206 protein-coding genes, 2 tRNA genes and 2 pseudogenes (2 of these 210 running past the window's edge) are annotated in these 226,165 nt (G+C 70.8%); 107 read left to right on the top strand and 103 right to left on the bottom strand.

Annotated elements, in window-relative coordinates; translation table 11 throughout:
* From ACIQ7Q_RS15505 to ACIQ7Q_RS15550, 10 genes are all read right to left on the bottom strand, one after another.
* Positions 1-603, bottom strand: partial view of an EamA family transporter gene (locus tag ACIQ7Q_RS15505; protein WP_403860985.1) — the 5' portion only. The gene continues 273 nt to the left of window position 1, outside the view; the window shows 603 of its 876 coding nt (coding positions 1-603); it begins with the start codon at positions 601-603; its stop codon lies off the left edge, out of view.
* Complete coding sequence (locus ACIQ7Q_RS15510) at positions 600-1,124, bottom strand: YbaK/EbsC family protein (protein ID WP_403860988.1); 525 nt, start codon at positions 1,122-1,124, stop codon at positions 600-602. Before ACIQ7Q_RS15510 ends, ACIQ7Q_RS15505 begins: the two co-directional genes overlap by 4 nt.
* A gap of 57 nt (positions 1,125-1,181) precedes the next feature.
* Entirely contained in the window at positions 1,182-2,825 is a 1,644-nt protein-coding gene (locus ACIQ7Q_RS15515; RefSeq protein ID WP_403860991.1) for a penicillin-binding transpeptidase domain-containing protein, read from the bottom strand.
* A gap of 167 nt (positions 2,826-2,992) precedes the next feature.
* On the bottom strand, positions 2,993-3,784 hold the full coding sequence (locus ACIQ7Q_RS15520; protein WP_403860994.1) for an SDR family NAD(P)-dependent oxidoreductase: 792 nt from the start codon (positions 3,782-3,784) through the stop codon (positions 2,993-2,995).
* A complete protein-coding gene (locus tag ACIQ7Q_RS15525; protein WP_403862130.1) occupies positions 3,781-4,944 on the bottom strand; it encodes a serine hydrolase domain-containing protein in 1,164 nt (387 codons plus the stop codon). The genes ACIQ7Q_RS15520 and ACIQ7Q_RS15525 overlap by 4 nt, the downstream gene beginning before the upstream one ends.
* Before the next feature lie 93 nt (positions 4,945-5,037).
* Positions 5,038-5,487, bottom strand: a complete 450-nt coding sequence (locus tag ACIQ7Q_RS15530) for an organic hydroperoxide resistance protein (RefSeq protein WP_403860997.1) — start codon at positions 5,485-5,487, stop codon at positions 5,038-5,040.
* Between the two features lie 71 nt (positions 5,488-5,558).
* Positions 5,559-6,035 (bottom strand): MarR family winged helix-turn-helix transcriptional regulator, encoded by a 477-nt coding sequence (locus tag ACIQ7Q_RS15535; protein WP_403861000.1) that lies wholly within the window; start codon positions 6,033-6,035, stop codon positions 5,559-5,561.
* Positions 6,032-6,808 carry an energy-coupling factor ABC transporter ATP-binding protein gene (locus tag ACIQ7Q_RS15540; protein ID WP_403861003.1) on the bottom strand — a complete coding sequence of 259 codons (777 nt, stop codon included), beginning with the start codon at positions 6,806-6,808 and terminating at the stop codon, positions 6,032-6,034. Before ACIQ7Q_RS15540 ends, ACIQ7Q_RS15535 begins: the two co-directional genes overlap by 4 nt.
* The gene (cbiQ, locus tag ACIQ7Q_RS15545; protein WP_403861006.1) at positions 6,796-7,557 is read right to left on the bottom strand and encodes a cobalt ECF transporter T component CbiQ; all 762 of its coding nucleotides are present in this window, start codon (positions 7,555-7,557) and stop codon (positions 6,796-6,798) included. The genes ACIQ7Q_RS15540 and cbiQ overlap by 13 nt, the downstream gene beginning before the upstream one ends.
* Position 7,558: 1 nt before the next feature.
* Complete coding sequence (locus tag ACIQ7Q_RS15550; protein WP_403861009.1) at positions 7,559-8,635, bottom strand: energy-coupling factor ABC transporter permease; 1,077 nt, start codon at positions 8,633-8,635, stop codon at positions 7,559-7,561.
* Between the two features lie 162 nt (positions 8,636-8,797).
* Between ACIQ7Q_RS15550 and ACIQ7Q_RS15555 the strand changes: the two genes are divergently transcribed.
* Positions 8,798-9,142 carry an SsgA family sporulation/cell division regulator gene (locus ACIQ7Q_RS15555; protein ID WP_403861012.1) on the top strand — a complete coding sequence of 115 codons (345 nt, stop codon included), beginning with the start codon at positions 8,798-8,800 and terminating at the stop codon, positions 9,140-9,142.
* A gap of 147 nt (positions 9,143-9,289) precedes the next feature.
* Here ACIQ7Q_RS15555 and ACIQ7Q_RS15560 read toward each other — a convergent pair whose 3' ends face one another.
* Positions 9,290-11,452 (bottom strand): MMPL family transporter, encoded by a 2,163-nt coding sequence (locus tag ACIQ7Q_RS15560; protein ID WP_403861015.1) that lies wholly within the window; start codon positions 11,450-11,452, stop codon positions 9,290-9,292.
* 122 nt (positions 11,453-11,574) lie between these two features.
* Positions 11,575-12,147: a TetR/AcrR family transcriptional regulator gene (locus ACIQ7Q_RS15565; protein WP_403861018.1), complete on the bottom strand. Its 573-nt coding sequence runs from the start codon at positions 12,145-12,147 to the stop codon at positions 11,575-11,577.
* A gap of 247 nt (positions 12,148-12,394) precedes the next feature.
* Between ACIQ7Q_RS15565 and ACIQ7Q_RS15570 the strand changes: the two genes are divergently transcribed.
* Positions 12,395-15,703, top strand: coding sequence for a S41 family peptidase (locus tag ACIQ7Q_RS15570; protein ID WP_403861020.1), 3,309 nt, complete (start codon positions 12,395-12,397; stop codon positions 15,701-15,703).
* Positions 15,704-15,746: 43 nt separating this feature from the next.
* Here the strand turns inward: ACIQ7Q_RS15570 and ACIQ7Q_RS15575 are convergent, their stop codons facing one another.
* The gene (locus ACIQ7Q_RS15575; RefSeq protein ID WP_403862133.1) at positions 15,747-16,394 is read right to left on the bottom strand and encodes a MerR family transcriptional regulator; all 648 of its coding nucleotides are present in this window, start codon (positions 16,392-16,394) and stop codon (positions 15,747-15,749) included.
* Between the two features lie 156 nt (positions 16,395-16,550).
* Between ACIQ7Q_RS15575 and ACIQ7Q_RS15580 the strand changes: the two genes are divergently transcribed.
* The 4 genes from ACIQ7Q_RS15580 (at position 16,551) to ACIQ7Q_RS15595 (ending at position 20,309) form a co-directional block, all read left to right on the top strand.
* Positions 16,551-18,161: a flavin-containing monooxygenase gene (locus ACIQ7Q_RS15580; protein ID WP_403861023.1), complete on the top strand. Its 1,611-nt coding sequence runs from the start codon at positions 16,551-16,553 to the stop codon at positions 18,159-18,161.
* Complete coding sequence (locus ACIQ7Q_RS15585; protein ID WP_403861026.1) at positions 18,158-19,096, top strand: alpha/beta fold hydrolase; 939 nt, start codon at positions 18,158-18,160, stop codon at positions 19,094-19,096. Before ACIQ7Q_RS15580 ends, ACIQ7Q_RS15585 begins: the two co-directional genes overlap by 4 nt.
* The gene (locus ACIQ7Q_RS15590) at positions 19,093-19,974 is read left to right on the top strand and encodes an SDR family oxidoreductase (RefSeq protein ID WP_403861029.1); all 882 of its coding nucleotides are present in this window, start codon (positions 19,093-19,095) and stop codon (positions 19,972-19,974) included. Before ACIQ7Q_RS15585 ends, ACIQ7Q_RS15590 begins: the two co-directional genes overlap by 4 nt.
* Positions 19,975-20,078: 104 nt before the next feature.
* Positions 20,079-20,309, top strand: coding sequence for a hypothetical protein (locus tag ACIQ7Q_RS15595; RefSeq protein WP_403861032.1), 231 nt, complete (start codon positions 20,079-20,081; stop codon positions 20,307-20,309).
* Between the two features lie 83 nt (positions 20,310-20,392).
* Here the strand turns inward: ACIQ7Q_RS15595 and ACIQ7Q_RS15600 are convergent, their stop codons facing one another.
* A complete protein-coding gene (locus ACIQ7Q_RS15600) occupies positions 20,393-21,190 on the bottom strand; it encodes an exodeoxyribonuclease III (protein ID WP_403861035.1) in 798 nt (265 codons plus the stop codon).
* Between the two features lie 117 nt (positions 21,191-21,307).
* On the opposite strand from ACIQ7Q_RS15600, the gene ACIQ7Q_RS15605 reads away from it, so the two are divergent.
* Positions 21,308-21,796 carry a GNAT family N-acetyltransferase gene (locus tag ACIQ7Q_RS15605; RefSeq protein ID WP_403861038.1) on the top strand — a complete coding sequence of 163 codons (489 nt, stop codon included), beginning with the start codon at positions 21,308-21,310 and terminating at the stop codon, positions 21,794-21,796.
* Between the two features lie 112 nt (positions 21,797-21,908).
* Complete coding sequence (locus ACIQ7Q_RS15610) at positions 21,909-22,850, top strand: trypsin-like serine peptidase (RefSeq protein ID WP_403861041.1); 942 nt, start codon at positions 21,909-21,911, stop codon at positions 22,848-22,850.
* A gap of 162 nt (positions 22,851-23,012) precedes the next feature.
* Here ACIQ7Q_RS15610 and ACIQ7Q_RS15615 read toward each other — a convergent pair.
* The 7 genes from ACIQ7Q_RS15615 to galU all read right to left on the bottom strand — a co-directional run bounded on the left by ACIQ7Q_RS15615 (position 23,013) and on the right by galU (position 28,340).
* Positions 23,013-23,086 (bottom strand) — tRNA-Ala (locus ACIQ7Q_RS15615).
* A gap of 100 nt (positions 23,087-23,186) precedes the next feature.
* On the bottom strand, positions 23,187-24,284 hold the full coding sequence (gene glpR, locus ACIQ7Q_RS15620; RefSeq protein WP_403861044.1) for a gephyrin-like molybdotransferase receptor GlpR: 1,098 nt from the start codon (positions 24,282-24,284) through the stop codon (positions 23,187-23,189).
* A 135-nt stretch (positions 24,285-24,419) separates the two neighbouring features.
* A complete protein-coding gene (locus tag ACIQ7Q_RS15625; RefSeq protein WP_403861047.1) occupies positions 24,420-25,049 on the bottom strand; it encodes a GNAT family N-acetyltransferase in 630 nt (209 codons plus the stop codon).
* On the bottom strand, positions 25,046-25,552 hold the full coding sequence (locus ACIQ7Q_RS15630) for a molybdenum cofactor biosynthesis protein B (protein WP_403861049.1): 507 nt from the start codon (positions 25,550-25,552) through the stop codon (positions 25,046-25,048). The genes ACIQ7Q_RS15625 and ACIQ7Q_RS15630 overlap by 4 nt, the downstream gene beginning before the upstream one ends.
* Positions 25,549-26,058, bottom strand: a complete 510-nt coding sequence (gene moaC / locus ACIQ7Q_RS15635) for a cyclic pyranopterin monophosphate synthase MoaC (protein WP_403861052.1) — start codon at positions 26,056-26,058, stop codon at positions 25,549-25,551. Before moaC ends, ACIQ7Q_RS15630 begins: the two co-directional genes overlap by 4 nt.
* Positions 26,059-26,130: 72 nt before the next feature.
* Positions 26,131-27,432, bottom strand: a complete 1,302-nt coding sequence (gene glp / locus ACIQ7Q_RS15640) for a gephyrin-like molybdotransferase Glp (RefSeq protein ID WP_403861055.1) — start codon at positions 27,430-27,432, stop codon at positions 26,131-26,133.
* Positions 27,429-28,340, bottom strand: a complete 912-nt coding sequence (galU, locus tag ACIQ7Q_RS15645) for a UTP--glucose-1-phosphate uridylyltransferase GalU (RefSeq protein ID WP_403861058.1) — start codon at positions 28,338-28,340, stop codon at positions 27,429-27,431. Before galU ends, glp begins: the two co-directional genes overlap by 4 nt.
* A 94-nt stretch (positions 28,341-28,434) precedes the next feature.
* On the opposite strand from galU, the gene ACIQ7Q_RS15650 reads away from it, so the two are divergent.
* The gene (locus ACIQ7Q_RS15650) at positions 28,435-29,046 is read left to right on the top strand and encodes a 5-formyltetrahydrofolate cyclo-ligase (RefSeq protein WP_403861061.1); all 612 of its coding nucleotides are present in this window, start codon (positions 28,435-28,437) and stop codon (positions 29,044-29,046) included.
* On the opposite strand, the gene ACIQ7Q_RS15655 is transcribed toward ACIQ7Q_RS15650, so the two are convergent.
* Positions 29,018-31,861 carry a penicillin acylase family protein gene (locus tag ACIQ7Q_RS15655; RefSeq protein WP_403861064.1) on the bottom strand — a complete coding sequence of 948 codons (2,844 nt, stop codon included), beginning with the start codon at positions 31,859-31,861 and terminating at the stop codon, positions 29,018-29,020. The two genes, ACIQ7Q_RS15650 and ACIQ7Q_RS15655, sit on opposite strands and share 29 nt — an antisense overlap.
* 216 nt (positions 31,862-32,077) lie before the next feature.
* On the opposite strand from ACIQ7Q_RS15655, the gene ACIQ7Q_RS15660 reads away from it, so the two are divergent.
* The 6 genes from ACIQ7Q_RS15660 to mscL all read left to right on the top strand — a co-directional run bounded on the left by ACIQ7Q_RS15660 (position 32,078) and on the right by mscL (position 37,865).
* Positions 32,078-33,589, top strand: a complete 1,512-nt coding sequence (locus ACIQ7Q_RS15660; RefSeq protein ID WP_403862136.1) for a potassium/proton antiporter — start codon at positions 32,078-32,080, stop codon at positions 33,587-33,589.
* A 241-nt stretch (positions 33,590-33,830) separates the two neighbouring features.
* On the top strand, positions 33,831-35,102 hold the full coding sequence (locus ACIQ7Q_RS15665) for an MFS transporter (protein WP_403861067.1): 1,272 nt from the start codon (positions 33,831-33,833) through the stop codon (positions 35,100-35,102).
* Positions 35,103-35,169: 67 nt separating this feature from the next.
* On the top strand, positions 35,170-35,499 hold the full coding sequence (locus ACIQ7Q_RS15670) for an FmdB family zinc ribbon protein (protein ID WP_403861070.1): 330 nt from the start codon (positions 35,170-35,172) through the stop codon (positions 35,497-35,499).
* Between the two features lie 81 nt (positions 35,500-35,580).
* Positions 35,581-36,444: an S-methyl-5'-thioadenosine phosphorylase gene (locus ACIQ7Q_RS15675; protein ID WP_403861073.1), complete on the top strand. Its 864-nt coding sequence runs from the start codon at positions 35,581-35,583 to the stop codon at positions 36,442-36,444.
* A 437-nt stretch (positions 36,445-36,881) separates the two neighbouring features.
* On the top strand, positions 36,882-37,202 hold the full coding sequence (locus ACIQ7Q_RS15680) for an RcpC/CpaB family pilus assembly protein (protein WP_403861076.1): 321 nt from the start codon (positions 36,882-36,884) through the stop codon (positions 37,200-37,202).
* Positions 37,203-37,349: 147 nt separating this feature from the next.
* Positions 37,350-37,865, top strand: a complete 516-nt coding sequence (gene mscL, locus ACIQ7Q_RS15685; protein WP_403861079.1) for a large conductance mechanosensitive channel protein MscL — start codon at positions 37,350-37,352, stop codon at positions 37,863-37,865.
* A gap of 61 nt (positions 37,866-37,926) precedes the next feature.
* On the opposite strand, the gene ACIQ7Q_RS15690 is transcribed toward mscL, so the two are convergent.
* Positions 37,927-38,130 carry a hypothetical protein gene (locus ACIQ7Q_RS15690; RefSeq protein ID WP_403861082.1) on the bottom strand — a complete coding sequence of 68 codons (204 nt, stop codon included), beginning with the start codon at positions 38,128-38,130 and terminating at the stop codon, positions 37,927-37,929.
* 191 nt (positions 38,131-38,321) lie between these two features.
* On the opposite strand from ACIQ7Q_RS15690, the gene ACIQ7Q_RS15695 reads away from it, so the two are divergent.
* Both ACIQ7Q_RS15695 and ACIQ7Q_RS15700 read left to right on the top strand, forming a co-directional pair.
* A complete protein-coding gene (locus tag ACIQ7Q_RS15695; protein WP_403862138.1) occupies positions 38,322-39,374 on the top strand; it encodes a P1 family peptidase in 1,053 nt (350 codons plus the stop codon).
* 141 nt (positions 39,375-39,515) lie between these two features.
* A complete protein-coding gene (locus tag ACIQ7Q_RS15700; RefSeq protein WP_403861085.1) occupies positions 39,516-40,295 on the top strand; it encodes a DUF6227 family protein in 780 nt (259 codons plus the stop codon).
* 176 nt (positions 40,296-40,471) lie between these two features.
* Here the strand turns inward: ACIQ7Q_RS15700 and ACIQ7Q_RS15705 are convergent, their stop codons facing one another.
* Positions 40,472-42,025, bottom strand: coding sequence for an MFS transporter (locus ACIQ7Q_RS15705; RefSeq protein ID WP_403861088.1), 1,554 nt, complete (start codon positions 42,023-42,025; stop codon positions 40,472-40,474).
* 62 nt (positions 42,026-42,087) lie between these two features.
* Here ACIQ7Q_RS15705 and ACIQ7Q_RS15710 point away from each other — a divergent pair, with 62 nt between their 5' ends.
* Positions 42,088-43,047: a helix-turn-helix transcriptional regulator gene (locus ACIQ7Q_RS15710; RefSeq protein WP_403861091.1), complete on the top strand. Its 960-nt coding sequence runs from the start codon at positions 42,088-42,090 to the stop codon at positions 43,045-43,047.
* A 170-nt stretch (positions 43,048-43,217) separates the two neighbouring features.
* Here ACIQ7Q_RS15710 and ACIQ7Q_RS15715 read toward each other — a convergent pair whose 3' ends face one another.
* Positions 43,218-44,216 (bottom strand): RNA polymerase sigma factor RpoD/SigA, encoded by a 999-nt coding sequence (locus ACIQ7Q_RS15715; protein WP_403861094.1) that lies wholly within the window; start codon positions 44,214-44,216, stop codon positions 43,218-43,220.
* A 148-nt stretch (positions 44,217-44,364) separates the two neighbouring features.
* On the opposite strand from ACIQ7Q_RS15715, the gene ACIQ7Q_RS15720 reads away from it, so the two are divergent.
* Positions 44,365-44,907, top strand: coding sequence for a GNAT family N-acetyltransferase (locus tag ACIQ7Q_RS15720; RefSeq protein WP_403861097.1), 543 nt, complete (start codon positions 44,365-44,367; stop codon positions 44,905-44,907).
* Positions 44,908-44,978: 71 nt separating this feature from the next.
* Here the strand turns inward: ACIQ7Q_RS15720 and ACIQ7Q_RS15725 are convergent, their stop codons facing one another.
* Positions 44,979-45,767 (bottom strand): dioxygenase, encoded by a 789-nt coding sequence (locus ACIQ7Q_RS15725; RefSeq protein ID WP_403861100.1) that lies wholly within the window; start codon positions 45,765-45,767, stop codon positions 44,979-44,981.
* Positions 45,768-45,881: 114 nt separating this feature from the next.
* On the opposite strand from ACIQ7Q_RS15725, the gene ACIQ7Q_RS15730 reads away from it, so the two are divergent.
* The gene (locus tag ACIQ7Q_RS15730) at positions 45,882-46,403 is read left to right on the top strand and encodes a MarR family winged helix-turn-helix transcriptional regulator (RefSeq protein ID WP_403861103.1); all 522 of its coding nucleotides are present in this window, start codon (positions 45,882-45,884) and stop codon (positions 46,401-46,403) included.
* Between the two features lie 117 nt (positions 46,404-46,520).
* On the opposite strand, the gene ACIQ7Q_RS15735 is transcribed toward ACIQ7Q_RS15730, so the two are convergent.
* The gene (locus ACIQ7Q_RS15735) at positions 46,521-48,044 is read right to left on the bottom strand and encodes an MFS transporter (protein WP_403861106.1); all 1,524 of its coding nucleotides are present in this window, start codon (positions 48,042-48,044) and stop codon (positions 46,521-46,523) included.
* A 110-nt stretch (positions 48,045-48,154) separates the two neighbouring features.
* Positions 48,155-48,802, bottom strand: coding sequence for a TetR/AcrR family transcriptional regulator (locus ACIQ7Q_RS15740; RefSeq protein ID WP_403861109.1), 648 nt, complete (start codon positions 48,800-48,802; stop codon positions 48,155-48,157).
* 317 nt (positions 48,803-49,119) lie between these two features.
* On the opposite strand from ACIQ7Q_RS15740, the gene ACIQ7Q_RS15745 reads away from it, so the two are divergent.
* The gene (locus tag ACIQ7Q_RS15745; protein ID WP_403861112.1) at positions 49,120-50,394 is read left to right on the top strand and encodes a M6 family metalloprotease domain-containing protein; all 1,275 of its coding nucleotides are present in this window, start codon (positions 49,120-49,122) and stop codon (positions 50,392-50,394) included.
* Here ACIQ7Q_RS15745 and ACIQ7Q_RS15750 read toward each other — a convergent pair.
* The gene (locus ACIQ7Q_RS15750; protein WP_403861116.1) at positions 50,388-52,088 is read right to left on the bottom strand and encodes a class I adenylate-forming enzyme family protein; all 1,701 of its coding nucleotides are present in this window, start codon (positions 52,086-52,088) and stop codon (positions 50,388-50,390) included. The genes ACIQ7Q_RS15745 and ACIQ7Q_RS15750 overlap by 7 nt on opposite strands.
* Positions 52,089-52,322: 234 nt before the next feature.
* On the opposite strand from ACIQ7Q_RS15750, the gene ACIQ7Q_RS15755 reads away from it, so the two are divergent.
* Positions 52,323-52,398: transfer RNA gene (locus ACIQ7Q_RS15755), tRNA-Arg, on the top strand.
* A 363-nt stretch (positions 52,399-52,761) separates the two neighbouring features.
* Here the strand turns inward: ACIQ7Q_RS15755 and ACIQ7Q_RS15760 are convergent.
* A complete protein-coding gene (locus tag ACIQ7Q_RS15760) occupies positions 52,762-53,088 on the bottom strand; it encodes a WD40/YVTN/BNR-like repeat-containing protein (protein ID WP_403861119.1) in 327 nt (108 codons plus the stop codon).
* Positions 53,082-53,633, bottom strand: a complete 552-nt coding sequence (locus ACIQ7Q_RS15765) for a F510_1955 family glycosylhydrolase (protein ID WP_403861122.1) — start codon at positions 53,631-53,633, stop codon at positions 53,082-53,084. Before ACIQ7Q_RS15765 ends, ACIQ7Q_RS15760 begins: the two co-directional genes overlap by 7 nt.
* Positions 53,634-53,942: 309 nt before the next feature.
* Here ACIQ7Q_RS15765 and ACIQ7Q_RS15770 point away from each other — a divergent pair, with 309 nt between their 5' ends.
* The 4 genes from ACIQ7Q_RS15770 to ACIQ7Q_RS15785 all read left to right on the top strand — a co-directional run bounded on the left by ACIQ7Q_RS15770 (position 53,943) and on the right by ACIQ7Q_RS15785 (position 56,812).
* On the top strand, positions 53,943-54,254 hold the full coding sequence (locus ACIQ7Q_RS15770; RefSeq protein WP_403861125.1) for a hypothetical protein: 312 nt from the start codon (positions 53,943-53,945) through the stop codon (positions 54,252-54,254).
* 52 nt (positions 54,255-54,306) lie between these two features.
* Positions 54,307-55,512, top strand: coding sequence for a hypothetical protein (locus ACIQ7Q_RS15775; protein WP_403861128.1), 1,206 nt, complete (start codon positions 54,307-54,309; stop codon positions 55,510-55,512).
* A 513-nt stretch (positions 55,513-56,025) separates the two neighbouring features.
* Complete coding sequence (locus tag ACIQ7Q_RS15780; protein ID WP_403861131.1) at positions 56,026-56,277, top strand: hypothetical protein; 252 nt, start codon at positions 56,026-56,028, stop codon at positions 56,275-56,277.
* Positions 56,278-56,530: 253 nt separating this feature from the next.
* On the top strand, positions 56,531-56,812 hold the full coding sequence (locus ACIQ7Q_RS15785) for a hypothetical protein (RefSeq protein ID WP_403861134.1): 282 nt from the start codon (positions 56,531-56,533) through the stop codon (positions 56,810-56,812).
* Between the two features lie 209 nt (positions 56,813-57,021).
* On the opposite strand, the gene ACIQ7Q_RS15790 is transcribed toward ACIQ7Q_RS15785, so the two are convergent.
* The 4 genes and pseudogenes from ACIQ7Q_RS15790 to ACIQ7Q_RS15805 form a co-directional block, all read right to left on the bottom strand.
* A complete protein-coding gene (locus tag ACIQ7Q_RS15790) occupies positions 57,022-58,479 on the bottom strand; it encodes a SulP family inorganic anion transporter (protein ID WP_403861137.1) in 1,458 nt (485 codons plus the stop codon).
* A 17-nt stretch (positions 58,480-58,496) separates the two neighbouring features.
* Positions 58,497-59,078 carry a carbonic anhydrase gene (locus ACIQ7Q_RS15795; RefSeq protein ID WP_403861140.1) on the bottom strand — a complete coding sequence of 194 codons (582 nt, stop codon included), beginning with the start codon at positions 59,076-59,078 and terminating at the stop codon, positions 58,497-58,499.
* 74 nt (positions 59,079-59,152) lie between these two features.
* Entirely contained in the window at positions 59,153-59,554 is a 402-nt protein-coding gene (locus tag ACIQ7Q_RS15800; RefSeq protein ID WP_403861143.1) for a hypothetical protein, read from the bottom strand.
* Between the two features lie 199 nt (positions 59,555-59,753).
* A pseudogene (locus tag ACIQ7Q_RS15805) lies at positions 59,754-59,950 on the bottom strand (cell division protein ZapE); the annotation flags it as partial.
* A gap of 798 nt (positions 59,951-60,748) precedes the next feature.
* On the opposite strand from ACIQ7Q_RS15805, the gene ACIQ7Q_RS15810 reads away from it, so the two are divergent.
* Positions 60,749-60,967, top strand: a complete 219-nt coding sequence (locus tag ACIQ7Q_RS15810) for a hypothetical protein (RefSeq protein WP_403861146.1) — start codon at positions 60,749-60,751, stop codon at positions 60,965-60,967.
* 22 nt (positions 60,968-60,989) lie between these two features.
* Here ACIQ7Q_RS15810 and ACIQ7Q_RS15815 read toward each other — a convergent pair whose 3' ends face one another.
* Both ACIQ7Q_RS15815 and ACIQ7Q_RS15820 read right to left on the bottom strand, forming a co-directional pair.
* Entirely contained in the window at positions 60,990-61,145 is a 156-nt protein-coding gene (locus tag ACIQ7Q_RS15815) for a hypothetical protein (RefSeq protein WP_403861149.1), read from the bottom strand.
* A gap of 344 nt (positions 61,146-61,489) precedes the next feature.
* A pseudogene (locus ACIQ7Q_RS15820) lies at positions 61,490-61,792 on the bottom strand (TetR/AcrR family transcriptional regulator); the annotation flags it as partial.
* Here ACIQ7Q_RS15820 and ACIQ7Q_RS15825 point away from each other — a divergent pair.
* Together ACIQ7Q_RS15825 and ACIQ7Q_RS15830 are read left to right on the top strand one after the other, a co-directional pair.
* Positions 61,766-62,338 carry a DUF3237 family protein gene (locus ACIQ7Q_RS15825; RefSeq protein ID WP_403862140.1) on the top strand — a complete coding sequence of 191 codons (573 nt, stop codon included), beginning with the start codon at positions 61,766-61,768 and terminating at the stop codon, positions 62,336-62,338. The pseudogene ACIQ7Q_RS15820 and the gene ACIQ7Q_RS15825 sit on opposite strands and share 27 nt — an antisense overlap.
* A gap of 4 nt (positions 62,339-62,342) precedes the next feature.
* Positions 62,343-62,852, top strand: a complete 510-nt coding sequence (locus ACIQ7Q_RS15830; protein ID WP_403861152.1) for a tetratricopeptide repeat protein — start codon at positions 62,343-62,345, stop codon at positions 62,850-62,852.
* Positions 62,853-63,272: 420 nt separating this feature from the next.
* On the opposite strand, the gene nhaA is transcribed toward ACIQ7Q_RS15830, so the two are convergent.
* From nhaA to ACIQ7Q_RS15845, 3 genes are all read right to left on the bottom strand, one after another.
* Positions 63,273-64,571: a Na+/H+ antiporter NhaA gene (gene nhaA, locus ACIQ7Q_RS15835; protein WP_403861155.1), complete on the bottom strand. Its 1,299-nt coding sequence runs from the start codon at positions 64,569-64,571 to the stop codon at positions 63,273-63,275.
* Positions 64,572-64,814: 243 nt separating this feature from the next.
* Positions 64,815-66,353: an alanine/glycine:cation symporter family protein gene (locus tag ACIQ7Q_RS15840; protein WP_403861158.1), complete on the bottom strand. Its 1,539-nt coding sequence runs from the start codon at positions 66,351-66,353 to the stop codon at positions 64,815-64,817.
* Between the two features lie 783 nt (positions 66,354-67,136).
* Entirely contained in the window at positions 67,137-68,120 is a 984-nt protein-coding gene (locus ACIQ7Q_RS15845) for a BtrH N-terminal domain-containing protein (RefSeq protein ID WP_403861161.1), read from the bottom strand.
* A gap of 391 nt (positions 68,121-68,511) precedes the next feature.
* On the opposite strand from ACIQ7Q_RS15845, the gene ACIQ7Q_RS15850 reads away from it, so the two are divergent.
* From ACIQ7Q_RS15850 to ACIQ7Q_RS15865, 4 genes are all read left to right on the top strand, one after another.
* Positions 68,512-71,163 (top strand): LuxR C-terminal-related transcriptional regulator, encoded by a 2,652-nt coding sequence (locus tag ACIQ7Q_RS15850; protein WP_403862143.1) that lies wholly within the window; start codon positions 68,512-68,514, stop codon positions 71,161-71,163.
* A 217-nt stretch (positions 71,164-71,380) separates the two neighbouring features.
* Positions 71,381-73,009, top strand: a complete 1,629-nt coding sequence (locus tag ACIQ7Q_RS15855) for an MFS transporter (protein ID WP_403861163.1) — start codon at positions 71,381-71,383, stop codon at positions 73,007-73,009.
* A gap of 18 nt (positions 73,010-73,027) precedes the next feature.
* Entirely contained in the window at positions 73,028-73,555 is a 528-nt protein-coding gene (locus tag ACIQ7Q_RS15860; RefSeq protein ID WP_403861165.1) for a hypothetical protein, read from the top strand.
* Between the two features lie 28 nt (positions 73,556-73,583).
* Entirely contained in the window at positions 73,584-73,781 is a 198-nt protein-coding gene (locus ACIQ7Q_RS15865) for a hypothetical protein (RefSeq protein WP_403861168.1), read from the top strand.
* Positions 73,782-73,887: 106 nt separating this feature from the next.
* Here the strand turns inward: ACIQ7Q_RS15865 and ACIQ7Q_RS15870 are convergent, their stop codons facing one another.
* Both ACIQ7Q_RS15870 and ACIQ7Q_RS15875 read right to left on the bottom strand, forming a co-directional pair.
* Positions 73,888-75,297 carry a DUF2252 domain-containing protein gene (locus ACIQ7Q_RS15870; RefSeq protein WP_403861171.1) on the bottom strand — a complete coding sequence of 470 codons (1,410 nt, stop codon included), beginning with the start codon at positions 75,295-75,297 and terminating at the stop codon, positions 73,888-73,890.
* Positions 75,294-75,935 carry a potassium channel family protein gene (locus tag ACIQ7Q_RS15875; protein ID WP_403861174.1) on the bottom strand — a complete coding sequence of 214 codons (642 nt, stop codon included), beginning with the start codon at positions 75,933-75,935 and terminating at the stop codon, positions 75,294-75,296. The genes ACIQ7Q_RS15870 and ACIQ7Q_RS15875 overlap by 4 nt, the downstream gene beginning before the upstream one ends.
* Positions 75,936-76,170: 235 nt before the next feature.
* On the opposite strand from ACIQ7Q_RS15875, the gene ACIQ7Q_RS15880 reads away from it, so the two are divergent.
* The 5 genes from ACIQ7Q_RS15880 to ACIQ7Q_RS15900 all read left to right on the top strand — a co-directional run bounded on the left by ACIQ7Q_RS15880 (position 76,171) and on the right by ACIQ7Q_RS15900 (position 80,922).
* Positions 76,171-76,833, top strand: a complete 663-nt coding sequence (locus tag ACIQ7Q_RS15880) for an HdeD family acid-resistance protein (protein WP_403861177.1) — start codon at positions 76,171-76,173, stop codon at positions 76,831-76,833.
* Between the two features lie 129 nt (positions 76,834-76,962).
* Entirely contained in the window at positions 76,963-78,309 is a 1,347-nt protein-coding gene (locus tag ACIQ7Q_RS15885; RefSeq protein WP_403861180.1) for a hypothetical protein, read from the top strand.
* 242 nt (positions 78,310-78,551) lie between these two features.
* Positions 78,552-79,013 carry an SHOCT domain-containing protein gene (locus ACIQ7Q_RS15890; RefSeq protein WP_403861183.1) on the top strand — a complete coding sequence of 154 codons (462 nt, stop codon included), beginning with the start codon at positions 78,552-78,554 and terminating at the stop codon, positions 79,011-79,013.
* A 30-nt stretch (positions 79,014-79,043) separates the two neighbouring features.
* On the top strand, positions 79,044-79,496 hold the full coding sequence (locus ACIQ7Q_RS15895) for a hypothetical protein (protein ID WP_403861186.1): 453 nt from the start codon (positions 79,044-79,046) through the stop codon (positions 79,494-79,496).
* 163 nt (positions 79,497-79,659) lie between these two features.
* Entirely contained in the window at positions 79,660-80,922 is a 1,263-nt protein-coding gene (locus ACIQ7Q_RS15900; RefSeq protein WP_403861189.1) for a diacylglycerol/lipid kinase family protein, read from the top strand.
* A gap of 89 nt (positions 80,923-81,011) precedes the next feature.
* Here ACIQ7Q_RS15900 and ACIQ7Q_RS15905 read toward each other — a convergent pair whose 3' ends face one another.
* From ACIQ7Q_RS15905 to ACIQ7Q_RS15920, 4 genes are all read right to left on the bottom strand, one after another.
* Positions 81,012-81,503: a hypothetical protein gene (locus ACIQ7Q_RS15905; protein WP_403861192.1), complete on the bottom strand. Its 492-nt coding sequence runs from the start codon at positions 81,501-81,503 to the stop codon at positions 81,012-81,014.
* 118 nt (positions 81,504-81,621) lie between these two features.
* Positions 81,622-82,380 carry an adhesin gene (locus tag ACIQ7Q_RS15910; RefSeq protein ID WP_403861195.1) on the bottom strand — a complete coding sequence of 253 codons (759 nt, stop codon included), beginning with the start codon at positions 82,378-82,380 and terminating at the stop codon, positions 81,622-81,624.
* Between the two features lie 301 nt (positions 82,381-82,681).
* Positions 82,682-84,121 carry a glycosyltransferase family 39 protein gene (locus ACIQ7Q_RS15915; protein ID WP_403861198.1) on the bottom strand — a complete coding sequence of 480 codons (1,440 nt, stop codon included), beginning with the start codon at positions 84,119-84,121 and terminating at the stop codon, positions 82,682-82,684.
* Positions 84,122-84,403: 282 nt separating this feature from the next.
* Complete coding sequence (locus ACIQ7Q_RS15920) at positions 84,404-86,980, bottom strand: serine hydrolase (protein ID WP_403861201.1); 2,577 nt, start codon at positions 86,978-86,980, stop codon at positions 84,404-84,406.
* A 214-nt stretch (positions 86,981-87,194) separates the two neighbouring features.
* Between ACIQ7Q_RS15920 and ACIQ7Q_RS15925 the strand changes: the two genes are divergently transcribed.
* The 3 genes from ACIQ7Q_RS15925 (at position 87,195) to ACIQ7Q_RS15935 (ending at position 89,474) form a co-directional block, all read left to right on the top strand.
* The gene (locus ACIQ7Q_RS15925; RefSeq protein WP_403861204.1) at positions 87,195-87,926 is read left to right on the top strand and encodes a GPP34 family phosphoprotein; all 732 of its coding nucleotides are present in this window, start codon (positions 87,195-87,197) and stop codon (positions 87,924-87,926) included.
* Positions 87,927-88,226: 300 nt separating this feature from the next.
* Positions 88,227-89,096, top strand: coding sequence for a helix-turn-helix domain-containing protein (locus ACIQ7Q_RS15930; protein WP_403861207.1), 870 nt, complete (start codon positions 88,227-88,229; stop codon positions 89,094-89,096).
* A 168-nt stretch (positions 89,097-89,264) separates the two neighbouring features.
* Positions 89,265-89,474: a DUF397 domain-containing protein gene (locus ACIQ7Q_RS15935; RefSeq protein ID WP_403861210.1), complete on the top strand. Its 210-nt coding sequence runs from the start codon at positions 89,265-89,267 to the stop codon at positions 89,472-89,474.
* Between the two features lie 180 nt (positions 89,475-89,654).
* Here the strand turns inward: ACIQ7Q_RS15935 and ACIQ7Q_RS15940 are convergent, their stop codons facing one another.
* Complete coding sequence (locus ACIQ7Q_RS15940; protein WP_403861213.1) at positions 89,655-90,599, bottom strand: hypothetical protein; 945 nt, start codon at positions 90,597-90,599, stop codon at positions 89,655-89,657.
* Between the two features lie 81 nt (positions 90,600-90,680).
* On the opposite strand from ACIQ7Q_RS15940, the gene ACIQ7Q_RS15945 reads away from it, so the two are divergent.
* Together ACIQ7Q_RS15945 and ACIQ7Q_RS15950 are read left to right on the top strand one after the other, a co-directional pair.
* Complete coding sequence (locus ACIQ7Q_RS15945) at positions 90,681-91,463, top strand: SDR family oxidoreductase (protein ID WP_403861216.1); 783 nt, start codon at positions 90,681-90,683, stop codon at positions 91,461-91,463.
* A gap of 240 nt (positions 91,464-91,703) precedes the next feature.
* Complete coding sequence (locus tag ACIQ7Q_RS15950; protein ID WP_403861219.1) at positions 91,704-93,263, top strand: sodium:solute symporter family protein; 1,560 nt, start codon at positions 91,704-91,706, stop codon at positions 93,261-93,263.
* Positions 93,264-93,446: 183 nt separating this feature from the next.
* Here the strand turns inward: ACIQ7Q_RS15950 and ACIQ7Q_RS15955 are convergent, their stop codons facing one another.
* Together ACIQ7Q_RS15955 and ACIQ7Q_RS15960 are read right to left on the bottom strand one after the other, a co-directional pair.
* Positions 93,447-94,577, bottom strand: coding sequence for an ADP-ribosylglycohydrolase family protein (locus tag ACIQ7Q_RS15955; protein WP_403861222.1), 1,131 nt, complete (start codon positions 94,575-94,577; stop codon positions 93,447-93,449).
* A 214-nt stretch (positions 94,578-94,791) separates the two neighbouring features.
* The gene (locus ACIQ7Q_RS15960; protein WP_403861225.1) at positions 94,792-97,386 is read right to left on the bottom strand and encodes a bifunctional FO biosynthesis protein CofGH; all 2,595 of its coding nucleotides are present in this window, start codon (positions 97,384-97,386) and stop codon (positions 94,792-94,794) included.
* Positions 97,387-97,711: 325 nt separating this feature from the next.
* On the opposite strand from ACIQ7Q_RS15960, the gene ACIQ7Q_RS15965 reads away from it, so the two are divergent.
* The 4 genes from ACIQ7Q_RS15965 to ACIQ7Q_RS15980 all read left to right on the top strand — a co-directional run bounded on the left by ACIQ7Q_RS15965 (position 97,712) and on the right by ACIQ7Q_RS15980 (position 104,423).
* Complete coding sequence (locus ACIQ7Q_RS15965) at positions 97,712-98,284, top strand: Uma2 family endonuclease (RefSeq protein WP_403862146.1); 573 nt, start codon at positions 97,712-97,714, stop codon at positions 98,282-98,284.
* A 255-nt stretch (positions 98,285-98,539) separates the two neighbouring features.
* Positions 98,540-99,043 carry an SseB family protein gene (locus ACIQ7Q_RS15970; protein WP_403861229.1) on the top strand — a complete coding sequence of 168 codons (504 nt, stop codon included), beginning with the start codon at positions 98,540-98,542 and terminating at the stop codon, positions 99,041-99,043.
* A complete protein-coding gene (locus ACIQ7Q_RS15975) occupies positions 99,040-99,687 on the top strand; it encodes a hypothetical protein (protein WP_403861232.1) in 648 nt (215 codons plus the stop codon). The genes ACIQ7Q_RS15970 and ACIQ7Q_RS15975 overlap by 4 nt, the downstream gene beginning before the upstream one ends.
* Entirely contained in the window at positions 99,687-104,423 is a 4,737-nt protein-coding gene (locus ACIQ7Q_RS15980) for a putative T7SS-secreted protein (protein ID WP_403861235.1), read from the top strand. The genes ACIQ7Q_RS15975 and ACIQ7Q_RS15980 overlap by 1 nt, the downstream gene beginning before the upstream one ends.
* Here ACIQ7Q_RS15980 and ACIQ7Q_RS15985 read toward each other — a convergent pair whose 3' ends face one another.
* Together ACIQ7Q_RS15985 and ACIQ7Q_RS15990 are read right to left on the bottom strand one after the other, a co-directional pair.
* On the bottom strand, positions 104,424-105,344 hold the full coding sequence (locus ACIQ7Q_RS15985) for a DUF6000 family protein (RefSeq protein ID WP_403861238.1): 921 nt from the start codon (positions 105,342-105,344) through the stop codon (positions 104,424-104,426). It lies immediately after the preceding gene.
* A gap of 320 nt (positions 105,345-105,664) precedes the next feature.
* The gene (locus tag ACIQ7Q_RS15990) at positions 105,665-106,135 is read right to left on the bottom strand and encodes an ATP-binding protein (RefSeq protein ID WP_403861241.1); all 471 of its coding nucleotides are present in this window, start codon (positions 106,133-106,135) and stop codon (positions 105,665-105,667) included.
* Between the two features lie 140 nt (positions 106,136-106,275).
* On the opposite strand from ACIQ7Q_RS15990, the gene ACIQ7Q_RS15995 reads away from it, so the two are divergent.
* The 4 genes from ACIQ7Q_RS15995 to ACIQ7Q_RS16010 all read left to right on the top strand — a co-directional run bounded on the left by ACIQ7Q_RS15995 (position 106,276) and on the right by ACIQ7Q_RS16010 (position 108,972).
* A complete protein-coding gene (locus ACIQ7Q_RS15995) occupies positions 106,276-107,142 on the top strand; it encodes a Scr1 family TA system antitoxin-like transcriptional regulator (RefSeq protein WP_403861244.1) in 867 nt (288 codons plus the stop codon).
* On the top strand, positions 107,139-107,336 hold the full coding sequence (locus ACIQ7Q_RS16000) for a DUF397 domain-containing protein (protein WP_403861247.1): 198 nt from the start codon (positions 107,139-107,141) through the stop codon (positions 107,334-107,336). The genes ACIQ7Q_RS15995 and ACIQ7Q_RS16000 overlap by 4 nt, the downstream gene beginning before the upstream one ends.
* Positions 107,337-107,661: 325 nt before the next feature.
* Positions 107,662-108,561 carry a helix-turn-helix domain-containing protein gene (locus ACIQ7Q_RS16005; protein WP_403861250.1) on the top strand — a complete coding sequence of 300 codons (900 nt, stop codon included), beginning with the start codon at positions 107,662-107,664 and terminating at the stop codon, positions 108,559-108,561.
* Between the two features lie 21 nt (positions 108,562-108,582).
* The gene (locus ACIQ7Q_RS16010) at positions 108,583-108,972 is read left to right on the top strand and encodes a PIN domain-containing protein (RefSeq protein ID WP_403861252.1); all 390 of its coding nucleotides are present in this window, start codon (positions 108,583-108,585) and stop codon (positions 108,970-108,972) included.
* A gap of 13 nt (positions 108,973-108,985) precedes the next feature.
* On the opposite strand, the gene ACIQ7Q_RS16015 is transcribed toward ACIQ7Q_RS16010, so the two are convergent.
* Entirely contained in the window at positions 108,986-109,813 is an 828-nt protein-coding gene (locus tag ACIQ7Q_RS16015) for an LLM class F420-dependent oxidoreductase (protein ID WP_403861255.1), read from the bottom strand.
* 158 nt (positions 109,814-109,971) lie between these two features.
* On the opposite strand from ACIQ7Q_RS16015, the gene ACIQ7Q_RS16020 reads away from it, so the two are divergent.
* The gene (locus tag ACIQ7Q_RS16020) at positions 109,972-111,528 is read left to right on the top strand and encodes a CehA/McbA family metallohydrolase (RefSeq protein ID WP_403861258.1); all 1,557 of its coding nucleotides are present in this window, start codon (positions 109,972-109,974) and stop codon (positions 111,526-111,528) included.
* Positions 111,529-111,602: 74 nt separating this feature from the next.
* Positions 111,603-111,977 (top strand): VOC family protein, encoded by a 375-nt coding sequence (locus ACIQ7Q_RS16025; protein ID WP_403861261.1) that lies wholly within the window; start codon positions 111,603-111,605, stop codon positions 111,975-111,977.
* A gap of 38 nt (positions 111,978-112,015) precedes the next feature.
* Here the strand turns inward: ACIQ7Q_RS16025 and ACIQ7Q_RS16030 are convergent, their stop codons facing one another.
* The 8 genes from ACIQ7Q_RS16030 to ACIQ7Q_RS16065 all read right to left on the bottom strand — a co-directional run bounded on the left by ACIQ7Q_RS16030 (position 112,016) and on the right by ACIQ7Q_RS16065 (position 121,255).
* Entirely contained in the window at positions 112,016-112,387 is a 372-nt protein-coding gene (locus tag ACIQ7Q_RS16030; RefSeq protein ID WP_403861264.1) for a hypothetical protein, read from the bottom strand.
* A 38-nt stretch (positions 112,388-112,425) separates the two neighbouring features.
* The gene (locus tag ACIQ7Q_RS16035; RefSeq protein ID WP_403861267.1) at positions 112,426-113,979 is read right to left on the bottom strand and encodes an APC family permease; all 1,554 of its coding nucleotides are present in this window, start codon (positions 113,977-113,979) and stop codon (positions 112,426-112,428) included.
* A 262-nt stretch (positions 113,980-114,241) separates the two neighbouring features.
* Positions 114,242-115,696: an aldehyde dehydrogenase family protein gene (locus ACIQ7Q_RS16040; protein WP_403861270.1), complete on the bottom strand. Its 1,455-nt coding sequence runs from the start codon at positions 115,694-115,696 to the stop codon at positions 114,242-114,244.
* Positions 115,693-117,435 carry an amidohydrolase family protein gene (locus ACIQ7Q_RS16045; RefSeq protein WP_403861273.1) on the bottom strand — a complete coding sequence of 581 codons (1,743 nt, stop codon included), beginning with the start codon at positions 117,433-117,435 and terminating at the stop codon, positions 115,693-115,695. The genes ACIQ7Q_RS16040 and ACIQ7Q_RS16045 overlap by 4 nt, the downstream gene beginning before the upstream one ends.
* 384 nt (positions 117,436-117,819) lie before the next feature.
* Complete coding sequence (locus tag ACIQ7Q_RS16050; protein ID WP_403861276.1) at positions 117,820-118,938, bottom strand: LLM class flavin-dependent oxidoreductase; 1,119 nt, start codon at positions 118,936-118,938, stop codon at positions 117,820-117,822.
* 106 nt (positions 118,939-119,044) lie between these two features.
* Positions 119,045-119,797, bottom strand: coding sequence for an SDR family NAD(P)-dependent oxidoreductase (locus ACIQ7Q_RS16055; RefSeq protein ID WP_403861279.1), 753 nt, complete (start codon positions 119,795-119,797; stop codon positions 119,045-119,047).
* Positions 119,798-119,812: 15 nt separating this feature from the next.
* A complete protein-coding gene (locus ACIQ7Q_RS16060; RefSeq protein ID WP_403861281.1) occupies positions 119,813-120,733 on the bottom strand; it encodes an LLM class F420-dependent oxidoreductase in 921 nt (306 codons plus the stop codon).
* A 108-nt stretch (positions 120,734-120,841) separates the two neighbouring features.
* Complete coding sequence (locus ACIQ7Q_RS16065) at positions 120,842-121,255, bottom strand: PaaI family thioesterase (protein ID WP_403861283.1); 414 nt, start codon at positions 121,253-121,255, stop codon at positions 120,842-120,844.
* Between the two features lie 157 nt (positions 121,256-121,412).
* Here ACIQ7Q_RS16065 and ACIQ7Q_RS16070 point away from each other — a divergent pair, with 157 nt between their 5' ends.
* Positions 121,413-121,901: a YbaK/EbsC family protein gene (locus tag ACIQ7Q_RS16070; protein ID WP_403861286.1), complete on the top strand. Its 489-nt coding sequence runs from the start codon at positions 121,413-121,415 to the stop codon at positions 121,899-121,901.
* 195 nt (positions 121,902-122,096) lie between these two features.
* On the opposite strand, the gene ACIQ7Q_RS16075 is transcribed toward ACIQ7Q_RS16070, so the two are convergent.
* Positions 122,097-122,660: a GNAT family N-acetyltransferase gene (locus ACIQ7Q_RS16075; RefSeq protein ID WP_403861289.1), complete on the bottom strand. Its 564-nt coding sequence runs from the start codon at positions 122,658-122,660 to the stop codon at positions 122,097-122,099.
* A gap of 139 nt (positions 122,661-122,799) precedes the next feature.
* Between ACIQ7Q_RS16075 and ACIQ7Q_RS16080 the strand changes: the two genes are divergently transcribed.
* Positions 122,800-122,934, top strand: coding sequence for a hypothetical protein (locus tag ACIQ7Q_RS16080; RefSeq protein ID WP_403861292.1), 135 nt, complete (start codon positions 122,800-122,802; stop codon positions 122,932-122,934).
* A gap of 5 nt (positions 122,935-122,939) precedes the next feature.
* On the opposite strand, the gene ACIQ7Q_RS16085 is transcribed toward ACIQ7Q_RS16080, so the two are convergent.
* Positions 122,940-123,557 (bottom strand): TetR/AcrR family transcriptional regulator, encoded by a 618-nt coding sequence (locus tag ACIQ7Q_RS16085; protein WP_403861295.1) that lies wholly within the window; start codon positions 123,555-123,557, stop codon positions 122,940-122,942.
* A 68-nt stretch (positions 123,558-123,625) separates the two neighbouring features.
* Here ACIQ7Q_RS16085 and ACIQ7Q_RS16090 point away from each other — a divergent pair, with 68 nt between their 5' ends.
* A complete protein-coding gene (locus tag ACIQ7Q_RS16090) occupies positions 123,626-124,960 on the top strand; it encodes an alpha/beta fold hydrolase (protein ID WP_403861298.1) in 1,335 nt (444 codons plus the stop codon).
* Between the two features lie 113 nt (positions 124,961-125,073).
* Here ACIQ7Q_RS16090 and ACIQ7Q_RS16095 read toward each other — a convergent pair whose 3' ends face one another.
* Both ACIQ7Q_RS16095 and ACIQ7Q_RS16100 read right to left on the bottom strand, forming a co-directional pair.
* Positions 125,074-125,940, bottom strand: coding sequence for a GNAT family N-acetyltransferase (locus ACIQ7Q_RS16095; RefSeq protein ID WP_403861301.1), 867 nt, complete (start codon positions 125,938-125,940; stop codon positions 125,074-125,076).
* Between the two features lie 155 nt (positions 125,941-126,095).
* On the bottom strand, positions 126,096-127,316 hold the full coding sequence (locus ACIQ7Q_RS16100) for an amidohydrolase family protein (protein WP_403861304.1): 1,221 nt from the start codon (positions 127,314-127,316) through the stop codon (positions 126,096-126,098).
* Between the two features lie 203 nt (positions 127,317-127,519).
* Between ACIQ7Q_RS16100 and ACIQ7Q_RS16105 the strand changes: the two genes are divergently transcribed.
* The 9 genes from ACIQ7Q_RS16105 (at position 127,520) to ACIQ7Q_RS16145 (ending at position 137,639) form a co-directional block, all read left to right on the top strand.
* Positions 127,520-128,305 (top strand): polysaccharide deacetylase family protein, encoded by a 786-nt coding sequence (locus tag ACIQ7Q_RS16105; RefSeq protein ID WP_403861307.1) that lies wholly within the window; start codon positions 127,520-127,522, stop codon positions 128,303-128,305.
* A 122-nt stretch (positions 128,306-128,427) separates the two neighbouring features.
* Positions 128,428-131,373 carry an AfsR/SARP family transcriptional regulator gene (locus ACIQ7Q_RS16110; protein ID WP_403861310.1) on the top strand — a complete coding sequence of 982 codons (2,946 nt, stop codon included), beginning with the start codon at positions 128,428-128,430 and terminating at the stop codon, positions 131,371-131,373.
* Between the two features lie 306 nt (positions 131,374-131,679).
* Positions 131,680-131,880, top strand: a complete 201-nt coding sequence (locus ACIQ7Q_RS16115) for a hypothetical protein (protein ID WP_403861313.1) — start codon at positions 131,680-131,682, stop codon at positions 131,878-131,880.
* A 338-nt stretch (positions 131,881-132,218) separates the two neighbouring features.
* Entirely contained in the window at positions 132,219-133,697 is a 1,479-nt protein-coding gene (locus ACIQ7Q_RS16120; RefSeq protein WP_403861316.1) for a sensor histidine kinase, read from the top strand.
* Positions 133,694-134,116: a roadblock/LC7 domain-containing protein gene (locus ACIQ7Q_RS16125; RefSeq protein ID WP_403861319.1), complete on the top strand. Its 423-nt coding sequence runs from the start codon at positions 133,694-133,696 to the stop codon at positions 134,114-134,116. The genes ACIQ7Q_RS16120 and ACIQ7Q_RS16125 overlap by 4 nt, the downstream gene beginning before the upstream one ends.
* Positions 134,113-134,472, top strand: a complete 360-nt coding sequence (locus ACIQ7Q_RS16130) for a DUF742 domain-containing protein (protein WP_403861322.1) — start codon at positions 134,113-134,115, stop codon at positions 134,470-134,472. Before ACIQ7Q_RS16125 ends, ACIQ7Q_RS16130 begins: the two co-directional genes overlap by 4 nt.
* A complete protein-coding gene (locus ACIQ7Q_RS16135; protein WP_403861325.1) occupies positions 134,447-135,172 on the top strand; it encodes a GTP-binding protein in 726 nt (241 codons plus the stop codon). The genes ACIQ7Q_RS16130 and ACIQ7Q_RS16135 overlap by 26 nt, the downstream gene beginning before the upstream one ends.
* The gene (locus ACIQ7Q_RS16140) at positions 135,169-136,410 is read left to right on the top strand and encodes a cytochrome P450 (RefSeq protein WP_403861328.1); all 1,242 of its coding nucleotides are present in this window, start codon (positions 135,169-135,171) and stop codon (positions 136,408-136,410) included. Before ACIQ7Q_RS16135 ends, ACIQ7Q_RS16140 begins: the two co-directional genes overlap by 4 nt.
* Positions 136,407-137,639, top strand: a complete 1,233-nt coding sequence (locus ACIQ7Q_RS16145) for a cytochrome P450 (protein WP_403861331.1) — start codon at positions 136,407-136,409, stop codon at positions 137,637-137,639. Before ACIQ7Q_RS16140 ends, ACIQ7Q_RS16145 begins: the two co-directional genes overlap by 4 nt.
* A gap of 79 nt (positions 137,640-137,718) precedes the next feature.
* Here ACIQ7Q_RS16145 and ACIQ7Q_RS16150 read toward each other — a convergent pair whose 3' ends face one another.
* A complete protein-coding gene (locus ACIQ7Q_RS16150; RefSeq protein WP_403861334.1) occupies positions 137,719-139,287 on the bottom strand; it encodes a FadD3 family acyl-CoA ligase in 1,569 nt (522 codons plus the stop codon).
* A 61-nt stretch (positions 139,288-139,348) separates the two neighbouring features.
* On the opposite strand from ACIQ7Q_RS16150, the gene ACIQ7Q_RS16155 reads away from it, so the two are divergent.
* From ACIQ7Q_RS16155 to ACIQ7Q_RS16165, 3 genes are read left to right on the top strand one after another with little or no spacing between them, the layout of a single operon-like run.
* Positions 139,349-140,497, top strand: a complete 1,149-nt coding sequence (locus ACIQ7Q_RS16155) for a lipid-transfer protein (protein WP_403861337.1) — start codon at positions 139,349-139,351, stop codon at positions 140,495-140,497.
* 8 nt (positions 140,498-140,505) lie between these two features.
* Entirely contained in the window at positions 140,506-140,961 is a 456-nt protein-coding gene (locus tag ACIQ7Q_RS16160) for a Zn-ribbon domain-containing OB-fold protein (protein ID WP_403861340.1), read from the top strand.
* Positions 140,958-141,734, top strand: coding sequence for an enoyl-CoA hydratase/isomerase family protein (locus ACIQ7Q_RS16165; RefSeq protein WP_403861344.1), 777 nt, complete (start codon positions 140,958-140,960; stop codon positions 141,732-141,734). The genes ACIQ7Q_RS16160 and ACIQ7Q_RS16165 overlap by 4 nt, the downstream gene beginning before the upstream one ends.
* Positions 141,735-141,747: 13 nt before the next feature.
* Here ACIQ7Q_RS16165 and ACIQ7Q_RS16170 read toward each other — a convergent pair whose 3' ends face one another.
* Together ACIQ7Q_RS16170 and ACIQ7Q_RS16175 are read right to left on the bottom strand one after the other, a co-directional pair.
* Positions 141,748-142,242, bottom strand: a complete 495-nt coding sequence (locus tag ACIQ7Q_RS16170; protein WP_403861347.1) for a hypothetical protein — start codon at positions 142,240-142,242, stop codon at positions 141,748-141,750.
* 182 nt (positions 142,243-142,424) lie between these two features.
* Complete coding sequence (locus ACIQ7Q_RS16175; RefSeq protein WP_403861350.1) at positions 142,425-143,072, bottom strand: TetR family transcriptional regulator; 648 nt, start codon at positions 143,070-143,072, stop codon at positions 142,425-142,427.
* A gap of 285 nt (positions 143,073-143,357) precedes the next feature.
* On the opposite strand from ACIQ7Q_RS16175, the gene ACIQ7Q_RS16180 reads away from it, so the two are divergent.
* From ACIQ7Q_RS16180 to ACIQ7Q_RS16190, 3 genes are all read left to right on the top strand, one after another.
* Complete coding sequence (locus tag ACIQ7Q_RS16180) at positions 143,358-144,170, top strand: VOC family protein (protein ID WP_403861353.1); 813 nt, start codon at positions 143,358-143,360, stop codon at positions 144,168-144,170.
* A gap of 183 nt (positions 144,171-144,353) precedes the next feature.
* On the top strand, positions 144,354-146,774 hold the full coding sequence (locus ACIQ7Q_RS16185; RefSeq protein ID WP_403861356.1) for a PQQ-binding-like beta-propeller repeat protein: 2,421 nt from the start codon (positions 144,354-144,356) through the stop codon (positions 146,772-146,774).
* 147 nt (positions 146,775-146,921) lie between these two features.
* Entirely contained in the window at positions 146,922-147,584 is a 663-nt protein-coding gene (locus ACIQ7Q_RS16190; RefSeq protein ID WP_403861359.1) for a hypothetical protein, read from the top strand.
* On the opposite strand, the gene ACIQ7Q_RS16195 is transcribed toward ACIQ7Q_RS16190, so the two are convergent.
* Positions 147,556-148,053 carry a nitroreductase family deazaflavin-dependent oxidoreductase gene (locus tag ACIQ7Q_RS16195; protein ID WP_403861362.1) on the bottom strand — a complete coding sequence of 166 codons (498 nt, stop codon included), beginning with the start codon at positions 148,051-148,053 and terminating at the stop codon, positions 147,556-147,558. The genes ACIQ7Q_RS16190 and ACIQ7Q_RS16195 overlap by 29 nt on opposite strands.
* A complete protein-coding gene (locus tag ACIQ7Q_RS16200; RefSeq protein ID WP_403861365.1) occupies positions 148,053-149,228 on the bottom strand; it encodes an acyl-CoA dehydrogenase family protein in 1,176 nt (391 codons plus the stop codon). Before ACIQ7Q_RS16200 ends, ACIQ7Q_RS16195 begins: the two co-directional genes overlap by 1 nt.
* Before the next feature lie 158 nt (positions 149,229-149,386).
* Here ACIQ7Q_RS16200 and ACIQ7Q_RS16205 point away from each other — a divergent pair, with 158 nt between their 5' ends.
* The gene (locus ACIQ7Q_RS16205; RefSeq protein WP_403861368.1) at positions 149,387-150,556 is read left to right on the top strand and encodes a thiolase C-terminal domain-containing protein; all 1,170 of its coding nucleotides are present in this window, start codon (positions 149,387-149,389) and stop codon (positions 150,554-150,556) included.
* Positions 150,557-150,588: 32 nt separating this feature from the next.
* Positions 150,589-151,272, top strand: a complete 684-nt coding sequence (locus ACIQ7Q_RS16210) for a pyridoxal 5'-phosphate synthase (RefSeq protein WP_403861371.1) — start codon at positions 150,589-150,591, stop codon at positions 151,270-151,272.
* On the opposite strand, the gene ACIQ7Q_RS16215 is transcribed toward ACIQ7Q_RS16210, so the two are convergent.
* Together ACIQ7Q_RS16215 and ACIQ7Q_RS16220 are read right to left on the bottom strand one after the other, a co-directional pair.
* A complete protein-coding gene (locus tag ACIQ7Q_RS16215; RefSeq protein ID WP_403862149.1) occupies positions 151,218-151,676 on the bottom strand; it encodes a Zn-ribbon domain-containing OB-fold protein in 459 nt (152 codons plus the stop codon). The two genes, ACIQ7Q_RS16210 and ACIQ7Q_RS16215, sit on opposite strands and share 55 nt — an antisense overlap.
* A gap of 38 nt (positions 151,677-151,714) precedes the next feature.
* Positions 151,715-152,167 carry a DoxX family protein gene (locus ACIQ7Q_RS16220; RefSeq protein WP_403861374.1) on the bottom strand — a complete coding sequence of 151 codons (453 nt, stop codon included), beginning with the start codon at positions 152,165-152,167 and terminating at the stop codon, positions 151,715-151,717.
* A 173-nt stretch (positions 152,168-152,340) separates the two neighbouring features.
* Between ACIQ7Q_RS16220 and ACIQ7Q_RS16225 the strand changes: the two genes are divergently transcribed.
* Complete coding sequence (locus ACIQ7Q_RS16225) at positions 152,341-153,498, top strand: flavin-containing monooxygenase (RefSeq protein ID WP_403861377.1); 1,158 nt, start codon at positions 152,341-152,343, stop codon at positions 153,496-153,498.
* A 147-nt stretch (positions 153,499-153,645) separates the two neighbouring features.
* Here the strand turns inward: ACIQ7Q_RS16225 and ACIQ7Q_RS16230 are convergent, their stop codons facing one another.
* On the bottom strand, positions 153,646-154,641 hold the full coding sequence (locus tag ACIQ7Q_RS16230; RefSeq protein WP_403861380.1) for a LuxR C-terminal-related transcriptional regulator: 996 nt from the start codon (positions 154,639-154,641) through the stop codon (positions 153,646-153,648).
* A gap of 343 nt (positions 154,642-154,984) precedes the next feature.
* On the opposite strand from ACIQ7Q_RS16230, the gene ACIQ7Q_RS16235 reads away from it, so the two are divergent.
* From ACIQ7Q_RS16235 to ACIQ7Q_RS16310, 16 genes are all read left to right on the top strand, one after another.
* Positions 154,985-155,188, top strand: coding sequence for a hypothetical protein (locus ACIQ7Q_RS16235; RefSeq protein WP_403861383.1), 204 nt, complete (start codon positions 154,985-154,987; stop codon positions 155,186-155,188).
* 53 nt (positions 155,189-155,241) lie between these two features.
* Entirely contained in the window at positions 155,242-156,132 is an 891-nt protein-coding gene (locus ACIQ7Q_RS16240) for a LysR family transcriptional regulator (RefSeq protein WP_403861386.1), read from the top strand.
* Between the two features lie 177 nt (positions 156,133-156,309).
* Positions 156,310-156,762, top strand: coding sequence for a cobalamin B12-binding domain-containing protein (locus ACIQ7Q_RS16245; protein ID WP_403861389.1), 453 nt, complete (start codon positions 156,310-156,312; stop codon positions 156,760-156,762).
* A gap of 77 nt (positions 156,763-156,839) precedes the next feature.
* The gene (locus ACIQ7Q_RS16250; RefSeq protein ID WP_403861392.1) at positions 156,840-158,111 is read left to right on the top strand and encodes a methylaspartate mutase; all 1,272 of its coding nucleotides are present in this window, start codon (positions 156,840-156,842) and stop codon (positions 158,109-158,111) included.
* Positions 158,108-159,097 (top strand): ABC transporter substrate-binding protein, encoded by a 990-nt coding sequence (locus tag ACIQ7Q_RS16255; RefSeq protein WP_403861395.1) that lies wholly within the window; start codon positions 158,108-158,110, stop codon positions 159,095-159,097. The genes ACIQ7Q_RS16250 and ACIQ7Q_RS16255 overlap by 4 nt, the downstream gene beginning before the upstream one ends.
* A gap of 52 nt (positions 159,098-159,149) precedes the next feature.
* Positions 159,150-160,199 (top strand): DMT family transporter, encoded by a 1,050-nt coding sequence (locus tag ACIQ7Q_RS16260; protein ID WP_403861398.1) that lies wholly within the window; start codon positions 159,150-159,152, stop codon positions 160,197-160,199.
* Positions 160,196-161,239: an aspartate-semialdehyde dehydrogenase gene (locus ACIQ7Q_RS16265; RefSeq protein WP_403861401.1), complete on the top strand. Its 1,044-nt coding sequence runs from the start codon at positions 160,196-160,198 to the stop codon at positions 161,237-161,239. The genes ACIQ7Q_RS16260 and ACIQ7Q_RS16265 overlap by 4 nt, the downstream gene beginning before the upstream one ends.
* Positions 161,236-162,336 carry an aspartate kinase gene (locus ACIQ7Q_RS16270; RefSeq protein WP_403861405.1) on the top strand — a complete coding sequence of 367 codons (1,101 nt, stop codon included), beginning with the start codon at positions 161,236-161,238 and terminating at the stop codon, positions 162,334-162,336. Before ACIQ7Q_RS16265 ends, ACIQ7Q_RS16270 begins: the two co-directional genes overlap by 4 nt.
* Before the next feature lie 6 nt (positions 162,337-162,342).
* The gene (locus ACIQ7Q_RS16275) at positions 162,343-163,395 is read left to right on the top strand and encodes a TauD/TfdA family dioxygenase (protein ID WP_403861408.1); all 1,053 of its coding nucleotides are present in this window, start codon (positions 162,343-162,345) and stop codon (positions 163,393-163,395) included.
* Positions 163,396-163,729: 334 nt separating this feature from the next.
* The gene (locus tag ACIQ7Q_RS16280) at positions 163,730-165,958 is read left to right on the top strand and encodes an acetate--CoA ligase family protein (RefSeq protein ID WP_403861411.1); all 2,229 of its coding nucleotides are present in this window, start codon (positions 163,730-163,732) and stop codon (positions 165,956-165,958) included.
* 68 nt (positions 165,959-166,026) lie between these two features.
* Positions 166,027-166,743 carry an enoyl-CoA hydratase/isomerase family protein gene (locus tag ACIQ7Q_RS16285; RefSeq protein ID WP_403862152.1) on the top strand — a complete coding sequence of 239 codons (717 nt, stop codon included), beginning with the start codon at positions 166,027-166,029 and terminating at the stop codon, positions 166,741-166,743.
* 226 nt (positions 166,744-166,969) lie between these two features.
* The gene (locus ACIQ7Q_RS16290; RefSeq protein WP_403861414.1) at positions 166,970-167,500 is read left to right on the top strand and encodes a hypothetical protein; all 531 of its coding nucleotides are present in this window, start codon (positions 166,970-166,972) and stop codon (positions 167,498-167,500) included.
* Between the two features lie 152 nt (positions 167,501-167,652).
* Positions 167,653-168,498, top strand: coding sequence for a DUF4097 family beta strand repeat-containing protein (locus ACIQ7Q_RS16295; RefSeq protein ID WP_403861417.1), 846 nt, complete (start codon positions 167,653-167,655; stop codon positions 168,496-168,498).
* A gap of 80 nt (positions 168,499-168,578) precedes the next feature.
* Positions 168,579-169,574 (top strand): ATP-binding cassette domain-containing protein, encoded by a 996-nt coding sequence (locus ACIQ7Q_RS16300; protein WP_403862155.1) that lies wholly within the window; start codon positions 168,579-168,581, stop codon positions 169,572-169,574.
* The gene (locus ACIQ7Q_RS16305) at positions 169,571-170,353 is read left to right on the top strand and encodes an ABC transporter permease (RefSeq protein ID WP_403861420.1); all 783 of its coding nucleotides are present in this window, start codon (positions 169,571-169,573) and stop codon (positions 170,351-170,353) included. The genes ACIQ7Q_RS16300 and ACIQ7Q_RS16305 overlap by 4 nt, the downstream gene beginning before the upstream one ends.
* 145 nt (positions 170,354-170,498) lie before the next feature.
* A complete protein-coding gene (locus ACIQ7Q_RS16310) occupies positions 170,499-171,104 on the top strand; it encodes a flavin reductase family protein (RefSeq protein ID WP_403861422.1) in 606 nt (201 codons plus the stop codon).
* Between the two features lie 34 nt (positions 171,105-171,138).
* Here ACIQ7Q_RS16310 and ACIQ7Q_RS16315 read toward each other — a convergent pair whose 3' ends face one another.
* Complete coding sequence (locus ACIQ7Q_RS16315) at positions 171,139-172,458, bottom strand: MFS transporter (RefSeq protein ID WP_403861424.1); 1,320 nt, start codon at positions 172,456-172,458, stop codon at positions 171,139-171,141.
* 59 nt (positions 172,459-172,517) lie between these two features.
* On the opposite strand from ACIQ7Q_RS16315, the gene ACIQ7Q_RS16320 reads away from it, so the two are divergent.
* Positions 172,518-173,510, top strand: coding sequence for a GlxA family transcriptional regulator (locus ACIQ7Q_RS16320; RefSeq protein WP_403861427.1), 993 nt, complete (start codon positions 172,518-172,520; stop codon positions 173,508-173,510).
* On the opposite strand, the gene ACIQ7Q_RS16325 is transcribed toward ACIQ7Q_RS16320, so the two are convergent.
* From ACIQ7Q_RS16325 to ACIQ7Q_RS16335, 3 genes are all read right to left on the bottom strand, one after another.
* The gene (locus ACIQ7Q_RS16325) at positions 173,465-173,926 is read right to left on the bottom strand and encodes a GNAT family N-acetyltransferase (RefSeq protein WP_403861430.1); all 462 of its coding nucleotides are present in this window, start codon (positions 173,924-173,926) and stop codon (positions 173,465-173,467) included. The genes ACIQ7Q_RS16320 and ACIQ7Q_RS16325 overlap by 46 nt on opposite strands.
* Positions 173,927-173,994: 68 nt before the next feature.
* Positions 173,995-175,044 (bottom strand): Zn-dependent alcohol dehydrogenase, encoded by a 1,050-nt coding sequence (locus ACIQ7Q_RS16330; RefSeq protein WP_403861433.1) that lies wholly within the window; start codon positions 175,042-175,044, stop codon positions 173,995-173,997.
* 77 nt (positions 175,045-175,121) lie between these two features.
* Positions 175,122-176,033 carry an SDR family oxidoreductase gene (locus ACIQ7Q_RS16335; protein WP_403861436.1) on the bottom strand — a complete coding sequence of 304 codons (912 nt, stop codon included), beginning with the start codon at positions 176,031-176,033 and terminating at the stop codon, positions 175,122-175,124.
* A gap of 83 nt (positions 176,034-176,116) precedes the next feature.
* On the opposite strand from ACIQ7Q_RS16335, the gene ACIQ7Q_RS16340 reads away from it, so the two are divergent.
* Positions 176,117-177,043 carry a cyclase family protein gene (locus tag ACIQ7Q_RS16340; RefSeq protein ID WP_403861439.1) on the top strand — a complete coding sequence of 309 codons (927 nt, stop codon included), beginning with the start codon at positions 176,117-176,119 and terminating at the stop codon, positions 177,041-177,043.
* A gap of 149 nt (positions 177,044-177,192) precedes the next feature.
* On the opposite strand, the gene ACIQ7Q_RS16345 is transcribed toward ACIQ7Q_RS16340, so the two are convergent.
* The 4 genes from ACIQ7Q_RS16345 to ACIQ7Q_RS16360 all read right to left on the bottom strand — a co-directional run bounded on the left by ACIQ7Q_RS16345 (position 177,193) and on the right by ACIQ7Q_RS16360 (position 181,383).
* Positions 177,193-177,669: an ATP-binding protein gene (locus ACIQ7Q_RS16345; protein ID WP_403861442.1), complete on the bottom strand. Its 477-nt coding sequence runs from the start codon at positions 177,667-177,669 to the stop codon at positions 177,193-177,195.
* 404 nt (positions 177,670-178,073) lie between these two features.
* The gene (locus ACIQ7Q_RS16350) at positions 178,074-179,009 is read right to left on the bottom strand and encodes an acyl-CoA dehydrogenase family protein (protein WP_403861444.1); all 936 of its coding nucleotides are present in this window, start codon (positions 179,007-179,009) and stop codon (positions 178,074-178,076) included.
* The gene (locus ACIQ7Q_RS16355; protein ID WP_403861447.1) at positions 179,009-180,142 is read right to left on the bottom strand and encodes an acyl-CoA dehydrogenase family protein; all 1,134 of its coding nucleotides are present in this window, start codon (positions 180,140-180,142) and stop codon (positions 179,009-179,011) included. The genes ACIQ7Q_RS16350 and ACIQ7Q_RS16355 overlap by 1 nt, the downstream gene beginning before the upstream one ends.
* On the bottom strand, positions 180,142-181,383 hold the full coding sequence (locus tag ACIQ7Q_RS16360) for an amidohydrolase family protein (RefSeq protein WP_403861450.1): 1,242 nt from the start codon (positions 181,381-181,383) through the stop codon (positions 180,142-180,144). The genes ACIQ7Q_RS16355 and ACIQ7Q_RS16360 overlap by 1 nt, the downstream gene beginning before the upstream one ends.
* Positions 181,384-181,507: 124 nt before the next feature.
* Between ACIQ7Q_RS16360 and ACIQ7Q_RS16365 the strand changes: the two genes are divergently transcribed.
* Entirely contained in the window at positions 181,508-183,004 is a 1,497-nt protein-coding gene (locus tag ACIQ7Q_RS16365; protein ID WP_403861453.1) for a class I adenylate-forming enzyme family protein, read from the top strand.
* A 54-nt stretch (positions 183,005-183,058) separates the two neighbouring features.
* Here ACIQ7Q_RS16365 and ACIQ7Q_RS16370 read toward each other — a convergent pair whose 3' ends face one another.
* Entirely contained in the window at positions 183,059-183,577 is a 519-nt protein-coding gene (locus tag ACIQ7Q_RS16370; RefSeq protein WP_403861456.1) for an EF-hand domain-containing protein, read from the bottom strand.
* 170 nt (positions 183,578-183,747) lie between these two features.
* On the bottom strand, positions 183,748-184,122 hold the full coding sequence (locus tag ACIQ7Q_RS16375) for an STAS domain-containing protein (RefSeq protein ID WP_403862158.1): 375 nt from the start codon (positions 184,120-184,122) through the stop codon (positions 183,748-183,750).
* 286 nt (positions 184,123-184,408) lie between these two features.
* On the opposite strand from ACIQ7Q_RS16375, the gene ACIQ7Q_RS16380 reads away from it, so the two are divergent.
* Positions 184,409-184,990, top strand: coding sequence for a sigma-70 family RNA polymerase sigma factor (locus ACIQ7Q_RS16380; protein ID WP_403861459.1), 582 nt, complete (start codon positions 184,409-184,411; stop codon positions 184,988-184,990).
* Positions 184,987-186,417, top strand: coding sequence for a zf-HC2 domain-containing protein (locus ACIQ7Q_RS16385; protein ID WP_403861462.1), 1,431 nt, complete (start codon positions 184,987-184,989; stop codon positions 186,415-186,417). Before ACIQ7Q_RS16380 ends, ACIQ7Q_RS16385 begins: the two co-directional genes overlap by 4 nt.
* On the opposite strand, the gene ACIQ7Q_RS16390 is transcribed toward ACIQ7Q_RS16385, so the two are convergent.
* Together ACIQ7Q_RS16390 and ACIQ7Q_RS16395 are read right to left on the bottom strand one after the other, a co-directional pair.
* Positions 186,404-186,658 (bottom strand): hypothetical protein, encoded by a 255-nt coding sequence (locus ACIQ7Q_RS16390; protein ID WP_403861465.1) that lies wholly within the window; start codon positions 186,656-186,658, stop codon positions 186,404-186,406. The two genes, ACIQ7Q_RS16385 and ACIQ7Q_RS16390, sit on opposite strands and share 14 nt — an antisense overlap.
* Positions 186,659-186,681: 23 nt before the next feature.
* Positions 186,682-187,746 carry an MFS transporter gene (locus ACIQ7Q_RS16395; protein ID WP_403861468.1) on the bottom strand — a complete coding sequence of 355 codons (1,065 nt, stop codon included), beginning with the start codon at positions 187,744-187,746 and terminating at the stop codon, positions 186,682-186,684.
* Positions 187,747-187,801: 55 nt separating this feature from the next.
* On the opposite strand from ACIQ7Q_RS16395, the gene ACIQ7Q_RS16400 reads away from it, so the two are divergent.
* Positions 187,802-188,794 carry an ArsR/SmtB family transcription factor gene (locus ACIQ7Q_RS16400; RefSeq protein WP_403861471.1) on the top strand — a complete coding sequence of 331 codons (993 nt, stop codon included), beginning with the start codon at positions 187,802-187,804 and terminating at the stop codon, positions 188,792-188,794.
* A gap of 13 nt (positions 188,795-188,807) precedes the next feature.
* On the opposite strand, the gene ACIQ7Q_RS16405 is transcribed toward ACIQ7Q_RS16400, so the two are convergent.
* Entirely contained in the window at positions 188,808-189,113 is a 306-nt protein-coding gene (locus ACIQ7Q_RS16405) for a trypco2 family protein (protein ID WP_403861474.1), read from the bottom strand.
* 36 nt (positions 189,114-189,149) lie between these two features.
* Between ACIQ7Q_RS16405 and ACIQ7Q_RS16410 the strand changes: the two genes are divergently transcribed.
* The 3 genes from ACIQ7Q_RS16410 to ACIQ7Q_RS16420 all read left to right on the top strand — a co-directional run bounded on the left by ACIQ7Q_RS16410 (position 189,150) and on the right by ACIQ7Q_RS16420 (position 195,565).
* Entirely contained in the window at positions 189,150-192,932 is a 3,783-nt protein-coding gene (locus ACIQ7Q_RS16410) for a tetratricopeptide repeat protein (protein WP_403861477.1), read from the top strand.
* A gap of 217 nt (positions 192,933-193,149) precedes the next feature.
* On the top strand, positions 193,150-194,271 hold the full coding sequence (locus tag ACIQ7Q_RS16415) for a hypothetical protein (protein WP_403861479.1): 1,122 nt from the start codon (positions 193,150-193,152) through the stop codon (positions 194,269-194,271).
* Between the two features lie 7 nt (positions 194,272-194,278).
* On the top strand, positions 194,279-195,565 hold the full coding sequence (locus ACIQ7Q_RS16420; RefSeq protein WP_403861482.1) for an extracellular solute-binding protein: 1,287 nt from the start codon (positions 194,279-194,281) through the stop codon (positions 195,563-195,565).
* Between the two features lie 54 nt (positions 195,566-195,619).
* Here ACIQ7Q_RS16420 and purU read toward each other — a convergent pair whose 3' ends face one another.
* Positions 195,620-196,471, bottom strand: a complete 852-nt coding sequence (gene purU / locus ACIQ7Q_RS16425) for a formyltetrahydrofolate deformylase (protein ID WP_403861485.1) — start codon at positions 196,469-196,471, stop codon at positions 195,620-195,622.
* Between the two features lie 45 nt (positions 196,472-196,516).
* The gene (locus tag ACIQ7Q_RS16430) at positions 196,517-196,963 is read right to left on the bottom strand and encodes a hypothetical protein (RefSeq protein ID WP_403862161.1); all 447 of its coding nucleotides are present in this window, start codon (positions 196,961-196,963) and stop codon (positions 196,517-196,519) included.
* Between the two features lie 172 nt (positions 196,964-197,135).
* On the opposite strand from ACIQ7Q_RS16430, the gene ACIQ7Q_RS16435 reads away from it, so the two are divergent.
* Positions 197,136-198,446: an ABC transporter substrate-binding protein gene (locus ACIQ7Q_RS16435; protein ID WP_403861488.1), complete on the top strand. Its 1,311-nt coding sequence runs from the start codon at positions 197,136-197,138 to the stop codon at positions 198,444-198,446.
* Positions 198,447-198,501: 55 nt separating this feature from the next.
* On the opposite strand, the gene ACIQ7Q_RS16440 is transcribed toward ACIQ7Q_RS16435, so the two are convergent.
* Together ACIQ7Q_RS16440 and ACIQ7Q_RS16445 are read right to left on the bottom strand one after the other, a co-directional pair.
* The gene (locus tag ACIQ7Q_RS16440; RefSeq protein WP_403861491.1) at positions 198,502-200,325 is read right to left on the bottom strand and encodes a hypothetical protein; all 1,824 of its coding nucleotides are present in this window, start codon (positions 200,323-200,325) and stop codon (positions 198,502-198,504) included.
* A gap of 195 nt (positions 200,326-200,520) precedes the next feature.
* The gene (locus tag ACIQ7Q_RS16445; protein ID WP_403861493.1) at positions 200,521-201,906 is read right to left on the bottom strand and encodes a transcriptional regulator; all 1,386 of its coding nucleotides are present in this window, start codon (positions 201,904-201,906) and stop codon (positions 200,521-200,523) included.
* Between the two features lie 348 nt (positions 201,907-202,254).
* Between ACIQ7Q_RS16445 and ACIQ7Q_RS16450 the strand changes: the two genes are divergently transcribed.
* The 4 genes from ACIQ7Q_RS16450 (at position 202,255) to ACIQ7Q_RS16465 (ending at position 206,362) form a co-directional block, all read left to right on the top strand.
* A complete protein-coding gene (locus tag ACIQ7Q_RS16450) occupies positions 202,255-202,920 on the top strand; it encodes a bifunctional DNA primase/polymerase (protein WP_403861496.1) in 666 nt (221 codons plus the stop codon).
* Between the two features lie 141 nt (positions 202,921-203,061).
* Positions 203,062-203,889, top strand: coding sequence for an ABC transporter ATP-binding protein (locus ACIQ7Q_RS16455; RefSeq protein ID WP_403861499.1), 828 nt, complete (start codon positions 203,062-203,064; stop codon positions 203,887-203,889).
* Positions 203,886-205,487, top strand: a complete 1,602-nt coding sequence (locus tag ACIQ7Q_RS16460) for a transporter (protein ID WP_403861502.1) — start codon at positions 203,886-203,888, stop codon at positions 205,485-205,487. The genes ACIQ7Q_RS16455 and ACIQ7Q_RS16460 overlap by 4 nt, the downstream gene beginning before the upstream one ends.
* 47 nt (positions 205,488-205,534) lie before the next feature.
* Entirely contained in the window at positions 205,535-206,362 is an 828-nt protein-coding gene (locus ACIQ7Q_RS16465; RefSeq protein ID WP_403861505.1) for a hypothetical protein, read from the top strand.
* An 87-nt stretch (positions 206,363-206,449) separates the two neighbouring features.
* On the opposite strand, the gene ACIQ7Q_RS16470 is transcribed toward ACIQ7Q_RS16465, so the two are convergent.
* Both ACIQ7Q_RS16470 and ACIQ7Q_RS16475 read right to left on the bottom strand, forming a co-directional pair.
* Positions 206,450-207,313, bottom strand: a complete 864-nt coding sequence (locus tag ACIQ7Q_RS16470) for an alpha/beta fold hydrolase (RefSeq protein WP_403862164.1) — start codon at positions 207,311-207,313, stop codon at positions 206,450-206,452.
* A gap of 777 nt (positions 207,314-208,090) precedes the next feature.
* Positions 208,091-208,789: a metal-dependent transcriptional regulator gene (locus ACIQ7Q_RS16475; protein ID WP_403861508.1), complete on the bottom strand. Its 699-nt coding sequence runs from the start codon at positions 208,787-208,789 to the stop codon at positions 208,091-208,093.
* A gap of 186 nt (positions 208,790-208,975) precedes the next feature.
* On the opposite strand from ACIQ7Q_RS16475, the gene ACIQ7Q_RS16480 reads away from it, so the two are divergent.
* The gene (locus ACIQ7Q_RS16480) at positions 208,976-209,731 is read left to right on the top strand and encodes an SIS domain-containing protein (protein ID WP_403861509.1); all 756 of its coding nucleotides are present in this window, start codon (positions 208,976-208,978) and stop codon (positions 209,729-209,731) included.
* Positions 209,732-210,290: 559 nt separating this feature from the next.
* Here ACIQ7Q_RS16480 and ACIQ7Q_RS16485 read toward each other — a convergent pair.
* The 4 genes from ACIQ7Q_RS16485 to ACIQ7Q_RS16500 all read right to left on the bottom strand — a co-directional run bounded on the left by ACIQ7Q_RS16485 (position 210,291) and on the right by ACIQ7Q_RS16500 (position 214,804).
* On the bottom strand, positions 210,291-211,649 hold the full coding sequence (locus ACIQ7Q_RS16485; protein WP_403861512.1) for a PAS domain-containing protein: 1,359 nt from the start codon (positions 211,647-211,649) through the stop codon (positions 210,291-210,293).
* A gap of 556 nt (positions 211,650-212,205) precedes the next feature.
* Positions 212,206-213,027: an ABC transporter permease gene (locus tag ACIQ7Q_RS16490; RefSeq protein ID WP_403861515.1), complete on the bottom strand. Its 822-nt coding sequence runs from the start codon at positions 213,025-213,027 to the stop codon at positions 212,206-212,208.
* Complete coding sequence (locus ACIQ7Q_RS16495) at positions 213,024-213,998, bottom strand: ABC transporter ATP-binding protein (RefSeq protein WP_403861518.1); 975 nt, start codon at positions 213,996-213,998, stop codon at positions 213,024-213,026. The genes ACIQ7Q_RS16490 and ACIQ7Q_RS16495 overlap by 4 nt, the downstream gene beginning before the upstream one ends.
* A 2-nt stretch (positions 213,999-214,000) precedes the next feature.
* Entirely contained in the window at positions 214,001-214,804 is an 804-nt protein-coding gene (locus ACIQ7Q_RS16500; RefSeq protein ID WP_403861521.1) for an ABC transporter permease, read from the bottom strand.
* A 171-nt stretch (positions 214,805-214,975) separates the two neighbouring features.
* Here ACIQ7Q_RS16500 and ACIQ7Q_RS16505 point away from each other — a divergent pair, with 171 nt between their 5' ends.
* On the top strand, positions 214,976-215,860 hold the full coding sequence (locus ACIQ7Q_RS16505) for a winged helix-turn-helix transcriptional regulator (RefSeq protein ID WP_403861524.1): 885 nt from the start codon (positions 214,976-214,978) through the stop codon (positions 215,858-215,860).
* 51 nt (positions 215,861-215,911) lie between these two features.
* Here ACIQ7Q_RS16505 and pdxH read toward each other — a convergent pair whose 3' ends face one another.
* Complete coding sequence (gene pdxH / locus ACIQ7Q_RS16510; RefSeq protein ID WP_403862167.1) at positions 215,912-216,538, bottom strand: pyridoxamine 5'-phosphate oxidase; 627 nt, start codon at positions 216,536-216,538, stop codon at positions 215,912-215,914.
* Positions 216,539-216,934: 396 nt separating this feature from the next.
* Between pdxH and ACIQ7Q_RS16515 the strand changes: the two genes are divergently transcribed.
* Positions 216,935-218,035 (top strand): citrate synthase 2, encoded by a 1,101-nt coding sequence (locus ACIQ7Q_RS16515; protein WP_403861527.1) that lies wholly within the window; start codon positions 216,935-216,937, stop codon positions 218,033-218,035.
* Positions 218,036-218,125: 90 nt separating this feature from the next.
* Here the strand turns inward: ACIQ7Q_RS16515 and ACIQ7Q_RS16520 are convergent, their stop codons facing one another.
* The 7 genes in view from ACIQ7Q_RS16520 to ACIQ7Q_RS16550 are tightly spaced (at most 44 nt apart) and all read right to left on the bottom strand, a layout consistent with a single transcriptional unit that may run on beyond the window.
* Positions 218,126-218,719, bottom strand: a complete 594-nt coding sequence (locus tag ACIQ7Q_RS16520) for a TetR/AcrR family transcriptional regulator (protein ID WP_403861529.1) — start codon at positions 218,717-218,719, stop codon at positions 218,126-218,128.
* On the bottom strand, positions 218,707-219,438 hold the full coding sequence (locus ACIQ7Q_RS16525; RefSeq protein WP_403861531.1) for an enoyl-CoA hydratase family protein: 732 nt from the start codon (positions 219,436-219,438) through the stop codon (positions 218,707-218,709). Before ACIQ7Q_RS16525 ends, ACIQ7Q_RS16520 begins: the two co-directional genes overlap by 13 nt.
* Positions 219,435-221,027, bottom strand: a complete 1,593-nt coding sequence (locus ACIQ7Q_RS16530) for a 4-coumarate--CoA ligase family protein (RefSeq protein ID WP_403861534.1) — start codon at positions 221,025-221,027, stop codon at positions 219,435-219,437. The genes ACIQ7Q_RS16525 and ACIQ7Q_RS16530 overlap by 4 nt, the downstream gene beginning before the upstream one ends.
* Positions 221,028-221,071: 44 nt before the next feature.
* Positions 221,072-222,214 (bottom strand): acyl-CoA dehydrogenase family protein, encoded by a 1,143-nt coding sequence (locus tag ACIQ7Q_RS16535; protein WP_403861537.1) that lies wholly within the window; start codon positions 222,212-222,214, stop codon positions 221,072-221,074.
* Positions 222,211-224,145: an acetyl/propionyl/methylcrotonyl-CoA carboxylase subunit alpha gene (locus tag ACIQ7Q_RS16540; RefSeq protein WP_403861540.1), complete on the bottom strand. Its 1,935-nt coding sequence runs from the start codon at positions 224,143-224,145 to the stop codon at positions 222,211-222,213. The genes ACIQ7Q_RS16535 and ACIQ7Q_RS16540 overlap by 4 nt, the downstream gene beginning before the upstream one ends.
* 9 nt (positions 224,146-224,154) lie before the next feature.
* A complete protein-coding gene (locus tag ACIQ7Q_RS16545) occupies positions 224,155-225,753 on the bottom strand; it encodes an acyl-CoA carboxylase subunit beta (RefSeq protein WP_403861543.1) in 1,599 nt (532 codons plus the stop codon).
* Positions 225,750-226,165: the final stretch of an acyclic terpene utilization AtuA family protein gene (locus ACIQ7Q_RS16550; RefSeq protein ID WP_403862169.1), read on the bottom strand. Its footprint extends 1,255 nt past the window's final position; only the last 416 of its 1,671 coding nucleotides appear in the window; the start codon falls outside the window, past its right edge — the gene reads right to left on this strand; the stop codon is at positions 225,750-225,752. Before ACIQ7Q_RS16550 ends, ACIQ7Q_RS16545 begins: the two co-directional genes overlap by 4 nt.

Raw genomic sequence — 226,165 nt, forward strand, 5'->3', positions numbered from 1 at the left:
CGCGTACGCGGGGATCAGGATGCCTTCGAGGATCATGAGCCACGCGATGTAGCCGATCGGTGTGCCGGCGGCGCGTACACCGAGGCCGTCGACCACCGTGTAGGCGGCGATCGACAGTCCGGTCGCGAGCGCGGCGAGGATGGCCGGCCAGTGGGGCCGGCTGCCCGAGCCCGCGGACTTCCGCCGTCCGAGCGGGAGGATGCCCCACAACGCGACCCCCACCAGACCGGCGGAGGCGAACACCACGCCGCCCAACTGCCAGCCGTTCAGCCGCTCGTCGACGAGGAACACCGCGGCGACCGTCACCACGAGCGGGGCCGTGCCGCGCGCTATCGGGTACATCTGGCCGAAGTCGCCGAGGCTGAACGACCGCATCAGCAGCACCTGGTAGCCGACGTGCAGCAGCGCGGAGGCTATGAGGTACGGCCAGGCGCCCGCCGCCGGCAGCGGGACGAACGGCGCGATCAGCGCGCCGAGGACCGCGGCTCCGCCGCCGATCAGCGTGAACGCGACAAGCTGGTCCTTGACGGCGTGCGCGATGGCGTTCCAGCCGGCGTGGGTGACCGCGGCGGCGAGGACCGCCGCGGCGACCAGCGGCGTCACGCCGTGCGCTCGCGGACGTCCACCGGAGTGCCCCCCGCGTGGGCGACCAGAGTCTTGGGGTCGAGCGGGAACACCGAGTGCGGCGTACCGGCCGCGGCCCACACGATGTCGTGGTCGAGCAGCCCCCGGTCGGCGAGCACCCTCGTCCGGGTGCGGTGGCCGAACGGCGGTACGCCCCCGATCGCGTATCCGGTCGTCTCACGGACCAGGTCGGCGTCGGCGCGCCCGACCGACTCAGCGCCGAACTCCTGCCGTACCCGCTCGACGTCCACCCGCGACCCGCCGTCCATCAGGACCAGGACCGGCACGCCGTCCGCCTGGAAGATCAGCGACTTCACGATCTCGCCGACCTCGCAGCCGATCACGGCCGCCGACTGCGCGGCGATGGAGGCACCTCCCGTGCCCTTGGGGCTACGGGGGAGTGTGGCGTCCGGGAAGCGGCGTACCGGGACGTCGAGACCGAGCTCGCGCAGAGCCTCGGCGAAACGGGGGTGGGCGTCGGCGGTGGCGTGAGTGCTCATGGCCCGCACGCTAGCGGTAGCTGTACGGGCCATGCGACGTGTTTCGACGCGGGGGCGTCAGCGTGCGTTCAGCACCGATGCCACCACCGGACCGGCCGCGTCGGCACCGTGGCCGCCGGAGTCGACGACCGCCGCCGCGGCGAGGTCGTCGGCGTATCCGGTGAACCAGCTGTTGGAGTCGCCCTGCCCGTCGACCTCGGCGGATCCGGTCTTGGCGCCCTTGGCCCCGCCGACCGAGGCCATGGCGCCGGCGGCCGTGCCCTCGCCCGTCGCCGCGGCGGCCATCAACTGGCGCAGGATGCCCGCCATCGACCCGGGAAGCGGTGTGGCGCGGGCCAGTTGGCGGTCGTCCAGGGACTGCGGCACGATCACCGGCTGGCGGAAAACGCCGCCCTTCACGGTCGCGGCGATGGAGGCGACGTTGAGGGCGTTCATCTGGATCCTGCCCTGGCCGATGTAGGAGGCGGCGGTCTCGGACCCCGTCGAGGCGGGCACCGACCCGTCCCGGGTCACGACCCCGGTCTGCCACTCCTCACCGATGCCGAAGTACTTCCGCGCGGTGTCGCCCAGGGCGTTGCCCGCGTCTGCGCCGAGCGGCTTGACCGGCTTGATGAAGCTGGTGTTGCAGGAGCGTGCGAACGCCCGCTTGAGCGTCGTGTTGCCGAGCGAGAAGTCCTCGAGATTGTGGAATGTGCGCTCCCAGTCGACGGTCGCCGGGCACTCGACGGGCGAGTTCGGCCCGTTCGCCAGTCCCTTGTCGAGCATCATCGCCGCAGTCACGATCTTCATCGTGGAGCCGGGCGCCTGGGCGCCCTGGAGCGCGGTGTTGAACTCGGTCACCGGATTGTTGGCCACCGCTCTGATCCGGCCGGTACTGGGCTCGATCGCGACCACCGAGGCCTTGCTGTACTTCTTCACCGCCTTCTCCGCGGCAGCCTGGGCCCCCGCGTCCAGGTACGTCTGGAGCGTGCCCTCCTTGCCCTTGGTGAGCGTGAGCAGGGTCTGGTCCGGCACGTTCGCGTCGGTCGAGGTGATCGCCAGCTCGATGCCCGGAGTGCCGCCGGCCTTGTCGCCGTACTTCTCGCGCAGTGTGCCGAGGACCGGCCCCAGGGAGGGATACTTCTCCGCCGTCAGCTCCACGCCGTCCTTGTCGACCGCCTTGATGGGCGGGGCGGCGGCCTCGGCCGTCACCAGCGACGTGCCCTTGGTGAGCTTCGGGTGGACGACGGAAGGCTGCCAGTCGACCAGCGCCTTCCCGGTCGTCAGCCCGCGCACCACGGTCAGTTCGGAGGAGTAGGACCACGGCTTGCCGGCCCCCTCGTACGACACCGTCGCCTCGACCGTGAACGGCACCTTCGCACCCACCGCCACGCCGGGCTTGATCACGGCCTTGGTGACGTGCGCCTGCTGGCTGTATCCGCTCAACAGCGGCTCCGCCTCGGCGGCGTTGTTGGTCAGTTGGGCCGCTTCGGGGCCCTTGCCCTCGGCCCAGGCGGTGAGGAAGTCCTTGGCGGTCTCCTCGATCTCGTCCGTGCTCGGCGGGCCGGTCTCCCTGGGCCCGGAGTCGGACTTGGTGCTCGCGTTCGTGTCCCCGCCCGATCCGGTCAGCCCGTTGTACAGGTTGTAGCCCCCGTAGCCGACGCCACCGGCGACCACGGCGAACACGCCGCCGACGATGGCGACCTTCGCTCCGCTGCGCATGACTGCAGCCCCCCTCCCCAGAGTGCGCGCCTTGAACACGTTCAAGACACAGGTCGCTCGGCACTCTACGGGACATGAGTGGCCGGTGCGCCGGTTGTTATACGAACGCGACTGCGGGCACGCGTCTTGGCCGAAGGCGGCACGTCGAAGTCCGGCACGCCGACGGCTCACCCGTCCTGTGCGCCCTGGTCCGCCTCGTCCGCGAGCATCCGCTGGAAACCCGTGTTCACCGCGAGCAGCCCGCCGTCCACGCGCAGGGTCGTGCCCGTGACCCAGGAGGCGTCACGGGAGGCGAGGAACGCGACCGCCGCCGCGATGTCCTCGGGCTCGCCGACGCGGCCAAGGGGATAGACGCCGCTCAGGACCTCGAGACTGTCCTGCCTGCCGTCCCACGACGGGGTGCGGACCGTGCCCGGCGTGACCTGGTTGACGCGGACGCCCCTGGCCGCCGCGTCGCCCGCCAGGGTGCGGGTGAGGGACACCAGACCGGCTTTGGCCGCGCTGTAGGCGTGGTTGCCGAAGTCCTGTTCGCCGTTGACCGAACCGATGTTGACGATCGCGCCCCGACCGTGCGCTGCGAGATGCGGCATCGCCGCACGGGCGCAACGGAACGCGCCCGTCAGCGAGATGTCCAGGTCCCGGCTCCAGGCGTCGTCGGGCTGGTCCTCGATCAGGGGAGTGTCCGGGCTGCACGAGAACGCGTTGTTCACGAGGACGTCCAGGGTGCCGAAGCGCTCCACGGCACAGGCGACGGCGGCCTCGACCGACGCCCGGTCACCGACGTCGCAGTGACAGGAAGCGGCACCCTCGATGGTGGCCGCGGTCCGCTGGGCGGCCTCCGCGTCGATGTCGGTCACCAGGACCCGCGCGCCTTCGGACGCCAGCCTGCGTGCCGTCGCCTCGCCGATGCCGCGCGCCGCGCCCGTGATCAGTACGCCGTAGCCCTCGAATCGCCTCATAGGGCCGAACGTACCGCCCTGATCAGTGCCTGGGCGCGTGGATCGGCGGTGACGCCCCTGCGCATGCCGTTGGTCGTGTAGCCGAACGCGACGCCCGACTCGGGGTCGGCGAAGCCGAGGGAGCCGCCGCGTCCGGGGTGGCCGAACGAGCCGGGACCCAGCAGCGGCGACGAGGGGCCGTGCAGCATGAAGCCGAGACCGAAGCGGGTGGAGACGACCAGGATGCGGTCGGGCCCTGCCGACTCCTCGGTCCGGGCGAGGGTGAGGGTGGCCGGGGCGAAGAGCCGGGGGCCGCCGTCGACCTCGCCGATGGTCGCGGCATAGAAACGGGCGAGTGCGCGGGCGGTGGATATGCCGTTGGATGCAGGCAGTTCGGCAGCGCGGTAGGCGGCATCGTTCTCGTCGGGCATCGGGTCGATGGCCTCGAAGGCGCGGCGGGTGAGCGACTCGGGGTCGCGGTAAGCCTCGGCCACGGAGCGCTTGGGCCGCAGCTTGAGGCCACCGCCCTGCGCGGTCTCGGGCTCCGTCACCGGGCCGATCCGGCCGACGCGGTGGGCCTCGTCCCTGGGCAGTCCTATCCAGAGGTCGAGGCCGAGCGGGCGGGCGATCTCCTCGGCGACCCAGCGGCCCATGGTGCGCCCGGTGACCCGGTGGACCAGTGCGCCGAGGAGCCAGCTGTAGGTCTGCGCGTGGTAGCCGTGGTCGGTGCCCGGTTCCCAGGCCGGCGCCTGAGCGGCCAGCGCGGACGGTCCGCTCGCGCCGTCCTCGGCCTCGGCAGGGGTGAGCGGACGGTCGAGCACCGGCAGCCCCGCGCGGTGCGACAGCAGGTGGCGCACGAGTACGCGCTCCTTGCCCGCGGCCTTGAACTCGGGCCAGTAGGTGCCGACCGGTGCGTCCAGGTCGATCTGGCCCCGCTGGTGGAGTACGAGGACGACGGCGGCGGCGACGCCCTTGGTCGCCGAGCGCACGACCTGTGCGGTGTCGACGGCCCAGGGATCGCGCCCGTCGACGTCGCGCGTACCGGCCCACAGGTCGACGACCTTGCGCCCGTGCCGGTAGACGGCAACGGCGGCACCGCGCTCACCGCGCTGCTGGAAGTTGCGTACGAAGGCGTCCTCGACCGCTTCGAAACCGTCCGCCACCGTGCCCCGGACGTCCATCACGTCTGCTCCTTCGCTGCCGCCCATCCCCCCATGGTGCAACGTGCCGCGGACAGCCAGGACCGCGGGTCGGCCGGGGCCGGCGGCCTCAGCTCAACTCAGCACGATCGAGACGTCGATGTTGTCGCGGGTGGCGTTCGAGTACGGGCAGACCTGGTGGGCGGCGCCCACGAGCCGTGTGGCGAGGTCCTGGTCGACGAGTGGCAACGAGACGTTGAGCGCGACCGCGAGTCCGTATCCCCCGGACCCGTTGGGGCCGATGCCGACCTTGGCGGCGACCGTCGAGCCGGTGAGGTCCAGTCCGGCGCGGCGTCCGACGAGCACGAGGGCGTTGTGGAAGCAGGAGCTGTAGCCGGCCGCGAAGAGCTGCTCCGGGTTGGTGCCGCGGCCGTCGCCGCCGAGCGCGGGCGGCATGGCCAGGCGCAGCTCGATCTGGCCGTCATGACTGGTCACATAGCCGTCGCGACCGCCGTGGGCGGTGGCCTCCGCCACGTACATGATTTTTGTCGGGCGGGTGCCGACCGTGTCGACCTGTTCGCTCATGATGCGTCCCGTGGTGCGTGCGCCGGTGGCATTTACATCGCGCACAACGTATCGGAACGAGCCGGTCCTGATTACTGCGGGGTAGCACCGTTTGCGCTGTCGGCCAGCCGGTGCAGGTCATCGCGGAGCCGGGCGACCTCGGCGCCCTCCAGCCCTGTGCTCAGCAGCAGTTGGGCGGGCACCTTCTCCGCCCGCTCGCGCATCGCCTCGCCCTCGTCCGTGAGCACCAGCCGCACCGAACGCTCGTCGGCCGCCGAACGCTCCCGCCGCACCAGGCCCGCCGCCTCCAGCCGCTTGAGCAGTGGCGAGACCGTGCCGTAGTCGAGCCGCAGCGCGGAGCCGAGCTCCTTGACGGGGATCTCGCCACGCTCCCAGAGCACCAGCATCGTCAGATACTGCGGATACGTCAGGCCCAGCTCGGCGAGGAGCGGGCGGTAGGCGGCCGTGACCGCCCGCTGGGCCGCGTACAGCGCGAAGCACAGCTGGTCGTCGAGGAGCAGTGACGCCGCCGCCCCGCTCCGGTCCTCGATCACGCGCCGAATGTTCACGCGCCTATTGTCACGGACCCCGGGTCGAAGCCGAAGGGCAGCTCCAGGCGGTGCGCGCGCATCAGATCGTCGTCGCCCAGCAGCTCCTGCGTGGCGCCGTCCGCGGCGATCACGCCGTCGCTGAGGATCACCGACCGCGGGCACAGCTCCAGCGCGTACGGCAGGTCGTGCGTCACCATCAGGACGGTGACGTCCAACGAGCGCAGGATGTCGGCGAGTTCGCGGCGCGAGGCCGGGTCCAGGTTGGACGAGGGCTCGTCGAGCACCAGGATCTCCGGCTCCATCGCGAGCACGGTGGCGACCGCCACCCGGCGGCGCTGTCCGAAGGAGAGGTGGTGCGGCGGCCGGTCGGCGAAGTCCGCCATGCCGACCCGGGTCAGGGCCGCCGTGACCCGCGCCTCCAGCTCGGCGCCGCGCAGACCGGCGGACGCCGGGCCGAAGGCCACGTCCTCCCGGACCGTCGGCATGAAGAGCTGGTCGTCCGGGTCCTGGAAGACGATGCCGACGCGCCGGCGGATCTCCGTCAGGTTCTTCTTGTCGACAGGCAGTCCGGCGACGGCGACCGTGCCGACCCCGCCGGCCAGGATGCCGTTGAGATGCAGGACGAGCGTGGTCTTGCCGGCGCCGTTGGGGCCGAGCAGGGCGACCCGCTCGCCGCGCCCGACCGTCAGATCGACGCCGAACAGGGCCTGGTGGCCGTCGGGGTAGGCGTACGCGAGCCCACGCACGTCGAGGGAGGGGGGCAGGTCCGGGTTCGGGGTCATAGCGTCCATCCCAGCAGACAGACCGCGAGCGCGGTCACGGGCAGGACAGCGGCGTACGACCACTGGGCGCGCGTCGCACGCACCTCGTCGAGGACCGGCATCGTGCCGGTGTAGCCGCGGCTGACCATCGCGAGATGGACCCGCTCGCCGCGCTCGTAGGAGCGGATGAACAGGGCGCCGGCCGACTTGGCCAGGACTCCCCAGTGGCGCACGCCGCGCGCCTCGAATCCGCGGGAGCGCCGCGCGATCGACATCCGGCGCATCTCGTCGGTGATGACGTCGCCGTACCGGATCATGAAGGAGGCGATCTGGACCAGCAGCGGCGGCAGACGCAGACGCTGCAGGCCGTTCAGGACGGAGCGCAGCTCGGTCGTCGAGGCGAGGATCACGGAGGCCGCGACGCCGAGCGTCCCCTTGGCCAGGATGTTCCAGGCGCCCCACAGGCCCGGGACGCTCAGCGGGATCCCGAGGAACTCGGTCCGCTCCCCGGGCACCACGAAGGGCATCAGCAGCGCGAAGGCCACGAACGGGATCTCGATCAGCAGCCGCTTCAACAGGAAGCCCGCCGGAATGCGGGCCACCGCCGCGACCGCCCCGAGCAGCACCGCGTACAGGGCGAAGGCCCAGACGGCCTCGCGGGGCGTGGAGACCACGACCAGCACGAAGCCGAGGACGGCGAGCAGCTTGCAGTGCGCGGGCAGCTCGTGGACCGGCGAGTGCCCGTGCCGGTAGAGCTTGTGGCTGTGACCCGCCCCCATGTCAGACCGGGCTCTGCACGGATTCGGGCCTGGCGTCCTCGCTGCGGCGGCGGCGCACCACGTGGAAAACGCCGGTGCCGGCGACGACCGTCGCGCCGACGCCGATCACTCCGGCGAGACCGCCGGCCAGCCGGGCGTCGGTGATGCTCTCGACGCCGTAGTCGGCGAGCGGCGAGTCGGCCGCGGCGTGCTCCTCGACGGTCTTGTCGATGCCCTTGTCGGCGGCGACCTTCTCCAGGCCGTCGGGGTTCGCGGAGGCGTAGAAGGAGACGAAGCCGGCGAGGACGAGGCTGGTCGCGAGCCCCGCGAGCCAGAATGTGCGCGGCGAGCGCGCGGCGACCGGCGCCGGTTCGGCGGCCGGGGCGTCGACGAGCTCGCCGCCGACACGCAGCTTGAGCGGCGTGGACAGGCCTCGGGCGCCGTACACGAGGTCGGGCCGTACGGCGATGACGGCGCCGACGGTCAGCATGGTGATCACCGCCTCACCGATGCCGATCAGCGTGTGGACGCCGACCATCGCCGTCAGCACCGAGCCGATCGGGACGTCGGTGAGGCCGCCGACCGCGTAGAGAAGGGTGAAGGCGGCGGCCGCCGCGGGCACCGAGACCAGCGCGGCGACGAAGGACGCGGCGGTCACCGAGCGGCGGGTGCGCGGCAGCACCGTGACCAGCCCGCGAAAGAGCCCATAGGCGACGAGGACGCCGACGACGCCCATGACGGTGATGTTGACGCCGAGGGCGGTGAGCCCGCCGTCGGCGAAGAGGATGGCCTGCATCAGCAGGACGACCGCGATGCAGAGCACGCCGGTGAACGGCCCGACGAGGATGGCCGCCAGCGCACCGCCGAGCAGATGGCCGCTGGTGCCGGCCGCGACCGGGAAGTTGAGCATCTGCACGGCGAAGACGAACGCGGCGACCAGCCCCGCGAGCGGTGCCGTACGGTCCGCTCCTGCGAGGGCGACCGGCGATCCGCCCAGCTCACGGCGGGCACCGCGCAGGCTGACGGCGACCGCGCCGGCGGCGACGACTCCGGCGGCCACCGAGACGGGCGCGTTGATGAATCCGTCGGGGACATGCATGGAGAGCTCCGCTTCGGACAGATGAATAACTGCTCAATGATAGTGCCCTGCTGCGAACGACTTGCAAGAGCGCATGAGTCACAACTGAACATGGAACAGCCCGCACAAAATCCCAAAATATGGGACATTAGAGACAAATTGGTTGAGTGTGAGGAGCGGCTGATGATCCACGCCGTCAAAGAGCAGGCCAGTGGCAGGATCGTGACCGACGCGCCTCAGCACCGACCGGTCCGCGTATTCCTGAGCTACGACCCCGCGGAGGATCCCGGGGCCGTCCGCTTCGCGTTCCCCAGCGGCCAGGAATGGACCTTCCCCCGCGACCTCCTCGAGTCGGGGCTGCGCTCCCCGGCCCGGGCCGGGGACATCGGTATCTGGCCGTGCGGCCGGGTCCAGGCCATCCTCGAGTTCCACACCACCGACGGTGTCGCCGTGGTCCAGTTCGACTCGAACACGCTGATCCGGTTCCTGCGCCACACCTACGCCGTGGTCGCTGCCCCGACGGCCTGACTCACTCGGCACGCACAGCGGCCGTACCCGCCGGGCCCATGTCCGGCGGATACGGCCTCTGTCACGCGCCGGCCCCCGTCCCCACGGTGCCGTCGCGTCATCCGGGGGCCGCTCCTCCCGCCGGCGCCGGCGGGAACCCCCGGAGGATCAGACGCGGACCAGCTCACGCTCCTCGTCCGGGTCGGCGGAGGCGCCGAGTTCCTTGTGCAGCTCCTCGCCCTCCACGTCGACGTTGGGCAGCGCCCGGTCGAGCCAGCGCGGCAGCCACCAGGCCTTGTGGCCCAGGAGCGCCAGCACCGCGGGGACGATCGCCATACGGACCACGAAGGCGTCGAAGAAGACGGCGATCGCGAGACCGAAACCGATCATTTTGATCATCTGCTCGCTCGAGCCGATGAAGCCGGAGAACACGGCGATCATGATGACGGCGGCGGCGGTGACCACACGGGCCCCGTGGCGGAAGCCGGTGACGATCGCCTCGCCCGGCCGTTCGCCGTGGACGTACGCCTCCCGCATGCGCGTGACCAGGAAGACCTCGTAGTCCATGGCCAGACCGAAGACCACGCCGACCATGAAGATCGGCATCATCGACATGATCGGGCCAGTCTGCTCCACGCCGAACAGCGAACCGAGCCAGCCCCACTGGAAGACGGCCACGACCGCGCCGAGCGCCGCGACGACCGAGAGAAGGAAGCCGAGGGCGGCCTTGAGGGGCACGAGCACCGACCGGAAGACGATCATCAGCAGCAGGAAGGCGAGGCCGACGACAAGCGCCAGGTAGGGCAGCAGCGCGTCGTTCATCTTCTGCGAGAAGTCGATGTTCATCGCGGTCGCGCCGGTGACCAGGACCTCGTCGCCGCTCTGTTCGCGGATGTCGTGGACCAGTTCCTCGGTCGCCCCCGAGGACGGCCGGTCCTTCGGGATGACGGTGATCACCGCGGTGTCACCGGCCTTGTTGAAGGTCGGCGGGGTGACGGCGACCGCGCCGTCGAGGCCCTTGACGGTCTCGACCGTACGGTCCGCGGCAGCCTTGTCCCCGTCGACCACGACCATCAGCGGGCCGTTGAAACCGGGACCGAAGCCGTCCGAGAGCAGGTCGTACGCCTTGCGCTGCGTCGTACTGGTGGGCTGGGAGCCGTCGTCGGGAAGGCCCATCTCCAGCGAGGCGGCCGGCAGGGCGATCGCGCCGAGGCCCACGACGCCCGCGAGCAGCACCGCGACCGGCCGGCGCAGCACGAAGCGGGCCCAGCGGGTGCCCGCGTTCGGCTTGTCGGAGACCGGCTTGCCCTTGCGGGCCTTGCGGCCGAGGACACGCTTGCCGGCGAAGCCGAGGAGCGCCGGTATGAGGGTGAGGGCGATGAGGACAGCGATGACGACCGTGCCCGCCGCGGCCAAGCCCATCTTGGTGAGCATCGGGATGTTGACGACGGCGAGCCCGGCGAGGGCGATGACGACGGTCAGACCGGCGAAGACCACCGCGGAGCCGGCGGTGCCGACGGCGCGGCCGGCCGCGTCCTGGTGCTCCCGGCCCTCGGCGAGCTCCGCGCGGTAGCGCGAGACGATGAAGAGCGCGTAGTCGATACCGACCGCGAGACCGATCATCGTCGCGAGCGTCGCGGTGGTGGAGCCGAGGTCGAGGACGTTCGCCAGCGCGGTGATCGTGGAGATTCCGATGCCGACACCGATGATCGCCGTGAGCAGCGGCAGTCCGGCGGCCACCATCGAACCGAAGGTGATCACAAGGACGATGCCGGCGACGACCACTCCGATGATCTCGCCCGCACCGGTCTCCGGGGCCGCCTGCAGCGCGTCACCGCCGATCTCCACCGTGAGGCCCGCTCCGCGCGCCTCGGTGCCGGTCTCCTCGAGTGTCTCTCGGGTCGCCTCGGTCAGCTCCATCGAGTTGACCTTGTAGGTGACCGACACGTAGGCCGTGGAGCCGTCCTGGGAGATGGCCTTCGTCGTGTACGGGTCGTTGACGGTGGCGATCTGCGTGGAGCCGGCCTTCAGCTCGGAGACGGCCTTGTCCACCTCCGCCTTGGGCCCCGCGTCGGTCATCTTCTCGCCCTCGGGGGCCTTGAAGACGACCCGGGCGGTGGCGCCGTCGGCGCTGCCGCCGGGGAAGCGCTCCTCGAGCAGGTCGAAGGCCTTCTGGGCCTCCGTCCCCGGGATGGAGAAGGAAGACGACGTGGCGGTCGACGCGGTGGCCGCGCCGAACCCGGCGACGGCGAGCAGCGCCACCCACAGTAGGGCGACGAGACGGCGGCGCCGGAAGGCGGACCGTCCTAGCTTGTAGAGAAACGTGGCCACGAGGGCTACTCCCGTGAATGAGGGTGAACAGGGCAAGGGGAGCCGGCCCGACGACGAGAGCGGCGCGCGTCAGGTGCTGTGCGGTGGTGCGGCGGGGAGGGATGTGCCGTGACCCGGGGAGGTCAGACGCCCAGGGCGGGGAGGACCACGGCGTCGAGATAGTGGGTGAGGAAGGCTTGGTCGGGTGTGCGGTTCTCGATCAGCTGCCGGGCAATGAACGCGCCGACCAGCATGTGCGGCACGTACCCCAGCGCGGGGTTGTCCGCCCTGACCTCGCCCCGGTCCACGGCCCGCCGCAGCACTGCGTCGAGTCCGGTGATCTCGGGCTCGATCAGCAGCTCGCGCAGGGCCTCGTGCAGATCGGGGTGGGCGTGTACGGCCTGGGCCAGGCCCCGCATCAGCGCGGAGTCCTTCTCCATCTGACAGTTGTCCGTGCGGCCGATCATGGTGTGGAAGTCGCTGCGGAGGCTGCCGGTGTCGATGTCACCGACATGCACCGGCTTGTTGTTCCTCAGCGCCGTGGCAACCAGCTCGGGCTTGCTCCGCCACTGGCGGTAGAGCGTGGCCTTGCTGGACCGCGTGCGGTTCGCCACGGCGTCCATGGTCAGGGCGTCGTAGCCGACCTCGCGCAGCAGGTCGAGGACCGCTTCGTACAGCTCTGCCTCGCGCTCGGGGGTGAGCCGGCTGCGTGTCATGTCGGCCTCCCGGTCGCAGACGAACGAAACTGTTTCGTACACATCGACCGTACCCCGACCGCCAACGAAACGAAACCGTTTCGCTTGTGGCCTCCGTCACGAACACCAGGACACGGACGCGGGCCCACGGACACCCACCCACGGACAGCGGCCGCGGACCCGAGGCGGCGGTCCGTACACAAGATCGGCCCCGATTCACCCGGGCCCACAAGTTGCCGCGCCCCTGCCACGCGGAAAGCATTGGGGGGTGAGTGACGACGTGGCGTATCTCCGGTTCCCGCATCTGCACGACGACTTGCTGTGCTTCGCCGCCGAGGACGACCTGTGGGTCGCACCCCTGGTACCGGAAGGGCACCCGCCCGGCCGGGCCTGGCGGATCACTGTCGACCGCACCAGAGTCGGCCACCCCCGCTTCTCGCCCGACGGGCAGCACATCGCGTACACGAACTGGCGCAGTCTCGACCCCGAGATCCATCTCGCGCCCGTCGACGGCGGACCCGCGCGCAGGCTCAGCTACTGGGGCTCCACCGACACCCGGGTCTGCGGCTGGACCCCCGACGGCCAGATCCTCGCCGTCTCCTCGCACGGCCAGCCGTTCTCCTACTTCTCCTGGGCCTACAGCGTCCCGACCGACGGCTCCCCCGGCGGCAGGCTCCCCTGGGGCCCGCTCTCCGACATCGCCGTCACCGACGAGTCGGAGGGCCCCTCCCAGGCCGGCGGCACCGGGTGCGAGCGCCGGACGCTGCTGCTCACCGGCAAACCGCCCCACGAGCCGGCCGCCTGGAAGCGCTACCGCGGCGGGGCGACGGGTCGGCTGTGGCTGCACGGCGAGCGGCTGCTGCCCGACCTGGACGGACACCTGGACTGCCCGATGTTCATCCGCGGCGACGGCTCCGCGAGGTGGTCGGAGGACGACGGACGGATCGCGTTCCTCTCCGACCACGAAGGCGTCGGCAATCTCTACTCCTGCCGGCCCGACGGCACGGGCCTGCTCCGCCACACCGACCACGACGCCTTCTACGCCCGGCACGCCTCGAGCGACGGCCGCCGGGTCGTCTACCAGTGCGCGGGCGACCTGTGGATCGTCGACGACCTGTTCTCGCCGGACTCCCTGCCCCGGAAGCTGGACGTACGCCTCGGCGGGCCGCGCGCGGGACGCCGCACCTATCAGGTCCCGGCCGCCAACCACGTGGACGCGATCTCCGTCGACGAGACGGGCCGGGCCAGCGCCGTCAACGTACGCGGCAGCCTCTACTGGCTCACCCACCGCGACGGCCCCGCCCGCACGATCGCGGACACCCCCGGCGTGAGGGTCCGGTTGCCGGAGATGCTCGGCAGCGGCGGCCAGGTCGCCTACGTCACCGACGCCGAGGGCGAGGACGCCGTCGAGATCGCTTACCTGCCGCGGGCCTCCGGCGACCGCGAACCGCGCCGGCTCGCCTCGGGACAACTGGGACGCGTACTGGAGCTGATCTCCGACAGCGACGGCGAGCGGATCGCGATCGCCTCGCACAACGGCCGGCTGCTCCTCCTCGACACCACGGACGAATCCACCGGCGAGGTGACCGAGCTGGTCCGCTCCACCAACGGCCCTGTACGGGACCTGGCCTTCTCCCCCGACGGGAACTGGCTGACCTGGTCCCATCCCGGCATCGGCCGGTCGCTGCGCCAGATCAAGATGGCCCGGATCGCCGACCGCACGATCATCGATGTCACCAACGGGCGCTTCGAGGACGAGAATCCCGTCTTCACGCGAGACGGACGGTATCTCGCCTTCCTCTCGTGGCGCGGTTTCGACCCCGTCTACGACGTGCACACCGGCGACCTGTCCTTCCCGCTGGGCTGCCGCCCCTACCTGGTGCCGCTGTCGTCCGCGACGCCCTCGCCGTTCGCGCTCACGCCGGAGGGCCGTCCGGCCGCCGGCGGCCTAGACCCGCTGGAGGAGTCGCCGGACAGCATGGTCCTCGTCGAGATCGAGGGCCTGGAGAACCGGGTGACACCGTTCCCGGTCGCCGCCTCCAAGTATTCGGCGCTGCACCCGGTCGCCGGCGGCGGGCTCGTCTGGCTCCGCTGGCCCATCTCGGGCGCACTGGGCGAGACGTTCGTCAACCCGGCCGACACCTCCGGCAGGCCCACCCTGGAGCACTTCGACATCTCCAAGGCGCGCAAGACCGAACTCGTCGGCCATCTCGACAGCTTCGCGGTGAGCGGCGACGGCAGCCGCCTGGTCGTCGTCGACGAAGGCGACCTGCGCGCCGTACCGGCCACCGAGTCCGGTGACGGCGACTCGACCGTCTACCTCGACCTCCGCCGCATCCTGCACGAGGTGGACCCGGCGTCCGAATGGCGACAGGCCTACGAGGAGGCGGGCCGCATCGTCCGCGCGTACTTCTGGGAACCCGGCATGTGCGGCATCGACTGGGACGGAGTGCTGGAGCAGTACCGCCCGCTGGTCGAACGGGTGGCCTCCCCCGACGAGTTCGCCGATCTGCTGCGCGAAGTCCTCGGCGAGCTGGGCACCTCCCACGCGTACGTCACCGCGGCGCGACGCAACGAAGGACCGCCGCACTACCAGCGCGCCATGGGTCTGCTCGGTGCGAACCTGGTGTGCCGGGACGGGAAATGGATGGTCGACCGGATTCTTCCCGGTGACTCCTCCGACTCCAAGGCCCGCTCCCCGCTCGCCGGTACCGGCATCAGGGACGGTGCGATCCTCACGCACGTCGACGGACGGCCGGTGGACCCGGTGGCGGGGCCGTTCCCGATGCTCTCCGCGGCAGGCGGTACGACGGTCGAGCTGACGTTCCTCCCGGCGGAGGGCGAGGCGCGCCCCCGTCGGGTCGCGATCGTCCCCCTGATCGACGAGCGGCCGCTGCGCTACCAGGACTGGGTTGCCAAACGGCGGGCCGTCGTACGGGAGGCCAGCGACGGCAAGTGCGGCTATCTGCACATCCCCGACATGGGCGGCTCCGGGTGGGCGCAGTTCAACCGCGATCTGCGCATGGAGGTCTCGCGCCCGGCGCTCATCGTGGACGTGCGCGGCAACGCGGGCGGGCACATCAGCGAGCTCGTCATCGAGAAGCTCACCCGCAAGATCATCGGCTGGGACCTCACCCGCGACGCGGAGCCGGTCTCGTACACCTCCAACGCGCCGCGCGGGCCGGTCGTCGCGATCGCCGACGAGGCGACGTCGTCGGACGGGGACATGATCACGGCGGCGTTCAGACTGCTCGGCCTGGGTCCGGTGGTCGGCACCCGCACATGGGGCGGCGTGGTCGGCATGACCGGGCGGCACCGGCTCGGCGACGGCACGGTGATCACGGTCCCGATGAACGCGGCCTGGTTCGACGCGTACGGCTGGTCGATCGAGAACCACGGCGTGGAACCCGACCTGGACGCGCTGCGCACGCCGCTGGACTGGGCCGAGGGACGCCATGTGGGTCTCGACGACGCCATCCAACTGGCCCTTGACCTGCTGAAGTCGGCGCCGGCGGCGGTGCCCCCGGACTACTCGGAGGCTCCCGACCTGCGTCGGCCGCCGCTCCCGCCCCGCTGACGGCTCCAGGGGGTCCGAGCCCGCGGAAGTGCTCCGGGACCGCTCAGGCGGACGGTGGTGTACGCAACCGGCGGTCCATCGCCATGGAGAGCTCCGCCTCCACCACGCTCTTCGCGAGCGGGCGGAGCTCCTCCAGTCGGTCGTCGGCACTGTGCTTCGTCAGCATGTCGACGAAGAGCTCGGCCAGCGCGTCCGCGTGGGTACGGACCTGGCGGCCCGCCTCCAGGACCGCCGCCAGGGGCACCCCTTCGCGTACCAGCGCGGCCGAGACGTCCAGCAGCCGGCGGCTGATGTGGACGATCTCCTCGCCGTCAGTCGCCAGATAGCCGAGCTCGAGCGCGGTGGCGAGGTTCTCGGGTGTGACCTCGCCCTCGAAGTAGTCGGCGAGCACCTCCGGCGAGAGCCGCACCGGCGTCTCCTCCGTCGGTTCGCCGAGGCCCAGCACCTCCCCGACGTCCCGTCCGCTCTCGAAGGCGGTGGCGAGGTCGGCGATGCCGTTGAGGGTGTGGCCGCGCTCCAGCAGGGCGGCGATCGTCCGCAGCCTGGCCAGGTGGTGTTCGTTGTACCAGGCGATCCTGCCCTCCCGCCGGGGTGGCGGTATCAGCCCGCGTTCGCGGTAGAAGCGCAGGGTGCGCACCGTGATCCCGGCCTTCTCGGCCACTTCCTCCATGCGGTACTCGCGCGCTTCCATCACATCGGAAGCCTATGTTGTACCGCCGGTAACTTGTCGCGTCCTACCCCTACCGCTCGGTAGGGAGCTGCTCTACCCTCCCAACCATGCCAGTGATTGCTGGCAGCGTTTTTGCGTTCGGTTCGGGACGTTCGGATGTTCAGCGGGAGGCGCGGCATGGGCCAGCAGCACGAGCATGTACGAGTGGCGGTGATCGGATCCGGATTCGGCGGCCTCGGAGCTGCCGTCCGGCTGCGCCGCGAGGGGATCACCGACTTCGTCGTCCTGGAGCGCGCGGACTCGGTCGGCGGCACCTGGCGGGACAACAGCTACCCGGGATGCGCCTGCGACGTACCGTCGCACCTGTACTCGTTCTCCTTCGCGCCCAACCCCGACTGGCCCCGCACCTTCTCCGGCCAGGAGCACATCCGCGCCTACCTCGAGCACGTCGCCGACACGTTCCGGCTCCGCCCCCATCTGCGCTTCAACCACGAAGTGCTGATGATGCGCTGGGACAACGACAAGCTGCGCTGGGAGATCGAGACGTCGCAGGGAACGTTCACCGCCGACGTCGTCGTCTCCGCGACCGGTCCGCTGTCCGACCCGAAGATGCCCGACATCCCGGGACTCGCCGACTTCCCCGGCAAGGTCTTCCACTCCGCGCGCTGGGACCACGAGTACAACCTCCGCGGCAAGCGCGTCGCGGTGATCGGCACCGGAGCGTCCGCGATCCAGATCGTGCCCGCCATCCAGCCGGAGGTCGAAAGGCTCACCCTGTTCCAGCGCACGCCGCCGTGGGTCATGCCGCGCATGGACCGCAAGATCTCCGGCGCCGAACGCTGGGTGCACCGGCAGCTGCCGTTCACCAGCGCCGCACGGCGGGGACTGCTGTGGGGCATCCGGGAGCTGCAGGTCCAGGCGTTCACCAAGCGCCCCGACGAACTGGGCCTGATCGAGCGGATCGCCAAGGCCAACATGGCCAAGTCGATCAAGGACCCCGCACTGCGGGCCAAGCTCACGCCCTCGTACCGCATCGGCTGCAAGCGCATCCTGCTCTCCAGCACGTACTACCCGGCGCTCGCCCAGCCCAATGTGGACGTCGTCGCCTCCGGCCTGACCGAGGTGCGCGGCTCGACCGTCGTCGCCGCCGGGGGTACCTCGCAGGCCGGAGGCTCCGGGGGAGGCACGGAGACCGAGGTCGAGGCGATCATCCTCGGCACGGGATTCCATGTCACCGACATGCCGATCGCAGAGCGGGTGGTCGGAGCGGAGGGGATCACGCTGGCGGAGGCGTGGAAGGACGGCATGGAATCGCTGCGGGGCGCGACCGCGGCAGGCTTCCCCAACTGGATGACGATCATCGGACCCAACACCGGGCTCGGTAACTCCTCGATGATCCTGATGATCGAGTCCCAGCTGAACTACATGGCCGACTACATGCGGCAGTTGAACCTGCTCGGTGAAGGCTCCGCTCTCGCGGCCCGCCCCTCGTCGGTCCACGCGTGGAACCGCCGCGTGCAGCAGCGGATGAAGCGGACCGTGTGGAACACCGGCGGCTGCACCAGCTGGTATCTGGACGCAGGCGGCCGCAACACCACCATCTGGCCGGGCACGACGACCGAGTTCCGCAGCGCGACGCGGCACGTGGACCTCGCCGAGTACGAGGTCGTCCGGGCCGACCGTACGAAGCAGGAGCCCGCCGGCGCCGGCACAAAGGCAGCGAACAGCCCGAAGGCCCCGACCACCCGGACCGCCTCGACCACCAAGAACCCGGAGGCCGTCGCATGAGCCGGCTGCTGCACCGCGCCGACGCCCCGCCCGTCGCCGACCGCGAACTGACCGCCGTCTCCGCCGACGGGTCGCGCATCCATGTAGAGGTGCACGGCTCCGATGGGGGTACCTCCCAGGCCGGAGGCTCTGGGGGAGCCCCCACGGTCGTGCTCGCCCACGGCTGGACCTGCTCCACCCTCTTCTGGGCCGCACAGATACGGGCCCTCGCCGCCGACCACCGCGTCGTCGTCTACGACCAGCGCGGCCACGGCCGTACACCGGCGGGGGCGGTCGGCACCGAGCAGCTCGCCGACGACCTGGAGGCCGTGCTCGAAGCGGTACTGGCGCCGGGCGAGAAGGCCGTGCTCGCCGGGCACTCCATGGGCGGCATGACGCTGATGGCCACGTCCGGCCGGCCCGCCTTCCAAGACCACGCGGCCGCCGTCCTGCTGTGCAGCACGGGCAGCGCCCGCCTGGTCGACGAGTCGCTCGTCCTGCCGATGCGGCCGGGGCGGCTGCGCACCAGGCTCACGCATCTGGTCCTCGGCGCCCGTGCCCCGCTCGGTCCGGTGACGCCGGTGTCCCGGCGCATTCTCAAGTACGCGACCATGGGCCCCGGTTCAGCGCCGGAGCGGGTCGACGAGTGCGCCCGGATCGTCCACGCCTGCCCGCGCCCCGTGCGGGTGGCGTGGTCGCGGGTGCTCGGTGAACTCGACCTGGACAAGGGGGTGCGGGCGCTGGACGTGCCCGCCATCGTGATCGGCGGCACCGCCGACCGGCTCACGCCGATCGTGCACGCCAAGCGGCTGGCCGCCGAACTTCCCGAGTGCCTCGAGCTCGTGGAGCTCGCGGGGGTCGGACACATGAGCCCGGTGGAGGCCCCGGAGGCCGTCACCGGCAAGATCCGCGAACTGGTCGACACGTACCTGAACGCCAAGGAGGAGGCCGCATGAGCAAGGTGAGCCTGGAGGGACAGGTCGCGGTCGTCACGGGCGCGGCGCGCGGTGTCGGCGAACTGCTGGCGCGCAAACTGTCCGCGCGGGGCGCGAAGGTGGCGCTGGTCGGCCTCGAGCCCGACGAACTGAAGAAGGTCGCGGCGCGGCTCCACACCGAATGCGACCACTGGCATGCGGACGTCACCGACCACGAGGCGATGGCGCGGGTCGCGCAGGAGGTGAAGGAGCGCTTCGGCAAGGTCGACATCGTCGTCGCCAACGCGGGCGTGGCGTCCGGCGGGCCGTTCCTGCAGTCGGATCCGGTCGCCTGGCGGCGGGTGATCGAGGTCAATCTGATCGGCAGCGCGGTGACGGGGCGGGCGTTCCTGCCCGTACTGCTCGAAAGCCGTGGGTACTTCCTGCAGATCGCGTCGCTCGCCGCGATCACTCCGGCGCCGATGATGTCGGCGTACTGCGCGTCGAAGTCGGGCGTGGAGGCGTTCGCGCACAGCCTGCGCGCCGAAGTCGGCTACCGGGGCGTGCGGGTAGGTGTCGGATACCTGTCGTGGACGGACACCGACATGGTGCGCGGCGCCGACGAGGACGACGTCATGCGGGAGTTGAGGCAGCGGCTCCCGTGGCCGTCGAACCGGACGTATCCGCTCGGGCCCGCCGTGGACCGGATCGTCGCCGGAATCGAGCGCCGCTCCTCGCATGTGTACGCGCAGTGGTGGCTTCGGGGGATGCAGTCGATCCGCGGCTATCTCCCCGCTGTCATCGGGACGGTGGGACAGCGCGAGATGCGCCGCTTCGAGCCGCGCCTGGGCAAGGTTTCAACGGGCCTCGTGGGGGCCGGAGGGGCCGCTGACGAGGCAGTTCGCACGGAGAGCCACTGAGCGTAACTGATCAAAATGCGCGCTTTGTGCCTGCGTGCAACGCTGGTCGCAGCCCCGGGGGCAGTCGCCCCCGACCCCCACACCCCTCTTAGGAGTGACCTTTCATGGGCATCTCAGACCAGTTCAAGGACAAGGCGCAGGAGCTCGCGGAGCAGGCGAAGCAGAAGGCCGGCAAGGGCGACCCGTCGCAGCGCACGCAGCGCGGCCGCGAAGAGGCCCCCGAGCGCGGGCGGCCGGGCCGTGAGCAAGGCGGCCGTCCCGAGGAGGCCGTGCGCGAGCGTGGCGAGGACGCCATGCGCGACCGTCGCGACAGGCTCGAGGACTACGACGCCTGACGAGGCGCCGTAGCAGGGCTGCGGACGAGGGGCGCACTCGCAATACGGCGGGTGCGCCCTTTCCGTGGGCCGGGGGCGGCGGTTCAGCTTTCGTAGACCGCCGTCACCGGCGCATGGTCCGACCAGCGCTCGCCGTGCGTCGCCGCCCTCTCCACCCAGGCCTTCACCGCGCGCTTCGCCAGACCGGCCGTCGCCACCTGGTAGTCGATGCGCCAGCCCGTGTTGTTGTCGAAGGCGCGTCCGCGGTAGGACCACCAGGTGTACGGGCCCTCCTGATCGGGATGCAGGGCGCGGACCACGTCCACGTACTCCGCCTCGTCGAAGACGCGGCCGAGCCACTCCCGTTCCTCCGGCAGGAAGCCGGAGTTCTTCTTGTTGCCCTTCCAGTTCTTGAGGTCGGCCTCGCGGTGGGCGATGTTCCAGTCACCGCAGACGACGACCTCACGGCCGTCCGCCGCCGCGCGGTCCCGCAGCTCCTTCAGGTAGGGAAGGAACTCGCCCATGAAGCGCGTCTTCTCGTCCTGCCGCTCGGTGCCCACCTCGCCGGACGGCAGATAGAGGCTCGCGACCGTGACGCCGGGAAGGTCGGCCTCGACATACCGTCCGCTGCCGTCGAACTCGCTCGAGCCGAATCCGATCCGCACCGCGTCAGGTTCGCGCCGCGTGTAGAGGGAGACGCCGGCCCGGCCCTTCGCCTCGGCCGGCGCGTGCACCGTGAACCAGCCCTCGGGGTCGCGCACGTCGGCGGGGAGCTGATCCGCCGAGGCGCGTACTTCCTGGAGGCAGATCGCGTCGGCGCTGGTCGTGGCCAGCCACTCGACGAAGCCCTTCTTGGCGGCGGCCCGGAGACCGTTCACGTTCACGGAGGTCACGGTGAGCAAAACATGCTCCAAAGGTTCAAGAGCGGCGTGAGACTGCCGACGCGCTGTCGGAGGTCACGGTGAGCATCCCGGCACCATACCGGCCGAGAGCGTTCGCATACACGTACGCTTCTGGGCATGCATGTCAGAACTACGGGCTTCGACCACCCCGATGCTGTGAAGCTCAACGACCAGGTCCAGCTCGAATACGTGGAGCGTTACGGGGACGGAGACGGTGACGCCACACCGCTCGACGCCTCGATGTTCGTCCCGCCGAGTGGCCTGTATCTCATCGCGTACGACGTCGAGGACCGCCCCGTCGCGTCCGGCGGCTGGCGCACCCAGGACGAGAACCCGGAGGGGTACTCGGACGGGGACGCCGAGCTCAAGCGCATGTACGTGATACCCGAGGCGCGCGGCCTGGGCCTCGCCCGCCGCATCCTCGCCCTCCTCGAGGACGACGCCCGCGGCGCGGGCCGGACCCGCATGGTCCTGGAGACCGGGGACATGCAGCCGGAGGCGATCGCCCTCTACACCTCCAGCGGCTATCTGCCGTGTGCCAAATTCGGCCACTACCGCGAGTACAAGAGCAGCCTCTGCATGGCCAAGCCTTTGACGCGCCCCTGACATAGTCACGGGTTTCGTGGCACTCTGCCTCACGCACGTCGATCCGCACAGCCCTGTCCCCCCCAACCCGCCCGGGTCATCTCACGGGCGGGCACGGCAGAAGGAGACATGCGTGAGACGCCACCGCTTTGCCGCCTCGGTCCTCACCGCCGTCGGCGCCCTGCTCGCCGGGGCACTGTCCGCCACGTCCGCGGACGCCGCCCCCTCCCCCTCACCCGCACCCACGTCCTTCGCCCCGAAGGCGGCGGCCAAGGGCTTCTGGACCGCCGAGCGCATGCGCGGCGCCACGCCGCTCGACCTCGTCCGCGCCACCCCCGGCTCCTTCACGGCACCCGTCCCGGGCGGCCAGGAGGCCGTCGTGGGGCCGACCTCCTTCCCCCAGGCCGGCGGCCCGTGGACAGGCGGCGGCGCGGTGGTGAAGACGTCCGGCCGGGTCTTCTTCACCTTTGGGGGCCGTACGGCCTCCTGCTCCGGCAACTCGGTCACCAGCCGGAACGGCAGCACGGTCATCACCGCCGGCCACTGCGTGAAGTACCAGGGCTCCTGGCACACCAACTGGGTCTTCGTCCCCGGCTATGACAACGGCCAGGCTCCGTACGGTCAGTGGAGCGCGACGAAGATCCTCGCCACGGACCAGTGGGCCGCGAGCGAGGACATCAACTACGACGTCGGCGCCGCCGTCGTCGCCCCGCTGAACGGCCGGACCCTCGCCGAGACGGTCGGGGCACAGGGCCTGAAGTTCAACGGCGGCTACAACAAGCCGATGTACGCCTTCGGCTTCCCGGCGGCCGACCCGTACGACGGCAGCAAACTCATCCACTGCAGCGGCAACAGCTCGAAGGACTTCCTCTTCTCCAAGGACCACAGCCTCGGCTGCAACATGACCGGCGGCTCCAGCGGCGGCCCCTGGTTCGAGTCCTTCGACGAGGCCACCGGCACGGGCCTGCAGACGTCGGTGAACAGCTTCGGCTACACGTTCCTGCCGAACCGGATGTTCGGCCCGTACTTCGGCAACGAGGCGAAGGCGGTCTACGACAAGGCCCAGGCCTCCTGATGCGGTGAGGCGCCGCCGCCCGACCGGCGAACGAGCAGGGGCCCGGGCAACGGTCACCGGTCCGGCCCCAGTTGCGACGCTCGGCTGCTCCGCCGGCGGCGAAAGCTCCAGCAATGGCGAGAGCCCCAGTCGGACGAATCCGACTGGGGCTCTCAGCTGCGGTGGACCTGTGGGGATTTGAACCCCAGACCCCCTCGATGCGAACGAGGTGCGCTACCAGACTGCGCCACAGGCCCTTGCAACGAGTGAAACTCTAGCATCCCGATCGGGGTGCTTGGAAATCCGTTCCGGCGCTGGTCACCCGGCCGGTCACCAGCGCCGTCCCGGTGTGCGGCGTCACTCGTTGGCGGCGCGCGGCCGGTCCTCGTCCGCGTACTGGTCGAAGAGCGGCGTCCGGCCGCGGTCGCGGGTACGACGCTGCTGGGGCGTGCGGCGACCCGAAGGCGCCTCGGCAGGCGGACCGGGGGTCTCGCGCTGCGGCGGAACCGGCTCGGCCGTCGAGGAACGGGCGGCGCTCCAGGTCTCCGGGTCGCTGACGTCCACGCCGCTCGAGGCGCGCGGCGCCACCGGCGCGGTGACGTACGTAGGCAGTGGGACCGGGACCGGCTCCCAGCTGTCGCCGGTCGCCGGACCGCGCTGACGCTGCTGGTCCACCCACTCCGCGTGGTCGGTCTGCTCGACCAGCGCCCGGCGGCCCGCCTCCTGCGGGGAGAGCTTCGGCTCGAGCTCGGGCTCGGCGTGCGCCGGCGGCTCCTCGGCCGGCTCGGCCGTCGCCGCCGCCTGGTGGCGGCGAGGATGGTTCTCGCGCAGCCGCTGCGCCGCGGCTTCCGCGCGCCGCCGGTCCATCGTGAAGGCGAAGCGCCGCCGCTCCTGGGCGCGCATCTGCATGATGTAGACGCTGAGGAGCACCGCCGGGGCGGCCGGCGCCCACAGGAAACCGAGCCCGCCGACCGCCGCGGCGATCGTGCCGAGGGTGAAGGCGAGGAAGAGGACCGTGGTCGTCCGTCTGCGACGGGCGAGGACCCTGCTGCGCCGGGCGCGCTCCGCGGCGGCCCGATCGGGCCGCTGACGCGGTGCGGAGCGCCGGGCCGGGATCCGGCCGGCGGGCCGGTCCTTCACCTCGGCGCTGTCGGGCGCGTCCTGCCGGATTTCGGTGCGGGGCGCGGCGAAGGCCCGGACGTCCACGGAACTCAAACGATCCGTGTCGGCATCCGGGTCCACGTCGTGCTCGGGCTGCTCGGCGGTGCGTTCCCGCAGCTCCTTGGCGTACCGGCGCTCCATCGCCGCTCGTCCGGACAGGAGCCGGATGGCGGTGGAGAAGCGTTCCGTCGGACGGGCTTCGTTCAGCTCGTCCTGCCTGCGGAGCCACATCGGCACCAAGTAGGCGGCCCAGGCCCCGACGATGACTGCGTAGATGAGGCCGCTGCTGCTCACGCAACACACCGTAGAGGGATTTGCACAAGAGCATCCGCCAATTGGCCCGGTGTGTCGCACGATCTGGCTGATATCACGGACTTTTTTTGTGATTGTTCAGACCGCTTCCGGCCCACGGCGATCAATTTCGAACACTTATTTTATTTCTCTGGCCGTTCCGGGTCGTGCCTGGTGCCAGCGGCGGAGCAGCCCCTCCGGCACCTCCTCGGCGGTGAGCGCAAAGACGAGATGGTCGCGCCAAGCGCCGTCGATGTGGAGATAGCGGGGTCGCATCCCCTCTTCCCGGAATCCGAGTTTCTCGACGACCCGGCGGCTCGGCCCGTTCTCGGGCCGAATGCAGACCTCCATCCGGTGCAGTCCGACGGCGCGGAAGCAATGGTCCACGGCGAGGGCGACAGCCGTCGGCATGACGCCGCGGCCCGCGACACCCCGGTCGACCCAGTAGCCGACATGGCCCGAGCACATCGAGCCCCAGGTGATCCCGGCCACGGTCAGCTGGCCGACGAGCCTGCCCTGGTACTCGATCACGAACGGCAGCATCCGGCCCGCGCTCGCCTCCGCGCGCAGGTGGCGGACCATCTGCCGGTAGGTCGGGCGCTGGATGGCCGGCCCCCCGGGCGTGGGCGGCGGGATCGTCGCCTCCCAGGGGCGCAGCCAGTCGCGGTTGCGCCGGTTGACCTCGCGCCAATTCCGATGGTCGCGCAGTTTTATCGGGCGGAGGGTGACATCACCGTCCACCAGGACGACCGGCCAGGTGGCGTTCATGACGGTCTGGGATGGTCGCCGCCGCGCAGCTGGTCGACGGCGTGGCGAAGGATCTGCTCCAGCACGGCGAGCCCGTCCCGTACGCCCCCGGTGGAGCCCGGGAGGTTGACGATCAGGGTCCGGCCGGCGACTCCCGCGACGCCTCGCGACAGTACGGCGGTGGGGACCTTTTCGCGCCCGTACGCACGGATCGCCTCGGGGATGCCGGGGACCTCGTGGTCCAGCAGGGCGCGGGTGACGTCGGGGGTGCGGTCGGTCGGCGAGACACCGGTACCGCCGGTGGTGACGATCACGTCGTACCGCTCGGCGACTCCCTCGCGCAGCGCCTCACCGACCGGGTCGCCGTCGGGGACGATCCGCGGGCCGTCGACGGCGAAGCCGAGCGCGGTGAGCTTCTCGGCGATGATCGGGCCGCCCTTGTCCTCGTACACACCGGCAGAAGCGCGGTTGGAGGCGGTGACCACGAGCGCTCGGTACGGGGCCGTGGCGTGGGCGGCGGTCATGCGTGCGCTCCTTCTGCTCCCTCGCGTCCCTCGCGGGTCCAGTCGCCGGACTTGCCGCCGGTCTTCTCCTCGACGCGGATGTCCGTGATGACCGCCGCCTTGTCGACGGCCTTCACCATGTCCACGACGGTGAGAGCGGCGACAGAGACCGCCGTCAGGGCTTCCATCTCGACGCCCGTGCGGTCGGTCGTCTTCACCGTGGCGGCAATCTCGACCGCGTCGTCGGCGACGAGAAGGTCGAGCTTCACGCCGGAGACGGCGAGGGGATGACAGAGCGGGATGAGGTCCGGCGTGCGCTTCGCGCCCATGATCCCGGCGATCCGCGCCGTGGCGAGCGCGTCGCCCTTGGGGACGCCCTCGCCGCGGAGCAGCTCCACGACGTGCGGCGAGACCAGCACGCGGCCAGTGGCTCGCGCGGTGCGGGCGGTGACGTCCTTCCCGGATACGTCGACCATGCGGGCCGCCCCCGCCTCGTCGATGTGCGTCAGCCTGCCGTGCGTGCTCATGTGCGCCTGTGCTCCCGGTCCGGTCCCGTCAGGGCCTGTGTGGTCAGACACGCTACCGCCACAGGGGGCCGGTCAGCCCAGGAGGACCACTCCTACCTCCGCCCCGGGCTCCACCGACGTGTCGGCCTCCGGGACGACGATCAGGCAGTCGGCGTGCGCGAGCGCCGCGACGAGGTGGGAGCCGGAGCCGCCCACAGGGGTGACGCTGCCGGACTGCGCGTCGTACTTGCCGCGGAGGAACTGGCGCTTACCGGCCGGGGAACTCAGCGCCCCGTCGGCCTTGAGAACGGCGCGGGCCGTGGGCCGGTGCACGTCCGGCAGGCCCATCAGGGCCCGGATCGCCGGGCGGACGAAGAGCTCGAAGGAGACGTACGACGAGACCGGGTTGCCGGGCAGGGCCAGCAGCGGCGTGCGCTCCGGGCCGATGGAGCCGAAGCCCTGGGGCTTGCCCGGCTGCATGGCGAGCTTGCGGAAGTCGATCCCACTGCCCGGCTCGTCCTCATCGCCGACCGGCGAGAGCGCCTCCTTGACCACGTCGTACGCTCCGACGCTCACGCCGCCCGTGGTCACCAGCAGATCGGCGCGGATCAGCTGGTCTTCGATGGTGGCGCGCAGGGTCTGCGCGTCGTCGGTGACGGCGCCGACCCGGTAGGCGAGCGCACCGGCGTCCCGTGCGGCGGCGGCGAGCGCGAAGCTGTTGGAGTCGTAGATCCGGCCCTCGGTCAACTCCTCACCGGGCTGGACCAGTTCGCTGCCGGTGGACAGGACGACCACGCGCGGTCGGGGGCGGACACGAACCGTGCCGCGGCCGATCGCGGCGAGCAGGCCGATCTGCGGCGGCCCGAGGACGGTGCCCGCGGCCAACGCCAGGTCGCCCGACTGCACGTCGCTGCCACGGGCGCGCACATGGGCGCGCTCCGCGACCGGCCGGTGGACGCGGACCTCGCCGCTCGCGCCCTCCGGCGCCTCGCCGGCGGGGCGCATCGTCTGCGCCGCTCCCCCGCCGCTGCCGCCGTCGGTCCACTCGACGGGGACCACGGCCTCGGCGCCGGGTGGCAGAGGTGCTCCGGTCATGATGCGCGCGGCCTGGCCGGGTTCGACGGTGGGCAGCCCCTCGCTGCCGGCCGCGACGTCGCCGATGACGGTGAGGACGGCGGGGGACTTCTCCGTGGCGCCCGCGACATCGGCGACCCGGACCGCGTAACCGTCCATGGAGCTGTTGTCGAACGGCGGCAGGGCGACAGGGACGGTGACGTCCTCCATGAGGACACAGCCCTGCGCGTCGGGCAGCTGCATCTCGATGGGGTCGAGCGGCCGGATCGCGCCGAGAATGTCCTCCAGGTGGTCGTCCACCGACCAGGTCGCACTGCTCACTTGTCCTGCATCTCCTCGGTCACGAAACTGCGAAGCCAGTCCCGGAACTCCGGGCCCAGGTCTTCACGTTCGCATGCGAGTCGGACAATGGCACGCAGATAGTCGCCACGGTCGCCGGTGTCATAGCGGCGGCCCTTGAAGACCACGCCGTGGACCGGGCCGCCGGCCCGCTCGTTCTCCGCGAGCTTCTGGAGGGCGTCGGTGAGCTGGATCTCGCCGCCGCGGCCCGGCTCCGTCTCGCGCAGTATCCCGAAGACCGCCGGGTCCAGGACGTAGCGGCCGATGATCGCCAGGTTGCTCGGCGCCTCTGCCGGGTCGGGCTTCTCCACCAGGTCGGTGATCTTGACGACGTCACTCTCGCCTGTGGGCTTCACGGCGGCGCAGCCGTAGAGGTGGATCTGGGCCGGGTCGACCTCCATCAGCGCGATGACGCTGCCGCCCTCGCGTTCCTGGATCTCGACCATGCGCGCGAGCAGGGGGTCGCGGGGATCGATCAGGTCGTCGCCGAGGAGGACCGCGAACGGCTGGTCACCGACGTGCGGCGCCGCGCACAGCACGGCGTGACCGAGGCCGCGCGGGTCGCCCTGGCGCACATAGTGCATGGTGGCGAGGTCGCTGGACTCCTGGACCTTGGCGAGCCGTCCGGCGTCGCCCTTGCGGGAGAGCGCCTCCTCCAGCTCGTAGTTGCGGTCGAAGTGGTCCTCGAGCGGGCGCTTGTTACGACCCGTGATCATGAGCACGTCGGAGAGGCCGGCCGAAACCGCCTCCTCGACGACGTACTGGATCGCGGGCTTGTCGACCACAGGCAGCATCTCTTTGGGAGTGGCTTTCGTGGCAGGCAGGAACCGGGTACCGAGGCCTGCGGCAGGGATGACAGCCTTGCTGATCCTGGAGTGCGACTGAGTCATGCGCAGCAGCCTATCCGTTGAGTATGGGCGGAAGATGATGCTCCGGTTAACTTCATCCGCATAACGACGTGTACGAGAGGTTTACAGGCGGGCGATGAGCAGTGACATGTCGGAAAAAGGTGAGCTTCGCGCCGAACTCCTCGGCGCTCGGCGGCTTCTGTCCTCCCAAGACGTCCAGGACACCGCCGTGGTTCTCGCGCGCCACGCCCTGGAGCTTCCGGAGTTGGCCGACGCCGGCACCGTCGCGGCCTACGTCTCCGTCGGGAGTGAGCCCGGCACGCGCGCGCTGCTCGACGCGCTGCGCGCCAGGGGCGTGCGCGTCCTGCTCCCGGTGCTGCTGGCCGACAACGACCTGGACTGGGGCGTCTACCGGGGGCCGAACCACCTCGAGCGGGCCGGGCGCGGCCTGCTCGAGCCCGACGGTGAGCGGCTCGGCCCGGACGCCGTCGCCACGGCGGACGCCGTGCTGCTGCCGGGGCTCGCGGTGGACGCCGGCGGCATGCGGCTCGGCCGCGGCGGCGGCTCGTACGACCGCGTCCTGGCCCGTCTCGTGGCGGCCGGGGCGGACCCCGCCCTGCTGGTGCTCCTCTATGCGAACGAGGTGGTCGCGCGGGTCCCCGTGGAACCGCACGACCACCCCGTGCACGCAGTCGTGACGCCCGAGGGCGTCAGGCGCTTTACGGAGCCGACTCACCCGCGGGCATGAGCATGAGGGTGTCGACGGACTTCGCCGACACCGCGGCCGGGCTGTAGGCCCAGTCCAGCAACTCGCCGTTCGCCCACTTGTCGGTCTGGTCGGTGTAGTGCCCGTTGTAGGCATGGCCCGACGCTCCGGTGAGGTTGATCCACCGCGACTCGTCCCACTCGCCGACGTTGACGACCATCCGCATCGACGGGACCCACACGACCTCGTAGCCGCCCGCCGCGTTCCACCCGGTCGCGTTGACCGCGGCCTCGCCGCCGCCGACGTTCCACGGGCCGCGGTTGAGCATGAACTGCAGGAAGCCCGGTCCCTCGGTGCCCAGTGTCTGGTTCTTCAGCGTGAGCTGGTGCAGACGGCCCCAGCTCCAGCTGGAGACGTCCTTGCCGAGCTTTGCGGTCAGCTCCCAGCGGGCGTCGTCCATGGCGCGGCCCAGGAGCTCGTCGCGGGTGTCGGTCGCCTTCTCCGTGCGGGTCTTGGGCGCCTGCCACCAGGCGTTGTCCTCGTCCTTCAGAAGCCGGCGGACCACCTCGAACCAGCGGTCGCCGCCGTCCGGCTGCGCCGATTCGCCGTCCCGCTGGCCGCACTCGCGCACCCGCTCCTCGAGGTCGTCGTCCGGGCCCGTGCTGTCGGCCGGCCGGACGCTGAGGCACTCGCCCTCGACGCGCAGCTCCTTGGGAAGCTTGTTGCCGAACGCCAGCTTGAGGACGTTGCGCCACACGGCGTTGAAGTACGCGGCGGCGCCGGAGTCGGGCTCCTGCGTGTAGTCCCAGCCCTCGAGCAGCCTCTGCGCCTCGCGCACATACGGGTCGGAGATGTCGATCTTCAGCAGGTAGGGCGTGAGCAGCTTGGCGATCTCACTGCTGTTGTCCATCTGCATGGTCCGCATGTCTTCGGTCGAGATCTTGCCGCCGCCCTGGATCTTCGACTCGACGAGGTCGTTGATCCGCTGGCTGCGGGCGCCGTACCCGTAGTCCTTGGTGATCAGATACGGGTACTTCTCGGCGTCGACGACGGCCTGGTTGGCGGTGACGATGTAGCCGCGCTCCGGGTTGTACTCGTACGGCAGCTGGCCGAAGGGGACGTAGCCCTTCCACTTGTACTTGGGGTCCCAGCCGGGCGCGGGCGTCGAGCCGTCGCCCTCGGCGCGGACCGGGATCCTGCCGGGGGCCTGGTAGCCGATGTTGCCCTTGGTGTCGGCGTAGATGAGGTTCTGCGAGGGCACGTCGAACTTCTGCGAGGCCGTGCGGAAGCTCTGGAAGTCCTTGGCCCGGTTGAGCTCGAAAACGGCGTCCATGGTGTTGCCGGGCTGGAGGGCGGTCCACTGCAGGGCGACTCCGTAGCCGGCGCCGCGGTCGGGTGCCGCGTTGGAGACGGGGGCCTTCTCGCCGACCTGCTCCAGCTCTTCGCTGCGGTCGGAGACCAGGGGGCCGTGTTCTGTGGAGCGGACCCTGATCGTCTTGCTGGCGCCGCCCGCGACCTTGATGATCTCGTCGCGGGCGGTCAGCTTCTTCTCCTCGTCACCGACGAGGTAGCTGTCGCCGGTGAGCTTCTCGAGGTACAGGTCGGTGACGTCGGCGCCGAGGTTGGTGAAGCCCCAGGCGATGTCCTGGTTGTGGCCGATTATCACGCCCGGCATGCCGGAGAAGGTGTATCCCGCGACGTCGTACTGGCAGGCCGGGGAGGCCTTACGGCAGTGCAGGCCCATCTGGTACCAGAGCGAGGGCAGCTGGGGCGCGAGGTGCGGGTCGTTCGCCAGCAGGGGCTTGCCGGTGGTCGTGTTCTTCCCGGCGACGACCCAGGAGTTGGAGCCGATGCCGTTGCCGCTGGGGCCCAGCAGCGCCGGGATGGCGTCGACGGTGTCGGAGAGCGCCGACAACTGCGAGTTCAGCCCGGAGCCCGCGCCGGGCCCGCCGGTGCCGGTGCCGGTGCCCGAGCCGCTGCCGGTGTCAGTGCCCGAGCCCGAGTCGGTGCCGGTGCCGGTGCCTGTGCCGGTGCCGGTGCCGGTGCCGGTGCCGGTTGAGCCGTCGTCGAGGTCGGAGGGCTTGGCGGCCGGGTCGAACTTGCCGGTGACCTGGCTGATGCCGCCCTCCTGCACGATCGGCTTGTTGCGGTCGAAGGGATAGGACGGGTAGAGGTCCTTGATCTGCTTCTCGCTCAGCCTGCTCGTGAGCAGCGAGCGGTCGATCTCGTCCTCGATGTTCCCGCGCAGGTCCCAAGCCATGGCCTTGAGCCAGGCCACCGAGTCGACCGGCGTCCACGGCTCGGGCTGGTAGTCGACGGTGAAGGACAGCGCCGCGTACTCGACCGAGATCTCCTCGGCGGAGCGGCCCTTGAGGTAGGCGTTGACGCCGTCCGCGTACGCCTTCAGGAACTTCTTCGTCTCGGGCGAGAGCTTGGTGTCGTACTCCTGCTGCGCGACGCGGCGCCAGCCGAGCGTGCGGAGGAAGGCGTCCGTCTCGACCTGCCCCGAGCCGAACATCTCGGAGAGCCGGCCGGACGTCATGTGACGGCGGACGTCCATCTCCCAGAAGCGGTCCTGCGCCTGGACGAAGCCCTGGGCGCGGAACAGGTCCTCGTCGCTGTCCGCGTAGATCTGCGGGATGCCGTGGTCGTCGCGTTTGACCTCGACGCGGCCGCTCAGCCCTGCGAGTTGGATCGACCCGGTGGTCTGCGGGAAAGAGGCACGCACCGTACTGATGCTCCAGTACGCCCCGAAGCCGACGCCCGCGACGAGCGCCAGCACCAGGACGAGCACGAGCAGGCGGGCGCGTCGCCCCTTCTTCTTCTTGGGGGAAGAGGCGGTTGTGTTGGCGGGCATCGCTGTCCTTCGAGGGGCAGGGTGGTCCTGGGAATGCAGAGGCAACTCTAGGCGCAGCTCCCGACCGGCCCTGACGCGGCATCCACAAGGCACCAGCCGCCTACAGACAAACAGATCATCACACCGTCAAGGAAACGTTAAAGATTAGGTAAGGTAACGAAGTGTCGCCCCCGGTATGAGGATCCGGCTGCAGGGCGCGAGGGGAAGGATCGGCCACTGACTGTCCACCAGCTCAACGAACTCCTGCTCATCTGCTCGCTCGTTCTGCTCGTCGCCGTGGCGGCCGTGCGCGTCTCCTCGCGCAGCGGTCTGCCCAGCCTGCTGCTGTATCTCGGCATCGGCATCGCGATGGGTCAGGACGGCCTGCTCGACGTCAAGTGGGACAACGCCGAACTGACGCAGGTGATCGGCTACGCCGCGCTCGTGGTGATCCTGGCCGAAGGTGGACTGGGCACGAAGTGGAAAGAGGTCAAACCCGCGCTGCCGGCGGCAGCCGCCCTGGCAACGGTCGGTGTCGCCGTGAGCGTGGGTGTCACGGCTGCCGCCGCCCACTATCTGGTGGGGCTCGAGTGGCAGCCGGCCCTGATCGTCGGCGCGGTGGTCTCCTCGACGGACGCCGCGGCAGTCTTCTCCGTGCTGCGCAAGGTGCCGCTGCCGTCCCGGGTGACGGGAGCACTGGAGGCGGAGTCCGGTTTCAACGACGCCCCCGTGGTGATCCTGGTCGTGGCGTTCTCGTCGACCGGGCCGATGGACTCCTGGTACACGCTGGTCGGCGAGATCGTGCTGGAACTGGCGATCGGCGCGGCCGTCGGACTGGCGACCGGCTGGCTCGGCGCCTTCGGCCTGCGACGGGTCGCGCTGCCCGCCTCCGGCCTCTACCCGATCGCGGTCATGGCGATCGCGGTCGTGGCGTACGCCGCCGGCGCCATGGCGCACGGCAGCGGCTTCCTCGCCGTCTACCTCGCCTCGATGGTGCTGGGGAACTCGAAGCTGCCGCACGCACCGGCCAACCGCGGCTTCGCCGAGGGTCTCGGCTGGCTCGCCCAGATCGGTATGTTCGTCCTGCTCGGTCTGCTCGTGACGCCCCACGAACTTCTCCGCGACTTCTGGCCCGCCGTGGTGGTCGGCCTGATGCTGACTGTGGTGGCGAGGCCGGTCGGGGTGTTCATCAGCCTGCTCCCCTTCCGGATTCCGTGGCAGGAGCAGGTTCTGATGTCGTGGGCGGGCCTACGCGGCGCGGTGCCCATTATTTTCGCGACGATCCCCATGGTCTCCGGCGTCGAGGGCAACGACCGGATCTTCAACATCGTGTTCGTCCTGGTCGTCGTCTACACCCTGGTCCAGGGGCCGACGCTGCCCTGGCTGGCGAAACGGCTGCGGCTCGGTGGCCCGACGGAGGCGGCCGACCTCGGCATCGAGTCCGCGCCGCTGGAGCGGCTCCGCGGGCACCTGCTCTCGGTCGCGATCCCCCAGGGATCGCGGATGCACGGCGTGGAGGTTGCGGAGCTGCGGCTTCCGCCTGGTTCCGCGGTCACCCTCGTCGTACGGGAAGGCAAGAGTTTCGTGCCGCTGCCCTCAACGGTGCTGCGCCATGGGGACGAGCTTCTTGTGGTGGCGACCGACCCCGTACGGGACGCGGCGGAACAGCGGCTGCGGGCGGTCGCCCAAGGCGGAAAGCTCGCGGGCTGGCTGGGCACCGGAGGCACCATCCGTCGTCGGTCCATGTGATCCCAGGAACAGACGGCGCCCCTCCAGCCCTTTCCCAGGGATGGGCAGCAACATTGCCTGTACCATGAAGGCACACTGATCGACCAACTCTGCCTGACGCAGAGCTGGCGCGACCGTATGGCGGCCGCGGAGTCCCCCGCAGTGGACCCCGGTATCTACCGCAGTTCAGCGCAAGAGGACAGCTCTCGGCGGCTCCCGTACATCCAGGGGAGCGCTACCAGGCGGCAGAAAGGCAAGGACCGTGGTGTCCACGGTCACCTCTGGCAAGCGACCTGGTTACGGGCAACTGCTCCGCACCCCTGGCGCTTGGACATTCCTGCTTCCCGGGTTCGCCGCCCGGCAGCCCTTCGCGATGCTCACCATCGGCATCGTCCTGCTCATCCAGCACACCACCGGCTCGTACGGCAGCGCAGGCGCCGTCGCCGCCGTGACCGGTGTGTCGATGGCACTGTTCGCGCCGCAGAGCGGCAAGCTCGCCGACCGCTTCGGCCAGCGCGCGGTGCTGATCCCCGGCGTTCTCGTGCACACGGCCTCGGGTGCCGCGCTCACCGCTCTGGCACTCGCAGGCGCGCCCTTGTGGGCGCTGTTCGCGGCGGCCGTGCCGACGGGTGCCTCGGTGCCGCAGGTCGGCCCGATGGTGCGGGCCCGCTGGGCGGCGCGACTGCAGGGCTCGCCTCTGATGTCGACCGCCGCGGCCTTCGAGTCCGTGACGGACGAGTTCACGTTTGTCGTCGGTCCGGTCCTGGCCACCGCCCTGTGCACCGGCGTCCACCCGGCCGCCGGCCTGATCGCGGAGTCCTCACTCACCCTGGTCGGCGGACTGCTCTTCGCCGCCCAGCACCGCACTCAGCCCGCCCACGGCCGGACCCTCACCGACCCGGACTCGAAGCGCACCTCGGCGCTGCCCGTGCCGGGCGTGCGGGTCCTGGCGGTCGCCTTCCTCGGCATCGGCGCGGTCTTCGGCGGTATGCAGGTCTCACTGACAGCCTTCACCGAGGAGATCGGGCAGCCCGGCATGAACGGTCTGCTGTACGGCCTGTTCGCCGCCGGCAACATGCTCGCCGGCGTCGCGGTCGGCGCCATCGCATGGAAGAGCGGACCGCGCCGCCGGCTGCTGCTCGGCTACGCGGGCCTGACCCTCGCCGCGTCCCTGTTGTGGACCGCCCACTCCGTCGTACTGCTCGGCACGCTCGGCCTGGTCGTCGGCCTGTTCATCGCGCCCGCCCTGATCACGGGCTACACGCTCGTCGAGTCGCTGGTGCCCGCATCAGGTCGTACCGAGGCCTTCACCTGGCTGACCGGCGCGGTGGCGCTGGGCCAGGCGGCGGCTGTGACGGTGGCCGGACGGCTGGCCGACGGCTACGGCGCGAGCGCCGGATTCGCCGTGCCGCTGGTGGGCACCGCGCTCGCCCTGGCCACCCTCGTGGCTCTGCGTTCGCGGCTGTCGCCGAGCGCCCCTGGACGGGTCGCCGCGCGTGGGATCGGTCACCGAGTGCCTGTGACGGTGGACTGATCCAGCGGAATACGTCAGTATGGAACGTCGTTAGCACTCATCGAGTGAGAGTGCCAGGAGGAAGACAGTGCCGACCTACCAGTACCAGTGCACCCAATGCGGCGAGGGCCTCGAGGCGGTGCAGAAGTTCACCGACGACGCCTTGACCGTATGCCCCAGCTGCGACGGACGCCTGAAGAAGGTGTTCTCCGCGGTCGGCATCGTCTTCAAGGGCTCCGGCTTCTACCGCAACGACAGCCGCGGCTCGTCGTCGAGCAGCTCGCCCGCGTCGACGTCCTCGACGACGAACACGAAGTCGTCGTCGGACTCGAAGGCTGCGACATCGTCGGCCTCCGCTTCCACGGCGTCCTCCTCCTCGTCGTCGAGCGCATCGAGCGCATCCGGCTCCGCCGCCTGACTCTTACGTTTCAAGGACCCCGCCGCAGCAGCACCGTCGGCGGGGTCCTCGGCATGTGCGGCTGCGGCTACTGTGATCGCCATGGCGACCAATTCGAACGCAAGCGAAGCGGCCGGACCGGCGGAGATCGGCGTGATCGGCGGCTCGGGTCTCTACTCGTTCCTGGAAGACGTCACCGAGCTCCAGGTCGAGACTCCGTACGGCCCGCCCAGCGACTCGCTGTTCCTCGGGAACATCGCGGGCCGACGGGTCGCCTTCCTGCCACGACACGGGCGCGGCCACCATCTGCCGCCGCACCGCATCAACTACCGCGCCAACCTGTGGGCCCTGCGGTCCGTCGGCGCCCGTCAGGTGCTGGCGCCGTGCGCGGTCGGGGGCCTGCGGCCGGAGTACGGACCCGGCACGCTGCTCGTCCCCGACCAGTTCGTCGACCGCACCAAGGCGCGCACGCAGACGTACTTCGACGGCCTGCCGCTGCCGGACCGGACGGTGCCCAACGTGGTGCATGTGTCGCCGGCCGATCCGTACTGCCCGCGGGGGCGCAGGACCGTGCTCGCGGCGGCACGTGGGCGCGAGTGGGAGCCGGTCGACGGCGGGACGCTCGTGGTCGTCGAAGGGCCCCGGTTCTCCACACGCGCCGAATCCCGGTGGCACGCGGCGATGGGCTGGTCGGTGGTCGGCATGACCGGACATCCGGAGGCCGTCCTCGCCCGTGAACTGGAGCTCTGCTACACGTCGATCACGCTGGTCACGGACCTGGACGCGGGAGCGGAGGCCGGCGAGGGCGTCTCGCACGAAGAGGTGCTCAAGGTGTTCGCGGCCAACGTGGACCGGCTGCGGGGCGTGCTGTTCGACGCGGTGGCCGGACTGCCGGCGAACGAGGACCGCGACTGCTCGTGCGGCCGTGCGCTGGCGGGCATCGATCCGGGCATCCAGCTTCCGTAGGGCTGATGCCGCAGGGCCGGTTCCGTAGGCCCGATGCGGCAGGGCCGCGCATCGCTCGCGCGGGTGAGCGAGTTGTCCACATGTGGCGGTGTGTCCACAGGGCTCAGCGGCACGGCGACGGAACGTGGATCGTGAGGAGCGGTCGGTCGCGGGCACAGGGCCCGGGCCACTCCTCCTGACAGGCGGTGCGCGGCATGTCCCTTCTTCCTCCGACCCCTCCCCCTTCTCCCGCGCCGGAGCCTCTGGGCGTACCGCCGTTCCCCCCGTTGCGGGTCCGCGGCGGGGCGCAACGGCTGAGGCGTGCCGTGTGGCGGCAGCGACGCACGCTGGCGGCGGGGCTGGCCGTGACGGCCGCGGCGCTGGCCGCATCGACCGCCCGGGGGGCGGACGCCCCGGGCGGCCCGGCGGGTCCGGAGCCCCGGGGTGGACCGGGCACATTGGCAGCCGCGGCTCCGGGGCACGAGCGGCGGCCGGCGGCCGAGTTGGTGTCCGCTCCCGTACGGATCGCCGACGCCGCCACCGTGCGGCTGCTGCAGCCGGGAGACCGTGTTGACGTCATCGCGGCGGGCAACACGCCCGCTGGTGAGGGTTCGGAGGCGAAGGTCGTGGCATCCGGGGTCCGGGTGGCGGAAGTTCCGGATCCACGGGAGGCTTCTCCGGACGACGGCGCCCTGGTGGTTCTGTCCGTGCCGCGTGCGACGGCGGCCGAGTTGGCGGGCGCCGGCGCGACGTCCCGGCTGGCGGTGACGGTGTGCTGACTCGTACCGGTGACGGCGCGCCGACTCGTACTGACGTGTCGTCACGTCATCTCTGGGCGGGGGGCGATTGGACACGGTGGGCGGGCGCTGCCATAGGTTGCGAGGCAGTCCCCCTCCCCTACTGCATGTGCGAAAAGAGGCTCATTCGTGAGCGAGAAGAAGCCGAGCGTCCTCGAAGGATTCAAGGCGTTCCTGCTCCGCGGCAACGTGATCGACCTCGCGGTCGCGGTCGTCATCGGTGCCGCCTTCACGAACATCGTGAACGCGGTGGTGAAGGGCGTGATCAATCCCCTGGTCGGAGCGTTCGGCACGAAGGACCTGGACGCTTACAGCTCCTGCCTGAAGGACCCGTGCAGGCTCGGCCCCAACGGCGAGATGCAGGGCATCCAGATCATGTGGGGGTCCGTGCTCGGTGCGACCCTCCAGTTCCTGATCACGGCGGCCGTCGTCTACTTCCTCATGGTGCTGCCGATGTCGAAGTACCTCGCCCGTCGTGCCGCCGCGCAGAAGGCGAAGGAGGGCGTGCAGGAGACGCTCGAGGTGACCGAGCTGGAGGTACTGAAGGAGATCCGCGACGCCCTGGTGGCGCAGCGCGGCACCGGCGCGGCGAGTTCCGGGGGCGCCGGCACACCGGGCACGCCAGGACCCGACCACGATCGCTGAGGCGGCCCCCGGTTCCATGGAGTTCAGCCGTCCCATGGAGTTCAGCTCCGGCCCACGGAGCTCAGATGTGGTGGGGCGGCTTCTCGTCGAGGAAGCGCGCAAGATCGGCGGCGCTGTCGCCACTCGCCGGAGCCCGCTCACCCCACCCGCGGTCCGTATCGTCCGCGGACTGCTGGTCCAGCGGATCGTCGAAGATCAGCTTCGGCTTGGGGCTGTTTCCGGGCTGCTTCGCATCTCGCGGGCCGGGGGCGGGGGCGGTGCTCATATCTCCAGGGTACGGCGGCGGGCAGGCGGGTGTGCAGCGGCCGGTTCGGCGCGGACCTCACCGCCGCGGGTACGGCGCAGGCCCCGCCCCCGCCGCTACGGCGCAGGTGCCACCGACGCCGGGACGGCGCGGACCGCGCCGATCCGCCCTTGTGTTCGGCTCCCCCAACTACCCTGACGGACATGGTCGTTATGAAGAGGGTTGAGGGGCCTGCCGACGGGCTCACGGATGTGGCGGGCCTGCGGGTCGGCCATGCGCAGGTCGATGGCGACGGTGCGCTCAGCGGCACCACCGTCGTCCTCGCGCCCGAGGGCGGAGTGGTCGCCGCCGTCGACGTCAGAGGCGGAGGACCCGGCACCCGGGAGACCGACGCGTTGGATCCGCGCAATGTCGTCCAGCGCATCGAGGCGGTCGTGCTGACCGGGGGCAGCGCGTACGGGCTCGAGTCGGCTGCCGGGGTGATGGCGTGGCTGGAGGAGCAGGGCCGGGGCGTGCGGGTCGGCCCGGACCCGTCCCAGGTCGTGCCGGTCGTACCGGCGGCGTGCGTCTTCGACCTGGGGCGCGGCGGCGACTGGCACGCCAGGCCGAACGCCTCGACCGGTCGTGCGGCGGTGGAGGCGGCGGCCGCCACCGATGAGGGCGCACCGGTCGAGCAGGGGGCCGTGGGCGCGGGGACCGGTGCGGTGATCGGGCACTTCAAGGGCGGGATCGGCACGGCGAGCATCGTGCTCGACTCGGGTGTCACCGTCGCCGCGCTGGTCGTGGCGAACGCGGTGGGATCCGCTCTCGACCCCGAAACGGGAACGCTGTACGGCGAATTGGTCACCGAAGGGGCGGACCGCGCGACGCGCCCCTCCCCCGCGGTCCACGCCGCCGCCCAGCTGCGGCTCGCAGAGGCGCGGGAGAAGAACGGACTTCCGCCGCTGAACACCACGCTCGCCGTCGTCGCCACCGACGCCGACCTCACCCGCGCGCAGGCGCACAAGCTCGCCGGGACGGCGCACGACGGCATCGCGCGCGCCGTGCGGCCCGTGCATCTCCTCAACGACGGCGACACGGTGTTCGCCCTGGCCACGGGCGTGACCGCCCTGGACGCCGGCCAACCGCTCGCGCTCAACGATGTGCTGGCCGCGGGCGCGGACATGGTGACCCGGGCGATCGTGAAGGCGGTACGGGCGGCGGAAAGCGTCACCGGACCGGGCGGCAGCTTCCCCTCGTACGGGGAGTTGTACGGCGCAGACTGACCGGGGCGAACGAGTTGGGGCGCGCGGGGAACTTCTTCCACGCGCCCCTTCGTTTTACCCAACCCAGAAGCACATTGTCCGACCGAAGCGCTACTTTTAGCAATCACCAAGTGACTTGCCGCGACGGCCTGGAGACCCCTCTTGAACGATCCGTACGAGACAACCGAGATGCACCTCGAGCGACTCCTGGGTCGGGCGCTCAACTCCTTCGACCTGCCCGATGCGACGGTCGAGCGGCTCGGCTCCGCGCTGGCGCACGCCAGTTCGCTGCACTCCTCGCACCACAGCCCTTCGCTGCGCCGGGCCACGTACCGCCACGCCTACCTGCTCAGTGACGGCAGTTCCCTGGTGCTGTGGGAGCTGGTCCACAACACGGGGCGCGACAGCGCGGAGCAGCACGAGCTCTATGCGGAGGAGTCCGATGCCCGGCTGGCCGCGTCCCGGCTGCCCGCCGGCTTCCCGGGCTTCGCGGTCACGGAGGGCCTCACCGGCGCCGAAAGCAGCCTTGAGCAGAGCCTGGGCATCGATCTGGACGCCGATCTGGAGCTGCTGTCAGCTCTGATGGCACCGCCGCCGCCGCAGCTGCCACCGATGTACGCCCCCGACGACTCCGCCGACCACGCCCGCCGGGTACTGCGCCGTGCGGAGAACGCCGACCGACCCGGCGAGGAGACGGCCCGTCTGCTGAGGGCCGCTTTCGCACACCACATCACACAGGTCTTCGGGCGCCAGTTCCGGGTGGGCGGCAAGGACGCGGGCTTCACGCTCTACGAGCACGCGTTCCTGCTGCTCGACGGGACGGAGACCAGCCTCTGGGAGGTCGAGCACACGGCGACCCCGGACGGCCGCCACATGTGCGAGGTGTACGAGGCCGAGCGCGCCGCGCGCGAGGCGATGGAGGTCCGCGCCAGGGTGCGGTAGCCGCGCCAGGGTGCGGTAGCCGCCCCGGGTCTCCGCGCCTGGCGCACGGCCGCGCCGCCCGCACCTCCCACGCTTCATGCACCGCCGTACCCGCCGTGCCCGCATACGCCGGGGCCCGCGCCACTTCTGGTGGCGCGGGCCCCGGCGTATGCGGGAAGGGCGGACTCCGCTCGGTCTCAGTGCGAGAGCACGGGCTCCGGCTCCGGAGCCTGCTTGGCAAGCGGCTCCGCCTCGTCGTCCGTCGAAGCACCGCCCTCCACATGCTGCTTCGGTCGCGCCGGCAGAGCGAACATCACCACGAAGATCGCGCCCAGAACCGCGGCCACCCACCACAGTGAGTTCTCGAAGGCCTCCACGAAGGCGTCGCCCATGGCGCTCGGCGCGAGCCGTTCCTCGTCGATCGATCCGAAGAAGACCAGTGACACCAGTCCGAGTCCGAGCGCGGTGCCCATCTGCCCGGTCGTGTTGATCAGGCCGGACGCGGAACCGGCATGCTCGCGCGGAACTTCGGAGAGCACCGCGTCCGTCAGCGGCGCGACGATGAGCCCCATGCCCAGCCCCATGACGACCAGCGGCAGGATCATCTGCCACGAGTGGATGGCCGTGCCGTACCGGTCGGCCTCCCAGATGTAGATGAGCAGTCCTGCGGCCATGGTGGCCGCACCCGCCTGGAGGACCTTGCGGCCGAAGCGCGGCACCAGCAGTTGCACGGACATTCCGGCCGCCGCCGAGACGGCGATCGAGAACGGCACACCGGTCAGGCCGGCCTTGAGCGGGCTCCAGCCGAGCCCGATCTGCATGTAGAGGGTCCAGACCAGGAAGAAGATGCCCATCACGATGCCGAAGGTGAGCTGCACGGCGATACCGGCGGCAAAGCTCTTGACCTTGAACAGCGACAGTTCGACGAGCGGCGAGCCGTCCTTGCGCGTCTTGTGCTTCTCGTAGGCGACGAAGGCGGCGAAGACAACGAGGCTGCCGGCCATGCACAGGTGGCCCCAGAGCGGCCAGTTCAGCTCGCGGCCGCGGGTGAGCGGGTAGATCAGCATCAGCAGGGCGAGTGTGACCATCAGGACGCCGACGAGGTCGAGCCTGAGCGCCTTGGGGGCGCGGGACTCGATGATGTACTTGCGGCCCAGGAGGAGCCCCGCGATGCCGACCGGCAGGTTGATCAGGAAGATCGGCCGCCACTCGAGACCGAACAGGTTCCACTGGGTGAGCAGCGCGCCGAGCAGCGGACCGGAGACCGCGCCGAGGCCGACGACGGCCCCGAACAGGCCGAAGACCTTGCCGCGTTCGTGGGCGGGGAAGGTGACGTGGACGATGGCCAGCACCTGCGGCACCATCATGGCGGCCGTCGAGCCCTGCAGCAGCCGGGAGGCGACGAGTATCTCCTCGTTGGCGGCGAGGCCGCAGAGCGCGGAGGCGAGCGTGAAGCCGGTGATGCCTATGAGGAACAGCCTCTTGCGGCCGTAGATGTCTCCGAGCCGGCCGCCCGTGATCAGGCCCGCGGCAAAGGCGAGCGCGTATCCGGCCGTGATCCACTGGATCGCGCCGAAGGACGCGCCGAGATCCCGCTCGATGCTGGGGATCGCGATGTTGACGATGGTGACGTCGACCAGGTCCATGAAGGCGGCGGTCATGACGATCGCGAGGGCGATCCAGCGGCGGCGGTCCGCCGCTGCGTCGGGTACGGCTGCCGTCTCGGGCACGGCGGGCTGCTGTGAACTCATACGAGGAATCTAGGGCGCGTATAGGTCAGATCATGTCCTAGATAACGGGCACCCTGGGAGACATGACGGACACTCCGGCACGACTTCTGAATCTGCTGTCCCTCCTCCAGACTCCGCGGGAATGGCCCGGCAGCGAGCTCGCCGAGCGACTCGAGGTCAGTCCGCGCACGATTCGGCGGGACATCGACCGGTTGCGAGACCTCGGCTACCCGGTCGAGGCGACCAAGGGCGCGATCGGCGGGTACCGCCTGGTGGCGGGAGCGGCGATGCCGCCGTTGCTGCTGGACGACGACGAGGCCGTGGCCATCGCGGTGGGACTGCGGGCCGGGGCCGGGCACGCGATCGAGGGCATCGAGGAGGCGTCGGTGCGGGCGCTGGCAAAACTGGAGCAGGTGCTGCCGTCCCGCCTGCGGTACCGCGTCACCACTCTCCAGGCGGCCACGCTGCCACTCACCCGGGGCGACGGCGCGACGATCGCCCCCCAGACGCTGACCGTCATCGCGGGAACGGTGACCGCGCACGAGCGGCTGCGGTTCGCCTACCGGGCGGCGGACGGCACCGAGACCCGGCGGCAGGTGGAGCCGTACCGGCTGGTGTCGACCGGGCGGCGGTGGTACCTGGTCGCGTACGACATCGGGCGGGAGGACTGGCGCACGTTCCGCGTGGACCGGGTGTCGGATCCGTTCGCGACAGGTGCGCGGTTCACGCCGCGCGAGGTGCCGACCGGGGACGCGGCCGAGCTGCTGAGCCATTCCACGTCGCGGCATCAGCCGGAGCACGATGTCGACGTGAGCTTCGAGGCGCCGGCGCCCTTCGTGGGCGCACGGCTGCCGGAGCACCTGGGCGCGCCCGTACCGACGGGCGACAACAGCTGCCGGCTCCGGGCACGGTCGGTGGACTCGATCGAGTGGATGGCGGTCCGACTGGCGCTGGTGGACTGCGAGTTCACGGTCCACGGACCCCCGCCGCTGCGCGACTACGTGGCGGACCTGGCCACACGGCTCACGCGCGCCACGGCCTGACCGGGCCACGGGGCCGAGCACCACAACAAGACACCGGGAACAAGACACCGGGCCGCACAAGGCCCCGAGCCCGGTGCCGCGGGTACGGGCTCGGGGCGGCGCCCGACGTCAGGAAGGGCGCCCACGCCGGGGTCCCGACACTCGGCGGACGTCAGCCGCCCGAGGAAGGGCTACGCCGCCGGTTCGAAGCCCGTGTCGTGGGCCATCCGCTTGAGCTCGAGAAGCGCGTGCTTCTCGATCTGGCGGATCCGCTCACGCGTCAGACCGTGCTCCTTTCCGACTTCGGTCAGGGTCCGCTCCCGGCCGTCCTCGATGCCGTACCGCATGCGGATGATCGACGCGGTGCGGTTGTCGAGCTTGCCGATCAGGTCCTCCAGCTCCTCGCTGCGCAGCAGCGTCAGCACCGACTGCTCGGGAGACACCGCGGAGGTGTCCTCCAGCAGGTCGCCGAACTGGGTCTCGCCCGCGTCGTCCACCGACATGTTCAGGCTGACGGGGTCACGGGCCCAGTCCAGGACGTCCGTGATCCGCTCGGGCGTCGAGCCCAGCTCCTGCGCGATCTCCGAGGCCTCGGGCTCCCGGCCGTTCTCGCGGTTGAATTCGCGCTGGACGCGCCGGATGCGGCCGAGCTCCTCCACCAGGTGGACGGGGAGCCGGATGGTGCGGGACTGGTCGGCGATGGATCGGGTGATCGCCTGGCGGATCCACCAGGTGGCGTACGTGGAGAACTTGAATCCCTTGGCGTAGTCGAACTTCTCGACCGCGCGGACCAGGCCTGCGTTCCCCTCCTGGATCAGGTCGAGCAGCGGCAGCCCGCTGCGGGGGTAGCGCCGGGCTACGGCGACGACGAGGCGCAGATTGGAGCGGATGAAGACGTCCTTTGCGCGCTCGCTCTCGGCCGCGAGCGCTTCGAGCTCCTCGCGCGTGGCTCCGCCGGCCTTGCTGTCTACTTCCCCTTCGAGGATCTGACGGGCGTATACACCCGCCTCGATGGTCTGGGACAGCTCGACTTCCTTGGCGGCGTCGAGCAGCGGCGTACGCGCAATCTCGTCGAGGTACATGCCGACCAGGTCGCGGTCGGCGATCTCCCCGCCCACGGCGCGAACGCTGCTTGCCCTGTCGGTCCCGGAATCGGCGGACTGACGACGGGCGACGGCACGGGTTGCCATGCGAGCTCCCTTGCTGAGTAGGTCGCGACACCCTTCCGGGTGCCCTGCATCCGAAGGAAACAACGACTGGAATCCGGACAGAATTCCCAAGCGGTGCATCGATTTCCGTGATCATGCAGTACCCTGTCCCGCCAGCGCAGGAGGACGGATGCCGCCGGAACACGCAGAGGTGCAGGTCAGAGCAGGCTCGGAAGCTGACCTCGAAGCACTCACGGACATCTACAACCACTACGTCCGCGAGACCCCCATCACGTTCGACACGACGGTTTTCACCCCTGAGCAGCGCCGCTCGTGGCTGCGTTCCCACCCTGAAGACGGTCCGCACCGACTCCTGGTTGCTCAGGATGTCCGTTTTGTCGACACCAATCCGGCGGTCGGCATCCTGGGATACGTCACCAGCAGCCCCTTCCGCCCCAAAGCGGCGTACTCGACCTCCGTCGAGGCCAGCGTCTACTGCGCCCCCACGGCCGCGGGGCGCGGCATCGGCACGCTCCTCTACAAGGCGCTCTTCGAGGCGCTGGAGTCGGAGGACGTACACCGTGTGTATGCGGGGGTCGCCCTTCCCAACGAAGCGTCGGTGCGCCTGCACACCCGCTTCGGCTTCCGCCAGGTCGGCACGTACGAAGAGGTGGGCCGGAAGTTCGGCCGCTACTGGGACGTGGCCTGGTACGAGAGACCTGTGAACATCTGACCCGGCGCCGTGCACGCCCACGGCCGCCCGGACTCTCCGGCACATGCAGATGTTCCGGCACTTTCCGGCACTCAGCCGAACTGCAGCGACCGTTTCGCCAGCCCCATCCAGAAGCCGTCGATCACGCTGCGGCCGCTCCCGGCCACGGCCTCGGCCTCGCAGGCCCCGAGGGTGACGAACAGCGGCGCGAAGTGCTCGGTGCGCGGGTGGGCCAGCCGGCCGGCCGGGGCCTTGTTCTCGAAGTCGAGCAGCGCGTCCACGTCCGCGTCCGCCAGCGCACGCCGCCCCCAGTCGTCGAACTCGGCCGACCAGCCGGGCGTGCCGTCGTGCCGCAGCGCCGCGAGGTTGTGCGTGAAGAAGCCGCTGCCGACGATCAGCACCCCCTCCTCGCGGAGCGGCGCGAGCCTGCGCCCGATCCCGAGCAGTCGCTGCGGGTCGAGCGTGGGCAGGGAGATCTGCAGGACGGGTATGTCGGCGCCCGGGTACATCTCCACCAGCGGTACGTACGCGCCGTGGTCCAGGCCGCGGTCCGGGATGTCTTGCACCGGTTCGCCGGCGCGACGCAGCAACTTGCGTACGGAGTCGGCGAGTTCGGGTGCACCTGGCGCGTCGTAGCGGACGCGGTAGTAGTGCTCGGGGAAGCCCCAGAAGTCATGGACCAGCGGCACCGTCCGGGTGGCGCCGAGCGCCAGCGGCGCCTCCTCCCAGTGGGCGGAGACCATCAAGATCGCCTTGGGTCGCGGCAACGCGGCGGACCAGGCGGCGAGCTGCTCCGGCCAGACCACGTCGTCGGCGAGGGGCGGTGCACCATGGGAGAGGTAGAGCGCCGGCATGCGCTCCGCGGCGGGCGTGGCATCCATGTGACGGCTCCCGGTCTACTGAACCTGGGTCCCGCTGACCCATTACTTGAACCTTCAAGTTGAACCCTAACCCTACTTAGTTCAACTTTCAAGAACAGGGTTTAGAGTGGATACATGAACAGGGCACTCAAGGGCGAGGACGGTCAGGGGGCACAGCCGCGTTGGCTCACCGACGAGGAGCAGCGCGTCTGGCGCGCGTACCTCCATGCGACCACACTCCTCGAGGACCATCTCGACCGTCAGCTGCAGCGCGATGCGGGGATGCCGCACATCTACTACGGCCTGCTCGTCCAGCTTTCCCAGGCCCCGCGCCGCCGCAAGCGCATGACGGAACTGGCCATCGACGCCAAGATCACCCGCTCCCGCCTCTCCCATGCCATGGCCCGGCTTGAAAGGAACGGCTGGGTGCGCCGGGAGGACTGCCCCTCCGACAAACGCGGGCAGAACGCCGTACTCACGGACGACGGCTTCGCGGTCCTCGAGCGGACCGCCCCCGGTCATGTCGAGGCCGTACGCCAGGCGATGTTCGACCGGCTCACGCCCGAGCAGGTCAGGCAGCTCGGCGAGATCATGCACGTCATGGCGGAGGGGCTGCAGCCCCAGGACACCGGCGCGGACCTGCCCTGGCTCCGGTGACGCGCGGGACGGACAGCGGGACGGACACATGAGGGCCCCGCCCGGGTGCTGAACCCGGGCGAGGCCCTTCTTCACTCATGTGTGGCTCTTGCGCAGCCTGCCTGCCGCTCCCGCGACTCAGTGCGCGATGACCGGAACCTTGATCTCGGCCTCGACGCCCTCGCCCGCCCCCGAGCCCGACGCGACCGAACCGGTCTGCGGGCGTCCGGTGTTGATCAGCGTGAACGCGATCGCGGCGGAGGCCGCCAGGATGCCGACGGCCCACCAGATCGCGGACGAGAAGCCGTGCACCATGCCCTGGAGCTCGAGCAGCCTCGGGTCGGTCGCACCGGCGGCGTGCGAGGCGATGTACGAGGTCGTCGCGGAGGCCGCGATGGTGTTCAGCAGCGCCGTACCGATCGCGCCGCCCACCTGCTGCGAGGTGTTGACCATCGCGGAGGCGACACCGGCGTCGGCCGGGTCGACACCGTGCGTGGCCAGCGACATCGCCGGCATGAACGCCGTACCCATGCCCAGGCCGAGCAGCAGCTGCGCGGGCAGGATCAGGCCCGCGTACGAGCTGTCGATCTCCAGCTGCGTCAGCAGCAGCATGCCGAACGCGGCCACGACGAAGCCGGGGCCCATCAGCAGGCGCGGCGCCACCCGGGTCATCAGCCGGGCGCCGATCTGGGTGGAGCCCGCGATCATGCCCGCGATCATCGGAAGGAAGGCGAATCCCGTCCTGACCGGCGAGTACCCCTTCACGACCTGCAGGTAGAACGTCAGGAAGAGGAAGAGCCCGAACATCGCGATGATCGCGAGCCCCAGCGAGAGGTAGACACCGCCGCGGTTGCGCTCAGTCAGGACGCGCAGCGGGAGCAGCGGCGACTTCACCTTCGCCTCGGTGACGACGAACGCGGCCAGCAGCACGGCGGAGGCGAGGAACATGCCCACCGTCAGCCCGTCGGACCAACCGGCGGACTCGGCGCGGGTGAAGCCGTACACCAGGGCCACGAGACCCAGCGTCGACAGGACGACACCGGGGATGTCCAGCGAGGAGCGGTTGCGCGCGCCCTGCGGCTCACGGATCACCAGGTACGCACCGACAGCGGCGACGACGGCGAACGGGATGTTGACGTAGAAGGTCCAGCGCCAGTCCAGGTACTCGGTGAGGAAGCCGCCGAGGATCAGACCGACGGCGCCACCGCCACCGGCGATCGCACCGTAGATGCCGAACGCCTTGGCGCGCTCCTTGGCGTCGGTGAACATCACGGCGAGCAGGGAGAGTGCGGCGGGCGCGAGCAGCGCGCCGAAGGCACCCTGCAGTGCGCGGGCGCCCAGCATCATCGCCTCGCCGGTGGCCGCGCCACCGAGCGCGGAGGCAGCGGCGAAGCCGATCAGACCGACGATGAAGGTGCGCTTACGGCCCCACAGGTCGGCGATGCGTCCACCGAAGAGCAGCAGCCCGCCGAAGGCGAGGGCGTAGGCGGTGATGACCCACTGCCGGTTGGCGTCGGAGATTCCGAGGTCCTGCTGGGCGGTGGGGAGGGCGATGTTCACGATCGTCGCGTCGAGCACCACCATCAGCTGGGCAAGGGCTATGAAAACCAGAGCTTTCCAGCGACTCGGATCAGGAAGCGAAATGTCGGGTGTTTTTGGCATGCGTCTGGCCACCTCATGAGTAAGGGAAGATCACGCGGCCCGGGCGAGCGGCCCGCGAGCAAGAAGACGGGTGTGGGACGACGTACGGAGAAGGCGAGGACCTACCGGCGTCACGAAGTGGCCCGGAGGTCCTCCAGGGTCGCGGCCTCACCGGGCAGTTCGGAGCGCGCGGGCGCTTCGAGACCGTCGAGGAACAGCTGCAGATGACGGTGGACGAACCGGTCCATGTTCGGGCACGCGGTGCCCGGCAACGGCCGGGTGAGCTGGGAGAGCGCGACCAGCAGATCGCCGACGGCGACATCGGTGCGCATACGGCCCGACGACTGCGCCGCGTCGACGAGAGAGCGGACGGCCTCCTCGAGGCGTTCACGGCCGGCGTGCAGATCGGGGTGGTGGGCGTCGAAACCGCCGGAGAGCATCGGGCACAGTGCCCCGATGCGCTCGTCGGCCGCCGCGTGAACGAAGCGGCGCAGCGCGGCGAAGGCGTCGGCTTCTTCGGACGACGCCGCGTCAGCCTGCTCGGTGGTGCGGGACATGACGAAGAGGACGACCTCGCGGATGAGGACCGCGCGGTCGGGGAAGTGGCGGTAGAGCGTGGCGTTACCGATCCCGGCGCGCCGGGCGATCTCGTCGAGCGGCACGTCGGGTCCGAACTCGACGAACATCTCGCGCGCGGCCGACACGATCCGCTCGCGGTTGCGCAGGGCGTCGGCCCTGGGGCGCGGCGTGCGGCGCGTCTCGGTGGCGGCGGTGCTCACGACTCCACTTCCCTTCCATGCGGTGCGGGCGGGTACGTCCCGATCCTGTGCGGGACCCGGGACCCCTCGTGCGGGACCCGGGCCCCCCGCCCGTAAGCGGGGATCGCTTCCCCGTTTCGCGGGGACACGGGTTCAAACGGGGAAACGGTCCCCGGTTATTTCCCCTCCCTGATGTGACCTGAGCCACATATGCCTGCCGCGCCGAAAAGCCCACGATCGGACCACCCGGCGAGCGCCCCGCCTGCGCCCGACACAGGCTGTTCGGAACGGAGCGCAGCCAGGGTCCGGCCTGCTGCCGCGGACCCGAAGGCGATCGCATGGAGCAGACCCGCCGGCGGATACGCAGCCGGGGCAGGCTCGGCGGGCTCGCCGCCCTCGCCGCCCTCTCACTGGCCGCCCTGACCACGTCGAGCGCCACGATCCCCTCCCCCGGCCGGACCTCCGCGGGACCGATCGCCGCACCGGACATCGCGGGCCTCGGCCCCTGCCGTATCCCGTCGGCCGTCGGCGTCCAGATGTCCGAGGGCCTGCCCACCCCGCCCGGTTACACCCGCTCCACCGGCGTGGTCCACGCACTCAACCTGATGATCGACTTCTCGGACGCGGAGGGCAGCGGCCCCGCCCTCGACCGGCTCGCGGAATTCTTCCCGCGGACGTCGAAGTGGTTCGCCACCAGCTCGTACGGGCGGCTCAGCTACCGCCCCCACGCCCCGGTGCGCGACTGGCTGCGGATGCCCATGCCGTTCGCCGCGTACGGGATAGAGCGCGGCTCCCCGTACGAGCCGGGCTACCGGAAGCTCGTCGAGGACCTCGTCACCGTCGCCGACCCGAAGGTCGACTTCAGCGCATACGACCTGGTGAACGTCCTGGTCACGCCCAACGCCGGACCGTCCGCGCTGGACACCGTGCTGTCGGTGACGTTCTCCGGCAACGACGAGGCGCCGGTCGCCGACGGCGTACCGCTCGCCAACACGTCCTTCGTCTACAGCCGGCAGGACGACGGATCGGGCTCGTACGCCGAAACCGGGTACCGCGTCCTGCCGCACGAGAACGGCCACGTCTTCGGCCTGCCCGACCTCTACACCGCGAGCGGCGGGGGCGCCGTCGGCCACTGGGACATCATGTCCGAGGACTGGGGGGCCAACAACGACATGCTCGGCTGGCACAAATGGAAGCTCGGCTGGCTGGACAACGACCAGATCCGCTGCGCCGCCGCGCCCGGCAGCAGCGAGTACATCCTCGGCCCGCTCGCCACCCGCGGCGGTTCCAAGATGACGATCGTGCCGCTGAGCGAGAGCACCGGTTACGCGGTCGAGGTCCGCACCCAGGCAGGAAACGACGAGCACGTGTGCGAACCGGGCGTGCTCATCTACCGGGTGCAGTCCGACATCGACACGGGGCAGGGTCCGGTGACCGTCGCCGACAGCGACCACGGCAGCGGCGGTTGCACGCGACGGCCCAACGTCCACGCGGATCTGTCCGACGCCCCCTACCGTCCCGGGCAGTCCTTCGTCGACGACGAGAACGGCGTGCGCATCTCGGTGATCGACGAAGTCGACGGCGCCTACCGCATACGGGTCACCCGCTACTGATCACGCGGACCAGGGACCGCGTCCTGCTCACCGGTCACGAACGTCTCGCGCAGGACCCGCTTCAGGATCTTGCCCGTGGGGTTGCGCGGCATCGGCGCGTACCGCAGCAGGACATGCGCGGGCACCTTGAACGGCGCGAGCGTCCTGCCGACGTGCGCCCTGAGCTCCTCGGCGCCGACCGCCGAGCGGGGACGCAACTGGACGACGGCAGCGACCTCCTCGCCGAGCACCGGGTGCGGGACGCCCAGCACGGCGGCGTCGGCGACGTCGGGATGGTCGTGCAGCACCGCCTCGACCTCCACGCAGTACACATTCTCGCCGCCGCGGATCACCATGTCCTTGATCCGGTCGACGATGGCGACCCGGCCCTCGCGCACCGTCGCGAGGTCTCCCGTCCTGAACCAGCCGTCCTCGAACGCGGCGGCGGTCGCCTCATCGTTGCGCCAGTAACCGCGTACGAGGGACTGCCCGCGCAGCCGGAGCTCGCCGACCTCGCCCTCCGGCTGCGTTTCGCCGTCCGGTCCGGCGATCCGCACCTCGATCGCGGGCGCGGGACTTCCCACGCTGCCCGGGTCCTCGCGGTACCCGGCTCCGAAGTTGGCGAGCACCCCGCCGCTGGTCTCCGTCAGTCCGTAACCGCTGCGCGGTTCGATCCGGTGTCCGTAGCGGGCGGTCAGCCGCCTGACGAGGCCGGGCGGAGCGGCGGCACCGCCGGTGCTGAGGTTCGTGAGCGTCGACAGGGCCGAGGCCGCGTGTTCGGCGGCGTCGAGGAGCTGGAGCGCAGTGGTCGGAACGCCCGAGTAGTGGGTGACGCCGTGCTCCTCGATCAGCGCAAGTGCCTTCTCGGCGTCCCACTTGCGCATGAGCACGAGCGTGCCGCCGACGCCCATCATCGAGTACAGCGTGGTGAAGGCCGCCACATGGAAGAAGGGGAACGTCATGAGCACGACCGGTGCCGGCCCCTGCCCGGGCAGCACACCGCGGGCGAGTGCCGCGGCCGCCGCGTGATAGCGGGGGTGCAGCGCGGCGCCGACCTGGGCGAGGTGGGTGGCGACGGCGCCCTTGGGGCGGCCGGTGGTTCCCGAGGTGTAGATGATCGTGGCGTCGTCCTCGGCGGCGACGTCGACGGCGGGCGGGGCGGCGAGCGGGTCCGGCGCCTCGAACTCCTCGTACCGCTCGACGCCCATGCCGAGCACGCCGGCCGTGGGGTCGTGGTGGAAGACGACAGCGGTGATGCCGTTGCGCGCGCGCCACTCCTCGACGCGGGGCAACCGCTCACCGTCGACGAGCAGCACGCGAGGGGTGCAGTCGTCCAGCGCGTAGACCAGTTCCTCCTCGGTCCACCAGGCGTTGAGCGGCACGGCCACGAGCCCCGCGAGCTGGGCCGCCCAGAAGGCGATCTGCCACTCGGGATGGTTGCGCATCGCAACGGCCGCCCGGTCCCCCGGCCGCAGACCGTACGTGTCGACGAACCGCCGCGCGAGGGCCGAGGCGGCGGCGAAGAACTCGCCGTACGTGTACGTCCCGCTCTCCGCCACCAGGAACGGCCGCTCCCCGAACGCCCAGGTCGCCTCGACGAACTCCCGCAAGGTGCGCGGCCCGTTCACGTACCGCAGCCCACCGTCCTCGCCGCGCTCCACGGCGAAGGGGGCCCCGGGGGCGGTGAGGGAGGCTGCGGGGTACGCGTGCGACACGATCGACCTCTTTAAGCGCTTGCTCAGTACGAGCGCGACGCTATGCCGCCCCCCGAAAGCCGTCAAGGGCGGTGCACCGGCCCTGACCCTGGAACGGACGCCGCCGCACACGACCTGGCCTGGGCGGCATCCTTCCCCCGAACGCAAGGCTCAGCCACGCCCGGAACCCCCACCCACCGCCCCACCTGCATCCGCTACGCTGTCCGGGACCACCTAAGGTGGTCGACCGCCCATGCCTTCGTAGCTCAGGGGATAGAGCACCGCTCTCCTAAAGCGGGTGTCGCAGGTTCGAATCCTGCCGGGGGCACCACAAAACTGCAGGTCAGCACACTGAAGGCCCTCCAGGAAGCCTCTTTGGAAGGCCTTCAGGCATGCAATGGGAACGCCCTGGGAACATCGAACTGCGCATTATTCAATGTTTCGGACATTCTTAACGATCTGACGGCCTCCTCCGTCTCTGCGACCAGACGAGCCTCAGGAGACGCCGAACTCCAGGCATCGAGCCTTGAAAGATCTCGCAATGGAGGCGGGGATTCTCCCCACACTCGCCCCCGCTCTTCGGTCCGAAGCAGGGCCCGTCCATCGCCCTGCACTGATGCTGTCGGAACTGGACAGATCGTGGGGGGCCGAGAGCGCAGGCAGGCGCAGGAGCTGTTCCTCGTCGGGCCGATGGTCAGTCGGTGGTGTGGGTGACCGGCAAGCGTTGGGTGAAGGTCTTGCCGCCGTCGCGGGATTCGTAGATGCCGTCCTGGGTTGCGATGAGGACTCGGTTGGCGTCGACGGCGATCAGGGCTTGGGGCTGACCGCCGGGGACGGTGGCGGTCTTCTTCCAGGTGGCGCCGCCATCGGTGCTGCGGTGCAGTGCACCGGTGGGGTCGATGCCGTACAGCGCGTCCGGTTTCGTCCACGAGAGGCAGGCCATCACCGGCCCGGCACCGCGGCTGAAGCTCTTGCCGCCGTTTGTGCTCTTGGCGATGCCGTTTTGAGTGGTGGTCAGCACGATGTCCGGGCGTTGGGGCTGACAGCGATGTCGAGGGCGGCGAGTTCGGCGCGCTTGTCCCAGGTCTTGCCGTCCTTGCTGACGCGCAGGAGGCCGCCGGTGCTGTTGTAGCCGTAGATGGTGTTGTGGGCGTAGTCCAGGGCATGGAAGTCGACTTCGCCACCGAGGGAGAGGGTCTTCCAGGTCTCGCCTGCGTCGGTGCTCTTGATCAGGCCGCGGTTGGCGTGGTCGCCGCTGCCTTCGGCGGGGTGACCGCTGCCGAGGAACGTCTTGGGCCCGGCGATGGTGAAGCCCATGTAGTCGGCGGTGTCGCTGACCCGCTGGGAGGAGCCGTCGTCCGCCACGGCGATGACGCCCTCGTGCGTGGCGACGTACAGCCGTCCGTCCGCGGGGTCGACGCCGAGCCCATGGATATGGCTGAGGGCCGTTTCCTCGGAGGGGGACGTCTCCGAGCCGGTGGTGCCGTCACCGGAACCGCCTGTGCAGGCAGTCAGAACGGCCGCGAGTAGAGCGGCGACGGCAGGGAACGGGGACGGAGGGCGCACGACGCGAACGGCGTGATCCACATCGAGTCTCCGGTCAAGGCCACCTTCTCCCTCGGTCAGTTCATGACCGACGTGAACTTGTGCCTCCCGGCTCCCTGGTCCCGATGGTTCACTTGGCGACTCACGGTGGCGGTCACATCTCGTTCAGGTCGGTGACTGAAGCGTTACGCCCAGACCGTGGTGAGTGCCGCGACGAGGTTGGTGTCGGCCGGTGCCGCAGGCCACCATTCGCCCTCGTCGTCCCGGAGGTGGGATACCAGCACTGTCATGGCCGCCCGGTGTCACCCCGCGGGTCGCTAGTGTTGCCCCATGGGCGTGTTGGACACGGCCGAGCTTGAGGCCATGATCGAAGAGGCGACTGTCGATGCCTACAACGAAGACGAGCAGCTGACCGGTCTGTTCACCATGCTTGAGGAATACCTCTGCCTGCCCTTCACCACCGCGGTTCTCGGCGTCGAGGTAACCGTGGACGGCCTCGACCTCACGCCGGACGGAAGGATCGTCGCCCTGTGCTCTCGCGGCGGCATGCGGCAATCGATCGGAATCCTGGAGCTGCCGTTGCCCAGCCCGGCGCCCGAGGGTGCGGAGTGGATCGAGGCGTACCGTCACTGGGCCGGTTGAGGTCGGGCACCTCACACCCCACACAGAACCGGCTTGTCTGGGAGGGCTGAACATGGCTGACGCCGTACACGGCACGCAGCAGGGCGCTGGCGAACCGTCGCTGACCGACCTCATCGAGCGCAGTGCCGAGTTGAAAGGGCAGCTGGTCGCCTTCGGGCAAAGCACCCGCTTTGACCGGTGGCTGACGCCCCTCCTGCTTGAGGCCGCAGGTCCTGAGCGGCAGTTGGACGAGGGCGAGGCGACCCGGGTCATCGACCACTTCATCCTGCGGTACCGCCTGCCGGACGGTTCGACCGTGGTGGACTGGTTCGTCGCCGGACGGAAGGACTTGACCGCGGTCGACCGGGAGATGCTGCTCGGCTGGAGCGACCCCGTCGAGGGAATCTTCGAGATCCAGCGCGAGGAAAAGGACGCCGTCGTCCTGCTGAACCTGGTCGACGACCTGGAGTACCGCACGTACTCGAATGTTGGGCGGGCGGCGTTCCGTGGCATGTCCAAAGGAGGATTCCTCCACACCTGCCTGGTACCCGTTCACTCGGCCGGCGGGGCGTGGCTGTTATCCGGGGCGATGACGAGCTACCCCAAGTCCAGTGCCACCGAGATCGCCCAGGCCGCTCTCAACCTGGCCACCAGCCAACCCGAACTGGTCTTCCGCAACCCCGAGAAGCTCGAGCAGGGATGGCAGCGGATGCGGGAGGACCGGGCCGCGTTCGTCGAGTTCTGCGGCGGCGATGAGCTGGTCCTTCCGCCTGCCGAAGCCGAGGACCTCCTCAACGCCTACTACCGCCACCGCCAAGAGGCAGCCGTCGCCGGACAGTCCGACCGTGCCCGGGGCAGGCGGCTGTCTGGCCTGGACCTGCCGTTCTTCGAGCTGCCGCGAGAACTCGCGGATTCGCACACCATCGGCGTCATCTATGACCAGGTCGACGGGCTCAACTTCTACGCGGACTACGGGATGTTGCGAGACCTCTTCGCGGACTCGGTGCGCGCGAGCCGTGGGCAGCATCAGGACCTGTTGCGCACGTACCTGCGCGAGGGGTCGATTGCGCCACTGCCGATCCGCCGACTGGCCGCCGCGCACCCGGAGACAGCCGACGCGGTGTTCCGGAAGCTGCTGCGGAAGCCCGGATTCACCTGGAGCGAGCACGGTGAGGCGCTGCTGCGCCGACGCAAGCCCTGGTACTACGCGAACGAGCCCCGCCCTGGTGTCTCCGTAATCGGCGACCGCCTCAGCGCGCTCCTCACCGGCCGCCGGTAGCCACCGTTCACACGGCAGCGACTGCTGCGCAACCGGCTTCCGCCGAAGCGGTTCGCGCCCGTCCTCCTGCCGTTCCTTGTCGTCCTTCGCGGCAGCGTCTGAAACGGCCCCCGCCAACGCACTGGTCGAGTTGATCTGCACACTCCAGGCCTGCACGAGTTCTTTGAATACCTGTGCTGCTTCTGCCACGGCTTCTCCCCCTACGTCGCATCGGTGGCCTCACGACAAGATCGAGACGCTGGGTCGGATGCGAGGGGCGCACACAAGGGGGCATACGCGCACAGTCCGAAAACGGATGCCGGAGCTGCTGACGTGCTGCTCGGCGTGGCCAGGACTCGGCCAGGAGCCGAACCGGATCGGAGCTCGAACCGAGACAACTGGGAGGCCACTGGGAATTGGCTGGCTTCCCGTGAGAGCTTCAGAGCGCGGGACAGTTCATCCGCCGTGAAGGCCATGGGATCGAGGTGAAGCTGCAGAGGCTGGACGTGGAGTTGGAGGAAGTTGGCGCAGGCCGTGCAGAGCAAGGCCCTGGCGCGGCTCCAGGCCCTCGACCCTCGTGAGCTGTCCCCGTCGGAGTTGCTGCGGTACATCCAGGTCGCGACGGAGATCGAGCGGCGGGCGGTCGGCGAGGTGCCAGCGGCGGCCGGGACGGAGGCCCAGGATCAGGGGGCGGACGTTGCGGCCCTGACGGACGGGGAACGTCGGGCTCGGATGGATCAGCTGCGGCAGGGGCTGGAGCGCAGGCTGGCGGAGGGCGGGCAGTGAGCCGGGGTCGGGCGAAGCGCCGGATGATCGAGGGCTCGCTGCCGCAGTACGCGCGGCGATCGACCGCCTCGTGAAGGACGGCAGCGTGCCGGAAGCCGAGCCATGGCGCGCCCTTGACGTGCTCGCTACGGGTGACGTCACGCCCTGTATTGATGACGATCATTGTTGATGCGATGGCTCTATTGGCCTCTCTGAGGCCGCTGTTCCGTGAGTCGACGCTGTCTGGAGCACCGAGCGGGAACACAGTCTCGGTATGAGCGATGAGCGGGCTGACGGTTTCAACGAGCCGACTACGGTCTTCGGCAGGCCGTACGGTGATACGGCCGCCGGTCTGGTGGCGAACGTGATGGCCGAGGCCATCATTTTGCTTCGCAAGCAGGCCACCTGGAGCCCTGCGGACCCGCCTGCCATTGACCAGGCGGCCCGCTTCGGGGACGAGCCTCACGAAGTGGACAACGTTGCACCTCGGAAAGCGTCCCGCCACGCCCGACTGGCCTGGCTGGCGAAGAGACAAGACCCTCCTCGCAGGCCTTGACGGCGCCCGCAGCGCAGGGCGTCACTGCGAGGCCCAACCAGGCTCGGTAAGGGCACGGTTGTGCCCACGCGGTCGGATGACAGCCGTAGCGGCCGACCCTCTGGTGTCGCGGAGGGCCGGCCGCAGGTTGCGGGGTGATTCGTTTCCCAGGCCGTCAGGCCGGGCGGTAGGCAACATGGGTTGCGTACCGCCCCGCCTGGCCTAGGGTGTCAGCTCGCCGAGGTGACCTTTACCGGCTCGGTGCCGGTTTCGCTGTGCCGCTCGGCCCAGTTCTCCAGGGCCATGCGGCAGGCGTGGTCGAGGTGGTGCAGCCCGGACAGATCCAGCTCGACGGGCCGGTCCTGGGGCAGCGCCTCCAGGCTGTCGAGGATCTTCGGTAGGCGCAGGAAGGTCGCGTTGCCCGACAGGTACGCCTGGATCGGGCCGGCGCCCTTGTCGATGACCTCCAACTTGAGGTGCGAGGCTTCCCAGGCGGTCTTGATCACCGCAAGGGCCAGGCCGATGAGCACGCCCTCGAACATGTTCACTGCGACGATCGACACGGCGGTGACGATGAGGATCAGCGCCTCACCCTTGAGGTCCCGCCACAGCGTCGCGATCTGGCGGAACGGGATGAGTTTCCAGCCCGCGTGGACCAGGATGCCGGCCAGGGCGGGCAGCGGGATCAGCGCCAGGGCGGAGGGCAGCGCGGCGGCGAACAGCAGGATCCACACGCCGTGCAGCACCCGCGACGCCTTGGTCTTCGCGCCCGCCTGGACGTTCGCGGAGCTGCGCACGATCACCGCGGTCATCGGCAGCGCGCCGAGCAGACCGCACACCGTGTTGCCGGCACCCTGGGCGATCATCTCCTTGTTGTACTGGGTGCGCGGACCGTCGTGCAGCCGGTCCACGGCCGCCGCGCTGAACAGCGACTCGGCGGAGGCGATCAGCGCGAACGCGATGATCGTGCCCCAGATGGCCGGGCCGGCCAGCTCACCGAAAGCCTCGGATCCGGGCGGCTGGATGACGCCGAGCAGCCCCTCCACCTCGACGGTGGCGACCGGCAGGCTGAAGGCGAGCGAGGCGAGAGTGGCCAGCATCACCGCCGCAAGGGCGCCGGGCACGGCCTGCACCTTCTTCGGCATCTTCTTCCACAGCACGATGACGGCGACGGTGCCCGCGCCGATCGCGAGCGAGGTCAGGGCCTCGGTGCTGCCGAGCGCGTCGGCGAACGCCCCGGGCAGGCCCACGATCTTGCCGATGCCGGTCTCCGGGGCCTTCAGGCCCGACGCCGCGTAGAGCTGGCCGGCGATGATCACCAGACCGATGCCGCAGAGCATGCCCTCCACTACGGCGACGGATATCGCCCGGAACCAGCGGCCCACCTTGAGGAAGCCCATGGCGAGCTGGAGCAGCCCGGCCATCAGCACGATCACGCCGAGCGCGGCCACTCCGAACTCGCTGACCGCCTCGAAGACCAGCACGGTCAGGCCTGCCGCCGGCCCCGACACCTGAAGACTGCTGCCGGGCAGAAAGCCGGTGACCAGCCCGCCCACAATGCCGGTGACCATCCCCAGCTCCGCGGGGACACCGGAGGCGACCGCCACGCCGACGCACAACGGCACAGCGACCAGGAAGACGACGATGGAGGCGGCGAAATCCTGCCGCAGGTAAGGGAACCTCGACATCACAGTCATGGTGTCCCTCACAGCGCCTGGAACGTGTCGGTCTCCGCGCGGTGTTCGCGCACGGCTCCGGTGTGCACCTCGTAGTACCAGCCACGCAGGCTGAGTTGGTTCGCCTGCAGGCGCTTGTCGATGCAGGGGTAGGAGCGCAGCCGCAGCAGTTGCGTCAGGACGTGGTGCTGCACAGCCTCGGCGACCGTCGGGTCGGCGGGGTCGGAGCACTTGGGCGCGTCCGCGGCGTGCGCGAGCCAGTCCCGCACGGCGGGTACGGCGTTCAGGTCGTCGCCGCGCACCACAGCGCCCACGGCGCCGCAGTGCGAGTGGCCGCAGACCACGATGTGCTGGACGCCGAGGACCTCCACGGCGTACTCGATGGTGGCCGCCTCGCTGGTGGGGTGTCCGGAGGCGTACGGGGGGACGATGTTGCCCGCGGTGCGCAGTTCGAAGAGCTGGCCGGGGCGGGCACCGGTGATCAGGGCCGGGACGACCCGGGAGTCGGCGCAGGTGATGAACAGGACCTCGGGCGACTGGCCTTTGGCGAGGCCGGCGAACTCCTCAGGGCGCTGTCCGAACGTGCGGGCGTTGTCGATGAGGGGTTGCATGATGTGGTGATTCCTCCTGGCGCGCCGTGGGGGCGCGTCGGCTTACAGGACAGGTGGGGGGACTGCTCTGCTGCTCAGCAGCGGAACACCTGAAGTGCCGCCGGACAGTGGGCTGCCGAGGCTCTCGACGTGCGGTGGTGCGCGGTACGGGATGTGCCCGGCTCGCCCGCTTTCGAGGCCCCCTGCCTCAGGTGTGGACGGTCGGGTGCCTCGGGTGCACAGTCGGCGGCAGTGCGGTACCGGTCGCGGGTGCGCAGGGGACCGGTCGGGTCCCCGTGGCGGCCGGCGTCCCGGCAGGTGACGATCTCGTCGCGCAGCGCCTTCCCGGAGGGCTTGATTCCGGGCTGGCCCTTAGCCACGGCATGACGGGCCGTGTGCGCAGATGCGAAGGATGCGGTGGGCGCGAAGACCTGAAGGCCGAGCAGGACGGCGGCGAGGATCGACACCACGGTCCGGGCCGTCGTACCTCGGAACATGAGCCTCCCTCCAGGTAGTTCACGTCTCTAGAGCATGCCAACGCTTAGTCAATGATCAGCCAAGAAACACAATAACCCTGCAAAATCATTTGCAGGGTTAACTTAAGGTTTCGACCTGAAGAGAGCCTGAAGGCGTGTCGTGGGCGTGTGAACTGGCCCTTGATGTACTGAAGTTGGCCGCCCGGGGCCCGGACACGAGCTCGACGAGCCGCTGAGCGTCCCGGTCGGCGCCGTCAGCCGGGAGATTGCCCGGATGCCCTTCCTGCGGTAGCCGCCCTTCAATGTCTCCTCGCTGAACAGCGGGCCGTGGAGCAGCCCGGAGGCCAGGACCGGCACCTCAACGGCGTACAGCCGGTCCGCGAGGACGACAAGTCGCAGCGCCGTCGACTGGTCCGGCGCGCCAGCCGATGTCCGGCGTCCCGGTCGTCGGCGTTGCCCCGAACGCCCTGCCGCTCGCCGACTGGCTCACCGACACGCCACTGCCGTGGCTCTGTGCGACTGGGCCACAAGAAGTGGATCGGAGTCGAACGAACTGGCCGTTGACACAAGCCTTGAAGAACCACAGGGCACGACTCCAACGCGCCCAGCAGCGTCTGGCCGCAGAAGTCGCCGCCGTACGGCACCTGGGGGAGCCTGGAGACAACCCAGGCGGAGCAGATCCTGTTCCGAACGGAGCAAGACGAGCTAGCCTGTGATCAGGCTGCTGACCTGCGAATACGGCCACTGGCTCAACTCCCGGGCCAAGGGAGCGAGCCTGTTTACTCCTCCAAAGCATCTGCGGTGCTCAACGGAAACCCGACTGGGCGACAGAGCTGCGTAGACACTCCTGCCGACTCTCGAAGACCCTTCCCAAGACCTCAGTTGGGAACCTGATGGGAACAGCAGGACAAAGAAAGCCCGCGAAGGATCGCGAAAGATCACTCCCCCGCCTTCCCTCACCAGGCCGCTGACCTGCGAAAGCAGCGAAACATCAAGCCGGACAAGGACAGACGAGTAACCTTATGATCATGCTCCTAAAGCGGGTGTCGCAGGTTCGAATCCTGCCGGGGGCACAAGCGAAAAGACCCCCAGCCGATCGTGGCTGGGGGTCTTTGACATCTACGTCTGACTGTGATGATGCCGGTGGTGCCGCCCTGGGGGCCTGACTCTCCGTCTGACCGACGCTATCCGGCTGTCCTGTTGAGCAGCCGGTCCATGTGGCTGATCGCCTCGCGCTGCGTGTCTTGGGGGGAGATCAGCCGGGTCCGCCGTCTGATCAACCGGGTCAAGGCCGACCTGGACGACCTCTCGGACGAAGAACGTGCCCAGATCGAAGAAGCCGTCGCCGTGGTCCGCCGCGGCCGCTCAGTGATGCTGGGCATGCCCCGCGTCGGCCAGCCGCTTCCCGGTATCAGGCCCTGGAGGCTTCCGTGATCCCTGCCATGCGTGACGGCCGTCAGGCCGACACCGAGAGGCGCCGCCAGCGGGTCGCCACCGCAGTGAAGAACGCCGCGAGGAACGGCACGCCAATCAGCGTCTCGGCCATCGCCCGGCAAGCCGGGGTCGTCGCAGCTTCCTCTATCGTCACCGCGACCTGCTCGAAACCGCCCATGCGGCCGAGCTCGAACCGGCGGCTCAGGACCCGGCCGGCACCTCGCCGGTGAGCCGGGCATCGTCTCCAAGCCGATCTCGCCAACGCCCAGGCCCGCAACACCCGCCTGGCCGCCCGCGTCCAGCAGTTGGAGAAGCGGTTGTCGCAGGTGCTGGGGACTCAGGCATGGCAGGAGTCAGGGCTCGGAGCCCCGGCGGACATCGACGAGCTCCAGCGGAGGATCACGAGGCTAGAGCAGCACAACGTTGAACTGACCTCCGCGTTGGAGGAGGCCCGATCCGATCTCGATGCCGCGAGGGAGGCCAACCGGGACCTGACCAGAGCCCTGAACCAACGCGGCTGAATCACACAGGGGCGTCGGCGTCCTGATCGATGAGGGGCGCGTTGGACGCCAGGGCGCAGGCGGTGTCGGCGAAGTACTGCTCGTCGGCACCGGGGGCGAGGCCCAGGATCACGCCCTGCGTGAGACCGACGAACAGTGCCCTGAGCGCGGTAACCAGACGTTGCGCCTGATGCGACGTCACGGCTTTCCCGTTGTGTGATCTGCCAGTGAACAACGCGATCAGGTGGCTCTCCTGCGCCTGGATGGATGCGGCGAGTTGGGAACCGAGTTCGGGGTCGTGCAGGGCCATGTCCAGCAGGGTGACCCCGACCAGCGGTACCAGATCAACCCGGCCGACTACTACTTCCGGACCAACCCGCTCTTCGAGACAGGGGCCGAACCTTACGCGTGGCTCAACGGCACGGTCTGTATCGGTCGGGATATCTCGTCGAAGGCGGCATCGCCTACAAGGTCTCCCAGGCCCTGTGACGGAGCGTCATGGCGGGGATACCGCCGCCGTGGTCGGCGACGGCCGGCAGTACCCGCAGTTGAGTTCCGTCGGCGTGGGTCAGGGCGGGCAGTGCGTCGGTCGCCTGCCGCTCCGTCTTTCGATGGTCAGCCGGGCAATGAGGCGCACGCTGTTCCGCCGAACGCTCCCCTGCCGACTGCTGTGGAGGGAGCTGGGGGCAGGACATGGTCATCAAGTCCGGCGCCTTCACCGATGCCGCCACAAGCCCACGCGCACGTCGACGGCAGCACCAAGAAGGTCGTCATCGCCGCCCCGGGCGAGCACAGGGGGCCTGCTGTCTTAACTCCGAACTGCCTGATCGACCCGGCCCTCCTGGTCGTCGGCGGGCGACCGAGAGGATGAGGACATGAACGGACACACGGGACGCGAGCTGCTGGCTGAAGCCATCCGCCTACGCCAGCAGGGGAATCCCGAAGAGGCCCGGAGGCGGTTGCTGGATTTGGCCGCCGAGCACCCCGGGGACGCCGAGGTGGCCTACCAAACCGCATGGATCCATGACGTGCTGGGCCTGGAGGCGGAGGCCGTCCCTTTCTACGAAGGCAGCCTCCGGGGAACAGAGCTGGCGGAAGAGGACCGCCGCGGAGCTCTCCTCGGCCTCGGCAGCCCCTACCGGATACTCGGCCGGTGCGCCGAGGCGGTCACTACCCTCCGCCAAGGCGCGGCCGAGTTCCCCGATGACGGGGCCTTGCAGACCTTCCTCGCCATGGCCCTGTTCAATACCAACCAGCACCACGAAGCCATGCAAATCCTGCTCAAGCTACTCGCCACCACCAGCGATGATCCTTACGTGCGCCAGTACCGGCGTGCCATCGAGACATACGCCCAAGACCTCGACGACACCGTCCGAGCCGGCTGATTGGCCCCTCCCGCCGAACCACTCGGTAACGAGCCCACCCAGGTAGTGGGGAGAGACCGCCGGTCGGCGCCGGGGCCCGGCGGCCGCAGTCGGCGAACCGACCGGCGGCGGTTCTGGGGGACGCAGGCCGGTCCGCTCCCGTCCTGGCCCCTTGGAGCTCTGCCGCTCGGTACTGCCGTTGCCCGTCAGCGCAGCCGCGACCGCAGGCCCGACAGGGGAAGCGGCACTGGCGCCGGAGCCCCGCTGTCCCGCCGACTCAGCTGCCCCATCATTTGCCCCAGCCCTTGGCAGGAGCGCCGCTGGCCGAAGGCACCGGATGCGTGAGCGATGCGTGAGACAGCAGAAGTCCAGAGCAGCCACGGCCGGCTACGACGGCCAGTGCCGAGGCGGCGCCGCGTGGTGCCCGAACGAACGTGCATGTCAGTGCTCGCCGGTGCCGGCTCGCTGATAGATGTCGGGGATGCCGTCGGCGTCGTCGTCGCGGGTCTCTTCCTCGTACAGGCGTCGGTAGATCCCGTTGCGGCGCTTGATGAGGAAGGCCGCCGAGACGGCGGCGATGAGTGAACCGACCAGGACTGCGGCCTTGACATGCTCCGCGGCGGCCGGGTCGGGGAAGGCGAGCTCGCCGATCAGCAGGGCAACGGTGAAGCCGATGCCGGCCAGGACGGCGAGGGCGAGGACGTCCGCCCAGGCGAGGTCCGGGTTGAGCCGGGCACGGGTGAACCGGGCGGCGAGATAGGTGCCGGCGAAGATGCCCAGGGTCTTGCCGATGACCAGCCCCAACACGACCCCGAGGGGTTCTGGTTCGGTGAAGACCTCGCCGAGCGACGCGACCGAGAGGCCGACACCCGCGGCGAAGAGAGCGAACAAGGGGACCGCGACGCCGGCCGAGACGGGATGGAGCAGGTGCGAGGTGCGCTCGGCGGGTGAAGCGGTCTCGCCCTTGTCGCGGGTGGTGCGCAGGATCAGGCCCATGGCCACACCGGCGACGGTGGCGTGGACGCCGCCGTTGTACATCAGCGCCCAGGTGACGATGCCGAGCGGGACGTACCACCACCAGCCGCGCACGCGGAAGCGCTGCAGCAGGTAGAAGATGACCAGGCCGGCGATGGCTCCGCCGAGTGCCAGGAGGTTCAGGTCGCTGGTGAAGAAGATGGCGATGATGAGGATCGCGCCCAGGTCGTCGACGACGGCGAGGGTGAGCAGAAAGGCGCGTAGCGCGGCAGGCAGGTGGGTGCTGAGGACGGCCAGGACGGCGAGTGCGAAGGCGATGTCGGTGGCCATGGGGACTGCCCAGCCGGCCATGCTGCCGCCACCGGCCATGACGGTGCCGGCGTACAGGGCGGCGGGCACGATCATGCCGCAGAGGGCAGCGATGACCGGGAGCGCTGCTGTGGCCGGGGTGCGCAGCTCGCCGACCACCAGTTCACGCTTGAGTTCGATCCCGGCGACCAGGAAGAAGATGCTGAGGAGTCCGTCGGCTGTCCAGTGCTCCACGGAGAGGTCCAGCCCGAGTGCCGGTATGCCGAAGTGGAAGTCGCGGATTTGCTCGTAGACGCCGCTCCACGGTGTGTTCGCCCAGACCAGCGCCACTACGGCGGCGGCCAGGAGCACCAGCCCGCCGATCGTTTCCGTCCGGAGGGCCTGGACCACGGCATTGCGCTCCGGAAGCGGCAGCAGGCCGAGAAAGGGGGAACGTTCGCGAGGGGCGGCAGCCATCAGGGAGACCTCCGGGTGTCGGATGAGGGCATACGAGCCCTAGGACGCCGACCAGACTTCCCGGCACACCGCGCGTCCCAAGCCGCCGCCTGAAGGGGGGCACTGACGCGTTGTTCACACCCTAGCCGCTGGTTCAAGCCCTGCCGGACGGTGTTTCACCTGCTGGAATGCCATAGACGGCATGGCAAGCGGGCCCGTCCACACCAAGGCGCGAGGTGTGGACGGGCCCGCTCAGGAGCCGGGTCAGACGGTGCTCTTCACCGACTCCTGGTCTTCGTCGTCCTCCGGGCTCCCGCCGGCCTTGCGGGCGCGGACGAACTCCAGGAAGGAGTTGAGCTCCCGCTTGACGACCGGCGCCAGCAGGTAGAGGCCGATGATGTTGATGACGGCGAGCATGAACAGCACCGCGTCGGCCATGTCGATCAGCGTCTGCAGCGTGAGCAGCGAACCGGCCACGGCGAACAGGGTGTAGACGACCTTGTAGATGGTCTCGCTGGCCTTGCTGCGGCCGAAGAGGTACGTCCACGCCTTGAGGCCGTAGTAGCCCCAGGTGAGCACGGTCGAGATGGCGAAGAGCATGACCGCGATCGTGAGGATGTACGGGAACCAGGGCAGCACCGTGGCGAAGGCGTCCGACGTGATCGTGACTCCGCCGATCGACCCCTCCTGCTTGCGGGCCTCGGCCCAGCTGGCGGGGTTGGCCACGACGATGGTCAGCGCGGTCATGGTGCAGATGACCACGGTGTCGATGAAGGGCTCGAGGAGCGCGACCAGACCCTCGCTGGCGGGGTGCTTGGTCTTCACCGCGGAGTGGGCGATCGGCGCGGAGCCGAGACCGGCCTCGTTGGAGAACGCCGCCCGCTTGAAGCCGATGATCAGCGCACCGAGCACACCGCCCGCGACGCCCTCGGGGTTGAAGGCGCCCTCGATGATCGTGCCGATCGCGGACGGCACGGCGGAAATGTTGACCAGGATCACGACCAGGCAGGCCACGATGTAGATGCCGGCCATGGCGGGCACGAGGCGGCTGGTGACCGAGGCGATGGAGCGGATGCCGCCGAGCAGCACGATGCCGACGAGCGCGGCGATCAGGATGCCGAAGAACAGGGCGCCGGCCGAGGAGCCCATCATGCCGCTCTCGCCGCCGGTGACGGAGACGAGCTGGGCGTAGGACTGGTTGACCTGGAAGAGGTTTCCGCCGAAGAGGCCGAAGAAGAGGATCATGATCGACGCGAGCACGGCGAGGATCTTGCCGAGGGTCTTGCCGTTCTTGCCGAACCGGTCGGTCAGGCCCTTGGGCAGGTAGTGCATCGGCCCGCCCGAGACGGTGCCGTCGGCGTGCACCTCTCGGTACTTCACGCCGAGGGTGACCTCGACGAACTTGGTGGCCATGCCGAGCAGACCGCAGAGGACCATCCAGAACGTGGCACCGGGGCCGCCGATGGAGACGGCGACGGCGACACCGGCGATGTTGCCGAGCCCGACGGTGCCGGAGACGGCGGCAGTCAGTGCCTGGAAGTGGTTGACCTCACCGGCCGACCCCTTCTCGTCGTACTTCCCTCTGACCACGTCGATGGCGAGCCGGAACTTGCGGAGCTGGACGAAGCCGAACCATCCGGTGAAGACCAGACCGGCCACCACCAGCCAGGCGACGATGAGCGGCACGTCGGTCCCGCCCACGGGGACGGCGTAGAAGACGACCTCACCCAGCCATGTGGCTATGGGCTCGAAGAATCCGCTGACGGCTTCGTCGACGGATGTGGTCATGGAGTCGAGTGACACGTTGGCTACCTCGATGGCGCGGGACCGGCGCGGAGGGGTGTGCGCCGGTCGATGTGCGGGCTTTGAGCGAACGCCGTTGTCCGATCGGCGACCCGGGGCGAACGGTCCGCGGACTCGGACCGTGGTCACCCTGGTCTTGCTGCCGGCCCGGAGCCGGCACTCCGTGCCGCGGCCGAGCGGGGCGGCGGCCGACGGAGTTGCGCATGTCTACCACGACCTTTACGAGATCTTTAGTGAGGCAAGTCACATAACCGTCAGTAATATTGGAAAGTCCCAGCGAGCGACGCCAGACCGTTATGCAGAACTCGAGGTCCGTTCATCGGACACGTATATCCCCCAGGTGGGGTGGCTGAGAAGCACGTGTACCCCCGTGCCTGGGTGGCCCGCGAGAGGATCAGCCCGTGCGCCCCGCATCGGCAGGCCGGCACCAGTACACGGCTGTCCGCACCCCGGGGCACAAGGCCGCCGGCCTTGCTTCGGGCCGGGGGCTCCGCCGTCGTGAGCGGCACACACCCTGCGGCGCGGTGGCTGGGCGCACAAGGGGGCGCGGCACAGTCCTTCGGGAGGGTCTCAGATGACCGCCGACGGAGCGGATCTCCGACGGGCCACAGCACCGGCGATCTTGCGAACGCCGGCGCTGTCACGCCGAGGCGAATGGCGAGAGCCTGGGTACTGCTCTCCACACGCATACCCTCGCCCTGAAGGTCTCCGAACGGAGGAGGAGGTCGCCCTCCTGAGAGAGCTTGGTGCAGCACTCGCCACCGCCGCGGAGGAGGCGCCTGGCTAGAGCAGGCTGAGTGCCTGCATCGCATCGCGTTCGATGCGCGAGAGCTCGTGGAGGATGGAACCGGCCTGCATGAGGTGCTTCGCGTCGCCGGATTCGCCTGCTGTCGCGACGAGTACGGCCACCTGTGTCCAGAGGGTGGCGGCTTCGGTATACAGGGTGTGGCCGGTGCGCAGGTGGTGGCTGTCGATCAGCTGGGCGCACTCGGCGAGGAAGTCCCGGTAGAGATTGCGGAACAGGGCGCCGCCGGTGCCGGCCCTCTCCATGAGGACGGCGGTCCGTGGCAGGTCTTCCCGCGGATTGTCGCTGCGCTGCAGCCACTTCGGCACTTGCTTGGCGGTCTTCTCGATGCCCCGGTGGCCCAGATTCGCGATGGGCGGGTTCAGGAAGGCGTCGGCGCAGGTCTTGATCGCGGGGATGATCCGGTCCTGCGGTGGCGTCGGGCTGCTGGGCGCTGTGATGGTGAAGGAGCGGTGCTTGGCGGTCAGGGGGCCGCGCTCGGCCCTGGCTCGGGCCAGGCCGGCCAGGCTGATGGAGACGGCTCCGCCCTGCGGGTCGGTGTCCACCAGGTAGGCGTTCTGGTCGTCGTAGCCGTACATGGCCACGACGTGCCCGCCGAAGTGCACCTTGGTGGTGAAGTAGTCCAGGTGGTAGCTGTCGAGTTGCAGGCCGACCGGCCGACCGGCGTCGATGGGTGCCGCCACGTTCTGCCATGCCTTGCGCGGGGAGGTGGTCTCCCCGATGAGCAGCTCGAGCCCGAGGGCGGCGGCCAGGTTCCTGGTGAGCTCGAACGGCTTGACCCGACCTCCCAGGAAGGGAAAACCCATGGCTTTGCTGTCCCAGTAGATGAAGGACAGCCCGGAGCCGAGCCCGAACAGCATAGGTTCGGACAAGTCGAGTCCCTCATGCCTCAGAAGCACGCCCAGCGCCGTCGTCTCGCAGTGCTGCATGCCGCGGACATCGATGTCTTTCACCATGGCCATGCCGCTCATCCTCCTCCCTCACCTGACGACAACCCATCCGGAGTTGCTTCGGGACGAAGCGGTCTCGTCGACAGGACACGCGGGGAGGGCAGCAGGTGCGGCACGGGTCGGGACCTCGTCGGTGCCGCCGGCGTCCCGTGCTGCGAGACGGGCGATCGGGCGGCGGAAGACCGGGGGCCGTGTGCCCGTACCGGATGGCCCACGCATGCCGATGCGGGCCGTGTATCCGCCCGGTTGACCGCAAAAGGCTGGTGAACGGGCCGATGGCCCGGTGCGTCGCGCGTCCGGGCAGTAAGACTGGGATGCTGAGAGGAGTGCTATGACGTGACCCTGCCGGACTGGGGTGGTGAGCGCCGTGTCGGAGTCCTATGAGAACGCTCTGGGACCGACGGTGCCCGTCGTTCGGGACGTTCCGTGCGCCGATCCGCTGGGAGACCCGTTTCTGCGCACCCGGTTCGCCGTCCCCACGAGACCCGCCACGTTCCTGCGGCGGCAGCGACTCGTCGACCACCTCGATCAGGCTCTCGGGACGCCGTTGACGCTGATCAACGGTGCGGCCGGAGCCGGCAAGACCCTGCTGGCCGCCGACTGGGCCGCCGGACTGCGGTCGCCGGTCGCCTGGCTCACCGTCGACGCGGGGGACTGGCGTCCCGGGGTGTTCTGGGCGTACGTCCTTCAGACCCTGCGCGCCTGCGGTGCACCAGCGGCCGAGGCGGTCGGCGTTCCCGAGGACGCTTCCGGGGTGAGCCGGAGGCTGCTGGCAGCGCTCGCCGCCGAGCTGAACGACCGCGACCGGCCCGTGGTCCTCGTGCTCGACGAGTACGATCGCGTGCCCGCGCCGGAGATCGCGGAGCAGCTGGCGTTCGTCCTGCACCACGCCGGGCGGGGGCTGCACCTCGTCCTCGCCACCCGCACCGAACCACTGCTTCCGTTGCATCGTTACCGGGCGGCCGGCGAAGTGACGGAGATCCGCGCCGCCGACCTGGCCTTCACCGCCGATGAGGCCGTCGTACTGCTTGAACTGCATGGTCTGAGCCTTCCGGTCCACGCCGCGCGGGCTCTGGTGGACCGTACCCGGGGCTGGGCCGCCGGCCTGCGCCTGTCCGCCCTGGCGGCTCGGGGAAGCGCCGACCCCGAGCTCTATCTGAAAGAGTTCGAGGCAGACCGCAGTACGGTCGCGGACTTCCTGCTGGCCGAGGTTCTCAAGGGGCAGACGCCGGAGGCACAGGACCTCCTGCTGCGCGTCAGCATCCTGGAGCGTTTCTGTCCCGATCTGGCCAACTCACTGACCCTCCGGACCGACGCCGAACCCATTCTCGCCGGGCTGCATCGCGAGAACGCGTTCGTCGAGCGTCTCGGGCACTCGTGGTACGAGCTCCACCCGCTGTTCGGGGAGATACTCCGGGCCCATCTGCGCGTGCGCCTGCCCGGGTTGGAGCCGGAGCTCCACCAGCGGGCGGCGCGGTGGCTGCGTCGTTCCGGATTCCTGCCGGAGACGCTCGCCCACAGCGCCGTCGCGGGCGACTGGGATCTCGCCGCCGGTGCCCTCATAGACGACTTGGCGATCGGCCAGCTCTTCACCGGTCTGCGCTCGGACGACCTGGTCCAGTTGTTCTCCCGGATGGGGCCCGAGGCCAGGAGCCCCGCGACGGACCTTGTGCGCGCCGCCCACGACCTGTCCCGGTACGACCTCGATCGTGGTCTGGCACGACTGCGTCACGCCGAGGAGCGTCTGACCGACGACGCCCCCGGCTTGGCGGCCGCCCAGCTGAGCTGTGCGCTGCTCGAGGCACTGGCGGCCCGGCTGGCCGGGTGTCCCCCGCGGGCCGAACGGGCCGCGGAAGCGGCCGGTGAATTGCGGCAGGAAGTCCCGGCGCGCCTGTTGGCCAAACATCCCGAACTCACCGCTCTCCTGCTGACCCACCTGGGCTCGGCACGCCTGTGGGCCGGGCGTTTCGAGGACGCACGCGCTGTCCTGACCACCGTGGCCGGTGCTCCCGGCGGAGCTCCCACCGTGCTGGCCCGCGAGGAGTCGATGGGGCACCTGGCCCTTCTGGACTACCTGAACGGCTGGACCGGCCGGGCGGAGCGCAAGGCACTGGCGGCGGTGTCAGAGGCAGAGCGGCTCGGCCTGCCCCGGCCGTCCGGGTCCGGCATCGGACGGCTGGTACTGGCCGCCGTGGCTGTCGATCGTGATGAACTGGGCCGGGCCCAGGCCCTCCTCGACGAGACGGCCCGGCTCCCCTCGGCAACGCGTGATCCGGTGATGGCGGCCGGGCGGGCGCTCGCCACAGCTCGCCTCCTGTTGGCCAGAGGCAGGGCACGAGCCGCCGTCGAGGCGGCGGGCCCGGCCGTCTCCGCCGCCGTGGCCTCACCCTGGGCGGCGAGCCATGAAGTGCTCGTCACCTCCGCCGCCCACCTGGCCGAAGGACGCCCTGACAGAGCCGCCGAGGTGCTCCAGGGACTGTCCGGCGACCAGCCGGTGTGTGCCGTGGAGGCCGCCGCGCTCCAGCTCGTCGCAGGGCGTCCCGGAGCGGCCGTCGACCTGCTCGACAGCATCAGCGCCGAGGGCCGTACCGGTCCGGCGGTGACCGTGAGGGCAGCGCTGGTGAGGGCTCAGGTTGCTGCGGCTACGGGAGACACCGCCGCCGCCCGCAGGCTCGTGGCGCAGGCGCTCCTCGATGCCCGGCGGGAGCGGCTGCGGCGACCGTTCCTTGATGCCGGAGCGTGGATCCGGCCTCTCCTTGCCATGGCGCCGCTCCACGAGCTGGCAGTGGGCTGGCTGGCCCCCGATCCGTCCCGGCGCGGTGAGCGGCTCCGGCCGGAGTCGCTGCCCGCACCGCTCGTCGCGGCGGAGCTGAGCGGACGCGAGCACGACGTCCTGGAACGGCTGGCCCGGATGATGTCGACCGAGGAGATCGCCGCCGACCTTTTCGTGTCGGTGAACACGGTGAAGACCCACCTCAAAAGCGTCTACCGGAAGTTGGCGGTGAGTCGGCGCAACGAGGCGGTGCGCCGCGCGCGCGAACTCCGGCTGCTGTGAACGCGCGCCGGTGAGAAGGGGCGGCGACCGCCCTCCCCACCGGCCGGACATCACAGGCTGCAGCCCTCCCCTCACGGCAGGGGCACGGGCTTCCCCCGTGGCGGGTGAGGCGCGGGGCGTGTTCCTCGGATGCGATGGGAGGTGCGGCGGGGCGTGCTCGGCCCACTGCCCGGCCGGCTCCGTCGCCGTATCGGGCCGACTCGGCGAGGTGGACAGCGTGAAGCACTGGCGGGCTCTGATCGTCCTCGGTACGGCCCAGTTCCTGATGGTCCTGGACACCTCCGTCATGAACGTGTCCATCAGCCAGCTCGTCGAGGACTTCGACACAGAGGTCACCGCCATCCAGGCCGTCATCACTCTGTATGCGCTGGTCATGGCGGCGTTCATGATCATCGGTGGCAGGTTCGGGGACATACTGGGGCGTCGCCGCATGTTCCTTCTGGGGCTGGTCGTCTATGGCGTGGGGTCGGCCCTGACCGCTGCGGCACCCACGCTGTGGGTCCTCACTCTGGGCTGGTCCGTCATCGAAGGGCTCGGAGCCGCCATGGTGCTGCCGGCCATGGCGGCCCTCGTCGCGGAGTCGTACCGCGGGCCGGACCGGGCCGTCGCCTACGCGATCATCGGCGGGCTCGCCGGCGCCGGGATCGCGGTCGGCCCGCTGCTGGGCGGCTGGGTGACGACATATCTGACCTGGCGGCTCGTCTTCGCCGGCGAGGTCGTGGTCGTCGTGGCCATGCTGCTTTGTCACCGGGTGATCGCGACGCCGGCACCGACCGGCCGGCGGCCCCGGCTGGACGGGGTCGGTGCGGTGCTCTCGGCGGCCGGACTGGGGCTGGGCGTGCTCGGGGTGCTGCAGAGCAGCACCTGGGGATGGGTGCAGCCCCGCAATCCGCCCTTCACGGTCCTCGGTTTCGCCCCGACGCTGTTCGTCGTCGGCGCCGGGGTGGCCGTCCTGGCCGCCTTCCGGTACTGGGAGCGGCGGCGGGACGACGCGGGCGCCGACCCCCTCGTCCACCTGTCGCTGCTGGGCAGGCCCGTGCTGCGCTCCGGCCTCATGACGCTGCTGAGCCAGAACCTGATCCTGCTGGGGCTGTTCTTCACCATCCCGCTGTACTTGCAGGTGGTTCAGGGTTTCGACGCCTTCCAGACGGGTCTGCGCCTGCTCCCGGTGTCCGTCACCATGCTGGTGACCTCCCTGTGCGCGTCCGCGCTGGGGCGGATGATGGGGCCGCGCCGGGTGGTCCGGCTGGCCCTGACAACCCTGGCGGCGGCCATTGTGTGGCTGCTGGCCACCATCGACCCTGTCATCGACGACGCGCAGTTCGCCGGAGCCATGGCCCTGCTGGGCGTGGGCGTCGGTCTGCTCGCCTCGCAACTGGGCAACGTCGTCCAGTCCAGCGTCGGCGAGGAGGAACGCAGTGAGGCCGGAGGGCTCCAGTTCACGGCACAGAATCTGGGCTCGGCGCTGGGCACCGCGCTCATCGGGTCGATCCTCATAGGTGCGCTGGCCCACGCCTTCACCACACAGGTGGCGGACGATCCGCGGCTGTCCGATGAGACCCGCGAGCAGGTCGGTGTCGCACTCCAGGCCGGGGTCACCTTCGTCTCCACCGATCAGGTGCGCTCGGCGGCCGAGCGTGCCGGGTTGCCGCCGTCCGAGGTCGACGCCGTCGCGGACTCCTACGCCTCCGCACAGCTGGACGGCTTGAAGGCGGCGATCCTGGCCACCGGCGGCATCGCTCTCGCCGGCTTCCTCGTCACACCGCACCTGCCGACCGCCCGGGAGAGCCGTCCGCGGCGGCCGGATCCCGACACTGCCGGCAGTGGGACCGAATCGACGCACTGAGTCCGGAGGGAGCCACCGGTGACCAGGACCGGAAACGACCCGGGCGCGGCCCGCCGGACACGCCGTGCCGAGCGCCGGGCCCAGGCGGACTACACGGGCGGCGTCTACGGATCCATGCTCGCGGCGTCCGTGGTGATCGGCGTCGGCACGCTGGGCTCCTTCCCGCGCATCGAGCTGGTGCTGCTGCTGTTGCTCACCGGCTTGGTGTTCTGGATCGCCCACGTGCATGCCCAGCTGTTCGGGGCGCGCCTGGCGCAACAGGCTCTCGACCGCCGGGTCGTGCTGCACGTGTGCCGTGACGAATGGCCGATCGTCAAGGCCGCCGTCCCGCCGGCCGCAGCGGTGGCCGTCAGCCCGATCCTGGGCCTGGACGTGCGCGGGGCCCTCTGGCTGGCTCTCGCCGTCGCCGTGGCCGGCCAGGTGGGCTGGTCCGTTGCCGCGGCACTCCGCGCCGGTGCTTCGCGGCGGCTTGTGGCCGCCACCGCATTGGTCAACCTGTTGCTCGGCCTGTTGATCATCTCCTTCAAGATCGTTCTGACGCATTGATCCAGGGAGCCCGTGGGAGGACAAGCTCGTGCGCTACGAGATCCGAATCGAGGGACACCTGTCGGAAACACTGGCCAAAGCCTTCCCGGAGCTGGGCCATGTGGTGATGTCCGGCCAGACCGTCCTGTTCGGCCCTGTCGTGGACGAGGCGCACCTGTACGGGTTGTTGGCACGCTGCCAGTCACTGGGGCTGCGTGTCTTGGAGATGCGGCAGCTGCCGGAGTGACGGGACCGGGGAGTGTCCGATACCGGCGGGGACCGGGAAGTGTCCGATACCGGATCGGCCTCTGGAGGCCGTGCAGCAGATCGGCCTCTGGAGGCTGTGCATCTGCTCAGAGCCGCTCCACCGTGATCCGGCCGGAGCCGACGGCGGCTTCCAGCGCCTCGAAGTCCCGCTCGTTCTGGTCGGCGTAGGACTGGGCGAACTCGGTGAGCGCGCGGTCGAAGCGATCGCTGCCGCCCAGGTAGGCGGCGATGGCGACGGGATCCCCCGAGCGGGCGTGGGCCCGTGCCAGGGATGCCCCGCACAACCGGCCGAAGAGGGAGAGCAGATCCGGCCCCATGGTCTCCGGCCGTGCGATGCCCTTCCAGTCCCACAGCTGGCGCACGTAGAAATCCCGTTCCTGCCCGTCGAGGCCCATGACGTGCGTCCAGCCGAGGAAGATGTCGCCGGCCGTCTGCATCAGGCGCTGCCCGGCCACCACCCGGCGGCCCTGGTTGTCGTAGCGTTCGCCGCCCCTGTGGGCGGCCAGCACCGACTCCTGGGCCTCCTTGGCCTGCAGCAGCAGCGGGTCGTCGTCGTCCCTGCCGAGCAGCAGCAGGATCCAGCAGCGCGTACCGACACTGCCGACGCCCACCACCTTCCTGGCCATGTCCACCAGGCGGTAGTGACGCAACAGGTGACGGCGTTCGGACGGCAAGGTCCGCGCATATCCGGCCAGGAGGCTCCGGAGCTCCTTCTCCCGCCCCTCCTCGGACGGGTCGGCCAGCAACTGGTCGAGCGGAGTGATCAGCGGCGGGTCCGGAGCGATGCGGCGGCCCTCGGCCGTGACACGGGTGAGCTTCGCGAAAGCCTGGAGATGGGTACGCGTGCGGGCCCGCGCCGTCGCTCTGGCGGTACGGCGCCTGGCCTCCTCGTCCATCGAGGAGGCCTGCAGCTGCCGCATCCGGTCGGCGTCGTCCTGGGCGTACCAGATGTCCAGGGTGCGCATGCCGGCGAACTCGCGCATCCGCTCCCGGTACGCCTTCACGCAGGCGCGCACGGCCCTGTTCTGCTCCTTGGACGAGAAGCCGTTCGCCCGGCTCGCTGTCACGAAGCTCGCTGCCAGCCGCTTGACGTCCCATTCGAACGGGCCGGGCAGGGTCTCGTCGAAGTCGTTGATGTCGAAGACGAGATGGCGCTCCGGCGAGGCGAGCAGCCGGAAGTTCAGCAGATGGGCGTCCCCGCAGAGCTGTACCTGCAGCCCGGTGTTGGGGAGGGGCGCCAAGTCGGCCGCCATGATCGCGGCCGCGCCGCGGTAGAAGCGGAACGGCGACTCCAGCATGCGGCCGTAGCGGATCGGCACCAACTCCGGTACTCGCTCAACCGACTGACGCTCTATCACCTCGATCGGGTCGGGTCGTTGCCGCGCCGTCTCGTACCAGCCGTGGCACGAACGCGACGCGCGCCATCGCGCGTCCCTGCCGTACGCCGCTCGCTCGGCCGGGGGCATGGACGCGGTGAAAGCACTGGGTACGGTCATGGTCCGGCCTCCCGGTCCGGCGTGTCGGGATCAGTCTCGGAACGCGGCCGGGCCGACGGCTCCCGGCGCTGCCGGCGCAGCCCCGCCTGGACCGCGCTCGCCAGCACCCGTGCGGCGACACCAACGAGAAGCAGCCCTCCCGCCATCTGCAGCATCGTCAGCACGCGCCCGGTCTGGGAGCGTGCCGTGATGTCCCCGAAGCCGACGGTGCTGAAGGTGGTGAGAGTGAAGTACAGGGCGTCCGTCCTGGTCAGCGGCTCGCTGAAGGAGCCCGCGCTGGAGAGGTCCAGCAGGTAGTAGGCGCAGGCGAAGAGGACCAGGAACAGCGCGAGCGTGGCAGCCAGGGCCTCGGCGGCCTTCAGGCGCGGGTGGGGTGAGCGCACGATGGCCCACACCTCCCACCCGAACACCAGCAGCACCGCCACCAGGCCGCACACGAGCAGCGCCGACGCGCCGGCCGTACCGCGCTCATCCAGCGGCAGCAGGTAGTAGGCGGTGACGAGGCCGACGGCGATGAGCACGGCGCGGGCGGCGGCCACGGCCGCCGCCCACCGGCGGCGGCGAAGCGGCCGGCGCCGCCGGCGCGCGTCCGGGCCGGACCGGGTGCGGTCCGGCCGGGCAGTGCTCGGATCGCTCATATCGTCTCTCTATCTTTCCGTCCAGCCGGAAGGCCGAGGGACAGGCGCCTTGAGATTCCACCTCACCGCCACGGCGGCGCCGACGGATCACCCTTGGTGGGTGACCCCGGCACCCGGTCACAGGCGTGACCCTGGAGCGGTCAAGGTCCGTCGCACAGCGCCCCACCGCACACCCCGTCACAGGCCGCCCCGTCGGCGGTCCGGAAGCGACCACTCGATCACGCGAGGAGGAGCCATGACCATGCCGCGTGGTCCGGCATCGCGCACTGGACAGGAACACGAGCCCGACGGGGGCACCCCCGGTCCGCTGGACGACCCCGCGCAAGCACTGGCGAGGCTCGGCCGTTCATGGACCTGGCTCCTGGGCTCGGCCGTCACGACGCTGGTGCCGGGCATCCTGGTGCTGGTGTGGCCGGAGGCGACCCTGCACGTCATGGCAGTCCTCATCGGCCTGTACCTGCTGGTGACCGGGGCGTTCCGGTTCGTGGCCGTCTTCGGCCGGGAGGAGCCCGGTGAACGGCTCCCAGGGCTGCTCCTCGCCGTGCTGTACGTCCTGGCCGGGGTGCTGTGCCTGCGGAACCCGTTGCAGACCATTGCCGCACTCTCGCTGATCGTCGGCGTCGTCTGGGTCGTGTCCGGCATCCTCACGCTCTACATGGCCATCGCCGCCAAGGATCTGCCGCACCGCGGCGTCGTCCTGGGTGTCGCGGTGCTCGGGATCGTCGCGGGGATCGTGGTGCTCGCCCTGCCGGCGGAGTCGGCCCGCGCCCTGACCCGGCTGCTCGGCCTGTGGCTCGTCCTGCTCGGTCTGGCCGAGGCGGTGGTCGCCCTCGCGTGGCGGACCGCGCTCCGAAAGACGCACACCACGGGGCCGCACTCCCCCGCCGAGTCCGCCTGACACCGCACCCGCCCCGCCGCTCCGGCGGGGCGCGGCAGACACACCGGACCCGTGCTGTCGCCTTCCCCTCCGTCATTCGGAGCCGCAGCCGCCGCGGCCAGGACGGCGCACCCACGGAAAGGAGCAGCCATGAACCCGGACGCGACCCTGGATCCACCGGACCCGGGCGACTCCGCCCCGAAATACGTCATGAACGCCGAGGAACGAGCGGAGTACGAGCGACTGCGCCGGCACGCGGCAGTGCACCACCGGCGGATACGCCTGGCCGGCTCCTCGGTCCTCCTCCTGGTGGCCTTGCTGCTCGCGCCCCTGGCCGTCGTCGCGGCATGGGTCCATGACACGGTCTCCGACACCGACCGGTACGTGGCGACCGTCGCGCCGCTGGCGTCCGAGCCGGCCGTGCAGGAGGCCGTGATCAACCGGCTCACGGACCGCGTGGTGGAGAACGTGAACGTCGAGGCGATCACGGACGCGCTCGCCGGGGCCCTGCAAGACGCCGGGGCACCGCCCCGTGTCGTGGAGGGGGCCGACGCCCTCACGGGTCCACTGCGCAACGCGGTCAGGACCGTCGTGGACCGCACCGTCAGCCGCGTGATCACCAGCGACGTCTTCCAGCAGGCGTGGGAGGGCGCCAACCGGCGGGCACACGCCGCGGTGGTGAACATGCTCACCGGTGACAACAAGGGTGCCGTGCGCGCCGAGGGCGACACCGTCCAACTGGACGTGGGAGAGGTCATCGACCAGGTGCGGCAGCGGCTCGTCGACGCGGGCTTCGACAAGGCGGCCGCCATCCCGGACTCCGACCGGACGATCACGCTGTTCCAGGTCGAGGAGCTGGGCAAGGCGCAGGACGCGATGCGGCTGCTGGACATTCTCGGCACCTGGCTGCCCGTGGTGACCGTGGCCTTGGCCGCGCTCGCCGTGTGGACCGCTCCGTCCCACCGCGTCATGCTGGTGATCACGGCCACGGGGCTGGGCGTGATGATGGTGCTCCTGCTCGTCGCCCTGGCCCTCGCACGACGGGTCTATCTGGACTCGGTCCCACCCTCGGCGCTGCCCCCCGACGCCGCCGCCGCGATCTACGACATGTTCGTCCGCTTCCTGCGCAACACCACCCGCACCTTGCTGGTCGTCTTCGTGATCACGGCGCTGGCCGCCTACCTCTACGGTCCCGGTCGCCTCGCCCGCGCCGTACGGGCAACGACCGAACGGAGCACGACGGCCGCCGGCCGGGCGCTGCATCGCGCCGGAGTGCACACCGGATCCACAGGACACTGGCTCACGGGCCACCGGGCGTGGACCACCGGCATCGTCATCGCCGCCGGGGCGCTGGCGCTGATCCTCTGGAACCACCCCACGGTTGGAGCAGTGGCGCTCGTCCTCGGCATCACCGTGGCCCTCCTGATCGTCCTCGCGGTCCTCGCGGCCGCCACGGGCCCGGCCGCCGGACGGGAGGACCGGGCTGCGGCCCCGTGAGTCACGGCCGGGAGACCAGGCCTCGGGCGCGCGTCGACCGGCACACGGTGTCCCGAAGGCGTACGGCAGCGCGCGCCACGGTGGGCCTGCGGTCGCGGGCCACGACCCGGCTGCCTGTCCCGGCTGTCGCCGGAAGGCGCAAGCTCACCCGGGCCGGGTGAGGCCACCCGGCCCCTGTCGACCCACGCTGAAGACAGCACGCAACGGCGGCCGGACGAGAGCGCCGGGGACGGAGGAAAGAGATGAGCGCGCAGACGTACCTCGCGTACGACTACCCCCTGCTGAGCGTCTTCTGGAGCATGCTCGTGTTCTTCCTGTGGATCATGTGGTTCATCCTGCTATTCCGCATCATCACCGACATCTTCCGTGACGATGCGCTGAGCGGGTGGGCGAAGGCCGGTTGGCTGGTGTTCACCATCGTGCTGCCCTTCCTGGGCGTCTTCGTCTACGTGATCGCCCGCGGCAAGAACATGGGCCGCCGGGAAATAGCACAGGCTCGAGCACACCAAGAAGCCTTCGACGCCCACATCAGGGAGGCCGCAGGCGGGAAGGGTCGGTCCAGCAGCGTCGACGAACTCGCCAAGCTGTCCGAGATCCGCGCCCGCGGCGACATCACGGACGAGGAGTTCCGCAGGGCCAAGGAACTGGTCCTGACCGGCCAGGCGGAGCACACCGGCTCCACCGCCCGCACCCCCGGCCGCTGAGCAGCCGGGCAACACGAATCGAGGCGCAGAATGACCGCGACACGCACACCGCCGGCACACACGGCGAAGCAGGAGTGGGCCACCGGCCTGGCCGGCTTCGCGGCCGTGATGCTTTTCCTCGTCGGCCTGGTCGCCATCTTCCGGGGCATCATGGCCATCGCCGAGGACGACATCTTCGTCACGACGCCCAACTACGTGTTCGAGTTCGACCTGACCAGTTGGGGCTGGATCCACCTCGTGCTGGGCGCGATCGCCGTGATCGTCAGCATCGGGCTGCTCCGGAACGCGGTGTGGGCGCGGGTCACCGGCGTGGCCATCGCCGGACTCGTCATCATCGCCAACTTCCTCTCCATGCCGTACTACCCGGTGTGGTCGGTCGTGATGATCGCGCTTTCGGGCTTCATCATCTGGGCCCTGTGCGTGCTCCAGAGCGGCGGCAACCTCTTCGACCTGTCCGAGGACCGCTCACCACGCAACATGTGAGGCCGCACCGGGCGGACCGCCCGGAGGGCAAGGGCGGGGCGGGCAAGGGATCGCGAGGAGAAGGGCCTGACGGGTGACACGACACGGCGGGCACACGAGGACTTCGGGTGGGGCAGGGGCCGCACCGATACGCGAGGGCAGTCCCGGACGGGCTCGCCTCGCCGTGCTCGCCCTGCTGGTAACCGTCCTGGTGCCGCTCGTCGCCGCCGGTCTGCGGAGCGTGCTGTGGGTACTGGTCGGCGTCGCCGGACTGGCGCTCGCCGCCGTCGGGCTGTGGTGGGCCCTGGCGCACACCGGCGCGCTTCGTGCCCTTGGAACGGCCCTGTCGGTGACCGCGCCGGTCGCCGTCCTCGCCGTGTACGCCGCGTCCGGCATGCTGGGGCCGGCCTTGCTGTCCCTGGCCCTGTGGCTACTGGCCGTAACGGCGGCGCGCTCGGCCCTGACACCTCGTCGCCCCGCCTCCGAGCAGGCTCTCGCCGAGACGCCCCACGCCCCTTGGGCGCTCATGAACCCGCGCTCCGGCGGCGGCAAGGTGGGCCGTTTCCATCTCGTGGAGAAGGCCCGGGCTGCGGGCTGCCGGGTGGAGCTGCTCGACGCGGGCCGGGACATCGTCGAGCTGGCCCGGCGGGCCGTCGCCGAGGGGGCCGATCTGCTGGCGGTGGCGGGGGGTGACGGCACCCAGGCGCTGGTGGCCGAGGTCGCGGCGCGCCACGACCTGCCGTTCGTGGTGATTCCCGCCGGTACCCGCAACCACTTCGCCCTCGACCTGGGCCTGGACCGCGACGATCCGGTGGCCGCCCTGGCAGCCCTGACCCAGGGCGTCGAACTCCGCGTCGACCTCGGGTACGCCGCTGACCGGGTCTTCGTCAACAACGCCTCGTTCGGAACGTACGCGTCCGTCGTCGTCGACCCCTCGTACCGGGATGCCAAAGCCCGCACGACCCTGCGAACCCTCCCCGGCCTCCTCACCGGCGAGGACGCACCCAGGCTGAGGGCGCGAGCCGACCGGACGCACGTCGACGGACTTCAGGCGCTGCTCGTCAGCAACAACCCTTACGGACGTGCCGTCGACGCTGCCCGTCCGGGGCGCAGGGAGCGGCTGGACTCGGGACTCCTCGGCGTGGTGTGCGTGCGGGTCGGCAACACCGCGCAGGCGGCACGCATGGTGCGCGGTCCGCGCTCCGGGGGACTCGTCCGGCTGAGCGCCGAGGAAGTCGTCGTCGAAGCCGACACGGACACCCTTCCCCTCGGCATCGACGGAGAGCACGTCGTTCTGCCGTCACCCGTGGTGTGCCGCAGCGCGCCCGGGGCCCTCCGGGTCCGCGTGCCACGCCGTCGGCCCCACGCACCGCGCGTCATAGGCGGGGCGGCGGACTGGCCGCGCGTGGCACGGTTGGCGCTGGGCCGTCTGTCCCTGGGCCGCTGAGGACACGAGATCTCCGGCACAGCCGGAAACCGACGGGGCGGCGGCCGTCAACCAGCGGCGCTCACCGCGGCTCGCGGGAAAGCCTCAGGTCACCAGCAGTCGTCGCGGTCCCAGCGGCCGTTGCCGCCGGGGTGGGGGTCGTCGTCCCAGTCTTCGCGGCAGTTGTCGCGGCCCCTCCAGTCGTCGGACGGGGTCGCGGAGGGGCCGGGCGCCGTGGAGCTCGCGGCTGCGGGCGGTGAGGACGGGGACGAGGGACGGGTGCTCGGCGGCATCGGAATCGAAGGGGACGCGCTCGGCGTCGGCCGGGCGGTGGTGGTGACGAGGGCGGCGGGCTCGGGGGCCGAGGGCTTGGCGCTCGGGGTGGGGAGGGCGTCCGTCGGCCTGATCAGGTTGGGGCGGCCGCCGACCTCGATGTCGGCCACGGGGGCGACCGGCTCGCCCACCGCTTCGCCGTTGTCGCCGCCGATCAGCAGCGCGGCACCCGTGAGCAGTGCGCCCGCCGCGAGGGCTGCACAGATGCCCAGCAGCGTCTTGGGGCGTGCCGGGGCACGATGACGGCCCGGTATGGGTGTGGCGGGCACCGTGCACTCCTCGCACGTGCGTCCCGTGCGTCTGCATCCCTCGCAAACCATGTCGGACACTATGCAGCACCGCCATACGCCCTGACAGGCGCGGGGTGGCAACGTTGCGGAATCGGGTTCAGGCGCGGCATTCCGCCCGCATTTGTGCCGCTCCGTGGTGGGCTCCGCCACGGTCGTCGGCGCCCCAGTCCTGGCCGCGGTCGACCAGTTGTACCGTCAGCTGCTGGTCGTGGACCGGGACCTTCTCGATGACCAGTCCTCTGCCGCGCAGCTTCGTCTGGTCGATCTCGAACGTCTTCACGGTGCTGCCCGGGTCCTCGGGGTCCTTCAGCACGTTGTACGTGGTCGGCTGCCCCGCGGCGTCGCGGTCGCGGCCGCTGTCCGGGACGACAACGGCGATCGAGCAGGTGCGGTAGCCGCTGCCGACGTACCAGAACCACGTCGCGGAACCTCCGCGGTCCTCGGTGCGGCTGCCGGACATCGGGATCGCCGTGAAGCTGCCGTCGCAGCCGTCGCCTCGATGGCCGCCGGAGCTGACGGTGTACCAGCCGTCGTCGCCGTCCCTGAAGCGACCCTCCTCTCGGTAACGGCCGCCTCCGGTGCAACCGGGCCCGGCCCAGGCCGAGTACGACGGGCCGGACGGCTCGTTCGGCGCCTTCGGGTCCTTCGGCTTCGGCGTCGACGGGGGCTTCGGCCGAGCGCGGGCGGGCGGCGGCGAGGTTTCCGGCGGCTCCGTGGGGGCGATCCGCTCGGGCGCGCCCCCGAGGTCGCCCGGTTCTCCCGCGGCTCCGGGCGCCGGTCCGCCGGCGCGTTGCGAGCCGCTTCCGGACGGGTCGCAGGCGACGAGCGCGGGTATGAGCACCGTGAGCGCAACCACCCCTGCCAGCAGAGCCTTTCCGGATCTGAGCAGCGGGCGAGCGCACCCGCCGAATCCTTCGGACCTGCCGCATGCACGCGGCAGCACCCCCGTGCCGCGGACATCGTCTTCGCCGCCGCATCGCTCACACGCCATGTCGCACCCGAACCCGTAGACACCGACTTTTGGGTAGGTCAATGCGCGACAACTATGCATGAGCGGAAGCGGGCAGATAAGTGTTAACGCGGGTAAGAATGAAGGGAATTGGCGTGCCTACCGAGGCCGGGGGCGTCGGGTGGGACGTCGGCGGCGGGCGGCGGCGTCAGCGCCCGGAACAGTGCCCCGGGCGCGCGTAGACCATGATCCGTGCGCCGGTGACTTCCTTGCTGCTGCACTGCTCGAAGTGGTCGCGGAGCGTCGCCCGCTTGGTGATCTCCTGCTCGTCCACATCGAGGGGGCTCCCCTCGGGGTCGCCCAGCACGACGATGCGGTCCAGGGCGAGCATGCCCGCGCGCGTCCGCTCCGGCGATATCTCTTCGCCGTACAAGGAGTCGGAGGTGGTCACCTTCTGCGCCAGCGCCACGTCGCGAAGGCCCCGGAACTCCTCCGGACGGGCCAGGGTCCAGACCCGCCGCCTGGCCGGGGTGAACACAACGCCGTCGCCGGGCTCCGCGGCTTCCGCCACCGCCGAGGCCACAGCAGTCGCGTCGTCCACGCGACTCTCCGGGCTGCGCAGGTACACGGCCACGGGCACCAGGGCCACGAGCACGGCAGCCACCGAGAGGGACGAGATCCACTTCCGCCGCGAGCTCCGGCCCGGCCCGTCGTGCGGCAGGAACATCCGGTCGAGCGCAGCCCCCAGCAGCAGCGCGAACCCTATGACGTAATAGAGGACGTAACGCTCGACGTACATCGGCTTCAGCTGGGAAACCAGCAGGAGGGCGACCGTGGGCAGCGTCAGCAGGGGGACCGCGAGCGTCCGCAGCCGAATCGGTCCGCGGGCACGCACGGGCGTACGGGCACACCGCAGGCCCACGGCCGCCATGGCCGCGAAGGTCAGCAGCTGGACGGGGTCGGGCCACAGGATCCAGCCGACCTGTTCCGACTGGCTCATGCTGAACAGCGCGAGCGGGGCGAGACCCGCGACAACGCCGGCGGCCACCCGGCTCCATGCCCGCTTGACCTGCCGCGGTACACCGGAGAGCAGCACCGTCGCGCCGTGCGCCGTCAGCATCAGCACGGCGAACTCGTGCAGCAGACAGGCGGCCAGAGCCACGACCGCGTAGGCGGCCCACCGGCCTTTCGTCGGCCGGGACATGGCGCTCACCAGGAGGTAGGTGGCCCAGGCGACCAGCGCGCACACGACCGCGTAGGAACGGCCTTCCTGCGCGTACTCCTGCACAGCGGGGATCACCGGGAAGACCAGCCCGGCGAAGAGGCCCGCCCTCGGTCCGGCGAGGCGGTGGCCGAGCAGCCCGATGCCCGCGGCGGCGGCGGCCGTGGCCAGCACGGACGGCAGCCGGAGGGTGACGAGGTCCCCTCCGAACACGGAGAACAACCCGTGCATCAGGACGTAGTACAGCCCATGGACGGCGTCTGCGTTCTGCAGCGTGTGGAACAACTCGGGCAGGGTCCGGTGCGCCATGTCGTACGTGACGACCTCGTCCCGCCAGACGCCACCGTCGCGGCGGATGCCCCACAGCCCGAGGACGAGCGCCACCGTCAGGGGAATCAGGGCGGTGGCGGTCCGGCTCGTCCACACCGCACGTTCCGCGGCGACGGCCGGAGAGGCGTTCAGCGTGGTGGCGATGACGGACTCCTGAAGAGCGTGTCTGTGTGGTGGGGCGCGTCTGTACGTGAAGGGGCGTGTCGGCGGGCGCGATGGAGGCCATCCACATTACTGGGCGGCGCACAAGGGCCTCCGGCGCGGGCGGAGATGAGCACCGACGGCGGTCGCACGCATATGAGGACGTGAGGAGGGGGAGCCCCGATCGGGCTCCCCCTCCTCACGTGGCGCTGCGCGTTCGCCGCCGACCCGGCCCGGTCAGCCGAGACGGGTCAGCTTGGCGCCGAAGCCGGGCTCCTCGAGGTCCTTCTGGAGAGCGACCGGGGCGCTGACCTTGCCGACGCCCTCTCCGACGGAGACCTGGCCGACGAGCGTGCCCGCCTTCGCCGCATGCGGGATCGCGCCGCCCTTGCCGGCGATCTCGATCTTCACGTCGAGTCCTGCCCAACCGACGGCCTTGAGGTCCTTGGTGGCGACGACCGGGGTACGGCCGCCGAGGCCGTCGTCGACGTGGCCGACGACATCGCCCTTCTTGACGACCGTGGCGGAGGTGACGGCCTCCTGCGCCGGCGGGATCACCGCGATGCTGTAGTCGATCGCCTTCTCCAGCTTCTGCCAGAGCAGGGGAGCGTCCTGAGCGCCCATCACTATCCCGACGATGAGCCGGACCTCGCCGTCGACGACGGCGTTGGCGGACCAGAGGAGATTGCCGCCGGCCGGAGTGGAGGAACCGGTCTTGATGCCGCCGACGCCGTCCATCATGAGGGCGCGGTCGTTGTTGTTACGGATCGCTCCGTCGATGCCCGGGATCTCGGCCTGCGTCATGTTCACGATCTCGCGGAACACGTCGTACTCCATGACCGCCTTGCCCAGCTTGAGCTGGTCCAGCGGGGTGGAGACGGTGCTGGCCTTGAGACCGCTCGGGTCGGTGTAGGTGCTGTTCGTCATCCCGAGCTCCTTGGCGGCGTCGTTCATCTTCTTGACGAACGCCTCCTCGGAACCGGCGTCCCAACGGGCGAGCAGACGGGCCGCGTTGTTCCCCGACGGGATCATCAGCAGCTGGAGCATCTGCTTCTCGGTGAACTGCTGGCCCTCCTTGATCGGAGCCGTCGACTCGCTCTTCGCCTTCGACTCCTCCTCGGCCTTCTTGTCGACGGTGATCTTCGGGCCGACTTCCTTGCCCTTGATCGGGTGGTCCCTGAGGATCACGTACGCCGTCATGGTCTTCGCGACGCTCGCGATGGGGGCGGGCTTCTGGGCGCCGTACGTGCCGAGGCTGCCGACGCCGACGACCTCGGCGGCCCCCTGACCCTCGGCGGGCCACGGCAGCTCGAGCGGGCCCCCCTCGAAGGTGTACGTCTCCTTCGCCGAGAGCGTCAGCGAGGGCTCCGGAAGCGGGCGCACCAGCTGCACGACTGCAAAGACGATCAGGAGCAGCAGGACCAGCGGCGTCCAGATCTTGACGCGCCGCACGACCGTGCGGACCGGGGTCTCCGGCGGCGGCGGGGTGTTCGTCAGCTCCGCGAGCAGATCGAGCGGCGGCAGCGGAGGCATCGGCTGCTGCCTGGTCCGCTCGGTCTCGCCGAGAGAGGCGGGCGCCTGCGCGGACGGAAGCGCCTGCGCGGCGGCCGGCTGCGGCTCGGGCTCGCGGCTCTCAGGAGCTGCGGGCGGCGTGGACCCGGAAGGCGGCGTGGGCCGGGAGGGCGGCGTGGACGGTGTCGGCCGCACGTCGTCGCGGCGCAGCGGCACGAAGGTGCTGGTGCGCTCGGCGTCGGTCTCCGGCTCGGGATCGGCCGCGGGCTCGGCCTTGGGCTCCGCCTTGGGTTCGCCCGCGGGCTCGGCCTTGGGCTTGGGGAGCGGGGGCACTTTCAGCGCGGTGGTGGGCTGGTCGACGACAGGACGACGCAGCGCCTTGAACACCGTGGTCGGCTGATCGACAGCACGGTCCGCGGGCTCGGTGGGAGCGTCTTCGCTCTTTGCTTCCGCACTGTCGGAAGAGATGGAGGCGGGGGCAGGGGAAGCTTTCCGCGCGTTCCCGTCCTCGCCGACGGCCGCGTCGCCGGAGGGGGCATCGTCGGAGGAGTCGCCGTCGGACTCGGCCGATTCATCCGGTTCGCCCGACTCATCGGGCTCGTCAGACTCCTCGACAGTCTGGGACTTTGACGCCTTTTCGACTTCCGCAGGCTTGGGCGCGCTGCCGGCGGGCTCCTCCGTCTCGGTCGAGGCGTCACCCTCCGACGCGACCCCGGCGTCCGCGCCGTCGGTCAGATCGTCGGCCGGGGCGTCGACCTCGGAAGCGGCGTCCGGTGCCGCAGGCGCTTCCTCACCGGCCGTTCCGTCCGTCTCGGCAGGTGCCCGACCCGCGCCCGGCTCCTCGGCCTCTGCCGGGGCCTGCGCGCCCTCCGCCGCCTCGGCGGCGTCCGGCTCGGCGGCGTCCGGCTCCTCGGCGTCCGGCTCGTCGGCCGTTGCCACCCATGCGGCAACCGCTGCCCGCAGGCGTGCGTCATTGCCCTCCGGGGCGGCGTCCCGCTCGCCCGCGTCGTCCACCGCGGGGGCCTTGAAGACCGCCGTCGGCTGGTCCAAGGGAGCCGGGCGCTCCGCGGCATCGTCCGAGGGGGGTGCGTCATGACCGGAGTCACCGCCCCGCGCGGGGGCGTCACCTTGCGCGGGTGCGCTTCCCTGTGCGGACGCGGACGCCGTGCCGCGCCCCGGGGAGGCCTGACGGAACACGGCGAGTCGCGGGTCGCGCTCCTCCCGAGTCGTCTCCCCCGACGACTTCCGCTGCTCCGACTTGTCGGGGGACTCGCCCGCCACCGTGCCTCCTCCATGAGTCATGTGCCATGCGTATGTCTTCACGGGCACCCGGAGCCGGCGGTCCGCCGACGGCTCGAGGTGTCCGAACCATCTACCAGTGTCCTGTGTGAGCGCTTGGCTCCCGTGCTAGACGAGAACGACATACCTATCGGTTCCCTAACAAAGCACCCAGGCGCTCTCGACAGACCAATGTGAGAGGGGTCACCCTGTCATTCATCCACGCGGGGAGGCATGGATGGGCAGGAGCCGCAGAACACTTCCGGAGGAGCTTCTGCTGCTCGCTCTGGACCCGACAACGGGTACCACAGCGCAGCCGCAGTCGCTCGACCTCGGCCTGGCCGGGGCACAGCTAGTAGAGCTGGCTCTGGCAGGACGGATAGCCCCAGACGGGGATCGTATCGCCGTGGTGATGCCACGGCCGACAGGAGATCCGACTCTGGACTCCGCACTGGAACTGCTGCGCAGACGCGGCAGCCCGGTGCGCGCGGTCCACTGGATCGGCGGGCCCCGGTTGGGGCTGCGCCAGATTTACCTCTCGCATCTGGAGCGGTGCGGCATGGTGCATGCCGTGGCGGGCCAGATGTGCGGAGTGCTGCCGACGACTCGCTACCAGGCGACGGACACGGCCATCAGCCGGGACATCAGGGCCCGGCTGGACAGTGCGATCCGCACCGGTGTACCGCCGGACCCGCGGACCGCGGCGCTCGCCGCCCTGGCCCACGCGGTCGGTCTCGGCAAGCACCTGTACCCGGGTAACGAAGGGCGTTCCTCGCGGTCCCGTCTGCGGGACCTCATCAGGCACGACCCCATGGGCGGCCTCGTCGCGCACGCGGTGATGGACGTTCAGAACGGTGTGGCCGCACAGCCGCGCCGCAACCCGGCAGCGGCCCCCGGCGGCCGCCAGCCGGGGCCCGTACCGATGCAACCACGCCGCGGCAGCATGGCCGCACGTGTCGCCGCGCACTGAGCGCGTCGACGCACCACCGGCAGAGCCGCCGAACAGCACGACATCAGCACCGCACCACTGAACGACCGCACGTCCGCACAACAGAACACCCCATCGCGGGACCACCCCACCGACGTCCCCAAGACCGGTTCGGGAGCCGCAGGTCGAACGCGCGGGGCAGCCACGCCGCTGCCCCGCGCGTTCGTATGTGTAGCGGCAGCGTTCACGTGTGTAGCCATTTGGCAGCGCAGCGACCACCATTGGTGGCAATCTGCTCAGCAGTAGATACGCACAGCTACGCAAGCCGGAGGTGCAGTTTCCGTGGCGTCCAACGTCAATCCCACCGTCAGGAGACGCCGATTGGGGCAGGAGCTGCGCCGGCTCCGGGAGCTGAAGGGCATGACGGCCGAGGAGGTCGCGGAGCGGCTGTTGGTCTCCCAGTCGAAGATCAGCCGTCTCGAGAACGGCCGCCGCTCCATCAGCCAGCGCGACGTCCGTGACCTGTGCGGGGTGTACGAGGTCGAGGACCACCGGATCGTCGACTCGTTGATGCAGATGGCCAAGGACTCCCGCCAGCAGGGCTGGTGGCACGCCTTCGGCGACATCCCGTACAGCGTGTACATCGGCCTGGAGACCGATGCGGCCAGTCTGCGCGTGTACGAGCCGCAGGTTGTCCCCGGACTGCTGCAGACGCGGCAGTACGCGGAGGCGCTCATCGCCGGAGCGCTGCCCGAGAGCGGAGCGACCGATGTCGAGAAGCGCGTCAGCGTCCGTCTGCGCCGCCAGGAGCGCATCAGGGACACCGAACATCCCCTGCGTCTGTGGGTGGTGATCGACGAAGCGGCGCTGCGCCGGCAGGTCGGCGACAAGCAGCTGATGCGCGAGCAGCTCGAGCACCTGGTGGAGCTGTCGCAGCAGCCGCATGTCACCGTGCAGGTGCTGCCGTTCGAAATGGGCGCGCACCCGGGCATCAACGGTCAGTACGCGATCCTCGAGTTCCCCGACGCCTCGGACTCGAGCGTCGTCTACATCGAGGGTGTGACCAGCGATCTGTACCTGGAGAAGGCCAACGACGTGCAGAAGTACAGCGTGATGTACGAGCATCTGCGCGCGCAGGCCCTCAACGTGGATCAGACGCGGCAGTTCATCGCCGAGATCGCCAAGATGTACGCCCAGGGCGACCCCGCCTGAGCGGGGGCGCACGGTACACCAGAGCTCCCGTGCGACGGAAGAGTCGCATGGAATATGCCATCCGGTCGAGTGAACGCCCATCTCACGCGCCCGGCTCGGCGAGTAGCGTCGATCACGCCAGCAAGAACGTTGGCTCAGATCACCCCACTTGCCGGAAGCGGAGCGAACATGGCAATCCTTCAGGGCGCCACGGAGACCTGGACGAAGTCCTCGTACTCCACCGGAAACGGCGCATGCGTAGAGGTCAAATCCCCTGTCGCGCAGGAGATTTCCGTGCGGGACTCGAAAGTCACCGCAGGTCCGACGATCACATTCGTACCCGAGTCGTGGAATGCGTTCGTGAACGAAGTGGGCGCGAGCGCGTTCGGGCTCGACTGAGCGCGTCGGGACCCGCAGCACCCGAACGACACGCAGCAACGATTCGCACCAGCGAGCTGCGCGCTACAAGCAAAATGCAAGAGACAGTACCGAGGGCCCTCTCGACTGGTTCGCCGTCCCGGCCGAGGGGGCTCGGCCATGGCCGGACGCCCCCCACCGCGCTCCCGGCGCCTGCCCGGTTCAGCGCAGCCGGTCGACGTAGCGATCAGTCCCGGGAACGGTCGGCACGAACGGCGCCACGAGCTCGACCCTCCCCAGCCCCGACTCGGCGACCACGACGTCGAGCCCGGTGAACTCGGCGTCCCATCGTTCGCGCGGGTCCGCCTGGAGGAACCAGAGCAGCGTCAGCCGGCAGTCCACGCCCTCCACCTGCTTCACGTAGGTCATCCGGTCGCCGGGCAGCGGGGTCGGCCTGAAAATGGTCACCATCGAGGCACACGAGCCCGTGAGCCTCCTCGGCAGGTGCTTCGTACGGAGCCACTCCAGCAGTTCCGCCCGCTGTGCGGGGCCCTCTGCGTCGATGACCTGCAGCAGGAGACCGGCGTATGGGTGATCCAGGGCATGCCGGTCGCGCGGGCCGGCGGCTCCGTCACGGTAGACCGTTGCCTCGTGGTCCTGGAAGGCCGTGAAGACGTGCGTACGCTGCTGGTGCACGCGGCCGTCGCGGTTGAGGCGCTTGTTGATGGCGACGGTCCACTTCATGTGGTCGGCGTACCGGCCCTCGGTGATCCAGTACGTCGAGATGTAGCACCCGGCGGTCACGGGCTGCGCCACAGCCGACTTCTCCGGGTAGCGCAGCAGTTGGAGGTCCCTGGTCGCCACCCAGCGGCGGCCGGCGAAGATCCAGGGCATCGCCGTCGCGCCCGCGTAGTAGTGGTCGTCCTCGTACCAGCGGTTGTACGCGTACTCGTGGCCGGGATGTGGTTCGACCACGGTGATCAACGCGTGGCCCGGGCGGACTCCGTACGGGCCGACGGCGGCCAGTTCGGCGTACACCTCGCTGCGCGTGTCCTCTCCGTGCGTGCCGTTGGTGTGCGTGCCGTCATTGCGGGTGGCCTCTTTGCGGGTGGCCTCATTGCGCCTGCCCTCATTGCGCGTGGCCTCTTTGCGCGTGTCCTCGCTCATGGCGCTCCCCTTCCTTTCGCCTGCGGACGGACCTACTCTGACGATCCGTCAGACAATCCGCCAGCCTCGGGAGGCACGGGCATGCTGCTTCGGGACAAGACCGTCATCGTGTCCGGCGTCGGCGCCGGACTGGGGCACCAGGTCGCGGCGGCCGTCGTCGAGGAAGGCGGCAACGCCGTCCTCGGCGCGCGCACGGAGGCGAACCTCGCCAAATCGGCCGACGAGATCGACCCCGGCGGTACGCAAACCGCGTACCGGGCCACCGACATCACCGACGAGGAGCAGTGCGAGGCGCTGGCGACCCTCGCGCTGGGGCGGTTCGGGCGGATCGACGCGGTCGTTCACGTCGCCGCGTGGGACAGCTGCTTCGGCGGCCTCGAGGACGCGGACTTCACGACCTGGCAGGGCGTTCTGGATGTGAACCTGCTCGGCACGCTGCGGATGACGCGGGCGTGCCTGCCGGGACTCAAGGAGAGGGGCGGCTCGGTCGTGATCATCGGCACGCAGTCGGCGGTGGCCGCGCCCTCGCAGGTGCGGCAGGCGGCGTACGCGGCGTCCAAGGGGGCGCTCACGTCCGCGATGTACTCGCTGGCACGGGAGTTGGGCCCCCACCGGATACGGGTGAACACGGTCCTGCCCGGCTGGATGTGGGGGCCGCCGGTGCAGGCGTACGTCCAGTTCACGGCCCTCACCGAAGGGGCGCCGGAGAGCGAGGTGCTCGGGCGGCTGACCGAGCGGATGGCGCTGCCCGAGCTGGCGACGGATCAGGACGTGGCACAGGCGGCCACTTTCCTCGCCTCCGACCGTGCCAGGTCGATCACGGGCCAGTCGTTGCTCGTCAACGCGGGCGAGTTGATGCGGTAGCAGCCGCGGTCTCCCGCGATCCGGCTCCCGCGGGCGGCTGCACACTCCGACCACCTCCGGTCGCGCGGGCACATATCCCGTGCGACCCCTTTTTCACCTTCTGGCGTTCATGAATAAGAACAGAGGTCAAAAGTCCGAACGATTTTACTCGCTCTTGACCCTCCAGTCCGTTGTAGTGCCACCTTGCCGGGCCACACCATGAACGGCGTTCACAAGACGGACCGGACCCCTGGAGGGGGCATGAACAGTCTCGACTGGGCCGTACTCATCGGCTATTTCGGAGTGATGGTCGCGATCGGCGTCTGGTCCCACAAGCGCGTGGACAACGTCAGCGACTTCTTCACGGCCGGCGGCAAGATGCCGTGGTGGCTCTCCGGCATCTCGCACCACATGTCGGGCTACAGCGCGGTGATGTTCACCGGCTACGCGGCCATCGCCTACACCTACGGCGTCACCTCGTACGTCACCTGGTCCTTCCCCATCGCCATCGGCATCGCGATCGGCGCCAAGGTGTTCGCCCCCAGGCTCAATCGGGTGCGGTCGCGACTGCACGTCTCCTCGCCGCTCGAGTATCTGAAGAACCGCTACAACCTGCCGACGCAGCAGGCGCTCGCCTGGTCCGGTGTACTGCTGAAGATCGTCGACGTCGGCGCGAAGTGGGCGGCCATCGCCACTCTGCTCTCCGTCTTCACCGGCGTCTCCCTCAACATGGGCATCCTGATCACCGGTGCGGTCACCGCCGTCTACTGCACCGTCGGCGGCCTGTGGGCCGACGCCCTGACCGAACTCGGCCAATTCATCATCCAGTTCGTCGCCGGCATCGCGATGCTCGTCGCCGTCATGGCCGAACTCGGCGGCTTCAGCAGCCTGTGGACCGTGTGGGACGAGCCGAAGCTGGCCGGCCACGCGGAGCCGCTGGCCGGCCCGTACATGATGGTGTTCCTGATCGCGTATCTCTTCATCAAGACCTTCGAGTACAACGGCGGCATGTGGAACCAGGCCCAGCGCTACATGGCCACCGACTCCGCGAAGTCCGCGCAGCGCTCGGGTGCGCTGTCCGCCGTGCTGTGGCTGGTCTGGCCGGCGGTGCTGTTCTTCCCCATGTGGGTCGCGCCGCTGCTCATCGAGACGGACACGCCCTCCGACAGCTACGCGCTGATGGCGGAGCAGTTGCTGCCCCACGGCCTGCTCGGCCTGGTCATCGTCGGCTTCTTCTCGCACACGATGGCCATGTGCTCCTCCGACGCCAACGCCATCGCCGCCGTCGTCACCCGCGACATCATGCCCGCCCTGTCCCGCAAGGTCCGCGAGTGGGACACCCGCGCCGGGCTGCTCGCGGCGCGCTGGACGACGCTGCTCTTCCTGGGCCTGTCGATGGCGATCGCGACACAGGTCAACTCGCCGTTCTTCGGCGACATCATCACCGTCGTCATCAAATGGGTCGCCGGGCTCATGGGCCCGATCGCCATCCCGCTGATGCTCGGCCTGCTCCCCTGGTTCCGCAAGAGCGGCCCCACCGCGGCACTGCTCAGCTGGGGCATCGGTCTGGTGACCTTCTGGCTGGTCAACTACCCGATCAGCTGGAACGTGGAAGGCGGCGTTCCGCTGCAGTACCAGATCTCGGTGCCGCTGGCCGTGTCGCTCGTCCTCTACATCGTGATCGGCTGGATCAAGCCGGAGGACACACCGGAGCGCGACGAGGTCCTGGCGAAGATCAACGGCGACGACGAGGGCGGCGCCGGCTCGGACGCGGTGGGCCTGGTCCCGGCCCCGGCCGCCCGCGAGACCACCGGCCTCTGACGGCCCCGCCGCGCGCGAGACCAACGGCCTGCCATGCCCCGGCGTGCCCGGTGAGCCCGATCGTCCCGCAGCGCGGGCCGGTCGGGCGTACCGGCGTACGGGCGCGGGTGCATCGGCGCTGGGCCGGACGGGCGCGCGTCCATCGGTTCACGTGCACGAGCTCACCGGCCGGGCGTGCGAGCGTCAGGGCAGTTCGGCCGCCGCTCGCGGGTAGCGCTGCACCCAGCCCGGCGCAGTCGCCGTAGGGCTGTGCAGAGCCGGGCCCTGGGTCATCTCCATCGCGAAGTCGTCCGCGATCTCCAGCACCGTCGGGCGGCCCTCCAGCTCGCACAGCCAGGCCGGCGGCAGCGCCGTCTCCCCGTGCAGTGCGCCCAGCAGCGCGCCGCACACGGCGCCGGTCACCTCGGAGGGGCCGTCGTGGTTGACGGCGAGGCGCAGCCCGTGCCGGATGTCCTCACCGACGAGCGCGCAGTAGACGGCGATCGCGAGGGCGTCCTCCGCGAGGTGGGCCTCTCCGATGGCGGCGATCCTCGCGGCGCTCGGGATCCCCTGGCGTACGGCCCCGAGCGCCTGCTTGAGCGCGTCGGTGACGGGCTGGTGGCCGGGCCGGGACGCCAGTTGCGCGAGGGCGCGCTGCACCGAGCCGTCCAGCGTCTCGCCGCGGGCCAGGCCGTGCACGATGACCGCGAACGCGCCCGCCGACAGATAAGCGGTCGGGTGCCCGTGGGTCTGCGCCGCGCACTCGACAGCGAGCTGGCAGACCAATTGCGGCTCCCAGCCGACGAGCAGCCCGAACGGTGCCGATCGCACGAGCGCGCCGGCGTCGCGGGCCGTGGGGTTCTTCGGGGCCTGGAGGGTGCCCATGTTCTCGTCACCGAGACCGGTGACGGTGTCGCGAGACGGGTTGCGGCGGCTGTAGAGCCACTCCTCGCGGGCGAGCCAGCCGTTGTCCTTGCGGCGTTCGTCGGGGCCCCAGTCGCGCTGGGTGGCCGCCCATCTCAGATACGCGCGGTGCACGTCGGTCGGCGGGTGCCAGGCGCCGGAGTCGCGGCGGACCTGGGCCCGTATCAGTCCGTCGACGGTGAAGAGCGTCAGCTGGGTGGCGGCCGTGACGGCGCCGCGGCGGCCGTTGACGGGTGTGAGGTCCATCAGCCCGTCGGAGCCGTGGACGGTACGGATCTCCTCGAGGGTCAGCCCTCCGACACCGGCGCCGAGCGCGTCGCCGATGGCTCCGCCGAGCAGAGCGCCGCGCACCCTGGCGCGGAAGTCCTGCTGCTCGGCACGGCCCCACACGGCTGTGGCTGCTGCGCTCACCGCGCTCCTCCCCGGACGTCGTCGAACGAACCCTGCCCGGCGCAGCACTGTAATCGAACGGGGGCGACCGGTTCAGAGGGCACGTAGGGTTCGCGCGGGTATGTGACCAAACCCGCGGGAGGTCGCTTTTGGCCGCACGACCGACCCGGCGGGCCCGACCGTAACGCGTCCGCAGGCCCGCCCGGACCGGCCGTGCCCGGCCCCTCCCCCCCACTCAGTCCGGCAGCAACGGAAGCAGCTCCGGCAGGTGTCCGTCGGACGCGATCGCCGCCTGCTGCCGTTCCGCCGGAACCTCCCCGTACAGGGTCGTGCGCGGCCTGGACGGCCGTCCGGCGGCCTCCGCGATGGCGGTCAGATCGCGGACGGAGCGGTACGAGCCGTAACTCGAGCCCGCCATACGGGAGATGGTCTCCTCCATCAGCGTGCCGCCGAGGTCGTTGGCCCCGGAGCGGAGCATCTCCGCCGCACCCTCCGCGCCCAGTTTGACCCAGCTTGTCTGGATGTTGGTGATGTGCGGATGGAGCAGGATGCGGGCCATCGCGGTGACAGCCCTGTTGTCGCGGGTCGTGGGCCCGGGCCGGGCGATCCCCGCCAGATACACGGGTGCGTTGGTATGGATGAACGGCAGGGTCACGAACTCGGTGAAGCCGCCGGTCTCCTGCTGGATCCGGGCGAGAGTGCGGAAGTGACCGAGCCAGTGCCGGGGCTGATCCACGTGCCCGTACATCATCGTGGACGAGGAGCGGATGCCGAGCTCGTGCGCCGTCTTCACGACCTCGATCCAGGTCGCCGTGGGCAGCTTGCCCTTGGTGAGGACCCAGCGGACCTCGTCGTCGAGGATCTCGGCGGCGGTGCCGGGGATCGAGTCGAGTCCCGCCTCCTTCGCCGCCGTCAGCCACTCCCGGATCGACATGCCGGTGCGGCTGGCGCCGTTGACGACCTCCATCGGCGAGAAGGCGTGCACATGCATGCCGGGGACGCGTTCCTTGACGGCCCGGGCGATGTCGAAGTACGCGGTGCCGGGCAGGTCGGGGTGGATGCCGCCCTGCATGCACACCTCGACGGCGCCGACGTCCCACGCCTGCTCGGCGCGGTCGGCGACCTGGCTCAGCGACAGGGTGTACGCGTCGGCGTCCGTGCGCCGCTGGGCGAAGGCGCAGAAACGGCAGCCGGTGTAGCAGACGTTGGTGAAGTTGATGTTCCGCGTGACGATGTACGTGACGTCGTCGCCGACGACCGAGCGGCGGAGCTCGTCGGCGATGCGGGTGAGCGCGTCGAGGGCGGGCCCGTCGGCATGCAGGAGCGCGAGAGCTTCGTCGTCGGTGAGCTTCGTCGGGTCGTCGGCGGCCTGCCCGAGCGCCTGCCGAACGTCCGTGTCGATGCGCTGCGGCACCATTCCGGGCGCTGCGGCCTCCCGCAACGCGTCCCAGTCGCCGTAGACGGCGTCGAAGTCGTCACGGCGGTCGTGCGTGCGGCCCTCGGTGTCGATGGTCCGGTGCAGGTCCGTCCGCCCGGTGGCGGTGAACCCCTCGTCGGGCTCCTGCCACGGCAGCCCCGCGGGCAGCGCGTCCGCGCGTGCGAGGCCGGTCTCCGGGTCGGCCAGCGCCCGTACGTGCGGCAGCAGTCGCGGGTCGAGCCACGGCTCACCGCGCTGCACGAACTCCGGGTACACGCAGAGCCGTTCGCGCAGCTCGAAGCCCTCCGCCGCCGACTTCTCCGCGAGCTCGTCGATCTGCGGCCAGGGCCGCTCGGGGTTGACGTGGTCGGGGGTCAGGGGGGACACGCCACCCCAGTCGTCGATGCCGGCGCGGATCAGCCGCGCGTACTCGGCGTCCACCAGGTTCGGCGGGGCCTGGAGGCAGGCGGAGGGCCCCATGATGTGCCGGGCGACGGCAACGGTCGCGACGAGCTCGTCCAGCTCGGCATCCGGCATACCCCGCATGGCCGTGTCCGGCTTGGCACGGAAGTTCTGCAGGATCAGCTCCTGGATGCCGTGATACGCACGGGAGATGCGGCGCAGCGCGAACAGCGACTCGGCACGCTCCTCGTACGTCTCGCCGATCCCGATCAGCAGCCCGCTGGTGAACGGCACGTTCGTCCGCCCGGCATCCTCGAGCACCCGCAGCCGGACGGCCGGCTCCTTGTCGGGCGAACCGTGGTGCGGCCCGCCGGGCTCGCTCCACAGCCGGGTCGCCGTCGTCTCCAGCATCATGCCCATGGACGGCGCGACCGGCTTCAGGCGCTGGAAGTCGGTCCACGACATGACACCGGGATTGAGGTGGGGCAGCAGCCCGGTCTCCTCCAGGATCCGGATCGCCATGGCCCGCACGTACGCGATCGTGTCGTCGTACCCATGGGCGTCGAGCCACTCCCGGGCCTCCGGCCAGCGATCCTCCGGCTTGTCCCCGAGCGTGATCAGCGCTTCCTTGCAACCCATCTCCGCGCCGCGCCGCGCGATCTCCAGGACCTCGTCCGGCGACAAAAACATGCCGTGCCCCGCGCGGCGCAGCTTGCCGGGCACGGTGGCGAAGGTGCAGTAGTGGCACTTGTCGCGGCACAGGCGGGTGAGCGGGATGAAGACGCTCTTCGAGTACGTGATGATCCCGGCCCGCCCGACAGCCTCGAGCCCCGCGTCCCGCACGCGTCCGGCGGACGCCGCAAGGTCCTCCAGGTCGCTTCCCCTGGCCTGCAACAGCACGGCGGCCTCGGCCACATCGAGGGCCACCCCGTCCCTCGCCCGCTTCAGCGCACGCCGCATGGCGTTCTCGGTGGGCCGCGCTGCGTGCTGTCCGCCCTGGTGATCGGTCATGCGTCGAGCATACGAGCGCCCGCGGACAGCCGGGCCGGGGCAGTGGCCCGGACCTGCCCACCCCGAATGACTTTCGGCCTCGCCCGCGGCTGAGTACGTGCGCCTACGCCTACCTGAGCCCGGTCCGGCGGCCGGAACCGAGCCCCTGCGGGGCGCCGCGCCACCCGAGGAGACCCCCACAGCCAGGCACCTGCCCGGCCCCCTCCCCGTCCCGCGTCCGCATGGGCGGACTTCGTCACGTACGCGCGCGCCGCGTCCGCCCGCATCCGGCCCGCGCCACACGTTCCAGTCTGGTGCTGACCCCACGGAGGACATCGTGAGCAGCATGACCCCCAAGCAGATCGAGCGCATGCGTGAGGTCGTCGCGCACCTCTCCGAATACGCGGAGCATCTCGAAAAGGGCTGGAAGGTGGAGACCTCCGAGGGCGAAGTGAAGTTCGTCATGATGAGCCCGAACCTGCCCCACATCACCAATGTCGATGTCTTCCGCGACCAGATCAAGGCTCAGACACCGGCAATCACAGCCGTCAACAACACGGACATGCTGGATCCGCTGACCGGGCTCGAGAAGGTGCCCGCCCTGATGGCGTTCCCGGCCGAGGACGTCGATCCGCAGGCGGAGTCCATCGATCCGCGGGCGGTCCTCGTCGTGGTCGAGATCGTGTCCAAGAGCAATCCCAAGAACGATCTCGTCACGAAGCTGGAGGACTATCCCAGGATGGGGATCCCCCTCTACATCGTGGTGGACCCCCGCAACGGCACCATCGGCGTCCACTCCGCCCCGAACGACGGACCCGATGGCCTCAAGTACCGGTCCTCGATCCCCTACTCCTTCGGCGACACGGTCCCGGCCGGGAGGTGGACGTTCGACACGTCTGGGCTTGTCCGCTACCGGTGACGCGTACAACGCGCCTGAACACATAGCCAATTCCCTCGTTGCTGCTCAGAAGCATTCCTCGGGCGGGACGTCGCCCAACTCGCCCCGGCGGTCAGTACCTGGTGGCGCGCGGCGCGCGCCCGAGGCCGAACGGCGGGCGCTGACGGCTGCGGGCGGGGTGATGCGACGTCAAGAACGCACGCGTGGCGCCGGATGCGCCAGCTTGCCCAGTTTTGATCGTTGCTGGTGAGAAAGCGGCCGTGAAAGCATCTCCGGGTGAGTGACAACGGGGATGGGATATCGAGGCCTGACCGCCTCTCGGGGCTTGCGGAGTTGGCCGATTGGCCTGCGGCGGAGGTGCCGCCGGCAGAGCCGTCGCCTTCGCTGTCTGCTGCTTCCGGTGCCGCGCCGGTGGACGAGGCCGCGTTGGCGCGGCGTCGGTTTGCGGTGTTGCTGGGGGAATTTCGGCGGACGGCAGTGTTGGTGCCGTTCGATGCGCAGGGGAGTTTGTGGACGGCGGATTTCAACGGGGTGCGGTGGATCTGTGCGTTCTCGGACGAGGAGGCGTTGGCCCGGTTCGCGCGGGCGCAGGGGGATGCGGGCCGTGAGTGGGAGTTCCGGACGGTTCTGGGTGCGCGGCTTTTGGATGTGATGGTGCCGATGCTGCCTGGCCCGGCGGGTGTGGCGCTGGATGCGGGCAGCGTGGAGGGCATGTTGTTTCCGCCGGTGGTGGGTGTGGTGCCGGATGCGGTGGCGGTTGATCTCGGGGGGATGCAGTGAGCGGGGAGAGTGCTGATCTTGCGGCGCCGCCGGTGGCGTTGGCGGCGATTGCGGCGGGGATCAATCTGGCGCATGCGGAGTTGAAGGAGCTCGGCATGATCGGGGAGGCGTCGACGGGTCGGGGGTTTTCGGATCTGGCGTTGTCGGGGTTGGAGTTGGGGCATGGCGGTTTGACGGCGGAGTTCGAGACGTTCTGCAACCGGTGGGAGTGGGGGGTACGGGCGCTGACGCTGCGCGGGAACGCTTTCGCGCAGGGGGTGGGCCTGTCGGCGGGGTCGTTCGCGGAGCAGGAGCAGTACATCAAGGACACGATCAAGATCGGCGTGAACTCGGTGAACGGTAATCCGCATCTGTCGGAGGACGAGGTCAAGCAGATGCGCTGGGGCACGATCCGTGACCAGCATGCGTGGGACAACGCGGACTGGAGCAAGGAGTCGTTTGCCCAGGCGCACACCGAGGTGAAGCAGACGTGGGCGGACACCACGTATGACGTGATGGACGCGCAGAACGACGCGTTGGAGCGGGCGGGTGTGATCGATCCGGCTGTGCGGGAGAGGCTGGACGCGCAGTTGCGTGAGGACCTGGATCCGTCGCGGGAGACGGTGGATCTGGCGGAGCAGCCGCGTTGGGGGGAGAGCCGCTGATGGGGGACTTCGGGGTGATCGGCGATCTGGCCGGCAAGGCCACGGACAAGATCGTCGACGGGATCGACCATGGCATCGACAAGGGCAAGGAGCTTGTCGGTGAGGGTGTCGACTATGTGACCGACAAGGCCGGGCAGGGCTTGCGGCACTACGGTCATGACGGGTTGGCGGAGGTCGTCGAGGACTGGGGGGACGAAACCGCGTCCTCGCTCGGCGCCGAGGTCGGCGAGCTGCAACTCGGTCAGACCGAGGAAGCCAATGAGCTGATCCACGGCCGGCCTACGGAGATCGCCGCGACGGTGAAGAACCTGCGCGACTTCCAGAAGGCGTTCGACCTCGTGGGTGCCGGGATGAAACGGCTGGACTCCGGCAACTGGAAGGGCGAGGCCGCCGAAACGTTCCGGGAGAAGTTCCAGACACTGCCCACCGACTGGCTGCGGGCAGCGGACGCGTTCGAGGACGCGGCCAAGGCGCTGGAGACGTTTTCCAAGGCGGTGGTGAGCGCGCAGGGCAAAGCGCGCGAGGCGATCGCCCTGTACAAGGAGGGCACCAAGGACTCCAAGACGGCCGTTGACGCGTTCAACAAGAAGGTCGACGCCTACAACGCCGCACTCGGCGGCGACAAGCCGCTGCCCCACCCCGGTGAGTTCTCCGACCCGGGCAAGGCCAAGCGGCAGCGCGCCCAGGAGATCCTCAAGGACGCCCGCACCGCCCGCAACGAGGCCGGCGAGAGCGCGAAGACCGCTGTCCACGCCGCCCTCGCGCATGCTCCGAAGGAGCCCACCGGCCGGGAGAAGGCCGTGTTGGAGATCGCGGACTGGGGTGTGGGACAGGGCATCGAGCTGGCCCACTTCGGCGGCGGCATCGTCAAGGGCACCGCCGGCATCGTCAACTTCGTCCGCTCCGTCGCGCCGATCGACATGTACAACCTGACCCACCCGGCCGAGTACTGGAAGGGCGTCAACACAACCCTCGCCGGCCTGGCCTCCACCGTCGCCAACCCCGACCGCGCCCTGAAGAACGCCTGGGAAGCCGCCAAGGGCGACCCTTCCGAATTCCTCGGCCGCCTCGTCCCCGAAATCCTCGGCACCAAGGGCACGGGCGCGTTGAGGACCGTCCTGCGCGCCGGGACCAACGACGCCGTCACCGCGGGGGCGAAGACGGCGGCACGAGAAGGCGTGGAGGACGCGGCGAAGCCCGCCAGGACGCCGGATGCTGTCGAGCACAAGGGCACCGACCCGGTGGACCTGGCCACGGGGTCCATGTACCTGCCCCAGACGGACATCGTCCTGCCCGGCACGCTTCCGCTGGTCTTCAGGCGCCGAGTCGCTTCCGACTACCGGGCTGGACGATGGTTCGGCCCTTCCTGGTCCTCCACGGCCGATCAGCGCCTCGAGATCGATTCCGAGGGTGTCGTGTTCGTGTGCGAGGACGGCTTGCTGCTGTCCTACCCGCACCCCGCCCCGGGCGTCCCCGTCATGCCGACCCACGGACCGCGTCGACCGCTCGACCGCGACCCGGGCGGCGACTACACGATCACCGACCCGGACACCGGCCGCGTCTGGCACTTCGCGACCCGTCACGACGCCCTGGCGCTGCTCGTCCAGATCGACGACCGCAACGGCAACTGGATCACCTTCGAGTACGACGACGCCGGTGCCCCGACCTCGATCGTGCACAGCGGTGGCTACCACCTGAAGCTCGCCACGGACGAGGGCCGGGTCACCGCCCTGTCCCTGACCGGCGGAGCCTTGGACGGCGGCGACCAGGAGATCCTGAGCTACGGCTACACCGACGGGAACCTCACCACCGTCACCAACTCCTCCGGACTGCCGCTTCGTTTCGGCTACGACGAGCGCGCCCGGATCACTTCCTGGACGGACACCAACGGCAGTCGTTACGACTACGTCTACGACGACCAGGACCGGTGCATCGCCGAATCCGGTGCCGACGGCCACATGGCCCTACGCCTCGACTATGACGGTGTCGACGAGGAGACCGGCCTGCGCGTCACGACGACCACAACCGCCGCGGGTGCGGTGAGCCGGTTCGTCATCAACGAGGCTCACCAGGTCGTCAAGGAAATCGACCCGCTCGGCGCGGTCACTCGCTACGAACGCGACCGGTACAACCGGCTGCTGAGCCGTACCGACCCGCTCGGCCGCACGACACGCTTCGAGTACGACGAGACCGGGCGCCCCATCGTGATCGTCCGCCCCGACGGCCGCGAGATGTCGGCGCAGTACAACGAGCTCGGACTGGCCGTCCGCGTGACCAACCCGGACCGGACAACGGTCCGCCAGGAGTACGACCAGCGGGGCAACCGGATCTCGGTGACCGCACCCTCCGGGGCCGTCACCCGCTACAGCTACGACGAGGCCGGCCACGTCACCTCGGTCACCGACGCACTCGGAAACACCAGCCGCATCCGCAGCAATGCCGTCGGCCTTCCCGTCGAGATCACCGATCCTCTCGGCGCGGTGACACGCATCGAGCGCGACCCCTTCGGCCGCCCCGTCACCCTCGTCGACCCCCTCGGGGCCACGACCAGGCTGGAATGGACCCCGGAGGGCAAGCTCGCCCGCCGTACCGAGGCCGACGGCACCCAGCAGTCCTGGACCTATGACGGCGAAGGCAACTGCATCGCCCACACCGACGCCATGGGACAGGTGTCCCGCTTCGAGTACACCCACTTCGACCTGCTCAGCGCCCGCACCGGCCCGGACGGAGTGCGCTACGAATTCACCCACGACCACGAGCTGCGCCTCACCCAGGTCCTCAACCCACAGGGCCTGACCTGGGAATACGCATACGACCCGGCCGGACACCTCATATCCGAGACCGACTTCGACAACCGCACACTCGCCTACGAACGGGACCCGGCCGGTCGCCTCGTCGCCCGCACCGACGCTCTCGGACAGACCATCCGCTACGAGCGCGACGAACTCGACCGCATCACCCGCAAGGACGCCGCCGGGAAGATCACGACCTTCGCCTACGACCTCTCCGACCAACTCGCCGAAGCCGTCAACGCCGACGCCACCATCACCTACCTCCGCGACCGCCACGGCCGTCTCGTCTCCGAGACCGTCAACGGCCGCACCATGGCGTACACATACGACGCCCTCGGCCGCCGCACCGGACGCACCACGCCCACCGGCGCCGTCAGTTCCTGGACCTACGACGCCGCAGGTCGGCGCACCTCCCTCACCACGTCGGGCCGCACGATCGCCTTCGAGCACGACGCGGCCGGCCAGGAGATCGCCCGCCGCATCGGCGACACCGTCTCCTTCACGAACGAGTACGACCCGCTGGGCCGCCTCACCAGCCAGCACGTCACTGCCGCAGATCGCAGCATCCAGCGCCGCGACTACAGCTACCGTGCCGACGGCAACCTCATCGCCCTCACCGACCAGCTCACCGGCACCCGCACCTTCGACCTCGACCCGGCCGGACGCGTCTCGGCCGTGCACGCGGCAGGCTGGAGCGAGCGCTACGCCTACGACGAGGCCGGCAACCAGACCGAGGCGTCATGGCCCGCGAGCCACCCCGGCCAAGAGGCGGTCGGCACCCGCGAGTACACCGGCACCACCATCACCCGCGCGGGCAGCATCCGCTACGAACACGACGCACTGGGCCGCATCACCCTCCGCCAGAAGACCCGCCTCTCCCGCAGGCCGGACACCTGGTGCTACGAGTGGGACGCGGAAGACCGCATGCGCTCTGTCACCACCCCCGACGGCACAGTCTGGCGCTACGAATACGACGCACTCGGCCGGCGGACCACAAAACAGCGCCTCGGCGACGACCAGAAAACCGTCCTCGAAAAGATCACTTTCACCTGGGACGGCACGACCCTCTGTGAAGAAATCACCGAAACCGAAGCCCTCCTCAGCCCAGTCGCCCTCACATGGGATCATCAGGGCCTGCGCCCCCTCGCCCAAACGGAACGAATCCTAGCGGTAGAGGAACCCCGGGCAGCGATCGACGAACGCTTCTTTTCGATCATCACGGACCTGATCGGCGCGCCGACCGAACTCATCGATGCGTCGGGCGACGTGGCTTGGCGCTCCCGCACGACATTGTGGGGCGCCACATCATGGGCAGCCTCAAGCTTGGCGTTCACCCCGCTACGCTTCCCGGGGCAGTACTTCGACCCGGAAACGGGCCTGCACTACAACTACTTCCGCCACTACGACCCCCAAGCATCCCGCTATCTCAGCCCGGACCCACTAGGCCTCATACCAGCGCCTAATTCCGCAACGTACGTACCCAACCCACTCACTCAAGTTGATCCACTAGGACTCGCACCAGACCCATGCCCGAACGGGGGCAGTTGGGATCCCCGTGAAGCGCCGTACATCTATCGCGGTGTCAGCTACGCGGACGTATCCGCCCCTCAACACTGGCAGGACATGTACCAGAATGCCCTCCAGGGTCGCGCTGTCCCACATGGGGGCCACTCAGACGTGCAACGGCACGTCGGTGGCGACGAAGGCACCCGGAGCGTTTTCACTTCGTGGACCACTGATTTGGAAGACGTAGCCAGAGAAGCCAGCCACTACGGAAATGGGCCGGGAATTGTGCTCCGCATACCCAATGCGGATAGCCCAGGCTACTCGAGAGTTCCCGGCGTGTCATACCCATATGCAGAATCAGAAGTAACACTCATCGGCACCATCGAGAATGCGGAGATTAGCATTTCAGGAGGCCCATGGCATTATCCCGGGCGATGATTAATGCGAATGCAGCAAGGCCTCATCGAGCGACGGGAGTGCCACTACGTCTCGAACCACTCTTGAATGAAAGAGTCGCGGATGGACAATTACCCATCCACCACTATCAAGCATGACATTGACGAGCAGGGCATGACACGCTTCGCAACGGGCAACCACGATAGGTCTGGTACGAAATACAATCCCAGCACCCGAAAAGCAATCTTGCACTTCCGTATCGAACCGACCCCTCTCCGACTCCTCAGGAATAAGCACCCATGGGGGCACAAGAGGATGAGGGGCCCACTCATCGAACTCCTGCACGATCCGCGATCCGTAAGGGGCCTGCCCGCACCTGACACTCACTCCGTACGCTTCACCGAAGGAGCAGAGAAATCGGATCAATTTCTCCTCTTCCGGCCCATGAGAATAACCTGACCAGCGGGCCCAAATATCTGTCCCCAGAAATCGATCGGCATAATTAGTAGATAGCCGAACATCCAATACTTGAAGTCCGGCAAGCGCCCAGTTCTGGGCATGAACCGATTCATCCGGAGAAAGTGAAGTTTCTAGGAATGAGCACAGAAGTTCAGCGTCCTCATGAGTGCCGAATCGGACCAGAGCGAAACAGTAACCCCGCAGAGGGTTAGCCGCAGAACGCTGCAGAAGAAGCCTGCCGATGAGATCCCGGAAGGCGACCCTGCCATCCATTCCTATCAACCATGCTGCCGTCAGACTTGCGCGCCAATCACCTCGGAGCAGGGAAATCAGTTCGGCATCGGTTACGTCCCGCGCAGCTTCTGCCAAGGATCTTCCAAACGCATCCCGACGCCCATCACTCATATGCGTAATGTTCCAGCCATGGAGCTTCATGTAGCGTCGATCAGGTAGAACATAGCGTCGAACTGCAGCAAGGATCTCTGGATCATCGTTGGGCCACATGGAAAGCATTCTATACGCCGCCCGCAAGACGCGATGTTGAAATACAGCGATAATCTGGATGCAGAGTGTGTAACCCTCCTTCGACTCGGCTCGCAGGGCCGCTTCCGCGTAGGCCGTTCTCGTCAAATACGAAGGCGTCACGGACCTGGGAGTGCGAGAGACGACGTCACGGCCTGACGGATGGACAATCCCGCCTGCAGTCCCCCTCTGCGCCCATCGGAAGTCGGGCGGACGCCTGCAGCAGGTGCAACTGCGACTTCTGGGCAGACGTGGGAGATAGTGGCGGGCTCGGGCAAAGACCGAGACGTGAGTTGCCCTCCTCAAGACATGTTTCGAGCCAGGTCGGCGTCGGACTGATCACAAGTACCGCCAGTGGTCACAGTCGCCCAGACCGTTTTTCCCAAGGGGCGTGGCGTGACGCCCCAGTCGTCCGCCAGCCCGTCCACCAGGAGCAGGCCGCGGCCCGACTCGACGTCCGGGGTCACCGGCTCGGGCACGAGGGACGGGAGGCGTTCGGTGCGGGTGTCGGAGACCTCGATACGCAGGGCGCCTGAGGTCGACAGCAGCAGGCGCAGCTCGAAGTCGCGGCCCGGTACGCGGCCGTGGGTCACCGCGTTCGTCGCTAGTTCCGCGACGATATGGGCCACCGTGTCGGACGCGTGCGTGCCGTGCACGTAGCCCCATGCGTCGAGTTGCTGGACCGCCAGGCGGCGGGCGAGGCGGGCACCGCGGCGGGTGGCGGTGAAGCGCTGGACGAACTCAGCCTTGCAGGTGGTCGTTTCCGTATTCACGTCACCGAGCGTGTCCGGCTCTGCCTACCCTGACCAGGGGTTGCCGGTCGACGGAGCGTCGTTGTGCGAGTACGCGGGCCGCGGTGTGCGGGTCGTCGGGCGTGACCGTGCAGGCGGTGAGGCGAGAGGCAGGTCGGGGCATGGCGGACTCTGAACGCGACGAGCGGCCGGAACGGCCGGCCGAGGTGGACGGGACCACGCATCTGTTCCGTGCGCTCGGAAAGCAGATCAAGGTGCTGCGCGAGGCCACCGGGCTGAGCCAGAAGGAGCTTGGCGCGGCTACGCACTGCGGCGAGGCGCTGATTTCGGCGATGGAACGCGGCGTCCGCACGCCGCAGCCGGACTTCCTCGAGCGCGCGGACGAGCTGCTGGACGCGCGGGGCGTACTGAGGGCGGCGGTACCGGACGTACGGGAGGCGCAGGCGAAGGCTCGGACCCGGCATCCGGAGTGGTACCGGAATTACGCCAAGTTGGAGGCGGGAGCAGTAGAACTGCACGACTACAGCAACCAGGTCGTACATGGTCTGCTGCAGACAGAGGACTACGCGCGGGCCATTTTCTCTCAGCGTCGCCCTCTGCTCGATGAGGACACCATCGTGATTCGAGTCGCCGACCGGCTCGCGCGCCAGCAGCTCTTCGAGCGATGGCCGGCGCCTACGTGCAGCTTCATCGTGGAGGAGGCTGCGCTGCAGCGGCCGATCGGCGGCCGCGCCGTGCACGAGGCTCAGCTGCGTCAGCTCCTGCGCGTGGGGCGTATGCGGACTGTGGAGCTCCAGGTCATGCCGACGGATCGGGAAGAACATCCCAACGTGGACGGGGTCTTCACCCTGCTCACTGCTGAGGCTCGCCAACAGGTGGCCTACACAGAGGTACAGGGCTATCCACGATTGATCACCGATGCGGAACAGGTCCGTCTGATCACCGCTCGCTATGGCATTCTTCGATCTCAAGCCCTGAACGCCCGGGAGTCCCTGGCCCTGATCGAGAAGATGCTGGGAGAGCGATGAACACCGAGCAGCAGCTCCACTGGTTCAAGAGCAGTCACAGTGGCGGCGAAGGAGGCTCCTGCGTCGAGGTCGCGACCGCATCGGCGACCGTCCACGTCCGCGACTCCAAGGACCTCGCCGGGCCCCGGCTGGCCGTCGCGCCCGCCGCCTGGGGCGACTTCGTCGCGTACGCCCGGGCCGTGTCCGCTCGCTGAGGCGCACACACGGGCCTCACGGGGCGGGCAAGCGCGCCCATACGGCGGCGATTTGTCATGGTTGGGCCGGATCGGGGTTTCCCGGTCCCGGTTCTCCAGGACCCCGAGGTCCCCGCTTCAAAAAGCTTTAAGAACCAGGGAAAGAACCAACCCCACCCCACCTCACCCTCCGCTCACTCGGACGGGTGATCCACCCCAACTCAACTGGCGCATATGCCGCTACGCCGTGCAAGCTCAGCCACAGCAACCGCAGAAATGCGGCGGCCCCCGGCCGGGACTGGCATCCCGATCGAGGGCCTCACCAACGAGGAAATAGGCCTTCCCCATGGCTGTAGCGCAGCTTAACGCGCCCGTGTGCGCGTCGCCGCCCGTTCCCGCGGTCGGTATCCGGCACATCAACCTGCCGCACAATGACCGCTTCGTCGTGGTCGGCAACCATCTCGCCCAGCACAGCGGCCTGTCGCTGACAGCGATCGGGCTGTCCGTCCACATCCAGTCGCTCCGCGCGGGCACCAGGATCTCGATCAAGAAGCTCACCGAGCGGTTCCCAGAGGGCGAGGACCGCATCACGGACGCGCTCAACGAGCTTGAACAGCACGGGTATCTGCGGCGTACGCGAGTGCGGCTGCCCTCGGGGCAGCTGATCACGACGACGGAGTCGTTCAACAACCCGCCCGCGCTGCGCGACCGTGTGCGACGGGAGGCGACGGTCCGGCCCGTGCCGGAGGCACCACCACCGCCCGGGCCGGCGGCAGAGCCCACGCCGCCGCCCCCACCACGCCCCGATCCCGAACGCGAGCCCGAGCCCGAGCCCGTGGCACCGAAGCCCAGGCCCACGGCGCCGGCCGCTCCCGTCCCCACGAGCCCCGTCCCCGCCGCGCTCCTCGCGGACCTGCGCCGTCACGATCCCCGGCTGCTGCTCTCCCGGCGGGACGTCGCCCGGCTCGCGCCGGCCGTCGACGCCTGGCTGGCGCGCGGCGTCGCGCCCGACGCCGTGCGGCGGGCGCTGACGGCCGAGCTGCCCGCCGGGCAGCTGCACCACCCGGCGGCGTTGCTCCGGTACCGGCTGACGGCGCTGCTGCCGCCTCCGCTCCCGGCCGCAACTCCTGCCGCGCCGCGCCCGGACCCGTTTCAGACCTGCGACGCATGCGACCTCGCGTTCCGCGCGCCGGAGCCGGGGCTGTGCAAGCACTGCGCGACGGCCGCCGCTCTCTTGACGTCATGACCGTCGGTCCACACATCGGCCGTGTGGGAACTCCTGCGCGTGCGCGAAGCACGGGCAGCATGGGCACCGTTCATCGAGTCCGGCCTCGTGCTGATCTGCGAGCCCACCACGGCCGAGTTTCTCCGCTCGGCGACCAGCCCGGCCCACCGGGATGACCTCGAGGAGCGGCTCCACAGCATGTTCTCGACCGTCCGGGTTCCCGGGGGTGCATGGTCCTGGGTCGGCACGGCACAGTACAAGCTCACGCAGAAGGGCCAGCATCGCGGTGCAGGCCCGTTGGACCTGCTGGTGTGCGCCACGGCGGTCCACCACGGTCTGGTCGTGCTGCACCGCGACAACGACTTCCCCGCTGACGCTCGCGTCGTCGACGAGGCCGAGGTGAGGGACGTCCGGGATCCGTACTCCGCCTGACTCCTGGCGCCTCCTACAGGTACTGCGCGTACTCGTCCAGCACCCGCAGCACCTCCGGCTCGTCACCCGGCGGGAGTTGCAGCACGACCTCCTCCACGCCCAGCTCCGTGTAGTGCGCCAGCTTGCCCGTCGACGGGCGGACCGCGTACGGGACGATCTGGAGGGTCTTCGGGTCGCGGCCCGCCGACTCCCACGCGGCGCGCAGCTGCGGCACGGTCTCCGTGAGGCCCCGGCCGCCGATCGGGAGCCAGCCGTCCGCGTACTCCGTGATGTGGGAGAACAGTTTCGGGCCCGCCGCGCCGCCGACCAGGATGCGGGGGGCTCCGCAGGCCGGTTTGGGGAAGGCCGAGGACGGGCGGACCGATCCGAACTCGCCCTTGTACGCGGTGGGTTCCGGCGCCCACAGGGCTCGCATCAGCCGCATCCGGTCCAGCACGAGCTCGCGGCGCGTCGGCCACTCGACCCCGTGGTCCGCCGCCTCCTCCTTGTTCCAGCCGAAGCCGACACCCAGCGTGAAACGGCCGCCGGAGACGTGGTCCAGCGTGGCGATCTGCTTCGCCAGGTCGATCGGGTCGTGCTGGGCGACCAGGGTGATGCCCGTGCCGAGAGTCAGCCTCGACGTTACGGCCGCCGCCTGCGCCAGGGCCACGAACGGGTCGAGGGTGCGGCCGTATTCGCTCGGCAGTTCGCCGCCCGCCGGGTAGCCGGTGGACCGCTCCACCGGGATGTGGGTGTGCTCCGGGACGTACAGGCCGGCGAAGCCCCGCTGCTCCAGCTCCCGGGCCAGCCGCACCGGGCTGATCGTCTCGTCGGTCAGGAAGATGGTGGTCGAGATCCGCATACGCCCAACGTATGCCGTAGGGGGATCGCTCGTCGCCGGTCATGACGGCGTCGTTCGTCAAATCCCTTCCCTTGGCCGCACGTTAACGGCTCAATACCAGGGTTCGACTGCAAGCTGCATCACTCCTGTCCCTCTCGACACCCTGGGGAGCCGACGGCATGTGCAACGAGGAAGAACACGCGGGACACACCAGCCACGCAGAACACGCGATGGCTCGGCGCGGGCTCATCGTGACGGGGGCGGCCGCCGCCCTTACCTTGGGCAGCGTGAGCTTCGCGAGCGCCGCGCCCCGCGGGAGCGGCACGCCCCGCGACGGCGGCACGCAGACCGAGGTCGTGCGCGGCACGCTGCCGCCCGGCTCGCCCGACTACGTCTACCTGCCGGTCGACGTGCCACGCGGCGTGCGGGAGATCCGCGTCTCGTACACGTACGAGAAGCCTGCGGTCCCCGCCGGTACGGCCGGCAACGCCCTCGACATCGGCCTGTTCGACGAGCGCGGCACCGAGCTGGGCGGCGAAGGCTTCCGGGGGTGGTCGGGCGGGGCGCGGTCCGAGTTCTTCGTCCGGGCGGACGACGCCACTCCCGGGTACATCCCGGGGCCGGTCCGCCCCGGGACCTGGTACATCGCCCTCGGGCCGTACACCGTCGCACCGCAGGGCCTCGCCTACGAGGTCACCGTCACGCTCGAGTACGGGCCCGCGCCGGAGCGCCGCAAGCCGGTTTATCCCGCCGAACGCGCCAAGGGACGCGGGCGCGCCTGGTACCGGGGCGACTGCCACATCCACTCCTGGTACTCGGACGGCAGGCGCACCCCCGCCGAGATCGCTGCCCTCGCGCGGGCCGCCGGGCTCGACTTCATCAACTCGTCCGAGCACAACACCCACTCCGCGCACGCCCACTGGGCCGACCAGGCGGGCGATGACCTGCTGATTCTGCTCGGCGAGGAGGTCACCACCCGCAACGGGCACGTGGTGGCACTGGGCACCGACCCGGGGACGTTCGTCGACTGGCGCTACCGGGCGCGCGACAACCGCTTCGGGCACTACGCCCGCGCGATCAGGCGGGCCGGCGGCCTTGTCGTACCGGCGCATCCGCACGCCACCTGCATCGGCTGCAACTGGAAGTTCGGCTTCGGGGACGCCGATGCGGTGGAGGTCTGGAACGGGCCGTACACGCCCGACGACGAGGTCTCGCTCGCGGACTGGGACAGCGCGCTCGCCGTCGCCGCCCGCGGCGGGAAGCGCTGGACACCGGCCATGGGCAGCAGCGACGCGCACCGCGACCCCGACCCGATCGGCACGCCGCAGACCGTCGTGCTCGCCGATGATCTGACGCGCGAGGCGATCCTCGAAGGGATCAGGGCCGGGCGCAGTTACATCGCCGAGTCCCAGGACGTGTCGGTGACGTTCTCCGCAGCGGGCGGGCGCGGGCGGCATGCCGGCATCGGTGAGCGGCTGCGCGTGGCGGACGACGACCCGGTGACGGTACGGCTGGAGGTGACGGGCGCGCCCGGCTGCTCGGTCCGCTTCGTCACCGACCAGGGCGTACTGCACACGGCGGCGCTGCCGGCGGACGGCGCGGGGACGGTGGAGTGGCGTACGACCGCGCAGTACGCCACCTATGTACGGGCCGAGGTGCGGCACCCGGCCGTGATGCCGCCGCTGCCGGGGGCACCGGCCGCGCTCACCAACCCGATTTTCCTCGGGGGACATTGACCGGCGGTGGCGGACAACTGGTGGGCGGGGAAAAGCAGATGTGGAACACCCCGGAGGTCTCTAGGGTCCGGGGCATGGGATCACTTGTTCGCCACATCACCATCGACTGCGCCGACGCCTACCGGCTGGCCACCTTCTGGGCCGAGGTGCTCGACGCCCGGGTCTCCGACGAGGACGCGCCCGGCGACCCCGAGGCGCTCGTCGAGTCGAAGGGCGGGGCGCTGCTGTTCGTCACCGTCCCCGAGTCGAAGACGGTGAAGAACCGCGTCCACCTGGACATCGTGCCGACGGACCGCACCCGGGACGAGGAGGTGGACCGCCTGCTGGCCCTGGGGGCGGCCCTGGTGGGCGACCACCGTGTCCCGGACGGCCGGGGGTGGGTGACGCTGGCGGACCTGGAGGGCAACGAGTTCTGCGTCGAGCGCGGCGCTGCCGAGCGGACGGCCTGACGACGCCGAAACGGCCGCCTGCCCAGGCCCCGCGCTCCCTACCGGCGGTCCTTGCCGATCGGGAAGAGCGGGGTCCAGGGCAGTGCCGTGCGCCACGCGTGGCCACCGCGCATCCAGTCTCCGATGATCTTCGCGACCGGCTCGGGGCCGATGACGTCTCCCTGACAGGGCACGTGCGCCTCGAAGTGCAGTGGGTCGCCGCCCTCGCGGTACTCGACCTGGTAGCTGAAGTCGTCGTTCAGGTAGACCTGCATGAAGTGCTGGTCCACCGGTTCTCTGTCGGTCCGCTCGACGATCACGAACGGGTGGGACAGATTCATGTCGGCGAGCATGTCGTGGACGGCCACCTCCGACGGGTCGTCGATGGACTTCCCGCCGGCTTCCTTGGCCCGGATCAACGGCTTCGTCATGCAGGCGACCCTAGGACCCGGCACCGACGGTCGGCTGCTCAGTCCGCCATGACCAGCGACGGCGTCTCCTTCGTCAGCACCTCGCCCCGGAAGAACGCCGGGCTGCGGCGCTGCATGACGAGCATCAGGACGACTCCGAGCAGGAGCAGGCCGACGCCGATGACGAACACCGAGCCCATGCCGAGGACCGACGAGCCGGAGCCGTAGGCCGGGTCCCACATGTCGTAGAGGGTCTTGGCGAAGACGGCGGTGAGCATCAGGCCGCCGACGCCGGGCAGGACGCCCTTGACGAGCAGGTTGGCGGTCGACCGGGTCAGCTCCTTGCGGAAGAACCAGACGCAGGCGAAGGCCGTGATCGAGTAGTAGAAGCAGATCATCAGGCCGAGGGCGTAGATGGTGTCGACGAGGACGTTCTCACTGACGAGGCTCATCACCGTGTAGAAGGCGCCGGTGGCGATGCCCGCGACCACGGTGGCGAGGCCGGGGGTCTTGAAGCGCGGGTGGACCTTGGCGAAAGCCTTCGGCATGGCGTCGTACGCGCTCATCGCGAGAGCGGTACGGGCGACCGGGATGAAGGTGGTCTGCAGGCTCGCCGCGGCGGATGCGAGCACCGCGACGAAGAGCAGGATGCCGAGACCGGAGCCCATGACCGGGTCGGCCAGGACGGCGAACACGTTGTCGGAGGTGTCCGGATTGCCGAGGCCGGTGCCCTCCTCGCCGATACCGGCGTACATCTGCACCGCGATGGCGACCATCAGGTACGAGGCGACGATCACGACCATGGCGAGCATGGCGGAGCGGCCGGGCGTGCGGGAGCTGCCGACGCTCTCCTCGTTGATGGACAGACAGGCGTCCCAGCCCCAGTAAATGAAGATCGAGAGGGAGAGTCCGGCGGTGAAGGCGGAGAAGGACTCGATGCCGAAGGGGTTCATCCAGGACAGCGAGAAGTCCAGGGAGCCCGCCACCTCGTCGGACTTCATGACCGCCATGGCGGCGAACATGACGATGACGGTGAGCTGGAGCCCGACCAGGGCGTACTGGACCCACTTGGTCGCGGTGATGCCCCGGTAGCTGATGGCCGTGGCGACGGCGATGAAGGCGAGGGTGGTGAGGATGTGGACGGCCTTGTTGCCGTCGAGGGCGGCGACACCGTCGCTGCCCGTGATCTCCCCAGCGGTGAGCCAGAAGAACGACGTGGCCACGCCGGCAAGGTTGGACAGGACCACGACGGTGGCCACCAGCAGGCCCCAGCCGCACATCCAGCCGATCTTTGGCCCGAAGGCCTTCACCGACCAGGTGAAGGAGGTGCCGCAGTCCGGCACTGCCTTGTTGAGCTCCCGGTACGCGAAGGCCACGAGCAGCATCGGCAGAAAGCCCGCCAGGAAGATCGCGGGCATCTGGAGCCCCACTTCCGAGACGGTCGGCCCCAGGGTGGAAGTCAGGCAGTAAACGGGGGCGACTGTCGAGACGCCGATGACGGCTCCGCCCATCAGGCCGACGGAGTTCCCGCCGAGGCCCTTGGTGCGGACACCCCCGTCAGGGGCGCTCCGTACCGTGTCTCCGGCCTGTGGCCGCGCATCGAGCTGAGTCATGAGGAGGACGTTAAGTGCTGCGGTTTCCACATCCGGATGATTGAAGTCCGCATCGTGGGGGATCCTCAGCGTTCGATTCCAAGGGCGTAATGGCGAGACGGTCGATGTTTGGAAGACGCATTGCCGTTACCAGTGATACATCAGGAGGCGTCACCGCCGGTCTTCCGAGATGCGGAAACCGCAGCAACACCCGATTTGTCCGATTCCAAAATTTCCCGTGTCTTTTTACGGGCCCCGCATTCCCAAGGGTTGCAGCACGACGTCAGCCCGGCCACACCACCGCTTGGAGCTCGCTGTACGCATGCAGCGCGTACGAGCCGACGTCCCGGCCCACCCCGCTCCGCTTGAACCCGCCGAACGGCGCCTCCATGTTCCGGCCGACCGTGTTCACCCCGACCCCGCCTGCCCGCAGCTCTCCGGCGACTCGGAACGCCCGCGCCACATCGCTGGACCAGACGTAGTCGATCAGGCCGTAGTCGCCGTCGTCGGCGAGCGCGACGCCCTCCTCTTCGTCGTCGAACGGGACCACGACCACCACAGGACCGAAGATCTCCTCCCGCACCACCCGCATGTCGTTGGTGCAGTCGGCGAAGAGGGTCGGTGCGACGTAGAAGCCCCTGTCGTACGCGGGGCGCTCGCCTCCCGCCACCAGACGCGCGCCTTCCTTCCTGCCCAGCTCGACGTACGCCTCCACACGGTCGCGGTGCGCCGCCGAGATGACCGGTCCGACGACCGTCGCCGGGTCGGACGGATCGCCGACCTTCAGATGTGCGGCGTACCGCGCGAGCCCCTCGACGAGGCGGTCGTACACCCCGCGCTGCGCGATCACCCGCGTCGGCGCCGTACAGATCTGCCCGCTGTAGAACGAGAACGTCGTGCCGATCCCGCGGACCGCCGCCTCGATGTCCGCGTCGTCGAAGACGAGCGCCGCGCCCTTGCCGCCGAGCTCCATCAGCTGACGCTTCATCCCGCGGCCGCACACCTCGGCGATGCGTCGGCCGACCGCCGTGGAACCGGTGAAGCTGACCATGTCGACGTCCGGGGAGTCGACGGCCGCCTCACCGACGGCGGGCGCGGAACCGGTGACCACGTTGACCGTGCCGGGCGGTGCGCCGGCCTCCTCCAGCGCCGCCGCCATCCGGTAGACCGACAGCGGGTCCTGCGGCGCGGGCTTCACGACGACCGTGTTGCCCATCGCCAGCGCGGGCGCGACCTTGCCGGCCGGGTTCGCCCACGGATTGTTGTACGAGGTGATGCAGGTGACCACGCCGACCGGGCGGCGGACCGCGATCGCGCCGAAGACACCCGACCTGCCCATCGGGCCCGCGGCGTTGATCTGCGGCGGCACGGCCTGTTCGACCGGCTCCAGCGCACCCTTGGCGTAACGGCGGAAACGGGCCGCGCCGACCGCGACCTGCATTCCGCGGGCGGTCGCCGTCGTCGCGCCGCTCTCGGCGCGGGCGAGCTCCGTGTGCGCTTCGCCGTCCCGTTGGACGAGGGAGGCCGCCCGGTCCAGGATCGCGGCCCGCTCCTCCGGCTTCGTACGGGACCAGGCCGGGAAGGCCGCACGGGCGGCGGCGGCGGCGTCGCGGACCTGGGTGCGGCTCGCCTCGGGGGCGAGGCCGACGACCCCCTCCGTGGCCGGGTCGATCACCTCGTAATGGCCGTCGTCCGGCTCGACCCACTCCCCCGCGATGAACAGCCGCTGCGCCCTCATCGGGTCGACACCGTCCTGGTGTCCCGCCCCGACCGGAGCACGATGCCCGGTACGGCGCCGGTCACCTCGTCGTTCCGTATCGTCTCCACGCCGTTGACGCGGACCGACACGATGCCGATGGCCTTCGCGTCGAGTCGCGGGCTGTCGCCCGGCAGGTCGTGCACGAGCGTCGCCGGGCCGGCGTCGATTCGCTCCGGGTCGAAAAGGACCAGATCGGCGTGGTGGCCCACGGCGATCCTGCCGCGTCCACGCAGGCCGAAGAGCTTCGCCGGATCGTCGGTCAGCATCTTCACGGCATGCTCCAGGCCGACCAGTTTCCGACCCCGGAGACAGTCGCCGAGGAAGCGGGTCGTGTACGGCGCGCCACACATCCGGTCCAGGTGCGCGCCGGCGTCCGAGCCGCCGAGCAGCACGTCCTCGTGCTGCCAGGTCTCCGCACGCAGGGCCCAGGAGTCCGGGTCGTTGTCGGTGGGCATGGGCCACAGGACCGTGCGCAGGTCGTCGTTGGCGCAGATCTCCACCAGGCACCCGAACGGGTCCTGGCCGCGTTCGGCGGCGAGGTCGCGGACGACCCGGCCGGTCAGGCCCTCGTTCTCGGCGGTGTACGTGTCGCCGACGACGTAACGGCCGAAGTTCGCGAGCCGGCGGAACACACCGGCCTCCTTGGAGTCGGCACGGCGCAGCATCTCGGCACGCGTCGCCGGATCGCGGAGCTTCGCGATGCGCTCGGGGACGGGCAGCGACAGGATCTCGCCCCAGCCGGGGATGAGGTTCAGCGCGCAGAACGTGCCCAAGGACATGTTCATCGGCGTCAGGATCGGCATGGTGAGCGCGACGATCCGCCCACCGGCCTTACGGGCGCGCTCGGAGGGGACCAGCTGGCGCGGTGCGCGTTCGGGCACGGAGGCGTCGATGGTCAGCACGTTCCAGTTGAGCGGCCTTCCCGCGGCGGCGCTCATCTCGACCAAGAGGTCGATCTCGTCGTCCCCGAACTGGTCGAGGCAGCCCGCGACGATCGCCTCGAGCTGGGTGCCCTCGTGCTCCCCCACCGCCGTGGAGAGCGCGAGGAGCTCGTCGGGACGGGCATGGCGGGAGGGGACGGGCATGCCGTCGCCGTCGGAGTGGGTGGAGGACTGGGTGGTGGACAGCCCCCAGGCGCCGGCGTCCATCGCGTCGTGCAACAGGGCGACCATGGCGTCGAGTTGGGCGGCCGTCGGGGTGCCGCCGACCGCCTCCGGGCCCATCACATACCGGCGCAGGGCGCAGTGGCCGACCATGAACCCCGCGTTGACGGCGATGCGGCCGTCGAGGGCGTCGAGGTATTCGCCGAAGGTGTGCCAACTCCAGGGCGCGCCCTGCTCCAACGCCACCAGGGACATGCCCTCGACGCGGGACATCATCCGGCGCGTGTAGTCGGCGTCGTCGGGACGGGCCGGGTTGAGCGGGGCGAGAGTGAAGCCGCAGTTGCCGCCGGCGACGGTGGTCACGCCGTGGTTCAGGGACGGGGTGGCGTACGGGTCCCAGAACAGCTGGGCGTCGTAATGGGTGTGCGGATCGACGAAGCCTGGAGCGAGGACGAGACCGGTGGCGTCCTCGGTGGTGCGGGCGGGCTCCGTCACCTGGCCGGGTGGGGCGATGACGGCGATGCGGCCGTCGCCGCCGATGCCGAGGTCGGCGCGGTAGGCGGGGGCGCCGGTGCCGTCGACGACGGTCGCGCTGCGGATGAGATGGGCGAGCATGGTGTCCCCTTCTGCGGGTGGGGTTCTGGGGCGCGGGTGGGGCGGCGTGGCGGTATGGCGGCGTGGCTGTGGCCCGGCCGGAAGGCACCGCGGTCGGCCGCGACGGCGGTACGGGCTCTCCGGCCGGGCCGGTACGGGCGACGGTCCGGGAAGACGGCGCCCGCGCTGGGGGGTGGGGCGGGGTGGGGCCGCTGCGCGGGGCCGTCCCCCACCCCGCCCCTTTCCGAAACCGGGCTCCGCCCGGACCCGGTAAAGCACCGGGGCAACTCAGCCCCGCCGGCGATCGATGCGCGGGATTCGGGGCGGGGCCCCGACAGGACCGGCACGTTCAAGCCCCGACGGCGACCCCGGCGCCGGAGCCCCCGGACACGCGTCCCCGCCCCGTCAGGCCGCCTCGCGGAAACGCGTCGTGCGGTGGACCGGGTCCGTGTCGATCTGAGGGATGACGTGCTCACCGATCAGGCGGATCGTCGTCATCGTGTCCTCGTACGACACCCCGATCGGCAGCCCGAACGACAGTTGGTCCGCCCCCGCCTGTTCCCACCGCTTGCACTGCTGCAGCACCTCCGCCGGGTCGCCGCAGATCATCAGCTCCTCGGCTATCAGCAGCTCGATGATCTCCGTGGTGTACTCCGGCAGCAGTTCGGGCCACTCCGGGACGCCCTCCGGCCGCGGGAACGTGTCGTGGTAGCGGAAGAGCAGCGACTGCAGGTAGTTCAGCCCGCCCCCGACCGCGATCTCGACCGCGCGCTCATGCGTCTCCGCGCAGATCGCCGTCGATGTGACCATCACGTTGTCGTTGACGAACGCGCCGACCGCCTTCGCCTCCTTCACCGCGTTCTTGTAGGACTCGAGGACCCACTCCATGTCGGAGACCTTCTGGACGCTGAAGCCCAGTACCCCGAGGCCCTTCCTGCCGGCCATGGCGTACGAGGACGGGGAGCCCGCCGCGTACCACATGGCCGGGTGGGCGGGCCCGTACGGCTTGGGGAGGATCTTCCGCGGCGGCAGGGACCAGTGCTTGCCCTGGAAGCCGACGTACTCGTCCTGGAGCCACATCTTGGGGAACTCGGCGATGGTCTCCTCCCAGATCTCCTTGGTGTGGTTCATGTCGGTGATGCCCGGCATGAATCCGAGGATCTCGTGGGATCCGGCGCCCCGGCCGGAGCCGAATTCGAAGCGGCCCTGGGAGAGGTGGTCGAGCATCGCGACCTTCTCGGCGACCTTGACCGGATGGTTGACGGGGGCCAGGGGGTTGAAGATGCCCGAGCCGAGGTGGATCCGTTCGGTCGCGTGGGCCAGGTAGCCGAGAAAGACGTCGTTGGCCGACAGGTGGGAGTACTCCTCCAGGAAGTGGTGCTCGGAGGCCCAGGCGTACTTGAACCCGGACTTGTCCGCCTGGATGACGTACTCGGTCTCCTCCATCAGCGCCTTGTGCTCGGCGAGGGGGTCGGTCTCGGCGCGCTTGCCGAGGTATCCCTGAACAAAGAGGCCGAATTCCAAGGGGGTTCACCGCCTTCATGTCTCCGACGGTTTCTGACGCACCGTCAGGTCTGGATGTGGCCGACTGTTCCACCGGCTGCCCGCGCAGTCAAGAGATGACGAACCATCAGAGAACGCTGACGCCCGCCAGCCAGCCGCCGTCGATCACGAACGGCTGGCCGGTGATGTAGGAGGAGTCGTCGCCGGTCAGGAAGAGCGCCAGCTTCGCGACCTCCTCCGGCCGGCCGACCCGGCCGAGCGGCACGAGCGTGCGGTACAGGCTCTCGATCGCGCCCGGGTCCGTGCCCTCCGGATTGCTCATGGGGGTGTCCACGGCACCCGGGCAGACCGCGTTGACCCGGACGCCCTTTGCCGCCAGCTCCAGCGCCGCCACCCGCGTCAGGCCGAGAATCGCGTGCTTGGAAGCGGCGTAGGCGCCCACGTACGCCATTCCCGTGAGCGCCGTGTACGAAGCGGTGTTGACGATCGTGCCGCCGCCGGCCGCCTCGAGCTCGGGGGCGAGACTGCGGATGCCGAGGAACGTACCGACCTGATTGACCTGCGTGATCAGCTGGAACTCCTCCAGCGGGGTCGCGACCAGCTCGTTGAAGCGCAGGATGCCCGCGTTGTTGACCAGTCCGTCGACCTTCCCGTAGGCGTCCTTCGCCGCGGCCACGGCAGCGGTCCAGTCGGCCTCGCGGCTCACGTCCAGGTGGACGTAGAGCCCGCCGATCTCCTTGGCGAGCGGTTCGCCCAGCTCGTCGAGGACGTCCGCGAGGACCACCCGCGCACCCTCGGCGGCGAACAGCCTCGCCTCCTGCTCGCCCTGCCCGCGCGCCGCGCCCGTGATGAGGACGACGCGTCCGTCCAGCTTGCCCATGCGTGCTCTCCCTGGTCAGTCGAGGTGCGGGGCGACGTCGGCGGCAAAGGCCGCCATCTGGTCGGTGAGTTCGCTGCGGCTCCTGCTGCGGAACCGCACCTGGATCTGGTGCACGCCCATCACCGCGTAGGCGCGCAGCGACTCGGCGAGCGCATCCGGCTTCCCGGTCAGCGTTCTGCGACCGGTGCGCCAGTTCGGCTCGCCGACGTAGAGGGGTTCGGTGATCGCGCCAATCGTGAGGGGCGCCTCGATGCCCGCCGCCTCGCGCAGTTGTTTGATCCGGGCGATCTGCCGGGGCAGCTTGTCGCGCGGGTCGCCCTGCGGCAGCCAGCCGTCGCCCTTGAGCGCGGCCCGGCGCACGGCGGCGGGCGAGGACCCGCCGACCCACACGGGGACGCGCGCCTGGGCGGGCCTCGGGCGTTGCCCCAGGTCCTTGAAGGAGTACCGCTCGCCGTCGAACTCGGGGAACTCCTCGGGGCCGAGCGCCGCCCGCAGCGCGTCGAGCGTCTCGTCGAGGGCGGGGCCACGGGCGTCGAAGTCGACGCCGAGCGTCTCGAACTCCTCCCGCACATGCCCGGCACCGACGCCGAGGATCAGCCGACCGCCGGACAGATGGTCGAGGGTGGCGTACTGCTTGGCGGTCAGCAGGGGGTGGCGCAGCCCCACGACGGCGACATGGCTCAGCAGCCGGACCCGCTCGGTCGCTGCCGCGAGGAACGACAGGGTGGCGACCGGGTCGTACCAGACCGTGGACATGGCGTCCGCGAGGCGGCGCGGGATGGCGACGTGGTCGCAGACGGCGATGTACGCGAAACCGGCCAGGTCGGCCGCCCGGGCGATATCGGCGAGGCCCTCCGGGCCGGCCTCGACCTCCCAGGGTTCGGCGTAGAGGGTGCTCTGGGACTGGACCGGAAGCTGCATCCCGTACGCCACCATGGAGACTCCCCACAATCTGACGGCCCGTCACAAACGGCTGTTCGCCATCGTCGTAGCTGACGCGCCATCAGACAAGGGGTGCGCCCACAGGCGAGGAATGCGGGGGTGTCAGCCCAGCAGGGCATACACCGTCGAGGCCCGGGCGGCCGGGCCGTCCGCACCCTCCGCGGTCATGGTGACGTCGGCAAAGGCCATGCGCCTGCCCAGCTTGGTGAGGCGCGCGTCGACCAGTACGTCTGCGCCGACGACGGCCCGCTGGAAGGTGGTGGACTGCTGGACCGTCGTCATCGGGACAAACGCGCCGCGCGCCGAGGACACGGCGATCACGGTCGCGGTGTCCGCGGCGGCCATCAGTGCCTGCCCGCTCAGCCCGCCGCCCTCGCGCGCCAGCCGGGCGTCCCAGGGAAGTCTCAGCACGGCGTGCAGGTCGCCCGTCTCCAGGACGGACAGTCCCAGTTCGAGGACCCAGGGCGCGAAGTTGTCGGCGAGCATCTTGTCTGCTTCTGCGAGGGAGAGCGTCATGGGCAGCATGTTCCCGCGAACCGGCGGCTGCAGGTAGCGGGCCCGGAACGGCTGGATCCGGCCACGGCCCGCCGTCCCGTGACGGCACGGACCTGCCACCATGTCCGGGCAGCCGTCGGGGGTCGAGGACCGTCGGGTCCAGCGAGGTGGGGAAGCAATGAGCGAGAACGACATGTACGGCAAGCTGATCGCCATGCTCGACGAGCACGGCGCCGCCTACCGGGTGATCGAGCACGCCCCGGAGGGAGCCACGGAGGCCGTGAGCGCGCTGCGGGGCAACACTCTGGCCCAGGCGGCCAAGTGCATTGTCGTGATGGTCAAGGTCGGCAAGAAGGTGACCCGTTACGCCCTGGCCGTCGTGCCCGGCGACAGGCGGGTGGATCTGGCCAGGATCAAGGAACTGTTCGGCGGCACGTACGTCTCCTTCGCCTCCCAGGACGCGGCGGAGGAACTGGCCGGCTCACAGAGCGGGACGATCCTGCCGTTCTCGTTCGAGGAGCGCCTGGAGCTGCTCGTCGACCCGGAGTTGCTGCGGCACTCCGAGATCTACTTCAACGCCGCCCGCCTCGACCGGTCCCTCGCACTGGCGGCGATCGACTACCGGTCGATCGCCGAGCCGCGCATCGAGACGATCTCGCAGCCCTGACCCGCTCGGCACGCCGACGATTCGCATGGACCTCTTGAGGATGCGGGGTGACTTACGGATACGCCAACCGCCCGATGAGCCGGTTGACCGGGCGTGAGGGGAAACTCCGACTACCTTGCGAAGCAGCGTGGTGTTTGTTTCCGCGCAGCGAAGCGGGAATTCACGGTTCTCCCCGCGGGAGGCGGCGCGCGGGGCTCACGCCTCGCGCAGTTCCCCCTCCAGCAGTCCCATCGCGAACTGGTCGTACCAGACGCCGTCACGGCGGAAGCTCTGGCGGAGGCGGCCCTCCTCGACGAAGCCCACCTTCTTGTAGACCTGCTGCGCGGCGTGGTTCTCCGTGACGACCGTCAGCTTGATCTTGTGGAGTCGCATCGTGTCGAAGCCGTAGCGGCACACCGTCCGCATCGCGTCCGTGGCGTAGCCCCGGCCCCAGTACTCCTTCTCGCCGAGGTAGATGTCCAGTTCCGCGATGCCGGTCTCAGGTTCGGCGTCGTGCAGGGCGACGAGGCCGATCAGCTGCGCGTCGCTTCGGGCCTCGATGCCGAGCAGCAGGTCTCCGTAGGTGTTGCGCGGGCGCTCCGCGAGCCACTTCTCGACGTGTTCCGGCGTCGAGGGGTGGTTGTCGTTCATCCAGCGCATGACGTCCGGGTCGTGGTTCCACCGCCACAGCGCCTCGGCGTCCGACGGGCCCATCGCCCGCAGCTTCACCAGTTCTCCGAGCACCATGCCCGCCGCCCCCTCCGGTTCGTTCGTGATCACGTCAGAGGTAAGCACGGGAGGCGTCGGGCTCTCAACGCGATTGGCTGCGAGGGCAGAACCTTCGCGAGCGCACCGCGAGGCCCGCGCCGATGGCCGGCTCGGCGAGGTCGAAGGACGTCAAGTCGGCTTTGACGGCGCGATGGCCAAGCTCAACAGCCTCAAGCAGGCTCCGACCGATGGCCGGCCGCAGCTGGTCGACCTCGGCATGCCGGTCTTCACCGACCACGCACCACTGCTTCAGCCAGGACCGGGGGAGCCCGGATACCGGCGCTGATCCTGTCACCGAGCACGTTCGGCTTGGCGAAGACCGCGGAACACCTCCGGGGTCGTCCATCCGCGCAGCGTGGCGGGAATCGTCGAGTGGAATGCGGCCTCGGCCGTGGTGGCGTCGAGGGCCCCGGCCAGTTCGAGAGTCACGAGCCCGTGCAGGGTTGCCCAGATCGCGAGGGCGATCGCCGTTGCGTCACCGGCGAGGACGGACGCCGTCAAGGCGCGATCGATCGCCGCGAGGAGCGGACGGATCGGGTCGATGGCACCGACCTCTCCCGACGGGTCGAAGGACTGCACACCACCGAACAGCACCGTGTACAGGTGGCTGTGTCCGCACGCCCAACGACGGTAGGCGACGGCCAGCGCGTAGAGGTCGGCGAGAGGGTCCGTGGAGGTCTGCACCGTCGACAGGTCCTGGAACAGGCCGGCGACGGCTCTGTCGCGCACCGCACCGATCAGCCCGTCCTTGCCACCGAACAAGGAGTACACCGCCGTCGTCGACGCCTCGGCAGCAGCGGCCACGGCGCGGACCGTGACCGACTCCCGTGGACGGGTGGCGAGCATCTCGGTCGCGCACTCCACAAGCCGCTCTTTGACGGCCTCGTCGTTTGTTCTGGGCCTACCCACGGTCAGCAGCCTACCTTCTTTGATAACGTCGTTTTGAAACAGCGTTCTGAAACTGTCGGAGGTCCGCTATGCCCACGTCCGCCATACGTCTCGTCCGCTTCACCGGACGCTTACTGCCGGCCCTGGCCGCCGTCGCAACGCTGGTCGTCGTCTTTCTCGCACTGATCGCCCTCACGGACGGGGCAGCTTCGGGGCTCGCCGCGTGGTTGACGACCCTCGGGACCGGGACTGTCCTCGCGCTGTGGCGGGGCCGGCGCCGCACCTGGCCGGCGCGGCTCGTGCCGTTCCTGCCGGTGATCGTCGCGGCGGCGTTGACGGCGACGGTCTGCATCCCGACCGTGCCGACGGCCCGGCACTACCCGCCCGCGCTGCCGTTCGTGTCCACTCAGCACTGGAACCTGGCCACGGGCAGCCGGGTCGCGGTGTATCACTATCCGCCCGCGAACCCCGGCCCCCGGCATCCCGTCCCGTTCGTGTACCTCCACGGAGGACCCGTCCGCGGCATCTCGGTGCAGGACCACCGGTTTCTGCGACTCCTGGCACGCCAGGGCTACGACGTCTACGCCTACGAACAGGCCGGTGGCGGACGAAGTGACCTGCTCCCCATGGACCAGTACACGATCTCCAGGTCGGTCCGTGACCTCGCCGCCTTCGTCGACCGCCTGGACAAGGGCAAGGTCGACGTCCTCGGATTCTCCGGAGGCGGTGTCGTGCTCGCCCAAGCCCTGGCCGACCCCGGCGTCGCCGCTCGCCTGCACCGGGCGATCATCGCCGAGCCCGGTCCCATGGACGGCCCCACCGCACACATCACCGGGCACAAGGGCCGAAAATCCGCACGCGGCCTCGCGCCGACCCCCACCGGACCGCGATCGACGCACGTCCCCCGGTACGCCGTGGCATTCGGCCTCATGCGACTCGGCCTCCTCACCCCCGACACCCAACTGATCGGACAGGCCGAAGGCGACAACGCCTTCACCGCCGCCGACCTCGGCAGCGACACCGCATCCGCCTACTGTGCGCGCGACGCGCACCGCATCCCCACCGAGGACACGGCACAGAACTTCTCCTTCAGCCCCGCCGCCAGCCTCCGCGTCCAGCAGACGGTCAAGGACTCGCCCTCCATCGCCCCGCAACTGAGGCAGTCCCGGACCCCCGCAATGCTGATGATCGCCGAGTGCTCCTCCCAGGTCCGTCAATGGGCGACCGCCGTCCTTGCCCATGACCCTGCCATCCAGCGCACGCAGTACATGCCCGGAGTCGGACACCACATGTGGAACGGCCTCGACGACAACAACGACCGAGCCGTTGCCGTCATCACTGCGTTCCTTCAGGACAAGCCGGCCCCCCTACCGAACCACCCGACCCGCGACGAGATCCCTGCCTTCCTGCGCGACCACAAATGACGACGATGCAGCCCGGCACCGGCAACGGCGGGCGAACCCTCGAAGCCGTCCGAGCCTTGCGACCAGCCGGACGATTCACGCCCAGACTGCCGCCTCACCGAGCAGCCCCGGCGTCAGCCCGTCCGGATCCGGTCCCGCACCTCCGGCCGCACCTCGAACCCGGCCGCCTTGTACGTGGCGACGCCGCCGACGTTGGAACTCGGCGTGCACACACGGACGCTCGACGAGCCCATCTCCCGCAGCGCGGCCGCCCCGGCCACGGTGATCGCCCGGCCGTAGCCGCGACCACGGTGGTCCTCGTGGACGCCCATCGGCTCGACCAGCCCCGGCTTCCCCGGGCCGGCCGACCACACCGTCACCACCGCCGCCACGCTGCCCTGGTCGTCATAGGCGCCCAGGCAGCGGGCGTCGGCGTAGAACGGTCCCGCCGACATCGCGTGCCAGTACTCGCGCGTAGGCCGCGAGGTGTTGAACGCCGACCGCAGGACGTCGGCGAAGTCCTGCGCCTGCTCCGGGCCGACCGGCTTGATCCGCACGCCGGGGTCCTCCACCGGCTCGGTGAGGTCGCGGAAGAGCGGCGTCCACGGCTCGTCGACGCCCCAGCCCTCCTTGCTCAGCAGGTCGTGGAGCAGCAGGCCCAGCGGCGCCTCGATGGACACCGCTCCTTCCGGCAGCACGCCGCGCTCAGGCAGCGAGAAGTCCTCGACGAGCCGCCGCGCCAAGTCCCCATCCTGGAAAGCGTCCGGAGCGACCGTCATCCGCACCAGCGTCGGCGAGTCGAGCATCCCGACCGCGAGAATCCGCCCGTCCCGACTCCAGGTCCGGACCACCGCGGCCGTCTCGGCCGTTCCGAACCGGTAGTTCCAGCCGATGTCCCCGGAATGCAAATGCATCGGCGCTTCGTCGTACTGCCACTCCCGCAGCGCGGCCATGGCCTCGCGTACCCCGTCGGCAGTCGGCGTACCCAGCACAATCGTCATAGCCGGGATCAGACACTCCATCCCGAGGGTCAGCAACCGGTTAACCGGGCCGGCCGCTGCTCCCACAGCGGCCCGACCAAGAGCTTCTGCTCCCGCAATCGCCCGGGCCCTGCGCGAAGTACAGCCAAGGACGAGCTCTTGGTCCGGAAAAGCGGCTACGGGCCGGGCCAGAGGCCGTCGGGGGTGAGGCCCAGCAGGTCGATCGCGTTGCCGCGGACGATTCGGTCGACGATGTCGGGCGCCAGGTGGCCCATCTGGGCCTCGCCGACCTCCTTCGACTTCGGCCAGGTCGAGTCCGAGTGCGGGTAGTCCGTCTCGTAAAGGACGTTGTCGGCGCCGATCGCGTCGAGGTTCCTCAGCCCGAAGGCGTCGTCGAAGAAGCAGCCGTAGACGTGTTCCGCGAAGATTTCGGACGGCGGCCGGGTGACCTTGTCGGCCACGCCGCCCCAGGCACGGTTCTCCTCCCAGACGACGTCGGCGCGTTCGAGGATGTACGGGATCCAGCCGATCTGACCCTCGGCGTACATGACGCGCACACCCGGGAAGCGTTCGAACTTGCCGCTCATCAGCCAGTCGACCATCGAGAAGCAGCAGTTGGCGAATGTGATCGTCGAGCCGACGGCCGGGGGCGCGTCCGCCGAGGTGGACGGCATCTTCGACGAGGACCCGATGTGCATGGCGATGACGGTGCCGGTCTCGTCGCAGGCCGCGAGGAAGGGGTCCCAGTCGTCGCTGTGGATGGACGGCAGGCCCAGGCGGGGCGGTATCTCGGAGAAGGCCACGGCGCGCACACCGCGCGCGGCGTTGCGCCGGACCTCGGCGGCGGCCAGTTCCGCGTCCCACAGCGGGACGAGGGTGAGGGGGATGAGCCGGCCCCGGGCCTCGGGTCCGCACCACTCCTCCACCATCCAGTCGTTGTAGGCCCGGACTCCGAGCAGCCCGAGCTCACGGTCGGCGGCCTCGGTGAAGGTCTGGCCGCAGAAGCGGGGGAACGTCGGGAAGCAGAGGGCGGACTGGACGTGGTTGACGTCCATGTCGGCGAGGCGCTCGGGGACGCTGTACGAACCGGGGCGCATCTGCTCGTAGGTGATGATCTCCAGCTTGATCTCGTCGCGGTCGTAGCCGACGGCCGTGTCCAGGCGGGTGAGCGGCCGGTGCAGGTCCTCGTACACCCACCAGTCGCCGACCGGCCCCTCGTCGCCGGGCTCGCCCATCACGGGGGCGAACGTGCCGCCCATGAAGGTCATTTCCTTCAGGGGCGCGCGGACTACGCGCGGGGCCGTGTCGGCGTACTTCGACGGAAGCCGGTCCCGCCAGACGTTGGGGGGCTCCACCGTGTGGTCGTCCACCGAGATGATCTTGGGGAAGGTCTCCATGGCTCTCACGGTAGCGCCGATCTGACGGTTCGTCAGCTACGGCTGGATTCCCCACCGCGCGGCCGGGCTCACGACCCGACCACTATGAACTCCATGTATACACGCCGTGTATAGTGCAGCCACGCGCACCGGCCGACCACCGGTGCCGCGCCGTCACCGCAGGCGTCGGCGCCTGCACGCCACCAGGAACGGGGATTCTCGCCATGCCCACAAGGACGCACAGAAGCCGGGCCCGGGTTGTCCCGGCCCTCTTCGCCGCCTCGCTCGCGCTGCTGCTCGGCGGCTGCTCCGTCGACAGCACCTCGCCCGCCGACGCCCGGGCAGACGCCCCGAAGTCCGACGGCAAGCCGCTCGCGAGCGGCAGGTCCGGGCCCGCCGTCGACTGCGGCGAGGCCAAGTGCATAGCCCTGACCTTCGACGCCGGCCCCGGCAAGGACACCCCGGAGCTGCTCGACATGCTCAAGAAGGAGGACGTGCACGCCACGTTCTTCCTCCTGGGCAAGAACCACGTCCTCAAGCACCCCGACGTCGTGCGCCGCCTCGCCGCCGAGGGCCACGAGGTCGCCAACCACACCTGGACGCACAAGCGCCTCGACCAGCTCGACAAGGACGCGATACGCGAGGAACTCGGCCGCACCCAGGACGCCATAGCCGAGATCACCGGCGAGAAGCCGCGGTTGATGCGCCCGCCCCAGGGCCGCACCGACGACGAGGTGACGGAGGTCAGCAAGGAGCTCGGCCTCTCCCAGGTGCTGTGGAGCGCCACCGCCAAGGACTACTCGACCACCGACAGCGAGCTCATCAAGGAGCGCATCCTCGACCAGGCCGGGCGTGACGGCATCATCCTGTTGCACGACATCTACGACGGAACCGTCCCCGCCGTGCCCGGCATCATCGCCGAGCTGAAGAAGCGCGGTTACACCTTCGTCACGGTCCCCGAGCTTCTCTCACCGGCCGCCCCCGAACCCGGAACGGTCTATCGCCCCTGATCAGAAGCGGGCAGCCGGTCACCCGCGCGGCAGCGAGACGGACACGCCCCGCTGCTGACGCGACCGCCCCCAACAGGGCAGACTGTCGAGGGCGATTCCGGCAGTACGGGCAGGGGGCACCAATGGACCGTGACAGCGGGCCACGCGTACCGAACCAGCGCGCTCCGCTTCAGAGCGAGGAGGCCGAACTCCACTTCAGTGTGCTCGGACCGGTGCGGGTTCGGCGGGGCGCGCAGACCTTGCCGTCCGGTTCACCGCAGCAGCGTGCCCTGCTGGTCGCACTACTCCTGCGCGACGGTCGCACCGCGACCGCGAGCGAGCTGATCGACGCCATCTGGGGCGAAGAGCCTCCGTCGCAGGCCCTCGCCGCCATCCGTACGTACGCCTCCCGGCTGCGCAAGGCGCTCAACGACTCCCTGGTCAGCGAATCGGGCGGTTACGCCCTGCGGATCGGGCGGGACGCCCTCGACCTCGCGGTCGCCGAGGAGCTGGCCGCCGAGGCGCACAAGGCGAGCGCCGCCGGCGAACGCGCCCAGGCGCGTGCGCTGATCAACAAGGTGCTCAACCTGTGGGACGGCGAACCGCTGGCCAACGTGCCGGGGCCGTACGCGGAGAACCAGCGCACCCGGCTCGTCGAGTGGGGCCTGCAACTGCTCGAGACCCGCCTCGACATCGACCTCGAGATCGGCCGCCACGCGGAGGCCGTCTCCGAGCTGACGGCACTCACCGCCACGCATCCGCTGCGGGAGAGGCTGCGCGAGCTGCTGATGCTCGCGCTGTACCGAAGCGGGCGACAGGCGGAGGCGCTCGCCGTCTACGCCGACACCCGCCGGCTGCTCGCCGACGAACTCGGCGTCGACCCGAGGCCCGAGCTGTCCAGCCTCCAGCAGCGCATCCTGCGGGCCGACGCGGAACTGGCCCGTCCCAGCGAGGAGCACGCCCCGGCCCCGCAGTTCACCCGGCCCGCCCAGCTGCCCGCCACCGTCCCCGACTTCACCGGCCGCTCCTCCTTCGTGAGGGACCTGGGAAGCCAACTCGCCACCGCTGAGGGCTCCGTGATGGCGGTGTCCGCGCTCGCCGGCATCGGCGGCGTCGGCAAGACCACCCTCGCCGTCCATGTGGCCCACCAGGCGCGCAAGCACTTCCCCGACGGTCAGCTGTACGTGGACCTCCAGGGCACGGGCAGCAGGTCCTCGGAGCCCGAGACGGTGCTCGGCGTCTTCCTGCGCGCACTCGGCACGGCCGACTCCGCCATCCCCGCCACGCTGGACGAGCGGGCCGCGCTGTACCGCTCGACCCTGGACGGACGGCGGGTGCTCGTCCTGCTCGACAACGCCCGGGACGCGGCACAGATCCGGCCCCTGCTGCCCGGCACCGCCGGCTGCGCCGCGCTGATCACGAGCCGGGTGCGGATGGTCGACCTCGCCGGCGCGCACCTGGTGGACCTGGACGTGATGTCGCCCGAGGAGGCGCTCCAGCTGTTCACCCGCATCGTCGGGGCGGAACGGGTCGGATCCGAGCGGGAGGCGGCACTGGACGTGGTCGCCGCCTGCGGCTTCCTGCCGCTGGCCATCCGTATCGCGGCGTCCCGGCTGGCCGCCCGGCGCACCTGGACCGTCTCCGTGCTCGCGGCCAAGCTCGCCGACGAGCGGCGCCGACTCGACGAACTCCAGGCCGGAGACCTGGCGGTGAAGGCCACCTTCGAGCTGGGTTACGGCCAGTTGGAGCCCGCCCAGGCCCGCGCCTTCAGGCTGCTGGGCCTCGCGGACGGCCCGGACATCTCGCTCGCCGCGGCGGCCGCGGTGCTGGACCTGCCGCTGCACGAGACGGAGGACCTGCTCGAGGCACTGGTCGACACCTCACTGCTGGAGTCGGCCGCACCGGGCCGGTACCGCTACCACGACCTCGTACGCCTCTACGCGCGTGCATGCGCCGAGCGGGACGAACAGCCCCCGGCCGAGAGGGAGGCGGCACTGTCGCGGCTGCTGGACTTCTATCTGGCGACCGCGGCACGGGTGTACGCGATGGAGCGGCCGGGCGACCGGCTCGTGGAGCACCTCGAGCCGACGGGCACGGCCGGGCTCCGGTTCGCCGACCGGCACGAGGCCCAGGACTGGCTGTACGCGGAGGCCGGCACACTGCTCGCCTGCGTACGCCAGTCGTCCGGGCCCAAGACGTTCCGGCGCGCGGTCGATCTGCTGTGGGCATCGCTCGACCTGGCCGAGTCGGGCGCCAACTCCAAGCAGTACGAGGGGGTCGCGGCGGCCATGCCGGAAGCGGCCCGTGCCTGCGGCGACGCCCGCGCGGAGGGCCGCTCGCTGATCACGCTGAGCAACGTGCATCTCGTCGCCGGCCGGTTCGACCTGGCCGACGAGGAGGCCCGGCAGGCACTGGAGCTGTCCCGGACCGCCGGCGATCCGCTGACCGGCTGCTGGGCGTCGAACCACCGGGGTGTCATCGCGATCTACCAGAACCGGCAGGCGGACGGCGAGCGGCACCTTGAGCGGGCGATCGCGGACTTCCGGGCCGGCGAGAACGCGCCCGGCGAGGCGGCCGCCCTCTGCAACCTGTCGCGCATCCATCTCGCCATGGGCCGTACGGACAGCGCGGTGGCCCTGGCCCAGCAGGGCATCGACATATACGACCGCATGGGCCACGCGCTGCGCGGCGCCAATGCCCGATACGCCCTCGGTATGGCGCTCACCAGGAGCGGCCAGCTCGCGGAGGCGAACGCGCGGCTGCACGAGGCGCTGGACATCTTCCGTGACAGCCGCCAGCGGCTGTGGGAGGGGATGACGCTGTTTCGCCTCGCGGAGGCCGACCTCGCCGGCTGCAGGCCCGCGCAGGCGGCGTCCAACGCGGAGATGGCGCTGACCGTGCTCCGCGGGATCGGCGGCGAGTGGCGCCGGGGCAATGTACTGACGGTGCTCGGCAAGGCACTGCGCGGTCTCGGGCAGACCGGCAGGGCCGAGGTGTGCTGGCGCGAGGCGCTCGGCATCTACGACGAGCTGGGGTCGCCGGAGGGCGCCGAGGTACGCGCGCTGCTCGCACCGGCCGCGGCGGCGTAGGCGCCCGCGAGCCGGGCGGGGCTCGGAGCGGACGGGGCGTTCTCGTCCGGAGGGGCGGGTCGTGGCGGGTCGTCCGCCCGCCGGCCGGGGCGTTCATCGTTCGTTTATCGCCGCCGTGCATTGTCCTTCCTGTCAGCCCCTCGCGTCGGGGGGAAGACGGGGGAAACGACGGGGGCAAACGGGGGACACGCGGCCATACCGCTAGGGTGAGCCGCCCTGGAGGACCCGTCCGGCAGCCATCGGGGGAGCAGCCGGGCGGGTCCGTCCCACCAGCAGAAGAAAACCCGAACGGGAGGGCAGCTCATCATGGCTGACGCGAAGAAGCAGGACCCGATCCTCAAGCCGCAGGACACGCACGCGACGTCCGAGCCGGTGACGACTCAGGACACCCACGCCACCGGCGGCGACATCCGCACCATGGACACGCACGCGACCGGTGGCGAGATGCGCCCCATGGACACGCATGCGACGTCCGAGCCGCTGAAGCCGGTGAAGCCGACCGACTGACCCGGGCGAACGACGTCTCACGACGGGGAACGGCCGCGGCGGCGCGGAGGGGAGCCGCCGCGGCCGTGGCATGTCCGCGACCGCCCGTGGCATGTCCGCAGCCGCCGCGGCGGTGGGATGCCCGCAGCGACGGCCGTGGGATGCCCGCCCCGTGCAAGCACTGTCGTGGCAGCGTCTCCTGATGCCCACTCAGGCACTTCGTAAATAATTGGGCACCGATCGGACAAAACCAAAAGGATCTTGGCGGGAAACCGAGCGCAACCGCTCGGCGGCAGTGTGTACTTGGCGGAGTCCGCCCTCACGACGCCCCCACACCCTGCCCTTCCGAGGTCTAATCGATGATCGAGATACCGGACCTGGCCGCCGGCGGCCTGGCCGCCGGGACGTTGTCGGCACTCGCACTGGGAGGCGGGCTCATCCGCTCCCGCCGGGAAAGGGCCCGGCAGCGCCAGGAGATCGCCCGACTCCGGTCGCACCTCGAGGCCGCCCGGCACGAAGTCGACCGTGCCGCCCTGGCGTTCGCCGCGGAGGTCACCCATCTCGCCGACCGGCGCATGCCCGCCGAGGCCACCCGCGCGGCCCACCCGCACGTCCAGGTCCCCGGACCTCTCCAGCCGGCAGTGGCCGGAAGCGAACTCGGCAAGGGCATGGACCAGGTCCTACAGGCCCTGCTCACCGCCATGGCCCAGGAGCGCAAACGCGTCGACGCCGCCGCCCGGGCGGGCATGCGCGGCGCCACCCGTGAGATCCAGGCCGGTCTCTACCGCCTCCAGGACGTGCTGCGCGGGCTCCAGCAGCGGTACGACGACCCGGAGTTGGCCCAGACGCTGTTCGACCTCGACCACGAGAACGAGCAGTCGCTGCGTCGCGCCCAGGTCGCCGCCGTCGTGTGCGGGGCGTGGGTGGGACTCGCCCGCGAGGAGTCGCACCTCGTCGACGCCGTGACCGGCGGCCAGGCCCGGCTCGTCGGCTACCACCGCGTCCGGGTGCACAACCACCTCGAGCCGGGCACCGCGCTCGTCTCGCACGCCGTCGAGCCCGTCGCCATCATCGTGGCCGAACTCCTCGACAACGCGCTGCGGCATTCCGCCCCCGACACCACCGTCGTGGTCCACCTCGAACGCGCCCACCACGGCGTGTCCGTGACCGTCGACGACGCCGGCGTCGGCATGGCGAGCGACGAAAGGGACGCCGCGCAGCGGCTGGTGGCCGGAAGCGACCCGATCCTGCTGTCCGACCTGGGTGACCCGCCCCGGATGGGCCTCGCGGCGATCGGTCAGCTCACCCGGCAGTTCGACCTGTCCGTCGATCTGTCCACGCCGTCGCCCTACGGCGGTGTACGGGCCGTGCTGCTCGTCAAGAACCATCTGCTGAGCCGTATCGACCCGGTCCTGCACCCGCCGGCCGCGGGCGCCGCCCGTTCCACGCGGCAGACGGTGGAGCCCGAGCTCGCGCCCGAGCAGGCGCAGCGGGCACACCCGGCACAGCAGCCCGAGCGCGCCGCCGCGCCCGCGACGGCGGCACCGGCCCCCGCCGCCCCTCCCGCGCCCGCTCCCGCTCCAGCTCCCGCTCCCGCTCCCGCTCCCGCACACAGCGACGAGCCCGTCCACGCGCCGGTGCCCGACCCCACCCCGGACGGCGAGCAGCTGCCGCAGCGCCGCCGCCGGGTCCGTGCGGAGCCCACGACCGCCGCCGGCCCGTCCCCGGCCGCGTCCGCCCGTACGCCCGAGGAGACCGCCGCGGCCCTGGGCGCCCTGCAGTCCGCAACAGCCGCGGCGCGCAACACCGCCGAAACCGAAGGGACCGATTCCCGATGACCAGCCGCGAACCCGGTGAAACGGCCTGGGTGCTCGACCCGATCCTCGAGATCCCGCATGTCCGGGCCGCCGCCCTGCTGACCAGGGACGGACTCGTCTCCGGCTACTCCGCTGCCCTGTCCCAGGAGTCGGCGGAGCGCGTCGCCGCGATCATCAGCACCGTCCAGGGTGCGTGCCGTACGGCCGCCGCAGCGTTCGCCGACGAGAGCGCCGCCCATCTGCGCCAGGTCGTCATCGAGTCCGACCACGGCTACATCCTGATCGCCCCCACCGACCACGGCACCTGTGTGGCGGCGTACGGCGACCCGGAGGTGCGGCTCGACCTGCTCGGCCACCGGGTCCACTCCCAGGTGGCGAGGCTCGGCGAGAAGGCCATGGCCGCGGCGCCCCGCGGCGCCGACGGCGGCACACCGGCATGACCGGCCGCCGGAGCGGCCGCCCCCTGGTCCCCGCCTACCTCGCCACGGGCGGGGTGGCGCGGCCCAGTCGCAACAGCCTGGAACGCCTGTCGGTGCTGACCGGCACCGGCGGCCCCGCGCCCGCCGAACTGCCCGCCGCCCAGCACGCCGTGCTGGAGGCGCTGGACGGCGGGTCGCTGACCGTGGTGGAGACGGCAGCGCTGCTGGAGCTGCCGGTCTCCGCGGTGCGCGTTCTCGCCGCCTCCCTGATCGACCAGGGGCTGGTGAGCGCACGCCCGCCGGTCCCGATCGCCGCCCTGCCCGACCGTGACCTGTTGAAGAGAGTGGCCGATGGCCTCCGCGCCCTCAAGCTCTAGCCCGCCCGCAACCGCCGGCCCGCCCCCGGGCTTCGGCCCGCCCCCGGGCACCGGCTCAGCCCCGGGCACCGGCTCGGCCCCGGCCGTCCCGGTCTCCGGCCGGCCCTCCCGCGACGGCGGACTCCATCTGCCGGACACCGCACGCCAACTCGTCAAGATCCTCGTCGCGGGCCCGTTCGGCGTCGGCAAGACCACGCTGATCGACTCCGTCTCCGAGATCCGGCCGCTGCACACCGAGGAGCATCTGACCGAGGCGTCGGCGACGGTCGACGACCTCGCCGGGGTGCGCGACAAGACGGCCACCACCGTCGCCATCGACTTCGGACGGATCTCGCTGGGCGGCGGGATCGTCCTTTACCTGTTCGGCACCCCAGGCCAGGAGCGGTTCCGCTCGCTGTGGAACGACATCGCGTACGGCGCCCTCGGCGCGCTCGTCCTCGTCGACACCCGCCGCATCGACGACTCCTTCGACGTCCTCGGCATGGTCGAGGAGTCGGGCCTGCCGTACGCCGTCGCCCTCAACACCTTTCCCGACTCCAAGAGCTACGGCGAGGAGCAGCTGCGGCGCGCCCTCGACCTCGAGCCGGACACCCCGCTCGTGATGTGCGACGCGCGTGACACCAACTCCTCCGTCGACGCGCTGCTCGCCCTCGTCCAGCACCTCATCCACCTCAACAGCCGGCAGACGGAGGCACGGTGACCGCCGCCTATCCCGCCCGCTCCGACGCCTTCTCCCTCTCCGCGCCCGTACGGCTGTGGGAGGAGGGCTTCGCGACCGCCCCGCACCGCTACTACGAGGCATTGCGGGCCCAGGGCCCCGTCGGCTGGGCGGAGCTCGCCCCCGGGGTCCCGGCGTACGTCGTCACCGACCGCCGCGCCGCCCTCGACCTGCTGCACGACACCGAGACCTGGTCGCACGACCCGCGGGCGTGGGAGGCCACGGTCGCGGAGGACTCGCCCGTGCTCGGCATGATGCGCTGGCGGCCCAACACCCTCTTCGCCGACGGAGACGCGCACATCCGCTACCGGCGCACCCTCGTCGACGCCTTCGACCTGGTCGAGCCGCACGACCTGCGCGAGCGCGTGCACCACTCGGTGGACGTGCTCGTCGGCCGGTTCGGCCCGGCCGGGCAGGCCGACCTGGTGGCCGGCTTCGCCCGCCCGCTGATGGCGCTGGTCTTCAACAACCTCTTCGGCCTGCCCGACAGCGAGTCCGGCCGCCTGGACGCCGCGCTCGGCGCGATGATGGAGGGCGGCGACAGGGCGGCGGAGGGGGAGGCCGAGTACGGCAAGTACGTACTGGAGCTGATCGCCGCCAAGTCGGCGCGGCGCGGCCCCGACATCACGAGTTGGCTGCTGGACCATCCGCTGGCGCTCACGCCGGAGGAAGTGACCTGGCAGGTCTTCCTGACCCTCGGCGCCGGCCACGAGCCCAGCGCCAACCTCGTCTCCAACGCCCTCTCGCGCATCCTCGGCAACCCCGCCTACTACTCCACCCTCACCAGCGGCTCCCGCCCGGTGATGGACGCCGTACTCGAGGTGCTGCGCTACGAGACGCCGCTGGCGAACTACGGCATCCACTTCGCCCGCGAGTCGGTGTCCTTCCACGGCGTGTGGGTGCGGGCGGCGGTCCCGGTCGTGGTGTCCTACGGCGCACTGGGCCACTTCTCCGAGCAGGCCTTCGCCGGGACGCATCACCGGCACGACGCGTCACACCTCTCGTTCTCGGCGGGTGAGCACGCGTGCCCGGTCAAGCAGCCCGCCGTGCTGATCGCCACCGAGGCGATCGAACGCCTCACCCAGTGGCTTCCCGACCTGGAGCCGGTGGTGCCGCGCGAGCGGCTCACCTGGCGGCCCGGACCGTTCCACCGATCGCTGACGGCGCTGCCCGTCAGATTCACTCCCCGTAGCCCCGACCAGGCAGGAGACCGTTCATGACCGTGTCCACCCGAGTGGCCGTCGATCCGTTCGGCGCCGACATCATCGCCGAGAGCGCCCGTCTGCGCTCGCTCGGACCGGTGGTGCCCGTCGAGCTGCCCGGCGGCATACCCGCCTGGGCGCCCACCGGTTACGACACTCTCAAGGCACTCATCCTGAACCCCGAGGTCAGCAAGGACCCGCGCAGACACTGGTCGCTGTTCCCGAAAATCGGCGAACACCCCGAGTGGGGCTGGATCATGGGCTGGGTCGGCGTGATCAACATGCTCTCCACCTACGGCAGCGACCACACCCGGCTCCGCAAGCTCGTCGCGCCCAGCTTCACCGCCCGCCGCACCGAGGCGATGCGCGAACGGGTCGAGGCCATCACCGCGGAGCTGCTGGACAAGCTGGACGCCGACGGCGCCGACGGCTCCGTCGTGGACGTGAAGGCCGCGTTCGCGCAACCACTGCCCATGCGGATGATCTGCGAGCTGTTCGGCGTGCCCGACCATCTGCGCGAGGACACCGGCCGGCTCATCGCTGCCCTCATGGACACCTCCGACCCGAGCCCCGAGCGGGCCGCCTGGGTCCAGGAGCAGATCGGCACGGTCCTCGGCTCGCTCATCGGCCACAAGGTCGAGAGCCCGGGCGACGACATGACCACCGAGCTGATCAAGGTCCGCGACGAGGACGGCGACCGGCTCAGCGACGAGGAGCTCCTCTACACCCTGCTGCTCGTCATCGGCGCGGGCTTCGAGACGACGGTCAACCTCATCGGCAACGCGGTCGTGGCGCTGCTCGAGCACCCCGAGCAGCTCGCCGCCGTACGGGCCGGTGAGATCAGCTGGGAGCAGGTCATCGAGGAGGTGCTGCGGGTCCGACCGTCCATCGCCAGCCTGCCTCTGCGGTTCGCGGTCACGGACATCACGATGGGCGGCGTCACCATCCCGGCGGGCGACGCGATCCTGACGACCTACGCGGCGGCCGGCAACGACCCGGCCCGTTACGGGGAGGAGGCGGCGGCCTTCGACGCCACGCGCGCGGCCGACGACCACCTGTCGTTCGGGATCGGCGTGCACCGCTGCATCGGGGCGCCGCTGGCCCGTATGGAGGCGATGACCGCGCTGCCCACGTTGTTCGAGCGGTACCCGGACCTCGCGCCCGCGTTCAAGCCGGACGAGCTGACGCAGGTCCCGTCGTTCATCGCGTACGGCTGGCAGCAGATCCCGGTCCGCCTCCACGGCTGACCCGCCCCGACCGGCACCGCCACCGGCCCGGCACCACGCGTGCCGGGCCGGTGGCTCGGGTGCCGGGCCGGTGGCTCGCTCAGCGGCTCGAACAGGACCGCAGCTCCGTCTTGAGGACCTTCCCGCTCGCGTTGCGGGGCAGGCTGTCCACGAACTCGACCTGCCTGGGCACCTTGTAGTTCGCCATCTCCCGCCGCGACCAGGCGATCAGGTCGTCGGCCGTGAGCGTCGAGTCGGGGCGGCGGACGGCGTACGCCTTGCCCACCTCGCCGAGCCGGGCGTCCGGCACGCCGATGACGGCGACGTCCGCGATGTCCGGGTGCAGGCCGAGCAGTTGCTCGATCTCGGCGGGGTACGCGTTGAAACCGCCGACGATGAACATGTCCTTGATCCGGTCGGTGATCCGCAGGTTCCCTTCCTCGTCGAGGACGCCGACGTCCCCGGTGCGCAGCCAGCCGTCGGGTGTGACGGCCTCCTCCGTGGCGTCGGGGTCCTCGAAGTAGCCGCGCATGACGTTGTGCCCGCGGACCAGAACCTCGCCCGGCTCGCCCGGCGCCGACGCGAGGACGCGGACCTCGGTGCCGGGAATCGCGCGGCCCGAGGTGGCGGCGATGGTGGCGGGGTCGTCGCCGCGGCGGCACATGGTGACGATGCCGCTCGCCTCGGAGAGGCCGTACGCCGTCAGGACGGTGGCGATCCGCAGTTCGCCGCGCAGCCGCTCCACCAGTCGGAGCGGGACGACGGCGGCGCCGGTGACGACAAGACGCAGGGCGCTCAGGTCGTGGCGGTCACGGGCCGGGTGGTCGAGCAGCGCCTGGTGCAGGGTCGGCGGGCCCGGCAGGACGGAGATGCGTTCGGCTGCGATGTTGGCGAGGACGGTGTCGACGTTGAAGACGGACTGTGGGACCATCGTCGCGCCGCGCGTGAGGCACGCGATGATGCCGGCCTTGTAGCCGAAGGTGTGGAAGAACGGGTTCACGATCAAGTAGCGGTCGCCCTCGCGCAGTCCGGCCAGCTCGCTCCACAGGTCGTAGCAGCGCAGGGTCTGGGCGTGGGTGATGACGGCGCCCTTGGGGCGGCCGGTGGTGCCCGAGGTGAACATGATGTCGGAAGGGTCGACGGCCGTGACGGTGCCCGCCCGCTCACGCACCCGGCCGGCGCCGACCCCGTCGCCGCCTGCAAGGAAGTCCTTCCAGGTGCGGTAGTCCTCCGGTGCGCTGTCGGCGAGGACCACGACCTGCTCGAGCTCGGGAAGCTCTACGTCCGAGCGGCGCAGGGAGGCGACGTAGGAGGTGCCGAGGAAGGTGCCGGTGATGAAGAGGAGCCTGGCACGCGAGCGCCGCAGCACATAAGCGGCCTCCGTGCCCTTGAAGCGGGTGTTGAGCGGTACGAGCACGCCGCCCGCGCTCACGGCGCCGAGGGCGCAGACGATCCACTCGAGCGTGTTGGGCGCCCAGATCGCGACCCGGTCGCCCTTGTGCAGGCCGGAGGCGATGCACGCGGCGGCGGCACGCTCGACGCGTTCTCCGAGCTCCTCGTACGAGACGCGGGTGCGGCCGTCGACGACGGCCTCCCGCTCGCCGTACCGCCGTGCCGCACTGCGCACCAACTCCGGTATGGAGCCCCACTCCAGGTCGCCCCGTCGCATCGCAAGCCTCCCTCGCGTCGCAGTAGCTGACGGTACGTCAGATTAGCTGTACGCTCCCCGCATGGCGACCCTCAAGGACCGAGCAGCGATAGCCGGAATCGGCCAGACCACCTTCGCCAAGCACCTGCCGGAGTCGGAGCGGACCCTGGCCTGCCGCGCGATCCTCGCCGCGCTCGACGACGCCGGCATCGCACCATCGGAGGTCGACGGCTTCGCCTCCTACACGATGGAGGAGACCGACGAGGTCGAGATCGCCAAGGCGATCGGCGCCGGCGACGTCACCTTCTTCTCCAAGATCGGCTACGGGGGCGGCGGCTCCTGCGCCACCGTCGCACATCTCGCCGCGGCCGTCGCCACCGGCCAGGCGAGCGTCGGCGTCGCCTGGCGCTCACGCAAACGGGGCTCCGGCCCGCGCCCCTGGACCAACACGGCGGTGCAGTTGCCCACACCCGCCCAGTGGACCCGCCCCTTCGGGCTGCTGCGGCCCGCCGACGAGATCGGCATGCTGGCCCGCCGCTACATGCACGAGTACGGCGCCACCCGCGACCACCTCTTCAACGTCGCCCTCGCCTGCCGCAACCGGGCCAACCAGAACCCGGCCGCGATGATGTACGAACGACCGTTGACCCGCGAGATGTACATGACCGCACGCTGGATCAGCGAGCCGCTCTGCCTCTTCGACAACTGCCTGGAGACGGACGGCGCCCTTGCCTGTGTGATCGTCGGCGCCGACCGCGCCCGCGACTGCCGGCAGAAGCCGGTGTACGTCCACTCGGTCGCCCAGGGACTGCCCGCCCAGCACCACGGAATGGTCAACTACTGGAACGACGACCCGCTCACCGGGCCCGCCTGGACCGCGGCCCGACAGCTGTGGAAGCAGGCCGACTTCGGGCCGCAGGACGTCGACGTGGCGCAGATATACGACGCGTTCACCCCGCTGATCCCGCTGTCGCTGGAGGGTTACGGCTTCTGCGGACGGGGTGAGGGGGCGGCCTTCACCGAGGGCGGCGCCCTGGAGATCGGCGGCCGACTGCCCCTGAACACCGGCGGGGGCGGCCTCAGCGAGGCGTACGTCCACGGATTCAACCTGATCAACGAGGGCGTGAAGCAACTGCGCGGCACGTCCACCGCCCAGGTGCCGGACGCAGGGAGATGTCTGGTGACCGCCGGTGAGGGCGTTCCGACCTCGGCCGTGCTTCTGAGGAGTTGAGACGAGGGATGACGAACTCCGCCAGTGGACATCTGATGCCGGTCGTCGACGACGACGGCGCCCCGTTCTGGGAGTACGCCGCCGGCGGCGAGCTGCGCGTCCAGGCCTGCGCCGCGCCCGCCTGCGGCGAGCTGCGCTTCCCGCCCCGGCCGTGTTGCCCGCACTGCGGGTCCTTCGACAGCGCATGGCGGCTGATGAGCGGCCGGGGCCGCATCTGGTCGTATGTGCTCCCCCACCCGCCGCTGCTTCCCGCGTACGCCGCGGAAGCCCCCTACAACGCCGTCGTCGTCGAACTGCTGGACGCCCCCCGCATCCGGCTCGTCGGCAATGTGGTCGCCTCCCCCGACGCGCCGTTGAACTCGGTCCCTGCGGCCCGGCTGCGCATCGGCGCGGGCGTGAAGGTCGCGTTCACCACCGCCGGTGACGGAATCGTCCTGCCACGCTGGCTGCTGGAACGGCCATGAGTCTGCGGGTGGAGACGGACAAGGACACAGGCGTGGCCCTGGTCACCCTCGACCGGCCCGCGAAACACAACGCGATCGACCTGGCGACCGCAGCCGAACTCTCCGCCGCCTGGTGTGAGTTCCGCCGCGACGACACCGTACGGGCGGCGGTGGTGACAGGCGCAGGCGCCCGCGCGTTCTGCACGGGCATCGACCGCGCCGCCGAGGTGCCGCAGCCCTCGTCCCCGTACTCGATCGACGATCCGCTGCTCACGATCGGCCCCAAGGCGAACGACCTGTGGAAGCCGGTGGTCGCGGCGGTGGAGGGGATGGCCTGCGGCGGGGCCTTCTACCTGCTGGGGGAGAGCGAGTTCCTGATCGCCTCGCACGAGGCGACGTTCTTCGACCCGCACACGACCTACGGGATGGTCAGCGCCTACGAGTCCGTTTTCATGGCCCAGCGCATGCCGCCCGGCGAGGCGGCCAGAACGGCGCTGATGGGCACGGCGGAGCGCATGTCGGCCCGGCGGGCGTACGAGATCGGCCTGGTCTCCGAGCTGACGGACCCGGGCTGCGCGGCGCAGGCGGCGCTGCGAGCGGCAGCGGTGATGGCGTCGTATCCGACGGACGCGGTCCAGGGGACGGTACGGGCCCTGTGGTCAGCCACCGAGGGGGCACGGGCCCGCGCGCTCGCCCATGCCCCGCACCTGGTGGCGCTCGGCAATCTGCCGCCGGGGCGGCAGGCCGAGCTCTTCACGAACGGTCGGGGCAGGGGCGGCTTCCGGCTGCGTTAGCGGTTTTCCCGGCTCAGCTGCGGGAGGCCCGGGAGACCTCGCACTTGGTGTACTCGGAGCCGTCGCCGGTTCCGGTGTACGGGGTGCTGAGCACCGCGGTCTCGGAGGCACCGGCGACAACGGCGATCGCCGTCTTGGTGGCGGTGGCCGGAGCGGTGGTGCTGCCGAGATCGCCGGTGAACTTCATGGTGACGTCGTAGGCGTAGTCCAGCGAGTCACTGTTGCTGATGGTGATCTTCGCGGTGAGGTTCTTGCCGGCGTCGTCGAGCTTGCACTCGTCGATGGTCACGTCGCGCGCGGCCTTGTCGGCACTGGAGCCGCCGGGCAGCGAGCCACCGGTGCTGCTGGAGTTGTCGTCGTCGCGGCTGCCGCTGCCGCCACTGCTGCTCGAGGAGCTGCTGGAGCTGCTGGAGTTGTCGCAGCCGCCGCCGTTGGAGCCACGGGCCCCGGTCAGTGCGACGAGCGCGATCCCGAAGACGGCGATGGCGCGGACATGACGGATCTTCACGTTTCAACCCCCGTTGAAAGCATTGGTGGATGGGCTCGCTTGACGAGCGCACGACACCCTAGCAGCGCCCTGCGACCACTCCGGCCCGAGAACGCCGACGGCGGCCACCCGGAGAGGGGGGCCGCCATCGACATGACAGGACTCGCACATACGGCACGGAGGACAAGGCTCCGTGCCGGGAACTACTTCGTCGGCTTCCTTCCGGTGATGCCCAGGTGCACCAACAGGGCCAGATTCGGCTTGAGTTCGGCCTGCTTCACACCCCAGGTGGTGAAGCCCTTCTGATGGGAGGCGACCGCCGCCAGCATGGCCACCAGCGAGCCGGCCATCGCCGCCGGGCTGACGTCCTTGTCCACCTTGCCCTTGCTCTGGAGCTCCTTCACCGCGTCGGCGAGGGAGTTGGTGACCGAGTTCAGGATCTTCATGCGGATCTTGTAGAACCGCTTGTCGCCCTCGGCGGCGCCGAGGTCGACCACACGCAGGAGCGCGTCGTTGCGACGCCAGAAATCAAGAAATCCCTCGACCAGTTCTTCCGAGGTCTGCCAGCCGGCCTTGCCGGTCCAGGAGCGGCCGGAGACCAGTTCGGTCAACTCCGCGCCCTCCTTGGCCATTTCCTCCGCGATTTCGAGGACGGCACCCTCGACATCGGGAAAGTACTGGTAGAACGTCGCGGGCGAAGTCCCCGCCTTCCGGGCCACGTCGATGACTTTGACGTCCCGGTACGGCGAGGAGCTGAGCATCTCGCTGAGGCAGTCGAGCAGCTTCTGCCGCGTCGCCTGACCGCGTCGTCCGGCCACCCGGCCGTCGACGGTACGCACTTGTCCTGTCATGCCGTCAGCTTACCGAGGGGTGATCGGCGCGCGATTCGGCCGACTGCAAATGGGGTGCCATGCACACGCGGCAATAGTGTTATCAACAGCCTGTGGACAACTTCGGTGGACAACTCAACAAAATCGGCTCCGGCGGACGGCCCGACCATCCCGGCCGATCACCCCGAAACCGCCGGAAGCGGCCGTTTTACGAGCAAACGTTCGATTTGATCTCGAGCGCACGGCGTGATGCCCCATTAGCTTGAGGGTGACGGGCACCACACGCGCGCGAAGGGAACCGGGTCCATGGCCTCATTCACAGAGGGCACGCCGTGCTGGGTGGACGCATCGCTCCCCGATGTGGAGGCGGGCAAGCGCTTCTACGGCGAGCTCTTCGGGTGGACCTTCACCGAACGAGGCGGCGGTCAGGTCCCCGGCGGCGTCCGCGCCCGCCCCGCCGACGCCTACAGCGACGGACGACTCGTCGCAGCCCTCACACCCAAGCGGGACGGCCGCATGCCCACCGTCTGGGGCGTCTACTTCGCCACCGACGACGCCACGGGCATGGGCCGGCGGATCGCCGAGAAGGGCGGCCAGGTGATCAGCGCCCCGCTGCCCGTGGGCGACGACGGGGTCGTAGCGGTCGCCGCCGACCCCGGAGGCGCGGTGTTCGGCCTGTGGCAGGCGGGCAAGCGGCCCGGCTTCGAGAAGCAGGGCGAACCGAACTCGTTCTGCTGGACCGAGGTGTACACCCGCGACGCCGAGCGCGCCGACGCCTTCTACGAGTCCGTGTTCGGCCTCCAGGGCACCGACCTGACCGGCGACATGGCCGGCTTCCGCATGTGGTCGCCCGCCGGTACCAAGCCGGGCGAGAGCACCGCCGTCGGCGGGCGCAGCCTGATCACCGACGAGTTCCCGCCCGAGATGCCCGGCCACTTCCTCGTCTACTTCTGCGTCGCCGACTGCGGCAGGACGGCCGACACCGTCGCCGCGCTCGGCGGCCGGGTCCGTACGTCGCCCTTCGACACCCCGTACGGGCGGATCGCCGTGCTCACCGACAATCAGGGCGCCACCTTCGCGGTCCTGGCGGAACCGGAGGAGGCGGCACAGGAGGGCTGACGCCGTCGCCGTGCCCGAAACGCGGTGAGACATCCCGATCCGCCCCCGGGTTCGCAACCGACGCCCCGGACAGGAAGAATCAGGGTGCTCACCGCAGAGGGGCTCGATGGTGAGACCCTGCACGGGGCTGTATGTGACGGGCTCCAATCCGTGGGAGCCCGTACGGGGAGGTGGCACGCAAGTATGGAGCAGCTGACGCAGCACGACCCGAGACGGATCGGTCCGTTCGAGGTGCTGGGCCGGCTCGGCGCCGGTGGCATGGGACTGGTCTATCTCGCCCGGTCGGCGTCCGGCCGCCGGGTCGCGATCAAGACCGTTCGCACCGAGCTCGCCGAGGACCAGCTGTTCCGCGTCCGTTTCACACGCGAGGTGGAGGCGGCACGCGCGGTCAGCGGCTTCTACACCGCGGCCGTGGTGGACGCCGACCCGCGGGCCGCCGTGCCGTGGCTGGCCACCGCCTACGTTCCGGCCCCCTCCCTGGAGGAGATCGTGAACGAGTGCGGGCCGCTGCCCGCCCAGGCGGTGCGATGGCTGGCGGCGGGCATCGCCGAGGCGCTGCAGTCCATCCACGGCGCCGGACTCGTCCACCGCGACCTCAAGCCGTCCAACGTCCTCGTCGTCGAGGACGGTCCGCGGGTCATCGACTTCGGCATCGCGTCCGGTGTCTCGAACACCCGCCTGACCATGACCAACGTCGCGGTCGGCACCCCCGCGTACATGTCGCCCGAGCAGGCCCGCGACTCCCGCAGTGTGACCGGCGCGAGCGACGTCTTCTCGCTCGGCTCCACCCTGGTCTTCGCGGCGACCGGCCACGCGCCCTTCCACGGTGCGAACCCGGTCGAGACGGTCTTCATGCTGCTGCGTGAGGGCCCCGACCTCGAGGGCCTCCCGGACGAGCTCCGGCCGCTGATCGACTCCTGCATGCAGATGGAGGCCACGCTGCGGCCCACGCCGGAGGATCTGCAGGCCCAGCTGGCCCCGCACCTCTTCTCCTCCGGCGGCGACGACAGCGGCACCGCTTCCGCATGGCTGCCCGCGCGGTCCACCGCCATGATCGAGGCCCGACGCGGCGGCGGCCGGGCTCAGCCCGCGGCGCAGCGGCCCGAACCCTCGCGGGTCCCCGCGCCGCCCGCCCCGCAGGCGCCTCCCCGGCCCGCGACCGCCCCGCCCGGACCCGACCGCGAGCCGGTGCACCACGGCGGCGGCGACCCGCGCTCGGGTCAGGCAGCGCCCGCGCACTCCCTCGGTGGCCCCGTGCGGCTGCCCGGCTCCCATGTGCCCATCGGCCCCGGCCCCCGGGTCGCCGACGCGAGCCGGGCCGCGGTCGTGGAGGCCGGTCCCGCCACCGGCTGGGTGCGCCCGCCCTCCGGGGTGACCGGCGGACTGAACGGTGCGGACGCCCCGGGCGGCGCCGTCGCCGCGCCGCCCGCCCCGGTCCCGCAGCCCTCGCAGGCGCCCGACGCGGGCCCCGGCCACTGGCGGCCCTGGCGTTTCCGCATGTCGAACGACGTCTGGGGCACCCCGCTCGTCGACGGCGACCTGCTGTACGTCACCTCCTTCGAGGTGCACGCCCTGGATGTCGGCACGGGCCGCCGCCAGTTCAAGACCCGCGACGTGGCCTGGGCGATGGCCGTCTCCAGGGGCCGGATCCACGGCTCCGACGGCCCGACGCTGTACTCGCTCGACGCCGCCACCGGCAGCGAACGCTGGCGGCTGCAGACAGACGCCTGGGTCTACTCCCTGAAGGTCGACCGCGGCACGGTCCTCACCGGCACCCGCGGCGGCGGAGTCCAGGCCTGGGAGGCGTCCAACGGCGAGAAGCTGTGGGAGATCACCGGCGCCCAGACCGACTTCGAGACGCCGGAGGCCGGTCCGGCGATCTTCGGCGACACGGTGTATGTGTGGCAGAACGCCCGGCTGCGCGCCCTGGAGGCGCGCACCGGCGACGAGCGGTGGTCGTACCCCATCGGCGACGCGGCCTCGTGCGGGAACGTACCCGTGCGGGTGCAGCCGGCGCCCGACGGCTATGTGTACCTGTCCGCAGGCACGCGCGTCCTGGCCGTCGACATCGCGTCCGGTCTGGTGCGCTGGCACTTCGAGGCGCCCGCGGTCTTCCTTTCGCCGCCCGCCTTCGCGCCCGGCCCCGCGGTGACCGGCGGCGGCGTGTACCTCGCCGACTACCTCGGCACCGTGTACGCACTGGACGCCACCACCGGCAAGGATCGCTGGCGCATCGCCACCGAGTCACGCCAGTCCAGCGAGCCCGTGCTGATCGCCGCCGGCAACGTCCACGTCGGCAGCGGCAGCGCGCTCTACACCCTCGACGCCGTCACCGGCACCCCGATGTGGCGGTTCGCGGCGGGCGGCGAGGTCGTCGGCACCCCCGTCGTCGCGGACGGCCGGGTCCACTTCGGCTCCGCCGACCACGTCCTCTACACGCTGGACGCGAGCGGCGGCCAGCTGCGCTGGAAGCTGGCGACCGGCGGCGAGATCACGGGGTCGCCGGTGGTGCGCAACGGTGTCGTGTACGCGTGCAGCAAGGACCGGTGCGTGTACGCGCTGGACGCGGTGAAGGGAACCGCGACGGGGCGGTCTTCGCGCTGACGCGCGGCCCCGACGTCCGCGAACGCCGAGCGGGCCGACTTCGCCGCGCGGAGGCCGGACCGCGGCCGGGGTTCGGCCGGCGGTGGCGGGGTACTCGGTTGCGGCGCAGCGTCGCGGGACGAGAGCGCCGACAGAAGGGGGCCGGGGATGATTCGCAACGTCATCGGCTCGATCCTCGCTCTCATCGGAGCGGCGGCCGCGGTATGGAGCCCCTTCCGTGGCTGGTACGACGGCCGTCTCGGACGCGACTACCGCGTGCAGGACCTCTTCAACGGCATCACCCCCAACAGCGGGGCGCTGATCACCTCGGTGCTGCTCCCCCTCGCGTTCGCCGCACTGCTGACGCTGATCGGGCTGGTCCTGCGGTCGCGGCTGCTGGTGGCGCTGTCGGGTGTGATCGTGCTCGGGTTCACGGCCTTGTGGATGGTCCGCCAGGGCCAGGAGACCGGCAGTCTCACGATCGGCGGTGACGGGAACGGCCTCGGCGCCGGCATGGCCTTCGCGGTCGGTGGCGGGTTGCTGCTGCTGTTGGCCGCCGCGGTGATGACCGGTCGCCGGGAGCTGCGGCGCAGGCGGGAGGAGCCGTACGACGAGGAATCGCCCGGTCATGTGCCGGCGGACGACTGGGGCCCGTACGGGCCGGAACCGAACGGGCCCCCGTCGCGGCAGTACGGCGACCGGTACGGCGGCGACCAGTACGGCGGCCGGCCGCACCAGGACGACTACGGACCGCGGGACGACCACGGGCCGCGGGACGCCGCTCCCCCGTGGTACACGCGGTTCAGGCGTCGCCGACCTCGCGGCGGGTGAGGCGGAAGACGCGGATCTCACGGGGCGCGCGGGCCTGGTAGGTCGCGTACGGCGGCCAGAAACGCAGGGCCGACTCCCAGGCGACCGCACGGAGATCACCGGTGAGGAGCGTGGCGCGCACGGGAATCGTCTCGCCGTGCAGGCTGACCTCCGCGTCGGGGTGGGCGAGCAGGTTCGTCGTCCACGCCGGGTGCGCCGGACGGCCGAAGTTGGAGCCGACGAGGAGCCAGGTGCCCGCCCCCTCCGGCGCCTTCTCCGGTACGCAGGCCAGGGGAGTACGCCTCGGCAGACCGGTCCTCGCGCCCCGGACGGTGAGGACGAGCCCCGGCAGCATCCGCGCACTGGGCAGCACCTTTCCCCGGGTCAGACCGTGGACCGCGCGGTCCATCGCCGGGATGACGTGCGGTGCGACCTTCGCGAAGGCGTGGGTGGCGGAGATCTTCTGGACCAGTCGGAGGGCGGCGGCCATCAGGCGGCCGTCCCCGCCGGTGCGAAGAGTCCGGACCGCTCGGCGGCGGCGGAGCGCAGCCGGTGTGCGGGGCCGAGGAGCAGCTCGTCGGCGGCGGCCCGTTTGACGTACCGATGCGCCTCGTCCTCTTTGGCGGAGCCGGTGCCGGCGTGCAGTTGGACCGCCTCTCCGGCGACCGTGCGCAGCGCGTCCAGTCCCTGCGCGAGCGCGAGGGGTCCTGCGCCGGGGTCCACTGCCGCGTAGTACACCGCGGAGCGAGCCGCCTGGACGTGCACGTACAGGTCGGCCAAACGGTGTCCGACGGCCCGGACGGCGTCGGTCGGGCTGCCGGACCGCTCGCGCGCCCGGACGTGCTCCACCGTTCGCTCCAGCGTGTATCCGGCCGCGCCCGCCGCCTCCGCCGCGAGCAGTGCGGCGGCTCCCGTGCCGGCGGCGGCCAGGGCGGCAAGGACGCCGCTGCCGTCGTCGTCCTCACCCAGCAGCCGGGCGGGGCAGTCACGGAGCTGGAGCACGGCCTGTGGACGGGTCTCGTCGAGCGTTGTCAGCCGGGTGCGGGTCAGACCGGCCGCGTCGGCGTCGAGAAGGAAGAGCAGGGCGCGGCTGCGCGGGAAGCCACCCGCGTGGGCCGCGACGAGCAGCAGCCGGGCACTGTGGCCGTCGAGGACCTGCCCGGCCTCGCCGTAGAGGGTCCAGCCGCCACCGGGGCGCCGCGCCTGTATGCCGCCCGCCCGGCCGCCCCCGGCCCAGTCTCCGGCCGTGTTGTCGCCGGTCAGCGCAAGCGCCTGCGCGAGGCTGCCGGGCACGGCCAGTGCACAGGTCAAGGAGGCGTCCGCGATGCGTGGCAGGAGTTCCGAGCGCTGCTCTGGGGTGCCGAGGGCGGTGATCAGGGGTGCGGCAAGGCCCGCCGTGGAGAGCAGCGGGGACGGCAGCAGCACGCGGCCTGTCTCCTCGAAGGCGAGGGCCAGTTCGGTGAGGGTGCGGTCCTTCCCGCCGTACTGCGCGGGCAGCGCGAGACCGGGCAGGCCGAGCTGTCCGGCGAGCGCCGCCCACAGCTCGGTGTCGTACCCGGCCGGTGTGCGGGCGGCTGCGGTCATGTCCGGTCCGGAATGATCGGACAGGACGTCGCGCAGGGCTCGGCGGATCCTGTCCTGGTCGGCGGTGAGGACGGCGTCCATCCGCGGCTCCTTCCGATGGCTCAGGCGTCCGATGACCCAGACTTCTGCCCCAGGCCCCCGAACTGACGGGTCGTCATGTTAGATGCGGGCACGCCGGATGCACAGACGCGGGACGGACCACTCCTGCACACCAGGCAATCTGATGTACCGTCAGATTCATGCCCTCCACACCGCGCAAGGTCGCCGTCGTCGGCATATCCCTCTCCGACTGCGGCCGCGTCGACGGCCCCACCCCCTACGCCCTGCACGCCCAGGCGGCCCGCCGGGCTCTCGCCGACAGCGGCCTCGACCGCGGTGTCGTCGACGGCTTCGGTTCTGCCGGTCTCGGCACGCTCGCGCCGATCGAGGTGGCCGAGTATCTGGGTCTGCGGCCCACCTGGGTGGACTCCACCGCCGTCGGCGGGGCGACCTGGGAGGTCATGGCGGCCCACGCGGCCGACGCGATCGCGGCCGGTCACGCCCGTGCGGTACTGCTCGTCTACGGGTCGACCGCCCGCGCCGACATACGGGCCGGCCGGCGCACCTCCGAGCTCTCCTTCGGCAGCCGCGGCCCACTCCAGTTCGAAGTTCCCTACGGGCACACCCTCGTCGCCAAGTACGCGATGGCCGCCCGCCGCCACATGCACGAGTACGGCACGACCCTGGAGCAGCTCGCCGAGGTGGCGGTTCAGGCGCGGGCGAACGCCGCCGCCAACACGGACGCCATGTTCCGCGACCCGATCACCGTCGACGACGTGCTGGACGGACCGTTGATCGCCGACCCGTTCACCAAGCTGCACTGCTGCATCCGCAGCGACGGTGGCTGCGCGGTGCTGCTGGCGGCCAAGGAGTGCGTACCGGACACGGCGAAGGCCCCGGTGTGGATCCTCGGCACCGGCGAGCACGTCTCGCACACCGCCATGTCGCAGTGGGACGACTTCACCCTCTCGCCCGCGGCGGTGAGCGGCCGGCTCGCCTTCGAACGGGCCGGGGTGCGGCCGCACGAGATCGACATCGCGGAGATCTACGACGCCTTCACCTATATGACCCTGGTGACGCTGGAGGATCTCGGGTTCTGCGCCAAGGGCGAGGGCGGTGCGTTCGTCGAGAAGGGCCGGCTGCTGCGGGACGGCGGACTGCCGGTGAACACCGACGGCGGCGGACTGTCCGCCTGCCACCCCGGGATGCGCGGACTGTTCCTGCTGGTGGAGGCCGTGCGTCAGCTGCGGGGCGAGGCAGGCGGGCATCAGGTGCGCCAGGCCGGCGGCAGGCTGCCCGAGCTGGCGGTGGCGTCGGGGACGGGGGGATGGTTCTGCTCGTCGGGCACGGTGGTGCTGGGGCGGGGCTGAAACCCCTACCGGCAGGTTGTTGAATTGCGGTCATGGACCACGTCGAGCAGGACCCGCAGGCCGCCTTCCGCGCACTGCTGCACACCCAGCGGGTCTGGGACGTCTCGCTGCCCGCCTTCGACCCGGCCGCCGCGCCCGGCGAGCCGCTGCCGCTGTTCCACCGGTGGTTCGGCGAGGCCGTGGCAGCCGGGCAGACCGAGCCGCACACGATGACGCTGGCGACAGTGGACGACCGGGGCCGCCCGGACGCACGGGTGCTGATGCTCCACGACGCGGACGCACGCGGCTGGCACTTCGCCTCCCACGCCACCAGCGCGAAGGGCCGCCAACTGGCCGCCCACCCGGAGGCGGCGCTGGTCTTCTACTGGGCCGCGCAGGGCCGCCAGGTGCGGCTGAGGGGCCCCGTCTCCTCCGTCTCCGCCGAGGAGAGCCTGGCCGATCTGCACGCCCGCTCGACGGGCGCCCTGGCGGCGGCGCTGACCGGTCGGCAGAGCGAAGTGCTCACGTCCGAGGCCGAGTTGGCCCGCGCCTCGCAGGCCGCATGGGAGCGGGCGCAGGCGGAACCGGACGCGCCGGTGGCGACATGGACGCGGTACGTGCTCGCACCGCGCGAGGTGGAGTTCTTCCAGGGCGACGAGCGCCGCCGCCACCTGCGGCTGCGCTACCGCCGGGAGGCCCCTGGCGGCGCCTGGGAGCGCGAACTGCTCTGGCCCTGAACGGACCCCGAGGGACGGAACACCGGGACCGTGACACCGTCGTCCCCCGCCCGGAAGGCGACTTCGAGCTCCATACCGATGGCCAGGAGCTCGGGCGCGCACTCCACCACCTCGGACATCATCCTTACACCCTCGGCCAGTTCGACGAGCGCGGCGGTGTAGGGGACGCGTCCCGCGAAGGGTGGCAGGTCGTTGCGGTGGACGACGGACCAGGTGTAGAGCGTCGCCCGCCCGCTCGCCGCCTCCCAGTGGACGTCCTCGCTCCAGCAGTGCGGGCAGAACTCGCGCGGGTAGTGGTGCGGTCGCCGGCAGGCGGCGCAGCGGCGGACGAGGAGTTCACCGGCGGCGGCCGCCTCCCAGTAGGGGCGGGTGAAGTCGTCGACGTCGGGGGTCGCCGTGGACACGGCCGTGCGGCCGGCGGCAGGCTCGACGGCCGGGCCGGTCACAGGAACAGCCCCGTCACGTGATCGAGGGACCATGTCTGCCAGGACATGGCGAAGAGGGCGACCAGCGATATCAGGGCCATCATGGCGTTCTGCCCCTGCTCCGCCCAGTCGTGGATCATGAGGATCAGATACAGCAGATTGAGCAGCAGCCCGCCGACGAGGGCCACCGGCGTGAGGAAGCCGGTGATCAGGCCGAGACCGAGGGCGAGTTCGGCATGGACGACGATGTAGGCCATAGCCTTGGGGCGGGGCGCGACGATCTTCTCGAAGCCGGTCCGCACGGCCGGCCACCGGTGCTCGCGCGCGACGCCCGCCGCCCAGGCGATACCGGCGCCCCGCTCGAACCAGGCCTTCCTGTCCTTGTGGCGCCAGCTCTCCAGCCACCACAGGCCGAGGCCGATACGCAGGACGGCGAGCCACTCGGCGCCGGTGAGCCAGACGGTCCGCATCGGACACCCCTCTCCACACGGGTCCAGGCGAATACGGAAACGGATCTGACGGTACGTCAGTTCTTTCGAGGAAGGGAGACTCGCGCAAGGAATGCCTGACCGTGACCGATTCGCAATTGAACTCCGCCTTGACCGATACCCATTCGGCAATCGCTCGATTACGCTCAGCGTTCATGGCCGACACCAAGAACAGGGTCGGGCGCATCGACCTCACGAACGACAGACCCGTCTACATCGTCGGCGGCGGTCCCGCCGGGCTCGCGGCGGCGGCCGCGCTGCGGCAGCGGGGCGTACGGGCCGTGGTGCTCGAGAAGTCCGAGACGGTCGGCGCGTCCTGGCGCCGGCACTACGACCGGCTGCACCTGCACACCACCCGCCGGCTCTCCGCGCTCCCCGGCCTGCCGATGCCGCGTTCGTTCGGGCGCTGGGTCTCGCGCGACGACGTGATCCGCTACCTGGACAAGTACGCCGAGTTCCACGAGCTGGAGATCGTCACCGGCGTCGAGGTGTCCCGCATCGAACCGGCCGGGAGCGAGTGGCTGCTGCACGCCACCGGCGGCCGCGAACTGACCGGCCGGGCGGTCGTCGTGGCCACCGGCCACAACCACACGCCGCGGCTGCCCGACTGGCCGGGCACCGACGCGTACCCCGGCGAGCTGCTGCACGCCGGCGACTACCGCAACCCGACGCCCTACGCCGGCAAGGACGTGCTCGTCGTCGGCGTGGGGAACACGGGCGCCGAGATCGCCGTCGATCTGATGGAAGGCGGGGCCGCGCGGGTGCGGCTGGCCGTGCGCACCGTCCCGCACATCGTGCGCCGCTCCACCGCGGGCTGGCCCGCCCAGCGCACCGGCATCGTCGTCCGCCGGCTTCCGGTGCGGCTCGTCGACAAGGCGGGCGGGGCCATGAGCAGGATCGCCGTGCCGGACCTCACGGAGCACGGGCTGCCGCGTCCCGACACGGGGCTGTACTCCCGCGTCAAGGAAGGCGCGATCCCGGTGCAGGACGTGGGCCTGATCGACGCGGTGCGCAGCGGCAGGGTCGAGCCCGTCGCGGCACTCGAGTCGTTCGAGGGCGACAAGGCCGTCCTGGCGGACGGCAGCCGGATCTCCGTGGACGCCGTGATAGCCGCGACCGGCTACCGGCGCGCGCTGGAGGGCCTGGTCGGTCACCTCGGCGTACTCGACGAGCGCGGCCGGCCGGTCGTCCACGGGGCGCGGACACCCGCGCAGGCGCGGGGGCTGTACTTCACCGGGTTCACCAACCCGATCAGCGGCATGTTCCGCGAGATGGCGATCGACGCCCGCAAGATCGCGAAGAAGCTGGCGTAGGGCGTCTCCACCGGATCGCCCGGGCGCGGCGAAGGCCCAACGCGGGGAACGAAGTCCGTGCGGAGCCGGCCGCCCGCCGTGCGCCGATCGTCGGCGAACGGCGGGCGGTTCGCCTCAGGTCCCCTCACTGCCGCCCGGTCACGGCTGTCACGGCTCCTTCGACAGCCAGCCGTGCTGGACCGCCCTGACACCCGCCTCGAAGCGGCTCCGCGCGCCGAGACGTTCCATCAGTTCGGTGGCGATGCGGCGCGCGGTGCGGTGGGACACCCCGAGCCGCTTGGCTATCGCCTCGTCGGTGTGCCCCTGGGCGAGCAGCCGCAGCGCGGTGGACTCCTGGCCGGTCAGGCCGTTCGCGTCCCGCCGGCGCACGGTGCCCAGCGGCTGCGCCACCTCCCAGGTGGTGTCGAACAGGGCGCACAGCGCGTTCAGCGTGCCCTGCCCCGTGAGAATGACGGCCCCCGCGCTGGTGTCCTCGGAGTCGATGGGCAGGATCGCGAGCGAGCGGTCCGCGATCAGCATCCGCGTCGGCAGCAGCGGCACGGTACGGACCAGGCCGCCCATCTCGGTGAGCCAGTCCGCGTGCGCCACCGTCGGCGGGCTGTTGCGCACACTGTCGAGGTAGATCGTGCGCATCCGCACGCCGCGCTGGAGCAGTTGCTGGTTCAGCGGCCTGGCCGCCTTCAGGTTCTCCGCGGTCTGCGCGCCGTCCGGGGAGAAGGACATCACCTCTTTCCGTATGTCGCGCTGCAGCTGTGCCAGCCGCTCGCGTATCGCGTCGATACCGACCACCTGCTCGACGCCCGAGTCCGGCGTCCCCGGCTGCAGGCCCGCGTACTCGGAGATCAGCCGGGCCGCCGCGGCGCGGGACTCCTCGATCCGCTGCTGGTGTGCGGCGAGTTCCGCGGACTGGCGCGCGAGCAGGGCCTCGAGTCCCAGGTCCGGCGACACCGCCCGCAGCCGGTCGGGATGTTCGTAGGACATGTTCACCAGGTTGAGGGCGGCGAGTACCTTCTGCGCCGACCTCACCGTGTCCTCCGTCAGGTCGAGTCTCGCCCCCAGTCCCCCCGGGCCGTCCTGCGGATACCTCAGCATTGCCCGGTAGACGGACTCCGTCGTGCGATCCAGCCCGAGTGTCTCGAGCATGCGTCCCCCCTTCTGCCGCATGTTCCAGCCGACCGGTACCACTGCCCGACCGACTCGGAATGAGTCACTCAAGTGGTCCTCGACCAGCTCGATCTCAAACATCGAGACCTTAGATAGCCACTGGCGTGCGAACAAGAGGTTTCCAGGTCACAACACCCCCGCTACGCCTGGTGGATCGTGCCGCGGCGTGCGGTGGACATGTTGGGTCAGGGCCCATTCGGGCCACCCGGTTTCCCTTCTCCCGGGCCGTCACCGAGGGGAAGCTGGTGATCACCGGCGGGGCGACGCCCCAGGGGCGAACCGCCGCAAACCATCCCGCATGTCACCGACCCGAGGAACAGTCATGCCTTCGAAGCGTCTCGTCCGCACCGCCGCGATCGCCACCCTCGCCCTCGGCACGGTCCTCGCCGTGCCCGCGGCGGCCGTCGCCGAGCCCGGACAGCGCGCCTTTGTCAACGCCTCCTCGAGTGCCGCTCCGGCGGCCGCCGAGAGCGACCCGACCACGCCGCCGGCCGGTGGCGAGAACGACTGGGGCTGGCAGCGCTGAATCCCCGAGCCGCACACACCGCTCATCGCCGAATCTCCTCACCTGGAGGCCCAGTGGACATCCGACAACTGACGACCTTCCACAAAGTCGCCACGCTGCTCAGCTTCACGCGCGCCGCGACGGAGCTCAACTACGCCCAGTCCAGCGTGACGGCGCAGATCAAGAGCCTGGAGGCCTCGCTGGGCGCCGAACTCTTCGAGCGGCTGTCCGGCAAGATCCAGCTCACCCAGGCCGGCCGGCGGCTGCTGCCGTACGCGGAGCAGATGCTCACGCTCGCCGGTGAGGCCCGCGGGGCGGCGTCCGGTGCGGGCGATCCCGCCGGGCTGCTGACCATCGGCACCATGGAGAGCATCACCTCCTACCGGATGCCGCCGGTGCTGGAGTTCTTCCACCACCGCTATCCGCAACTGCAGTTGGTGCTGCGGCCCAGCCTGTGCGCGGAGACGCTGCACTCGCTGCGCCAGGGCACGTTCGACATGGGCTTCCTGATGGAGGCGGAGACACAGCACTCCGGCGTGGAGAGCGAGGTGCTGGGAGCCGAACCGCTGGTCGTGGTGGCGGCACCCGAACACCCGCTGGCCGCCGAGGAGAAGGTGACGCTGGAGCAGCTGCGCGAGGTGCAGGTGCTGGCTCCCGAGGCCGGCTGCGCGTACCGCGAGCTGTTCGAGGCGGAGCTCAACGACGGGACGGGCGAGCCCGTGCCGTTCCTCGAGTTCGGCAACATCGAGTCCATCAAGCGCGGTCTGACGGCGGGCCTCGGTGTGGCTCTGTTGCCCACGATGACGGTCGCCGACGACATCGAGGCCGGGACGCTCACGGTGCTCGCCTGGGAGCCGCCGTTCGAGGTGTTCACGCAGCTGGCGTGGCGGCGGGGCAGGCATCTGTCGCGTGAGATGCGGCTGTTCATCGACCGCACGGTCGAGTTCATGTCCGGCGACTACTGACGGGCCCGGCCGGCGGCCGGCACCCCGGCCTCGGCCTCGGCCGTCTCCCCCTGATCGGACTTCGCGATCTTCGATATCGAAGAGTCCGCTCGGAGACAGCTGGACGGCATTGTCAAGACACCGGAATCATATCTTTCGTCATTCCCTCACGTTGCGGAGCTCAGGATGCCCAATATTGTGCGCCCGGCGAAAAAATTCCTGGTGTCGAGCGTATCTTCCGACGCCCATATGTGGAACCTGGTCTTTCTTCAGCTGCTGCTCGAGGAGCACGGCGGCGAGGTCTCGAATCTCGGTGCCTGTGTGCCCGATCAGGTCATCATCGACGAGTGCCGGAAACTGCGGCCGGACGTTCTGGTGCTGAGCACCGTCAACGGCCACGGCCACCTGGACGGTCTGCGGCTGATCGGCAAGATACGCAGCGAACCGGACCTTGCGGATCTGCGGGTCGTCATCGGCGGCAAGCTCGGGGTGCGCGGCGCAGAGAACGTGCAGTTCATCGAGGCGCTGTCGGCCGGCGGTTTCGACGCCGTATTCGAATCGGAAGGCGGCCTGGAGAATTTCAACGAGTTCCTCCGGGGACTGGGTCCGGCGCGTCGTGGCGCCCTCGAGATGGCGCAGGCCGCCGCATGAGCAGCGCCGTAGCCACCGTTTCGCATTCCCTGTCCAGCAATTCCGCAACGGCCACTTCCGCAGCAGCCGCTGTGCAAGTGCCGCGCCGCAGCCGTTTCTCAGCGTTCGTCCACGGGGCGAAGGAGGCCGGCCGGCTCGTTGTGCAGCCGCGCATGGGGTTCGCCGAGATACCCGTCATGCGTGAGGGGCTGCTCGGAGTCCGTGCGGCCCGGGCCACGGCCGTCGGCACGATCACCCTGGACAGCTACACCCGTGTCAACGACCACGATTCCGCCCGCGCCGCTCTGCGCACCGGAGCCGAGCTGAACGGCTTCCCGCTGGTGGCACACGGCGCCGACGCCACCCGCCAGATGCTGTCCGGCCTCGCGGGCAACGACTTCCCCATCCAGGTACGGCACGGTTCCGCCCTGCCCTACCCGCTGTTCGAGGCCATGGTGGAGACCGGCATCGACGCCACCGAGGGCGGGCCGGTCTCCTACTGCCTCCCGTACAGCAGGGCGCCGTTGTCCGAGGCCGTGAGTGCCTGGTCCCGTTGCTGCGACCTGCTCGCCGCGCAGGACGAGCAGATGCACCTGGAGAGCTTCGGCGGCTGCATGCTCGGCCAGTTGTGCCCGCCGAGCCTGCTGGTGGCGCTCAGCATCCTGGAGGGGCTGTTCTTCCAGGAGCACGGCCTGACCAGCATCTCGCTGAGCTATGCGCAGCAGACCCACCCGGGCCAGGACCTGGAGGCGATCGCCGCGCTGCGCAGGCTCGCCGGTGAGCGGCTGGCCGCCACCGACTGGCATGTCGTCCTCTACACGTACATGGGGGTCTATCCCCGTACGCCCGTCGGCTCCTTCCGGATCCTCGAGGACAGCGCGCGGCTCGCGGTGCGCAGCGGCGCGGAGCGGCTGATCGTGAAGACGCCGGCGGAGGCGCACCGTATCCCGACCGTCGCGGAGAACGTCGACGCGCTGGAGTTCGCCGCGGCGATCGCCGCCGACGAGCGGGCCGCCGGCAACCCCGAACTGCCCACGGACACAGGCCTGTACGAAGAGGCGCTGCACCTCGTCGACAGCACCCTGGAGCTGGGCGGCACGGTCGGCCAGGCCCTGGTACGGGCGTTCGCCCGGGGCCATCTCGACGTCCCGTTCTGCCTGCACCGCGACAACGCCAACAAGTCCCGTGCGTACGTCGACCCGCGCGGCCTGCTGCGCTGGTCCGACCCGGGGGCGATGTCGATCCCGGCGCACCCCGGGGGTGAGCGTTCGGCGCTCACCGCGCAGGGCCTGATCGACATGCTCGGTTACAACGAGCGCCGTTTCGACCGTGAGCAGTTGACCCGAACCCCGTTCCGGAGCCTGTCATGAGCGCTGTCACCATTGCCCCCGCCGTGAACGAAACCGCCCGTGGCACCTCGCCGGGCACGACCCTGGAGGAGGTGCGCCGGCGGGGTGTGCTGCGTGCCGCCGTGAGCCGCGGCATCCGCGGCCTGTCCCTGCCGGGCCCGGACGGCTGGACGGGGCTGGACACCGACGTGGCGCGCGCCGTCGCGGCCGCCGCGCTCGGCGACGCCCGGGCGGTGGACTGGCTGCCGTCCGCGCCGGCCGACCGGCTCGAGGCGCTGTCGGCGGGCGGCGCGGAGTTGACGGTCTGCAACCTGACGTGGACGCTGGGCCGGGAGGCGCAGTGGCCGGTGCTGTTCGCGGGCGTCACCTGCTACGACGGAGAAGGGTTCCTCGTCCGCGCCGACAGCGGCGTCGACGACCCGGCCCAGCTGGCCGGGCGGCGTGTCGCCGTGCAGGACGGCACCACGAGCGCCGCGAACCTGGCCGCCTGGTACGGGCGCCGCGGCCTCTCCGTGGAACCGGTCGCCTTCCCGACGCCTGCGGACACCCTGGCCGGCTACGCCTCCGGCGAGTGCGCGGCCTATGTGCTGGACCGGGTGGCTCTCGCCGGTGAGCGTGCCGTGCTCCCGGACCCGCAGGCGCACCGCATCCTCGACACGGCGATCTCCCGCGAGCCGATGGCCGCTGCCGTGCGCGACGACGACGCCGACTGGTACCGGCTGTGCCGCTGGGTGCTGCAGCTGCTGACGGCGGCCGAGCACCACGTCGACGAGGCGGGCGAAGGGCGGCGCGAGGAAGCCCTGGCGCAGGCCGCGGTCCTGGCCGGCCCGCACGGTCCCGCCGTGGGCCTCGACGAGGGCTGGGCGGCCAGGGTCCTGGCCGCGGTCGGGACGTACGCCGACATCTACGAGCGCAACCTCGGGGCCGCTTCCGGCCTCGGCGTCCCGCGCGGCCTGAACGAACTGTGGACCAGGGGCGGGCTGTACTACCCCGTCCCCCTGCAGTGAACGGCCGGGGCACCGCCGTGGCGCCCCGCACCCCATCCCAGGAGGGACTCTCATGAGTACAGAAACCCGCCCCGCAAGCACGGAGACGAAGGGAGCGATCGAGCTCACCGCCGCCATGGTGCTCTCCGGCACCCTCGGCATCTTCGTGGTGGAGTCCGGCGCGTCCCCGTTCAACGTCGTCTTCTTCCGCTGTGTGTTCGGCGCCGTCGCGCTGGGTCTCTACTGCCTGGTGCGCGGCCTGTTCAAGAACCACAACCTGACCCCGAAGAAGGTCGGACTCGCCGCGCTCGGCGGCGTCTTCATCGTCTTCAACTGGGCATTCCTCTTCGAGTCGTACGAGTCGACGTCGATCTCCGTGGCGACCGTCGTCTACCACACGCAGCCGTTCTACGTGGTGCTGCTCGGGGCCCTGCTCTTCCGTGACAAGCTCACGCGCACCAAGTTCGCCTGGCTGGGCGTCGCGTTCGTCGGTCTGATCCTGGTCGCCGGCGTCTCCGTCTCAGACTTCCAGGGCGGCGGCGACAAGACCTATCTGACCGGCCTGGGCTTCGCGCTGCTCGCGGCACTCTTCTACGCGCTGTCCACCGTCATCACCAAGCGCGTCACCGGTGTGAAGCCGCACCTCGTGGCGCTGATCCAGGTGATGCTGGGCATCCCGCTGCTGCTGCCCTTCGCCACCTTCGCCGACATGAGCGGCCTCGGCGCGGACTGGGGCTGGCTGGTCGGACTCGGCCTGATCCACACCTGCCTGATGTACGTCCTGATGTACTCGGCGTACCAGAAGCTGCCCACCGCCAAGATCGCGGTGCTGGCCTTCATCTACCCGGCCGTGGCCATGCTGTGCGACTGGGCCGTCTACGGTCACAGCGTCAGCCTGCTCCAGGCGCTCGGCATTCCGCTGATCATCGGCGCGAGCCTCGGCATCAACCTGGGCTGGACCTTCGGCCGCCGTCCTGCCGCGGAGCCGCCCGCCGCCTCCCCCGCGCCGGGGTCCGTCCCCACCGGGCCCGCGAACTCCACCGCACCCGCAACCACTCCTCGTCCCGAGGCCGCCGACACGCGTGCCGAGGGCGAGAAGATCACGATCGGAGACTCCCGATGACCCGTGTCACCGACGCATCCGCCCCGCGCATCGCCATCGTCGGAGCGACCGGCGCCGTCGGGTCGACGCTGATCGAGCTGATCGAGGAACGGGGCCTGCGCTACCGGTCCATGGAGCTGGTGGCCTCCTCGAGGTCTGCGGGCAGGGTGCTCACCGTCGACGACCGCGAGTACACGGTGCAGGCCGTCGAGGAGTTCGACTTCTCGAGCGTGGACGTGGCCTTCTTCTCCGCCGGCACGTCCGTCAGCGAGAAGTGGGTGCCGGTCGCCACCGCCGCGGGCGCCCTCGTCATCGACAACACGATCGCCTTCCGGATGGACCCGGACACCCCGCTGGTCGTGCCGCAGGTCAACGCACACGAGCTGGACCGGCGTCCCAAGAGCGGTGTGATCGCCAACCCCAACTGCTCCACGATCCCGCTGGTGCGGCTGCTGCAGTGCGTCGAGACGCGCTGGGGCATCCGGCACGCGGTGGTCTCCACCTACCAGGCGGCCTCCGGCCTCGGCTACTCCGGTGTCGAGGAGCTCCAGGAGGCCAGCCGCGCCTCGCTGCAGGGGCCGGACACCGACTTCGAACCCCAGGAGTTCACCCCGAACCTGGCGTTCAACGTCATCCCGAAGATCGACCGCTTCCTCGACTCCGGCTTCACGCTGGAGGAGCAGAAGATGCTGGTCGAGTCCCGCAAGATCCTCGGCATGCCGCACCTGGACGTCACCACCACCTGTGTCCGCGTCCCGGTCGCCAACTGCCACTCCGAGTCCGTCTACGTCGAGTGCCAGGAGCCGGTCGACCGCACCGAGCTGGTGGGCGTGCTGGCCGGACTGCCCGAGGTGGCCGTCCACGACCAGGAGGTCCGTACCGCGTTCCCGACGCCGACCACGGTCGGCGATCCCGACCACGTGCACGTCGGCCGGGTCCGTATCACCCAGAACAACCCGCGTGCCTTCTGGCTGTGGCTCGTCGCCGACAACCTCCGTATCGGCGCCGCCCTCAACGCCGTCCAGATCGCCGAGGAGCTCGTCGAGCGGGGCACGCTGTGACCGCACCCGCCGTCCTGAAGTTCGGCGGATCCAGCTTCCGCACCCTGGCCGCCTACGGCGACCTCGCCGCGGCGCTGGAGCGCCGCTTCCACGACGACGGCACGAAGCTCGTCGTCGTGGTCAGCGGCCAGCCGGGCGAGACCGAACAGTTCCGGGAGCGGCTCAGCCAGGTCAACCCGCACCCCGAGGACGAGACCGTGGCGGGTCTGCTCACCCTCGCCGACACGATCGGCGCCCAGCTGCTGGCCACGGCCGTGCACCGGCGCGGACTGCGCTCGACCGTGCTGGCCGGTCACCAGCTGGGCCTCGTCACCAACTCGGCCTTCATGTGGGCGCGGTTGGAGCGCACCGACCCGGCCCCGCTGCGCGCCGCCCTGCGGGACCACGACGTGGTCGTGGTCCCGGGCGGCCAGGCGGCGGACGAACTCGGCCGTCCCACCTGGCTCGGCAAGAACTCCTCCGACCTGTCGGCCGTGGCCGTCGCCGCGGCCGTCGGCGCCTCGCGGTGCGAGATCCACTCCGACGTCGACGGCATCTACAGCACCGACCCGCACCTCGTCAGCGGCACGCGCCTGCTGAGGGAGGTCTCGTACAACACGGCGGCGCTGATGTCGCTGTACGGGGCGAAGGTGCTGCACCGCAGGGCCGTGCGGCTCGCGCAGAAGCACCGGGTCGAGATCGCCTGCCGGCTCAACCGTGCGCCGTTCCCGGTCGGCTCCGTCATCGGCACGGCGGGCTCGTCCGTCGCCGCTGTGGTGCTCAACCAGCGGTCCGTGGCGCTGCGTTACGACACGGACGAACTCGCGGACCGGGCGTTCCAGGCCTTCCACGGCGCCAACATCGACACGATCCGGCTCACCTCCGGCCCGCTGGTGGCCGTCGTCGGCGGTTTCGTCGACCTGGAGGAATTCCAGCGGCGGCAGGGCCTGGTGCCCGGCGACTTCGCGGGTGTGCCGGTGACCGCCGTGCGCGGCAGCAAGGTCGCCACCCACCTCGCGGCCGGTGACGACGACGCCCTGCATCTCGCCCAGCGTCTCCATGACCAACTGAACGACCCGGCAGCGCCGTTCCCCGTATCCGAGCTCCAAGGAGTGTGATCCGCCATGACCGCCACCGTTGACCGCCCGCTCGGCGCCGGTTCCGGCACGCCGGCATCGCAGCGTCCCCCGACCCTGGGCACGGTCACCCTGCCCGACGGGGCCCGGGACGCCATCGGCGCCGAGCTCGCCGCGATGCCCGACCCCGACACGGACATCGACTGGGCCATGGCCCGCTACCACCAGATCTTCGCGTCCCTGCCGACGCCGCTGCTCCAGCAGGTCCTGGACTTCGGCCGGCACATCGACACCCCCGGTGTGACGCTCGTCGACAACCTGCCGGTGGACGCGAGCCTCCCGCCCACCCCGTCCGACGGCGGCCCGAGCCGCGACAAGGAGAGCTTCGTCGCGGAGGGGGTGCTGCTGGGGCTGAGCGGACTGCTCGGCGAGCCGCTCGGTGTGCTGACCGAGAAGGCGGGGCAGCTCGTCCATGACGTCATCCCGGTCGAAGGCGGCTCGAAGACCCAGACCAACCAGGGTTCGGAAGTCTTCCTGAACTTCCACAGCGACATCATGCACGACGTGATCGGCCGCTACGACGTCGCCAACCCCGACTTCCTGGTGCTCAGCTGCCTGCGCTCCGACCATGAGGGGATCGCCGCGACGCACTACGCGGACGCCCGCGACATCTCCGCGGCGCTCGACCCGCAGATGCTGGAGACGCTCCACAGCCCGCTGTTCCGGCTGAACGCGCCCGGCAGCTACACGAGGAACGTGGCCGGCGACGCGGAGGTGCTCTCCGACCCGGTCCCGCTGATCAGCGGCAGCGCGGACTGCCCGGAGATCGCGATCTCCGCGAACGGGGTCCGGGCGCTGACCGGCGGGGCGCAGGCCGCGCTGGACCAGCTGCAGGGCGTGTGCCGCTCGGTGGCGCACAAGGTGCTGCTGCGGCCGGGCCAGGCGCTGCTGATCAACAACCGCAAGGGTGTGCACGCGAGGTCGTCGTTCACGGCCCGCTACGACGGACGGGACCGCTGGCTGCAGCGCACGTACGTGCGGCGCAGCCTGTGGAGCATCCGCTACCGGGTGACGTCGGAGAACCGTCGCGTGCACTTCTGACGGCGGGGTGTGGACCCGTGATCCGCGGCCGACGCAGAGCCTGCTGCTCTGCGCGGCCGCGGCGGCGCTTGCGGCGGGCCCGGGGCCCGGCTCGTGGCCCTCGGCGAGCACGCAGCGCGGCTTCCCGGTGAGCGGGCGACGTGGGTTTCGGTGAGCGCGCGGCGCGGGTTCCGGCGGCCCGGGGCGTGGTTCTCGGCGGCGCGCGGCGTGGGTGGCGGTCTTTGTGGGCACAACGGTTCCTGACATGTAGTCAGTTCGCTAACCTGACAGAGCGTCAGTTACTGGCCGTGGCGACTCCGGCGCCCGGGCCATCGAGCGGGAGCGGAGACCAGCGATGCTCGGATCAACTCACGGCACCCTCACCTCCGGCCTCCGCGCGCGCGTCGTCGCCTGCGGCGACGGCCCCAGAAACGCCGTTCACGAAGCCGCCGGGGCGGCCGCGTCCGCCGGTGACCTCGACGTCAGCGGCCGCCCCCTGTACGCGCCGGTGCCGGACCTCGACCGGTTCTTCCGCCCCTCCTCCGTCGCCGTCGTCGGGGCGTCGGACGCCGAGGGCAGGCCCAACACGGGCATCACCCGCCAACTCGTCGACTGGGCCGCGCGCGTCGGCGCCCGACTGCACCCCGTGCACCCCACCCGTCCGTCCGTCTTCGGCATCGACTGCGTCCCCTCGGTGCGCGCGCTGCCGAAAACGGTCGACCTCGCCGTACTGCTGATCAGCGATCCGCTGCCGGTGATCGAGGAACTCGCGGAGGTCAAGGTGAAGTTCGCCGTGGCCTTCGCCTCCGGATACGCGGAGACCGGTCAGGAGGGCGCAGCCGCCCAGGCGCGGCTCGCCGCCGCTGTGGAGCGCTCGGGCATCCGCCTCCTCGGCCCCAACACCAACCTCAACGCCTTCGAGAAGTTCCGCGACGACCTCGAGGGCCCGGCGATCGCGCTCATCACCCAGTCCGGCCACCAGGGGCGGCCCGTCTTCACCCTCCAGGAACTGGGCATACGGCTCTCCCACTGGGCGCCCACCGGCAACGAGGCCGACCTGGAGACCGCCGACTTCATCTCGTACTTCGCCGAACGCCCGGAGGTCGGAGCCATCGCGTGTTACGTGGAGGGCCTCAAGGACGGGCGTTCGTTCCTGCTGGCCGCGGACCGGGCAGCCCGGCGCGGGGTGCCGGTCGTCGCCGTCAAGGTCGGCCGCACCGACACCGGCGCGCGGACGGCGGCCTCGCACACGGGCAAACTCACCGGCGCGGACACGGTGGTGGACGCGGTGATGCGGCAGTACGGCGTGATCCGTGTCGACGGCCTCGACGAACTCCAGGACACCGCGGCGTTGCTGGCGCGCGCCCGCAGGCCGGTGTCCGACGGCGTCGCCGTCTACTCCATCTCCGGCGGCACCGGCGCGCACTTCGCCGACCTGGCGACAGCGGCGGGCCTGCGCCTTCCGCGGCTGAGCGACGGCCGGCAGGCGGAACTGCACCAGTGGATACCGCCGTATCTCAACGTCTCGAACCCGATCGACAACGGTGGCCACCCGGTGGGCGACTGGCGAGGCCGCAAGATCATCGACTCGATACTCGCCGATCCGGACGTCGGCGTGCTGATCTGTCCCATCACCGGCCCGTTCCCGCCGATGAGCGACCGGCTCGCCCAGGACCTGGTGGACGCCGCCGAGGCCACCGACAAGTTGGTGTGCGTGGTGTGGGGGTCACCGGTCGGCACCGAGGCCGCGTACCGCGACACGCTTCTCGGCTCCTCGCGGGTGGCCACCTTCCGCACCTTCGGCAACTGCGTCACGGCCGTGCGCGCCCACCTGTCCCACCACCGGTTCACGACCCACTACCGCTCCCCCTTCGACGAGGCCCCGCGCACCTGCTCCCCGTCCTTCCGCAAGGCGCAGGCACTGCTGCAGCCGGGGCAGCTGAGCGAGCACGCGGCGAAGAGCCTGCTGCGCGCGTACGGGATCCGGGTGCCGCGCGAGCAGTTGGTGACCAGCGCGGCCGCGGCGGTACGGGCGGCGGGCCTGGTCGGCTACCCCGTCGTCATGAAGGCCTCCGCGCCGCAGCTCGCACACAAGACGGAGCTGGGCCTGGTGAAGATCGGCCTCACTTCCGCCAGTCAGGTGCGGGAGGCGTACCGCGAGCTCACGGACATCGCCCGCTACGAGGGCGTCGACCTCGACGGCGTCCTGGTCTGCCAGATGGTGGAGCGGGGCGTCGAGATGGTCGTCGGCGTCACCCAGGACGAGCTGTTCGGCCCGACCGTGACAGTGGGGCTGGGCGGCGTCCTGGTGGAGGTACTCCACGACACCGCCGTACGCGTGCCGCCCTTCGGCGAGGACCAGGCCCGGGCCATGCTCACCGAACTGCGCGGCCATGCCCTGTTGGAGGGCGTGCGGGGCGGACCGCCGGTGGACGTGGACGCGCTCGTGGAGGTGGTCCTGCGGGTCCAGCGGATGGCTCTGGAACTGGGCGACCAACTCTCGGAACTGGACGTCAACCCGCTGATGGTGCTGCCCCGCGGGCAGGGCGCGGTGGCTCTGGACGCGCTGGCGGTGTGCCGGTGAGCGACGACGACGTCCTGTCCGCCGTCACCGAGGGCGTCTCCTGGATCACCCTCAATCGCCCCGAGGCGATGAACGCGGTCACCTGGGACCAGCGGGAGCGGATCATCGCGCTGCTCGCCGAGGCCTCCTCGGACCCTGCGATCCGGGCGGTCGTCGTCACCGCGACCGGCAGGGGGTTCTGCGCGGGCGCCGATCTGCGGGGCGCGCCGCCCCGCGAACACATCGCCGGCGACATCGCCCGCACCATCCGGCTCGGCGCGCAGCGCCTGATCGGGGCCGTACTGGACTGCGAGAAACCGGTGATCGCGGCGGTCAACGGCACCGCGGCGGGCATCGGCGCGCATCTGGCCTTCGCCTGCGACCTGGTCCTGGCGGCCGAGGAGGCACGCTTCATCGAGGTGTTCGTCCGCCGGGGCCTCGTACCCGACGGCGGCGGGGCGTACCTCCTGCCCCGACTGATCGGCCCGCAGCGCACAAAGGAACTCATGTTCTTCGGCGACGCCCTCTCCGCGCAGGACGCGGCCCGACTCGGTCTCGTGAACCGGGTGGTGCACGCAGACGAGCTGGAGAAGACGGCACGCGCATGGTCGACCCGCCTCGCGACGGGCCCGACCCGCTCGATCGCCCTGACGAAACAGCTGGTGAACGCGTCTCTGGACGCTGATCGCGCCTCTGCCTTCGCGGCGGAGGCGGCGGCCCAGGAACTCAACATGACGACGCGGGACGCGAACGAGGGCGTGCGGAGCTTCATGGAACGCCGGACGCCCAAGTTCGAGGGCCGCTAGGGACGCATCGATCCGCAGAGTCGTCGACGTGGGTGGCACACCCCCGCGGTGGCACCACATGGCGCCACGAGAGGCACCAGAGCACCCACAAGTTCACGTGGCACCGCGGTGACGCAACTCAGCGCCAGCATGTTTCCGCAGGTCAGCACTGTGGCATCAGCCTCGACCCACACCCACTCCCCTCACGGGCTTGCGCATGGCATCACCGTGGTGCCACTATGGCGTCATGGACCTCACGCCGTATGTCGACACCCTCCGCCGCGAACTCGCGGTGGCCGCCGAAGCCGGCGGCGAAGAAGCGCGCGAGCTGGCCGAGCGGCTCACCGCCCCCCTGGAATCGGCGACCCGCCTGACGATGCTCAATGTGCTCTCCGCCGCGATGGACGAGATCACCCGTGAGCTCGCCCCCGGGTCGGTCGACGTACGGCTGCGCGGGCTCGACCCCGACTTCGTGGTGACGCGGCCGGCGGGCGACGAGGTGTACGAGGCCGGGAGCGGGCTCGCCGAGCCGCTCCAGGCACCGGCCCCGGCACCCGCCGAGGGCGACGACGGCGGCACCGCCCGCGTCAATCTGCGGCTGCCCGCCCACCTCAAGGCACGCGCCGAGGAGGCCGCGGGCCGCGAGGGCCTGTCGGTCAACGCGTGGCTGGTACGAGCCGTGTCAGCCGCGGTCGACGGCGGCACGCCATCAGGCCCGACGGAGAAGTCCCGCACCGCACGCACCGTCGGGCAGAGCTTCACGGGCTGGGTGCGCTAGGGCGCGTTGCGAAAGCAGCGCCGTCCGCCCGGAGGGCGGGGCGGGACTTTCGCCACACGCCCCGGCCACGCCCCGCCGCCCTTCACTTCACTTCACCCACACCACGTCCCACCAGCAGGGACGCCACGGAGACCCAAGAGGACGGGACAGTCATGCCTTCTTTCGACACCCCCGCAGCAATCTCGGCCACCGCCCACGTGGAGGCCGGATCCATCCGGTTCGTCGCCGCCGACCGGCTCGACACCCTTGTCGAGGTGCAGCCCCGCGACCCGAAGAAGGACCAGGACGTGCGGGCGGCCGAGCAGACCGAGGTCACGTACTCGAGCGGCCTGTTGACCATCAGGACACCCAAGCAGCGCTATTTCGTCGGGCGCACCGGCACCGTCGACGTGACGGTCGAACTGCCCGCGGGCTCGCAGATGGAGACGACCGGCGCCTGGGCCCAGGTGTACGGCGAGGGCCGGTTCGGCGAGGTCCGCGTGAAGACCTCGTCGGGCGACGTCCACCTCGACACCACCGGGCCGCTGCATCTGACCGCGTCCCACGGCAACATCACCGTGGACCGCGTCGAGGGCCCCACCGAGATCACCACCAGCTCCGGCAGCCTGCGCGTCGGCACCGTCGACGGCACGGCCGTCCTGAAGAACTCGCACGGCACCACGATCGTCGGCAACGCCCTGGGCGATCTGCGCGTGAGCGGCGCCAACGGCGACATCATCGTCGAGCGCGCCGAGGGCTCGGTCGCCGCCACCACCGCCCACGGCACCCTTCGCGTCGGCGACGTCGCCCGCGGCACCGTCCAGCTGGAGACCTCCTACGGCGCCATCGAGGTCGGCGTCCGCGAGGGCACGGCCGCCTGGCTCGATGTCAGCTCGGGCACCGGCCAGGTGCGTAACGCGCTCACCGCGTCCGAGAGCCCGGACGAGTCCGAGGACTCCGTCGGGATCAAAGCCCGTACCCGCTACGGCAACATCGACATCCGTCGCGCCCGGGCCTGACCTGCCCGATCTCGTCATACGCAAGGCCCCTTCACCGCTCACCACGCCTTCGAATGGAGGGCTCCATGCCTTCTTCTGTCATGCCCATGCCCAGACGGGACGGTCAGCAGTCACCCGCCGCCGTCTCCACCGCCGATCTGCGCAAGTCGTACGGCGACAAGACCGTCCTCGACGGCATCGACCTGCGGATCCCGTCCGGCACGGTGTTCGCGCTGCTCGGACCGAACGGCGCCGGCAAGACCACCACCGTGCAGATCCTGTCCACGCTCATCGCCGCCGACGGCGGCCGGGCCCAGGTCGCGGGCCACGACATCGCCACGTCACCGGCCGGTGTTCGCGCCGCGATCGGCGTCACCGGGCAGTTCTCCGCGCTCGACGACCTGCTCACCGCCGAGGAGAACCTGCTCCTCATGGCCGACCTGCTGCGCCTCGGCAAGCGCGAAGGGCGCAGGCGAGCCGAGGAGTTGCTGGAGCGGTTCGACATCGCGGATGTCGCGCACAAGCGTGCCGCGTTCTTCTCCGGCGGTATGCGGCGCAGGCTCGACCTCGCCATGACGCTGGTCGGCGACCCCCAGGTGATCTTCCTCGACGAGCCGACGACCGGCCTCGACCCGCGCAGCCGCCGCACCATGTGGGAGACCGTGCGCTCGCTGGTCGCCGGCGGCGTCACCGTCTTCCTCACCACGCAGTACCTGGAGGAGGCCGACCAGTTGGCGGACCGCATCGCGGTGCTCGACGGCGGTCGGATCGTCGCCGAAGGCACCGCCGACGAACTCAAGGCGCAGATCCCCGGCAGCCATGTCCGCCTGCGGTTCACCGAGCCCGACGAGTACGAGCGCGCGGCCGCCGCCTTCCCCGGCGCGGCCCGCGACGACGAGGAGCTCGCCCTGCGCATCGCGGGCGACGGCGGGCTCGACGCGCTGCGCACCCTGCTCGACCGGCTCGACGCCGCCGGCATCCGCGCCGCCGACTTCTCCGTGCACACTCCCGACCTCGACGACGTGTTCCTCGCCCTGACCGGCGACGGCACCCCCGGCACCGGATCCGCCCTCCACGTCAAGGAGACCCTGCGATGAGCACCCTCACCTACGCCGTACACGACTCGATGACGATGCTGCGGCGCAACATCAAGCACGCGTTGCGCTATCCGGCCGTGTCACTGGGCCCTGCCGTGACGCCCATCCTGATGCTGCTGCTGTTCGTCTACGCCTTCGGGGACTCGATCGGCGCCGGGATGGGCGGCGGCCGGGAGGCGTATCTGGAGTACCTGACGCCCGGCGTCATCATCATGGGGGTGGCGGCCGGGGCGATGTCGACCTCGATCGCGGTCTGCACCGACATGACCGAGGGCATCATCAACCGCTTCCGCACCATGAACATCACACGCACGTCCTTCATGACGGGGCATGTCCTCGGCAGCGTCCTCACCACGATGGTGAGCCTCGTCCTCGTCGTGGGCGTCGCCCTCGCCCTCGGCTTCCGTTCAGCGGCGAGCCTGCTGGAGTGGCTCGCTGCCGCCGGCCTCCTCACGGCCGTCGCGTTCGCCGTGACATGGCTGTCGTGCGCGCTCGGCCTGATCTCCAAGACCGTCGAGTCCGCGAGCAACAAGCCGCTGCTGGTCCAGTTCCTTCCGTTCCTGGGCTCGGCGTTCGTGCCGGCCGACTCGATGTCCCCGGGCCTGCGCTGGTTCGCCGAGTACCAGCCGTTCACGCCGATGACCGAGACACTGCGCGGTCTGCTCTCCGGAACGGAGATCGGCAACAGCGGCTGGATCTCGATGGCCTGGTGCGCCGGCATCGCCCTCGTCGGCTACGTCTGGTCGCGCTCGCTCTTCAACAACAGCACCAAGCGCTGAGCACCGGAACACCCAAGGGCGGGGCGCCCACTCTCCGGCAGGGAGTGAGCACCCCGCCCTTGCATGTCCGCCATCAGGCCGCTCCCCGCGCTACCCCTCATCGGGGTTCCCATCTGACGTATCGTCAGTTTCAATGGGAGGCGTGATGGGACACGCAGGGATGGCCGCCGCCGCCGTCCGCTATCTCCGCTCGGTCGGGGCGCCCACCGGCGTCGGGGTGTACGACGCGCCTGCGGCGCCCGCCCTGCGGGCCGTCGGGGAGGACGAGCGGCTGCCGGTCGCCGTCGGGGAGTTCCGCCGGGTGCTCGGCCACTTCGCGACCGGGGTCACCGTGGTGACCGCCCTCGACGCGGAAGGGCCCGCCGGGTTCGCGTGTCAGTCGTTCTCGTCGCTCTCGCTCGAACCGCCGCTCGTCGTGTTCATGGTCGGGCGCACGTCCACCACCTGGCCGCGCATCGCCCGCGCCGGGACCTTCTGCGTCAACGTGCTGGCGGCGGACCAGGGCGGGCTGTGCAGAGGCTTCGCGGTCAGCGGGGCGGACAAGTTCGCGGGGGTGGCCTACGGGCCGGCGCCGGTCACCGGGGCACCGCGGCTGGAGGGAGCGGCGGCCTGGATCGACTGCACGATCCAGACCGTGCACACGGGCGGCGACCATCTCATCGTGGTCGGCAGGGTCGAGTCACTGGACGCCGACGAGGACGGCGCGCCGCTGCTGTTCCACCGCGGCCGGTTCGGGCGGCTCGACCACTGAGCGGCCGGGCCGGACAGGGCCGGCCCGGGAGACATCACTGCGCGGCGGGCTCCAGCTTCGGGATCGGCTTGCGCCGGATCACCAGCGCCATCAGGGCCGCCGCGGCGCACAGGGCTCCGGAGGCGTACCAGACGACGTCGTACTTGCCGAATACATCGCGCGCCACGCCGCCCACGAAGGCGACCACGGCCGCGCCGACCTGGTGCGAGGCGAGGACCCAGCCGAAGACGATCGCACTGTCGTCGCCGTAGTGCTCGCGGCACAGGGCGATGGTGGGCGGGACGGTCGCAACCCAGTCCAGGCCGTAGAACACGATGAAGAAGAGCATCGGCGGTTGGACGGTCGGCTGGAGCAGTATCGGCAGGAAGAGCAGGCTGACGCCACGTAGCGCGTAGTAGACGGCGAGCAGCCGCCGCGCGTCGAAGCGGTCCGTGAACCATCCGGAGGCGATCGTGCCGACGACGTCGAAGACGCCGATCACGGCGAGCAGCGATGCGGCCGCGGTGATGGGCATGCCGTGGTCGTGGGCCGCCGGGACGAAGTGGGTCTTGACCAGGCCGTTCGTCGAGGCACCACAGATCGCGAACGTGCCGGCGAGCAGCCAGAACGGGCCCGTGCGTGCCGCCCGGAAGAGCACCGCGACCGCGCGCCGCGCCGCGCCGGGCACCGGGTCGGGCTTGGGCGTGAAGCCCTCGGCGCCGTACGCCGCGAGGCCCACGTCCGCCGGGTGGTCCCGCAGCAGCAGCCATACGAACGGGACGACGGCCAGCGCCGAGAGCGCGACGGTGATCGCGGCGGGCCGCCAGCCGTGCTGCTCGACCAGCCAGGACAGCAGCGGCAGGAAGACCAGCTGGCCGGACGCCCCGGCAGCGGTGAGGATGCCGGTGACCAGGCCGCGGCGCTGCACGAACCAGCGGTTCGTCACGGTCGCCGCGAAGGCGAGCGCCATGGAGCCCGAGCCGAGGCCGACGAGGACGCCCCAGTAGAGGATCAGCTGCCAGGGCGCCGTCATCCACACCGTCAGCACCGACCCGGCCGCGATCACGCTGAGAGCGACGGCCACGACCTTGCGAATGCCGAACCGGTCCATCAGGGCGGCCGCGAAGGGCGCGGTGAGCCCGTAGAGCGCCAGATTGACCGAGACGGCGAAGCCGATCATTCCGCGCGACCACGTGAACTCCGAGTGCAGCGGCCCGATCAGGAGGCCCGGCAGGGACGCGAAGGCTGCGGCGCCGATGATCGTCACGAAGGTGACGGCGGCGACGAACCAGGCTCGGTGGACACGGGGCGGACGGCGCAGAGCACTGCCCTGAGCAGCGGGGAGATTGGTTGTCTGGGGCACGTCACCCAGCATCCGATGCCGTTTCGTCCGCAACGAGTGGCCCGAGGGACAGCATTCGATAGGATCGGGCCATGAATGAGGTGACACCGCATCGCGTGGTCGTCCTGGCGCTGACCGGGCTGCTCCCCTTCGAGCTCGGCATCCCGCACCGGATCTTCGGCCGCGCCAAGGACCCGGCGGGACGCCCGCTGTACGAGATCGTCACCTGCGGGATCAGGCCGGGGCCGGTCATGACGGACGCCGACTTCGCCGTGACCGTGGAACACGGCCCCGAGGCGCTCGCCACCGCCGACACCGTCGTCGTCCCCGCCTCCTACGAGCTCGGGCCCGTGTTCGATGAAGGCCGGCTCCCGGACGAGCTCGCCGCCGCCCTCGAGCACGTGCGGCCCGGCACCCGCATGGTGTCCATCTGCACCGGCGGCTACGTGCTCGCCGCGGCCGGGTACCTCGACGGCCGCCCCGCGACCACCCACTGGTCCTCGGCCGAGCACTTCCAGCGGCTCTTCCCGTCCGTCAAGGTCGACGCGGACGTCCTGTTCATCGACGACGGCGACGTGCTCACCTCCGCGGGGGTCGCCGCCGGCATCGACCTGTGTCTGCACATCGTGCGCCGCGACCACGGCACGGCTGTCGCCAACGACGTCGCGCGCCGCACCGTGGTACCGCCGCACCGGGACGGCGGGCAGGCCCAGTACATCCACCGGCCCGTCCCCGAGCCGCAGGTCGCGACCACCGCGACCGCGCGGGCCTGGGCGCTCGGCCGGCTCCACGAGCCGCTGCAGCTGCGGGACATGGCCGACCAGGAAGCGATGTCGGTCCGGACCTTCACCCGGCGTTTCCGCGAGGAGGTCGGCATCAGCCCCGGGCAGTGGCTCAGTCAGCAGCGCGTGGAACGGGCCCGGCATCTCCTGGAGTCGACGGATCTGTCGGTGGACCAGGTGGCGCGGGACGCCGGCTTCGGCACGGCCCAGTCCATGCGCCAGCACCTGCAAACGACACTCGGTGTGCCGCCCACGGTCTACCGGCGCACCTTCCGCGCGGGAGCCAGCCGCAGATCGATGTAGGGGACGGTGTCGCCGGGAAGCACGTATCGCTCGATCTCCAGGAACCCGCGTGTCAGCGCGAACCGCAGCCCTTCGACGTTGGTCGCCAATACGACCGTCTCGATCACCTCGGCGCCGAGGGCCCGCGCCCGGTCCAGCCCTCGCGTCCAGAGTTCGGCGCCGAACCCCTGGTTCCGGTGGGCGGGGAGCACCCGGGCGATCACCGTGGCCGTGGACGACTCGTCCGTGGGCGGGCGCACGGTCGAGCAGCCCACGAGTTCGTCGCCGGCGTACGCGACCTCCAAGTGGTGGCGCACGGCACGCTCCCGCACCTCGTCGAGATCCATGGCGGCCGGAGGAACGATCAGATTGTGGACGTGCCGCCAGTCCTCGAGCGCGGCGTCGCCCTTCACCTGTTCGATGCGAAGGTGGGTCATCGCAGCAGACAACCCGTACGCACCGTTGGACGTCAACTGCCTGTCGGCGAAGGTGACCTGTGCACCGCTCAGAAGGTGAGCACGCCGCGGGCGACCCGGCCGTGCTCGGCGTCCTCGGCCGCCTTCGCGAAGTCCTCGACGGGGTACGTCGCGGTGACCAGTTCGTCGAGGAGCAGCCGGCCCTGCCGGTACAGCTCGGCGTAGAGCGCGATGTCGTGCTGCGGGCGCGAGGAGCCGTAGCGGCAGCCGAGCACCGACTTGTCCAGGAACATCGCGGCGGGCACGAACGACGCCTCCGCCGTCGCCGCCGGCATGCCCAGCAGGACCGCCTGGCCCCGGCGGTCGAGCAGGTCGATCGCCTGCCGTACGAGCGCGGTGCTGCCGACGCATTCGAAGACGTGGTCCGCGCCGGTCGGCAGGATCTCCCGTACGCCCTCGGTGGAGGAGAGGAAGTGCGTCGCGCCGAACTGCCGGGCGACAACCTCCTTCGCGGGGTTCGAGTCGACCGCGACGATCGCGCCGGCGCCCGCGATCCGTGCGCCCTGGAGGACGTTGAGGCCGATGCCGCCCGTGCCGATGACAACGACGGTGTCCCCGCGGTCGACCCTGGCACGGTTCAGTACGGCTCCCACGCCGGTCAGGACGCCACAGCCGATCAGCGCGGCCGAGGTCAGCGGGATGTCGTCCGGGATCTTCACCGCCTGTACGGCCTTGACGATCGTCCGCTCGGCGAAGGCGGAGTTGGAGGCGAACTGGAACAGGGGCACGCCGGCGCGTGAGAAGGGGCGACCGGGGCGGCCGATGGCCCTGCGGCACATGGTGGGGCGGCCCCGGTCGCAGTCGGCGCAGGCACCGCAGTTGGCGAGGGTCGACAACGAGACATGGTCGCCGGGGGCGACATGGCCGACGCCGGGGCCGATCGCCGTGACGACGCCCGCGCCCTCGTGACCGAGGACGACCGGTACGGGGAAGGGGATCGTCCCGTCGATCACGGACAGGTCGCTGTGGCACAGCCCGGCGGCCGCGACCTCGACCATGACCTCGCCCGGGCCCACATCCCGTATCTCCAGATCGTCGACGACCCGGACCCGTTCCCCGTCATACACGACACCCTTCACCGTGGCTCCTTCGGCAGGCCGAGCACCCGCTCGGCGGTGGTTGTCCGGGTGCCGGCCCGCCCGGGCCCGCGGCCGGATCAGGTATTGGGGCGGTCGCCGCGGGACGCCGCCGCGGACATGGCCTCCAGCTGCGCCAGCAGCGGCATCGGGTCGGTGCCGACGGTGCCGGGGAGGAAATCGGCTATGCGCTCGGGGGTCCAGGGGCCCTCTCCGTAAGCCGCCCGCAGCTCCCTCGGCTGGGCCCACACCGCGATCTTGGGGCCGGCAACCGTGTAGACCTGTCCGGTGATCCTCTCCTCGCGGGCCCGGTCGGAGAGGAGGTAGACGACCAGGGCGGCGACATCCTCCGGACCGCCGATCTCCTTGAGCTCCATGGGGACGCCCGCCGACATACGGGTGCGTGCGACCGGGGCCACCGCGTTCGCCGTGACGCCGTACTTGTGGAGGCCGAGCGCCGCGCTGCGGACGAGCGAGATGATGCCGCCCTTGGCCGCCGAGTAGTTCGCCTGGGACACGCTGCCCTGGTGGTTGCCGCTGGTGAAGCCGATCAGGGTGCCGGAGCGCTGGTTCCGCATCACCGCCGACGCGGCGCGGAAGACCGTGAAGGTGCCTTTGAGGTGGGTGGCGAGGACCGGGTCCCACTCCTCCTCCGACATGTTGAACAGCATCCGTTCGCGGAGGATCCCGGCGACGCACACGACCCCGTCCAGGCGCCCGTACTCGGTGAGCGCCACGTCCACGACCCGCTGTCCACCCGTCATCGTGGCGATGTCGTCGGCCACCGCGACGGCCTGCCCGCCGGCCGCCTCGATCTCCTTGACGACACCCGCCGCGATCTGCGACGTGGGCGCGGATCCCTCGACCGAGACGCCGTAGTCGTTGACGACGACGCGGGCGCCCTCCGCGGCGCAGGCCAGCGCGACCGCCCGTCCGATGCCGCGGCCCGCGCCGGTCACGGCGACGACCTTGCCTGTCAAGAAGTTCCCCACGACCGGCCCCTTCCCGCAGTTTCTGACGGACCGTTAGATTCTAGGGTCAGTCCGATGCATGAGCACAAGCCCCGGGAGGCCCAATGTCACTGCCGGCCGAGTTCCACGACATCGCCAAGCGCGTGAACAACTGGGGGCGCTGGGGAGAGGGCGACGAGATCGGTACCCTCAACCTGATCAACGGCGAGGTGGTGAGGAACGCAGCCGCCGCGGTCCGCAGCGGCCTGCGGATCCCTCTCGCGCTCCCCCTCCAGCAGGAGGGAGTGCAGACAGGCGTCATCCCGGGCCGGGTGAACCCCCTGCACACGATGGTCCAGATCAACCATGAGCTGTTCGGCCCGGGCACCGTCGCCACCAGCGACGACACCGTGACGATGGGACTGCAGGCGGCCACCCACTGGGACGCGCTGACCCATGTCTCGCACTCCGGCCGGATCTACAACGGCCGCCCCGCCGACTCCATCACGCCGCACGACCGCGCCCGCTTCAGCGGCATCGACAAGGCCACGCCCGTCGTCTCACGGGGTGTGCTGCTGGATGTGGCACGCGCGAAGGGGCAGGACCGGCTGCCCGGCGACCACGCCGTCACTCCGGAGGATCTGGACGAAGCGGCGGAGTACGGCGGCGTCACCGTCCGATCCGGCGACATCGTCCTGGTGCGGACGGGGCAGATGCAGCTCTTCCTGGCCGGCGACCGGCACGGCTACGCGTATCCGTCGCCAGGGCTGTCCCTCCGTACGCCCGAGTGGTTCCACGCCCACGATGTCGCCGCCGTGGCGAACGACACGCTCACTTTTGAGATCTTCCCGCCGGAGATCGAGAACCTGTGGCTGCCGGTGCACGCGCTCGATCTCGTGGAGATGGGCATGCTGCAGGGCCAGAACTGGAATCTGGAAAAGTTGTCCACAGCCTGTGCACAGGAACGGCAGTACACGTTCCTGCTGTGCGCCATGCCGGAGCCGTTCGTCGGCGGCACCGGCACACCGGTCGCCCCCGTGGTCGTGCTCTGACCTTCGGATGGTCGGACTGTCGGAACATTCGAGCCGCCGCAGGTTCGGGCCGTCGGACATTCGGGGCGGCGAGCGTTCGGGCCGCAGAAAGTTCGGGCCGTTGGACATTCGGGGCGACGAGCATCCGGGCCGCCGAGACGCCGAAGCGCTCAGCCTCCGTGCGCCGCCACCGGCGAGGAGGTCCTGGGTGCGGCGGTCATCGGCTGCGGCTGGTTGCCCGTGGGCACGCACCGGTCCACCTCGCACCAGATGGACTTGCCGGCGCCCTCACGCTGCCACCCCCAGCGGTCCGCCAGACCGTCGACCAGTTCCAGGCCACGGCCGTTGGTGTCCTCGCCGTGCGCGTGCCTGGGTCTCGGCGGGCAGGCGCTCACGTCGGCCACCTCGACCCGGACCGTCCCCGGCTCCTCGGCGCCCGCACCCAACAGCATCCGGAGCACGGCCGGACACCCGGTGTGCACCACGGCGTTGGTGACGAGCTCCGAGATCAGCAGGATCAACGTCTCGGCCAACGGCTCGTCGTCCGCCACGCCGGACTTGTCGAGCCGCGACCGGGCCCATCTGCGGGCGCGCCCCACCTCCGACGGGTCGGCCCCGATCTCCAACTGCATCTGAAGCACCTGCACCGCTCACACCATCCGAACCGGCGGACACATAGCCTCGCGCCTCACAGCCATAACGGAATGTGATTCCCTTACGGCACAGCATGGTTGACGTACAGTCACCGCAACAAGCGCTTCGGGCATATTCCAGCGCGAAGGAGTATGCATGGTGCATACTGTGCGACGCACATCGCGGAGAGTCGAACGCAAGGTCGCAGAACGCATTCGCACAGGCCGAACAGCGCGCAACGACGGGCCCGGGACCGCCGTACCGGCGACACCGTGAGACCCCGTCATCGCAGCGACTCCCATTTCACGGAGCGTACCGGAGCGGGCCCCCGACTCCGCCCCGTGACAAGTCGCCCGAAGGACACAACCCGATATCGACGCAGGGTGACGCTCCGGAGTGCCATGGCCTGCCCTCTGGTTCAGGGTCGTACCGGCCCTCCGGCCAACGCCTGGGCCTGCACCTCCTCGGCCTGAGCGGTCGTCAGCCACATCTGGGCCCGCAGCAGGGATCGTTTGAGGTGGAGATGGACATCGGCCTCCCAGGTGAAGCCGGTTCCGCCGAACACCTGCAGGCAGTCCCTGGCGCCCCGCACCGCCGCCTCGTCGGCGAGCAGCTTCGCCCCTGCGATCTCGGTGAGGTCCTCGCCGACTGCGGCCGCGTAGACGGCCGCACGCGCCACCTCCGTGCGTACGAGCATCTGGGCACACAGGTGCTTGACTGCCTGGAAGGCGCCGATGGGCTGCCCGAACTGCACGCGGCCCTTCGCGTGGCGCACTGCCTCCTCGGTGCTGCGGGCGGCGCTGCCGAGTTGTTCCGCGGCGGTGAGCAGCACGCCGGCGCCCAGCAGCGGGCCGGGCGCGGCGGGCCGTGGGGGGCGAGCGAGACGGTGCAGGGGGGTGAGGGGGTCCAGGGACCGTACGGGGGCCGGGCCCCCCGCCTCCAGGAGGCGCAGCGATCCGTCGGCCGCGAACCCGACGGCCGCATCGGCGTCCTCGAAGTGCTGGATCAGAGGGCCGAGTTGGCCCGCACAGGTGACGATCGTCGCCCCGTCCGCCGCGCCCGGGACGAGGCCGGCCGCCAGATGCGTCGCCACCAGCGGCCCCGGCAGCAGGACCCGGCCCGCCTCCTCGAAGGCCAGTACCGCCTCGGGCAGACCGAGCCCGGCCCCTCCGTCGCGTTCCGGCAACCGGAGAGCGAAGAGCCCCGCCCTGCCGAGCTCGCGCCACAGCCCCCGGTCGAGCCTGCCTTCACGATCCACGGCCGTCCTCAGCGCCTCACGCCCGAAGCGGCCGGCGAGCAACTCCCGCACACCGCTGCGCAGCGCCCGCTGATCGTCGGTGAGCCGGAAGTCCATCAGCACCCCTTCGGCAGGCCGAGGATGCGCTCGGCGACGATGTTCTGCTGAATCTGCGAGGTACCGGCGGCGATGGTGTACGACAGCGACGAGAGTCTTTCCCGCGTCCACGGTCGGGCCAGGTCGAGCGCGTCCGGGCCGAGGACCTCCGCCGCCGCGTCGTACAGCTCCTGACGGGCGTGCGAGTAGCGCAGTTTGAAGACCGACCCGCCGGTGCCCGGCACGCCGCCGGTCGCGGCGGCCTCGCTGACGTTCCACTGGGTGAGCCGCCACAGCGCGGTGAACTCGGCGTTCAGCCGGCCGAGCCTGCGCCGGAGGGCCGGGTCGTCCCAGCGGCCGTTGGCGCGGGCCTCCGCGGCCACTTCGACGAGGGTGCGGCGGCAGGCGACGACCTCGCCGACGAACGCGGTGCCCCGTTCGAAGGAGAGCGTGACCATGGTGACGCGCCAGCCGTCGTTCTCGTCCCCGACCCGGGCGGTGACGGGCACGCGCACCTCGTCGAGGAACATCTCCGCGAACTCGGCGGACCCGGCCAGGGTCCGCAGCGGTCGTACGGTGACGCCGGGGGCGTCCATCGGCATCGCCAGCCAGGTGAGGCCGCGGTGCCGGGAGCCGGCGGGGCCGGTACGTACGAGCAGCTCACAGCGGTCGGCGACCTCCGCGTGCGAGGTCCAGAGCTTCGATCCCGTCACGACGTACGCGTCGCCGTCGCGGACCGCCCTGGTGCGCAGGGAGGCCAGGTCGGAACCCGCTTCCGGTTCGCTGAAACCCTGGCACCAGATCTCCTCGCCGCGCAGGATCGGCTCGAGCCAGCGCGCCCGCTGTTCCGGTGTTCCTTCGGCGGCGACGGTCGGGCCGGCGTGCAGCAGTCCGACGAAGTTGGCGCCGACGTAGGGCGCCCCGGCCCGCTCCGTCTCCTCGAGGTAGATCAGCCGGACGGTCGGCGGAGCGTCCCAGTGCACCTTCGCGTATCCGGCGTCGTACAGCGCCCGCTGCCATGCCGTGTCGTAGGCGCGCCGGCCGGGCCAGTCGTCCGGCGACGGCGGCGGCGGCAGTTCGGGCAGCTGGACCGCGAGCCATTCGCGCAGCCGGGCGCGGAACTCCTCCTCCTCGGCGGTGTACGCCAGGTCCACTACGAATCCAGGTCCAGGCCGAGCATGCGGATGGCGTTGCCGCGCATCAGCTTGTAGACCGTCTCGTCGTCGAGGTCCCGCACATGGTCGAGCGCGACCTGCTTGGTGTGCGGGAAGGTCGAGTCGACATGCGGGTAGTCGGTCTCGAAGGTGGCGTTGTCGCGGCCGACGACGTCGATGGAGGCGACGCCGTGCTTGTCGCGGAAGAAGCAGCAGAAGATCTGCCGGTAGTAGTAGGTGGAGGGCGGTTCGGGGACCAGGTCGCGCACCCCTCCCCAGGCCCGGTGCTCCTCCCACACGTCGTCGGCGCGCTCCAGCGCGTACGGGATCCAGCCCATCTGGCCCTCGCTGTAGGCGAGTTTGAGGCGTGGGAATCTCACGAGGACGCCGCTGAAGAGGAAATCGGTCATCGAGGCCATGGCATTGTTGAAGGAGAGCGACGCCTGCACGGCGGGCGGGGCGTCCGGCGAGGCGGCCGGCATCTGGGAGCTGGATCCGATGTGCATGTTGACGACGGTGCCCGTCTCCTGGCAGACGGCGAAGAACGGGTCCCAGTAGCCGGAGTGGATCGACGGCAGCCCGAGGTGGGTGGGGATCTCGGAGAACGTGACGGCGCGCACCCCTCGCCCTGCGTTCCGGCGGATCTCGGCCACGGCCAGGTCGATGTCCCACAGCGGGATGATGCACAGCGGGACGAGCCGTCCGCCGCTGTCGCCGCACCACTCCTCGACCATCCAGTCGTTGTAGGCGCGCACGCAGGCGAGCGCGACCTCCTTGTCGTGGGCCTCCGCGAAGGTCTGGCCGCAGAAGCGCGGGAAGGTCGGGAAGCAGAGGGACGCCTCGACGTGGTTGAGGTCCATGTCCTTGAGGCGTTCGACGGGGTCCCAGCAGCCGGGCCGCATCTCGGAGCGGGTGATGCCCTCGAGCGTCATGTCGTCGCGGTCGAAGCCGACGGCGGCGATGTTGCGCTTGTACGGGAACTTGAGGTCCTCGTAGATCCACCAGTCGGTGGGGGGGCCGTCGGGGTCCATCGTGATCCGGTACTTGCCGCCGACGTAGGCGAGCTCGCCGATGCCCGCGGTCAGGGGCTTGGGGCCGCGGTCCCGGTACTTGGCGGGGAGCCAGGTCGCGAAGAGGTGCGCCGGTTCGATGACGTGGTCGTCGACGCTGACGATCCGGGGCAGCTCTCTTTCCAACGGGGCCTTGTCCAACGGGGCCGTTTCCAGCGGGGCCTTTTCCATCGGGACCTTCCTCCGCTCCTGACGGTTCGTCAGTTCTGGATTTCAGGCTAGCCCAGCACCCCTGGACCGACAAGGCGGCCGGACCTACGATCTGACGAGCCGTCAGCTACGGAGGTTCCTGGGCATGAACGAGACCGCACACGCACTCGGCGCCGCGCGCACCCTCTGGGAACTCGTCGACCGCCGCGCCGCCCTCACCCCGCACCGCCCCGTCCTCCTCCAGGACGGGCGCACCCTCACCTTCGGCGAGCTGCGCGACCGCTCCGAGCGGGCCGCCGCGGGCCTTTCCGCCATGGGCGTGCGCCCCGGCACGGTCGTCGCCTGGCAGCTGCCCACCCGGATCGAGACCGTGCTGCTGACCGTGGCCCTCGCCCGGCTCGGCGCCGTGCAGTCGCCGGTCATCCCCTTCTACCGGGACCGTGAGGTCGGCTTCGCGCTGCGCGAGTCCAAGGCCGCGTACTTTGCGGTGCCCGGCGAATGGCGCGGCTTCGACTTCGCCGCCATGGCGGAGCGGCTGGGCGCCCGCGGCGTCTTCGAGGCGTACGGCTCACTGCCCGACGGCGACCCGGCCGCGCTGCCCGCACCGCCCGCCTCCGGCACGGACGTGCGCTGGATCTACTGGACCTCCGGCACCACGTCCGACCCCAAGGGGGTCCTGCACACCGACCGCTCGTTGATCGCCGGCGGCTCGTGCCTGGCCCACGCGCTGCACCTGTCGGCGGACGACATCGGCTCGATCGCCTTCCCGTTCGCGCACATCGGCGGACCCGACTATCTCGTGATGCTGCTGCTGTACGGCTTCCCCGCGGTCCTCTTCGAGAAGTTCGCGCTGCCCGACGCGCTCGGCGAATACCGACGGCACGGTGTGACCACCGCCGGCGGGTCCACCGCCTTCTACTCGATGTTCCTCGCGGAGCAGCGCAAACAGCCCGGCAGCAAGCTGATCCCCACCCTGCGGCTGCTCGCGGGGGGCGGGGCGCCCAAACCGCCCGAGCTGCACCACGCCGTCGTCCGTGAGATGGGCTGCACCCTCACTCACGGATACGGCATGACCGAGGTCCCGATGATCACGATGGGTTCGCCCGACGACTCGCAGCTCGACCTCGCACACACCGAGGGCAGGCCGCCCGCCGGCATGGAGATCCGGATCGTCGACGGCGAGGTCCGGCTGCGCGGCGAGGCCGTGTGCAAGGGCTACCTGGACCCGGCGGCGACGGCGGCAGCATTCGACGCCGACGGCTTCCTGATCACCGGCGACCTCGGGCACCTCACCGAAAGCGGCCACCTCGTGCTCACCGGGCGGGCCAAGGACATCATCATCCGCAAGGGCGAGAACATCTCCGCCAAGGAGATCGAGGACCTGCTGCACACTCATCCGGGAGTGGGCGACGCGGCGGTCGTCGGGCTGCCGGACGACGAACGCGGCGAACGGGTCTGCGCAGTCGTCGAACGGGCCCCGGGCGCGGCGGACCCCACGCTCGAGGAACTCACCGCCCACCTCCGGGGGGAGGGCCTGTCGGTCCACAAGCTGCCGGAACGGCTCGAGGTCGTGGACGCCCTCCCCCGAAACGAAGCCCTGCGCAAGGTACTGAAGTACAAGCTCAGGGAGCGGTTCGCGTGAGCGCCCCGCGGGCTGCGCGGGGCGCTCGGGGCCTACGGAAGTGCCGACGGGCTGCTACTGGGGCTGCTCGGGGGTGACGTAGTACGCGGCGAAGGCGGCCAGGGCCTCCTCCTCGTCGATCCTGCCGTCGTCGTCCGTGCCCAGTGCCGCGGCCGCCCGCGCGGCGACGCCGGCCTCGACGCCGAGAGCACCGAGCACGCGCTCGACGGCCGCCGGGGTCACGCCCCGCCCGTCCTCGTCGGCGACCCTGATCACGGCGTGCAGGAACGGACGGGCGATCTCGCCGAACCGCTTCGGATTGTCGCGCAGTCTCTTCACCGCGCTCGTCGCGAACTCCTGGCGGGTCACCCGCTGATCGCCGTCCACGTCGGCGATCCCGGCCATGCCCTGCCAGAAGGCCTCCGCACCGCTGTACAGATCCTGGCCCTTGACGGAGCGGGCGGTGACGGAGAACTCGGCGAGCAGCTTGGCCGCGGCCGAACTGAAGTCCTCCCGGTCGATGTAGCCGTTGCCGTCCTGATCGAAAGCGGCGAAGCGGGAAGCGATCTTCCGCTCGTACTCTGCGCTGTCCATGCGGGGAGCGTAAAGCCCCGGAGGCCGAGGTGTGTACGCACCCGGGGAATTGCATGTGTGCAACACGGGGGCGAAGTGCAGGTGACGGGGGTGCGGCGGGGCGTACGGGGGCGCGCAGTCGGGGCACGGGGGCGCGCCGTTCATGGCGTTTCCCGGCATTCGCGCCGTGCTCACGCGGAGAGCGGTTCCGCCCCGTCGTCGGTGGCCGAGCCCGTGTCCGCGTAGACCTCGAAAAGACGTCGCACGCCGAGGGCGCCGAGCACACGGTTGACGTGCGAGCCGTCCTCCGCGCCGCGCGCGGGCAGGATCAGCCGCAGTCTGCCGCGGCACGAGCGCATCAGCCGCCGCGCGGCGATCAGCACGCCGACACCGCTGGAATCGCAGAAGAACACCTCGGAGAGATCGAGCACCACATCGTGATGACCCTGGGCGACCGCGTCGTGCACCCGCTGGCGGACCACCGGTGAGGACACGAGATCGAGCTCCCCGCACACATGCAGCACGGTCCACGAGCCCTGCCGGGTCTCGGCCACACTGAGCATCACCACGTCTGGACCCCTCCTCATGCCGGCCCGAAAGACCGGAAGCTGTCCTTCCACTGCCGCTGCCCCACTGTCCTGCACGCAAACGCGACGTTCGTCACGGAGAATCCGCAGGGCAGCGCCCCCACGACGAGGGTGTTCCCGCTTCCGGGCCCTACCATCCCGGTCTCGCGCAAGGGCGTACTTGCCGCAAAGGGACATACGTTTTCCGCCCGGCGCACTACATTCGATGGAGCGACAACCACGGGGGCAGAGGCAGCAGGCACGGAGCGCGGAGCTTGGGGGCCGTATGGCGAAGGACGCACCACAGCGCTGGGACCGCAGGATGCAGCAGCGGCTGGCGCGGGGCGAGGCCGCGGCCCTCGGTGAGCTCTACGACAGGTTCGCGGCGCTCGTCCACAGCCAGGCCCATCGCGTGCTCGATGACGACGAGGCGGCCGACCAGGTCACCCGCGAGGTCTTCGGCTACATCTGGGAGAACCCGGACGCCTACGACCCCAAGCGAGGCTCCATGCGGTCGTGGGTAGCCAGGCTCACCAACAGCCAGGCCGTGCACCGGCTGCGCCAGAGCGAGGCCGCCGCGCTCGCGGAGGGCGGCGAGGGCACGCCGGAGGAACTGGAGCAGAAGGTGCGCCGGGCCGCCGTCGCGGCCCGGGCCGATTACATCGTGACGTCCATGCCGGCGCCGCTGCGGGCGGCGCTGGAGCTGGCGTACTTCCAGCGCAGGGACTACCGGCAGACAGCGGCGGACCTCGGCGTCACGGAGGACGAGGCGAGGCGGCGGCTGCGCCTCGGCCTGCAACTCCTGTCCACGGCGCACACCCGCGCACTGGAGGGCTCCTCCCCGCCCGGTTACGGACGCACGCTGTGAACGGGCCACTCGACGGCGACAGCGGCGGCGACGACCGCGAGCGGGGCAGCGACGAGGTGCGGGGTGTGCCGCGCATACCATCGCCGCGCCACGCCGCGGACGACCTCCACCCGGACGCGTACCGCCCGAAGCGGCCGCCGCTCCCGAAGCGGAAGCCGCAGCCCGAGCGCGAAACGCCGCCCGCGCACGGAACGCCGTCCGAGGCGGAGATCACAGGCGACGCACAGACCGCGCCCGAGGCGGCGGAGGCGACCGGAGGTGCGCGCGCCGCCGAGGCCGGCCCGGTCGAGCCCGCGCCCGTCGAGCCCGCGCCCGTCGAGGCCACCGTCGCGCCGCCGCACAGCGTGCTCAGGTCGCTGCTCGGCGCCTGGGCGTTGTCCGCCTGTTCCGCGGAGGAGACCGCCGCCGTCGAGGACCATCTCGGCTACTGCGCCCCGTGCGCGGAAGAGGCGCTGCGGCTGCGGGACGCCGTCGGACTGCTGCACACCGACCGTGACCTGGACCTCGACCCGCTGCTGCGCTTCCGTGTGCTGGAGAACTGCCTGGGCCGCAGGCCCGCCCGTATCCCCGTCCCCGACTGGGCCGACCCGTACGACGCGGAGACCGCCAGGCTGGACGCGCTGCTGCGGGACATAGGGGACTCGGAGTGGCACGCGCCGGTACGGCTCAAGTGGTTCGAGGGCGAACGCCAGATCAGCCGGCGCACGACCGTGGCCGGTGTGATCGGGCACCTCATGACCGTCGACGGGCTCGTCGCGACCGCGCTCGGGCTCGACGACCCGCTGGGCCCGCATGCGCCGACGCTGCCGGCGGAGCGGACCGAGTCCTTCTGGAGCACCGCGGACCTGCCGCCGACCGGCAGGATCCGGGATCCGTGGCGGGACCAGAGCCACACCCTCATCCGCACGGTGTCCTTCGCGGGGCGCGGCGTCGCCGAACTGTCGGTCTCCTACGGGTCGTTCGCGCTGCCGCTGCAGGATGCACTGCTCGACCGTGCCTTCGAGTGCTGGATCCACGCGGACGACATCGCCGACGCGGTGGACTACCCGTACGCGCCACCGAGCGGCGCCCATCTGAACCGGATGATCGATCTGGCGGCCAGACTGCTGCCCGCCGCACTCGCCGAGCGCAGGCGGGCCGGGCTCGCCGGGCCGCCGCAGCATCTGATCGCGGCCGGAGCGCCGGGGCGCTCGCTCCACCTGGAAGTGGAGGGGTCCGGCGGCGGAAGCTGGTACATCGCCCTGGACTCGCCGGCCGCCGTCGGCTCACCGGACAAGTCGGTGGCGCAAGTGGCTCTGGACGGGGTGGAGTTCTGCAAGCTGGTCGCCGGCCATGTCTCCCCCGAGGAGGCCGCTGCCGGCCAGGACGGCGACCGGGAGGCGATCCGGGACGTGCTCTTCGCCGCGGCGGCGCTCAGCCGACTGTAGGAGAGCGCGGGTCCGTCGAGGTCTTCGGTGCGGGGTCGGCGGCGGGCGCCGGGGCCTGATGGCCCGGCAGTTCCTGGCGTCGGCGCACCGGCGAGAGGAAGACGGGCAGGAAGGCGAGCGCCAGGCAGCCGGCGCCCGTCCACAGGGCGACGCGCAGCCCCGCGAACTCGCCGATCAGGCCCGCCACGGCCGAGCCGACGGCGATCGCACCGGTGAGCATGAAGCGGAACGTGGCGTTCATCCGGCCGAGCAGGGGGTCGGGGGTCAGCCGCTGGCGAAGGCTGACGCCCAGGACGTTGTCGACGCCGATCTTGAACGTGTACAGCAGCCAGCCGGCCCCGGCGAGCCACAGCCAGGCGCCCCGGTCGATGAACGGCAGGAGCAGCGCGGTCGGCGCCATCCAAACCCGGCGATACCGAGGGTGCGGCCGTGCCCGAGCCGCCCTGCGATACGGCGGGCACACCGCGCGCCGAGCAGGATGCCGACCCCGCCGACCGCCCAGTACAGCCCCAGAACACCTGCGGAGAGGCCCAACTCGCGGATGAAGAGGATCGGCAGCAGCGTGTTGACGATCTGTGAGCCGAGGTTGGTGAGCGCGGCGGTGAGCGCGAGCGCCCGCAACTCCGCGTTCCCCCACACGTGCCGCACCCCCTCCCGTATCTGCGTCCCCAGCCGCGCGGCCGCGACATTCGGGACGCGGTCGAGCGCGGCAGCCGCGCCCGGTCCCGGGGCGGTCCTCGCCGGGGTCTCGCGGTCGCTGCGGGCCGCCAGGCGCAGCGCCGACGCAAGGTAGAGCAGGCCCACGCAGATCACCGCCACCGGGGCCGTGAACAGCTGCACGACGCCGCCGCCCGCGCCCCTGCCCGCCACGTTGCCCGCGGCCTGGAGGCTCACCACGGCCGCGTTCGCCGGCACCAGGGCCTCCCGGTCCACGAGCCGGGGCAGCCAGCTCTGCGCGCCCACGTCGAAGAAGACCGTGGCGCAGCCGTTCAGCAGGACGACGACATAGAGCTGGCCCAGCGTGAGGACGTCCAGCGACCACGCCACGGGCACGGAGGCGAGCAGGCCGGCCCGCGCCAGGTCCGCCGCGATCAGCACCCGCCGGTTGCGCATCCGGTCCACCCACGCCCCGGCCGGCAGCCCGATGAGGAGGAACGCGGCCGTCGACAGGGTGGCCAGCAGGCCGACTTCGCCGGCGCTCGCGTCGAGCGCGGAGACGGCGATCAACGGGACGGCGATGTAGCCGACGTTCGAGGCGAGCTGACTGAACGCGGTGGCCATGAAGAGCGCACGGAAGTCACGGGACCGCCAGGGACTGTCTTGTGGCATGGCCCGTACGCTGCCCGGAAGCCGGATCGCGTTCCAATGATTTAGCCTCGGCCGAATGGTGCAGGACAGAACGTCCGAGGGCGGCAGGCTTGAAATCGGCTTCACGGCCGAGGACGTGGCCCGCACACGCTTCGCCGTCTCCCCGCTGTGGGAGGTCGTCGCCAGCGTGCGGGTGCTCAAAAGGGCCGACGTGCTCGGCATGCACCGGCGGTGGACCGAACAGGTACGGCCGCTGCTCGCCGCCGCGAAGCTCGACCTCGCGCCGCTGTCCTCGCTGATCGCCGTGCCCACCCCCGGCATCCCCGGCTTCCTCGCCCCGCCGCCGACCACCCCGCAGCCCTCGCTCGAGGTGGAGCTGGCGGCGCTGCGGTCGACGCCGCGCCACCTGCTGCGTACGACGACGACGGAGGTCGAGCAGGGGGTGGCCGCGCTGCGCGCGGACCCCGACCTCGGGCTCGGGCGTCTCACGGAGGTGATCGCCGCCTACTGGGAGGTGGCGATCGCGCCCCACTGGCCGCGGATCCTCACCCTCGTCGAGGGCGACATCCTCTACCGGGCCAAGCGTTTCGCGGAGGGCGGCGCGCGACGCCTCTTCGACGACCTCGACCCGCAACTCACCTGGGACTCGGGCACCTTGCAGCTGGTGCAACGCCGCGTACGCGGGGCGCACACCCTGGGCGGCCGGGGGCTGCTGCTGGTGCCGTCGGTGTTCGTGTCGCCGCGCATCTTCTCCTATGTGCGCAGCGACGAACGGCAGCCCACCCTGCGCTATCCGCCGCGCGGCGTCGGCACGCTGTGGGAGCCACGCCCCCAGCCGTACTCGGACGCCCTCGCCGGAGTGCTGGGCCGCACCCGTGCGCTGCTCCTCGCGGAGCTGGCCGCCCCGGCGTCCACCACGGACCTGGCCCGCCGCATCGGCCTCTCGGCCGGGGGCGTCTCGCAGCATCTGACGGCTCTGCGTGCCGCGGGCCTCGTCACCGCCCACCGCACCGGGCGGGTGGTGCTCTACGCCCGTACGAGCGTCGCCGAGGCACTCGTCGCGAGCTGACTCCTCGCGTGTGTCACTCCCCGCCCACGCTGTAGTTCGGGTCGCCGTTCTCCCGGTGCGGCTTGAGCTCGATCCGGATGGTGTGCGTGGTGTCCCGCGCCGCCGAGCCGCCGCCTCCCGCAGTGAGCACCCCGATCCTCAACTCCGCCCGGCCGCTGCCCTCGCGCCGCACCTGCACGGCGAACTCCAACTCCACCTTCTCCACGCTGAACCGCAGATCGCGTCCCGCGCCGGCCCCCTGTGCGGTCTCGAGCTCGTCGCGGACCTGCCCGATGACCTCCGCCAGCCCCACGACCGCGGTTTCGTCACGCTCAGCCATCGCGTCCCCCGTCTCCCGTAGTTATCGTTGAGCAGTATGAGCGAGCCGCTTCGCACATCCAACTACACGGCCCATGAAGAGAGTTGGCGGCTGCGCCTGCTCCGGACGCAGGATCGCGCGAGCCGGCCGCTCGGTGCCGGGGTGCTGCTCCCCGGCGGCCTGGTGCTCACCTGTGCGCATGTGGTCCTCTCCCGCCCCGACTCCTCGGGAATCCGTACCCCGCTGGAAGAGGTGTACGTCGATGTGCCGCGCGCACCCGCGGGGGAGGCGGAGGAACCGCTGCGTGCCAGGTTGCTGCGGGAGTATCTGGTCCTGCCCACGGGGCAGTTCGGCGGCGACCTCGCGCTGCTCAAGCTGGACCATGAACCCGCGGTGCCGCATGCCGTCCTGCACCGCCAGATCCCGGCGCGCGGCGACATGGTGCACTTCACGGGGTATCCGGAGGACCTGCCCGGCGGTGAACACCTCGATGCCCGGCTGATGGGACGCGGCGGGCCCGCCCCGACGCCGGAGTGGGTGCAGCTCGACGCGCGGAACGCGCCGTACGTGGTGCGGCGGGGCTACAGCGGCTGCGCGGTCGTGCACAGCCGTACGCGCCGGGTCATCGGCATCGTGGCCCACCAGTTCGGCACCCCACAGGTCCGGGTGCGCCGGGACCACGCGTACATGATCCCGACCGAGACGGTGTTGAAGCATCTTCCGCTGGAACGGCTGGGGCTGACGGTGACGGGAAAGCCGGCCGTGTCGCACGACGTCGCCGTCGCCCATCACAGGACCGCCTCCGGCCGCGTCCCCGGCCTGCACCAGCGGCTGACCCGTTGGCTCGACGGCACCCCGGACACCGACCCGGTGGAGCCGGTGTTCGCGGGAGAGGGCGAACACGACCTCCTGCACACCGTGAGATCGGTGCTCACCCTCGCCGACCGCGAACAGAGCCCCCCGGAGGCGGCGTCGGCACCGGGGAGCGAGTCCGGCACGCCGGGAGTGCCGGGCGGTCCGCAGGTGGGCAGCATCGACATCGCCGTCGACGCCACCAACCGGACGGCCGCCGAGCTGGCCCGGCACGCGGCGGACCGCATCGGCCTCGACCCGATCCCGGACGGACCGGACATATCGGAGGGCGGCCCGAACGACCACAGCGGCCCCCGGGCCGTTCCGCACCGCCGGGACAGCCCCGAGGCCCCCGTGGCCCACGAAGCCGACGAAGCCGACGAAGCCGACGAAGCCGACGACGAACCGGACGGCGGGCTGCTCGCGCGGATCGCCGAGGAGAGCCCGCCCCTGATCGCCGCGTTCCTGTCCATCGACCGGTCCGCGTCCACCGACGACGAGATCGTGCGGCTGCTCACCGCCCTGCTCGCCCACGGCCGGAGCCGGCTCCTCCTCGTCTTCAGCGACCCCCGCTCGCCGCTCCTCACCCGCGTACGCACCGAACTCCTGGGCTCCGACTGGGGCGTTCGCCGTACCGAGCGGCTCGGCACGCGGGTGAGCCGGCTCGCCGAGGCCGAGCAGCGGCTGCGGCAGCTCTCCGGACGGCGGCCCGCCGCCCAGGCCCCCCGGCTGCGCCGGACGCTCGAGCAGATCGGCCCGGAGGGCCCGTTGAACGGCTCCGTCGAACAGTTGCACGCGCTGTTCCGGTGCACCGTCGACATCGAGACCGCGCTGCTGGAGGCGGAGGCCGCGGAGCAGGAGCTCGCCGGTCCGGCCGGGCCCCGCGAGTTCGTCGTCGGCCCGCCCGGCGACGGGCTGACGGACCTGCCGGCGGTCGCCGTGCGCGACCCGGACGCGCTCGTCACCGAGCAGCCCGGTGACCGGCTCGCGGGCGGAGAGATGCTGCATCAGCAGTACGAGGTGGTGGGCCCCATCGGGCAGGGCAGCCACGGCAAGGTGTACCTGGCCCGCGACCTGCTGCTGGAGAACCGCCCCGTCGCCCTCAAGGGCATCCTCGACCCCGGCGATCCGGCCGCCGTGCTCCAGGCCCACCAGGAGCGGCTGCGGCTCGTCAGCCTCAACCACCCGTCGGTCATCCGAGTGGTCAACTACGCGCGCCACGAGCGGACGTCGGCCGAGTTCATCGTCATGGAGTTCGCCGACGGCGCTTCCCTGTCGTGGGTCGCGTCCCGGATCGCCCGGCACGTCGAGCCGTTCGCGGGGCCTCGGGTGCGCGAGTTCGTCGTCGCGTACGGCCTGCTGATCCTCGAGGCTTTCCACTACCTGCACGACAAGGAGCAACTCGTCTACGGCGACCTGTCGCTCACCAACGTCCTCCACTGCGGCACCGGCATCAAACTGATCGACGTCGCGGGCGTACGCGAGCCGGGCGCCCCGGGGCCGGTGACGCACCGGCCGCCGGAGAGCATGAGCACCGGCGGCCGGATGACCACCGCGGGCGACCTCTACACGGTCGGCGCCGTCCTCGGGGAGCTGGTCGCGAAAGACCCTTCGCCACCGTCCGACCTCGGCACCGAATCGTTGCAGCGCGCCCTGTCGCGCGCCACGGCCACCGACCCGAAGCGGCGTTACGCCACCGCGCAGGAGATGGCCGTCCAGCTGCGCGGCGTACTGCGCGAACTGCGCTCGCTGCGGCTGGACGAGGAGACGTTCGAGCCCTCCCCGCTCTTCGACTCGGCCGCCATCGCGCTGGACGGCCGGCTGGGCAAGCCCCCGCCTCTGGAGCGCTGGGGGGCGGACGGCACGGACGACCGGCTCGGCGCGCACGTACCGGAGCCCTCGGAGGCGGCGGTGGCGCTTCCCGTACCGAAGCCCGACGAGCTGGACCCCAACTGGAAGGAGCTCCAGCGCACCTCGCACGACGACCCGGCAGGCCTGCTCCAGCTCAGCAACGAGTGGCTGCCGTCGCCGGAGCTGCATCTGCTGCGCTGCCGACTCCAGCTGGAGCTCGCCGGCACCCGCCGCCACAGCCGCGACCAGGCGCTGGTGACCGCCGCGGTGGAACTCGAGCGGGCCGCGCGGCTGCTCGGCGAACGGGCCGGCTACGACTGGCGTCTCGACTGGCACCAGGGACTGACCCAGCTCGCGCACGGCCGGCTGCACAGGGCGCTGAACTGCTTCGACACGGTGTACGCGGCGATACCCGGCGAGTACGCCCCGAAGCTGGCCCTCGGCTACTGCCACGAGAAGCTCGCCGACGAGTGGCGGGCCGGGGGTCGGGCCGGCGCACCAAAGGCCCCGGCGGCGCGCGAGGCGCACGAGCAGCAGGCCATGCTCTTCTACGACGCGGTGTGGCGGCGCAACCACGCGCTGGGCGCCGCCGCGTTCGGGCTGGCGCGTATCCACCTGGCCCGGCACAGCCCGGACCGCGCGCTGGCCTCCCTCGACGGCGTCCCGCCCGACTCCCGGCACCGCACCGCCGCACGGACGGCGATGGTCCGCATCCACGCCGGTACGCCGACGGTCGCCTCCGCGATCCGGGCCCAGGCCGCCCTGCACCGGCTCACCGGCCAGGAAGGGCTGACGGACCGGCAGGCGCAGGAGCTGCTCACGGCGGAGCTGCGCGAGCAACTGCTGGAGCTGGTGCGCTCGTCGGGCTCGGATCGGGTGCTCACCGAACTGCGCGCCGCGCTGCCGAAGACGATCCCGCTGCCCGCCACGGAACGGGAGCTGCGGGAGCAGCTCTCCGCGAGCTACCGCCAACTGGCCAAGCAGGTCCCCCGCAAGGATCTGCCCGACGGCGCGGCACTGGCCGAGGCGCTGCTCGACAACGCGTACAGCACCCGACCCCTCGGCGTGCGCCACACCCGCCCCGGCGTAGGTCGCCGGGCGTGGTTGCGTCGACTGTCCCTGGGCGGCCGCCCGTGATCGCCCGCGTGGCGGCTGCTCCCCTGCCGTCCCCCTACGGCCCGGCGGCCGCGGAGGGGCCCCCACTTCCCGGTACCGGGCTCCGCCCGGACCCGGTACGGCGCTTCGCGCGCTGTCCCCAATCTCCCCCTACGGCCTGGCGGCCGTGGGAGGTGCCCACGGACGGGCTGACGAAGTCAGCCCCGCCGCAGACGGTCCGCAGACCGGGGGAGGTCGGATGAGACGCGCGTGGCCGGCCGTGCAGCGGTGGGGCGTGGCGCTGGGGCGGTACGCCGCCGGGGCCGGGCCCGCGCTGTGGGCGCGGGCCGTCGGACGCGGGCCCCGGGGGCGCCGGGCCACGGCCGCGTTCCTGCGGCGGCGCATGCTGGTGCTGCCCGCTCTCGCACTGCTCGCGCTCGCGCTCGGTGCCGTCGCCTACGCCGATGTGCACGAACGCTCCGAGCGGCTGCGGCACCGGAGCGTTCCGGCGCTGGAGGGACTCGCGCAGGCCCGGACATCGCTCGAACTCGCCCAGGCACAGGCCGAGTTGCGGTTGCTGACCGCCCCGCAGGCCGGCGAGGTCGAGCTGGGCGAGACGTATCGCTCACGGATGACGGAAGCCGCCCAGAGCCTCAACCGTGTCGCCCAGGCCGACGCCCTGAGCAGAGCCCAGGAGCAGGAGCTGCGGGTGGTCTCGGGGCTGGTCGTCGCCTACGGGGACAAGATCGCCTGGGCGGACCGCAACCGGGCCAGCGACGTGTTGCGCCGGGCCGGCGTCGAGTACGCCGAGGACCTGCTCAGCGGCCCCGCGAACACGAAGTCCGCCACGCCCAAGGAGCCGACGGCCGTGCTGGACCGCATCACGAGGCTGGAGGATCAACTGCGGCAGGAGAACACCGACCTGGCGGCCTGGAGCCCGCTGACCCTGACGACCGCGGGGGCCGCGCTGCTGACGACCGCGCTGTTCGGCTTCGTGACCGTCGGCACGGCGCTGTTCCTGCGGGACCGGTTGCGGCTGGTCAGCGTGCAGTTGGCGGCAGGCGCGCTGCCGGTGCTGCTGACGCCGGTGCTGCTCGCGTTCGGCGGTGCGCAGGAGCACGACGCGCAGGAGGGCCTGCGCGCCGAGGTCGCGGCATTGCGGGAGGTCGACGCCGACCCGGGCGCTTCGACCAGGATCGAGGAAGCGACGGGCAAGGCGTACGCGCGGATGGACGCGGCGAATCCGGAGGGCTGGTCCCTCACGGCGGGCATCGCCGTCCCCGCCGCCGGCATCGGCGCGCTCGCCTGCGGCGTCACGCTCTTCCTCTACGGAAAGCCGTATCCGGCCGCCGTCACCCGGCGCAAGCGCACCGAGGCGTGAGGGAGTCATGAGGAGACGCAGGGGTTTGAGGGTGCTGCTCGCGGGCGTCCTGTTCGCCGTCTGGGCGGTCGCGGCAGGAGGCTGTTCCGGCTCGTCGGACGAGCGCACCCTCGTCGTGCTGGGGCCGTGGACGGACGGCGAGGAGAGGCCGTTCAAGGAAGCGCTGAAGGCCATGGAGAAGGAGACCGGCCACTCCTACGTCTACAAGGGCACCCGCTCCCTGCGGGAGACCCTCGTCGCCCAGCTCCAGGCCGGCGCACCACCGGACGTGGCGATCCTCAACAGCCCGGGCGAACTCGTCGAGTACGTGAAGGCGGGGGACGTGCACTGGCTGCCGGAGAGCGTGGCGGGCGCCGCAGTCCCGCCCTGGGCGCCCACGGTCACGGTCACCGGGCCGAACGGCGGGGCGCAGACCCGCGCCTACTGGGTGCCGATACGGGTGGACCTCAAGTCGCTGGTGTGGAGCCGTGCGGGCGCGGGCACGGAGGACGCCGATCCGGTGTGGTGCCTCGGCATGGGCTCCGGGGCGACCTCGGGCTGGCCGGGCACCGACTGGCTCGAGGACCTGATCCTTCAGCGCAGCGGCCCCGACGTGTACGAGGACTGGGCGACCGGCAGAACGGAGTGGAAGACGACCGCGCCGCTGTGGCGGGAGTGGGGGCGGATGATGACGGCGGACGGACGTTCGCCGGATACCGAGGCGCTGGCGGACTTCGAGCTGCTCGACGACGGGCGTTACGGACTGCTGAACCGCGGCGACTGCACCCACGAGCACCAGGGCTCCTTCGTCCGCAGGCACTACGGCGACGACGTGCTGCCCCGCCCGACGTCCGAGTACCTCGACGGAGCGCGGACCTCGGCGCAGGGCGGCGAGAACGCCTTCGAGGTGTCAGGTGACATGGCGGCGGTGTTCAGGGCGAGCGACGCCGCCTGGGACCTGCTCGGCCGGCTCACCTCCGAAGAGGCCCGCACGAGCTGGGCGAAGGCGGCGCAGCCGGGCGAGCGGCCGTTCTTCCCCGGCGGCACGACGGCTTCCGTGCCGCCGTCACCCGGCACGCAGAGCGTGCAGAAGCTCTTCGACTCGGCGGGGCAGATCTGCTTCGACGCCTCCGACGCGATGCCGCCGACGCTGCGTGACGCGTTCCACAGGGCCGTGCTGGAGTTCGTGGGCGACCCGGGCAACGATGCACTGCTCGACCGACTGCTCGAGCAGCTGGAGGCGGAACGCAAGCTGCAGGTCCTGGACAACAGCTTCGTCCTGGACGACCTGTGCGCCAACGCCGTCGGCGAGTAGGTCCTGCCCGGCGGGTCAGGCGCGGACCCGGCCCGCCGCCATGGTGGTGGGCGGTCAGGCGAAGACGACGGTACGGCGGCCGTTGAGCAGGATGCGGTGCTCGGCGTGCCATTTCACCGCGCGCGCGAGCGCCTGGCACTCCACGTCGCGGCCGACCGCCACCAGCTGCTCCGGGGTGACCTCGTGGCCGACGCGTTCGACCTCCTGCTCGATGATCGGGCCCTCGTCGAGGTCGGCCGTCACGTAGTGCGCGGTCGCGCCGATCAGCTTGACGCCGCGGGCGTGGGCCTGGTGGTACGGCTTGGCGCCCTTGAAGCTCGGCAGGAAGGAGTGGTGGATGTTGATGATCCTGCCGCTGAGCTGCTTGCAGAGGTCGTCGGAGAGCACCTGCATGTAGCGGGCGAGGACGACCAGCTCCACCTTCTCCTCCCGCACCAGCTCCAGCAGCTGCGCCTCGGCGGCGGCCTTGGTGTCCTTGGTGACCGGAATGTGATGGAACGGGATGCCGTAGGAGCCGACCAGCTCGGCGAAGTCCGTGTGGTTGGAGACGACGGCCGCGATCTCGACGGGCAGTGCGCCGGTCCGTGACCGGAACAGCAGGTCGTTCAGGCAGTGCCCGAACCTGCTGACCATCAGGACGATCCGCATCCGCTCCTCGGCGAGGTGGATCTCCCAGTCCATCTGGAACGAGTCGCCGACGGCGGCGAAGCTCGCGCGCAGCTTGTCGACGGTCACCGGGGACTCGGCGGAGAAGTGGACCCGCATGAAGAAGAGACCCGTGTCACGGTCCCCGAACTGCTGACTGTCCTCGATGTTGCAGCCGGTGATGAAGAGATAGCTCGAGACGGCGTGCACAATGCCCTGCTTGTCCGGGCAGGAGAGCGTGAGGACGTACTGGTCGGTCATCCTCGTAGACTGCCACATCCGGCGGTGGAGCCCGGAGCTGGTCCGTCAGGCGGACCGCGTCATGATCCGCAGCACTTCCAGGGAGCGCGGCGTGACGTCGGGGTCCTCGCCGTCGTTCTCGGCCAGCCGGACGTGTGCCTCCCGCGCGGCCCGTACGGCCTCCGGCCAGCCGTGGTGCTCCATGTAGGCGGAGACCGGGGCGTCGGCGCCGACCTGGTGCATGATCCGCAGCACCCGCAGCACGGCGACGTCCACGAGGGCGGCCTCACCGGAGTCGCGGAAGATCGTCCCGACGTACTTCTCTGCGGACCAGTTGTCCAGCCAGGTGTCCTCGACCAGGCGGTACACGGCGTCGGTGACATCGCCGTACCCCTCGCGCCCCACCAGCCAGAACTCCTGGTGGAAGAGGGGGTCGGAAAGCATGTGCAGCGCCGAGCGCACGTTGCTGCGCCAGCGCCACCAGGGCATGTCGTTGAGCGGCATGCCGCCCATGGTGGAGGAGCGACGGCCGCGACGGGAAGGGTTGACCGAACCTTGCTGCACGCCTTCGATCGTACGTTCCCTTTCTGCACACCCGAACCCACCCCTGCAATTCACCTCGCAGTCACTCGACGTTGCACCATGCACACTGTGCCGTTACCTGGCTCCGGAAGCGTGCACAACCATGACCGGTCGGCGCCGCTCCATCCTTCCCCGCCCCTCAAGGACACTTCGCATCCGTACCGCGTGTACGGCGGTGGCGGCGGGGCTGTCGCTGCTCGCCGGCTGCGGCGTACTCCCTGGAGACCCGGGGGCCTCCAGGGAGCCGGTCACCGTCATGACCTTCGCGCCCGAGGACACGCAGGCGACCAACATGCCCGGCATGCCGGCGATGGCCAAGGCCTATGCCCGCCTGGCCGCCTCACAGGGCGGCATCGACGGCCACGAGCTGCGCGTCATCACCTGCAACGAGCAGAACACCCCGCAGGGCGCGGCGGGTTGTGCCCGACGCGCCGTCAAGGAGGACGCGGTCGCGGTCGTCGGTTCGTACAGCCAGTTCGGCGACGCCTTCATGGCGCCGCTCGAGGCGGCGGGCATCCCCTTCATCGGCGGATACGGCATCTCCGAGGCCGAGTTCAGCAGCTACCTCTCCTATCCCGTCAACGGCGGCCAGGCCGCGCTGCTCGCCGGGAACGGCGAACAGCTCGCGGACGCCTGCGAGAAGGTCTCCCTCGTCCGGCCCGACAGCCTCGCCGGCGACGACCTGCCCGCGCTCCTCAACGCGGGTCTGGCCCGCGGCAAGGGCGAGGAGTCTGCGGACATCCTCGCCGAGGACGACGCCACCGACTACACCGAGCAGGCGCTTCGGGCGCGTACGCGGGCGGCGGAGCCGACCTGGACGACGACGGTGGCCGACGGCGAGCGGCCGGGCTGTGTCACGGCCACCCTCGGCGACCGCACGGAAACCTTCTTCGACTCGTTCCGGCGGCTGCCCGACGACGGCCGGCAGGTGCGGATCTCCTCCGTCATGGGCAGCGTCGGCCAGCCCCTCATCGACCGCACCGGCGGTCGCAACGGCCCGTACGAGGGCGCCTTCATCACCGGCTGGTACCCGGACGCGGGCGACACCCGCTGGGACCGGATGCGCGAGGTCATCAACGACCACGCCTTCGGCGACAACAGCGTCGATCCGGCCGACGCGGGCGTGCAGACGACCTGGATCGCGTACACCGTGCTGGACAAGGTCATCCGCGCGCTCGACAGCGACCGCGTCACGTCCGGCAAGATCTCGCACGCCCTCGACCAGGGCGTGGAGGTGTCGACCGGCGGTCTGACACCGCCACTGCGCTGGGGCTACGAGGACATGCTCGGCGCGTCCGGCTACCCGCGGATCGTCAACAGCAGCGTGATGTTCCAGGTGGTGCAAGACGGCCGGCTGACGGAGCAGCGCAAGGACTTCGTGGACGTCGGACCGACCCTCATGGACGCGTCCTGAGCTCCCCCCGGCCGCCCCGGGCCCGTTCCTGAGGGAACCGGCCCAAGGGCGCCGGTCACAGCTGGTCGCTGCGGCGTTCCGTCAGGCTGTACTTGCGGGCGATGGAGTTCCACAGGGGCGAGGCCTCGTTCTTCGCCTTCGTCGCCTCGCCGCTCGCCTTGTTGGCCTGCACGGTCTGGGCGGTGGCGCGGGCCTTGCCGCCCTTGCAGCCCTTCTTGCCCTTGACCTGCTCCGCCCACGCCGCGTAGTGGTCGTCGGCCGACGCCGACGCCTGCCACGCCTTCGTCAGCGACGCGGTCAGCGCGGCATGGTTCGGCAGCTTGTCCACGCTCAGGGCGCCCAGCCTGGTCACCAGGCCGCGGCGCTGCTGGGCCGCGCCCTTCAGGTCCGCGGCGGCCTGGTCCAGGTTCTTGCAGACCTTGATGTTCTCCACGGACCGGATGACCGCGGCACGGCTGTTGTTGCTGTCCGCGAGAAGCTTGTCCAACTCCTTGGCCTGCGGCTCCGCCGGATCGGCCGGCTGCGTGGCGGGGGCGGTCTCACTGGGCGCCGGGGAGCCGGCGGCGACGTTCTTGTCCGGGCCCGGGTCCTCCTTGTCGTCCCCACCACCGCTGAACATGACCGCACCGACACCGAGACCGAGCACGGCGCACCCGATGACAAGCGCCGCGACCACCGGCGCGGTGGACCGGCGGCGCGGCTCGTGCTCGGGGTCGTACTGGGGCTCGTAACGGGCCTGCTGATGACCGGGCGCCGGAGGCTGCTCCCCGAAACGGGGCATCTGCTGGGTGGCGTCGGCCGGCTGGGGCCCGGCGCCCTCCGAACGGAACAGACTGTCGAACTCGGCCGGCGGCTGCCGGTCGCCGGGAGCACCCGGCCGGATGCCGAACGGCGCCCCGGCGGGAGCGGGCGGCACGGCCCCGGGGGCGCCGCCGCCCGGCACGGGGGCGATGTACTGGGTCGCGTCGGCGTCGGAGCCCTGGGGCCCGCCCTGCCGGCTGCCGCCTCCCTGGCCCAGCGGCCCGGTGCCGAGGAAAGTCGTCGACTCGGCGGGCATCTCGGGCGGCAGCACACCGGGTGTGGCGGGAGCGCCGGACGCGACGGGCGGGATGTACTGCGTGGCAGCGGAGTCCGCCGTGCCCGCGGGGCCCTGAGGCGGCAGGCCGAGGCCCTGTTGCGGCGGGAGCGCGCCGCCCTGAGGCGCCTGCTGTGTGTACGCGTTCTGGGGGAACTGCCCCTGGGGAGTAGCCGCTTGGGGAGCCTGGGAAGCCTGCGGGGGCAACGCCCCTGCGGGGGCTGCCGAGGCGGGTGCGCCGTGGGGGAACTGGCCCTGCTGGGGCGCCCCTTGAGGGGCGTGCGGGCTCTGGCCGTACGCGCCCGCCGGGGCCCCCGGCTGGGGCAGCGGCTGCGCGTGCACGCCGTGCTGCGGGCGCGGCTCCTGCGGCGGCCGGTCGCCGGGGTAGCCGTAGCCGCCGGGCTGGGCCTGGCCGCCCGGATAGCCCTGACCCTGCGGAGCCTGGCCGCCGGGGTAGCCGTACCCGGGCTGCACCTGGCCGCCCGGGTAGCCGTAGCCGCCGGGCTGGGCCTGGCCGCCCGGATAGCCCTGACCCTGCGGAGCCTGGCCGCCGGGGTAGCCGTACCCGGGCTGCGCCTCGCCGCCGGGGTAGCCGTAGCCGCCGGGCTGGGCCTGCGGCGCCTGGGGCGCCGGCTGCTGCGGCCCCCACGGCTCGCCCCAGGGCTGCCCACCCGCCGGAGCCGCCTGCGCGCCCGGCGCGCCCGGTATCAAGGGCTCGCTGCCGTCGGCGGGCAGCACGACGCCTTCGTGCGCGGGCCGCGCGGCGGGAAGCCGCTGCTCGTCACCCTGTCCGCTGTGCGTCACCGGGACTCCTACGTGTGGACCTACGGAATCGTCGGTTCACGCTACCGGGTGCTCGGAGTGCTCCGCACACACGCACAGGACCAGTAACAAGATGCGGACAGAACTCGCTGTTCATGTACGGCAGAAAGGCCTTACGGGCGCCGAACCGTAACCCCCGTCACCTCCGTCCCGTCCCTCACGCGGCTGTCTCGTCCGTCACGCGGCCGCCCTCAGCTCCAGCCGTGCGGCGAACTCCCTGACCGCGGGCTCCTGCGCGTACGGCTCCAGCCGCAGCTGCAGGTTCTCCAGATACTCCGCGCCCCTGCTGGAGCGCACGGTGTCCAGCAGCTCGACCGCGCGCCCGCCGGTGTAGCAGGCCTGTTCCACCTCGCGCTGCTGCACCTGGGCGGAGGCCAGCAGGACCAGGCCGATGGCACGACGCCTCGCCCGCGACTCCGGGTGGCCGTCCAGCGCGTCCGCGGCATGCCGCGCGGCGGTCTCCGCCTCGCCGAGGTCGCGGTAGCAGTGCGCCAGCTCGTCGGCCAGATACGCGTGATCGAAGTGGGCGATCCAGTCGGGGTCGTCGCCCGCGCCCGGCTCGGCCCGCTCCAGCGCGGCGACCGCCCTGCCCGCCACCTCGTGACAGGTGCGGGCGTCCCCGAGCAGGGCGTGCCCGCGGGCCTCCGCCGCGTGGAACATCGCCTCCACCCTCGGCGTGACCCGGCCCCGCGTGCCTTCCTGCGCGGCCCGCGCGAGCTGCGCGATCTCGCGGGGGTTGCCGAGCTCGGCGGCGAGATGGCTCATGGACGCGGCCAGGACGTATCCGCCGTAACCGCGATCGCCGGCCGCCTGCGCGAGCCGCAGCGCCTGGATGTAGTACCGCTGGGCGAGGCCGGGCTGGCCGGTGTCCACGGCCATGTAACCCGCGAGCTCGGTCAGCCGCGCGACCGCCGCGAACAGCTCCCGGCCGACGGCCTCGCGGTACGAACCGGACAGCAGCCCGGCGACCACGCTGTTCAGGTAGTGCGCGAGGACAGGCCGGACGTGGCCGCTGCCGAAGCGGTGGTCCATCTCGGTCAGAGCCGCCGTCATCGCGCGGACCGCCTCGACGTCGGAGACGCCGACCCGCGCGCCGGCCGTGCGCGCCACCTGGGCGTCCGCGCCGGTGATCAGCCAGTCGCGGCTGGGCTCGACGAGGGCCGAGGCGGCGACCGCGGAGCCCGACAGGAAGTCGCGGCGGCCCACGTCGCTGCGCCACAGTTCGCAGACCTGCTCGATCGCTCCCGGCACCGTCGGCGCGAACCGCAGACCGACGCCGGTGGCGAGGTTCTTCCCGTTCGCCATGCCGATCTCGTCGATGGTCACCGTACGGCCGAGCTTGCGGCCGAGTGCCTCCGCGATGATGCCCGGCGCCCGGCCGCGCGGCTGCTGGCCGCGCAGCCAGCGCGCCACGGACGTCTTGTCGTAGCGCAGGTCCACGCCCCGTTCCGAGCCCACCATGTTGACGCGCCGGGCCAGCCCGGCGTTCGAGCATCCGGCTTCCTGAATGAGCGCCTGCAGCCGTTCGTTCGGCTGGCGGGCGACGAGAGGCCTGGCTGCCATGAACTACCCCCTGGGTGCCGCAATGATCAATGAGTTGATCATTGCCCGGCTGATATACGGAGAATGCAGAGTTGGTCGGGTTGGTTCCTTTCGCGTCGTGCGGGCCCGGTCCTGGTGGTCGCGGCCAACGGGCCTCCGTGCTGTTCGCGTCGCGCGGGCCCGTTCCGTTCCGCCCGGCCCGCGATCGTCCCCCCGCTCTGGTTACCCGCCCGTCGGGGAGTTGCCCCGCGCGCGCCCCCGGCCGTGCACCCGTGCGCCCCACGTGCAGGATCGATGCTCCACCGCCCACCGCATCACGCCCCGTAACCCGGGTTGGCGGCGGTAGTTGAGTGTGTCGTGGAAGACACCATGGGAGTCACGGAAGCCGCACGGATCCCCCAGCAGCGAGGGGAGCAGCTGCTGGACAGCGCCGTGCGGTACGCGGAAGAGCGGCACTGGGACGTTTTCCCCGGCACCTGGCTGGAGGCCGTCGAGGGCACGGAACGCTGCTCGTGCGGCGACACGGCCTGCCCCCTGCCCGGCGCGCACGCGGCCCGGCCGGACTGGGCGAACCAGGCGACCGGCAGCGCCACGGCCGCGCGCAGACTGTGGTCGAAGCAGCCGAAGGCGTCGATCCTGCTGCCCACCGGCCGCACCTTCGACGCCCTCGACGTCCCTGAGTCGGCAGGCTTCCTCGCCCTGGCGCGTATGGAGCGGATGGATCTCCCTCTCGGCCCGGTTACCTGTACGCCCGACCGCCGGATGCTGTTCTTCGTACTGCCGGGCGCTGCTCTCAAGGCCCCCGACCTGATCAGGAAACTGGGCTGGGCGCCGAGCTCCCTCGATGTGGTCGCACGCGGCGAGGGCCACTACGTCGCCGCCCCGCCGACCCGGGTCGGCGGGGCAGGCGCGGTGCAGTGGGCTCGCCGCCCCACCCCCGCCAACCGCTGGCTCCCGGACGCGGAGGAGCTGATCAGTCCCCTCGCGTACGCCTGCGGCAGGGAGGCGGCCGCGGCACGGGCACGCCGGGGGTGAGCCGCCGTTGCCGTCGGGCGCAGCCGGCCGTTGCCGCCGACGGAGGAGCGGCCCGGCGAGGCGTCCGTAGGGTGGACCCGTACATCAGTACGGGAGTGCCGTACCAGGCACGCACGGGGACACCGAAAGGCGCGGAAACACATGCCGGACCAGGTGGTTGACGAGGCAGGCGGGACCGAGACGGGCGGAGCACCACCTGCGCCGCCCGCCGTAAACGTCGAGGGGCTGTGGAAGAGGTTCGGCGAGCAGATCGCCGTCGCGGGGATCGACCTGACGCTGCCCGCCGGCAGTTTCATCGGCCTTGTCGGCCCGAACGGCGCGGGCAAGACGACGACCCTGTCGATGATCACCGGTCTGCTCCGGCCGGACCAGGGCCGTGTCCAGGTCGCCGGGCACGACGTGTGGCGAGACCCGGTCGAGGTCAAGTCCCGTATCGGCGTGCTGCCGGAGGGCCTGCGCCTCTTCGAACGTCTGTCGGGCCGTGAACTGCTCGCGTACAACGGCCGGTTGCGCGGCCTGCCCGGCGAGGAGGTCGACAAGCGTGCGGGCCAGCTGCTGGACGTACTGGACCTGGCGGGCGCGCAGCACAAGCTGGTCGTCGACTACTCGACGGGCATGCGCAAGAAGATCGGGCTGGCGGCCGCGCTGCTGCACAACCCCGAGGTGCTCTTCCTCGACGAGCCGTTCGAGGGCGTCGACCCGGTGTCCGCGCAGACGATCCGCGGGGTTCTCGAGCGGTACACCGCGTCCGGGGCGACCGTCGTCTTCTCCAGCCATGTGATGGAGCTGGTCGAGTCGCTGTGCGACTGGGTGGCGGTGATGGCGGCCGGCACCATCCGCGCGCAGGGCCCGCTGTCCGAAGTACGCGGCGACGCCCCGTCGCTGCAGGCCGCGTTCCTGGAACTGGTCGGCGCACACGGCCGGGACAGCGGCGAGTCGCTGGACTGGCTCGGCGGCGGTGCCCGTTGAGTACGGCGTCACTGACCTCCGTCTTCGTCCGGCTGAAGCTGTCCCTGCTCGGCAACGGGCTGCGCCGGTCCTCGGGCCGCCGGGCCGCGTACATCGTCTCCATGGTCTTCGTGCTGCTGTTCGCGGCTCTCCAACTGCTGGGGCTGCTCCTGCTGCGCGGCAACGAGCACGCCGCGTCGCTCGTCGTCCTGCTGACAGGACTGCTTGCACTCGGCTGGGCGGTGCTGCCCCTGTTCTTCCCGAGCGGCGACGAAACCCTCGATCCGACGCGTCTGGTGATGCTGCCGCTGCGGCCGGGGCCGCTGGTGTCGGCGCTGCTCGTCGCGTCGCTCGTGGGCATCGGGCCGCTGTTCACGCTCTGCGTGGTGGTGGGTTCGGTGTTCGCGCTGTCCCACGGCGCTTTCGCGCTGATCGTGTCGGTCGTCGCCGTCCCGCTCACCTTGCTCGTCTGTCTGGCACTGGCCCGTGCGGTCGCCGCGGCGAACATCCGGCTGCTCACGTCACGCAAGGGCCGCGACCTGGCGGTGCTCAGCGGCCTGGTGGTCGCGGTGGGCATCCAGTTCGTGAACTTCGGCATGCAGCGCCTCGGCGACGCGGGCGGGCTCGCGGCCCTGGCCCCGGCGGCGTCGATCGTGCGGTGGGTGCCGCCGGCGTCCGCGATCGGCGCGGTGGACTCGGCGAGCGACGGCGCGTACGGCGCCACGCTCGCCCAACTCGCCCTGTCCGCCCTGGCGCTCGTCCTGCTGCTGCGGGCGTGGCGGCGCAGCCTCACGAAGCTGATGACCGCCCCGGACGGATCGACGCTCGCGGCGGCGTCGGAACCGGCCCGCAAGGCGTCCTCCTCCGGGTTGCACGGGCTGCTTCCGGAGGGCCGCACGGGAGCGGTGATGCAGCGCACACTTCGGTACATCTGGCGCGACCCGAAGACGAAGGGCGCGTGGGTGACGGCCCTGGCGATCGGACTGATCGTGCCGATCTTCAACGCCCTGCAGGGTACGGGCTCGATCTACCTCGCCTGCTTCGCCGCAGGGATGCTCGGCATGATGATGTACAACCAGTTCGGCCAGGACACCTCGGCCTTCTGGATGGTGGCGCTGACGATCTCCTCCACGCGCGACGCGTACGCCGAACTCCGGGCGCGGGCACTGGCGCTGCTGCTGATCACCCTCCCGTACATGGCACTCGTTTCGGTACTGACGGCGGCGACGCTCGGCCGCTGGCACGACCTGCCGGAGGTGCTGGGCCTGTCGTTCGCCCTGCTGGGCGCGATGGTGGCGTCGGGCGCGTGGGCGTCGGCGCGCTTCCCGTACTCGATCCCGCAGGACAGCGCGTACAAGAACGTCGCGCCGGGGCAGGGCGGGCTCGCCTGGCTCTCCATTCTCGGCGGGATGCTCATGGTGGCGCTGCTGTGCGCCCCCGTGATCGTCCTCACGATCTGGCTGAACGCCGCTGCCGGGTCCGGTACAGAAACACAGTGGCTGCCCCTGCCGGTGGGCACGGCGTACGGCGCGCTGATGGCATGGGCGGGCGTACGGCTCGCGGCGCCGCAGACGGCCAGGCGGCTGCCGGAGATCCTGACGGCGGTCAGCAAGGGGTGACGGGCCCGGCACGCTGGGTGCCCGTACGGTGAAGTAGCGTCGTGTCCATGTCGACACCGCCGAACCCGTACGGGCAGCAGCCGAATCCGTACGGCCAGCCGCAGTACCCGCAGCAGCAACCCCCGCACCCGCAGCCGGGCTACGGGCAGCAGCAGCCCTACCCGGGGGCGGGGGGCGGCTGGGGCGGCCCTTTGCCCTACGCTCCGCCGGTCCCGCCGCCGAAGCGTAAGAATCGCACCGGCCTGACCATCTCCCTCGCGTTCGGACTCGTCGCGCTGCTCCTCGGCCTGGCCTGGTTCGGCAACCGCGGCTCCAGCTCCTCGAGCGGCGGCGGCGAAAGCAGCTTCCCGGCGGCCGAGTACGGGCTGACGGCGCCGAAGACGCTGCTCGACGGCACGTACGAGCTGGCCGACGACCAGTCCGCGGAACGGCAGAAGCAGCTGGAGTCCTCCACCGTCGACGAGTCCAACATCCGTGACCCGAAGGCCACGGTGGCGCAGTACACCTCGACGTCCGAGGGCGGCGTCCTGGTCCTCTCCGGTTTGTACGGCCTCATCAAGGACCCGGACACCGCCCGCGAGAGCATCCTCAGGGGCGCGGCCGGAGCCGACGGCTCCACACTCGCCGTACCGGCGAAGGACTTCACGCCCGCAGGGTCGGAGGTCACCATCACCTGTCAGGTCGTCACGATGGACCAGGCGGGCGGCGGCACGGGCCATCTCCCCATCTGCGCCTGGGCGGACGACAACACGAACGTCTCGGTCACCCTCGTCACGGACGAGACGGCGAAGCAGTCACCGGAGGACATCGACCTCGAGTCGGCGGCGGCGACGACGGCCCAGGTCCGCGAGGAGATCCGCCAACCCCTCAACTGAGCCGGCGCGATCCGCCGCCGACGGCGGCAGCTCGGCGTCACAGAAGACGCACAATGACACCACGGCGAAACCTGGTGGTTCGGTCCGTCACGGCGTCAACGCACCGTCCAGGAAGGGCTCGATGGCCGTGCGCCAGCCGGACGGGCAGTCGTAGTGGACCAGGTGGCCGGCGTCGGAGACCTCGCCGTACTGGCCGCGGGGCAGGACGCGGACCATTTCCTGGGCCTCCGCGCGGCCCAGTTCGCCGTCGAGGCCGCGGACCACCAGGGTGGGGCAGCGGACCTGGGCGAGCTCCTCCCAGTGGGCGTCGTGGACCCATGTCTCCCGCGAAATGAGCATCTGGCGGCGGGAGAACACCGGCCGCCAACCGTCGGCGCGCTCCGCCATCACCTCGGCGAAGAATTCCCCGCGTGCCGCGTTCGGCCGCTCGACCCAGGGGTCGTCCTCGCCGAACCACTTGCGGACGTCGGCCAGGGTCGCGAACGGGACGGGCCACGAGCGGAACCAGTCCTCCCATTCGCGCTGCGACGCCGCCCCCAGCGCCGAGGCCCGCATGTCGCAGATGATCAGGGCCCCGACCAGGTCCGGGCGCTTGGCCGCGAGCTGCCAGGCGGTCAGGGCGCCCATCGCATGGCCGATCAAGGTCACCGGCGCGAGGCCGAGTTGTTCGATCGCGGCCTCCGCGTCCGCCACGTACGCCTCGCGTCCGAACGGGCCGTCGGCCGGTTTGTCGCTGCGGCCGTGGCCGCGCTGGTCGAGCGCGACCGCGCGGTGACGCTCGCTGAGCCAGCGGGCCGTGGACGCCCAGTGCGAGGCGCGGCCCATCAGTCCGTGGAGCAATAAGACTCCGGGGGCCTGTTCCCCCTCGCCGCGACCCTTCGGCGGGTCCGCGAACTCCCAGGCAGCCAGGCGTACACCGCCTGCTCCGGTCACATCGATGCGCCGCACCATTCGGCCTGGCACCCCCTTCTCTCCCCCGAGTCGGGCCGGCTCCTCACGAGCCCCGTGTAGAACGCTGTCAGACTATCGAACTTGTATTCGAAAACGCGGTTCTGCCGCGCAACACCCCTCGATCGAGTGACCAAGCTGGGGGATTGACCAGCTCTGCCGAGGGGAGATCTTCAGCGGGAGGCGGGCCGCTCGGGGAAAACGGTCCGACGGGATTGACCCTGAGAGCTCGGGGCTCCGGGTCAGTACAGGGGAGGACAGGTCCCGGCGCCCTCGGGCGCCGGGACTCCTCCATGTCGGGGAGTCGCCGCGGAGACGGCGGCGCGGCAGGCGGCTCCGGACACGGCACGGCATGCGGCGCGCCGCAGGGCGTGGCGACGACCCCGCCCGGCGCGGCTCGTCGGGCGAGAAACCGCGCATGCGTTCGCGCAGGTCGACGAGCGAGACGCCGCGCGGGCGTTCGCTCCGGTTTACGCACGGGGCGCACGACAGGCGCATCACGCGGCTCCCTCCCCCAGCCTTCGGCGGGGACCCCACCCCCGACCGTGGTCATATGCCTCAGCCACAGGGTGGCACGCGATTCGCCCGGGCGCTGCCATTCCGGGCGGAAAACGGTATCGGCCACCGGAAAGCCGCCCCGGACCGGCCACCTCCGCCGCATCTCTCCACCACGTCTCTGCCGGTGAAGCAAGGGCCCCCCGGGGCGCGCAAGCGAACGGCCCCGCCCCTCACAGACAGAGGGGCGGGGCCGTCACCGGCGAGCACCGAGGCACGGAGCCGTCAGGCCTGCCGCTTCGCGACGAACACGTGCGAGGCCACGTCCACCGCCAGCTCCGCCGCCTCACCGCTGCTGCCCACGAGCACCCCACCCGCCGACTCCGTCACGCTCACCACGGAACCGGGCTGCACGCCCGCCCGCCGCAGCGTGTACATCAGCTGGGCGTCGGTCTGGATCGGCTCACCGATCCGGCGGACGACGACCGTCTTGCCGTCCGTGCCCGGGTCCAGCTCGGCCAGCGAGACCATGCTGTCGTCGAGGAACGGGTCGGCCTCCGCCTTCTCGCCCAGCTCCTCCAGGCCCGGGATGGGGTTCCCGTACGGCGACTCCGTCGGATGGCGCAGCAGCTCGAGCACGCGCCGCTCCACCGCCTCGCTCATCACGTGCTCCCAGCGGCACGCCTCCGCGTGGACCTGCTCCCACTCCAGGCCGATCACGTCGACGAGCAGGCACTCGGCGAGCCGGTGCTTGCGCATCACGCGCGTGGCGAGCCGGCGGCCCTCCTCCGTCAGCTCCAGGTGCCGGTCGCCCGCGACCGTCACCAGCCCGTCGCGCTCCATACGCGCCACGGTCTGGCTGACCGTCGGACCGCTCTGGTCGAGCCGCTCCGCGATTCGGGCCCGCATGGGCACCACACCTTCCTCCTCGAGCTCGAGGATGGTGCGGAGATACATCTCCGTCGTGTCGATCAGTCCGGACATACGTGCCCCTCGATGCTGTGACGTGAAAGTCGTGCGCTGGCCCCGGCTCAATTCTTGCGCATCCCGCCGACAACCGTGCCGTGCCCGACCCGGCCCCGTATTGACAGGGCAATGGTCCAGACCGCAACGTGATCCGCGACACGGGTACCACCGGTACTCCCTCACCCCTGAGGAAAGGGCTCGGCGATGAGCGAGAGCAAACTGGCCGGTCAGTACTTCGAAGCCGCGATCGGTCTGCTGCAGCGCGTACGGGACGAGGAATCCGCGCACGTCGCGGCAGCCGGTTCCGCAATCGCCGACACCGTCGCCTCGGGCGGCCGGCTCTTCGCGTTCGGCGCGGGTCACTCCTCCCTCCCCGCGCAGGACGTCGTCTACCGGGCAGGCGGCCTGGCCCTGATGAACCTGCTCGTCGTCCCGGGCGTGGTCGGCGTCGATGTCATGCCCGCCACCCTCGGCTCCGCGCTGGAGCGCGTGGACGGCCTCGCCGGCGCGGTGCTCGACTCCAGCCCGGCCCGCGCGGGAGACCTGCTGGTGATCATCTCCCTGTCCGGCCGCAACGCCCTGCCCGTCGAGATGGCCATGAACGCCCGGGCGCTCGGCCTCACCGTGATCGGCGTGACATCCGTCGCGTACGCGCAGGAGACGAAGTCCCGGCACGCGTCGGGCACGTTCCTCAAGGACCACTGCGACATCGTGCTCGACTCCCATATCGCCGTCGGCGACGCGGAACTGACGCACGAGCGGATCGAGGCGCCGTTCGCCCCGGCGTCGACCGTCGTGACCAGCGCCCTGATGCAGGCGACGATGGCCGCGGCCGCGGAACAGCTCGCCGAGCGCGACATCGAACCGCCGTTGCTCCGTTCGGGCAACGTGGACGGCGGTCACGAGTGGAACGGCCGCGTGATGGACGAGTACGGCGACCGCATCTTCTTCCGCCACTGACAGCCCCGCGGCGCGGTCCGGCTGCACGCGCAACGCCCGCGCACCGCTGTACGGCGGCCTCGGGACAGCCACGCGCGGCGCGACGGCGGCCTCGGGACGGCCACGCGGCACGTGACGGCCGCGCACCGCCACACGGCAGCCTTGGGACAGCCCCGCGACGCGGTCCGGGTCGTGCGCGACAGGGCCGCGCAGCGCGTGCGGCCGCACGCGAAACGACCGCACGTGAAACCGCTGCCCAGGGAACAGCAGCGCTCAGGACAGCCACGCGACGCGGTCCGGCACACGCAACGCCCGCGCACCCCGACGGCAGCCTCGGGACAGCCACGCGGCACGTGACGGCCGCGCACCGCCACACGGCAGTCTCGGGACAGCCACGCGACGCGGTCCGGGTCGTGCGCGACAGGGCCGCGCAGCGCGTGCGGCCGCACGCGAAACGACCGCACGTGAAACCGCTGTCCGGGGAACGGCACGCTCAGGACGGCCACGCGCGGCACGACGGCGGCATGAGAGGGCCGCGCGGGGCGTGCGGCCGCACGCGCGACGGCCACGCACGCGGCGGTCAGTTGCCCGTCGCCTGCGTCAGGTCCAGCGCCGCCGCGGCGAGCACCGCGACGCTCTCCGCGTACACCGCGTCCGGGCGCTCGAACGCGGGTCTGGCAGCGCCCCGGAGGAAGGTCACGACGCCCAGCGTCCGGCCGCGGCAGCGCAGTACCGTGCACAGCGCATGGGCCGCGTCTCTCGGCCACTGGCGCTGGTCCGCCCAGTCCGCGGGCGTGCCCCTCGCGCCGCAGCTCGCCCGGACCGAGCCGACCCGATCCATGGCCTGGAACACCGGGTGGCCGGGCAGGTAGCGCACCGGCAGGCCGCCGCTCGGCGAGCCGGCACACGGGCCCGGCGCCCCCGCGGGCGACGCGGCGGCCCGGACCAGGCGCTCACCGCCGGCATCTGCCACGTCGAGCAGCACATGGTCGGCGAAGCCCGCCAGCGCGAAGTCGAGATAGGCGGTCGCCGCCTCCATCGGGTCCTCGCACTCCGAGGCCGCGCGGCCTGCACGGTGCAGCTGGCTGGACCGGAAGCGCAACCGGTCCGCCTCCTGCTCGGCAAGCTTGACGTCCGTCACGTCGTGGAACAGCCATCCCACCCCGAGCGGAACCGGCTCCTCCGCCAGCGGCGAGGCCAGCCTCAGGAACCCGCTGCGCCAGCAGCGCCGTTGCGGCTGCCCGTCTGCCGTGGCGACGACCACCCACAGATCCATGAGCCCTCGCGGGGCGCCCTCCGCCAGCACATGGTGCAAAGCGCCCTCGAGCTCCTCCACGCCCTGCTCCAGCAGCTCGCCGAGCGGTCGCCCCAGCGCGGACGAACGCCCCGCACCGAGCGCGCGGGCCGCCTCCCCGTTGACGACCGCCGGCCGCAGATCCACGTCGACCAGTACGACACCCCACGACGCGTCGTCGAAGAGCGCCTCGCTCAACGCGATGGACCGCTCCAGGTCGATCTGCGCATGCACCTCGCTGAAGGCGCAGTAAACGCCCGCGGGCTTGCCGTCCGCTCCGAGCACCCGCGCCGACTGGGTGCGTACGAGCACCCGCCCACCGTCCTTGCGCAGCAGCGCGAACTCGTGCACTTGCCGTCCCGGCACGGACATGGCGCCCATCAGGCGCGCCTGCACCTCGTCGGCGTCGGCGCTGCGCACGGCCCAGCCGTCGAAGCCCCGCCGCCCCACCGCCTCCTGCGCCGACCACCCGAGGATCCGCTCCGCCTCGCGGTTCCAGTGCGTCACGACCCCGCCGGCGTCGAACGCGCACAGCGCGGCGTCCATCCCGTCGAGCAGCGCCGCGAGCAGGTCTGCCCCGTGCGGCCCCGGCTCGGGCCCTCCGGCGTCGAGCTCGTCGGTGATCTCACTCCTGGAAGCACTCATCCCGGCACCCCCTGCAGGACGTGTCCACGTGCGCCGATGCACCTCAAGTCTTGGCACCTCAGATCATTGAACGCGAACGTGACCCAGGACACACAGTGTTTCGTGAAATCCCGGCGCCCGAACATGCGAAGCCGACCCGAAACCGCAGGTCGTCCCGGGGGTGCCGGCGACTGCTCGTACGCCCGCTGCCGGGATTCGAAGAAAAGGGGTTGATCCGCCCCGGACCAGTACCTAGGGTCGTTGCCACGCTCAGAAAGGAGGTGATCCGGAAGTGATTTCTTACCGGACAAGCGAGGTGGCTGCGGGCTGACCGCCTGCCGTCGCACTCTGTGCACCTCGGCAGGTCGTCTGCCGAAAACCCAAGCAGTCACCCGACCCGTGGGCCGCCGGTAAGTCCGGCCGGCTCCCTCCGTCCGGACGGAGGGACCAAGGCCCACGGGTCGTCTGCGTTTTCCGGCCCGTCCGCGGGGGACACCGGCTCGTCCGCGGGGAACCCCAGGCCGTCCCGCGAGAAACCCACGCCGTCCGCGTGGGCGCCGGGCCGTCCGCGGGGATGTCAGGCCAGGCTCAGTTTGCCCGTGCGTTGTGACCGGGCCTCCCCCACGCGCAGGATGCCCGCCGCCGCCGCCAGCAGCAGAGCGCTCAGTCCGGCCAGGGCCGTGAGGGTCGGGGCCAGGTCGGTGAGGGTGCGGCCCTCGAGGAGGGCGCCGCGGACCGCGACGAGGCTGCCGGTCAGGGGAAAGACCGCGCCGACGATCTGGACGAGGGCCGGCAGCGCGAAGTTCGGGAGGCGTACGGCCGAGACGAACCACAGGGGCTCGTCCAGGATCGTGTAGAGGAAAGCCGAGTCCCGCGAGAAGACCAGCAGGCTGTTGAGAAACGCTCCCCAGGCGACCGCCGGGATCAGCAGCGCCAGGAAGACCACCCCGTACATCCACCAGGCGGAGACGACGAGGGCGCCGAAGCCGGTGAGAGCGGCGATCGTGAAGCAGGTCAGCAGCCAGGCGTTCTGGAGGAGCGCGCCGGCACCGTTGGCGATCATGAGGGTGAGGCGGCCCGCCGGGGAGAGGAAGAGCAGTTCCAGGGTGCCGGTGGCGCGTTCGAAGGAGAGGTGCCAGGCGGACTGGACGAGGGAGAAGAAGAACGCGTAGGCGAGCGTGCCGGTGGCCAGAAAGGCGAGCAGCCGGTCGGGGTCGGCGGCGAGCGGCCAGTTCGCGGCGGCGGCGGACGCCGTGGTGACCGGACGCAGCGTGTAGTAGGTGGTGGCGAGCTGGAGCACCGGCCACACCATCATGGAGAAGACGACGAGCGGCCGGCCGAAGAGCCTGCGGTGCTGTTTGAGCGTCTCGGCGGCAAGGACGCGCGATGCGTGGCTCATGCGATGGCCGCCTCGGGCGCGTCGGCGAGGGTGAGGATGGCGTCCTCGAGGCTGGCTTCGGCGATCTCCAGGCCGCCGATGGAGCCGCCCGCTTCGACGATCGCGGCGGCGAGCGGTCCCGCGATGTCGTCAGGGTGGCGCAGCGTGACCAACTGAGTTCCGTCGGGCAGGAGTCGGGTGGAAGCGCCGAAGGGTGCGACGGCGGCGTCGGTGCGTTCGCCGGGGTTGGTGACGGTGATGCGTACGGTGCGGTGGCTCCCGGTCGCGGCCTTCAGCTGCGCGGGGCTGCCTTCGGCGAGGTGGCGGCCGGCGGAGATGACGTAGACGTGGCCGCAGAGTTCCTCGACCTCGGCCAGGTAGTGGGAGGTGAGGAGCACGCCGGTCCCTGCGGCGGCGAGGTCGGCGACGACGCGGCGCAGGTCGCGGGCGATGGGGGCGTCGAGGCCGAGGGTGGGTTCGTCGAGGAGCAGGTAGGCGGGTTCGTTGACCAGGCCGCGGGCGATGGCGAGGCGTTGGGTCATGCCGCGCGAGTAGCGTTCGACCATGGTGTCGGCGGCGTCGGTGAGGCCGACGAGGGCGAGGAGTTCGTCGGTGCGGGTGCGCAGGCGGGCCTTGGGGACGTCGTAGAGCTGACCGAAGTACCAGAGGTTCTCGCGGCCGGTCATACGGGTGTAGACCATGCGTTCGCCGCCTGCGATGAGGTTGATGCGGCGGCGTACGGCGCGGGCGTCGGTGACGGTGCCGAGGCCGTCGACGGTGACGGTGCCGGAAGTGGGCCGCAGCAGCGTGGCGATGGTCTTGATGGTGGTGGTCTTGCCGGCGCCGTTGAGGCCGAGGAGGCCGGTGATACGGCCCGGCGGGATGTCGAGGTCGAGGCCGTCGACTGCGGTCTTGGTGGTGCGCCGGCCGAAGATGCCCCTGTCGCGCACCGGGAAGTCCTTGCGCAGTGCTCGTACGGCTATGCCCTGCATGGTCAGTAGGTCCTTTCGACGGCCCGGGTCTCGGCACGGGGCAGGTACTTCAGGCCGAGGAGCAGATACGCGACGGTGAGCGCGGCTCCGACGGCGAGGCGGGGTGCGAGTTCGGCGAGGGTCTGTCCGCCGGTGAGGGAGCCGTGCAGCACGTCCATGGCGGCGGTGGTGGGGAGGGCTTCTGCGAGCCACTGGGCGGGGGCGGGCAGGTAGTCGCGGGGGAAGGTGAAGCCGCCGAGCAGGCCGAGCACGATGAAGACGGTGTTCTGCGAGATGTGGGCCTCGCCCGCGGCGATCATCAGTCCGCCGAGCCCGACGCAGACGGAGAAGACCGCGCAGACGAGGGCAGTGGCTCCGGCGAGTGCGCCGAGGGGTGAAGCGACGGGGATGGAGATGCCGAGGGCGGCGATGACGACGCCGAGGGTGAGGAATTCGACGAGGCTGCTGAGTACGGCGAAGGCGGTGAAGCCGAGCAGGTAGGGCAGCCGGCCGGCGGGTGCGACAAGGATCGCGGCGAGGGTGCCCTGGCGCTGTTCGGTGATGAGCGCCTTGGCCGACCAGAGGATGAGGCGGACGGCGAACTGGAAGGCGGTCGCGCCCACCGCGATGTAGGCGAGGTAGGCGGTGGTGCCGCTGCCGCTGCTGAAGTCGTCGCCGACGCTGCCACCGCCGACAGCCCGAAAGCCCAGGTAGGCGAGCGAGATGGTGAGTGCCGCCGGCAGCACCGTGCCGACGGCGTAGGTCCATGGGTAGGCGCGCCTGGTCATCTGCCAGGTGCGCCATGCGGTTGCCCAGGCTATGGGCACGGCGCCTCCCCCGAGAGTGAGTTTCCATTGGGAACTTATAAGGGGTTTCTATCGGGAACTCACCACATGGCGCAAGATGGTTCCGCACCGCGCCGCGCCCACCCGGCACGCACCGCACCGCACTCCACCCACCCGGCACGCACCGCACCGAAGCCCAGACAGGAGAAGCCCATGGCCCGAGCAGTACCGGAAAGGGACGCCGCCTGCGCCATCGCCCAGGCCGCGGCCGTCGTCGGCGACTGGTGGAGCCTGCTGCTCGTACGGGAGACGGCCCGCGGTCGACACCGCTTCGACGAGCTCCAGCAGGAGCTCGACATCTCCCGCAAGGTGCTCGCCGAGCGGCTGGTGCACCTCGTCGACAGCGGCGTCCTGGAGAAGGTCCCCTATCAGCATGGGCCGGTGCGCCACGAGTACCGGCTCACCGACGCCGGCCGGGCGCTGCTGCCCGTGCTGGTATCCATGCAGGACTGGTCCGACCGCTGGCTGTTGGGCGACGGCACGCTCACCGGCTCGTCCGACGAGCACGGCGCCGATGCCCGCCGGATGCTCGCCCTCCCGGGCACGCGGCTCCCCCGGATCACCCTGCCCGGGCACCTCGGCGAGCAGCTGGACCCCCTCGACGGGGACGCGACGACGACGGTGCTCTTCTGCTACCCGGCGACCGGACGGCCGAGTCCGCTGCCCGACAACTGGTCGGACATACCGGGCACGGTCGGCTGCACCCTGGAGAACCGCCTCTTCCGTGACGCGTACGGCGACTTCACCGCGGCCGGCGCCGCCGTACGCGGCGTGAGCACACAACGTCCCGACGAGCAGAGGGAATTCGCCAAGGCGGAGGGCATCCCGTTCCCTCTGCTGTCGGACATGGACGCGCGGCTGTCGGCGGCACTGCGGCTGCCGACCTTCCGGGCCGGGCAGTCGCTGCGACTGAAGCGGGCGGTGCTGGTCGTGGACCGGGAGCGCACGGTGCGGCACGTGCAGTTCCCGGTGACGGACATCCCCGCGGCGGTGGACGCCGCGCTGCGGACGGCGCAGGAGCTCCCGGGCGACGCCTGAGCCCGGTGGAGAGGCCCCGGCCAGGTCCCAGGACGAGCCTGGCGGCCTTCCCTACGGCGCGAGCCGCTCGATCGTCCAGCCGTCCCCGTCCGTGCGGACGTACCGAAGCCGGTCGTGGAGGCGGTTCTCGTGGCCCTGCCAGAACTCGATCGCGTCGGGAACGACGCGGATGCCGCCCCAGTGCGCGGGCGCGGGGACCTGCTCGCCGTCCGGGTAGCGGGCGGTCAACTCCTCGTAGCGTCGCAGCAGATCGGCGCGGGAGTCGATCACCGCCGACTGGTCGCTCGCCCAGGCGCCGAGCTGGGAGCCGTGCGGGCGGGTGCGGAAGTACGCGACGGTCTCGTCGCGCCCGACGCGCGACGCCCGGCCGGTGACGATGACCTGGCGCTCGAGGGGGTGCCACGGGAAGAGCAGCGAGACGTACGGGTTGGCGTCGATCTCGCGGGCCTTGCGTGAGTCGTAGTTGGTGAAGAAGACGAAGCCGCCCTCGTCGTACTGCTTCAGCAGCACCGTGCGCGAGGACGGCCGGCCGTCGGGCGTGGCCGTCGAGACGATCATCGCGTTGGGCTCCAGGAGCGCCGCGGCGGCGGCCTCGGCGAACCAGCGGGCGAACTGTTCCATGGGCGTGCTCGCCAGCCGGGTCTCGTCGAGCGGTGTGGAACGGTACTGCTCGCGCATGACGGCCGGGTCGGGCACGACGAGCCTGGTCTCCGCCGGATCGGGCAGGGGCAGGCCGGAGACGGTGACGTCCGGGACGGCGGGCTCGTCGGCGGCGGAGTCGTTGGCGGCGTGGTCGGTCACAACGCCATCCTGCCGCAGCGACCGAGTCTGCCCGGCACGGAGTGCCGTCAATCCTCCCGGGCCGAATTGGGGCAGTGTGCCGGATGTCACGCTTCCCCGCACCAGACGTACCCGCCAAAATCTAGGGTCGGGCCACTGTGGCCTCCATACAGCAGGGGATATCGTGCCTGCCTCCCGGCGTTCGGGTGACCACCGGCCGCACGGGGCATCACCGGGGTGACCGGCCCACGCGGTCGGCCGCCGCATGACGCACACATCTTGAGGAGCCGCCTGATGTCCGACTTCGTACCTGGACTCGAGGGAGTCGTCGCGTTCGAGACGGAGATCGCCGAACCGGACAAGGAGGGCGGTTCGCTGCGCTACCGGGGCGTCGACATCGAGGACCTGGTCGGGCATGTCTCCTTCGGGAACGTGTGGGGCCTGCTCGTCGACGGTGCGTTCAACCCGGGGCTGCCGCCCGCGGAGCCGTTCCCGATCCCCGTGCACTCCGGTGACATCCGGGTCGACGTGCAGTCGGCGCTGGCGATGCTCGCCCCTGTCTGGGGCCTCAAGCCGCTCCTCGACATCGACGCGGCGCAGGCCCGCGACGACCTGGCGCGGGCGGCCGTGATGGCGCTGTCGTACGTGGCACAGAGTGCACGCGGCCAGGGCCTGCCGATGGTGCCGCAGAGCGAGATCGACAAGGCGGAGTCCATCGTCGAGCGGTTCATGATCCGCTGGCGTGGCGAGCCGGACCCCAAGCACGTCAAGGCCGTCGACGCGTACTGGACGTCGGCCGCCGAGCACGGCATGAACGCGTCGACGTTCACCGCCCGCGTCATCGCGTCCACCGGCGCGGATGTCGCCGCCGCGCTGTCCGGCGCGGTCGGTGCGATGTCCGGTCCGCTGCACGGCGGTGCGCCGTCCCGGGTCCTCGGCATGATCGAGGAGATCGAGCGCACCGGCGACGCGACGGCGTATGTGAAGCGCGCCCTGGACAACGGTGAGCGCCTGATGGGCTTCGGTCACCGCGTGTACCGCGCGGAGGACCCGCGCGCCCGTGTGCTGCGCCGTACGGCGAAGGAGCTGGACGCGCCGCGGTTCGAGGTCGCGGAGGCACTGGAGAAGGCGGCGCTGGAGGAGCTGCACAATCGCCGCCCGGACCGGGTGCTGGCGACGAACGTCGAGTTCTGGGCCGCGATCATGCTGGACTTCGCGCAGGTCCCGGCGCACATGTTCACGTCGATGTTCACCTGCGCCCGTACGGCCGGCTGGTCGGCGCACATCCTGGAGCAGAAGCGCACGGGCCGCCTGGTGCGCCCGTCGGCCCGCTACGTGGGCCCGGGCACGCGCAACCCGCGCGAGATCGAGGGCTTCGAGGACATCGTCGGCTGACCGCCGCCCCGCTGCCGGGGTGCGCGCGCCGACCGCGCACCCCACCGCGCGCCCCGGAGGTCCGGTGCGGCGGAGCGAGTCGTCACGCGTTCACCCCAGGGCTTCCTCCACCAGCGCCGCCCACTGCGCCACCACTCGCCGCCGCCGCGCCGCGTCGTCCGTGAGGAGGTTGGCGAGGCCCAGGCCGCGGGCCATGTCCAACAGGCCTTGGACGGTCTCGCGCACCCCCGGGCGGGACTCGTCCGCGCCCAGCAGACGGACCGCGATGCGATGGGTCTCGCGGCCGACCTTCGCCTCGAGTTCCGTGACCCTGGGGCGCAGCTGCTCCTCGTTGGAGGCCGCCACCCACAGGTGCAGCGCGGCCCGGAACAGCGGGCCCGTGTACAGGTCGACGAGGGCCGCGACGACGGCCGCACGGCCGCGCGACGGGAGTTCCCGCAGCGCCTGCGAGCGCTCCTCGGCGACGTACTCGACGGCCGCTGTGAACAGGTCCTCCCGGGTCGGGAAGTGGTGCTGTGCCGCCCCGCGGGAGACGCCGGCGCGCTCGGCGACCACCGAGACCGTCGAGCCCGCCCAGCCGACCTCGGCCAGGCACGCCACCGCGGCCTCCAGCAGCCTCTGGCGGGTGGCCCGGCTGCGGTCCTGCTTGGGCGACTTGGGGGTCGGTGGCGTCACAACACCCATGCGGGGTCCCGTCGTTCGAGGAAGGCCGTCATCCCTTCGCGCGCCTCGGTCGATGCGAACAGCGTGGCCGAGCGCCGGACCAGGTCTTCCGCGTCCCGGTCGAAGGTTTCCAGCACCCTAGCCGTGACCAGCTCCTTTGCTGCCGCCAGGCCCTGCGGCGAGGCCCTGCGCAGCCCGTCGAGGAGCGGCGCGAGGGCTTCGTCGACGTCGTCGGCTGCCAGTGTCAGCAGCCCGCTGCGGACCGCATCGGCCGCGTGGAAACGCTCGCCCGTGAGGTAGTAGCGCTCCGCCGCCCGCGGGTCCATGCGCGGCAGCAGCGGCAGCGAGATGACGGCGGGAGCGACCCCGATGCGCACCTCCGTGAACGCGAAGTCGGAGGCCGCGCTCGCCACCGCCATGTCGCACGCACCGACCAGGCCGAGGCCGCCCGCCCGCACATGACCGGCGACCCTCGCGACCACGGGCTTGGGCATGGCCACGATCTGCCGCAGCAGTTCCACGAAGGTGTACGGGCTGGGCGGCGTCTTCAGGTCGGCGCCCGCGCTGAACGTGAAGCCGGTGTGCGTGAGGACGACGGCCCGTACGGAATCGTCCTCCGCGCACCCGCCCAGGGCCTCCGCCAGTTCGCCGACGAGCCGCGCGGAGAGGGCGTTGCGGTTCGCCGGGGAGTCCAGGGTCAGGGTGGTGATGCCGCGTTCGTGTGCGGTGGCGATGGTCACGTACTACTGCTCCTTCGAAGCGTTTCCCGGTCCCGCAGCTCGCGCCGCAGGATCTTGCCCGACGCGGCGCGCGGGACATCGCCGATGAACTCGACCCGGCGGACCTTCTTGTACGGGGCGACGCGTTCGGCGACGAAGTCCACGACATTGTCCTCCGTCAGGCCCTCGGCGCCGCGCTGTCGTACGACGTACGCCTTGGGGATCTCGTTGCCGTCCCCGTCGTACACCCCGATGACCGCCGCGTCCGCGATCGACTCGTGCGTGAGCAGCAGGGCCTCCAACTCGGCGGGGGCGACCTGGAAGCCCTTGTACTTGATGAGCTCCTTGACCCGGTCGACGACGAACAGCCAGCCGTCGTCGTCGACCCGGCCGATGTCGCCGGTGTGCACCCAGCCGTCGGTGTCGATCATCGCGGCTGTGGCCTCTGGCCGGCCCAGATAGCCCTTCATCACCTGCGGGCCGCGGATCACGATCTCGCCGTCCTCGCCGACGCCCACCTCCCGGCCGGAGCCGTCGAGGTCGAGGATGCGCATCTCGGTGCTCGGCAGCAGCAGGCCGACGGCGCCGGGCGGAGGGGCCTGGACGGCGAGCGGCACGACGTGGGTGCCGGGTGACAGCTCCGTCATGCCGTACGCCTGCCGCACCGGCGGCAGGCCGAGCCGTTTCGAACATGCCTCGCCGAGCCGGGCGTCCAGCGGGGCGGCGGCGCTGACGATGTACTCCAGCGACGACAGGTCGTACTTCGCGACCGCCGGGTGCTTGGCGAGCGCGAGGACGATCGGCGGGGCGACGTACAGGCCGTTGATGCGGTGTTCCTGGATGGCGGCGAGGAACGTGTCGAGGTCGAAGCGGGGCAGCACGACAACGGTCGCGCCGTGCCGCAGCGGCGCGTTCATCAGGGCGGTCAAGCCGTATATGTGGAAGAAGGGCAGCACGGCGAGGATCCGGTCGCCCGGCCCCATCGGGACGAACGGCGCCAGCTGCTCCAGGTTGGTGGCGATGGAGCGGTGCGTGAGCATGACGCCCTTGGGCACGCCGGTCGTGCCCGACGAGTACGGCAGGGCCGCGATGTCCTCGGACGGGTCGATGGCGACCTGCGGCTCCGGCGCGGTCGAGCCGAGCATGTCGAGCACGCTGACATGTCCGTCCGCCCGGTCGCAGACGAAGATCTCCTCGATCCCGGCGGCCAGTTCGGCTGCCCTGCGTGCCACCTCCAGCAGCGGGGAGACGGTGACGATCCAGCGGGCGGACGAGTCGCGGAGCTGCTTGGCGAACTCGTCCGCCGTGGACAGCGGATGGACGGTGGTGACGGACGCGCCGGCCCGGGTGGCCCCGTAGAAAACGGCCGGATAGGCGACGGTGTTGGGGCTGTGCAGGGCCAGCACGTCCCCCTTGCGCAGGCCCGCGTCGGCGAGCGCGGCGGCGATCCGCCGGTGGAACAGATCGAGCTGGTGGTAGGTGACGGTGGTGCCGTTCACCCCGTCGACGAGGGCGACGGTGTCGCCGAACTCGGCGGCGCGTGCGAGCACGGTCTCGTGGATGGGTTCGACGACGGCCGGGACATCTGCGTAGCTGCTGCGGAACACCATGACGGCCCCCTCGGCGTTGGGTTGGACGGCCAGGATGTCGTCTGTCAGTACGACTTGGGGAGACCCAGGGACTGGTGGGACACGTAGTTCAGGATCATCTCCCTGCTGACCGGCGCGATCCGGGCCACCCGGGCGGCCGTGACGAGCCGCCCGAGGCCGTACTCGCGGGTGAGGCCGTTGCCGCCGAGGGTGTGCACGGCCTGGTCGACGGCCTTCACGCATGCCTCACCGGCCGCGTACTTGGCCATGTTGGCCGCCTCGCCCGCGCCGACGTCGTCGCCCGCGTCGTAGAGGGCGGCCGCCTTCTGCATCATGAGCTTGGCCAGCTCCAGCTCGATGTGCGCCTCGGCGAGGGGGTGCGCGATCGCCTGGTGCGCGCCGATCGGGGCCTTCCACACCTGGCGGGACTTCGCGTACTCCACGGCCCTGGCGAGCGCGTAGCGGCCCATGCCGATGGCGAACGCGGCGGTCATGATGCGCTCGGGGTTGAGTCCGGCGAACAGCTGGAGCAGGCCGGCGTCCTCTCGTTCGGTATCCCCACCGACGAGCGCGTCGGCGGGCAGCCGTACGTCGTCGAGGACCAGCTCGAACTGCTTCTCCTGGGCCTGGAGTTCCATGTCGATCTGCGAGCGGCCGAAGCCTTCGGCGTCCCGGGGGACGATGAACAGGCACGGTTTGAGGCTGCCGGTCCTCGCGTCCTCGGTGCGGCCGACGATCAGCGTCGCGTCGGCGATGTCGACTCCGGACACGAAGACCTTGCGGCCGGTCAGTACCCAGCCGTCGCCGTCGCGGCGGGCGGTGGTCGTGATGCGGTGGGAGTTCGAGCCCGCGTCGGGTTCGGTGATCCCGAACGCCATGGTGAGGCTGCCGTCGGCGAGACCGGGCAGCCAGGTGCGCTTCTGCTCGTCGGTGCCGAAGCGGGCGATGACGGTGGCGCAGATGGCCGGCGAGACGATCATCATGAGGAGGGGGCAGCCTGCGGCGCCGGACTCCTCGAGGACGATGGACAGCTCGCTGATGCCGCCGCCTCCGCCGCCGTACTCCTCGGGGAGGTTCACCCCGAGGTAGCCCAGCTTGCCGGCCTCGGCCCACAGAGTGGCACGGTCGAAGCCGGGGCCGTGCCGGCGTCCGAGTGCGGCGACGGCGTCCCGCAGGCCCTTGTGGTCCTGGCTCTCGATGGCGTTCATGACGCAGGGTCCTCCTGTGCTTCGTTGACGACCTCGTTGGCGACTTCGTGGCCGACTTCGTTGACGACGGCGAGCAGGGCGCCGACCTCGACCTGACGGCCGGGCACGGCGTGGAGCGCGGTGAGCGTGCCGGAGGCGGGAGAGACGATGCGGTGCTCCATCTTCATGGCCTCCAGCCAGACCAGTGGCTGTCCTTGGGTGACACGGGCGCCCTCGACGACCCCGTCCCCGACCCGGACGACGGTCCCGGGCATGGGCGCGAGCAGCGACCCCGGCTCGGCGCGGTCCTGGGGGTCGGTGAACCGGGGGCGCGGGGTGAGGGCGTGGGCGCCGGCGGGAGAGTCGACGTGGACGGTGTCGCCGTGGACGCTGACGTCGTAGTTCCGTACGACGCCGTCGACCTCGAGCGCGACGCGGTGCGCGGTCGCCCGCACGACCCGCACCCCGGGTCGGTCCACCACCTCGAACCCGCCGTCGCGCAGGGGCCGGTAGCGGATGTCGTGGTCCCCGTACGCCTTGACCTGATCCGCGGACGGCAGGTTGCGCCAGGCGCCGCCGAACCTGCCGCTGCGTCCGGCTGCGTCGGCCATCGCCGCCGCGACGGCGGCGTGCTCCTCGCCGGGGGCGGGGGCGGTGAGCTCGTCCAGATTCCGTTCGTAGAACCCGGTGTCCAGCCGGCCGGCGACGAAGTCGGGGTGCTCCAACGACGCGACCAGCAGGTCCCGGTTGGTGGCGGGGCCGTGCACCCGCGCCCGCCGCAGGCTGTACGCCAGTCTCCGGATCGCCTCGGCCCTGGTGGGCGCCCAGGCGATGACCTTGGCGAGCATGGGGTCGTAGTGCACACCGATGACGTCCCCGGCGGCGTACCCGGCGTCGACCCGCACGGCCGGGGCGGTGCCCGGCACGTCGAGTGCGTGCAGTTCTCCCGCCTGAGGCGTCCAGCCCGCGGCCGGGTCCTCGGCGTACAGCCGGGCCTCCACCGCGTGGCCCCGCCCTTGCGGCGGGGACGGGGGCAGCGCCTCGCCCTGTGCGATCGAGAACTGGAGGGCCACCAGGTCGAGGCCGAACACCGCCTCCGTCACCGGGTGTTCCACCTGGAGGCGGGTGTTCATCTCCAGGAAGTGCGCCCGGCCGTCCTCGGCGACGAGGAACTCGACCGTGCCCGCGCCCCGGTAGTCCACCGCACGCGCCGCGCCCACCGCCAGCGTGTTCAGCGTGTCCACCAGCTCCGGGCTCAGACCGGGCGCCGGGGACTCCTCGACGACCTTCTGGTGGCGGCGCTGCAGCGAGCAGTCCCGTGTGCCGAGCGCCCACACCGTGCCGTGCGCGTCCGCGAGGATCTGGACCTCGACGTGGCGGCCGGCCTCGATGTACGGCTCGACGAAGACCTCCCCGTCGCCGAAGGCCGATGCCGCCTCGGAGCTGGCCGCCTCGAGCTCCCCGGCGAGCTCGGAGAGGGTGCGGACGACCCGCATCCCCCGGCCACCGCCGCCTGCCGCCGCCTTCACCAGCACCGGCAGATCGGACTCGGTGAGCGCCCCGGGGTCCAGGGTGGCCAGTCCCATGAGTTCCTTCGCCCGGGTCTTGGACGCCATCGCCTCGATCGCTTCTGCGGGCGGCCCGATCCACACCAGCCCCGCGTCGGTGACCGCCCGCGCGAACTCCGCGTTCTCGGAGAGGAATCCGTACCCGGGGTGCACCGCGTCCGCGCCCGCCGCCAGCGCCGCCTTCACGACCAGCTCACCACGCAGGTACGTCTCCGCGGGCGTCGCACCCGGCAGCCGTACGGCCGCGTCCGCCTCCCGTACGTGCAGCGCCGAGGCGTCCGGGTCCGAGTGGACGGCGACTGTCGCGATGCCCAGCTCACGGCAGGTGCGGAAGACGCGGCACGCGATCTCGCCCCGGTTGGCGACAAGGACAGAGGAAATCACAACAGGGCCTCACATTCGGAAGACGCCGAAGCCGCCGCGTGCGCCCTCGACCGGTGCCGTGTGGATGGCGGACAGGCACAGGCCGAGCACCGTCCGGGTGTCGCGGGGGTCGATGACCCCGTCGTCGTAGAGCCGCCCGGACAGGAACATCGGCAGCGACTCCGCCTCGATCTGCTGCTCGACCATGGCGCGCAGCCCCGCGTCCGCCTCGTCGTCGTACGGCTGCCCCTTCGCCGCCGCGGACGCGCGCGCGACAATCGACAGGACACCCGCCAGCTGCTGCGGGCCCATGACCGCCGATTTGGCGCTCGGCCACGCGAACAGGAACCTCGGGTCGTAGGCCCGCCCGCACATGCCGTAGTGCCCGGCCCCGTACGACGCGCCCATCAGCACCGACAGATGCGGCACGCGGCTGTTCGAGACCGCGTTGATCATCATCGCTCCGTGCTTGATGATGCCGCCCTGCTCGTACTCCTTGCCGACCATGTAGCCGGTGGTGTTGTGCAGGAACAGCAGGGGCACGTCACGCTGGTTGGCGAGCTGGATGAACTGCGCCGCCTTCTGGGACTCGGCGGAGAACAGCACGCCCTGGGCGTTGGCCAGCACACCCACCGGGTAGCCGTGCAGCCGCGCCCAGCCGGTCACCAGGCTCGGCCCGTACAGCGGCTTGAACTCGTCGAAGTCGGAGCCGTCGACGATCCGCGCCACCACCTCCCGCGGGTCGAACGGCGTCTTCAGATCCTCGGGGACGATCCCGAGCAGTTCGTCGGCCGCGTACTTGGGCGGCTGTGGCGGTCCCGGATCCGGGTGCGCCTTGCGCCAGTTGAGACGGGCGACGATCCGGCGGGCCTGGCGCAGCGCGTCCGGCTCGTCGAGCGCGAAGTGGTCCGCTAGGCCGGACGTGCGGGCATGCATCTCCGCGCCGCCGAGCGACTCGTCGTCGCTCTCCTCCCCCGTCGCCATTTTCACCAGCGGCGGACCGCCGAGAAAGACCTTCGACTGCTCCTTGATCATGACGGTGTGGTCGGACATGCCGGGCACATACGCCCCGCCGGCCGTCGAGTTGCCGAACACGACCGCGATCGTGGGGATTCCGGCTGCCGACAGGCGGGTGATGTCGCGGAACAGCGCCCCGCCGGGGATGAAGATCTCCTTCTGCGACGGCAGGTCCGCGCCGCCGGACTCGACCAGCGCGATGCACGGCAGCCGGTTGGCGTACGCGATCTCGTTGGCGCGCAGGGCCTTCTTCAGGGTCCACGGGTTGGACGCCCCGCCGCGCACCGTCGGGTCGTTGGCGGTGATCAGGCACTCGACGCCCTCGACGACTCCGATGCCGGTGACGATCGACGCGCCGACCGGGTAGTCGCTCCCCCAGGCCGCGAGTGGGGACAGTTCAAGGAACGGGGTGTCCGGATCGACCAGCAGCTCGATGCGTTCGCGGGCGAGCAGTTTGCCGCGCTTCCGGTGCCGGGCCACGTACTTCTCGCCGCCGCCGGCCAGGGCCTTGGCGTGCTCGGCGTCCAGCTGTGCGAGCCTGCCGAGCATCGAGGCGCGGTGGGCGGCGTATTCGGGGCCCGTCACATCGACGGCCGAGCCGAGAACGGTCACAACAAAGCCTCCGGGATGTCGACGTGCCGGGCGCGGAGCCATTCGCCCAGCGCCTTGCCCTGCGGGTCGAAACGGGCCTGCGCGGCGACTCCTTCGCCGAGGATTCCGGCGACGGTGAAGTTGAGGGCGCGCAGGTTGGGCAGTACGTGCCGTACGACGGGCAGTCCGGCGGTCTCGGGCAGCAGCTCGCGCAGCCGCTGAGAGGTCAGTTCGTGGGCGAGCCAGCGCCAGGCGTCGTCGGTGCGGGCCCATACGCCGATGTTGGCGTCGCCGCCTTTGTCGCCGCTGCGGGCGCCGGCGACGAGCCCGAGGGGCGCGCGTCGGACCGGGCCGTGCGCCATGGGGTCGGGCAGCGCGCCCGGCTCCGCGTCCTCGAGGGCACGGGTCCGCTTCGGGGGCGGGACGTCGACGC

The sequence above is a fragment of the Streptomyces sp. NPDC096176 genome, from assembly GCF_044763255.1.
Lineage (GTDB): Bacteria > Actinomycetota > Actinomycetes > Streptomycetales > Streptomycetaceae > Streptomyces.

Coding starts and splice junctions, on each gene's coding strand:
- ACIQ7Q_RS16100 (WP_403861304.1), bottom strand. CDS start 127,316: ATGGAGACCTTCCCCAAGATCATCTCGGTGGACGACCACACGGTGGAG.
- ACIQ7Q_RS15530 (WP_403860997.1), bottom strand. CDS start 5,487: ATGAGCGAACAGGTCGACACGGTCGGCACCCGCCCGACAAAAATCATG.
- ACIQ7Q_RS16320 (WP_403861427.1), top strand. CDS start 172,518: ATGAATGAGGTGACACCGCATCGCGTGGTCGTCCTGGCGCTGACCGGG.
- ACIQ7Q_RS15770 (WP_403861125.1), top strand. CDS start 53,943: ATGGGCGTGTTGGACACGGCCGAGCTTGAGGCCATGATCGAAGAGGCG.
- ACIQ7Q_RS15515 (WP_403860991.1), bottom strand. CDS start 2,825: ATGCGCAGCGGAGCGAAGGTCGCCATCGTCGGCGGCGTGTTCGCCGTG.
- ACIQ7Q_RS16045 (WP_403861273.1), bottom strand. CDS start 117,435: ATGCTCGCCCATCTCATCCGCAGCGCGACCGTCGTCGACGGCACCGGC.
- ACIQ7Q_RS16520 (WP_403861529.1), bottom strand. CDS start 218,719: ATGGGTGTTGTGACGCCACCGACCCCCAAGTCGCCCAAGCAGGACCGC.
- ACIQ7Q_RS15945 (WP_403861216.1), top strand. CDS start 90,681: ATGCTGCTTCGGGACAAGACCGTCATCGTGTCCGGCGTCGGCGCCGGA.
- ACIQ7Q_RS16035 (WP_403861267.1), bottom strand. CDS start 113,979: ATGACTCAGCTCGATGCGCGGCCACAGGCCGGAGACACGGTACGGAGC.
- ACIQ7Q_RS16020 (WP_403861258.1), top strand. CDS start 109,972: ATGTGCAACGAGGAAGAACACGCGGGACACACCAGCCACGCAGAACAC.
- ACIQ7Q_RS15715 (WP_403861094.1), bottom strand. CDS start 44,216: ATGGCAACCCGTGCCGTCGCCCGTCGTCAGTCCGCCGATTCCGGGACC.
- ACIQ7Q_RS16090 (WP_403861298.1), top strand. CDS start 123,626: ATGCCCACGTCCGCCATACGTCTCGTCCGCTTCACCGGACGCTTACTG.
- ACIQ7Q_RS16070 (WP_403861286.1), top strand. CDS start 121,413: ATGAGCGAGAACGACATGTACGGCAAGCTGATCGCCATGCTCGACGAG.
- ACIQ7Q_RS15725 (WP_403861100.1), bottom strand. CDS start 45,767: ATGGATGCCACGCCCGCCGCGGAGCGCATGCCGGCGCTCTACCTCTCC.
- ACIQ7Q_RS16450 (WP_403861496.1), top strand. CDS start 202,255: ATGGGAGTCACGGAAGCCGCACGGATCCCCCAGCAGCGAGGGGAGCAG.
- ACIQ7Q_RS16210 (WP_403861371.1), top strand. CDS start 150,589: ATGGACCACGTCGAGCAGGACCCGCAGGCCGCCTTCCGCGCACTGCTG.
- ACIQ7Q_RS16015 (WP_403861255.1), bottom strand. CDS start 109,813: ATGCGGATCTCGACCACCATCTTCCTGACCGACGAGACGATCAGCCCG.
- ACIQ7Q_RS16490 (WP_403861515.1), bottom strand. CDS start 213,027: ATGAGCCACGCATCGCGCGTCCTTGCCGCCGAGACGCTCAAACAGCAC.
- ACIQ7Q_RS15880 (WP_403861177.1), top strand. CDS start 76,171: ATGACCATGCCGCGTGGTCCGGCATCGCGCACTGGACAGGAACACGAG.
- ACIQ7Q_RS15580 (WP_403861023.1), top strand. CDS start 16,551: ATGGGCCAGCAGCACGAGCATGTACGAGTGGCGGTGATCGGATCCGGA.
- ACIQ7Q_RS15655 (WP_403861064.1), bottom strand. CDS start 31,861: ATGCCCGCCAACACAACCGCCTCTTCCCCCAAGAAGAAGAAGGGGCGA.
- ACIQ7Q_RS15940 (WP_403861213.1), bottom strand. CDS start 90,599: ATGAGCGAGGACACGCGCAAAGAGGCCACGCGCAATGAGGGCAGGCGC.
- ACIQ7Q_RS16465 (WP_403861505.1), top strand. CDS start 205,535: ATGTCGACACCGCCGAACCCGTACGGGCAGCAGCCGAATCCGTACGGC.
- ACIQ7Q_RS16255 (WP_403861395.1), top strand. CDS start 158,108: ATGAGCGCTGTCACCATTGCCCCCGCCGTGAACGAAACCGCCCGTGGC.
- ACIQ7Q_RS15935 (WP_403861210.1), top strand. CDS start 89,265: ATGGCAATCCTTCAGGGCGCCACGGAGACCTGGACGAAGTCCTCGTAC.
- ACIQ7Q_RS15650 (WP_403861061.1), top strand. CDS start 28,435: ATGAGCAGTGACATGTCGGAAAAAGGTGAGCTTCGCGCCGAACTCCTC.
- ACIQ7Q_RS15675 (WP_403861073.1), top strand. CDS start 35,581: ATGGCGACCAATTCGAACGCAAGCGAAGCGGCCGGACCGGCGGAGATC.
- ACIQ7Q_RS15695 (WP_403862138.1), top strand. CDS start 38,322: ATGAAGAGGGTTGAGGGGCCTGCCGACGGGCTCACGGATGTGGCGGGC.
- ACIQ7Q_RS15950 (WP_403861219.1), top strand. CDS start 91,704: ATGAACAGTCTCGACTGGGCCGTACTCATCGGCTATTTCGGAGTGATG.
- ACIQ7Q_RS15795 (WP_403861140.1), bottom strand. CDS start 59,078: ATGCAACCCCTCATCGACAACGCCCGCACGTTCGGACAGCGCCCTGAG.
- ACIQ7Q_RS16145 (WP_403861331.1), top strand. CDS start 136,407: ATGACCGTGTCCACCCGAGTGGCCGTCGATCCGTTCGGCGCCGACATC.
- ACIQ7Q_RS16295 (WP_403861417.1), top strand. CDS start 167,653: ATGCCTTCTTTCGACACCCCCGCAGCAATCTCGGCCACCGCCCACGTG.
- ACIQ7Q_RS16265 (WP_403861401.1), top strand. CDS start 160,196: ATGACCCGTGTCACCGACGCATCCGCCCCGCGCATCGCCATCGTCGGA.
- ACIQ7Q_RS15550 (WP_403861009.1), bottom strand. CDS start 8,635: ATGCATGTCCCCGACGGATTCATCAACGCGCCCGTCTCGGTGGCCGCC.
- moaC (WP_403861052.1), bottom strand. CDS start 26,058: ATGAGCACGCACGGCAGGCTGACGCACATCGACGAGGCGGGGGCGGCC.
- ACIQ7Q_RS15790 (WP_403861137.1), bottom strand. CDS start 58,479: ATGTCGAGGTTCCCTTACCTGCGGCAGGATTTCGCCGCCTCCATCGTC.
- ACIQ7Q_RS16185 (WP_403861356.1), top strand. CDS start 144,354: ATGGAGCAGCTGACGCAGCACGACCCGAGACGGATCGGTCCGTTCGAG.
- ACIQ7Q_RS15520 (WP_403860994.1), bottom strand. CDS start 3,784: ATGAGGCGATTCGAGGGCTACGGCGTACTGATCACGGGCGCGGCGCGC.
- ACIQ7Q_RS15920 (WP_403861201.1), bottom strand. CDS start 86,980: ATGACTCATGGAGGAGGCACGGTGGCGGGCGAGTCCCCCGACAAGTCG.
- ACIQ7Q_RS16305 (WP_403861420.1), top strand. CDS start 169,571: ATGAGCACCCTCACCTACGCCGTACACGACTCGATGACGATGCTGCGG.
- ACIQ7Q_RS16130 (WP_403861322.1), top strand. CDS start 134,113: ATGACCGGCCGCCGGAGCGGCCGCCCCCTGGTCCCCGCCTACCTCGCC.
- ACIQ7Q_RS15985 (WP_403861238.1), bottom strand. CDS start 105,344: ATGTGGCCCAACGATGATCCAGAGATCCTTGCTGCAGTTCGACGCTAT.
- ACIQ7Q_RS16000 (WP_403861247.1), top strand. CDS start 107,139: ATGAACACCGAGCAGCAGCTCCACTGGTTCAAGAGCAGTCACAGTGGC.
- ACIQ7Q_RS16135 (WP_403861325.1), top strand. CDS start 134,447: ATGGCCTCCGCGCCCTCAAGCTCTAGCCCGCCCGCAACCGCCGGCCCG.
- ACIQ7Q_RS16300 (WP_403862155.1), top strand. CDS start 168,579: ATGCCCATGCCCAGACGGGACGGTCAGCAGTCACCCGCCGCCGTCTCC.
- ACIQ7Q_RS16150 (WP_403861334.1), bottom strand. CDS start 139,287: ATGCGACGGGGCGACCTGGAGTGGGGCTCCATACCGGAGTTGGTGCGC.
- ACIQ7Q_RS16155 (WP_403861337.1), top strand. CDS start 139,349: ATGGCGACCCTCAAGGACCGAGCAGCGATAGCCGGAATCGGCCAGACC.
- ACIQ7Q_RS16455 (WP_403861499.1), top strand. CDS start 203,062: ATGCCGGACCAGGTGGTTGACGAGGCAGGCGGGACCGAGACGGGCGGA.
- ACIQ7Q_RS15810 (WP_403861146.1), top strand. CDS start 60,749: ATGTGGCTGATCGCCTCGCGCTGCGTGTCTTGGGGGGAGATCAGCCGG.
- ACIQ7Q_RS15630 (WP_403861049.1), bottom strand. CDS start 25,552: ATGACCGCCGCCCACGCCACGGCCCCGTACCGAGCGCTCGTGGTCACC.
- ACIQ7Q_RS15785 (WP_403861134.1), top strand. CDS start 56,531: ATGAGCGATGAGCGGGCTGACGGTTTCAACGAGCCGACTACGGTCTTC.
- ACIQ7Q_RS16025 (WP_403861261.1), top strand. CDS start 111,603: ATGGGATCACTTGTTCGCCACATCACCATCGACTGCGCCGACGCCTAC.
- ACIQ7Q_RS15595 (WP_403861032.1), top strand. CDS start 20,079: ATGGGCATCTCAGACCAGTTCAAGGACAAGGCGCAGGAGCTCGCGGAG.
- ACIQ7Q_RS16310 (WP_403861422.1), top strand. CDS start 170,499: ATGGGACACGCAGGGATGGCCGCCGCCGCCGTCCGCTATCTCCGCTCG.
- galU (WP_403861058.1), bottom strand. CDS start 28,340: ATGACTCAGTCGCACTCCAGGATCAGCAAGGCTGTCATCCCTGCCGCA.
- nhaA (WP_403861155.1), bottom strand. CDS start 64,571: ATGGCTGCCGCCCCTCGCGAACGTTCCCCCTTTCTCGGCCTGCTGCCG.
- ACIQ7Q_RS16395 (WP_403861468.1), bottom strand. CDS start 187,746: ATGCCACAAGACAGTCCCTGGCGGTCCCGTGACTTCCGTGCGCTCTTC.
- ACIQ7Q_RS15730 (WP_403861103.1), top strand. CDS start 45,882: ATGAACAGGGCACTCAAGGGCGAGGACGGTCAGGGGGCACAGCCGCGT.
- ACIQ7Q_RS15870 (WP_403861171.1), bottom strand. CDS start 75,297: ATGACCGTACCCAGTGCTTTCACCGCGTCCATGCCCCCGGCCGAGCGA.
- ACIQ7Q_RS15690 (WP_403861082.1), bottom strand. CDS start 38,130: ATGAGCACCGCCCCCGCCCCCGGCCCGCGAGATGCGAAGCAGCCCGGA.
- ACIQ7Q_RS16475 (WP_403861508.1), bottom strand. CDS start 208,789: ATGTCCGGACTGATCGACACGACGGAGATGTATCTCCGCACCATCCTC.
- ACIQ7Q_RS16390 (WP_403861465.1), bottom strand. CDS start 186,658: ATGAACGCCACGTTCCGCTTCATGCTCACCGGTGCGATCGCCGTCGGC.
- ACIQ7Q_RS15800 (WP_403861143.1), bottom strand. CDS start 59,554: ATGTTCCGAGGTACGACGGCCCGGACCGTGGTGTCGATCCTCGCCGCC.
- ACIQ7Q_RS16195 (WP_403861362.1), bottom strand. CDS start 148,053: ATGGCCGCCGCCCTCCGACTGGTCCAGAAGATCTCCGCCACCCACGCC.
- ACIQ7Q_RS16005 (WP_403861250.1), top strand. CDS start 107,662: ATGGCTGTAGCGCAGCTTAACGCGCCCGTGTGCGCGTCGCCGCCCGTT.
- ACIQ7Q_RS15875 (WP_403861174.1), bottom strand. CDS start 75,935: ATGAGCGATCCGAGCACTGCCCGGCCGGACCGCACCCGGTCCGGCCCG.
- ACIQ7Q_RS15555 (WP_403861012.1), top strand. CDS start 8,798: ATGATCCACGCCGTCAAAGAGCAGGCCAGTGGCAGGATCGTGACCGAC.
- ACIQ7Q_RS16410 (WP_403861477.1), top strand. CDS start 189,150: ATGAGCGAGCCGCTTCGCACATCCAACTACACGGCCCATGAAGAGAGT.
- ACIQ7Q_RS16350 (WP_403861444.1), bottom strand. CDS start 179,009: ATGGACTTCCGGCTCACCGACGATCAGCGGGCGCTGCGCAGCGGTGTG.
- ACIQ7Q_RS15775 (WP_403861128.1), top strand. CDS start 54,307: ATGGCTGACGCCGTACACGGCACGCAGCAGGGCGCTGGCGAACCGTCG.
- ACIQ7Q_RS16280 (WP_403861411.1), top strand. CDS start 163,730: ATGCTCGGATCAACTCACGGCACCCTCACCTCCGGCCTCCGCGCGCGC.
- ACIQ7Q_RS16040 (WP_403861270.1), bottom strand. CDS start 115,696: ATGAGGGCGCAGCGGCTGTTCATCGCGGGGGAGTGGGTCGAGCCGGAC.
- ACIQ7Q_RS16275 (WP_403861408.1), top strand. CDS start 162,343: ATGACCGCCACCGTTGACCGCCCGCTCGGCGCCGGTTCCGGCACGCCG.
- ACIQ7Q_RS16105 (WP_403861307.1), top strand. CDS start 127,520: ATGCCCACAAGGACGCACAGAAGCCGGGCCCGGGTTGTCCCGGCCCTC.
- ACIQ7Q_RS16485 (WP_403861512.1), bottom strand. CDS start 211,649: ATGAGTGCTTCCAGGAGTGAGATCACCGACGAGCTCGACGCCGGAGGG.
- ACIQ7Q_RS15625 (WP_403861047.1), bottom strand. CDS start 25,049: ATGAACGCCACCTGGCCGGTCGTCCTGGTGGACGGTGATGTCACCCTC.
- ACIQ7Q_RS16205 (WP_403861368.1), top strand. CDS start 149,387: ATGCCCTCCACACCGCGCAAGGTCGCCGTCGTCGGCATATCCCTCTCC.
- ACIQ7Q_RS15965 (WP_403862146.1), top strand. CDS start 97,712: ATGACCCCCAAGCAGATCGAGCGCATGCGTGAGGTCGTCGCGCACCTC.
- ACIQ7Q_RS15705 (WP_403861088.1), bottom strand. CDS start 42,025: ATGAGTTCACAGCAGCCCGCCGTGCCCGAGACGGCAGCCGTACCCGAC.
- ACIQ7Q_RS16380 (WP_403861459.1), top strand. CDS start 184,409: ATGGCGAAGGACGCACCACAGCGCTGGGACCGCAGGATGCAGCAGCGG.
- ACIQ7Q_RS16165 (WP_403861344.1), top strand. CDS start 140,958: ATGAGTCTGCGGGTGGAGACGGACAAGGACACAGGCGTGGCCCTGGTC.
- ACIQ7Q_RS16220 (WP_403861374.1), bottom strand. CDS start 152,167: ATGCGGACCGTCTGGCTCACCGGCGCCGAGTGGCTCGCCGTCCTGCGT.
- ACIQ7Q_RS15885 (WP_403861180.1), top strand. CDS start 76,963: ATGAACCCGGACGCGACCCTGGATCCACCGGACCCGGGCGACTCCGCC.
- ACIQ7Q_RS15590 (WP_403861029.1), top strand. CDS start 19,093: ATGAGCAAGGTGAGCCTGGAGGGACAGGTCGCGGTCGTCACGGGCGCG.
- ACIQ7Q_RS16360 (WP_403861450.1), bottom strand. CDS start 181,383: ATGGAAAAGGCCCCGCTGGAAACGGCCCCGTTGGACAAGGCCCCGTTG.
- ACIQ7Q_RS16125 (WP_403861319.1), top strand. CDS start 133,694: ATGACCAGCCGCGAACCCGGTGAAACGGCCTGGGTGCTCGACCCGATC.
- ACIQ7Q_RS15605 (WP_403861038.1), top strand. CDS start 21,308: ATGCATGTCAGAACTACGGGCTTCGACCACCCCGATGCTGTGAAGCTC.
- ACIQ7Q_RS15895 (WP_403861186.1), top strand. CDS start 79,044: ATGACCGCGACACGCACACCGCCGGCACACACGGCGAAGCAGGAGTGG.
- ACIQ7Q_RS15745 (WP_403861112.1), top strand. CDS start 49,120: ATGGAGCAGACCCGCCGGCGGATACGCAGCCGGGGCAGGCTCGGCGGG.
- cbiQ (WP_403861006.1), bottom strand. CDS start 7,557: ATGGGGGCGGGTCACAGCCACAAGCTCTACCGGCACGGGCACTCGCCG.
- ACIQ7Q_RS16405 (WP_403861474.1), bottom strand. CDS start 189,113: ATGGCTGAGCGTGACGAAACCGCGGTCGTGGGGCTGGCGGAGGTCATC.
- ACIQ7Q_RS16365 (WP_403861453.1), top strand. CDS start 181,508: ATGAACGAGACCGCACACGCACTCGGCGCCGCGCGCACCCTCTGGGAA.
- ACIQ7Q_RS16535 (WP_403861537.1), bottom strand. CDS start 222,214: ATGAACGCCATCGAGAGCCAGGACCACAAGGGCCTGCGGGACGCCGTC.
- ACIQ7Q_RS15510 (WP_403860988.1), bottom strand. CDS start 1,124: ATGAGCACTCACGCCACCGCCGACGCCCACCCCCGTTTCGCCGAGGCT.
- ACIQ7Q_RS16505 (WP_403861524.1), top strand. CDS start 214,976: ATGGCCCGAGCAGTACCGGAAAGGGACGCCGCCTGCGCCATCGCCCAG.
- ACIQ7Q_RS16420 (WP_403861482.1), top strand. CDS start 194,279: ATGAGGAGACGCAGGGGTTTGAGGGTGCTGCTCGCGGGCGTCCTGTTC.
- ACIQ7Q_RS16120 (WP_403861316.1), top strand. CDS start 132,219: ATGATCGAGATACCGGACCTGGCCGCCGGCGGCCTGGCCGCCGGGACG.
- ACIQ7Q_RS15960 (WP_403861225.1), bottom strand. CDS start 97,386: ATGACCGATCACCAGGGCGGACAGCACGCAGCGCGGCCCACCGAGAAC.
- purU (WP_403861485.1), bottom strand. CDS start 196,471: ATGACCGACCAGTACGTCCTCACGCTCTCCTGCCCGGACAAGCAGGGC.
- ACIQ7Q_RS15575 (WP_403862133.1), bottom strand. CDS start 16,394: ATGGAAGCGCGCGAGTACCGCATGGAGGAAGTGGCCGAGAAGGCCGGG.
- ACIQ7Q_RS16470 (WP_403862164.1), bottom strand. CDS start 207,313: ATGGTGCGGCGCATCGATGTGACCGGAGCAGGCGGTGTACGCCTGGCT.
- pdxH (WP_403862167.1), bottom strand. CDS start 216,538: ATGCGCGAGCAGTACCGTTCCACACCGCTCGACGAGACCCGGCTGGCG.
- ACIQ7Q_RS16325 (WP_403861430.1), bottom strand. CDS start 173,926: ATGACCCACCTTCGCATCGAACAGGTGAAGGGCGACGCCGCGCTCGAG.
- ACIQ7Q_RS16190 (WP_403861359.1), top strand. CDS start 146,922: ATGATTCGCAACGTCATCGGCTCGATCCTCGCTCTCATCGGAGCGGCG.
- ACIQ7Q_RS15710 (WP_403861091.1), top strand. CDS start 42,088: ATGACGGACACTCCGGCACGACTTCTGAATCTGCTGTCCCTCCTCCAG.
- ACIQ7Q_RS15980 (WP_403861235.1), top strand. CDS start 99,687: ATGGGGGACTTCGGGGTGATCGGCGATCTGGCCGGCAAGGCCACGGAC.
- ACIQ7Q_RS16060 (WP_403861281.1), bottom strand. CDS start 120,733: ATGGTGGCGTACGGGATGCAGCTTCCGGTCCAGTCCCAGAGCACCCTC.
- ACIQ7Q_RS16340 (WP_403861439.1), top strand. CDS start 176,117: ATGTCACTGCCGGCCGAGTTCCACGACATCGCCAAGCGCGTGAACAAC.
- ACIQ7Q_RS15815 (WP_403861149.1), bottom strand. CDS start 61,145: ATGGGCGGTTTCGAGCAGGTCGCGGTGACGATAGAGGAAGCTGCGACG.
- ACIQ7Q_RS15845 (WP_403861161.1), bottom strand. CDS start 68,120: ATGGCCATGGTGAAAGACATCGATGTCCGCGGCATGCAGCACTGCGAG.
- ACIQ7Q_RS15890 (WP_403861183.1), top strand. CDS start 78,552: ATGAGCGCGCAGACGTACCTCGCGTACGACTACCCCCTGCTGAGCGTC.
- ACIQ7Q_RS16230 (WP_403861380.1), bottom strand. CDS start 154,641: ATGCTCGAGACACTCGGGCTGGATCGCACGACGGAGTCCGTCTACCGG.
- ACIQ7Q_RS15565 (WP_403861018.1), bottom strand. CDS start 12,147: ATGACACGCAGCCGGCTCACCCCCGAGCGCGAGGCAGAGCTGTACGAA.
- ACIQ7Q_RS16400 (WP_403861471.1), top strand. CDS start 187,802: ATGGTGCAGGACAGAACGTCCGAGGGCGGCAGGCTTGAAATCGGCTTC.
- ACIQ7Q_RS16175 (WP_403861350.1), bottom strand. CDS start 143,072: ATGACAGGACAAGTGCGTACCGTCGACGGCCGGGTGGCCGGACGACGC.
- ACIQ7Q_RS16065 (WP_403861283.1), bottom strand. CDS start 121,255: ATGACGCTCTCCCTCGCAGAAGCAGACAAGATGCTCGCCGACAACTTC.
- ACIQ7Q_RS16160 (WP_403861340.1), top strand. CDS start 140,506: ATGACGAACTCCGCCAGTGGACATCTGATGCCGGTCGTCGACGACGAC.
- ACIQ7Q_RS16080 (WP_403861292.1), top strand. CDS start 122,800: ATGGCCAAGCTCAACAGCCTCAAGCAGGCTCCGACCGATGGCCGGCCG.
- ACIQ7Q_RS16260 (WP_403861398.1), top strand. CDS start 159,150: ATGAGTACAGAAACCCGCCCCGCAAGCACGGAGACGAAGGGAGCGATC.
- ACIQ7Q_RS16415 (WP_403861479.1), top strand. CDS start 193,150: ATGAGACGCGCGTGGCCGGCCGTGCAGCGGTGGGGCGTGGCGCTGGGG.
- ACIQ7Q_RS15995 (WP_403861244.1), top strand. CDS start 106,276: ATGGCGGACTCTGAACGCGACGAGCGGCCGGAACGGCCGGCCGAGGTG.
- ACIQ7Q_RS15585 (WP_403861026.1), top strand. CDS start 18,158: ATGAGCCGGCTGCTGCACCGCGCCGACGCCCCGCCCGTCGCCGACCGC.
- ACIQ7Q_RS16290 (WP_403861414.1), top strand. CDS start 166,970: ATGGACCTCACGCCGTATGTCGACACCCTCCGCCGCGAACTCGCGGTG.
- ACIQ7Q_RS16495 (WP_403861518.1), bottom strand. CDS start 213,998: ATGCAGGGCATAGCCGTACGAGCACTGCGCAAGGACTTCCCGGTGCGC.
- ACIQ7Q_RS16315 (WP_403861424.1), bottom strand. CDS start 172,458: ATGCTGGGTGACGTGCCCCAGACAACCAATCTCCCCGCTGCTCAGGGC.
- ACIQ7Q_RS15925 (WP_403861204.1), top strand. CDS start 87,195: ATGGGCAGGAGCCGCAGAACACTTCCGGAGGAGCTTCTGCTGCTCGCT.
- ACIQ7Q_RS15735 (WP_403861106.1), bottom strand. CDS start 48,044: ATGCCAAAAACACCCGACATTTCGCTTCCTGATCCGAGTCGCTGGAAA.
- ACIQ7Q_RS16530 (WP_403861534.1), bottom strand. CDS start 221,027: ATGGTGTTCCGCAGCAGCTACGCAGATGTCCCGGCCGTCGTCGAACCC.
- ACIQ7Q_RS16435 (WP_403861488.1), top strand. CDS start 197,136: ATGACCGGTCGGCGCCGCTCCATCCTTCCCCGCCCCTCAAGGACACTT.
- ACIQ7Q_RS16480 (WP_403861509.1), top strand. CDS start 208,976: ATGAGCGAGAGCAAACTGGCCGGTCAGTACTTCGAAGCCGCGATCGGT.
- ACIQ7Q_RS16515 (WP_403861527.1), top strand. CDS start 216,935: ATGTCCGACTTCGTACCTGGACTCGAGGGAGTCGTCGCGTTCGAGACG.
- ACIQ7Q_RS16200 (WP_403861365.1), bottom strand. CDS start 149,228: ATGGACGCCGTCCTCACCGCCGACCAGGACAGGATCCGCCGAGCCCTG.
- ACIQ7Q_RS16370 (WP_403861456.1), bottom strand. CDS start 183,577: ATGGACAGCGCAGAGTACGAGCGGAAGATCGCTTCCCGCTTCGCCGCT.
- ACIQ7Q_RS16180 (WP_403861353.1), top strand. CDS start 143,358: ATGGCCTCATTCACAGAGGGCACGCCGTGCTGGGTGGACGCATCGCTC.
- ACIQ7Q_RS16115 (WP_403861313.1), top strand. CDS start 131,680: ATGGCTGACGCGAAGAAGCAGGACCCGATCCTCAAGCCGCAGGACACG.
- ACIQ7Q_RS16030 (WP_403861264.1), bottom strand. CDS start 112,387: ATGACGAAGCCGTTGATCCGGGCCAAGGAAGCCGGCGGGAAGTCCATC.
- ACIQ7Q_RS16095 (WP_403861301.1), bottom strand. CDS start 125,940: ATGACGATTGTGCTGGGTACGCCGACTGCCGACGGGGTACGCGAGGCC.
- ACIQ7Q_RS15830 (WP_403861152.1), top strand. CDS start 62,343: ATGAACGGACACACGGGACGCGAGCTGCTGGCTGAAGCCATCCGCCTA.
- ACIQ7Q_RS16430 (WP_403862161.1), bottom strand. CDS start 196,963: ATGGGCGGCATGCCGCTCAACGACATGCCCTGGTGGCGCTGGCGCAGC.
- ACIQ7Q_RS16235 (WP_403861383.1), top strand. CDS start 154,985: ATGCCTTCGAAGCGTCTCGTCCGCACCGCCGCGATCGCCACCCTCGCC.
- ACIQ7Q_RS16110 (WP_403861310.1), top strand. CDS start 128,428: ATGGACCGTGACAGCGGGCCACGCGTACCGAACCAGCGCGCTCCGCTT.
- ACIQ7Q_RS15540 (WP_403861003.1), bottom strand. CDS start 6,808: ATGGACGCTATGACCCCGAACCCGGACCTGCCCCCCTCCCTCGACGTG.
- ACIQ7Q_RS16055 (WP_403861279.1), bottom strand. CDS start 119,797: ATGGGCAAGCTGGACGGACGCGTCGTCCTCATCACGGGCGCGGCGCGC.
- ACIQ7Q_RS15525 (WP_403862130.1), bottom strand. CDS start 4,944: ATGGACGTCCGGGGCACGGTGGCGGACGGTTTCGAAGCGGTCGAGGAC.
- ACIQ7Q_RS16285 (WP_403862152.1), top strand. CDS start 166,027: ATGAACGCGGTCACCTGGGACCAGCGGGAGCGGATCATCGCGCTGCTC.
- ACIQ7Q_RS16445 (WP_403861493.1), bottom strand. CDS start 201,906: ATGGCAGCCAGGCCTCTCGTCGCCCGCCAGCCGAACGAACGGCTGCAG.
- ACIQ7Q_RS16225 (WP_403861377.1), top strand. CDS start 152,341: ATGGCCGACACCAAGAACAGGGTCGGGCGCATCGACCTCACGAACGAC.
- ACIQ7Q_RS15720 (WP_403861097.1), top strand. CDS start 44,365: ATGCCGCCGGAACACGCAGAGGTGCAGGTCAGAGCAGGCTCGGAAGCT.